At 72.5% G+C, this 221346-nt stretch carries 224 protein-coding genes, 3 tRNA genes and 1 pseudogene (2 of these 228 cut by a window edge); 117 read left to right on the top strand and 111 right to left on the bottom strand.

All coding sequences use genetic code 11. The features are described from left to right. Positions 1 to 938, bottom strand: partial view of a DNA cytosine methyltransferase gene (locus BLT67_RS08400; protein WP_092666604.1) — the 5' portion only. 247 nt of this gene lie to the left of the window's left edge; only the first 938 of its 1185 coding nucleotides appear in the window; its start codon is at positions 936 to 938; its stop codon lies off the left edge, out of view. Positions 939 to 1090: 152 nt separating this feature from the next. Here BLT67_RS08400 and BLT67_RS08395 point away from each other — a divergent pair, with 152 nt between their 5' ends. The 6 genes from BLT67_RS08395 to BLT67_RS08370 all read left to right on the top strand — a co-directional run bounded on the left by BLT67_RS08395 (position 1091) and on the right by BLT67_RS08370 (position 8512). Further along, positions 1091 to 2941 carry a DUF262 domain-containing protein gene (locus BLT67_RS08395; protein WP_092666603.1) on the top strand — a complete coding sequence of 617 codons (1851 nt, stop codon included), beginning with the start codon at positions 1091 to 1093 and terminating at the stop codon, positions 2939 to 2941. A gap of 64 nt (positions 2942 to 3005) precedes the next feature. Beyond that, a complete protein-coding gene (locus BLT67_RS08390; RefSeq protein ID WP_197674410.1) occupies positions 3006 to 4208 on the top strand; it encodes a TRAFAC clade GTPase domain-containing protein in 1203 nt (400 codons plus the stop codon). Next, a complete protein-coding gene (locus tag BLT67_RS08385) occupies positions 4205 to 4573 on the top strand; it encodes a hypothetical protein (protein ID WP_092666601.1) in 369 nt (122 codons plus the stop codon). Before BLT67_RS08390 ends, BLT67_RS08385 begins: the two co-directional genes overlap by 4 nt. A gap of 297 nt (positions 4574 to 4870) precedes the next feature. Further along, positions 4871 to 6040: a TM2 domain-containing protein gene (locus BLT67_RS08380; protein WP_092666600.1), complete on the top strand. Its 1170-nt coding sequence runs from the start codon at positions 4871 to 4873 to the stop codon at positions 6038 to 6040. Positions 6041 to 6324: 284 nt separating this feature from the next. Further along, positions 6325 to 7818 (top strand): HNH endonuclease signature motif containing protein, encoded by a 1494-nt coding sequence (locus BLT67_RS08375; RefSeq protein WP_157674284.1) that lies wholly within the window; start codon positions 6325 to 6327, stop codon positions 7816 to 7818. A 202-nt stretch (positions 7819 to 8020) separates the two neighbouring features. Next, on the top strand, positions 8021 to 8512 hold the full coding sequence (locus BLT67_RS08370) for a hypothetical protein (RefSeq protein ID WP_092666598.1): 492 nt from the start codon (positions 8021 to 8023) through the stop codon (positions 8510 to 8512). 213 nt (positions 8513 to 8725) lie between these two features. On the opposite strand, the gene BLT67_RS08360 is transcribed toward BLT67_RS08370, so the two are convergent. From BLT67_RS08360 to BLT67_RS08350, 3 genes are all read right to left on the bottom strand, one after another. After that, a complete protein-coding gene (locus BLT67_RS08360; protein ID WP_092666597.1) occupies positions 8726 to 9376 on the bottom strand; it encodes a hypothetical protein in 651 nt (216 codons plus the stop codon). 194 nt (positions 9377 to 9570) lie between these two features. Beyond that, a complete protein-coding gene (locus BLT67_RS08355) occupies positions 9571 to 10077 on the bottom strand; it encodes a flavodoxin family protein (protein WP_092666596.1) in 507 nt (168 codons plus the stop codon). Between the two features lie 85 nt (positions 10078 to 10162). Beyond that, the gene (locus BLT67_RS08350; protein WP_092666595.1) at positions 10163 to 10705 is read right to left on the bottom strand and encodes a hypothetical protein; all 543 of its coding nucleotides are present in this window, start codon (positions 10703 to 10705) and stop codon (positions 10163 to 10165) included. Positions 10706 to 10833: 128 nt separating this feature from the next. Here BLT67_RS08350 and BLT67_RS08345 point away from each other — a divergent pair, with 128 nt between their 5' ends. Continuing rightward, the gene (locus BLT67_RS08345) at positions 10834 to 12264 is read left to right on the top strand and encodes a phytoene desaturase family protein (protein WP_231945447.1); all 1431 of its coding nucleotides are present in this window, start codon (positions 10834 to 10836) and stop codon (positions 12262 to 12264) included. A 10-nt stretch (positions 12265 to 12274) separates the two neighbouring features. Here the strand turns inward: BLT67_RS08345 and BLT67_RS08340 are convergent, their stop codons facing one another. Further along, positions 12275 to 13090: an HNH endonuclease family protein gene (locus BLT67_RS08340; protein WP_157674283.1), complete on the bottom strand. Its 816-nt coding sequence runs from the start codon at positions 13088 to 13090 to the stop codon at positions 12275 to 12277. 47 nt (positions 13091 to 13137) lie between these two features. Further along, positions 13138 to 13785: an excalibur calcium-binding domain-containing protein gene (locus BLT67_RS08335; protein WP_231945446.1), complete on the bottom strand. Its 648-nt coding sequence runs from the start codon at positions 13783 to 13785 to the stop codon at positions 13138 to 13140. A 425-nt stretch (positions 13786 to 14210) separates the two neighbouring features. Between BLT67_RS08335 and BLT67_RS08330 the strand changes: the two genes are divergently transcribed. Next, positions 14211 to 15728 carry a lipase maturation factor family protein gene (locus BLT67_RS08330; RefSeq protein ID WP_092666593.1) on the top strand — a complete coding sequence of 506 codons (1518 nt, stop codon included), beginning with the start codon at positions 14211 to 14213 and terminating at the stop codon, positions 15726 to 15728. A gap of 20 nt (positions 15729 to 15748) precedes the next feature. Here the strand turns inward: BLT67_RS08330 and BLT67_RS08325 are convergent, their stop codons facing one another. After that, positions 15749 to 16933, bottom strand: a complete 1185-nt coding sequence (locus BLT67_RS08325; protein ID WP_092666592.1) for an FUSC family protein — start codon at positions 16931 to 16933, stop codon at positions 15749 to 15751. A gap of 195 nt (positions 16934 to 17128) precedes the next feature. Here BLT67_RS08325 and BLT67_RS08320 point away from each other — a divergent pair, with 195 nt between their 5' ends. The 9 genes from BLT67_RS08320 to BLT67_RS08275 all read left to right on the top strand — a co-directional run bounded on the left by BLT67_RS08320 (position 17129) and on the right by BLT67_RS08275 (position 25189). Continuing rightward, entirely contained in the window at positions 17129 to 17842 is a 714-nt protein-coding gene (locus BLT67_RS08320) for a FadR/GntR family transcriptional regulator (RefSeq protein WP_092666591.1), read from the top strand. Further along, positions 17839 to 18699 carry an NAD(P)-dependent oxidoreductase gene (locus BLT67_RS08315; protein ID WP_092666590.1) on the top strand — a complete coding sequence of 287 codons (861 nt, stop codon included), beginning with the start codon at positions 17839 to 17841 and terminating at the stop codon, positions 18697 to 18699. The genes BLT67_RS08320 and BLT67_RS08315 overlap by 4 nt, the downstream gene beginning before the upstream one ends. Positions 18700 to 18790: 91 nt before the next feature. Next, positions 18791 to 20131 (top strand): MFS transporter, encoded by a 1341-nt coding sequence (locus tag BLT67_RS08310; RefSeq protein WP_092666589.1) that lies wholly within the window; start codon positions 18791 to 18793, stop codon positions 20129 to 20131. Beyond that, entirely contained in the window at positions 20128 to 21036 is a 909-nt protein-coding gene (locus tag BLT67_RS08305) for a transketolase (protein ID WP_092666588.1), read from the top strand. Before BLT67_RS08310 ends, BLT67_RS08305 begins: the two co-directional genes overlap by 4 nt. Further along, a complete protein-coding gene (locus BLT67_RS08300; protein ID WP_092666587.1) occupies positions 21033 to 22043 on the top strand; it encodes a transketolase family protein in 1011 nt (336 codons plus the stop codon). The genes BLT67_RS08305 and BLT67_RS08300 overlap by 4 nt, the downstream gene beginning before the upstream one ends. Positions 22044 to 22160: 117 nt before the next feature. Continuing rightward, positions 22161 to 22499 carry a putative quinol monooxygenase gene (locus BLT67_RS08295; RefSeq protein ID WP_092666586.1) on the top strand — a complete coding sequence of 113 codons (339 nt, stop codon included), beginning with the start codon at positions 22161 to 22163 and terminating at the stop codon, positions 22497 to 22499. 256 nt (positions 22500 to 22755) lie between these two features. Next, positions 22756 to 23637 (top strand): sugar phosphate isomerase/epimerase family protein, encoded by an 882-nt coding sequence (locus BLT67_RS08285; protein WP_092666584.1) that lies wholly within the window; start codon positions 22756 to 22758, stop codon positions 23635 to 23637. A gap of 30 nt (positions 23638 to 23667) precedes the next feature. Continuing rightward, positions 23668 to 24456, top strand: coding sequence for an SDR family NAD(P)-dependent oxidoreductase (locus BLT67_RS08280; RefSeq protein ID WP_092666583.1), 789 nt, complete (start codon positions 23668 to 23670; stop codon positions 24454 to 24456). A gap of 40 nt (positions 24457 to 24496) precedes the next feature. Beyond that, on the top strand, positions 24497 to 25189 hold the full coding sequence (locus tag BLT67_RS08275) for a GntR family transcriptional regulator (protein WP_092666582.1): 693 nt from the start codon (positions 24497 to 24499) through the stop codon (positions 25187 to 25189). A gap of 28 nt (positions 25190 to 25217) precedes the next feature. On the opposite strand, the gene BLT67_RS08270 is transcribed toward BLT67_RS08275, so the two are convergent. The 6 genes from BLT67_RS08270 to BLT67_RS08245 all read right to left on the bottom strand — a co-directional run bounded on the left by BLT67_RS08270 (position 25218) and on the right by BLT67_RS08245 (position 31997). Beyond that, positions 25218 to 26096: an NAD(P)-dependent oxidoreductase gene (locus BLT67_RS08270; protein ID WP_092666581.1), complete on the bottom strand. Its 879-nt coding sequence runs from the start codon at positions 26094 to 26096 to the stop codon at positions 25218 to 25220. 8 nt (positions 26097 to 26104) lie between these two features. Further along, positions 26105 to 27448 (bottom strand): NAD(P)H-dependent oxidoreductase, encoded by a 1344-nt coding sequence (locus tag BLT67_RS08265; protein ID WP_092666580.1) that lies wholly within the window; start codon positions 27446 to 27448, stop codon positions 26105 to 26107. 146 nt (positions 27449 to 27594) lie between these two features. Continuing rightward, the gene (locus tag BLT67_RS08260; protein ID WP_092666579.1) at positions 27595 to 28611 is read right to left on the bottom strand and encodes a TRAP transporter substrate-binding protein; all 1017 of its coding nucleotides are present in this window, start codon (positions 28609 to 28611) and stop codon (positions 27595 to 27597) included. Between the two features lie 32 nt (positions 28612 to 28643). After that, entirely contained in the window at positions 28644 to 29963 is a 1320-nt protein-coding gene (locus BLT67_RS08255) for a TRAP transporter large permease (RefSeq protein WP_157674282.1), read from the bottom strand. Between the two features lie 8 nt (positions 29964 to 29971). Beyond that, entirely contained in the window at positions 29972 to 30526 is a 555-nt protein-coding gene (locus tag BLT67_RS08250) for a TRAP transporter small permease (protein WP_157674281.1), read from the bottom strand. Positions 30527 to 30635: 109 nt separating this feature from the next. After that, positions 30636 to 31997 (bottom strand): NAD(P)H-dependent oxidoreductase, encoded by a 1362-nt coding sequence (locus BLT67_RS08245; RefSeq protein ID WP_092666576.1) that lies wholly within the window; start codon positions 31995 to 31997, stop codon positions 30636 to 30638. Between the two features lie 242 nt (positions 31998 to 32239). Between BLT67_RS08245 and BLT67_RS08240 the strand changes: the two genes are divergently transcribed. Both BLT67_RS08240 and BLT67_RS08235 read left to right on the top strand, forming a co-directional pair. Beyond that, positions 32240 to 33949, top strand: coding sequence for a cell wall-binding repeat-containing protein (locus BLT67_RS08240; RefSeq protein WP_092666575.1), 1710 nt, complete (start codon positions 32240 to 32242; stop codon positions 33947 to 33949). Positions 33950 to 33956: 7 nt separating this feature from the next. Then, complete coding sequence (locus tag BLT67_RS08235; protein ID WP_092666574.1) at positions 33957 to 34796, top strand: serine hydrolase; 840 nt, start codon at positions 33957 to 33959, stop codon at positions 34794 to 34796. Here the strand turns inward: BLT67_RS08235 and BLT67_RS08230 are convergent. Next, positions 34793 to 35242, bottom strand: a complete 450-nt coding sequence (locus BLT67_RS08230; RefSeq protein ID WP_092666573.1) for a YbhB/YbcL family Raf kinase inhibitor-like protein — start codon at positions 35240 to 35242, stop codon at positions 34793 to 34795. The two genes, BLT67_RS08235 and BLT67_RS08230, sit on opposite strands and share 4 nt — an antisense overlap. A gap of 147 nt (positions 35243 to 35389) precedes the next feature. Next, the gene (locus BLT67_RS08225) at positions 35390 to 35581 is read right to left on the bottom strand and encodes a hypothetical protein (protein WP_092666572.1); all 192 of its coding nucleotides are present in this window, start codon (positions 35579 to 35581) and stop codon (positions 35390 to 35392) included. Here BLT67_RS08225 and BLT67_RS08220 point away from each other — a divergent pair. The 3 genes from BLT67_RS08220 to BLT67_RS08210 all read left to right on the top strand — a co-directional run bounded on the left by BLT67_RS08220 (position 35580) and on the right by BLT67_RS08210 (position 37435). Continuing rightward, positions 35580 to 35906 carry a hypothetical protein gene (locus BLT67_RS08220; protein WP_092666571.1) on the top strand — a complete coding sequence of 109 codons (327 nt, stop codon included), beginning with the start codon at positions 35580 to 35582 and terminating at the stop codon, positions 35904 to 35906. The genes BLT67_RS08225 and BLT67_RS08220 overlap by 2 nt on opposite strands. Before the next feature lie 207 nt (positions 35907 to 36113). Continuing rightward, positions 36114 to 36608 (top strand): hypothetical protein, encoded by a 495-nt coding sequence (locus BLT67_RS08215; RefSeq protein WP_092666570.1) that lies wholly within the window; start codon positions 36114 to 36116, stop codon positions 36606 to 36608. Between the two features lie 326 nt (positions 36609 to 36934). Then, complete coding sequence (locus BLT67_RS08210; protein ID WP_157674280.1) at positions 36935 to 37435, top strand: hypothetical protein; 501 nt, start codon at positions 36935 to 36937, stop codon at positions 37433 to 37435. Here BLT67_RS08210 and BLT67_RS08205 read toward each other — a convergent pair. Further along, complete coding sequence (locus tag BLT67_RS08205; RefSeq protein ID WP_092666568.1) at positions 37432 to 37677, bottom strand: hypothetical protein; 246 nt, start codon at positions 37675 to 37677, stop codon at positions 37432 to 37434. The genes BLT67_RS08210 and BLT67_RS08205 overlap by 4 nt on opposite strands. Before the next feature lie 72 nt (positions 37678 to 37749). Between BLT67_RS08205 and BLT67_RS08200 the strand changes: the two genes are divergently transcribed. From BLT67_RS08200 to BLT67_RS08190, 3 genes are all read left to right on the top strand, one after another. Next, entirely contained in the window at positions 37750 to 38727 is a 978-nt protein-coding gene (locus BLT67_RS08200) for a Gfo/Idh/MocA family protein (protein WP_092666567.1), read from the top strand. 162 nt (positions 38728 to 38889) lie between these two features. Continuing rightward, the gene (locus BLT67_RS08195) at positions 38890 to 39552 is read left to right on the top strand and encodes a hypothetical protein (RefSeq protein WP_092666566.1); all 663 of its coding nucleotides are present in this window, start codon (positions 38890 to 38892) and stop codon (positions 39550 to 39552) included. After that, positions 39552 to 39779 (top strand): helix-turn-helix domain-containing protein, encoded by a 228-nt coding sequence (locus BLT67_RS08190; RefSeq protein ID WP_092666565.1) that lies wholly within the window; start codon positions 39552 to 39554, stop codon positions 39777 to 39779. The genes BLT67_RS08195 and BLT67_RS08190 overlap by 1 nt, the downstream gene beginning before the upstream one ends. 21 nt (positions 39780 to 39800) lie before the next feature. Here the strand turns inward: BLT67_RS08190 and BLT67_RS08185 are convergent, their stop codons facing one another. From BLT67_RS08185 to BLT67_RS08170, 4 genes are all read right to left on the bottom strand, one after another. After that, complete coding sequence (locus BLT67_RS08185; protein WP_092666564.1) at positions 39801 to 40085, bottom strand: DUF2277 domain-containing protein; 285 nt, start codon at positions 40083 to 40085, stop codon at positions 39801 to 39803. A gap of 288 nt (positions 40086 to 40373) precedes the next feature. After that, the gene (locus tag BLT67_RS08180) at positions 40374 to 41219 is read right to left on the bottom strand and encodes a transglutaminase family protein (RefSeq protein WP_092666563.1); all 846 of its coding nucleotides are present in this window, start codon (positions 41217 to 41219) and stop codon (positions 40374 to 40376) included. Continuing rightward, the gene (locus BLT67_RS08175) at positions 41216 to 42145 is read right to left on the bottom strand and encodes an alpha-E domain-containing protein (RefSeq protein WP_092667588.1); all 930 of its coding nucleotides are present in this window, start codon (positions 42143 to 42145) and stop codon (positions 41216 to 41218) included. Before BLT67_RS08175 ends, BLT67_RS08180 begins: the two co-directional genes overlap by 4 nt. After that, on the bottom strand, positions 42145 to 43908 hold the full coding sequence (locus tag BLT67_RS08170) for a circularly permuted type 2 ATP-grasp protein (protein WP_092666562.1): 1764 nt from the start codon (positions 43906 to 43908) through the stop codon (positions 42145 to 42147). The genes BLT67_RS08175 and BLT67_RS08170 overlap by 1 nt, the downstream gene beginning before the upstream one ends. A 133-nt stretch (positions 43909 to 44041) precedes the next feature. On the opposite strand from BLT67_RS08170, the gene BLT67_RS08165 reads away from it, so the two are divergent. Beyond that, on the top strand, positions 44042 to 44953 hold the full coding sequence (locus tag BLT67_RS08165) for an NAD(P)-dependent oxidoreductase (RefSeq protein ID WP_092666561.1): 912 nt from the start codon (positions 44042 to 44044) through the stop codon (positions 44951 to 44953). 42 nt (positions 44954 to 44995) lie between these two features. Here the strand turns inward: BLT67_RS08165 and BLT67_RS08160 are convergent, their stop codons facing one another. From BLT67_RS08160 to BLT67_RS08120, 9 genes are all read right to left on the bottom strand, one after another. Beyond that, positions 44996 to 45307: an antibiotic biosynthesis monooxygenase family protein gene (locus BLT67_RS08160; protein WP_092666560.1), complete on the bottom strand. Its 312-nt coding sequence runs from the start codon at positions 45305 to 45307 to the stop codon at positions 44996 to 44998. Then, on the bottom strand, positions 45297 to 46223 hold the full coding sequence (locus BLT67_RS08155) for an NAD-dependent epimerase/dehydratase family protein (RefSeq protein ID WP_092666559.1): 927 nt from the start codon (positions 46221 to 46223) through the stop codon (positions 45297 to 45299). Before BLT67_RS08155 ends, BLT67_RS08160 begins: the two co-directional genes overlap by 11 nt. Before the next feature lie 4 nt (positions 46224 to 46227). After that, positions 46228 to 47640, bottom strand: a complete 1413-nt coding sequence (locus tag BLT67_RS08150; RefSeq protein WP_092666558.1) for a TRAP transporter large permease — start codon at positions 47638 to 47640, stop codon at positions 46228 to 46230. After that, positions 47637 to 48167, bottom strand: a complete 531-nt coding sequence (locus tag BLT67_RS08145) for a TRAP transporter small permease (protein WP_157674279.1) — start codon at positions 48165 to 48167, stop codon at positions 47637 to 47639. Before BLT67_RS08145 ends, BLT67_RS08150 begins: the two co-directional genes overlap by 4 nt. Before the next feature lie 17 nt (positions 48168 to 48184). Next, positions 48185 to 49291 (bottom strand): TRAP transporter substrate-binding protein DctP, encoded by a 1107-nt coding sequence (dctP, locus tag BLT67_RS08140; RefSeq protein ID WP_092666556.1) that lies wholly within the window; start codon positions 49289 to 49291, stop codon positions 48185 to 48187. Between the two features lie 128 nt (positions 49292 to 49419). After that, entirely contained in the window at positions 49420 to 50160 is a 741-nt protein-coding gene (gene fabG, locus BLT67_RS08135) for a 3-oxoacyl-ACP reductase FabG (protein ID WP_092666555.1), read from the bottom strand. A gap of 27 nt (positions 50161 to 50187) precedes the next feature. After that, positions 50188 to 51180, bottom strand: a complete 993-nt coding sequence (locus tag BLT67_RS08130; protein WP_092666554.1) for a cyclase family protein — start codon at positions 51178 to 51180, stop codon at positions 50188 to 50190. Positions 51181 to 51247: 67 nt separating this feature from the next. Then, entirely contained in the window at positions 51248 to 51697 is a 450-nt protein-coding gene (locus BLT67_RS08125) for a VOC family protein (RefSeq protein WP_092666553.1), read from the bottom strand. A gap of 89 nt (positions 51698 to 51786) precedes the next feature. Then, positions 51787 to 52719: a LysR substrate-binding domain-containing protein gene (locus BLT67_RS08120; protein WP_092666552.1), complete on the bottom strand. Its 933-nt coding sequence runs from the start codon at positions 52717 to 52719 to the stop codon at positions 51787 to 51789. A 123-nt stretch (positions 52720 to 52842) separates the two neighbouring features. Between BLT67_RS08120 and BLT67_RS08115 the strand changes: the two genes are divergently transcribed. The 3 genes from BLT67_RS08115 to BLT67_RS08105 are packed head-to-tail and all read left to right on the top strand — an operon-like array spanning position 52843 to position 55668. After that, complete coding sequence (locus BLT67_RS08115) at positions 52843 to 53805, top strand: CoA transferase subunit A (protein WP_197674409.1); 963 nt, start codon at positions 52843 to 52845, stop codon at positions 53803 to 53805. Beyond that, the gene (locus BLT67_RS08110) at positions 53802 to 54581 is read left to right on the top strand and encodes a CoA-transferase subunit beta (protein WP_092666551.1); all 780 of its coding nucleotides are present in this window, start codon (positions 53802 to 53804) and stop codon (positions 54579 to 54581) included. The genes BLT67_RS08115 and BLT67_RS08110 overlap by 4 nt, the downstream gene beginning before the upstream one ends. A 37-nt stretch (positions 54582 to 54618) precedes the next feature. Next, the gene (locus BLT67_RS08105) at positions 54619 to 55668 is read left to right on the top strand and encodes a zinc-dependent alcohol dehydrogenase (protein ID WP_092666550.1); all 1050 of its coding nucleotides are present in this window, start codon (positions 54619 to 54621) and stop codon (positions 55666 to 55668) included. Positions 55669 to 55721: 53 nt separating this feature from the next. On the opposite strand, the gene BLT67_RS08100 is transcribed toward BLT67_RS08105, so the two are convergent. Then, positions 55722 to 56909, bottom strand: a complete 1188-nt coding sequence (locus BLT67_RS08100; RefSeq protein WP_092666549.1) for an acyl-CoA dehydrogenase family protein — start codon at positions 56907 to 56909, stop codon at positions 55722 to 55724. Between the two features lie 115 nt (positions 56910 to 57024). On the opposite strand from BLT67_RS08100, the gene BLT67_RS08095 reads away from it, so the two are divergent. The 5 genes from BLT67_RS08095 (at position 57025) to rarD (ending at position 61618) form a co-directional block, all read left to right on the top strand. Continuing rightward, positions 57025 to 57474, top strand: coding sequence for a MaoC family dehydratase (locus tag BLT67_RS08095; protein ID WP_092666548.1), 450 nt, complete (start codon positions 57025 to 57027; stop codon positions 57472 to 57474). Positions 57475 to 57563: 89 nt separating this feature from the next. After that, complete coding sequence (locus tag BLT67_RS08090) at positions 57564 to 58460, top strand: NAD(P)-dependent oxidoreductase (RefSeq protein WP_092666547.1); 897 nt, start codon at positions 57564 to 57566, stop codon at positions 58458 to 58460. 22 nt (positions 58461 to 58482) lie between these two features. Beyond that, the gene (gene dctP / locus BLT67_RS08085; RefSeq protein ID WP_092666546.1) at positions 58483 to 59577 is read left to right on the top strand and encodes a TRAP transporter substrate-binding protein DctP; all 1095 of its coding nucleotides are present in this window, start codon (positions 58483 to 58485) and stop codon (positions 59575 to 59577) included. A 26-nt stretch (positions 59578 to 59603) separates the two neighbouring features. After that, positions 59604 to 60707 carry a mandelate racemase/muconate lactonizing enzyme family protein gene (locus BLT67_RS08080; protein ID WP_092666545.1) on the top strand — a complete coding sequence of 368 codons (1104 nt, stop codon included), beginning with the start codon at positions 59604 to 59606 and terminating at the stop codon, positions 60705 to 60707. Next, complete coding sequence (gene rarD / locus BLT67_RS08075) at positions 60704 to 61618, top strand: EamA family transporter RarD (RefSeq protein WP_092666544.1); 915 nt, start codon at positions 60704 to 60706, stop codon at positions 61616 to 61618. The genes BLT67_RS08080 and rarD overlap by 4 nt, the downstream gene beginning before the upstream one ends. A 20-nt stretch (positions 61619 to 61638) precedes the next feature. Here rarD and BLT67_RS08070 read toward each other — a convergent pair whose 3' ends face one another. Then, positions 61639 to 62832 carry a thiolase family protein gene (locus tag BLT67_RS08070; protein WP_092666543.1) on the bottom strand — a complete coding sequence of 398 codons (1194 nt, stop codon included), beginning with the start codon at positions 62830 to 62832 and terminating at the stop codon, positions 61639 to 61641. 131 nt (positions 62833 to 62963) lie between these two features. Between BLT67_RS08070 and BLT67_RS08065 the strand changes: the two genes are divergently transcribed. Then, a complete protein-coding gene (locus BLT67_RS08065) occupies positions 62964 to 63488 on the top strand; it encodes an adenine phosphoribosyltransferase (RefSeq protein WP_092666542.1) in 525 nt (174 codons plus the stop codon). 25 nt (positions 63489 to 63513) lie between these two features. Continuing rightward, positions 63514 to 64740, top strand: a complete 1227-nt coding sequence (locus BLT67_RS08060) for an alpha-hydroxy acid oxidase (protein WP_092666541.1) — start codon at positions 63514 to 63516, stop codon at positions 64738 to 64740. Between the two features lie 108 nt (positions 64741 to 64848). On the opposite strand, the gene BLT67_RS08055 is transcribed toward BLT67_RS08060, so the two are convergent. Continuing rightward, entirely contained in the window at positions 64849 to 65313 is a 465-nt protein-coding gene (locus tag BLT67_RS08055) for a MerR family transcriptional regulator (RefSeq protein WP_092666540.1), read from the bottom strand. A 74-nt stretch (positions 65314 to 65387) separates the two neighbouring features. Between BLT67_RS08055 and BLT67_RS08050 the strand changes: the two genes are divergently transcribed. From BLT67_RS08050 to BLT67_RS08040, 3 genes are all read left to right on the top strand, one after another. Continuing rightward, positions 65388 to 66353 carry an NAD(P)/FAD-dependent oxidoreductase gene (locus BLT67_RS08050; protein ID WP_092666539.1) on the top strand — a complete coding sequence of 322 codons (966 nt, stop codon included), beginning with the start codon at positions 65388 to 65390 and terminating at the stop codon, positions 66351 to 66353. A 201-nt stretch (positions 66354 to 66554) separates the two neighbouring features. Next, complete coding sequence (locus BLT67_RS08045) at positions 66555 to 67310, top strand: SDR family NAD(P)-dependent oxidoreductase (protein ID WP_092666538.1); 756 nt, start codon at positions 66555 to 66557, stop codon at positions 67308 to 67310. Positions 67311 to 67386: 76 nt separating this feature from the next. Next, positions 67387 to 68349 (top strand): ribokinase, encoded by a 963-nt coding sequence (locus BLT67_RS08040; protein ID WP_092666537.1) that lies wholly within the window; start codon positions 67387 to 67389, stop codon positions 68347 to 68349. Here BLT67_RS08040 and BLT67_RS08035 read toward each other — a convergent pair. Continuing rightward, positions 68346 to 69920 (bottom strand): stealth family protein, encoded by a 1575-nt coding sequence (locus tag BLT67_RS08035; RefSeq protein ID WP_407922502.1) that lies wholly within the window; start codon positions 69918 to 69920, stop codon positions 68346 to 68348. The genes BLT67_RS08040 and BLT67_RS08035 overlap by 4 nt on opposite strands. 298 nt (positions 69921 to 70218) lie before the next feature. On the opposite strand from BLT67_RS08035, the gene BLT67_RS08030 reads away from it, so the two are divergent. Further along, complete coding sequence (locus tag BLT67_RS08030; RefSeq protein ID WP_092666535.1) at positions 70219 to 71121, top strand: phosphodiesterase; 903 nt, start codon at positions 70219 to 70221, stop codon at positions 71119 to 71121. A 39-nt stretch (positions 71122 to 71160) separates the two neighbouring features. Here BLT67_RS08030 and BLT67_RS08025 read toward each other — a convergent pair whose 3' ends face one another. Next, complete coding sequence (locus tag BLT67_RS08025) at positions 71161 to 72000, bottom strand: hypothetical protein (protein ID WP_092666534.1); 840 nt, start codon at positions 71998 to 72000, stop codon at positions 71161 to 71163. A gap of 9 nt (positions 72001 to 72009) precedes the next feature. After that, positions 72010 to 72471 carry an SRPBCC family protein gene (locus BLT67_RS08020; RefSeq protein WP_157674278.1) on the bottom strand — a complete coding sequence of 154 codons (462 nt, stop codon included), beginning with the start codon at positions 72469 to 72471 and terminating at the stop codon, positions 72010 to 72012. Between the two features lie 124 nt (positions 72472 to 72595). On the opposite strand from BLT67_RS08020, the gene BLT67_RS08015 reads away from it, so the two are divergent. Further along, positions 72596 to 73081 carry a VOC family protein gene (locus BLT67_RS08015; protein WP_092666532.1) on the top strand — a complete coding sequence of 162 codons (486 nt, stop codon included), beginning with the start codon at positions 72596 to 72598 and terminating at the stop codon, positions 73079 to 73081. Between the two features lie 84 nt (positions 73082 to 73165). Here BLT67_RS08015 and rocD read toward each other — a convergent pair whose 3' ends face one another. Continuing rightward, on the bottom strand, positions 73166 to 74437 hold the full coding sequence (gene rocD / locus BLT67_RS08010; protein WP_269456961.1) for an ornithine--oxo-acid transaminase: 1272 nt from the start codon (positions 74435 to 74437) through the stop codon (positions 73166 to 73168). Then, positions 74434 to 75261: a dimethylargininase gene (gene ddaH, locus BLT67_RS08005; protein ID WP_092666531.1), complete on the bottom strand. Its 828-nt coding sequence runs from the start codon at positions 75259 to 75261 to the stop codon at positions 74434 to 74436. The genes rocD and ddaH overlap by 4 nt, the downstream gene beginning before the upstream one ends. Positions 75262 to 75406: 145 nt before the next feature. Here ddaH and BLT67_RS08000 point away from each other — a divergent pair, with 145 nt between their 5' ends. Both BLT67_RS08000 and BLT67_RS07995 read left to right on the top strand, forming a co-directional pair. Continuing rightward, complete coding sequence (locus BLT67_RS08000; RefSeq protein WP_092666530.1) at positions 75407 to 75844, top strand: Lrp/AsnC family transcriptional regulator; 438 nt, start codon at positions 75407 to 75409, stop codon at positions 75842 to 75844. Between the two features lie 35 nt (positions 75845 to 75879). Further along, complete coding sequence (locus BLT67_RS07995) at positions 75880 to 76323, top strand: NUDIX hydrolase (protein ID WP_092666529.1); 444 nt, start codon at positions 75880 to 75882, stop codon at positions 76321 to 76323. Positions 76324 to 76650: 327 nt separating this feature from the next. Here BLT67_RS07995 and BLT67_RS07990 read toward each other — a convergent pair whose 3' ends face one another. Next, on the bottom strand, positions 76651 to 77970 hold the full coding sequence (locus BLT67_RS07990; protein ID WP_092666528.1) for an FAD-dependent monooxygenase: 1320 nt from the start codon (positions 77968 to 77970) through the stop codon (positions 76651 to 76653). A gap of 162 nt (positions 77971 to 78132) precedes the next feature. Further along, on the bottom strand, positions 78133 to 78483 hold the full coding sequence (locus BLT67_RS07985; protein WP_092666527.1) for a nucleoside triphosphate pyrophosphohydrolase family protein: 351 nt from the start codon (positions 78481 to 78483) through the stop codon (positions 78133 to 78135). A 37-nt stretch (positions 78484 to 78520) separates the two neighbouring features. Here BLT67_RS07985 and BLT67_RS07980 point away from each other — a divergent pair, with 37 nt between their 5' ends. The 3 genes from BLT67_RS07980 to BLT67_RS07970 all read left to right on the top strand — a co-directional run bounded on the left by BLT67_RS07980 (position 78521) and on the right by BLT67_RS07970 (position 80833). Then, positions 78521 to 79018 (top strand): beta-class carbonic anhydrase, encoded by a 498-nt coding sequence (locus BLT67_RS07980; RefSeq protein ID WP_092666526.1) that lies wholly within the window; start codon positions 78521 to 78523, stop codon positions 79016 to 79018. Between the two features lie 178 nt (positions 79019 to 79196). Beyond that, positions 79197 to 80366 carry a MalY/PatB family protein gene (locus BLT67_RS07975; RefSeq protein ID WP_092666525.1) on the top strand — a complete coding sequence of 390 codons (1170 nt, stop codon included), beginning with the start codon at positions 79197 to 79199 and terminating at the stop codon, positions 80364 to 80366. Then, positions 80363 to 80833: a GNAT family N-acetyltransferase gene (locus tag BLT67_RS07970; RefSeq protein ID WP_092666524.1), complete on the top strand. Its 471-nt coding sequence runs from the start codon at positions 80363 to 80365 to the stop codon at positions 80831 to 80833. The genes BLT67_RS07975 and BLT67_RS07970 overlap by 4 nt, the downstream gene beginning before the upstream one ends. 8 nt (positions 80834 to 80841) lie before the next feature. Here BLT67_RS07970 and BLT67_RS07965 read toward each other — a convergent pair whose 3' ends face one another. Continuing rightward, the gene (locus tag BLT67_RS07965) at positions 80842 to 81786 is read right to left on the bottom strand and encodes a nucleoside hydrolase (RefSeq protein WP_092666523.1); all 945 of its coding nucleotides are present in this window, start codon (positions 81784 to 81786) and stop codon (positions 80842 to 80844) included. A 63-nt stretch (positions 81787 to 81849) separates the two neighbouring features. Between BLT67_RS07965 and BLT67_RS07960 the strand changes: the two genes are divergently transcribed. After that, positions 81850 to 82542 carry a GNAT family N-acetyltransferase gene (locus tag BLT67_RS07960; RefSeq protein ID WP_092666522.1) on the top strand — a complete coding sequence of 231 codons (693 nt, stop codon included), beginning with the start codon at positions 81850 to 81852 and terminating at the stop codon, positions 82540 to 82542. 55 nt (positions 82543 to 82597) lie between these two features. Here the strand turns inward: BLT67_RS07960 and BLT67_RS07955 are convergent, their stop codons facing one another. Together BLT67_RS07955 and BLT67_RS07950 are read right to left on the bottom strand one after the other, a co-directional pair. Then, positions 82598 to 82966, bottom strand: coding sequence for a VOC family protein (locus BLT67_RS07955; RefSeq protein ID WP_092666521.1), 369 nt, complete (start codon positions 82964 to 82966; stop codon positions 82598 to 82600). 95 nt (positions 82967 to 83061) lie between these two features. Next, positions 83062 to 83895, bottom strand: coding sequence for a CPBP family glutamic-type intramembrane protease (locus BLT67_RS07950; RefSeq protein WP_092666520.1), 834 nt, complete (start codon positions 83893 to 83895; stop codon positions 83062 to 83064). Between the two features lie 155 nt (positions 83896 to 84050). Here BLT67_RS07950 and BLT67_RS13840 point away from each other — a divergent pair, with 155 nt between their 5' ends. The 7 genes from BLT67_RS13840 to BLT67_RS07915 all read left to right on the top strand — a co-directional run bounded on the left by BLT67_RS13840 (position 84051) and on the right by BLT67_RS07915 (position 90915). Beyond that, positions 84051 to 85160, top strand: a complete 1110-nt coding sequence (locus tag BLT67_RS13840) for an ABC transporter ATP-binding protein (RefSeq protein WP_092666519.1) — start codon at positions 84051 to 84053, stop codon at positions 85158 to 85160. Beyond that, positions 85157 to 86464, top strand: coding sequence for an FtsX-like permease family protein (locus BLT67_RS07940; protein ID WP_092666518.1), 1308 nt, complete (start codon positions 85157 to 85159; stop codon positions 86462 to 86464). The genes BLT67_RS13840 and BLT67_RS07940 overlap by 4 nt, the downstream gene beginning before the upstream one ends. 456 nt (positions 86465 to 86920) lie before the next feature. Then, a complete protein-coding gene (locus tag BLT67_RS07935; protein WP_157674277.1) occupies positions 86921 to 87586 on the top strand; it encodes a DUF4129 domain-containing protein in 666 nt (221 codons plus the stop codon). Between the two features lie 29 nt (positions 87587 to 87615). Then, positions 87616 to 88053: a hypothetical protein gene (locus BLT67_RS07930; RefSeq protein WP_092666516.1), complete on the top strand. Its 438-nt coding sequence runs from the start codon at positions 87616 to 87618 to the stop codon at positions 88051 to 88053. Beyond that, positions 88050 to 89045 (top strand): AAA family ATPase, encoded by a 996-nt coding sequence (locus BLT67_RS07925; RefSeq protein WP_092666515.1) that lies wholly within the window; start codon positions 88050 to 88052, stop codon positions 89043 to 89045. The genes BLT67_RS07930 and BLT67_RS07925 overlap by 4 nt, the downstream gene beginning before the upstream one ends. A 74-nt stretch (positions 89046 to 89119) precedes the next feature. After that, complete coding sequence (locus BLT67_RS07920) at positions 89120 to 90388, top strand: DUF58 domain-containing protein (RefSeq protein WP_157674276.1); 1269 nt, start codon at positions 89120 to 89122, stop codon at positions 90386 to 90388. 50 nt (positions 90389 to 90438) lie between these two features. Continuing rightward, positions 90439 to 90915 (top strand): hypothetical protein, encoded by a 477-nt coding sequence (locus BLT67_RS07915; RefSeq protein ID WP_157674275.1) that lies wholly within the window; start codon positions 90439 to 90441, stop codon positions 90913 to 90915. 292 nt (positions 90916 to 91207) lie between these two features. Here the strand turns inward: BLT67_RS07915 and fgd are convergent, their stop codons facing one another. Together fgd and BLT67_RS07905 are read right to left on the bottom strand one after the other, a co-directional pair. Further along, positions 91208 to 92215 (bottom strand): glucose-6-phosphate dehydrogenase (coenzyme-F420), encoded by a 1008-nt coding sequence (gene fgd / locus BLT67_RS07910; RefSeq protein ID WP_092666512.1) that lies wholly within the window; start codon positions 92213 to 92215, stop codon positions 91208 to 91210. Positions 92216 to 92237: 22 nt separating this feature from the next. Beyond that, the gene (locus BLT67_RS07905) at positions 92238 to 96584 is read right to left on the bottom strand and encodes a proline dehydrogenase family protein (RefSeq protein WP_157674274.1); all 4347 of its coding nucleotides are present in this window, start codon (positions 96582 to 96584) and stop codon (positions 92238 to 92240) included. Positions 96585 to 96715: 131 nt separating this feature from the next. On the opposite strand from BLT67_RS07905, the gene BLT67_RS07900 reads away from it, so the two are divergent. Next, a complete protein-coding gene (locus BLT67_RS07900) occupies positions 96716 to 98308 on the top strand; it encodes a phytoene desaturase family protein (protein ID WP_092666510.1) in 1593 nt (530 codons plus the stop codon). Positions 98309 to 98444: 136 nt separating this feature from the next. On the opposite strand, the gene BLT67_RS07895 is transcribed toward BLT67_RS07900, so the two are convergent. Continuing rightward, positions 98445 to 99014 (bottom strand): thioesterase family protein, encoded by a 570-nt coding sequence (locus BLT67_RS07895; RefSeq protein WP_231945642.1) that lies wholly within the window; start codon positions 99012 to 99014, stop codon positions 98445 to 98447. Positions 99015 to 99079: 65 nt separating this feature from the next. On the opposite strand from BLT67_RS07895, the gene trhO reads away from it, so the two are divergent. Continuing rightward, positions 99080 to 99943, top strand: coding sequence for an oxygen-dependent tRNA uridine(34) hydroxylase TrhO (gene trhO, locus BLT67_RS07890; protein WP_092666508.1), 864 nt, complete (start codon positions 99080 to 99082; stop codon positions 99941 to 99943). 182 nt (positions 99944 to 100125) lie between these two features. Then, entirely contained in the window at positions 100126 to 100626 is a 501-nt protein-coding gene (locus BLT67_RS07885) for a GNAT family N-acetyltransferase (protein WP_092666507.1), read from the top strand. 138 nt (positions 100627 to 100764) lie between these two features. Here the strand turns inward: BLT67_RS07885 and BLT67_RS07880 are convergent, their stop codons facing one another. From BLT67_RS07880 to yczE, 4 genes are all read right to left on the bottom strand, one after another. Further along, positions 100765 to 101538, bottom strand: coding sequence for a histidine phosphatase family protein (locus BLT67_RS07880; protein WP_092666506.1), 774 nt, complete (start codon positions 101536 to 101538; stop codon positions 100765 to 100767). Further along, positions 101535 to 103514, bottom strand: coding sequence for a cytochrome c oxidase assembly protein (locus BLT67_RS07875; RefSeq protein ID WP_231945445.1), 1980 nt, complete (start codon positions 103512 to 103514; stop codon positions 101535 to 101537). The genes BLT67_RS07880 and BLT67_RS07875 overlap by 4 nt, the downstream gene beginning before the upstream one ends. Before the next feature lie 223 nt (positions 103515 to 103737). Then, positions 103738 to 104022 carry an HU family DNA-binding protein gene (locus tag BLT67_RS07870; protein ID WP_092666505.1) on the bottom strand — a complete coding sequence of 95 codons (285 nt, stop codon included), beginning with the start codon at positions 104020 to 104022 and terminating at the stop codon, positions 103738 to 103740. A 193-nt stretch (positions 104023 to 104215) separates the two neighbouring features. Then, positions 104216 to 104899 (bottom strand): membrane protein YczE, encoded by a 684-nt coding sequence (gene yczE / locus BLT67_RS07865; protein ID WP_231945443.1) that lies wholly within the window; start codon positions 104897 to 104899, stop codon positions 104216 to 104218. A gap of 81 nt (positions 104900 to 104980) precedes the next feature. Here yczE and BLT67_RS07860 point away from each other — a divergent pair, with 81 nt between their 5' ends. Both BLT67_RS07860 and BLT67_RS07855 read left to right on the top strand, forming a co-directional pair. Beyond that, the gene (locus BLT67_RS07860) at positions 104981 to 105940 is read left to right on the top strand and encodes a TIGR03885 family FMN-dependent LLM class oxidoreductase (protein ID WP_092666504.1); all 960 of its coding nucleotides are present in this window, start codon (positions 104981 to 104983) and stop codon (positions 105938 to 105940) included. Then, a complete protein-coding gene (locus tag BLT67_RS07855; protein ID WP_092666503.1) occupies positions 105937 to 107619 on the top strand; it encodes an alpha-amylase family glycosyl hydrolase in 1683 nt (560 codons plus the stop codon). The genes BLT67_RS07860 and BLT67_RS07855 overlap by 4 nt, the downstream gene beginning before the upstream one ends. Positions 107620 to 107754: 135 nt before the next feature. On the opposite strand, the gene rpsN is transcribed toward BLT67_RS07855, so the two are convergent. The 9 genes from rpsN to BLT67_RS07810 all read right to left on the bottom strand — a co-directional run bounded on the left by rpsN (position 107755) and on the right by BLT67_RS07810 (position 113974). After that, on the bottom strand, positions 107755 to 108060 hold the full coding sequence (gene rpsN, locus BLT67_RS07850) for a 30S ribosomal protein S14 (protein ID WP_092666502.1): 306 nt from the start codon (positions 108058 to 108060) through the stop codon (positions 107755 to 107757). Continuing rightward, positions 108061 to 108231, bottom strand: a complete 171-nt coding sequence (gene rpmG, locus BLT67_RS07845; protein WP_021010541.1) for a 50S ribosomal protein L33 — start codon at positions 108229 to 108231, stop codon at positions 108061 to 108063. Beyond that, entirely contained in the window at positions 108231 to 108467 is a 237-nt protein-coding gene (rpmB, locus tag BLT67_RS07840) for a 50S ribosomal protein L28 (protein WP_092667583.1), read from the bottom strand. Before rpmB ends, rpmG begins: the two co-directional genes overlap by 1 nt. Before the next feature lie 246 nt (positions 108468 to 108713). Next, positions 108714 to 109793, bottom strand: a complete 1080-nt coding sequence (locus BLT67_RS07835) for a hypothetical protein (protein WP_092666501.1) — start codon at positions 109791 to 109793, stop codon at positions 108714 to 108716. 162 nt (positions 109794 to 109955) lie between these two features. Further along, positions 109956 to 110354 (bottom strand): Fur family transcriptional regulator, encoded by a 399-nt coding sequence (locus BLT67_RS07830; protein WP_092666500.1) that lies wholly within the window; start codon positions 110352 to 110354, stop codon positions 109956 to 109958. Continuing rightward, the gene (locus tag BLT67_RS07825; RefSeq protein ID WP_092666499.1) at positions 110351 to 111166 is read right to left on the bottom strand and encodes a metal ABC transporter permease; all 816 of its coding nucleotides are present in this window, start codon (positions 111164 to 111166) and stop codon (positions 110351 to 110353) included. Before BLT67_RS07825 ends, BLT67_RS07830 begins: the two co-directional genes overlap by 4 nt. Continuing rightward, positions 111163 to 112065: a metal ABC transporter permease gene (locus BLT67_RS07820; RefSeq protein WP_157674272.1), complete on the bottom strand. Its 903-nt coding sequence runs from the start codon at positions 112063 to 112065 to the stop codon at positions 111163 to 111165. Before BLT67_RS07820 ends, BLT67_RS07825 begins: the two co-directional genes overlap by 4 nt. Next, on the bottom strand, positions 112062 to 112898 hold the full coding sequence (locus BLT67_RS07815) for a metal ABC transporter ATP-binding protein (protein WP_092666497.1): 837 nt from the start codon (positions 112896 to 112898) through the stop codon (positions 112062 to 112064). Before BLT67_RS07815 ends, BLT67_RS07820 begins: the two co-directional genes overlap by 4 nt. Next, a complete protein-coding gene (locus BLT67_RS07810; protein ID WP_092666496.1) occupies positions 112895 to 113974 on the bottom strand; it encodes a metal ABC transporter substrate-binding protein in 1080 nt (359 codons plus the stop codon). Before BLT67_RS07810 ends, BLT67_RS07815 begins: the two co-directional genes overlap by 4 nt. 121 nt (positions 113975 to 114095) lie before the next feature. Between BLT67_RS07810 and nadE the strand changes: the two genes are divergently transcribed. After that, on the top strand, positions 114096 to 114953 hold the full coding sequence (nadE, locus tag BLT67_RS07805; RefSeq protein ID WP_092666495.1) for an ammonia-dependent NAD(+) synthetase: 858 nt from the start codon (positions 114096 to 114098) through the stop codon (positions 114951 to 114953). A 227-nt stretch (positions 114954 to 115180) separates the two neighbouring features. On the opposite strand, the gene BLT67_RS07800 is transcribed toward nadE, so the two are convergent. The 4 genes from BLT67_RS07800 to BLT67_RS07785 all read right to left on the bottom strand — a co-directional run bounded on the left by BLT67_RS07800 (position 115181) and on the right by BLT67_RS07785 (position 119761). Beyond that, positions 115181 to 116467 carry a dihydrolipoamide acetyltransferase family protein gene (locus BLT67_RS07800; RefSeq protein WP_407922501.1) on the bottom strand — a complete coding sequence of 429 codons (1287 nt, stop codon included), beginning with the start codon at positions 116465 to 116467 and terminating at the stop codon, positions 115181 to 115183. A gap of 20 nt (positions 116468 to 116487) precedes the next feature. Next, a complete protein-coding gene (locus BLT67_RS07795) occupies positions 116488 to 117450 on the bottom strand; it encodes an alpha-ketoacid dehydrogenase subunit beta (protein ID WP_092667582.1) in 963 nt (320 codons plus the stop codon). Positions 117451 to 117584: 134 nt separating this feature from the next. Next, the gene (locus BLT67_RS07790) at positions 117585 to 118706 is read right to left on the bottom strand and encodes a thiamine pyrophosphate-dependent enzyme (protein ID WP_092666493.1); all 1122 of its coding nucleotides are present in this window, start codon (positions 118704 to 118706) and stop codon (positions 117585 to 117587) included. After that, on the bottom strand, positions 118703 to 119761 hold the full coding sequence (locus BLT67_RS07785) for a histidinol-phosphate transaminase (RefSeq protein WP_092666492.1): 1059 nt from the start codon (positions 119759 to 119761) through the stop codon (positions 118703 to 118705). Before BLT67_RS07785 ends, BLT67_RS07790 begins: the two co-directional genes overlap by 4 nt. Before the next feature lie 59 nt (positions 119762 to 119820). Here BLT67_RS07785 and BLT67_RS07780 point away from each other — a divergent pair, with 59 nt between their 5' ends. Continuing rightward, positions 119821 to 120225, top strand: a complete 405-nt coding sequence (locus BLT67_RS07780; RefSeq protein ID WP_092666491.1) for a phage holin family protein — start codon at positions 119821 to 119823, stop codon at positions 120223 to 120225. A 57-nt stretch (positions 120226 to 120282) separates the two neighbouring features. Here the strand turns inward: BLT67_RS07780 and BLT67_RS13400 are convergent, their stop codons facing one another. Both BLT67_RS13400 and BLT67_RS07770 read right to left on the bottom strand, forming a co-directional pair. Beyond that, entirely contained in the window at positions 120283 to 121962 is a 1680-nt protein-coding gene (locus BLT67_RS13400) for a serine/threonine-protein kinase (RefSeq protein WP_157674271.1), read from the bottom strand. Next, the gene (locus BLT67_RS07770; RefSeq protein WP_092666490.1) at positions 121959 to 122231 is read right to left on the bottom strand and encodes a hypothetical protein; all 273 of its coding nucleotides are present in this window, start codon (positions 122229 to 122231) and stop codon (positions 121959 to 121961) included. Before BLT67_RS07770 ends, BLT67_RS13400 begins: the two co-directional genes overlap by 4 nt. Positions 122232 to 122353: 122 nt before the next feature. On the opposite strand from BLT67_RS07770, the gene BLT67_RS07765 reads away from it, so the two are divergent. The 4 genes from BLT67_RS07765 to BLT67_RS07750 all read left to right on the top strand — a co-directional run bounded on the left by BLT67_RS07765 (position 122354) and on the right by BLT67_RS07750 (position 125964). Next, positions 122354 to 122869 carry a low molecular weight protein-tyrosine-phosphatase gene (locus BLT67_RS07765; protein ID WP_231945442.1) on the top strand — a complete coding sequence of 172 codons (516 nt, stop codon included), beginning with the start codon at positions 122354 to 122356 and terminating at the stop codon, positions 122867 to 122869. Positions 122870 to 122878: 9 nt separating this feature from the next. Continuing rightward, positions 122879 to 124258, top strand: coding sequence for an adenylosuccinate lyase (gene purB, locus BLT67_RS07760; RefSeq protein WP_092666488.1), 1380 nt, complete (start codon positions 122879 to 122881; stop codon positions 124256 to 124258). An 11-nt stretch (positions 124259 to 124269) separates the two neighbouring features. Further along, positions 124270 to 124830, top strand: coding sequence for a GAD-like domain-containing protein (locus tag BLT67_RS07755; RefSeq protein ID WP_092666487.1), 561 nt, complete (start codon positions 124270 to 124272; stop codon positions 124828 to 124830). Between the two features lie 117 nt (positions 124831 to 124947). Further along, positions 124948 to 125964: a zinc-binding dehydrogenase gene (locus BLT67_RS07750; protein WP_092666486.1), complete on the top strand. Its 1017-nt coding sequence runs from the start codon at positions 124948 to 124950 to the stop codon at positions 125962 to 125964. A gap of 64 nt (positions 125965 to 126028) precedes the next feature. On the opposite strand, the gene BLT67_RS07745 is transcribed toward BLT67_RS07750, so the two are convergent. The 3 genes from BLT67_RS07745 to BLT67_RS07735 all read right to left on the bottom strand — a co-directional run bounded on the left by BLT67_RS07745 (position 126029) and on the right by BLT67_RS07735 (position 128939). Further along, positions 126029 to 127534, bottom strand: coding sequence for a catalase (locus tag BLT67_RS07745; protein ID WP_092666485.1), 1506 nt, complete (start codon positions 127532 to 127534; stop codon positions 126029 to 126031). 126 nt (positions 127535 to 127660) lie between these two features. Next, entirely contained in the window at positions 127661 to 128101 is a 441-nt protein-coding gene (locus tag BLT67_RS07740; RefSeq protein ID WP_092666484.1) for a Fur family transcriptional regulator, read from the bottom strand. Positions 128102 to 128183: 82 nt separating this feature from the next. Further along, positions 128184 to 128939, bottom strand: coding sequence for a GAP family protein (locus tag BLT67_RS07735; RefSeq protein ID WP_092666483.1), 756 nt, complete (start codon positions 128937 to 128939; stop codon positions 128184 to 128186). Positions 128940 to 129057: 118 nt separating this feature from the next. On the opposite strand from BLT67_RS07735, the gene BLT67_RS07730 reads away from it, so the two are divergent. Then, positions 129058 to 130236 (top strand): sensor histidine kinase, encoded by a 1179-nt coding sequence (locus BLT67_RS07730; protein ID WP_092666482.1) that lies wholly within the window; start codon positions 129058 to 129060, stop codon positions 130234 to 130236. Next, positions 130233 to 130886, top strand: a complete 654-nt coding sequence (locus BLT67_RS07725; protein ID WP_231945441.1) for a response regulator transcription factor — start codon at positions 130233 to 130235, stop codon at positions 130884 to 130886. Before BLT67_RS07730 ends, BLT67_RS07725 begins: the two co-directional genes overlap by 4 nt. A 1-nt stretch (position 130887) precedes the next feature. On the opposite strand, the gene BLT67_RS07720 is transcribed toward BLT67_RS07725, so the two are convergent. The 4 genes from BLT67_RS07720 to BLT67_RS07705 form a co-directional block, all read right to left on the bottom strand. Then, positions 130888 to 131235: a YciI family protein gene (locus tag BLT67_RS07720; protein ID WP_092667581.1), complete on the bottom strand. Its 348-nt coding sequence runs from the start codon at positions 131233 to 131235 to the stop codon at positions 130888 to 130890. A gap of 73 nt (positions 131236 to 131308) precedes the next feature. Then, positions 131309 to 131902 carry a hypothetical protein gene (locus tag BLT67_RS07715; protein ID WP_092666480.1) on the bottom strand — a complete coding sequence of 198 codons (594 nt, stop codon included), beginning with the start codon at positions 131900 to 131902 and terminating at the stop codon, positions 131309 to 131311. Further along, positions 131899 to 132162, bottom strand: coding sequence for a hypothetical protein (locus BLT67_RS07710; protein ID WP_092666479.1), 264 nt, complete (start codon positions 132160 to 132162; stop codon positions 131899 to 131901). The genes BLT67_RS07715 and BLT67_RS07710 overlap by 4 nt, the downstream gene beginning before the upstream one ends. Next, the gene (locus BLT67_RS07705) at positions 132159 to 132743 is read right to left on the bottom strand and encodes a hypothetical protein (RefSeq protein ID WP_092666478.1); all 585 of its coding nucleotides are present in this window, start codon (positions 132741 to 132743) and stop codon (positions 132159 to 132161) included. The genes BLT67_RS07710 and BLT67_RS07705 overlap by 4 nt, the downstream gene beginning before the upstream one ends. A gap of 78 nt (positions 132744 to 132821) precedes the next feature. On the opposite strand from BLT67_RS07705, the gene BLT67_RS07700 reads away from it, so the two are divergent. The 3 genes from BLT67_RS07700 to BLT67_RS07690 all read left to right on the top strand — a co-directional run bounded on the left by BLT67_RS07700 (position 132822) and on the right by BLT67_RS07690 (position 135131). After that, positions 132822 to 134042 carry an amidohydrolase gene (locus BLT67_RS07700; protein ID WP_092666477.1) on the top strand — a complete coding sequence of 407 codons (1221 nt, stop codon included), beginning with the start codon at positions 132822 to 132824 and terminating at the stop codon, positions 134040 to 134042. A 126-nt stretch (positions 134043 to 134168) separates the two neighbouring features. Continuing rightward, positions 134169 to 134744 carry an NADPH-dependent FMN reductase gene (locus tag BLT67_RS07695; RefSeq protein ID WP_092666476.1) on the top strand — a complete coding sequence of 192 codons (576 nt, stop codon included), beginning with the start codon at positions 134169 to 134171 and terminating at the stop codon, positions 134742 to 134744. Between the two features lie 111 nt (positions 134745 to 134855). Further along, positions 134856 to 135131, top strand: a complete 276-nt coding sequence (locus tag BLT67_RS07690; RefSeq protein WP_092666475.1) for a YciI family protein — start codon at positions 134856 to 134858, stop codon at positions 135129 to 135131. A gap of 9 nt (positions 135132 to 135140) precedes the next feature. Here BLT67_RS07690 and BLT67_RS07685 read toward each other — a convergent pair whose 3' ends face one another. Next, positions 135141 to 136061 carry an Fpg/Nei family DNA glycosylase gene (locus tag BLT67_RS07685; RefSeq protein WP_092666474.1) on the bottom strand — a complete coding sequence of 307 codons (921 nt, stop codon included), beginning with the start codon at positions 136059 to 136061 and terminating at the stop codon, positions 135141 to 135143. A 200-nt stretch (positions 136062 to 136261) separates the two neighbouring features. Here BLT67_RS07685 and BLT67_RS07680 point away from each other — a divergent pair, with 200 nt between their 5' ends. Next, positions 136262 to 136783 (top strand): hypothetical protein, encoded by a 522-nt coding sequence (locus BLT67_RS07680; RefSeq protein ID WP_092666473.1) that lies wholly within the window; start codon positions 136262 to 136264, stop codon positions 136781 to 136783. Between the two features lie 66 nt (positions 136784 to 136849). On the opposite strand, the gene BLT67_RS07675 is transcribed toward BLT67_RS07680, so the two are convergent. Next, the gene (locus BLT67_RS07675) at positions 136850 to 137830 is read right to left on the bottom strand and encodes an NYN domain-containing protein (RefSeq protein WP_092666472.1); all 981 of its coding nucleotides are present in this window, start codon (positions 137828 to 137830) and stop codon (positions 136850 to 136852) included. A gap of 110 nt (positions 137831 to 137940) precedes the next feature. Here BLT67_RS07675 and BLT67_RS07670 point away from each other — a divergent pair, with 110 nt between their 5' ends. The 9 genes from BLT67_RS07670 (at position 137941) to BLT67_RS07635 (ending at position 147337) form a co-directional block, all read left to right on the top strand. Beyond that, on the top strand, positions 137941 to 139101 hold the full coding sequence (locus BLT67_RS07670) for an ABC transporter ATP-binding protein (RefSeq protein ID WP_092666471.1): 1161 nt from the start codon (positions 137941 to 137943) through the stop codon (positions 139099 to 139101). 29 nt (positions 139102 to 139130) lie between these two features. Beyond that, on the top strand, positions 139131 to 140321 hold the full coding sequence (locus tag BLT67_RS07665) for a polyamine ABC transporter substrate-binding protein (RefSeq protein ID WP_092666470.1): 1191 nt from the start codon (positions 139131 to 139133) through the stop codon (positions 140319 to 140321). Beyond that, positions 140314 to 141246: an ABC transporter permease gene (locus tag BLT67_RS07660; protein ID WP_092666469.1), complete on the top strand. Its 933-nt coding sequence runs from the start codon at positions 140314 to 140316 to the stop codon at positions 141244 to 141246. The genes BLT67_RS07665 and BLT67_RS07660 overlap by 8 nt, the downstream gene beginning before the upstream one ends. Continuing rightward, a complete protein-coding gene (locus BLT67_RS07655; protein WP_092666468.1) occupies positions 141243 to 142109 on the top strand; it encodes an ABC transporter permease in 867 nt (288 codons plus the stop codon). Before BLT67_RS07660 ends, BLT67_RS07655 begins: the two co-directional genes overlap by 4 nt. Before the next feature lie 20 nt (positions 142110 to 142129). Further along, positions 142130 to 143785 carry an amidohydrolase gene (locus tag BLT67_RS07650; RefSeq protein ID WP_092666467.1) on the top strand — a complete coding sequence of 552 codons (1656 nt, stop codon included), beginning with the start codon at positions 142130 to 142132 and terminating at the stop codon, positions 143783 to 143785. Positions 143786 to 143811: 26 nt separating this feature from the next. Then, positions 143812 to 145251 (top strand): NAD(P)/FAD-dependent oxidoreductase, encoded by a 1440-nt coding sequence (locus BLT67_RS07645; RefSeq protein ID WP_092666466.1) that lies wholly within the window; start codon positions 143812 to 143814, stop codon positions 145249 to 145251. Then, positions 145248 to 145583, top strand: coding sequence for a cupin domain-containing protein (locus tag BLT67_RS13715; protein ID WP_231945440.1), 336 nt, complete (start codon positions 145248 to 145250; stop codon positions 145581 to 145583). Before BLT67_RS07645 ends, BLT67_RS13715 begins: the two co-directional genes overlap by 4 nt. After that, positions 145580 to 146950: an NAD(P)/FAD-dependent oxidoreductase gene (locus BLT67_RS07640; protein ID WP_231945439.1), complete on the top strand. Its 1371-nt coding sequence runs from the start codon at positions 145580 to 145582 to the stop codon at positions 146948 to 146950. The genes BLT67_RS13715 and BLT67_RS07640 overlap by 4 nt, the downstream gene beginning before the upstream one ends. A gap of 105 nt (positions 146951 to 147055) precedes the next feature. Beyond that, positions 147056 to 147337, top strand: a complete 282-nt coding sequence (locus tag BLT67_RS07635) for a Fe-S cluster assembly protein HesB (RefSeq protein WP_092666464.1) — start codon at positions 147056 to 147058, stop codon at positions 147335 to 147337. 220 nt (positions 147338 to 147557) lie between these two features. On the opposite strand, the pseudogene dnaB reads toward BLT67_RS07635, so the two are convergent. The 6 genes and pseudogenes from dnaB to BLT67_RS07605 all read right to left on the bottom strand — a co-directional run. After that, positions 147558 to 148889: pseudogene (gene dnaB, locus BLT67_RS07630) on the bottom strand (replicative DNA helicase); the annotation flags it as partial. A 427-nt stretch (positions 148890 to 149316) separates the two neighbouring features. Continuing rightward, positions 149317 to 149769, bottom strand: a complete 453-nt coding sequence (gene rplI, locus BLT67_RS07625; RefSeq protein ID WP_092666462.1) for a 50S ribosomal protein L9 — start codon at positions 149767 to 149769, stop codon at positions 149317 to 149319. Between the two features lie 12 nt (positions 149770 to 149781). Next, the gene (rpsR, locus tag BLT67_RS07620; protein ID WP_072314759.1) at positions 149782 to 150036 is read right to left on the bottom strand and encodes a 30S ribosomal protein S18; all 255 of its coding nucleotides are present in this window, start codon (positions 150034 to 150036) and stop codon (positions 149782 to 149784) included. A gap of 59 nt (positions 150037 to 150095) precedes the next feature. Beyond that, a complete protein-coding gene (locus BLT67_RS07615) occupies positions 150096 to 150623 on the bottom strand; it encodes a single-stranded DNA-binding protein (protein WP_092666461.1) in 528 nt (175 codons plus the stop codon). Between the two features lie 2 nt (positions 150624 to 150625). Beyond that, positions 150626 to 151003, bottom strand: coding sequence for a 30S ribosomal protein S6 (gene rpsF / locus BLT67_RS07610; RefSeq protein ID WP_092666460.1), 378 nt, complete (start codon positions 151001 to 151003; stop codon positions 150626 to 150628). A 210-nt stretch (positions 151004 to 151213) separates the two neighbouring features. Beyond that, on the bottom strand, positions 151214 to 152695 hold the full coding sequence (locus tag BLT67_RS07605; protein WP_407922500.1) for a CCA tRNA nucleotidyltransferase: 1482 nt from the start codon (positions 152693 to 152695) through the stop codon (positions 151214 to 151216). Between the two features lie 70 nt (positions 152696 to 152765). On the opposite strand from BLT67_RS07605, the gene BLT67_RS07600 reads away from it, so the two are divergent. The 5 genes from BLT67_RS07600 (at position 152766) to trxA (ending at position 158301) form a co-directional block, all read left to right on the top strand. Next, positions 152766 to 154787, top strand: coding sequence for a DUF6049 family protein (locus BLT67_RS07600; RefSeq protein ID WP_092666459.1), 2022 nt, complete (start codon positions 152766 to 152768; stop codon positions 154785 to 154787). 37 nt (positions 154788 to 154824) lie between these two features. Next, entirely contained in the window at positions 154825 to 156480 is a 1656-nt protein-coding gene (gene murJ / locus BLT67_RS07595) for a murein biosynthesis integral membrane protein MurJ (RefSeq protein ID WP_092666458.1), read from the top strand. A gap of 90 nt (positions 156481 to 156570) precedes the next feature. Next, positions 156571 to 156975, top strand: a complete 405-nt coding sequence (locus BLT67_RS07590) for a hypothetical protein (RefSeq protein WP_092666457.1) — start codon at positions 156571 to 156573, stop codon at positions 156973 to 156975. Between the two features lie 43 nt (positions 156976 to 157018). Next, positions 157019 to 157993 (top strand): thioredoxin-disulfide reductase, encoded by a 975-nt coding sequence (gene trxB, locus BLT67_RS07585; RefSeq protein WP_092666456.1) that lies wholly within the window; start codon positions 157019 to 157021, stop codon positions 157991 to 157993. Then, positions 157990 to 158301, top strand: coding sequence for a thioredoxin (gene trxA, locus BLT67_RS07580; protein ID WP_092666455.1), 312 nt, complete (start codon positions 157990 to 157992; stop codon positions 158299 to 158301). Before trxB ends, trxA begins: the two co-directional genes overlap by 4 nt. A 138-nt stretch (positions 158302 to 158439) precedes the next feature. Here the strand turns inward: trxA and BLT67_RS07575 are convergent, their stop codons facing one another. The 8 genes from BLT67_RS07575 to rpmH form a co-directional block, all read right to left on the bottom strand. Further along, positions 158440 to 159477 (bottom strand): ParB/RepB/Spo0J family partition protein, encoded by a 1038-nt coding sequence (locus BLT67_RS07575; RefSeq protein WP_092666454.1) that lies wholly within the window; start codon positions 159475 to 159477, stop codon positions 158440 to 158442. Next, positions 159474 to 160307 carry a ParA family protein gene (locus BLT67_RS07570; RefSeq protein WP_092667579.1) on the bottom strand — a complete coding sequence of 278 codons (834 nt, stop codon included), beginning with the start codon at positions 160305 to 160307 and terminating at the stop codon, positions 159474 to 159476. Before BLT67_RS07570 ends, BLT67_RS07575 begins: the two co-directional genes overlap by 4 nt. A gap of 1640 nt (positions 160308 to 161947) precedes the next feature. Further along, a complete protein-coding gene (gene rsmG, locus BLT67_RS07565) occupies positions 161948 to 162598 on the bottom strand; it encodes a 16S rRNA (guanine(527)-N(7))-methyltransferase RsmG (RefSeq protein ID WP_092666453.1) in 651 nt (216 codons plus the stop codon). Positions 162599 to 162602: 4 nt separating this feature from the next. Further along, on the bottom strand, positions 162603 to 163088 hold the full coding sequence (locus BLT67_RS07560) for a Jag family protein (protein ID WP_092666452.1): 486 nt from the start codon (positions 163086 to 163088) through the stop codon (positions 162603 to 162605). Between the two features lie 3 nt (positions 163089 to 163091). Next, positions 163092 to 164051 carry a membrane protein insertase YidC gene (gene yidC / locus BLT67_RS07555; protein ID WP_092666451.1) on the bottom strand — a complete coding sequence of 320 codons (960 nt, stop codon included), beginning with the start codon at positions 164049 to 164051 and terminating at the stop codon, positions 163092 to 163094. Positions 164052 to 164055: 4 nt separating this feature from the next. Continuing rightward, entirely contained in the window at positions 164056 to 164358 is a 303-nt protein-coding gene (gene yidD, locus BLT67_RS07550; RefSeq protein WP_092666450.1) for a membrane protein insertion efficiency factor YidD, read from the bottom strand. Continuing rightward, entirely contained in the window at positions 164355 to 164681 is a 327-nt protein-coding gene (gene rnpA, locus BLT67_RS07545) for a ribonuclease P protein component (protein WP_092666449.1), read from the bottom strand. Before rnpA ends, yidD begins: the two co-directional genes overlap by 4 nt. A 12-nt stretch (positions 164682 to 164693) precedes the next feature. Beyond that, positions 164694 to 164831: a 50S ribosomal protein L34 gene (gene rpmH / locus BLT67_RS07540; RefSeq protein WP_092667578.1), complete on the bottom strand. Its 138-nt coding sequence runs from the start codon at positions 164829 to 164831 to the stop codon at positions 164694 to 164696. Positions 164832 to 165164: 333 nt separating this feature from the next. On the opposite strand from rpmH, the gene dnaA reads away from it, so the two are divergent. From dnaA to BLT67_RS07450, 18 genes are all read left to right on the top strand, one after another. Continuing rightward, complete coding sequence (gene dnaA / locus BLT67_RS07535; RefSeq protein WP_092666448.1) at positions 165165 to 166568, top strand: chromosomal replication initiator protein DnaA; 1404 nt, start codon at positions 165165 to 165167, stop codon at positions 166566 to 166568. Between the two features lie 708 nt (positions 166569 to 167276). Further along, positions 167277 to 168419 carry a DNA polymerase III subunit beta gene (dnaN, locus tag BLT67_RS07530; RefSeq protein ID WP_092666447.1) on the top strand — a complete coding sequence of 381 codons (1143 nt, stop codon included), beginning with the start codon at positions 167277 to 167279 and terminating at the stop codon, positions 168417 to 168419. Positions 168420 to 168444: 25 nt separating this feature from the next. Then, positions 168445 to 169332, top strand: coding sequence for a phosphogluconate dehydrogenase (NAD(+)-dependent, decarboxylating) (gene gnd / locus BLT67_RS07525; RefSeq protein WP_269456960.1), 888 nt, complete (start codon positions 168445 to 168447; stop codon positions 169330 to 169332). After that, entirely contained in the window at positions 169333 to 170460 is a 1128-nt protein-coding gene (gene recF, locus BLT67_RS07520; RefSeq protein WP_092666445.1) for a DNA replication/repair protein RecF, read from the top strand. Beyond that, complete coding sequence (locus BLT67_RS07515; RefSeq protein ID WP_157674270.1) at positions 170453 to 170962, top strand: DUF721 domain-containing protein; 510 nt, start codon at positions 170453 to 170455, stop codon at positions 170960 to 170962. Before recF ends, BLT67_RS07515 begins: the two co-directional genes overlap by 8 nt. Positions 170963 to 171243: 281 nt before the next feature. After that, positions 171244 to 171942 carry a FadR/GntR family transcriptional regulator gene (locus tag BLT67_RS07510; RefSeq protein WP_172801999.1) on the top strand — a complete coding sequence of 233 codons (699 nt, stop codon included), beginning with the start codon at positions 171244 to 171246 and terminating at the stop codon, positions 171940 to 171942. A 105-nt stretch (positions 171943 to 172047) separates the two neighbouring features. Beyond that, positions 172048 to 173451, top strand: coding sequence for a four-carbon acid sugar kinase family protein (locus tag BLT67_RS07505; protein ID WP_092666442.1), 1404 nt, complete (start codon positions 172048 to 172050; stop codon positions 173449 to 173451). Between the two features lie 63 nt (positions 173452 to 173514). Beyond that, a complete protein-coding gene (locus BLT67_RS07500; RefSeq protein ID WP_092666441.1) occupies positions 173515 to 174417 on the top strand; it encodes an NAD(P)-dependent oxidoreductase in 903 nt (300 codons plus the stop codon). Next, positions 174417 to 175853: a GntP family transporter gene (locus BLT67_RS07495; RefSeq protein ID WP_092666440.1), complete on the top strand. Its 1437-nt coding sequence runs from the start codon at positions 174417 to 174419 to the stop codon at positions 175851 to 175853. The genes BLT67_RS07500 and BLT67_RS07495 overlap by 1 nt, the downstream gene beginning before the upstream one ends. A 313-nt stretch (positions 175854 to 176166) precedes the next feature. Further along, on the top strand, positions 176167 to 178221 hold the full coding sequence (gene gyrB / locus BLT67_RS07490; RefSeq protein ID WP_092666439.1) for a DNA topoisomerase (ATP-hydrolyzing) subunit B: 2055 nt from the start codon (positions 176167 to 176169) through the stop codon (positions 178219 to 178221). 126 nt (positions 178222 to 178347) lie between these two features. Then, positions 178348 to 180978: a DNA gyrase subunit A gene (gene gyrA, locus BLT67_RS07485; protein ID WP_092666438.1), complete on the top strand. Its 2631-nt coding sequence runs from the start codon at positions 178348 to 178350 to the stop codon at positions 180976 to 180978. Continuing rightward, positions 180975 to 181382 (top strand): DUF3566 domain-containing protein, encoded by a 408-nt coding sequence (locus BLT67_RS07480; protein ID WP_092666437.1) that lies wholly within the window; start codon positions 180975 to 180977, stop codon positions 181380 to 181382. The genes gyrA and BLT67_RS07480 overlap by 4 nt, the downstream gene beginning before the upstream one ends. Positions 181383 to 181431: 49 nt before the next feature. Next, positions 181432 to 181508 (top strand) — tRNA-Ile (locus BLT67_RS07475). Positions 181509 to 181536: 28 nt separating this feature from the next. Continuing rightward, positions 181537 to 181609, top strand: a tRNA-Ala gene (locus tag BLT67_RS07470). 53 nt (positions 181610 to 181662) lie between these two features. Next, positions 181663 to 183066 (top strand): threonine/serine exporter family protein, encoded by a 1404-nt coding sequence (locus tag BLT67_RS07465; protein ID WP_172801998.1) that lies wholly within the window; start codon positions 181663 to 181665, stop codon positions 183064 to 183066. Positions 183067 to 183179: 113 nt separating this feature from the next. Continuing rightward, positions 183180 to 185147: a BCCT family transporter gene (locus BLT67_RS07460; RefSeq protein WP_092666435.1), complete on the top strand. Its 1968-nt coding sequence runs from the start codon at positions 183180 to 183182 to the stop codon at positions 185145 to 185147. Between the two features lie 9 nt (positions 185148 to 185156). Beyond that, positions 185157 to 185591 (top strand): NUDIX hydrolase, encoded by a 435-nt coding sequence (locus BLT67_RS07455; RefSeq protein ID WP_092666434.1) that lies wholly within the window; start codon positions 185157 to 185159, stop codon positions 185589 to 185591. Between the two features lie 17 nt (positions 185592 to 185608). Then, positions 185609 to 185794, top strand: coding sequence for a hypothetical protein (locus BLT67_RS07450; protein WP_092666433.1), 186 nt, complete (start codon positions 185609 to 185611; stop codon positions 185792 to 185794). Between the two features lie 49 nt (positions 185795 to 185843). Here the strand turns inward: BLT67_RS07450 and BLT67_RS07445 are convergent, their stop codons facing one another. After that, positions 185844 to 186443, bottom strand: coding sequence for a hypothetical protein (locus BLT67_RS07445; RefSeq protein ID WP_092666432.1), 600 nt, complete (start codon positions 186441 to 186443; stop codon positions 185844 to 185846). A gap of 144 nt (positions 186444 to 186587) precedes the next feature. Between BLT67_RS07445 and BLT67_RS07440 the strand changes: the two genes are divergently transcribed. Next, the gene (locus tag BLT67_RS07440) at positions 186588 to 187127 is read left to right on the top strand and encodes a peptidylprolyl isomerase (protein WP_092666431.1); all 540 of its coding nucleotides are present in this window, start codon (positions 186588 to 186590) and stop codon (positions 187125 to 187127) included. 145 nt (positions 187128 to 187272) lie between these two features. Continuing rightward, positions 187273 to 188001, top strand: coding sequence for a rhomboid family intramembrane serine protease (locus BLT67_RS07435; protein ID WP_157674269.1), 729 nt, complete (start codon positions 187273 to 187275; stop codon positions 187999 to 188001). A 60-nt stretch (positions 188002 to 188061) separates the two neighbouring features. Here BLT67_RS07435 and BLT67_RS07430 read toward each other — a convergent pair whose 3' ends face one another. After that, a complete protein-coding gene (locus tag BLT67_RS07430) occupies positions 188062 to 188334 on the bottom strand; it encodes a cell division protein CrgA (protein ID WP_092666429.1) in 273 nt (90 codons plus the stop codon). A gap of 41 nt (positions 188335 to 188375) precedes the next feature. On the opposite strand from BLT67_RS07430, the gene BLT67_RS07425 reads away from it, so the two are divergent. From BLT67_RS07425 to BLT67_RS07415, 3 genes are read left to right on the top strand one after another with little or no spacing between them, the layout of a single operon-like run. Then, positions 188376 to 189143 (top strand): class E sortase, encoded by a 768-nt coding sequence (locus tag BLT67_RS07425; RefSeq protein ID WP_157674268.1) that lies wholly within the window; start codon positions 188376 to 188378, stop codon positions 189141 to 189143. Next, entirely contained in the window at positions 189143 to 189334 is a 192-nt protein-coding gene (locus BLT67_RS07420) for a hypothetical protein (protein ID WP_092666427.1), read from the top strand. Before BLT67_RS07425 ends, BLT67_RS07420 begins: the two co-directional genes overlap by 1 nt. Then, a complete protein-coding gene (locus BLT67_RS07415; protein WP_092666426.1) occupies positions 189331 to 189996 on the top strand; it encodes an anthranilate synthase component II in 666 nt (221 codons plus the stop codon). The genes BLT67_RS07420 and BLT67_RS07415 overlap by 4 nt, the downstream gene beginning before the upstream one ends. 90 nt (positions 189997 to 190086) lie before the next feature. On the opposite strand, the gene pknB is transcribed toward BLT67_RS07415, so the two are convergent. From pknB to BLT67_RS07380, 7 genes are all read right to left on the bottom strand, one after another. Continuing rightward, positions 190087 to 191922: a Stk1 family PASTA domain-containing Ser/Thr kinase gene (pknB, locus tag BLT67_RS07410; RefSeq protein ID WP_092666425.1), complete on the bottom strand. Its 1836-nt coding sequence runs from the start codon at positions 191920 to 191922 to the stop codon at positions 190087 to 190089. Between the two features lie 83 nt (positions 191923 to 192005). Further along, positions 192006 to 193733: a protein kinase domain-containing protein gene (locus BLT67_RS07405; RefSeq protein WP_092666424.1), complete on the bottom strand. Its 1728-nt coding sequence runs from the start codon at positions 193731 to 193733 to the stop codon at positions 192006 to 192008. Beyond that, entirely contained in the window at positions 193730 to 195211 is a 1482-nt protein-coding gene (locus BLT67_RS07400) for a peptidoglycan D,D-transpeptidase FtsI family protein (RefSeq protein ID WP_231945438.1), read from the bottom strand. The genes BLT67_RS07405 and BLT67_RS07400 overlap by 4 nt, the downstream gene beginning before the upstream one ends. Beyond that, positions 195208 to 196584 carry an FtsW/RodA/SpoVE family cell cycle protein gene (locus BLT67_RS07395; RefSeq protein ID WP_092667576.1) on the bottom strand — a complete coding sequence of 459 codons (1377 nt, stop codon included), beginning with the start codon at positions 196582 to 196584 and terminating at the stop codon, positions 195208 to 195210. Before BLT67_RS07395 ends, BLT67_RS07400 begins: the two co-directional genes overlap by 4 nt. A gap of 32 nt (positions 196585 to 196616) precedes the next feature. Beyond that, positions 196617 to 197858: a PP2C family protein-serine/threonine phosphatase gene (locus BLT67_RS07390; protein WP_092666423.1), complete on the bottom strand. Its 1242-nt coding sequence runs from the start codon at positions 197856 to 197858 to the stop codon at positions 196617 to 196619. 1 nt (position 197859) lies between these two features. Next, the gene (locus BLT67_RS07385) at positions 197860 to 198399 is read right to left on the bottom strand and encodes an FHA domain-containing protein FhaB/FipA (protein WP_092666422.1); all 540 of its coding nucleotides are present in this window, start codon (positions 198397 to 198399) and stop codon (positions 197860 to 197862) included. Continuing rightward, positions 198396 to 199073: an FhaA domain-containing protein gene (locus BLT67_RS07380; protein ID WP_092666421.1), complete on the bottom strand. Its 678-nt coding sequence runs from the start codon at positions 199071 to 199073 to the stop codon at positions 198396 to 198398. Before BLT67_RS07380 ends, BLT67_RS07385 begins: the two co-directional genes overlap by 4 nt. Positions 199074 to 199167: 94 nt before the next feature. On the opposite strand from BLT67_RS07380, the gene BLT67_RS07375 reads away from it, so the two are divergent. Next, a tRNA-Leu gene (locus BLT67_RS07375) sits at positions 199168 to 199251 on the top strand. Positions 199252 to 199316: 65 nt separating this feature from the next. Here BLT67_RS07375 and mgtE read toward each other — a convergent pair. The 11 genes from mgtE to BLT67_RS07320 form a co-directional block, all read right to left on the bottom strand. Next, a complete protein-coding gene (gene mgtE / locus BLT67_RS07370) occupies positions 199317 to 200669 on the bottom strand; it encodes a magnesium transporter (protein WP_231945437.1) in 1353 nt (450 codons plus the stop codon). A gap of 72 nt (positions 200670 to 200741) precedes the next feature. Next, positions 200742 to 201914: a zinc-dependent alcohol dehydrogenase gene (locus BLT67_RS07365; protein ID WP_092666419.1), complete on the bottom strand. Its 1173-nt coding sequence runs from the start codon at positions 201912 to 201914 to the stop codon at positions 200742 to 200744. 119 nt (positions 201915 to 202033) lie between these two features. Further along, positions 202034 to 203509 (bottom strand): MFS transporter, encoded by a 1476-nt coding sequence (locus BLT67_RS07360; protein ID WP_092666418.1) that lies wholly within the window; start codon positions 203507 to 203509, stop codon positions 202034 to 202036. A gap of 52 nt (positions 203510 to 203561) precedes the next feature. Then, positions 203562 to 204803 carry a M20 family metallopeptidase gene (locus tag BLT67_RS07355; protein ID WP_092666417.1) on the bottom strand — a complete coding sequence of 414 codons (1242 nt, stop codon included), beginning with the start codon at positions 204801 to 204803 and terminating at the stop codon, positions 203562 to 203564. Beyond that, complete coding sequence (locus tag BLT67_RS07350; protein ID WP_092666416.1) at positions 204800 to 205978, bottom strand: M24 family metallopeptidase; 1179 nt, start codon at positions 205976 to 205978, stop codon at positions 204800 to 204802. Before BLT67_RS07350 ends, BLT67_RS07355 begins: the two co-directional genes overlap by 4 nt. Positions 205979 to 206060: 82 nt before the next feature. Further along, on the bottom strand, positions 206061 to 206657 hold the full coding sequence (locus BLT67_RS07345) for a protein-L-isoaspartate O-methyltransferase family protein (RefSeq protein ID WP_092666415.1): 597 nt from the start codon (positions 206655 to 206657) through the stop codon (positions 206061 to 206063). 99 nt (positions 206658 to 206756) lie between these two features. Continuing rightward, positions 206757 to 207584, bottom strand: a complete 828-nt coding sequence (locus BLT67_RS07340) for a hypothetical protein (RefSeq protein ID WP_092666414.1) — start codon at positions 207582 to 207584, stop codon at positions 206757 to 206759. After that, positions 207581 to 208327, bottom strand: a complete 747-nt coding sequence (locus BLT67_RS07335) for an ABC transporter ATP-binding protein (RefSeq protein ID WP_092666413.1) — start codon at positions 208325 to 208327, stop codon at positions 207581 to 207583. The genes BLT67_RS07340 and BLT67_RS07335 overlap by 4 nt, the downstream gene beginning before the upstream one ends. Then, on the bottom strand, positions 208284 to 208682 hold the full coding sequence (locus tag BLT67_RS07330) for a GntR family transcriptional regulator (RefSeq protein WP_092666412.1): 399 nt from the start codon (positions 208680 to 208682) through the stop codon (positions 208284 to 208286). Before BLT67_RS07330 ends, BLT67_RS07335 begins: the two co-directional genes overlap by 44 nt. A gap of 534 nt (positions 208683 to 209216) precedes the next feature. Then, complete coding sequence (locus BLT67_RS07325; protein WP_092666411.1) at positions 209217 to 209957, bottom strand: DUF3159 domain-containing protein; 741 nt, start codon at positions 209955 to 209957, stop codon at positions 209217 to 209219. A gap of 111 nt (positions 209958 to 210068) precedes the next feature. Beyond that, on the bottom strand, positions 210069 to 211448 hold the full coding sequence (locus BLT67_RS07320) for a glucose-6-phosphate dehydrogenase (RefSeq protein ID WP_092666410.1): 1380 nt from the start codon (positions 211446 to 211448) through the stop codon (positions 210069 to 210071). 68 nt (positions 211449 to 211516) lie between these two features. Between BLT67_RS07320 and BLT67_RS07315 the strand changes: the two genes are divergently transcribed. After that, a complete protein-coding gene (locus BLT67_RS07315; protein WP_092666409.1) occupies positions 211517 to 211987 on the top strand; it encodes a hypothetical protein in 471 nt (156 codons plus the stop codon). Here BLT67_RS07315 and BLT67_RS07310 read toward each other — a convergent pair. Further along, positions 211977 to 212237 (bottom strand): hypothetical protein, encoded by a 261-nt coding sequence (locus tag BLT67_RS07310; protein ID WP_092666408.1) that lies wholly within the window; start codon positions 212235 to 212237, stop codon positions 211977 to 211979. The two genes, BLT67_RS07315 and BLT67_RS07310, sit on opposite strands and share 11 nt — an antisense overlap. Positions 212238 to 212429: 192 nt before the next feature. On the opposite strand from BLT67_RS07310, the gene BLT67_RS07305 reads away from it, so the two are divergent. The 4 genes from BLT67_RS07305 to BLT67_RS07290 all read left to right on the top strand — a co-directional run bounded on the left by BLT67_RS07305 (position 212430) and on the right by BLT67_RS07290 (position 216822). After that, complete coding sequence (locus tag BLT67_RS07305) at positions 212430 to 213011, top strand: HhH-GPD-type base excision DNA repair protein (protein ID WP_092666407.1); 582 nt, start codon at positions 212430 to 212432, stop codon at positions 213009 to 213011. A gap of 191 nt (positions 213012 to 213202) precedes the next feature. After that, positions 213203 to 214159 (top strand): quinone oxidoreductase family protein, encoded by a 957-nt coding sequence (locus BLT67_RS07300; RefSeq protein ID WP_172801997.1) that lies wholly within the window; start codon positions 213203 to 213205, stop codon positions 214157 to 214159. 227 nt (positions 214160 to 214386) lie between these two features. Further along, the gene (locus BLT67_RS07295) at positions 214387 to 215721 is read left to right on the top strand and encodes an extracellular catalytic domain type 1 short-chain-length polyhydroxyalkanoate depolymerase (RefSeq protein ID WP_092666405.1); all 1335 of its coding nucleotides are present in this window, start codon (positions 214387 to 214389) and stop codon (positions 215719 to 215721) included. Positions 215722 to 215898: 177 nt separating this feature from the next. Further along, positions 215899 to 216822 carry a hypothetical protein gene (locus BLT67_RS07290; protein WP_092666404.1) on the top strand — a complete coding sequence of 308 codons (924 nt, stop codon included), beginning with the start codon at positions 215899 to 215901 and terminating at the stop codon, positions 216820 to 216822. 22 nt (positions 216823 to 216844) lie between these two features. Here BLT67_RS07290 and BLT67_RS07285 read toward each other — a convergent pair whose 3' ends face one another. Beyond that, a complete protein-coding gene (locus BLT67_RS07285; RefSeq protein WP_092666403.1) occupies positions 216845 to 217507 on the bottom strand; it encodes a TetR/AcrR family transcriptional regulator in 663 nt (220 codons plus the stop codon). Between the two features lie 68 nt (positions 217508 to 217575). On the opposite strand from BLT67_RS07285, the gene BLT67_RS07280 reads away from it, so the two are divergent. Both BLT67_RS07280 and BLT67_RS07275 read left to right on the top strand, forming a co-directional pair. Continuing rightward, positions 217576 to 217863 carry a DUF1905 domain-containing protein gene (locus tag BLT67_RS07280; protein WP_092666402.1) on the top strand — a complete coding sequence of 96 codons (288 nt, stop codon included), beginning with the start codon at positions 217576 to 217578 and terminating at the stop codon, positions 217861 to 217863. Further along, positions 217860 to 218672 (top strand): alpha/beta fold hydrolase, encoded by an 813-nt coding sequence (locus BLT67_RS07275; protein ID WP_092666401.1) that lies wholly within the window; start codon positions 217860 to 217862, stop codon positions 218670 to 218672. The genes BLT67_RS07280 and BLT67_RS07275 overlap by 4 nt, the downstream gene beginning before the upstream one ends. A 47-nt stretch (positions 218673 to 218719) precedes the next feature. On the opposite strand, the gene BLT67_RS07270 is transcribed toward BLT67_RS07275, so the two are convergent. Beyond that, the gene (locus tag BLT67_RS07270) at positions 218720 to 219769 is read right to left on the bottom strand and encodes an IS110 family RNA-guided transposase (protein WP_092666400.1); all 1050 of its coding nucleotides are present in this window, start codon (positions 219767 to 219769) and stop codon (positions 218720 to 218722) included. Positions 219770 to 220159: 390 nt separating this feature from the next. Next, entirely contained in the window at positions 220160 to 221164 is a 1005-nt protein-coding gene (locus BLT67_RS07265) for a pirin family protein (protein ID WP_092666399.1), read from the bottom strand. A 70-nt stretch (positions 221165 to 221234) separates the two neighbouring features. On the opposite strand from BLT67_RS07265, the gene BLT67_RS07260 reads away from it, so the two are divergent. Further along, positions 221235 to 221346: the 5' portion of an RDD family protein gene (locus tag BLT67_RS07260; RefSeq protein ID WP_092666398.1), read on the top strand. The gene runs 647 nt beyond the window's last position; only the first 112 of its 759 coding nucleotides appear in the window; it begins with the start codon at positions 221235 to 221237; its stop codon lies beyond the right edge, outside the window.

Genomic DNA, 221346 nt, shown 5'->3' with positions numbered 1-221346 from the left:
CCGAAGCCGCTCGTGATCGTCTGAGCAGGATCTTCCCAACGGAGGCGACCGTACATCGACTTGTACGAGTGATCGTCCTGGTGGCACTTCGGTCGCAGGTGATTGGGCAGGTCGTAAGCGTCGTTCTCAAGCATCCACCGCATCCGCGCCTGGTTGTCGGCCTTTGCACGCGGAGCCCGGTCACGCAAGCTTCCATCGTCTGCGCCCATCAAGTCGTGGATCGCCCACCGAAGGTCGCGACGATCCGCCGATTTCGCGAGCGCCTCCAGAACAAGGCGCGGGGCGATGTCGCCATCTCGGGTCGCGAGCAACACGTGGCGACGACGCGTCTGCGCGACTCCGATCGTGTCCAGAGCGACCACCGCTTGGCCGACCTGGTAGCCGATGTCCTGGAGGTGCCGTTCGGCGCGCACCACCACGCCCTCGCCATCGTGGCGATCCCTCAGTACGGCCGGCACGTTCTCGATGAGGATCAGTTCGGGCGAGAGGATCTCAGCGGCACGCACCATCCGCAGATAGAGCCCGTTCTTCGGATCCACGCGCCGCGTGTGGTTGTTGAGATTGCTGTGGCCCTGGCAGGGCGGGCCGCCAGTCAGCACCGTGACGGCTCCGATGTCCGCCATGGTCTTGTGTTCTGTGAACGTCGGTTTCGCACCGAGTTCGCCATCGAAGAACGACTCGACAGAGTCGGTTGCGATGCGCTCGGCGAACGGATAGTTGTCGCGATACACCCGCGTCGCGACTGGTTCGAAGTCCACGGCGAGCGCGATCTCGACTCGTCGGCCGGCCGTTGCCGCGGCCTGTGAGAGGCCGAGAGTCAGCCCACCGCACCCGGCGAAGAGATCGACGATGCGAACGGCGGGGTCGACGCCAAACTCGAAGCCCGGGCGGACGCTCGAACGCAGCGGATGCCGCTCAGGTTGATCTCCCGTCTCCACGCTTCAACGCTACCCGCGCCCGGTGTCAACCAAGGCGCGGTCGGGACACTGCGCCGACGGCGCAGCGAGAGTGCAGGCAGAGTGACGGAATCGAGGTTGTGTCACATGTATGGCGTAACGTCGGCCGAGACCCCTTGAGGAAGAGGACCGCAATGGCACACAAGGACGCCGTCACCGTGGCCGAGACTCTGCGACGCATCCAGCGCGGAGAACTCATCCTTCCCGCGATCCAGCGCGAGTATGTCTGGAAGCCGTCTCAGGTGATCAAGTTGTTCGACTCGATGATGCGCGGCTACCCGGTCGGCACTTTCCTTTCGTGGAGGGTGGAGCCCGAAACCGTCAAGAAGTTCAAGTTCTACGGCTTCATGAAGGACTACAGCGCCTTCGACAAGCGCCACAATCAACTGCTTGATGTCGACCCCACACAGGCAGTGACGGCGGTGCTCGATGGGCAGCAGCGCCTCACGTCCCTCAACATCGGACTACGCGGAACGTACGCCTACCGGAACAAGGGCGGATGGGCGACGAAGGAGTGGTCGTATCCGACGCGGACCCTGCACATCAATCTCCTCGGCTACGCGCCCGAGAACGAAGCCGGCCTGCGGTACCACCTCGCGTTCCTGACCCGCGAGCAACTGCAGAGCGCGGCCGACGATCCGACGCATCGTTGGTTCCCGGTGGGCGACATCCTTGAGGCGGCCGAGGCGAGCCAACTGATGAAGCTGCCCCAGCGGTACGGCGTGGGCAACGACGAGATCGCCACCGACATCTTGAGCGACCTGTGGCACGCGGTCCACAACAAGGCGAGCCTCCAGTTCTACGAAGAGGTCGATCAGGACATCGAGAGGGTGCTCGACATCTTCATTCGCGTGAACTCTGGCGGCACGGTGCTGTCCTACAGCGACCTGCTGCTTTCCATCGCGACGGCGCAATGGAAGTCGCGCGATGCTAGAGCCGCCGTGCATGGACTGGTGGATCAGCTCAACTCGACCGGAAACGGCTTCACCTTCTCGAAGGACACCATCCTCAAGGCCGGCCTCGTCCTCACCGACATCGGCGACTTCGGATTCAAGGTCAAGAACTTCCGCTCGGAGAACATGGAGCTGCTGGATACCCAGTGGGACGAGATCAGCGAGTCACTGCGAGTCGCCGCGGGCCTCCTGGCCGACTTCGGCTTGTCGGAGGGCAGCCTCTCGGCAGACAGCGTCCTGATTCCGGTCGCGTATTACCTGCGGCGCAGGAACCTCGGCAATGACTACCGCCACGCCGAGAAGCATCGCGAGGATCGAGCCGCGCTGCGCTCGTGGGTGCTGCGCTCGCTGATCGTGCGAGGGGTGTGGGGCTCGGGCCTCGACACGCTCCTGCGCGATCTGCGCGAGGCGATTCGGACGCATGGCGCATCGGGCTTCCCCACTTCCGCACTCGAGGCAGCACTCTCCAAGCAAGGCAAGTCGCTTGAGGTCACCGACTCGCTCGTCGACGACATCCTCTCGCTCCGCTTCGGCTCGCCCCGCACGTTCCCGACGCTGGCGATCCTGTTCGACCACGTCGATACTCGCCATGTCCATCATGTAGACCACATCTACCCGGCGTCGCTGGTGACGAAGAAGAACGTCGAGAAGGCAGTCGTGTCGGGATCCCTGGACATCGACAGGAGCGAGATCGACGAGGTGATCGCCGCTCGAGACCTCCTGCCCAATCTCCAGCTGCTTCCGGGCGCCGAGAACGTCGGCAAGTCGGACGTGCCGCCGGCGGCGTGGGCGCCGGCCATCTACGCGTCCAACGACGAGATGGGCGCCTACATCGATCGGAACGCTCTCCCCGCAACATTGCCCGCGGCGGTCGAGGACTTTCCCGCCTTCTTCGAATCGCGCCGGGCCTTGCTCGAGCAGCGCATCCGCGCCAAGCTCGGGGCGGCGCCAGTCGAAGCGACCGACGTCCAGTCCGAAGATCGGATCGAAGACATCGACGCCGATCTGGCGATCGCCGACACCGAAGACTGACAAAGGACAAGTTGATGCACGTCAACAGCACGCACGTCCCCAGCGGTGAAGTCGTCGCCACTTCTTGGAGTCGAACGTCTCGGCGAGCCGCCGCACGGGCTGGGCACTGACGATGGCGAGGCGCAGAACACGCGAGCAGCACATCGCGGTCTTCGGCGAAAGCGGCAGCGGCAAGACCGTCCTCATCTCATCCTTCTTCGGCTCCTACCTAGAAGCGGCAAGAGCACGGAGAGGAGTGTTGGACGTGAGAGCCGTCCGCGCGAACCAAGCCACGCTGCTGCGACAGAATTACCTGGGCATGAAGGACTCGGCGGACGTTCCCGAGCCCAACAGGTTCTCGTCGACCACCTACGATTTCGCAGTGCAGCTGCGCCGCCCGGAGGCAGCAAGCGCGCACCGCGCAGATCCGCTTCTCCACCTGGTGTGGCACGACTACCCCGGCGAGTGGTTCGAGCAGGATGCCAGCAGCGAGGAGGAAGCGAAACGGCGAGTCAGCAACTTCAGAGCGCTTCTCAACTCCGATGTCGCGATCCTGCTGATCGATGGGCAACGTCTGGTGGACCACGCGGGCGAAGAGGAGCGGTACCTGCGGTCGGTGCTCGGGAGCATGCGGGATGTCCTGGAGTCCGTGAAGGACGAGCTGCTCGACGGGTCGGCAGGTCTGGAGCAGTTCCCACGGATCTGGATGATCGCGCTGTCGAAGGCCGACCTCCTGCCCCATCTCGATGTGGATAGTTTCGCCGACCTTGTGGTGCGGAAGGCCGGATACGAGCTCAGCGTGCTTCGACAGTCGATCGCAACGCTAGTAGTGGCCGACGATGCGCTGTCGGTAGGCGAGGACTTCGTGCTCCTCTCATCTGCGAGGTTTGAGCCGGGGCGCATCGTGTTCGAGGATCAGGTCGGTGTCGACCTGCTCCTCCCCATCGCTTCTCTACTGCCGATCGAGCGCGGCAACCGCTGGGCGCAGCTCCGTCTGCTGCCGAACGAAGTCGCTCGCCGCCTGTTGCGAAACGCCGCGCACGTCGCTCGATTCGCCGCTTGGGGTGCTCGCATTGCAGGGCGACTCCCGGGCAAGCTCGCATTGCTCGCGACACTGATAGACCTCGAAGCCGTGGAGCGCCTTGCACAGCTCGGCCACGACGAACTCGTTGAAGCCCACAATCGAGCCGTAGCGCGCAACGAGGGGGCTCGGGCAGCCGCGACGCAATTCCTCCTGCAGATCAAGAAGGCCGAAGAGGAGAAGGTGCTCGCTAGGAGCACGCGATGATCACGCTCTGGGCGACCCGCGGACGCGATTGGGGGTTCCGCTTCCTGATCCGTCCCTCACACGGAATCGACCCGCTCGCGCTGTATGAGCGCGCGTTCTCGGATCACCCGCGGGGAGTCGTGATCTCGCATATCGACTCGATGGCGTCGATCCGGCTGCTGGATCCCGAAGGGCGCCTCGACCGCAGTGGCCGCAGGATTCTGCATGAGTTTGTTGTCGACGGGCCCGTCGTCAGGAGGATCGCGTCGGTTGACGACGCGGAGCGCGAACTGTGGCCGTTCGTCGCTCGCCGTTACGAGTCGCTTTGGGCTGCCGATCGCGAGTCCCCAGCCCTCAAGCCGCTTAGCGCACATCCGACGGAATAGCCCAACCGGCATGCTGCCGTGCAACGCGCCGCTGTAGTCCTCCGCCGAGACCGGTGCGCTGACCGCGGGTTTGACGGCCAGAAGGCTGCCGTCTTCGAAGTGACGCCGGAGCCCAAGAGCGCGTGTGTCGCCAGCCACCCCAATGAAGTCTGCGGTGAGCGCGTCATGCGAGCTCACCGCAGGCACCGTGTCAGTGGGTCTGCATAGCTTCACCACAGGCCACAACGCCCCCAGCCGATCGGCCACCCCTCCCCCGACCCCAGGCCGGTGGGTTCACCTGTCACGAGAGAGACATCGATGTCCTACACCAACCCCTCGCAGGGCTCCGACCCTGCGCAGGCCGGCGGCGCCATGCCGCAGCAGCCTGCTCCGCAGTACGCCGCGCCGGGCTACGCGCCCGCCGCGCACGCACCGACCGCGACCTACCCGGCTGCGCCCGGGTACGCATCCGCCCCCAACGCCTTCGGCGGGCCGCAGGCGCCGCTGAAGAGCTTCGTCGCGACGTGGCTGTTCGCCATGCTGCTCGGCGCGCTCGGCGTCGACCGCTTCTACCTCGGGAAGGTCGGCACGGGCATCGCGAAGCTGCTGACCTTCGGCGGGCTCGGGATCTGGGCGCTCGTCGACCTGATCATCACGCTCGTGGGCAAGCAGACCGACAAGCTCGGGCGGCCGCTCGAGGGCTACGACAGGCACAAAAAGGTCGCCTGGATCGTGACCGCCGTCTGGGTGGTGCTCGGCATCATCCTCGGCGCTGTGAACGGTGCAGCCGCGGGAAGCCGCGTGCCGCTCGCGGTGCCGGCGGTGTCGCAGCCGGCCCCCGAGCCTGCCGCGGAGGTCGAGGACGAGCCCGCCGAGGAGGCGCCGGCAGAGGAGCCCGCGGCGGAACCTGCCGCTCCGGTCGAGGAGCCCGCAGACGACGCCGCCTCGTGGGCTGCCGACACCTTCGGCACGTTCGAGGCCGTGACGCACCAGGGGTCGGGCGACTCCGTCATCGAGCTCCCCGCCGCGACCGCGATGGTCACCGCGTCGCACAACGGATCGTCGAACTTCGCGGTGATCGTGCTCGACTCGGCGAACGAGCCGACCGGCGACCTGCTCGTAAACACGATCGGCGGCTACGGCGGCACCGCGGCGTATGGCCTCAACTCGTTCGGCGAGGGAGTGCGCCTGCAGGTGACCGCTGATGGCGCGTGGGAGCTGACGATCGCGCCGATCGCGAGCGCCCCCGAGCTGGCGGCGAACGGGACTGGCGACGCCGTGTTCCTCTACGGCGGTGACGCGGGTGCCGCAGCGATGACGCACGATGGCGGGTCGAACTTCGCCGTGATCGAGCACAACGACGACCTGTTCTCGATGGGGCTGCTCGTCAACGAGATCGGGACCTACTCGGGCACGGTGCCGCTCGGGGCTGGGCCGTCGGTGATCACCGTCACGGCTGACGGGGGGTGGACGATCTCGGTGCAGTAAGCACGAACGAGGGCGGGGTGCGCAGTGGTTCGCGCCCCGCCCTTGGCTTTGGGAAAGTGCAGATCGAGCCTCCACCGCAGTTGGCTAGTCTCGATGCGGTCGCTGCGCGGCCTCCTCGACGGGCGGGGTAACGACGTGCCCGATCAGCGCTTCGGCCAGGGCAGGCCCCTCCAGGAGCGGACGGCAGCCTTCGCCGCCTCCGGCAGGTCGGCGGAGCAACGCCAATGCAGCGGGGTGCGAGTGCAGCGGCAGACCGTGTGGGTGGCCCGTGGTTGAGTGCAGCCATGGACACCTGGGGCATCGACGGCGAGGCATACATCGCCGCCGTGCGCGCAGGTGCGATCGATCCCCATGGCTACTCCGCAGCCGAGCTGCAGGCGCAGCTCGACGATTGCGAGCGCGAGTGGTCCGAACGCCTCGCGCTCGTGCCCGACGAGCAGCTCGACGACCTCATCGCGGGCCGCATCGAGCTGCCGACCCTGCCCGAGGAGCCAGAGCATCCTAACGCCGCGCGACTGCGCGCCGACGAGCAGTTCGTGCGCCGCATGCAGGCGCTCGAGGCGCAGTCGGCGCGCATCGAGGGCGAGCGTCGTGCGCTCATGGCCGAGCACGTGCAGCGCGTCGTCGAGCTGCCCGGCGACGCCGGCCCGGCGGTCAAGGAGCTCGCGACGATGGCCGCGGTCGAGCTGCGGCTGACCCAGGGCGGCGTGATGGGGCGCATGACGGATGCGTGGAACATCGTCACCGAGCTGCCGGCGGCACACGAGGCCGCCGAATCCGGCCGCATCACGATCGCCCACCTGCGCATCATCGAGCAGCAGACGCGAGCGCTACGCCTCGATGCGCGAGTCGACGACGAGGAGAAGGGGCGCGTCATCGATGAGCTCGTCGAGCTCGCCGAGCGGGTCTCTACCTCGCGCCTGCGGGCCGGTGCCAAGCAGCTCATCGACGAGGTGCTCACCGAGCCGCTGCAGCAGCGCCACGACGCCGCTCGGGCGAAGCGACGCGTCGAGGTCTTCGACGCGGGCGACGGTATGGCCGACCTCGTGCTGCACGGCCCCGCGCTCGAGATCCACGCCGCGCACGACCGCCTCACGCAGGCCGCACGCAAGAAGGCCAAGGACGACCCGCGCACCTACGACCAGTTCCGAGCGGATGCGCTCCTCGAGCTCATGCTGGCGGGCCTCATCCCCGACGACCACCACGGCGTCTCCCCCATCACCGCGCATGTCGCGATCACGATCCCGGCGACCGAGCTGCTGCACGGCGACCACCAGGAGCCGGCCCTGCACGATCTCCGCTTCCCCGCGGTGCTCGACGGCAAGGTGCTCGTCGACCGTGACACGGCACGCCGCATCGCCGGCGACACTGCCACCTGGGAGCGCCTCTTCACCGACCCCACGACCGGCGTGCCGGTGACCGCCGACACGTACCGGCCGCTCGAGGCGCAGCGCCGCTGGCTCCGAGCCCGCGACGGCCGATGTCGCGGGCCGGGCTGCGCCAAGCCGGTGTACCGCACCGACCTCGACCACACCACCGACTTCGCCAAGGGCGGCACGACCAGCATCGGCAACCTCGGGCACCTCTGCCGAGCCGACCACGGGCTCAAGCACGACACCCGATGGCGGCTCGAACAGCTGCCGGGCGGGGTGCTCCGCTGGACCTCACCCATCGGCCAGGTGATCGACGATCGGGTGGAACCGGCCGGACCGGTGTTCAAGGACGTCGCTCCTCGAGCACTCGATAGCGGCGCCTCGAGGGAGCCGATTCCCTTCTGATCCCGCCCCTCTGTGCGGCATGTGCGAGCGGTCGTGCGGGAGCGGACGTGCGCGAGCCGTCGCGCCGGAGGGCTCAGGTGCGAGTGACGTGCGGGAGCGGCGGTGCACGACGTCCGCACTCTGAGCGGTCATCGAGGTGGGCGAGCCACACTGGCGTCGCGCCGCGACAGCGGGACGCTGTCGAGCGACGAGGGGAGCAGCCATGACCGAACGCGAGGCGGACGACAACCTCGCCACCTACCTGAACGAGCACCTGCTCGGGTCGGAGGGCGGCGTCCGTGCCTTCCATGCGGCGGGGCGCACGTGGGCGGGGACGCCGCATGAGGCGGCGCTGCACGCGCTGGCCGACGAGGTCGCGCGCGACCGCAAGGACCTCGCGCAGCTGATCCAGCGGCTCGGCTTCCGGCCTGCGGGATGGAAGCGGGCGCTCACGCTCGCGGTGAGCGCCGTCGGGGCCGCGAATCCCGTGAACCTGCTGCGGCTGCGGCGCAGCTCGATGGCCCAGCTCGAGCTCGATGTGCTCACCGGCATGGTGCGAGCGAAGCTGTCGATGTGGGATGCGCTGCTCGAGGTCGCCGAGCACGACCGGCGCTTCGACGTGCGCATGCTCGAAGCGCTCAAGCTGCGAGCGGAGCAGCAGATCGCCGAGCTGCAGCGCATCTCCCGCGAGACCGCGCACGAGCGATTCGGGTAGCGGACCGGCGACGCGAGCGGACGCGGCAGCGCGAGCGGACGCGGCAGCGCGAGCGGACGCGGCAGCGCGAGCGGACGCGGCAGCGCGAGCGGACGCGGCAGCGCAAGCAAGCGCGGCAGCGCGAGCCGACGCGGCAGCGCAAGCGGACGCGGCTGCGCGAGCCGACGCGGCAGTCCCATCGAACGCGGCGGTCCCGGCGCCAGCGGACGCGGGTCAGGCCGGCAGCGCCCCGCCGCAGTCGCGGCACGTCGCGGCGGCCGGCACGACGAAGAAGCAGTGCGGGCAGGTGACCTCGCGCATCCCGCCCGGTGCGGGGGTCGCTCGGGCGGTCGAAGCGCGCGGGGTGGAGGCGCGCGGCGTCGTCGAGCGGCTCGTCGCCGTCCGCGTGCGACTCGACCCGCTCGACGCACGAGCGCGGGGCGCGCTCTGCAGCCGCTCGAGCACGCGCGGCGGGATCGTCGCGCTGCCGCCGTCCTCCGGCAGCTCGGCGCCGAACGCGCGGTAGCAGGCGAGGCGGTCCTCGGCGGCGACCCGCTCGCGGGTGCGCTCGTCGGTGCCCGGCTCGACGCCGGCGTAGTCCTCCGCGATGCCGTGCTCGGCCGTGACGCACAGCGACGTGAGCCGCGGCTCCCGGCGCTGCTCCGCATCCGCTGCGACCTTGCCGAGCACGTAGCCGATCCACTCCTCGGCGGGCTGCCTCGTCGTGATGCCGATCGACGCCTGGATGCGCGCGCTCAGCTCGTCGTAGGTGACGAACGCGCCATACTCGCGGGCCGCCTCGAGCAGCACCTCGCGCGCGACCGGCCACCACTGCCGCACGGCGTCGGACTGCGAGACGTACTTGCCGTTCGCGAGCTCGGGCATATGGGGGGTCCTCCTCGGATCGGCCTGCCTCAACGGTAGCGAGCCGAGCGACCCCGCCATGCCGAGCGACCGCGCGGTGTTGACCGACCGGGCGGTGTTGAGCGGCCGCCTGGCGGCGCGGACGAGAGCGACGGCGGATGCGCGGGCTCGGCCGCGAAGTGCGCGGGCGGCCGGTCAGAGGAGAGGCTCGGCGGTCAGCGAGCGAGTGCCGCGAGGGCGAGCTCATCGGCCCAGTCGGCCGCCCGGGCGAGCTCGCCGTCGACGAGGGGGCCCGCGTAGTCGTGCACGCGGAAGGTCTGCTGCTTCGCGAGGATCTCGAAGCCGAGGCTGCGCAGCTCCTGCTTCGCGGCGCGCGCGGCCGAGCCCGGCAGCCGCGGCTTGTCGACCCGGGTGTCGAAGGTGGCCGCGAGGGTGCCGCGCGGCGCGCGCTCGAGCGCCCCGAGCCATTCGCGGACCCCACGTCCGGGCGCATGCGGCGCGCCGTGCTGGTCGACGGCGTTCTGCCGCGTCGACGGCCGCGACATGGAGAAGGCGTGGGTGGGGCCGCCTGCGAGCACGAGGTCGAACCCGTCGACGTTGGTGGGCGCCGCATCCGTCGTCACCGCCTCGGAGCCCATCGTGCGCCGCAGCCGGTCGGCGATCGCACGCGCGACCTGCTCGGTGTTGCCCCAGAGCGACTCGTAGACCACCAGTGCGCGCATCGCTGCCTCCTCGGTTCGCGTCAGGCTAGGCCGGAGCCCGCCGCGGGGGAAGAACCGATCTGCCGCACGAGACCGGGGCGTCGGCTCACACGCGCGGCGGCGCGACCCGCGGCACCGGCGCGCGCACGGCGATCACCGCGACGGCCCACTCGACCATGAGGGCGAGCCAGCCGACGAGCCACGCGGCCGCGGCGGCCCACGCGATCGCGGCCGAGGCGTCGTGCGCGGGCGAGGGGGTCGTCGGCGATCCCAGCAGCACCGTCAGCAGCGACTGCAGCGACTCGGTCGTATCGCCCCCGTCGACGATCGTGGCGCCGAACAGCACGACGCCGACCGATGTGAGCCACGCCCACATCCGCGCGCGCACGCGGCGCTCGGGGCGGCGCAGCACGCCGCGCCTGCGCAGCATCCCGCGAGCGGCGGCGACCACGAGCAGCGCGTAGCCGATGAGCAGCACCGGGCTCCACAGCACCGCGAAGAAGATGAGCCAGCCGGGCACGAGCCCCTTGAGCACGAGTGCGACGAGCGGCGCGACGATCGCGACCCACGCGGTCACTGTGAGCGGCGGGCCGGATGCGAGGGGTTCGGATGCGGCGGGTTCGGATGCGGCGGGCGGCGTCGGATGCACGGGGACAGCATCGCGCACGCGCGAGCGCCGACGCCGCGGCGCGCGCGAGCCGCGGCTCCGACCCGCCGCACGAGCGCGTTGTGTAGCCTGCGGGCAGCAGGCCAACCGCACGACCGGGAGGAGGCCGCGTGACCACCGCCACCGTCGTGGGCGCCGGCCCCAACGGCCTCACCGCCGCCGCGGTGCTCGCGCGCGCGGGGCTCGAGGTGACCGTGCTGGAACGGCTCGACCACGTCGGCGGCGCCGCCGCATCCGCCCCCGCCTTCGGCGACCAGGCGATCGTCGACCTCGGCGCCGCGGGCCACCCCTTCGGCGCGGCGAGCCCCGCCTTCCGGGCGCTCGGCCTCGACCGCCCCGAGCTCGGCGAGCACCGGCTCGAGTGGGTGCATGCCGAGCACCCGATGGCGCACCCGCTGCCCGGCGGCCGCGCCGCGATCCTGCACCGCGACGCCGAGGCGACCGCGCGCGAGCTCGGCGTCGACGGCGACGCGTGGCTGCGGCTGCACGCGCCCGCGACCGAGCGTCCCTACGCGACCGCCGCGAGCATCCTCGGCCCCCTGACCCGCTGGCCCGACGACCCGCTGCTGCTCGCCAGCATCGGCGTGCGGGGCGCGTGGCCGGCGAGCCTGCTCGCGCGCACCGTCTTCCGCTCGGGCGCGGCGCAGGCGCTCTTCGCCGGCAGCTCGACGCACGCGACGCTGCCGCTCGGCAGCCTCGTCACGAGCGGCTTCGGCGTCGCCTTCGGGGGGCTCGGCCACTCGGTCGGCTGGCCCTTCGCGCGCGGCGGCACGCAGTCGATCGCGGATGCGCTGCGGCACGTCGCCGAGTCCGCCGGCGCCCGCATCGAGACGGGCGTCGAGGTGCGCGACCTCGCCGAGGTGACCGGCGACGTGGTGCTGCTCGACCTCACCCCGCACCAGCTGCTGCGGCTCGCCGGCCTCGACCTGCCCACCGGCTACGCGCGCAGGCTCGGCGGCTGGCGCTACGGGCCGGCGGTCTCGAAGCTCGACCTGCTGCTCGACGGGCCGATCCCGTGGGCCGACCCGCGCGTCGCCGGCGCCGGCACCGTGCACGTCGGCGGCACGCTGCGCGAGATCGCCGAGGCCGAGGCCGACGTCGCGCGCGGCCGCATGCCCGAGCGGCCGTTCGTGCTGCTCACGCAGCCGACCGCTGCCGACCCATCGCGCGCGCCCGCGGGGAAGCACCTGGTGTGGGCCTACGCGCATGTGCCGCACGCGTGGCCGGGCGACGCGTCCGCCGCGATCGAGGCGCAGATCGAGCGCTTCGCACCGGGCTTCGGCGAGCGCGTGCTCGAGCGCATCTCGACGCCGCCGGCGGCGCTCGAGCTGTGGAACCCCAACCTCGTCGGCGGCTCGATCGGCGGCGGATCCCTCGCCGGCACGCAGCAGCTGCTGCGCCCGCGGCTGGTCGACCCCTACCGGGTGCCGACGCCCGGGCGGGTGTTCCTGTGCTCGTCGTCGGCGCCGCCGGGGGGCGGCGTGCACGGCATGAGCGGGTGGCACGCGGCGCACGCGGCGCTGCGGGCGCTCGGCGAGTAGCGGCGACGCGTCAGACGCAGGCCTGCAGGACGTCCTGCAGCATCAGCCGGTCGGCCCGCTCGACGGCGAGGCCGTACTCGACCGCGACCTCCACGTAGCGGGCGGAATAGTCGCACCAGAAGCCCGGATCGTCGGGCAACCAGGCGCTCGGGCCGCGATCGCCCTTCGACGCGTTCGCAGCGCCGTCGACGGCCAGCAGCGTCTCCGGGTCGTTGGCGAACGCGATGCGCTCGGCCTCCGTCCATGCCCACGCGCCGCCGTCGTGCGCGGCAGAGAGACTGATGATGTGGTCGACCTGCACCCCCTGGCTGCCGCGGCTCCCCTCGGGCGCGACGGCGTCGTGGAAGAACGGGATCGACGCGCCGGTGTACGGGTCCTGCAGCGTGCCGGTCGCGACGACGCAGCGGCGGTCCGGCAGCCAGGTCACCGCGTCGAGATCCCGCTCGAGCACATCGTTGCGCGTGCTGCAGCCGTTGCGGTCGACGTCCACCCATCCATCGCCGAACGAGTCGCGGCGATACGGCGGGATCATTTGCGTGCCGTCGAGCTCGCCGAGCGAGGCGGTGGCGTCGAGGGCGCGCTGGTAGAGCACGTCTGCTTCATCGACGAGAACGTCATCAACCGCGGGCTCGCGTTCATCTTCGGCGTCCGGTTCGATGGCAGGCGATCCCTCGCCGCGAGCATTGGGCGGCAGCGAGGGGGACGGAGATTCGGTCTGCGGGCTCTTCCCGTCGTCGGCCAGCAGGGCCGTCAGCCCAGCGCCGCGATCGAGCAGCACCGCGGCGAACAGCGCTGCCCCGCCCACGAGCGCGAACGCCAGCAGCACGCAGGCTGCGACGAGGAGCCGAGCCGGCCTCACTCGAGTCAGCATCCCTACTCGCAGGCGACGCCGTCGCCATCCCGATCGAGGCCTGATCGGTATCCGGCTTGGTTCGCGTACAGCGGTGCTCGTCCTGCCGCGCGAACCGCGGAGCAGTTGGCGTAGTAGACGGATCCGCTCGACGTGCCGGATGCCGTGCCACTGGTCGAAGATCCGCTCGTCGACGACCCACCCGAAGGACTGGAGGGGGTCGCGGCGACGGGCGCGGGCCGTGGCGCTGGCGCGGCGGCGGGCGCGGGCCGTGGCGCTGGCGCGTCGGCACGCGCTGCCTCCAGCTCAGCTTCAAGGGCAGCGACTCGGTCTTCGAGGCGATCGACGTCGCCAAGTGCTGCGTCTCGCTCCTCTTGCACGGCGAGCAGAGCGGCCGCTGCTTCTTCGACCTCGGAGCCGTGCCCCTCCGCCTGGAGCTCGAGCTCAGCGATCCGGTCCTGCAGTTCCGCGACCTGGACGTCGAGCTGCTCCGCGGCGGCTACGGCCTCGGACCGCTCCGTCGCGGATTGGTCGACCAGCGCAAGAGCCTCGTCCAGCTCCTGCTGCGTCTGCTGCTGCGCGATAACTTCCGGCCTCATCAGGGAGCTCGCGAGGAAGCCAGCACAGTTGCTCAGGAGCAGGGCGAGGAAGAGCGCGAGAATCAGCAGCACCCACAGCCAAGCCGGTCGTCTGCGCCGAGACGGAGCCCCCGTGTAGACCGGTTCCATGACCTGCGTCGATGGGTTGCTCCGGAACGAAGACGTCGGATTCGTGACTGGGCGCTGCATGGACTCTCCGTAGCTGAGGAGCATGCCGCGATCGCGCGTAGGCGCGGGACCTTCGCGCGACGGATCGGCGGCGTAGACGGAGCTGGGGACGCCGTCTCCCATGAGGCTAATCGGAAGCGGGCGGCGACCGCCTCAGTATCTGCTCAGCGCGCATTGGGGTTCAAGAAGAACGTCTTGCCTGCACCCCGTGCCGCTCGGAGCGGGCAACGGAACTCCCTGCTGTGAGGAGCGGCGCGGGCTTGCCCCGACCCCCGCGGCGCGCCACCCTGGCCTCGCACAAGCGAAGGGCCCGAGCGAGGAGGGCGAGCATGGACTGGACAGCGATCGTCGGCTGGCTCGACGCCCCGCACGCCGAGCTCGCCCGGCAGGTGGTGCAGCGCGGTACCGCCGCGGCGTTCGCGGTCGCGTTCCTGTCGACGCTGCTGCAGTTCCCGGCCCTCTGCGGCGAGCGCGGCCTGATCCCCGCGCCGCGCGTCATCGCAGCGGGCGGTCTCGACGGCCAGCCGAGCGTCTTCCGGTGGGGCTACTCCGACCGGAGGCTCCGCATCCTCTGCATCGCGGGCATCGCGATCGCGCTCGCGCTCGTCACGGGGCTCCCGCAGATGGGCCCGCCGTGGGTGCCGATGCTCGCGTTCCTCGCGCTCTGGATCGGCTACCTCTCGATCCTGCCGCTCGGGCAGGTGTTCTACGGCTTCGGCTGGGAGCTGCTGCTGTGCGAGGCGGGCTTCCTCGTCGCGTTCCTCGGCTCCGACCGCCACGCGCCGCCGACCCTCGCGCTGCTGCTGATCGTCTGGCTCGTGTTCCGGCTCGAGTTCGGCGCCGGCATGATCAAGCTGCGCGGCGGCCGCGAGTGGCGCGACCTCACCGCCCTCACCTACCACCACGAGACCCAGCCGATGCCGGGGCCCTTCAGCCGCACCGCGCACCTGCTGCCGCGCTGGTTCCACAAGGGCGAGGTGCTCGGCAACCACGTCGCTCAGCTCGTCGCACCGTGGCTGCTGGTGCTCGGGGCCGTCGTGGCGACCGGCGCGACGGGCGCGGGCGACGGCAGCGCCCCATCCGTCACCGCCGCATCCGTCACCGCCGTCTTCGCCTGGGTCGCGAGCGCCGCCGCCGCGGTCGTCATCCTCACGCAGCTGTGGCTCGTGATCACCGGCAACTTCGCGTGGCTCAACTGGATCACGATCGCGCTCGCCTTCGCCGCCGTCGACGACCGCGTGGTCGCAGCGCTCGTGCCCGCCTGGCCGGCGACGCGCGCCTACGAGCCGACGCCGCTCTGGTGGCAGCTCGTCGTCGGCGCCGTCTTCCTCGCCTACGCCTGGCTGTCCATCCCCGCGGTGCGCAACCTCGCCTCGCGCCGGCAGCTCATGAACGCGTCGTTCAACCGGCTGCGGCTCGCGAACGCCTACGGCGCCTTCGGCACCGTCACGAAGGCCCGCGACGAGATCGTCATCGAGGGCACGGCGGATGCGTCGGGCGACGACGGATGGGTCGAGTACGGCTTCAAGGGCAAGCCCGGCGACGTGCGCCGCACACCCGGCTGGTTCGCGCCGTACCACCTGCGGCTCGACTGGCTCATGTGGTTCCTCGCGCTCGGCTCGTACGGCCGCTGGTTCGACGCGCTGCTCGAGCGGCTGCTCGAGGCCGACCCGGCGACGCTGCGGCTGCTCGGGCACGACCCGTTCGACGGGCAGCGGCCCGCCCGCGTGCGTGCGCGCATCTACCGCTACCGGTTTGCGACGCGGGACGAGCGGCGCGCGACGGGGCAGGTGTGGATGCGCGAGGACCGCGGGCTGCTCGTCGCGCCGATGCGGCTGCGCGGCTGAGCGGCGCCGGCCCGCGGGCGCTACTCCTCCTCGGTGACCCGCCCGATCCGCTCGCGGATCGCCCGCAGCGCGAAGATGATCGTGCCGAGCCCGGGGTCGGGCCGGTCGTGCGTCGCGACGTGCTCCGCGAGCGCGCGGATCGCCTCCTCCGAGGCGGCGGATGCGTCGGCGACGTCCTTGCCCGAGGCCCACGCCCGCAGGTGCCCGCTCAGGCCCTGCAGCGCATCCGCCACCAGCGGCCGGGCCTCGGCGTCGAGCCGCACCTCGATCGGCACCGCCCACGCGGCGCCGGAGGCCGTGTCGAGCACGTCGATCGTTCGGTGCACGATGGCCCGCAGCGCCGCGACCTCCGCGTCGGGCGTGACGTCCTCGCGGTGCCACAGCGTGCGCGGGTTGAGGCGCCGGCTCTCCCGCGCATCCTGCAGGTCGCGGTCGAGCCGCTCGACGCCCGCCTCGAGCACCGGCCCCCAGTCGGCCCAGTCCTCGCGCTCGGGCGGCCAATCGCCGCGCAGCAGCTCGGCGAGCGTCTCGACGCGGTCGGCGAGCCCCTCGACCTGGTCGAGCAGCGCCTTGCGCGCGTGCGCATCCCAGATGGGCGGGCGCGCGAGCGCGTTGACGAGCACGCCGACGATCAGGCCGATCGTGAACTCGCCCACGTAGGCGGCCGCGTAGCCGTCGGGGTCGACGCTGCCGAACATGATCACGAGCAGCGCCGCGACCGGCACGACGGATGCGCTGGTGCCGAGCGCGGCCGCGCCCGGCAGGAGCACGGCGACGGCCGCGATGATGCCGATCTTGAGCAGGCCCGGCATCTCGACGCTGAACAGCGCGAGACCGAGCGCGGCGCCGATCGCGAGCGCGACCGACTGCTGCAGCGCGGCGCGGGCGATGCTGAAGAAGCTCGTGCCGGTCGCGACGAACGCGCCGAGCGGCGCGGCGTAGGAGTACTGCGCGACGTCGCCGGGCAGCAGGTTGCCGACGAGCCATGCGGCCATCGCCGCGAGCGCCGCCCGCAGGGCCGTGGCGATGCGATGCGGCGGGAACCAGCGCAGCAGGGCGGCGCGCAGCTTCGACGGGTGGAGGTTGGAGGGGCGCAGGGTGTCGAGGCGCACGGCGCGGCCGGAGCCGGTGTTCGGGCTCTTCCCGCCGCCCAGGCCTGAGCCCGACTCGGTGCTGGCTCCGCTGCCTCGCCGATCGTCTGCCACGTGGTCACCGTAGCCCGCACCGGGGGACAGCGGGCAGGGAGGAGGCTGAACGCCGCTGCAGGGGGCGGTCAGGCATCGCGCTCGCGCCGACTGGTGATTGGTTCGACCAATCTTGACAAGCCGGGATGCCATGCCCTACCGTCGCCTATTGGTCAGACCAATGTGGTCCGACCGCTCGACGGAGAGAGGGCCGCAATGCACGAGACGCTCGAGGCGTTCGCCATCCAGCTCATCGACCTCTCCCGCGCCGAGCCCGACGGCTCGCGCCGCCTCGTCCCCGAGCGCGAGCTCTGCGCCCGCCTCGACGTGAGCCGCGGGGCGCTGCGCGAGCGCCTCTCGCAGCTCGAGTCGATCGGCATCCTCAGCCGCCGCCAGGGCCACGGCAGCTACCTGCAGGCCCCCGGCCCCGATGTCATCCGCACGTACTTCACCACGATGCGCGCCCTCGGCTTCCTCGACTCGAGCGAGATCGCCGAGGCCCGCGAGATGCTCGAGACGGTCGTCGCCGTGCAGGTCGCGCGACGCGCGAGCGCCGCCGACGCGCAGCGCCTGCAGGCCCTCGTCGACGAGATGGTCGCGTGCACCGCCGCGGGCGACCACGACGCCGCGACCGAGGCCGACCTCGCCTTCCACGCGAGCCTGTTCACGATCCTCGACAACCCCGTGTTCACGATGGTGCACAACGGCCTCGCCTACGCGCTGCAGGAGGCGATGCACGACCGCCGCGCCGCCGCGCTCGCCGCCGAGACGCCCGATGCCGACGGCCGCATGCTCACCGACACGATCCACTACCCCGTCGTCGACGCGATCGCGGCGAACGACCCCGACGCCGCGCGCGAGGCGATCCGCCGGCACTTCGAGGTCCACTCGCTCATCACGCTCGACACCGCCAAGGAGGGCACCGCATGACCACTCCCGCCGTCTTCGTCGGCCTCGGCGCCATCGGCACGCCGATGTCGCAGCGCCTCGCCGCCGCGGGCTTCGCCGTCAAGGGCGTCGACCCCTTCGAGGCCGCCCGTGAGCGCGCGGCTGCCGCCGGCGTCCCCGCCGTCGCCTCGATCGCCGAGGCGCCCGCCGACGGCCCGGTCGTCGTCATGGTCGCGACCCCCGAGCAGCTCGACGGCCTCGTGGCCGAGGCGAGCGAGGCATCGGTCGTCGCCGGCCGCACGTGGGTCATCATGTCGACCGTCGGGCCGGATGCGGCGCGTCGCGCGGGCGAGCGCCTCACGGCCGAGGGCGGCCGCGTCGTCGACGCCCCCGTCACCGGCGGGGTCGCGCGCGCGACGACGGGCGAGCTCATCATCTTCGCGTCGGGCGCCCAGGCCGACGTCGAGGCCGTCGCTCCCCTGCTCGCGCCGCTCGGCACCGTCCGCGTGGTCGGCGCCGAGCTCGGGCAGGGGCAGGCGATCAAGGTCGTCAACCAGCACCTCTGCTCGGTGCACATCGTCGCCGCAGCCGAGGCGCTCGCGCTCGGCGAGTCGCTCGGGCTCGACAAGGCCGATGTGCTCGACCTCGTCGCCGGCGGCGCCGCCGGCAGCTGGATGCTGTCGGACCGCGGTCCCCGCATGCTGCTCGGCACCGACGCGCCCGTCACGAGCACCGTCGGCATCTTCGTCAAGGACTCCGGGCTCGTCGCCGAGGCCGCCGCATCCGTCGGCGCCGATGTGCCGGTGCTCGCCGCGGCGCGCGAGCGGTACCTGCTCGCCGCCGAGGCGGGGCTCGACCGTCGCGACGACAGCCGCGTGATCGAGACCTACCTGCCCTAGCCCCGAACGATCCCCAAGCACCGACGTCGCGCCGCGCCGTCGGCCTCCCGGTCGCGCCCGCGACCATCCACCCAGGCTTCGAGGAGGAAGCATGTCCACCACCAGCCCCGCCGGCGCCGACCAGCTCGCGCCGCGCAAGGACAACCCCGTCAAGGTGTCGCTCGCGTCGATGATCGGCACCGCCGTCGAGTCGTACGACTTCTTCATCTACGCGACGGCATCGGCCGCCTACTTCGGCACCGTCTTCTTCGCGACCGACAACGCGCTCGTCGGTGCGCTCGCGTCGTTCGCGACGCTCGCAGTCGGCTTCCTCTTCCGCCCGCTCGGCGGCTACCTCGCCGGCCACTTCGGCGACCGCATCGGCCGCAAGCGCATCCTCATCTGGTCGCTCGTGGTGATGGGCGTCGTCACGACCGCGATCGGCCTCCTGCCCACCTTCGCCGCTGTCGGCATCATCGCGCCGATCCTGCTCATCGCGCTGCGGATCATCCAGGGCGTCGCCTACGGCGCCGAGTGGGGCGGGGCCGTGCTGATGGCCGTCGAGCACGCGCCGGTGCGACGCCGCGGCTTCTTCGGCGCGCTGCCGCAGATCGGCATCCCCGCCGGCCTGCTGCTCGCCAACGGCGTCATCCTCGCGACCGCGAACCTGCCCGGCGACTGGGCCTGGCGCGTGCCGTTCCTGCTCGCGAGCGTCATGGTCATCATCGGCCTCTTCATCCGCCTGCGCGTGGCCGAGAGCCCCGAGTTCGAGACGGTGCAGCAGCAGGACGCGGTGCTCAAGCAGCCCGCGCTCGAGACGCTCAAGCAGGACTGGCCCATCATCCTGCGCATCATCGGCCTGCGCCTCGCCGAGACCGGCGGCTACTACGTCACGACCGCGTTCACCGTCTCCTACGTCGGCCTCGCGCTCATCACCGAGGGCTCGAACGTGCTCATCGGCACGCTCGTCGGCAGCGCGATCGGCCTCGTGAGCCACCTCTTCTTCGGGGCGCTCAGCGACCGGATCGGCCGCAAGAAGGTCTTCCTCATCGGCTCGATCTTCACGATCGCCTTCGGCATCCCGATGTTCCTGCTCATCAACACCGGCTCGCTCGTGATGATCGTGGTCGCGATCGCGCTCTCGCTCGTGCTGAGCCACGACCCGATCTTCGCCGTCGAGTCGAGCTGGTTCTCCGAGCTCCCCGCCAACCGCCGCACCTCGGGCATCTCGCTCGGCTACAACGGCGCAGCGATCGTCGCCGGCTTCCTGCCGTTCATCGCGACGGCCGTCTACGGCTGGGTCGGCTGGATCGGCGCGGCGGTCCTCTTCTCGGCGCTCGGCGTCATCTCCACCGTCGTCGCGCTCACCGTGCGCGAGACCGCGCCCGCCGTCGTCGGCACCGCGCCCGCCGAGCCGGCGGCCGTGAGCGAGCGCGCGGAGGTGCGGGCATGACCATCGCCCCCATCGACACCCGACCGATCGACCGCGCGGGCCGCGGCCGGGACCGCGCCGCACGCATCCGCGCGGTCTCGGAGGCCGCCTACCGCGCGCGCCACCACGCGATCGACATGGGCGAGGTGCAGGGCCAGGGCTACGTCGGCCAGGCGCTCGGCGCAGCCGACATGCTCGCGGCCGTCTACGCCGACCACCTGCGCTACGACCCGGCCGACCCGACGTGGGCCGAGCGCGACCGCTTCCTGCTCTCCACCGGCCACTACGCGATCGGCTTCTACGCCGCGATCGCCGAGGCGGGCATCGTGCCGGTGGAGGAGCTCGTCACCTACGCCGCCGACGACTCTCGGCTCCCGATGTCGGGCATGGCGACGTACACCCCCGGCATGGAGATCTCGGGCGGCTCGCTCGGCCACGGCCTCACGATCGCCGTCGGCATGGCCCTCGGTCTGCGCCTCCAGGGCCGCACCGAGCAGCGCGTCATCAACTTCCTCTCCGACGGCGAGCTCGACGAGGGCTCGACGTGGGAGGCCGCGATGGGCGCGGCCTCCCACCGGCTCGGCAACCTGACCGCGCTCGTCGACATGAACGGGCTGCAGGCCGACGGCCCGACCGCCGAAGTGCTGCGCATCGAGCCCGTCGACGAGAAGTGGCGCGCGTTCGGCTGGCACGCGGTGCGGGTCGACGGCAACGACCCCGCCGCGCTCCTCGACGCGTTCGACGAGTGCAACGGGATCGCCGCCGCCGACGGCCAGCCGCAGGTCATCATCTGCGACACCAAGGTCGGCAAGGGCGTGCCGCTGCTCGAGCAGCGCGAGAAGGCGCACTTCATGCGCATCGACGAGCATGAGTGGCAGATCTGCCGCGACCAGCTCACGGCCGGCTACGAGGAGACCGAGCGATGACGACCGCAGCACCCGCGAAGCGCTTCGAGCGCAAGGGGCCCAGCACGAGCGCGATGATCGCCTCGATCGCCGACCCGGATCAGAAGACCGTCTCGGCGCCGTTCGGGCACGCCCTGGTGGCTGCGGCCGAGCAGGACGAGCGGATCGTCGGCCTGACCGCCGACCTCGGCAAGTACACCGACATGCACGTCTTCGCGAAGGCGCACCCTGAGCGCTTCTTCCAGATGGGCATGAGCGAGCAGCTGCTCTTCGGGGCTGCTGCCGGCATGGCCGAGACGGGTCTCGTGCCGTTCGCCTCGACCTACGCCGTCTTCGCAGCCCGCCGCGCGTACGACTTCATCGCGCTCGACAGCGCCGAGCCGAACCTCAACGTCAACGTCGTCGGAGGCCTCCCCGGCCTCACGACGGGCTACGGCCCGAGCCACCAGGCGACCGAGGACATGGCGATCTTCCGCGGCCTCCCCAACCTGACGATCGTCGACCCGTGCGACGCGCTCGACATCGCGCAGGCCGTTCCCCAGCTCGCCGCAGCCCCGGGGCCGAGCTACCTGCGGCTGCTGCGCGGCAAGGTGCCGATGGTGCTCGACGAGTACGACTACCGCTTCGAGCTCGGCAAGGCATCGGTGCTGCGCGGCGGGAACGACGTGGTCTTCGTCTCCTCCGGCCTCATGACGATGCGCGCGCTGCAGGCCGCGGATGCGCTCGCGGCCCACAAGGTCGACGTCGCGGTCGTGCACTCCCCCACGATCAAGCCGTTCGACGCGGCGACCGTGCTCGCCGAGCTCGACACCCCTCGACTCGCGTTCACGCTCGAGAACCACACCGTCGTCGGCGGACTCTTCTCGGCCGTCGCCGACGCCGCGGCGCAGCGGGGCCTCGGCCGGCGCATCGTGCCGATCGCGCTGCCGGATGCGTTCATCGACGCCGGTGCGCTGCCCACGCTGCACGACCGGTACGGCCTGTCGAAGGATCGCATCGTCGAGAAGGTGCTCGCCGAGCTCGGCTGAGCTCCGACCGGCGCGACGGCCCCCGCCTCCTTGGAGCGCGGGGGCCGTCGGCATGCGCGGCCGCACTCCGGGCGCCGGGCTAGAGTGCTGTCGACAGTCGAACACGAGGAGCATCACATGGCATCGCAGACCGCCGACCAGCCCGTCGTCGTCACGGCGTACTTCCGGCCCGCCGAGGGGGCGCGCGAGCGCGTGCTCGCGGCGATGGAGCGCGTGATCCCGCGCGTGCACGAGGAGGCGGGCTGCAACCTCTACGCCATTCAGGAGGCCGAGGACGGCGCGATCATCATGATCGAGCACTGGGACTCGGCGGCACTGCTCGACGCTCATGGCGAGGGCGCCCCGGTCGCCGACTTCAACGCCGAGCTCGAGGGCCTGCTCACCGAGCCGGTCGCGGTGACGCGTTACACGCCGCTGCCGATGGGCGATGCGCGCAAGGGCGTCCTCATCGCCTGACGGCCGGCTCGCCGTCCCGCTGGTCGAGTGGCCGGCCGAAGGCCGGCGTATCGAGACCAACACCGAGCGCCATCGCGAAAGCCCGCTGGCCGAGTAGTGGGCCGAAGGCCGCCGTATCGAGACCATCGCCAAGCGTCATCGCGCTGTGGGCGGCCCGTTCGATAGGCGCCTGAGCACGCACTGTTGATTGTCAACAGTAGAACGTCATACACTGAGCCGACGCCGTCGGGAGTCGACGGCGCGGGAGGAGACGACGATGTCGCTGCCCAGCAGGCTGGGGTGCTCGACGATCACGTTCCAGCACCTTCCGCTGGATGATGCGCTCGTCGACATCGCCGCGCTCGGCGTGACCGAGATCGACCTCGGCGCGCTGCCGGGCGTGTGCGACCACGTGCCCTTCGGCCTCGACGACACCGCGATCGAACGCGTCGTCGGAGCGCTCGCCGCCTCCGGGCTGCGGGTGCGCAGCGTCAACGGCGACATCGGCGACCTCAACGCCCCTCACGCCGACGCCGCTGCGCGCACCGCGCACCTCGAGCGACTGCTGCGCCTCACCGCCGCAGCCGGCGCCCAGGCGCTCGTGCTGCCCGCGGGCGCGCTCGAGCACGAGCCGATCGAGAGCGAATCGGCAGACCTCGAACGCATCGCCGCTGCGCTCTCCACCGCCGGCGACGCGGCGAGCGCCCACGGGGTCGAGCTCTGGGTCGAGTCGCTGCACTTCCTGCGCTTCAGCTGGGGCCGCGAGCGCGCCGACGCGCTGCACGCGCGGCTCGACGCCCTCGGCGCGCGCGTCGGCGTGGTGCTCGATGTCGCGCACGTCACCGCCGCCGGGGACGACCTCGACGACACCATCGCCGCGTGGGGCGAGCGCATCGCGCACGTGCACCTGCGCGACGCCGTGCGCGGCGACTTCAGCCGTCGCATCGGCGAAGGCGACGTCGACTTCGCCAGCGCCTTCCGCGCGCTCGACGCCGTCGGCTACGACGGCGGCTTCACGCTCGAGCAGCCCTCCCGCGCCTACGTCGACGATGCCACGACGGTCGCGGGCGGCGACCGTCGCGCCGAGCTCGCCGCCGTCGCCGAGCGATCCCTGACCCGCCTGCGCCACGCGATGACCGCATCCGCACCCGAACGCTGACCGAGCCGACCGATTTCCCGAGGAGCAGCCATGACCGAGCCCATCGAAGCCACCGCGCACCGCACCGCGGTCGTCACCGGCGCCGCGAGCGACCGCGGCATCGGCATGGCCGTCGCCGACCGCTACGCCCGCGAGGGCTGGGGCGTGGTGATCCTCGACCTCGACGCCGAGCGTTCGGCGCACGTCGCGCGCGAGATCGGTGCGCGCCACGGCGTGCCTGCCTTCGGCACCGCGATCGACGTCGCCGACGAGCGCGCGGTCGGGGTCGCGCACGCCGCGGTGCAAGCAGAGGTCGACGCCGGCCGGTTGCCGACGGTCGGCGCGCTCGCGAACGTCGCTGGCATCACGTCGCCCGTGCCGTTCCTCGAGACGACGCTCGAGCTGTGGAACACCGTGATGGCGGTCAACGCGACCGGCACCTACCTCGTCACGAAGGCGTTCCTGCCAGGGATGCTCGACACCGGCTGGGGCCGCATCGTCAACATGTCGTCGGTCTCCGCCCAGCGGGGCGGCGGCGTCTTCGGCAAGGTGCCCTACTCGGCGGCGAAGGCGGCGATCCTCGGCTTCACGAAGGCGCTCGCGCGCGAGATCGCCGACTCTGGCGTCACGGTCAACTCCGTCACGCCCGGCGCCGCTGACACGAACATCCGCGTGGGCGCGACCCCCGAGTCGGAGGCGCGGCTCGCCGCCGACATCCCGATCGGCCGCGTCGCGACGACCGACGAGATCGCCGCGGTGTTCACGTTCCTCTCGAGCGAGGACGCCGCCTACCTGCAGGGCACGAACATCGACATCAACGGCGCGAGCCACCTCCACTGATGACCATCACCCGCGACGACACTCAGGTAGCGTGACAGCCATGGCCATCGACGCCCAGTTCAGCTCGCTCGGAGCCATCGAGCGAGTGACTCGACGCGAGCTCATCCTCGATCGCCTCCGCGAGGCCGTGACGACCGGGGAGCTGCCGCAGGGCACCCATCTCGCCGAGACCGAGCTGAGCGCGTCGCTCGGCGTCTCGCGCGGCACCCTGCGGGAGGCGCTCCGCCACCTCGAGCAGCAGGGACTGCTGACGAAGGATGCGCGGGGCCGACTGTCCGTGCGCGTCGTGACGGCCGCCGAGGTGCGCGACATCTTCGACGTGCGCTTCGCGCTCGAGTCGCTCGCGTGCGAGACCGTCTGCGCGCGCGATGATCTCGAAGCGGTCGTCGCCGAGCTGCGCCGCGCGCTCGAGCGGCTCGCCGAGAGCGAGCGCGGCTCGATCGCCGACCAGGTCGCCGCCGACCTCGCGTTCCACGAAGCGATCTGCGCCGCGAGCGGCAACGGCACCCTGCTCGAGTCGTGGCGCCGCGTCAGCGGACTCGCCCGCGCGGTCATCACCGCCGCCGGGCGTGACACCGCGATCGCCAACATGGCTGCCGACCGCCACGCCCCGATCGTCGAGGCGATCGCGAGTGGCGACGCCGAGCGCGCGCGCGCCGTGCTGCGCGAGCACAACGACTCGGCGCGCGAGGCGATCGTCGAGCGCCTCGAGGCCGCCGCGGCCACGATCTGACGCCCGCAGCGCGGCGATCGGCGACCGCTCAGTCGCGCAGCACCTGGCGGTAGACGCCGGTGTGGTCGAGGCCGCCGTCGCCGGATGCCGACGCATCCTCGAAGAGCGCGAGGGCGGTCTGCGCGGCGCGCAGGCGCAGACCTGCCGCATCCGCCGCCTGCTGCGCGTAGCGCAGGTCCTTCACCTGGTAATCGATCGTGCCGCCGGGCGCGAACTCTTCGGCGATCCAGTGCTGTCGCTTCTGGCGCAGCGCCTCGCTGCCGGCGAGCCCCGAGCCGAGCGCGTCAGCGAGCGCCATCGGGTCGATCCCGCTCGCCCGCGCAAGAGCGAACGCCTCCGACAGGGCCGCGATCGTCTCGGCGACGACGAGCTGGTTGCAGAGCTTCGTCGTCGCGCCCGCGCCGGTCGGCCCCATGTGCGTCACGCGGCTCGCGCACGGCTCGAGCACCGCCGCGAGCTCCGCCGCCGCCTCCGCCGAACCGCCGACGAAGACGCTCAGCCGCCCCTCGGCGGCCCCGAGCACGCCGCCGGACATGGGCGCGTCGACCACCTCGACGCCGTGCTCGGCCAGCTCCTGGGCGAGCGCGCGCAGCGCGACCGGCGAGACCGTGCCCATGACGACGAGCATCGGACGGTCGACGGATGCGGCGCGCCAGCCGGCGAGGAGGCCTTCGGTGCCGTGCACCACGGCCTCGACGTCCGGGAGATCGGGCAGCACGGTGAGCACCACCCCGGCCGCCGCATCCGCCGGTCGTTCGGCTACGGCGACCGAGGGCGCCTCGGCCGCGAGCGCGTGCGCCCGCGCGGCGCTGCGGTTGTGCACCGAGAGCGCCCCGCGGGCGGCGAGCAGGCGCGCCATCGGCAGGCCCATCGCCCCCAGCCCGATGAGGCTGATCGAGCGGCCCATGGCCGCGCCTAGGCGACCGCGGCGGCGGCGAGCACCTCGGTCTCGCGCCGCAGCGCGATGGCCTGGGCGAGCGACTCGTCGACCTCGACGTCGTCCCAGCGCACGCTCTCGCCCTGCGCGATGTCGCGCTTGAGCGGCACGTGGTGGGCGAGCGCGACGGGCAGGTAGCCCTCGGCGACCGAGGTGCGGGCCGAGACGAGCTTGCCGTAGACCGCGAAGCCGCCCTCGCCGTCGAGCGTGTCGCCCGCGACCAGGTCCTTCTTGGCCGTCGCCACGACATCCGCGGTGAAGCCCACGGCCGTGCCGGTCGCGACACCGCGCAGCACCGCGTTGGCGATCGAGACGTTGAGCTCGAGCCCGACGTAGTGGTACGGCCGGTAGAGCGCGGCGTACTGCCCAGTGGGGTCCGGGTGCCAGGGGTACTCCTGGAAGCACTCGGCGACGTAGGCGTTCGTGGCCTTGACGACGACGAAGACGCCCTCCTGCGTGTTGTGCGGGATCCAGTCGCCCTCGCGCGTGTAGCTCGACATCACATCGACGGTGCCCTCGTGCGGCAGCACGCCGCCGACCGACTCGGGGCGGCAGACCGTCGCGATCTCCTCGAGGTCGCCGGGCGTGAACGTGAGCCCGGCGTCGCCCGGCACGAGGCCCGCCGCGTTCGCGACCGCCGCCATCTCGATGGCTGCCTTCGTGCCGTCGCGGAAGGACGTGTGCATGTAAGGGTTCAGCTGCCCCGACTGCTTCAGCTCGTCGGAGAACTCCCAGTGATCCCAGACGTTGTCGGGGTTCATCTGGTGGTAGCCGGGCAGGTACTTCGCGCCCTTGCCGGCGCAGACGACCTCGAAGCCCGAGGTGCGGGCCCAGTCGATGAGCTCCCAGATGAGCGCCGGCTGGTCGCCGAAGGCCATCGAGTAGACGACGCCCGCCTCCTTCGCGCGCTTCGCGAGCGCGGGACCGGCCAGCGCATCCGCCTCGACCGTCACCATCATCACGTGCTTGCCGGTCTCGATCGCGGCGAGCGCGTGCTTGATGCCCACGATCGGGTTGCCCGTGGCCTCGACGATGACGTCGATGTCGGTGCGGAAGAGGTCCATCGCGTCGGCGATGACGGCGGTCGTGCCCTCGGTGAGGTCGTCGACGGAGTCGACGATCGCGTCCTCCGGCCAGCCCACGCGCGCGAGCGACTCGCGGGCGCGCGCGGTGTTGATGTCGGCGATCGCCGCGACGCGCACCCCGGGGATGCTGCGCGCCTGCGACAGGTACATGGTGCCGAAGCGGCCCGAGCCGATGAGGCCGACGCGGATGGGCGCTCCGGCCGCTTCTCGCTCGCGCAGCAGCTCGTGCAGGTTCATGGGGGGCTCCTCAGGCGTGGTGCGCGGATGCGCGGGGTCGGGTGGAGTCTGTGGGGGTGCGGGTGCGGGGCCGCGCGCGACCTGGGTGCTCGGCGCGACGGGGACGACGGCGGGGGTGGGCGTGCGCGCACCCCCGCCGTCGCGGCTCACATGGCGCGGATCTGCTCGACCCAGGTCTGCACCTGGTCGGGAAGGCCGTCGACGACCGGCTGCGTCGCCTCGACCCAGGCCTCGCGGTCCTCGAGCTCGTGGAACGTTGCGCCGCCCTCCTCGAGCTGCGACTGGTAGTCGGCGAGGTTCGTCACCGTGTTCTCGGTGTACTCCTGGCCGACCTCGGCGGCGACGTCCTGGATCGCCGTGCGGATGTCCTCCGGGTAGCCCTGCAGCGCCTCGTCCCACATGATGAAGTGGTAGTTGGCGTACATGTGGTCGGTCCACGTGATGTTCGGCGCGACCTCGTGGATCGAGTTGAACAGGATCGCGTCGAGCGGGTTCTCCTGCGCGTCGAGCACACCCGACTCGAGCGCCGAGTAGACCTCGTTGAACGGCAGCGCCTCAGCCCGGGCGCCGAGCGCGTTCCAGGTGTCGAGCATCGTCTGCGCGCTCGGCGTGCGGATCGTGATGCCCTCCAGGTCCTCGAGCGAGGTCACGGGCTCCTTGCTCGTGAGCTCGCGCGACCCGCGGAACATGTTGCCGAGCGTCGCGTAGCCCGAGGCCTCCGTGACCGCCGAGTGGATCTCGTCGCCGAGCTCGCCGTCCCACACCTCGAAGAACTGCTCGTCGCTCGAGTAGAGGAACGGAGCGGTCTCGACGGATGCGAGGTCGGTGTACGCCTCGAGCGAGAGCAGCGACTCGATGACGATGTCGGTGCTGCCGATCTGGAGGCCGTCGATCATCTCCTCCCACGTGCCGAGGGTCGAGTCGGAGTGCACCTCGACGGTGACGCGGCCGTCGGTCGCCGCCTCGATGCGCTCAGCGAACTGCTCGGCGGCCCACTGGCGGGGGTCGGTCGTCGAGCCGGCATGGCCGAGGACGAGGGTGTAGGTCTCGTCGCCCGTGCTCGCGTCGCCGCTCGAGCCGGGGTCGCCTCCGGACGCCGAGCAGCCGGTGAGCGCCAGGGCGACGATGCCCACGCCCGCGAGTGCCTTCATGGAGTTGCGCATGGTGTTTCCTTCCTAGGGGCTTGATCGGTGCGTCACTCGCCGCTGACCATCAGCACGGATGGCAGCCACAGCGAGATCTGCGGGATGTAGGTGATGAGGATCATGTAGACGAGCCCGCACAGCAGGAACGGCCACGAGGCGCGGATCGCGGCGATGAACTTCACCTTGGCGATCTCGGCCGAGAGCATGAGCGCGATGCCGACCGGGGGCGTGATGAGGCCGATGCCGAGGTTGACGACGATGATGATGCCGAGGTGCACCGGATCGACGCCCATCTCGGTGAGCACCGGGTAGAGGATCGGCGTGATGATGATGAGCGCCGCGTTCGCCTCGATGAACATGCCCGCGATGAGCAACAGGATGTTGACGAGGATGAGCAGCACGACGAGGTTGTCGGTGAAGCCGAAGATCGCGCCGGCCGCCGCCTGCGGCACCCGGCCCGAGGTGAGCGCCCACGAGTAGAGCTGCGCCGCGGCGAGCACGAGCATGATGAGCCCGACCATGAGCGACGACTCGGCGAGCGAGGCGATGAGCTTCTTGAGCGTCAGCTCGCGGTAGACGAAGATCCCGACGACGAGCGCGTACACGACGGCCACGGCCGCGGCCTCGGTGGCGGTGAACCAGCCGAAGCGGATGCCGCCCAGGATGAGCAGCGGCAGCAGCAGCGCAGGCAGGGCGCCCAGCAGCGACGGCCAGAACGGCGGGCGCTCCTCCTTCGGCGTCTTGCCGATGAGGTCGATGTTCGTCGTGTTGGCGACGAGCTCGTCGGTGAAGCCCTGCTTGCGCACCGTCAGGTGCACGGTGACCATCACCATCGCGATGTAGAGGATCGCGGGGATGATGCCGGCGAAGAAGAGCTGCCCGATGGAGGTGCCCGAGACGACGCCGTAGACGATCATCGTGATCGACGGCGGCATGATCGGCGCCACGATCGGCGCCGCGGCGGTCACCGCAGCCGTGTACGCGGCCTTGTAGTCGCGCGCCTTCATCGCGGGCACGAGGATGCGGCCGAGGCTCGAGATGTCGGCGACGGCCGAGCCCGAGATGCCGCCGAAGAACAGCGCCGACAGCACGTTCGTCTGCGCGAGCCCGCCGCGCATCCCGCCGACGATCGAGTCGGCGAGGTCGAGCAGTCGCTTCGTGATGCCGCCCGCGTTCATGATGCCGCCGGCGAGGATGAACAGCGGGATCGCGAGGAGCGCGAACGGCGTGATGCCGGCGACGATGCGCTGTGCGCCGATCGCGAGCGGGGTGTCGGTGATCAGCCAGATGGTGATCAGGGAGGCCAGCGCGAGCGCGAAGCCGATCGGCACGCGCAGGAGCATCGCTCCGGCGAAGTTGCCCAGCAGCATGGGGCCCATCAGATCTCGCCCTTCACCATCGTGTCCTCCTCGGACTGGAACAGCACTGCCGACGGCAGCGGATCGACCTCGGGATCCGGTTCGCGCACGAGCTTCCACCACGCCTCGACCGCGAAGATCGCCGCGATCGCGCTGCCGACCGGCACCGCGAGCGAGATGAGGCCGAACGGCAGATCGGTGCCCGGCATGTTGCGTCGCATGGCGCTCGGGAGCGCCTCCATGCCGAAGACGGTGAGCGCGACGAGCGTGGCGAGCACGAGGAGGCTCGCCACCGTCGTGATCGTGATGCGCAGCCAGCGGCGCTCGGGCACGTACTCCCAGATGTCGAGCACCATGTGGCGCCCCTGACGCACGCCGAGCGCGATCGCGAACATCGAGAGCCAGACGAACGCGAGCGACGCGACCTCGACCGTCCAGGTGGCGGAGTCGCGCGTGACGTAGCGCGTGAGCACCTGCCAGCTGACCGCGATGGTGACCGTCGCGAGCGCGATCACGCACACCCATTGGACGACGCGGTCGAGCAGCGTGAGGATGCGCTCGAGCAGTGCTGGCATGGTTCGCTCCTTTGCGAGATGTGCGCCCGGGACGGCGGTCATGACGTCGGCGCCGTCACCGAGTGAAGCAAGGTGCCGCGCTTGATGTCAACAGTAGGACTGTCACCAGTTACGCGATCGTTACGGCGTGCTCCGCACGGAACTCCGCCTCGAGCTCGCGACGGACCCGGACGGCGGCGAGCGACGCATCCGCGTCGACGTCCGACCACGAGACGGTCCGGTCCTTCGGCACGTCGCGGATGAGCTTCGCACCGTGGGCGAGGCCGAGCGGCAGCGCTTCGTGCTCGAGCGAGAAGCTCGCCGGGCGCAGCTTGCCGAAGACCGTGAAGCCGCCCTCCCCGTCGAGCGTCTCGCCCGCCTTGAGGTCGCGCTTCGCGGTCGTCACGACGTCGCCGCGGAAGCCGGTGGGGGCGCCGGTCGCCTCCCCGCGCAGCACCGCGCTCGCGATCGACACCCCCAGCTCGAGCCCGATCATGTGGTACGGGCGGAACAGGGAGCCGAAGCGCCCCGTCGCATCGGTCTTGACGCCGTACTCGGCGAAGCACTGCGCGGCGTAATCGGTCTTCGCCTCGAAGGTGACCCACACGCCCCAGCGCAGGTCGCGCTCGACCTCGCTGCCGTCGCGGTGGAGGCTCGAGGCGATCTCGACGGTGCCCGAGTGCTCGAGCGCGCCGCCGAGCGACTGCGGCCGGAAGATGTGCGGGAGGTCGTCGACGCCGGCGGGCGGGAAGGCGAGGCCGTCGAGCTGGGGCGTGAGGCCCGTGCCGTTCGCGACCGCCGCCATCTCGATGGCCGACTTCGTGCCGTCGAGGAAGGAGTTGAACATCTTGGGGTTGAAGTCGCCCGAGGCGAGCTGCTCGTCGGTGAAGCCGTAGTGCTCCCAGACGGTGTCGGGCGTGGAGTAGTGGTACTCCGGCAGGTACTTCGTGCCCTTGCCCGCGCCGACGACCTCGAAGCCGACGGTGCGGCACCAGTCGACGAGCTCGGAGATGAGGGCGGGCTGGTCGCCGTAGGCCATCGAGTAGACGACGCCCGCGGCGGCCGCGCGCCGCTGCAGCAGCGGGCCCACCATGCAATCGGCCTCGACGTTGACCATGATGACGTGCTTGCCGTTGTCGATCGCAGCGATCGCGTGATCGGTGCCGACGATCGGGTTGCCGGTGATCTCGAGGATGACCTCGACGGCGGGATGCGCGACGAGCGCCATCGAGTCGTCGATGACGGCCGTGAGCCCCGTGCGCGCCGCCTCGTCGAGGCTCGTCGCAGCGAAGCGCTCAGCGCTCCAACCGGTGCGGGCGAGTGCTTCCTTCGCCTTGGGGATGTCGATGTCGGCGACGCCGACGACGTGGAATTCGGGCGTGACCGACGCCTGCGTGAGGAACATGGAGGCGAACTTGCCCGCGCCGATCACGCCGACGCGAATGGGTCCGGCCTCCGCAGCGCGACGCTGCAGCAGCGTGTGCAGGTTCATGGACTGCCCCTTTGCAGTAGTAGATCGACATCCTTGTTGGATTGTTAACAGTAGGACGCTGCCGAGGGTGTGTCAAACGACGCGCCGCATCGCCGGAGGCACCCGGCGTCGGTGCTCCGTAACGTTTCCGCAACGGACGCGGCTCCGCTCGCGGGACCCCGCATAGCATCCGGGTGACGGCACCCCAGCGAGTGCTCCCGAGCGCGCCGTCCCATGTCCTCGGGGTTCTCCCGAGGTCACCGATGCCCCCGACGCCCCGCGCTGCTGCGCGCCCCCTCCGCCTGCTGGTGCTCGCCGCCGCCCTGACGGTCGTCACGATCGCCGCGACGCTGCTGCCGGTCGGCGCCGCGCAGGCGACGCTGCCGCGCAGCCTCGACTGGATCGGCGGCAAGGACCTCTACGCCACGAGCGCCCTCATGTCGCAGCAGCTCGGTGGCGCGAGCACCGTCTACCTCACCTCCGGCGAGTCCGGCGGCGACGCGCTCGCCGTGCCGCCTGCCGCGGCGGCCGCGGACGCGCACGTGCTCATGGTGCGACGCGACTCCGTGCCGTCGGTCGTCGCCGCCGAGCTGCGCCGCCTCAACCCCCGCACCGTCAACGTCGTCGGCAGCCGCTCGGTGCTGAGCGACCGCCTATGGGCGGGCGTCCGCGCGATCCTCCCCCGCGCGACGATCCGGCGCGTCGGCACCAACAGCGGCGATCGCGTCGACAGCGCCCTGGCGCTCGCGCGTGACCTGCAGCGCGCCAACGGCCAGATGGGGCCGGTCGCGTTCATCATCGGCCAGAACGGCTACTCCGACGGCCTTGCCACCGGAAACGTCGCCGCGCGCCTCGGCGCTCCGCTGATCCCGGCGATGGGCACCCCCTCGCGGTGGGCCCAGCGCGTCGCGCCCGTGCTGCAGGAAGCCGGCCAGGTCTTCTTCATCGGCTCGCGCTCGGTGCTGCCCGAGGCCTACATGGACGCGCTGTACCAGCTGATACCCGGCGACGTGGAGCGCATCTACGGCAGCGACCGCTACCGCACGAACGCGGCCGTGGTCGACCGCTTCGTCTACGGCGTGGGCGCCGATCGGGTGTTCCTCATCGCCGGCAACGGCCACGGTGACACCATCGGCGCATCCGTGCTCGCGACCGAGCTCGACAGCATCATGATGCTGTCGGGGCGGACGTGCCATGCTCACGGCGCCATCGCGCAGCAGGTCGACCGCCTCGACGTCCGTCGCATCACGGGCATCGGCACGAAGCACTGGATCACGAGCGACGCGCTGCGCTTCCGGCTCTGCGGCGGCGGCAGCTACGCAGGCACGACGCCGCGCTTCGCACCCGGCACCGTGATGGGCCAGCCCCTCGCCAACGCGACGAGCTTCACGCGCGAGCAGCAGTGGGCCGGCCAGCGCTACGGCACGTTCCGCGGCATCCGCGCGTCCGGCCAGGCGGGCAGCACGCTGATCGCACTGCCCGCGGGCGCGCGCAGCGGCGTCGTGACGCTCACCCACGCGGGCACCGATGTGAGCGTCGAGTCGCTCGACGCCGGGCTCGGCCCGCACGACTGGCCGCTGCTCGACTACGGCGACCGCACGCGCGGCGCGACGGGCGTGTTCCTCTCGGAGTTCCGCACCGATCCGGCCCCTCGCTACCTGCGCGTCGAGGCCGACGGCGCGTGGTCGCTCACGGTGCGCGACCTGCGCCACACGCCGATGCTGCGCTGGTCGGGCACCGAGGATGCGGTGGGCCTGTGGGGCGGGCGCGACGCGTGGGCTCGCACGACGGTGCTCGGCGACTCGCTCTCCATCCAGCAGGTGAGCTTCTACTACTGGCGCGACTACGAGGTGCTGCAGGGCTCCGGCGGCCAGAGCGTGACGGGCGCGATCGACGCCGGCCCCTCGCTCATCGTGATCGACTCCGACGGCACCGGCGACGACAGCTGGCGCCTGCAGGTGACGGCGCGCTGAGGCCTCGATGCGCCTGGCCGCCGCGCCCCTGACCGACCTCGCCCGGTGGTCGGTGCTCGTGCGCGACCTCGCGACCGGCGAGGTGCTGCTCGCGCACCAGCCCGACCGGGCGCTTCCGGCGGCCTCGCTCGGCAAGCTCGCGCTGCTCGTCGCGGTCGCGGCCCGCATCGAACGGGGCGAGCTCGCGCCCGACGAGCGGCTCGATCGCGCCTCGGTGCCGCCGGTCGCCGACTCAGGCCTCTGGCAGCACCTCGCGCAGCCGACCCTCTCGGTCGCCGACGCCGCAGTGCTCGTCGGCGCCGCGAGCGACAACCTCGCGACGAACGTGCTGCTGCACCGGCTCGGCGAGGGCGAGGGCCGTGCCGCAGGCACCGGGGCGGATGCGGTGGCGCGCGAGTGCGCACGGCTCGGCATCCACGGGGTGCGCCTGCACCGCCCGGTGCGCGATGCGCCCGACGCATCCGACCCGACCCCGCTCAGCAGCGTCTCGGCCGCAGGCGCGGTCGACCTGCTCGCTCGGCTCGACGCCGGCACGGTGGGGACGCCCGCGGTCGGCGCACGGGCGCTCGCGTGGCTGAGGCACTCGCTCGACCTGTCGATGGTCGCGTCGGCGTTCGGCGCCGACCCCCTCGCGCATGGTCACGAGGAGGGCCTGCGCCTCCTGAACAAGACGGGCACGGATGCGCAGGTGCGCGCCGACGCCGGGATCGTGCGCGGCGCTCGGCGCGGCCTCGTCTACGCGGCGATCGCCGAGTGGGAGCCGGGCGTCGACGCGCGCGACGCGGTGCTCGCCTCGATGCGGGGGCTCGGCGCGGCGATGCGCGCGCTGCTCGACGCGGAGCGCTAGCGCGAGTAGGTCGCGACGAGCCGGTTCTGCTCGAGGATCGCGTCCCCGTACCGCTCGAGGAACTCCTCGCGGGTCGGCTCACCCTCGACGCGGCGCGACAGGGCGTACACCCAGAAGTAGTAGTGGTGGTCGCCGTGGCCGACCGGAGGCTGCGGGCCGAACCACGCGCGCTCGCCCTCCTCGTTCGGTCCCGTGCGCACGGCCGCTGGGTCGACGACGCCGTCGTGCGGGGCGATGCCGTAGGCGGTCCAGTGCGTGTAGCCGTGCGGGAGCGGCGCATCCGGGTCGTGCACGACGATCGCGAGCTCGACCGCGCCGTCCGGCACGCCGGTCACCGTGAGGCTCGGCAGCGCGTTGTCGAAGTCCGCGGTGAAGCGGTCGTCGATGCGGCCGCCGGCGGTGAGGTCGTCGCTGGAGATCGCGAGATCGGCGATGTTGAGGCCCATGGAGTCGTCCTTCCATTGCGGTGAGCTCGGGATCCGAGCATGGCATCCGGTCACTGGCGGTTGCTGGGGCCGCGGTAGCCGACGCGATCGTTCCCCCACGCAGAGAAGCGGGGCCGCCCCGATGGGACGGCCCCGCTCGTGCGGCGCTCACGCGAGCAGCTGGCGTGCGACGGAGTCGAGCCGGCGCTGCTCACGAGCCTCGAGTGCCTGCTCGTAGGCGAGGTCCTCCCGACGACGCTGCTCGCTCATCTCGGCCGTGAGGGCCCAGCGTGCGAGCAGCTGCGAAGCGCTGAGTGCTGCCTTGCGGGCTGCAGGCAGTCTGCGTGCTGCGTACGACATGGTGGTTCTGCTTTCTGGCATGGCGATATCGCGCCTTCTTTGGGCGCGCGATATCGAGGAATGGATGATCGTTCTTGAGCGCATCGAATTGCACCGCGTATTGCAGTTGCGGATGCGTGGAATTGCGACGGATGCGTCAGGCGACGACCGAGAGGTCGCGACGGACGCGCGTCACAGCAGTGCGGTGTTGCGGGGGCGGACGCAGGGGAAGCAGGCGTTGTGTCGCCTGGCAGAAGCGGTGCTCGGAGGCTACCGCGTCGTTCAGCCGCTGCGCTCGGCCGCTAGGAGACCCCGCCCGGAAGAAGGGGCCCAGCGGTCATGGTGATCGTGTCAAACATGGCGAGCTCCTCTCTTTCTCGGTGGCGGAAGATCGCGATGACGAAGGTATAACGACGCGAGCAGGAAATGCAAGCCCAAGTCACAGATTTCTTGGATGAATTTCTGAGGCGAGCGTGGCGAGGAGACCGCGCCGCTCGGCTCGGCCTGTGGAGAACCCACCGGCTGGGCCGGACGGTTCGCGTAACCTGCCCGCATGCTCGGTCGGCTCGCTCCCGGTGTTGCGCTCGCTTCGATGGCGGCGCTGGTGCTCGTCGGCTGCTCGCCCGGGGAACCGACTGACGAAGAAGTGGCGGCGGAAGTGCGCGCGACCTTCGAGGGCTTCTACGCGACGGTCGATCGCCAGTTCGCGTCTGGCACGACGTCCGCTCGAGAGCTTGAGGCCTTCGCAACGGCTGAGATGGCGACCGTATGGGCTGCCGACATCCAAGCCGTGCTCGATTCTGGGCAGGTCAGCCGGGGCGTTCTCGCGCTGACCAACATTGAGCTCACTGACGTTTCCACCGACTCCGTCTCGGCGTCGTTGTGCACTGATGGCCGCCAGATCGAGTCCACGGATGCTGATGGACGAGCGCTTGAACCCAGCGGACTGGTTCCGTGGAGCGCCACCTTCGTTCGAGATGTCGAAGGCCACTCGCTGTTGCTGGACGATCTGCAGCCGACGACAGACGACTCGGTATGTGGGGCGTAACAGCTGTGGCACTTGCCGCGGCGGTTGTGACGGGACCGGTCGCGGGTCCCTGGCACGCGGCTAACGACCGCTGCACTCCGGTGCTCGTCGCGACAGGAAACTGCAGCATCGATCCAGGAACCGGCGAACTCGTCGTCGGCGGTCGCATTCCCGGACAAGGCGCGCCTCCAGCGGAAGTAGAAGGAGTTGCCCGCCCCCGGCCCCCAGCGGCCGGCGGCTCGACGCCCAACTACAACGACCCCTGTCCCACGTGGGACGACCCGACGGCCTGCGCGCGGTACTACGACACCGCGCCCGTCGTAGTACCGGCGGAACCTGCCGAAACCGTGGATGAAGAAGCCGCTCCCGCGATCACGATGGCCGACATCGCTCGGTTCGCGCCGGTCGCGGGAGAGCTCGTGGTCGAGCCAGACGGTTGGGGCGTCGTGGGCACGCCGACCAACTTCTACGCGACGGCCGAGTCGCACACCATGGAGGGCGAGCTCTTCGACATGGCGATTCGGGTGCGGTGGACGCCGACGTCGTACCGGTTCGACTACGGCGACGGCACCGTGCACGAGAGCGAGGCCTCGGGCGCACCTTGGCGCGGCACCGAGGAGTCCTGGACGGAGACGACCACGAGCCACACGTACTCGAGCACCGACGACGTCACCGCATCCGTCACCGTCATCTTCACAGCGGAGGTCGATGCCGGCGGCGGGTGGTTCGCCGTGCCCGGGACGCTGCCGGTGGAAGCACCGGCGGTCGCCGTGAAGGTGTTCGCTGTCGACACCGTGCTCACCGACGGCGACTGCCGGGCCAGTCCGTCCGCGCCGGGTTGCGGCTAGCGCGACGGCGGCTCGTCGCCGTTGGGGGCGGGGTCGAGCGGGCTCTGATCGCCTGCGGCATCGTCGCCGGGCCCGGCGTCGCCCGACGCGCTGAAGGCCGCTCCGAGGGCGATCCCGATGCTCGCGCCCACGCCGATCCAGAGCGCGAGGTTGTCCTGCGCGACACCGATCGCGACGCCGATCGCGATGCCCATGGCGATGCCGACGCCGACCATCGGTGTGCGGTCGCGCTTCCCTGCCATGGCTCCACGGTAGAGCGGCGCGCGGTGCACCGACTCCGCCTGGCGACGGAGATCGCGCCGTAGAGTCGCCGCATGCCCACCACCTCGCTCGGCTGGGGCCTGCTCGGCGCGGGCGGCATCGCCGGCGCCTTCGCCCGCGATCTCATCCCACGCGGCCATCGCGTCGTTGCGGTCGGCAGCCGCGACGCCGACCGCGCCAGCGCCTTCGCCGACCGGCACGGCATCCCGCACGCGCACCACGGCTACCAAGCGCTCGTCAACGACCCCGACGTCGACGTCATCTACGTCGCCACGCCCCACTCGCACCACCTCGAGCACGCGCTGCTCGCGATCGAGGCGGGCAAGCACCTGCTGGTCGAGAAGGCGTTCACGATCACGGGCGACGAGGCGCAGACGCTCGCGGATGCCGCCCGCGCGCGAGGCGTCTTCGTCATGGAGGCGATGTGGTCGCGGTTCCTGCCGACGATGGTCGCGGTGCGCGAGCGGATCGCAGCGGGCGACCTGGGCGAGCTGCTGAGCGTCACCGCAGACCACTCGCAGGTGCTCGACCTCTCCCCCGGCAGCAGGATGATCGAGCCGAGCCTCGGCGGCGGCGCGCTGCTCGACCTCGGCGTGTACTGCGTCTCGCTCGCGCACGACCTGCTCGGGCCGGTCACGCGCATCCAGGCGTCCGGCGTGGTCGACGACGCGGGCGTCGACCACCGCGGCGCGGCGATCCTCGACCACGAGGGCGGCGGCATCTCGACGGTGACCTTCTCGATGGAGGCGCTCGGCGCCAACAGCGCGACGGTCGTCGGCACCGCCGGCGTCATCGAGCTGCAGCCGTCGTTCTACGAGTGGGTGCGCTACTCGCGCCGCAGCAGCGGCGATCGCAGCGCGCTCGTCGAGAGCTACGAGCCCGAGCGCGACGGGCGAGGCATGCAGTTCCAGGCCGCCGAGGTCGAGCGCTGCATCGCCTCGGGCCGGCTCGAGAGCGAGCTCATGCCGCTCGACGAGAGCGTCGCGATCATGCGCGTGATGGACGAGATCCGGCGGCAGCTGCGCGGCTGACCGACGCCGCAGTCGCGGGACGCCTCGTAGGGATCGGTGCACACCGGGCGGACGACGGGTCGTCGGTCCTGATCATCCGGATGCGATCAACCCTTGCGCGAGAGCCGACGCGACCGTACTGTCTCGTTTATCGATATACCGATGAACGAGATAGGAGCCGTCATGAGCAAGGTGGACCTCGACCGGGCGGTCGGTCGCGCACTCGGCCGCGGCGGCCTCATCGCCGTCATCGTCGCCGCCGCCATCGGCCTGCTGTGGACGTTCGCGCTCGCCGCGCTGCACATCACGCACTCGATCAACCGCACTCCGTCCTACGAGGTGCTCGTCGCCAGCCCGGTCGACGTGCGGCCCGACATCGTCGCGGATGCCGAGGTGCAGTACGCGACCGTGTTCTTCGTCCCGCAGACCCCCGACGCCACTGCGATGCTGCTCGAGTCGATCGGGGTGGGGTCGCGCTACGCCATCGGGGTGCTCGCCGGACTCGTCGTCATCTGGCTCGCGGTGCAGCTGCTGCGCCGCCGGAGCCTCGGCGTCGGCACTGCCGTGTCGCTCGGCGTGCTCGCGATCGGGATGCTCGCGGTGTCGGTCGCGGCACCGATGCTCGAGGCGCAGGCGACCGTGGTCGCGATCGAGGCGGCCGGCATGCCGACGGAGTACACGACGCCGGTCTTCGGCGAATCCGACGAGACGATCGTCATCGCACCGGCCCCGCACTGGCAGAGCATCGACTTCTCGCTGCTCGCCCTCGGCGCCGTCACCGGGCTCGCCGCCCTGCTGCTCGGGCGTGCCGCGCGTCTGCAGGAGGACACCCGGGGGCTCATCTGATGGCCCGCAAGGCCGACGAGCCCACCGGCGTGCACTGCCGGCTCGATGAGCTGCTCGACGAGCGCGGGATGACCCTGACCGAGCTGAGCCGCGCGGTCGACATCACGTTCGCCAACCTGTCGGCGCTCAAGAACGACCGCGGCCGGGCGATCCGGTTCTCGACGCTCACCGCGATCTGCCGAGCCCTCGACTGCGAGATCGGCGACCTGCTGGTGCTGGAGGACTGAGCCGCACCTCCCCGGTTCTCGTCAGCGCGCGGCGGCCGCCTCGCGGGCCGCGATGCGGGCGCGCACCTCGGGCCTGCGGAGCGGCGGCACCGTCTTCGGCGGTTGCCGCCGCTCGGGCAGGTCGTCGAGCAGGTGCTGGGTGATGTGCGCGATCTCGTGCACGGCGCGCTCGAAGGCGTCTCGCGTGCGGTCGGTCGGATGCGTGATGCCCGACACCTTCCGCACGTACTGCCGGGCGGCCGCCTCGACCTCCTCGTCGTTCGCGGCGGGCTCGAGGCCGCGGAGCTCGGTGATGTTCCTGCACATGGCAGTCACGGTAGGCGGGGTGGGGTGGGCGCGCCAGAGGGGTGGTGGGTCTGATGCGCCGTCGTGCGGGCGGCTGGTCGACCGGCGAGGGGCGGCGGTGGGTCTCGATACGCCGCCCTGCGGGCGGCTACTCGACCGGCGGGGTGGGGCGGTTGGTCTCGATACGCCGCCCTGCGGGCGGCTAGTCGACCAGCGAGGGGGCTGGCGGTCTCGTGACGCGTCCGGGCGAAGCCCGGGCGCTCCTCGACCAGCGGGGAGGGGCGCTCCTCGACCTGCGGAGTGGCCCGGTCAGGACTCCTTCGTGATCTCGACCGAGACGAAGAGCTGGCTCTTGCCGGCGCCCGCGTAGACGCCGCGCAGCGGCGGCACGTCGTTGTAGTCGCGGCCGAGGCCCACCTTCACATGGCGCTCGCCGATGTCGATGAGGTTCGTCGGGTCCCACGCGTTCCACTCGCCCGTGAACCACTCGACCCACGCGTGCGACTCGCCGCGGATCGTCTCGCCGATCTGCGCGTTCGGGCGCGGATGCAGGTAGCCCGAGACGTAGCGCGCGGGGATGCCGACACCCCGCAGGGCGCCGATCGTGATGTGCGCGATGTCCTGGCAGACGCCCTTGCGGGTCGGCCATGCCTCGGAGGCGAGCGTGTGGACGTGCGTGACGCCCGACATGTACTCCATCTCGTCGCCGACCATCCGTGCGATGGCCGCGGCGGCGGCGCCCGGCGTCTCCGAAGCATCCGCGATCTCTCGGGCGGTGCGCATCAGGTCGTCGGTGGGGCGGGTGCGCGGCGTCTGGCCGAGCTGCTCGACGTACTGCGTCGCGCGCTGGGCGACCTTCTCGAGCTGCTCCCACGAGAGGTCGCGGCCGCCCGTCAGGCGCGGGCGCACCTCGACGAGCGAGGTCGCGGTGAGCTGCAGCTCGGTGTGCGGGGCGAGCACGTCGAACGAGACGACCGTCGTGCCCCAGTAGTCCTCGTAGCTGTTGACCGACGTGTTCGGCCGGATGTCGAGGTTGGAGTAGATGACGAACTGGCCGTCGCTCGTCGACGGCAGCATGCGCGACTCGTTGTAGCTCGCGACCGCCGGCTGCTCGTAGCGGTAGCCGGTGGTGTGGCGGATGCGGATGCGGCTCACGATGCCTCCCTCGTCCAGGCGGGCATGTTGTGGGTCGGGAAGTAGCGCTCCCGCACGGCGTTCGAGACCGCCGTCGTGGTGGTCTGCACCTTGTCCATGACCGTCGGCAGGTCGTCGATGATCTCCTGGATGGGCCGGAACTCGAGCTCCGCGCGGATCTGCCCCAGCATCCGCTCGGCCGCCCCGACGTAGCCGACGCGCTCGCGCCGCGGCTCGATGTCCTCGAGGCACTGCTCGGCGCCGCGCACCGAGAAGAGGATCGAGCGCGGGAAGAGCCGGTCGAGCAGCAGGAACTCGGCCGCGTTGGTGCTCGAGGGCACGCCGCGGTAGGTGCGCAGGTACGCCTCGTACGCGCCGACGGAGCGGAGGATCGTCGTCCAGGACGGCCCGCTCGCCTCGGTCAGCGCCCGCGTCGCGAGGAGGCGCGCGACCATGTCGGCGCGCTCGATGTAGCGGCCGAGCGTGAAGAAGCTCCACGCGTCGTCGCGGCTCGAGGTGGCGTCGGCCATGCCGCTCGCGAGCGCCATCCGCTCGCGCACCCATCCGAACATCGCGTGCACCTGCTCGGTGTTGACGCGGCGGGGCATGCCCGCGTAGGTCGCGTTCAGCACCTCCCACAGCTCGGTCGAGATGGTCTCGCGCGCGCGGCGGGCGTTCTCTCGCGCGGCGTTGACCGAGTAGGCGATGGATGCGGTCTGCGTGCGGTCGATCGCGAGGAAGTTCACCACGTCGGTGCGGGTGAGCTTCCGCTCGGGCGGCGCCTCGTGGCCCATGACGCCGAGCAGGGCGCGGCACGCGGTGTCCTCGTCGACCGCGACGTCCTCGAGCAGCAGCTGCAGGTAGACGTCGAGGATGCGGGCGGTGCCGTCGGCGCGCTCGATGTAGCGGCCGATCCAGAACAGGCTCTCGGCGATGCGGCTGAGCATCATTGCTGGGCGCCTTCCGTCGGGGCGAGCGCTGGTCGAGTAGCGGCCGAAGGCCGCGTATCGAGACCTGGTGCGGCGGTTGGTCTCGTGACGCGCGCGCCTCCGGCGTGCGCTCCTCGACCGGCGGGGTAGGTCGCGCGCTGCTGCTGCTGCTCCTCGGCCTGGCCGGTGCGCTTCGGCGCGTCCTGCGGCGACTGGTCCTGCGGATGCTCGTGGCCGGCCGTCACGACCGGCACGGGCCGCGTCATGGGCTCGCCCGATGCGCCGAACTCCGCGTCGTGGTCGACGACCGGGATCTGCTCGCGGGCGCCGGCGAGCACCCACGTGTCTTTCGAGCCGCCGCCCTGCGACGAGTTGACGACCAGCTGGCCCTCGGGGAGCGCGACGCGGGTGAGGCCGCCCGGCAGCACCCACACATCCTTGCCGTCGTTGACGGCGAAGGGGCGGAGGTCGACGTGGCGGGGGCGCACGCCGTCCTCGACGAGGGTCGGGATGGTCGAGAGCTGCACGACCGGCTGCGCGATCCAGCCGCGCGGGTCGTCGAGCAACCGCTGCTTGAGCGCCTCGAGCTCCTCAGGCGTGGCGTCGGGGCCGACGACGAGGCCCTTGCCGCCGGAGCCGTCGACGGGCTTGACGACGAGCTCGTGGAGGCGCGGGAGCACCTCGTCGAGCACGCCCGGCTCCTCGAGCCGCCAGGTGTCGACGTTCTTGAGGATGGGCTCCTCCGACAGGTAGTAGCGGATGAGCTCGGGCACGTAGGTGTAGACGAGCTTGTCATCGGCGATGCCGTTGCCGACCGCGTTCGCGATCGTCACGTTGCCGAGGCGGGCGGCGAGCATGAGGCCGGGGCTGCCGAGCATCGAGTCGGCGCGGAACTGCAGCGGGTCGAGGTAGTCGTCGTCGACGCGGCGGTAGATGACGTCGACGCGCGCGGGGCCCTCGGTCGTGCGCATGTAGACGCGGCCGCCCGAGGTGAACAAGTCGCGGCCCTCGACGAGCTCGACGCCCATCAGGCGCGCGATGAGGGTGTGCTCGAAGTAGGCCGAGTTGTAGACGCCGGGGGTGAGCACCACGACGCGCGGGTCGTCGACGCCGGCGGGCGCCGCGTTCCGCAGCGCGTGCAGTAGCTTGTCGCAGTAGTCGCCCACGGGCCGCACGCGCATCGACGAGAACATCTCGGGCAGGGTCTGGGCGATCACGCGGCGGTTCGACATGACGTACGAGACGCCCGAGGGCACGCGCACGTTGTCCTCGAGCACGCGCCACTCGCCGAGCTGGTCGCGGATCAGGTCGATGCCCGAGACGTGGATGCGCACGCCGTTCGCGCCGACGACGCCCGCGGCCTGGCGGTGGAAGTGCGTCGAGGTCGAGATGAGCTTCGCGGGGATGATGCCGTCCTCGACGGCCCGCTGCGGCCCGTACATGTCGGCGAGGAACGCCTCGAGCGCCCGCACGCGCTGCTGCACCCCCGACTCGACGTGCTTCCAGTCGCTCGCGGTGATGATGCGCGGGATCGCGTCGAGCGGGAACGGCCGCTCCTCGCCGGCGAAGTCGAAGGTGACGCCCTGCGCGAGGTAGGAGCTCGCGAGCGCGTCGGCGCGCTCGCGCAGGTCGTCCTTCGTCATCTCGCTCAGCGCGTCGTGGAGGGGCTTGTAGGGAGCGCGCGGCGCGCCCGATTCCTCGAACATCTCATCCCACGGCCGGCCCTCGCGCTTCCGCGGATTCGCGAAGGGCTTGTCGTAGTCGTCGAAGAGGTCGCCCATGTCGGCGAGCCTAACGGTGCGCGCTCCGGGCAACCCGATCGCGGGCACGCCGGTCGTCTCAATGCGTGAGTCACTCCGTCTTGGCCAGTGACCAAGACGCGCCTACGGTCACAACAAGACAGAAGGAGCGCGCATGTCACGAGCTGCACAGCGCATCGCCGTCATAGGGGCAGGAGCGATGGGGCTACCCATCGCCCGCCGCCTGCACGAGGCCGGGCACGACGTCATCGCCGTCGATCCGTTCGAGCCGCAGCGCGAGCGGATCGCGGCCCTCGGCATGGTCGCCGCGAGCCACGTCGACGAACTGCCCGAGCGCGACGTCGCGGTCCTCATGGTGGTCAGCGCGGAGCAGGTCGACGAGGTGGTCGCGAGCGCCTACATGCGCGGCGACCGCGCGCCGTCGCACGTGATCGTGATGAGCACGATCGGTCCGGATGCGGTGCGCGCGACCGCGGGAGCGCTGCAGTCCTGCGGCATCGCGGTGATCGACTGCCCGGTCACCGGCGGCATCGCCGGGGCCGAGGCCGGAACCCTCGTGCAGCTCGTCGGCGCCGACCGCGCCGCCCTCGAGGCCGTGCGACCGCTGCTCGAGCGGCTCGGCCGCATCGAGCACGTCGGCGCCGTCGGCGACGGGCAATCGATGAAGCTCGTGAACAATCACCTGGCGTGCGTGAACGCGACCGCTGTCGCCGAGACCATCAACTTCGCCCGGGCGCTGGAGCTGCCGCTCGACCGCGTCTTCGAGATCCTCCGCTCAGGAGCGGCGCAGTCGTGGATGCTCGAGAGCCGCTTCCTGCGCATGGCGCAGCCTCGCGACGAGCGCGCGACCGACACGGTCACGGCCATCATCGCGAAGGACTCGACCCTCATCCGAGAGGCCGCTCGGGAGGCAGGCGCCGTCATCCCGCTGCTGGACGAGACCTGGGACGTCTACCGGCGCGCCGTGGAGCAAGGCTGGGCGAAGGAGGACGACGCGTGCATCGCCGACCCGCCCGTCGCGCAGGGACGACTCGCGGGCGGCCCGGCTTCGGAGCCGAGTCCCTGAGGGCCGAGTCCCGTCGATGCGCAGTCGAGCTGCGCGCTCGCGTCAGCGCTCGCTGGTCGAGGAGGCGCGGAGCGCGAAGTGCTCGACGTTCGGCGCGCCGCGGAAGACGGGCCGCACGATCGCGCTCCACTGCTCGTACGCCGCCGATTCACGGAAGCCCACCGTGTGGTCCTCGACCGAGGCCCATTCGATCATCAGCAGGTATCGGTCGGGGCTCTCGACGGAACGGCGCAGTTGGTAGCCGACGAACCCTCTGGACGTCGACAGGACCGCATCCAGCCCGTGGCGGATGGTCGACTCGAATGCCTCGCCCCCGCCGTCCGCCGCTCGCAGGTCTGCCACCTCAAGCACCATGCGGCGCTCCTTCCTCATCGATCTCCAGGTCTTCCCGGATCCAGCGCAGCACCGATCCGTGCCGCGGCGCCCAGCCCAGCTCGTCGCGCGCGCGCACTGCGCGCACGCGGCTGTTGCTGCCGAACGTGAAGTACGCGCGCGCGGCGCCCCACCGCTCGGCCGCCTCGTCCGCGTCCCACGACTGCACTTCGCCGAGGCCGAGCCGGTCGGCGATCGCCACGCCGATCTCGGCGAAGGAGCTCTCTCCGTGCTCGGCGAAGTAGAAGGCGCCGGCGGGGGCGTGCGCGAGGACGCGCGAGTAGAGATCCGCGAGGTCATCGATGTGGACGGTGGACCAGCGGTTGACGCCGCGGCCGACGACGCGCACGACGCCGCTGCGCATTGCCTGCTCGACGAGGAAGGGCACTTGGATGCTGTCCCTGCGGATGCCGCGGCCTGTCCCGTAGATGAGCGACGGGCAGACGATCGAGCTGCGGACGCCGCGCGATGCTGCCGAGAGTACGGCGTCGTTCAGCTCCTGCCGAGCGCGCTTCCGTTCGTCGACCGGGAACTGCGACGCCTCGTCGTAGATCGCCTCCGACAACCGGGCGCCCTTGACGTCGTCGCCGACGACGCTCGACCCGCTCGTGTGGACGAGCGGCTTGCCCGTTCCCTCCAGCGCTGACACCAGCGCATCCGCGGACGCCCGATGATCGGCGTGCGCGCAGTGCACGACCGCGTCGGCGCGGATCGCCTCGACGCGCAGCAGCTCGAGGTCGTCGAGCTCCCCCACCACGGGTTCGATGCCCATCTCGCGCAGCGCTCGCGCGTTGCCGGCGTCGCGGGTCAGGCCGCGGACGACGAGCCCGTCGTCGAGCAGCCTCCTGGCGACGCTGCCGCCGATGTAACCGGAGGCGCCGGTGAGGAAGACGCGCACGCGACTACTCGGTGACGGCCGACAGGTTCGGCAGGAAGGTGACGAGGTCCGGGAAGAGCAGCAGGATCGCGATCACCACGAACTCGGCGAGCACCATCGGCAGCACGGCGCGGAACACGCCCTCGGGCGTGATGTCCTTGCGCAGCCCCGAGGCGACGAACACGTTGATGCCGAAGGGGGGCGTCACGAGGCCGATCTCGATCGCCTTCACCACGAGGATGCAGTACCAGACGCCGTCGACGCCCATGGTGTCGAGGATGGGCCAGAGCAGCGGGATGACGATGACCATGATCGAGATCGAGTCGAGGAAGCACCCCAGGATGAGCATCATGACGAGCGAGATGATCACGACGACCATCGGCGAGAGGTCTGAGGACGTGATCGTGCGCACCAGCTGGTTCGGCAGCCCGGTCTTCACGAGGAAGTAGGCGAAGATGGCGCCGCCGGCGAGCAGCGCGAAGATCATCGCGCTGAGCCCGCCCGCGTCGATCACCGCGTCCTTCACATCGGTCCACGTGCGCCGCCAGCCCTTCGGGACGACGCGGATGAAGAGGATGGCGAGCGCCACGAACGCCGCGACCGCGCCAGACTCCGTCGCCGTGAACAGGCCCGCGTACATGCCGCCGATGGCGACCAGGAAGATGACGGCGACGTAGAGCGAGCCGACGACGTGCTTGCGCGAGACGGCGGGCGCCTCGAGCTTCGCGGGCTTCGTCAGGAGCGCCGTCGAGCGCGACGCCGCGAGCTGCCGCTCGACGAGGCGCGCGGGGATCGACTCGGTCGCGAATCCCGGGACGGTCAGCTTGCCGCGCTTGTACATGATCATGACCGTGACCGAGTAGACGATGATCGTGATGATCGCGGGGATGACGCACGCGATGAGGAGCTTGCCCACGGACAGGCCGGTCATCGACGCGAACACGACGATGATGATGCTCGGCGGGATGAGCACGCCGAGCGTGCCGCCGAGCGCGACGAGTGCGGCCGCGGAGTTGGGCTTGTAGCCGCGGGAGGTCATCTGGTCGACCGCGATGCGGCCTACGGTCGCGACGGTCGCCGAGCTCGAGCCCGTCACGGCGGCGAAGCCACCGCACGCGACGATCGTGGCGATGCCGAGGCCGCCCGGGAGGCGATGCGTGAGCCGCTCGGAGATCGTGAACAGGTCCTCGGCGAGCCCGGCTTTGCCGGCGAGCACGCCCATGAGCACGAACATCGGGATGATCACGAGCGCGTAGCTCGCCGTCGCGTTGAACGCGTCGGCTCCGACCGCGCTCGCCGCGACATCCATGCCGTCGAGCAGCAGCAGACCGATGCCGCCCGCCGCCGCGAGCGCGACCCAGATGGGCTGCGCCATGAGGATCAGCGCGACGAGGACGGTCAGCGCTCCGACCGTGATGGGGATGACGTCGGCGTTCATGCTTGGTGCCCTTCAGCAAGCTCTTCGGCGAGCGTGTGGTCTTCCTTGTCGAGGAACCGCTCCAAGGAGCTGCGGATGTACTCGAAGACGAAGAGGACGAGGCCGATGGCGAGCGCGACGCGCGCGGGCCAGATCGGCACGTGCGCCAGTCCGAAGCGATACTCACCGGTCTGGAACGACACGAGCGCCGCCTCGACCGAGACGATCGCCATCGTGGCCACCACGACCGCGCCCACGATCGCGCCCACGAGCTCGACCCAACGGCGCACCCGCAGGGGCAGCGCTTGCGTGAGCACCATGGTGTTGACGTGGTAGCCGCGCGCCTGTGCCGCGGCGATCGCCAGGAAGACCGCGATGACGAGCAGGACTTCGCTGTACTCCAGCGTGCCGGGCACGCCCCGCCCTGACAGCTTGCGCATCGCCACATCGGCGACGGTCAGGAGCATCAGCAGGATCACGATCCCGCCGGCCACCGTTCCCAGTGGCAGCGTCACCCATCGGGTGAAGCGCTCGAGCGCTGCTCGCATCGCGTTCACCTCTCAGCTCAGTCTCGGTCGGCGCATGCCGCCATGCCATCGACGTAGTCGGCACTGCCCTCGGACGACTCCACGAGCGAGAGGTACTCGTCGTAGAAGGCCTGGCCGTCGGGGCCCGCCGCCTGGAGCCACGAGTCGAACGCGGTCTCGCCGACCGCGTCGGCCCACTCCTGCGTTTCGCTCTCGTCCCAGATCGTCACCGAGCCGCCGGCCTCGAGGATGAGGTCGCACGCCTCGGTGTCGAACTCCTGCAGCACCGACAGGTACTCGTCGTTCATGTCGAGCATGACCTCGTCGAGCACAGATTGCTGGTCGGCCGAGAGCGAGTCGTAGGTCGACTGGTTGATGAAAACGTTGGTGAGCGAGTAGATGCCTGCGCCCGGGTCGGCGACGTGGGGCACGAGCTCCTGCAGGCTCGTCGAGGGCACCGTGCCGAGGTTGAGGGACGTGACGCCGTCGATGAGACCGCGCTGCGCCGACTCGTAGACCTCGGGCAGCGCGAGCGCGACGGGATTGCCCCCCGCCGCCTGCACCGCGTTCCCCATGAGGCTCGTCGCGCGCAGCGACTTGCCGGCGATCCAGTCGTAGCCGGAGGGCGCGTCGCGACCGAGCATGATGACGGGCGTGACCGCCTGCACGTTGAGCATGTGGAGACCGAGGTCGTTCCACTCGGCCTGGTAGGCCTCGTTGGAGCTGTACAGCTCCATGAACGCATCCTGCACACCGGCGACGTCGCTCGTGACGAACGGGAGCGTCATGATCTGCGTGAGCGGGAGCTCGGCCGGGCTGTAGTTCGGCGTCGTGAGCCCCATGTCGGCGCGCCCCTGCGCGACGCCGGAGAGCACGTCGGGCCCGCCGAGCAGCGCGCCCTCCCAGTAGACCTCGATCGTGAGGTCGCCCTCGCTACGCTGCTCGAGCTCATCGACGGCCCACTGGAGCGCCGCACCGTAGGGGGTCTCCGGACCGAGGTAGGTCGCGAGCTGCAGCTGGCGAGCCTCGCCGTCGCCCTGCGGCGCGGCGGACGAGCCGCCGGGGCCGCCGCTCGAGCACGCCGCCATCGAGATCGCGAGCATGCCGGCCGCGGCCACGGCCGCCGCCCTCTTGAAGTTCTTCACGATCGCTCCTTTGCGTCGTTCTGCCCGCCGATCGCGGGCCCCCGTTGTGCTTGGGGATGCTTCATGCTTCCAGGCTGATTGATGCGAGTCCAATACTCAATGCATGTCGCATCGATAGCGCAGAAGAATCAGATGTGGCGGCCCCCGCCGATCTCGATCACGGCGCCGGTCACGTAGCTCGAGAGCTCGCTCGCAAGGAAGAGCACGACGCCCGCGACCTCGGACGGCTCGCCGAAGCGGCCGAGCGGCACCTCCGAGAGTCGCTGCTCGCGGATGCGATCGGGCATGGCTTCGGTCATGGGTGTCGCGATGATGCCCGGCTGGATGGCGTTGACACGCACCCCGGCGTGTCCGACCTCCTTGGCCGCGGCCTTGGTGAGCCCGACCACGCCGGCCTTCGCCGCGGAATAGTTCGTCTGGCCGATGTTGCCGACCTTGCCGGAGATGGACGAGACGTTGATGATCGAGCCGCCGCCCGACTCGCGCATGATGCCGGCGGCCGTCCTGGTGCCCAGCCACGCGCCGCGCAAGTGGACGTCGATGACGGCGTCGAAGTCCTCGATCGCCATCTTCCGCATCGTGGCGTCGCGGGTGAAGCCGGCGTTGTTGACCCACACGTCGAGGGCGCCGTACACGTCGACGGCCGAGCGCGCCGCCGCGGCGACGTCATCCGGATCGGAGGCACCCGCGCGCACGGTCGTCACACGCTCGCCCGCGCCGAGTGCTGCGGTCGCCCGCTCGAGGGCCTCAGGGGAGACGTCGGTGAGCACGACGTTCGCGCCTTCGTCGAGCAGGCGACGAGCCATCGCGAGCCCGAGTCCACCGGCTCCGCCCGTGATGACGGCGGTCTTCCGATCGACGAGTGGCATGAGGTGCTCCTTGGGGGTCGAGCGCGATCAGAGGATCGCGCGGGCGTTGGCGAGCGAGGCGACGCCGCCGGTTACGTGCATGGGCTGGGCGACGAGCAGGAAGCTGTCGCGCCGCGAGTCGCGGCACGCAGCCACGAGCTCGTCCAGCCGCCACAGCTCGCCGATCGCGAGACCCAGCAACGGGATGAGGATGCGGTGCAGCATCCCGGTGTGGCTCGAGCGCTCGAGGGCGCCCAGCCGCTCGGCCTCGACGGGCAGCGCCATCGGATCCGCCGGCCACGCCTCGAGCGCGAGGTTGTCGGACGCGACGAGCGCGATGCGGTGATCCCACAGCCACGCCGCGGTGCGCTCCTCGGCGAGGAGGCCGGGCGAGGTGACGCGGGCGGGCCGCTGCTCGGCAGGCAGCGCGAGGAAGCGCTCGAGCCACCCGAAGTTGATGAGCAGGATGTCGCCGGGCTCGAGCTCCGTGCCCTGCCAGCGCAGCGCGCGGTCGAGCTCGTCGACGTCCACCCGCGCCGGCTCCTCGAGGTCGAACGCCGCGCCGCGCGCGGCGCGGAACGCCGCGAGGTCGAGCAGCACACCGCGCCCGACGACGCCGTGCTCGGCGAAGCGCTGCACCCCGAGGTCGGGCGTGCCGGCCACGAGCCGCTCGCCGGGCACCCCGTTGTAGAAGCCGCGATCGGGGTGGCCGAAGTGGCGCAGCCCGTCGATCTGCGACGACGCCTGCGGGAAGAACGCGTCGAGCCGGTCGTCTCGGTGGAACTCGTTGAGGCCGAAGACCTCGTGCCGGACGGCGCCGCGATGCGCGATGAGCGGCGGCGAGAAGGCGTCGAGCGGCAGATTGAGGCTGAACGATCGCCCCGAGCGCACGAGCGCCGCCGCGGCCGCCGCCCGCTCGGGTGTCAGGTGATTGAGCGTGCCGAGCTCGTCATGCTCGCCGAAGAGCCCCCACGCCGTGCCGCGCACGGGCTCGGGACGCTCCTGCAGCGCCGCGTAGTCCGGCAGCGGGTCGGTCGCCATCGTGGCTCCTCCTCAAGCAGCGGCGCCGCGTCCGCGCGGTGCGGACGCGGCGCCGTGATGGTCGGGATCAGGCCTGGTCGTCCATGACCTGGTGGATCTCGATCATGTTGCCGGCGGGGTCGGTGAAGAAGATCTGGTACCAGCCCTTGACCGACCAGATGCCCCAGTCGTCGAACGGGATGTCATTGGCGCGCAGTTGCTCCATGACCTCCTGGATGTTGTCGGTGCGGAAGGCGAAGTGCCCGCCGATGAGCGGGTTGACCGTGTGGCCCTCCTTGAGCGCGAGGTAGGGCTGGCGCCGCGTCGCGTGGATCTGGAGGTTCTCAGGGTCGCCGGCGGAGAAGAACGTCGCGCCGTCCTCCCACTCCGCGTCCCCGTCCGACTCACCCGACGACGTCGTCGCGATCATCGCCGGTGAGGGGATCTGCTCGAGGCCGAGGGCCTTCGAGTAGAACTCGTTGAGTGCGTGCATGTCCTCCGACGTGACGTTCACGTGGTGGAGTCGGATCTGAGCCATGGTGGATCTGTCCCTTCGTCGCCTCGAGTGTTGCGGACGGCCTCGCATCGAGTCCAATACTCAATCACTCGCCGATTGATTAGGTTTCGCTATGACTGGGCGGGCGTCGCGAACCGATCGAAGTCGACGCGGCGCGGCGTCGCGTAGACCTCGCGCACGACGTCGAGCACCGCGCGCAGCGCTGCGGACGAGTTCATCGAGCGCCACGCGATCGCGGCGTCCAGCGTCGGCAGGGCGTCGGAGAGCCGGCGGTACACGATGTCCTCCTGCCGTGCGTGCATGCAGGAGGTCAGCGTCAGCGTTACCCCGACGCCCGCGGCGACGAGCGCGAGGATCGTGTAGGAGTCCGGAGCCGACTGCACGACCGTCGGCGCGAAGCCCTCGTTGAGGCAGACCTGCTGCGTGATGGCGTGCAACGACGAGCCGGAGTCAGCGGGGAAGGTGATGAACGGCTCCTGCGCGAGGTCGCGCAGCGCCACCGTCTCCTGCGCTGCGAGCGGGTGGCCGAGGGGCATCGCGACGATGAGCTCCTCCTCCTCGACGACCTGGTGCTCGATGCCCGGAGCCCCGATCGGCAGGCGCACGAAGCCGAGGTCGAGCGATCCATCGGCGATCTTCGCGAGCGCCGCGTTCGCGTACAGCTGGCCCCGCATGTCGAGCTCGAGGTTCGGATGCGCGCGGCGCACGGCGCGCGCGAGCACGGGCAGCGCCGCCTCGCTCGAGGCTCCTGCGAACCCGATCGTGACCCGGCCGTACTCGCCGCGGCCACCGGCGCGGGCTGCGCGCTCGGCGTCCTCGACGCCGCTGAGCACGGCGCGCGCCGGCTCGAGGAACGCCTCGCCCGCCGACGTCAGGCTCACCGATCGCGTGTTGCGCTCGAAGAGCCGCACGCCCAGGTGCGTCTCGAGCTGCCGGATCTGCTGGCTGAGCGGCGGCTGCGCGATGTGCAGACGCTCGGCGGCCCGGCCGAAGTGCAGCTCCTCGGCGACCGCGATGAACGCCCGGATGTGTCGAAGCTCCATCGCTCCCCCTCTATCGATCTCGTAAGGATCATAATCCATCTCGGATTCAGTATTGGACGTTCACCAATCCGAACGGCCATGCTCACAGCAGCGGCCCTCGACGCGGAGAGAGCAGGACGATCCATGAACGCGCCCCTCAGCACCCACAGCGTGGACAAGACGATGTCGTTGCACGATGCCATCGCCCGGTTCGTGCGGCCAGGATCGACGCTGTGCATCGAGGGCTTCACGCATGCGATCCCGGTCGCCGCAGGCCACGAGATCATCCGGCAGGGCATCAAGGGCCTCACGCTCGTGCGGATCACCGCCGACATCATCGTCGACCAGATGCTCGCCGCCGGCTGCATCGACACCCTCGTGTCATCGTTCGTCGGCAACTCGTCCGCCGGCTCACTCGGGGAGGTGCGGCGTCGCATCGAGCGCGGCGAGCCCAAGCCGCTCGAGTACGTCGAGTACTCACACTACGGGATGGTGTGCCGCTACCTCGCCGGCGCCCAGCGCCTCCCCTTCTACCCTGTGCAGTCCTACTTCGGCAGCGACCTGCCCGCGATCAACGACGAGCTGCGCACCGTGACGTCCCCGTATCCGCTGCCCGACGGCAGCTCGCAGGAGATCTACGTCGTGCCGCCCATCAACCCCGACGTCACGATCGTCCACGCGCAACGCGCCGATCGCTCGGGGAACGTGCAGATGTGGGGCCTCACGGGCGTGCAGGCCGAGGCGGTCTTCGCCGCGGAGCACGCCATCGTGACGGTCGAGGAGATCGTCGACGACGACGTCGTCCGCTCGGACCCGAACCGCACGATCATCCCCGCGCACGCCGTGAGCGCCGTGGTGCAAGTGCCCATGGGCGCGCACCCCTCGTTCGCCCAGGGCTACTACGACCGCGACAACGAGTTCTACCGCGCGTGGTCGGCGATCAGCGCCGATCGCGAGCGCCTCGCTGCGTGGCTCGACGAATGGGTGCACGCGCTGCCCGACCACGCGGCCTATGTCGAGCGGCTCGGCGCGGACACCCGCGAGCGCCTGCGCGTCGCCCCGGCGCTCAGCCAGCCCGTCGACTACGGAACGAGGATCCTGCGATGAGCCTGCAGACCACCGCGCCCACGGCATCCGTCGAGGAGGTCATGACCGTCACCGCCGCGCGCGCGCTCGCCGGCAAGCACCGCGTGTTCGCGGGCATCGGCCTGCCGACGCTCGCCGCCTCGCTCGCGCAGGAGACGACCGCTCCCGGCATCGAGGTCGTCTACGAGTCGGGGGTCTGCGGCGCGCATCCGACCGAGCTGCCTGCGACGATCGCCGACTCCGTGCTCATCACGGGATCCGAGGCCGTCCTCACGATGCCAGCGCTGTTCGGCTACGTGCTGCAGGCCGGCCGCATCGACGTCGGCTTCCTCGGCGCGGCGCAGATCGATCGGTTCGGCAACCTGAACTCGTCGGTGATCGGCGACTGGCACCGGCCGCACAAGCGCCTGCCCGGCAGCGGCGGCGCTCACGAAGTGCTCGCGAACTCCCGCGAGGTGTTCGTCGTGATGCGTCGCCACACGCCCCAGGCGTTCGTGGAGCGGCCCGACTTCATCACTTCGGCGAGCCCGGATCGCGCCGCCGAGGCGGGCGGACGCCCCATCGGCCTAGGCGTGACGCGCGTCTTCACCGGCCTCGGCACACTCGCTCGCTCCGGGCCGGGCGAGCCGCTGCGGCTCGTCGAGATCCATCGCGGGGTGACGATCGACGAGGTCGTCGCCGCGACCGGTTGGGAGCTCGAGGTCGCCGACGACGTGCATACCATCGAGCAGCCATCGGCCGAGGAGCTGCGGCTGCTGCGCGACGAGATCGACCCCAAGCGCGTCTACCTGCGCTGAGCGTCGGCGCAGCGCTGCGCCGAGAGAGGAGGCACGCGTGCGTGCTGTGTACAAGTCCGGTCCTGTCGAGGGCTTCGACTACCGCGACGATGCCCCCGCGCGCGGCCCGGTGCCAGCCGGGCACGTGCGCATCGCGGTCGCTGCGGCTTCGGTGTGCGGCACCGACAACGCGATCCACAAGTTCTCGCCCGCAGCCCAGGCGTTCAACCTGCGCCTGCCGGTGATCGTCGGCCACGAGGGCTCGGGCACCGTGGTCGAGGTCGGGCCGGGCGTCAATGCGCTCGCGGTGGGCGACCGGGTCGCGATGGACTCGCACATCCCGTGCCTTCAGTGCTACCAGTGCAGCATCGGCAGCCCGCACATCTGCGAGAACATGCTGCTGCTCGGGCTCCACGTCGACGGCCTGTTCGCCGAGGAGGCGATCGTGCCGGTCTCGGCGACCTTCAAGCTGCCAGGCGACTTCCCCCTCGACGAGGCGGCGCTGCTCGAGCCCGCGGGCGTCGCGATGCACGGGTTGCAGGAACTCGGGCGCTCGGTGCTCGGCAAGCGCGTGCTCGTGGTCGGCGGTGGTCCGGTCGGCCTCTTCGCTGCCGAGCTCTCCCGCATCGGCGGGGCCGCCAAGGTCGTCGTCGTCGAGCCGAACGCATTCCGCCGCGAGTTCGCCGAGTCGCTCGGCGTCTCGACCCTCGCCCCGGGCGAGGGGGTCGCGGATGCGCTGCGTGCGATGAGCGCGGATCGCGGAGGCTTCGACGTCGCCTTCGAAGCGTCCGGGCACCCCTCAGGTCTCGTCACGATCCTCGATGCGCTGCGCGTGGGCGGCGCGGTCGTGACGCTCGGATTCTCCTCGACGCCACATCCGCTCGACGTCTCCGAGCACCTCAACCGCAAGGCGATCACGATGAAGGGCAGCTTCGGCCGCCTCCTGTGGCAGACGTGGGACGACATCAGCGTGCTGATCGCCGAGGGCCGCCTCGAGCTCGGCAAGTTCATCACGCACCGAGTCGGCCTCTCGCAGATCGACGAGGCGATCGCGCTGCTGACGCAGGACTCGTGCAAGGTGCTCGTGGTGCCGGAGCTCGACGCCTGACCGGACGCAGGAGCGGGGCGGCCGTCGGCCGCCCCGCTCCTGTCGTGCTCGCCTCAGGCGAAGGCCGAGATCCCCGTGACCTCGCGGCCCACGATGAGCGCCTGCATCGAGTCGGTGCCCTCATAGGTGTGCACGACCTCCATGTCGAGCAGGTGGCGGGCGACGTGCCGCTCGAGCAGCAGTCCGTTGCCGCCGAGCATGTCGCGGGCCTCGCGGCAGACCTCGCGCGCCTTCTGCCCCGTGTGCAGCTTGACGATCGACGCCTGCGCGTTGCTCAGCCGCCCCTCGTCGGCGAGCTTCGAGGCGCGCCAGACCATCAGGCGCATGGCTGTGAGCTCCGCGAGCATGGTCGCGAGCTTCTGCTGCACGAGCTGATAGGAGGCAATGGGCTTGCCGAACTGCTCGCGCTCCATCGCGTAGTCGCGGGCGATCTCGTAGGCGGCGATCGCGTGGCCGACCGCCTCCCACGCGACGGTGGGCCGGCTGGTCGACAGCAGTGCCGAGACATCGCGGAACGACTCGGCGCGCTCGAGCCGGTTCTCGACCGGAACGCGCACGTCGGTGAGCGTGATGTGGGCCTGCCAGACCGCGCGCTTCGCGATCTTGCCGGTGATGACCTGGGCGTCGTACCCGTCCGGGTAGCCACCTGCCGCGTCCTTCTCGACGACGAACCCCTTCACCCTCGCGTCGGCCACGTCGCGCGCCCAGATGATGACGACGTCGGCGACGTTGCCGAGCCCGATCCAGCGCTTCGCGCCGTTGAGCACGAAGTGGTCGCCGACGCGCTCGGCGCGCGTCTCGAGTCCGACCGAGTCGGAGCCGTGCGCGGGCTCGGTCAAGCCGAACGCGCCGAGCCGATCGAGCGACACGAGCCCCGGGAGCCACCGATCCTTCTGCTCGTCGGAGCCGAAGCGGTCGATCGTCCCGATCGCCAGGCTCGACTGCACCGCGTTGATCGTGTTGACCGAGCCGTCGCCTCGCGAGAGCTCCTGGGCGACGATGCCCGCGCCCACCCGGCTGAGGCCTGGCGCGCCATGACCCCGCACGGTGGTGCCGACGACGCCGAGCTCGGCGAGCTTCGGCAGCAGCTCGAGAGGCATCTCGGCGCGCTCCCAGTAGCCATTGATGATCGGCGTCACCTCAGCGTCGACGAACGTGCGGACGCGCTGCTGGAGCTCGCGCTCCTCGTTGGTGAAGAGGGCGGACACGTCGTAGAAGTCGCTCGTCTCGGGTACCTGCATGGCCAGATGGTGACACCCCGATTACGCATGAGTCCAATACCAATCAGGTGTTGGTTCATTCGTTCGACGTTCTTATTCTGACGTCAGGCGCCGAGCGGCGCCGGAGGAGGCTGGCATGCACACGATCACCTCGCTCGGCGACGCCGAGCGGCTCGTCGGCTCGACGCTCGGCATGAGCGACTGGCTCGAGCTCGACCAGGCCCGCATCGACGCGTTCGCCGAGGCGACCGGCGACCAACAGTGGCTGCACACCGATCCGCAGCGTGCCGCCGCCGGACCCTTCGGCACCACGGTCGCGCACGGGTTCCTGCTGCTCTCGCTGCTCCCGTTGCTCTCAGCCTCCGCGGTGCACATCACGGGCTTCGCATCCGTCATCAACTACGGTCTCGAGCAGGTGCGCTTCCCCGCGCCGGCCCCGAATGGCTCGCGTGTGCGCGACATCGTCGCCCTCGCGGCGGCGCGCGCCACGAAGGGCGGCGTGCTGCTCACCGTCGATCACACGCTCGAGGTCGAGGGTCGTGAGAAACCCGCGTGCGTCGCGCGGCAACTGCGCGTGCTGCTCTGATCTCGATATCACTGCCTGCCCGATCCAGTATTGGACGCTCTGGATCCAGTTGCATACGGTCGAGCAATACCGGAACGAAGGAGCGACGGATGTCGGCACACGGCCAGCGGCACATCGGTGTCATCGGCGCGGGAGCGATGGGCCTGCCGATCGCCGCGCGCCTGCATGCATCCGGGGCGCGCGTGCTCGTCGCCGATCCCTTCCCCGCCGCGCTCGAGCGCGTGCGCGACGCGGGCATGACCGGGACCGCGGATCCCGCGGACGCTGCGGCCTGCGAGCTCGTCGTCGTCATGGTCGCCGCGCCCGCCCAGCTGCTGAGCCTGCTCGAGGCGGGCCCGTTCGAGCAAGGCAGCGCGGTGCGCACGGCCGTCGTCACCGCGACCGTCGGACCGCTCGCGATCCGCGAGTTCGCCGAGCGGCTCGCCGAGCGCGGCATCGACGTGCTCGACGCTCCCGTCACCGGCGGCGTCGCGGGCGCCCGCGACGGCACCCTGACGCTCATGGGCGCGGGCGGCGAGGCCGCCATCGCTCACGCGACGAGCGCGCTCGCACCCGTCGGCAGCGTGCGCGCGGTCGGCACACGGCCGGGCGACGGCCAATCGGTCAAGCTCGTCAACAACCTCCTGTCGTCGGTGCACGCGGTGGCGGCGAGCGAGGCGCTGCGCTTCGCCCGCGCCCTCGACCTCGACCCGATGGCGATCCACCCGCTGCTCACGAGCGGCGCAGCGAACTCGTGGATGGTCGGCGACCGCTACCCGCGCATGGCCCAGCCGCGCGACGAGCGGGAGTTCAACACCGCGACAGCCATCTTCGCCAAGGACACCTCGCTCATCGGCGACACCGCGCAAGCCCTCGGCACGGCAGTGCCGATGCTCGAGCTCGCGCGCCACGTCTTCCAGCAGGCCGTGCAGCTCGGCTGGGAGCGCGAGGACGACTCGTGCATCGCCGACCTCCCGACGTCGGCCACCGCGGCCGCGACCCTCTGAACCCAGCACACGAAGGAACCCCATGCGCCAGTCCTCCCGCCGCATCGCCGCAGCGCTCGCCGCTGCTGCCGTCGCCTCCACCGCCGTCGCCTGCTCGGGCGCGAGCGCGGAGCCGAGCGCCGAGCAGCAGGTGACCCTGCAGTTCGCGAGCTACCTCGGCCCGCTGATGGCGGAGTCGCAGGCCCTCCAGTGGGCGTTCGATGAGATCAACGAGCGGTCGGACGGCAGCGTCACGATCGACCCGGTCTGGGAGGGCGGCATGCTCGCCGGCCCCGACATCCTGAGCGGTGTCTCCCAGGGCCGCGCCGACGCCGGCTTCCTCACCATGCTCTACAACCCGGCAGAGCTCCGCATCTCGCAGCTGGGCACCGTGCCGTTCTTCACTGAGGACCGCGGCGCCGCCGGGGCCGCGTTCGAGGGGCTGTACGAGTCGAACGACGCGTTCCGCGCCGAGTGGGATGCGACGGGTGTCGTGCCGATGTACTTCACCGGCAACCCCATCGCCGTCATGGGCACCACCGACCCCGCCGAGCGCGTCGCCGACATCGAGAACGTGTCGATCCGCGCCGCCGCGTACTCGGCGAACGCCCTCGAGATCGCGGGCGCGAACGCCGTCTCGCTCGCATCGCCCGAGATCTACGAGTCGATGCAGCGCGGCGTCATCGACGGCTGGACGAGCCAGATCTTCGACATGGTGCCGGTGCAGAGCCTGCAGGAGGTCACGAACCACATCGTCGAGCCCGGCATCGGCGTCTACACGATCAACGCGTTCATCATCGGCGACCGCGCCTGGTCGCAGCTGAGCGCCGAGCAGCAGGCGATCATCGACGAGGTCGCGGCCGAGGTGCCCGGCAAGCTCGACGAGATCCTGGCGGGCGTCGAGGATGCGGCGTGCGACGCGACCCTCGAGGCCGGCGTCGACGTGTCGATCTGGGACGACGCGGCGAAGGCCGAGTGGCGCGACATGATCGGCGACGACATCCTCGACGAGTGGCGCACGACCGTCGAGGCGAGCGGCGCCGATGCGGATGCCATCCTGACGCAGTACGAGTCGCTGCTCGAGGAGCACGCCACCGAGCAGACCTCCGGCGTCGAGCGCTGCGCAGCGCGCGGCTAGCGGCGACCGCGGACCGGAGGGCCACCATGCGCATCGAATCCATCGAGACCATCCCCTATGCGATCGACTACGCGCGACCCCTCCGGTTCGCTTCCGGCGAGGTGCTCGTCGCCGACCATGTGCTGGTCCGCGTGACGACGAGCGACGGCGTCGTCGGCATCGCCGACGCGCCCCCGCGGCCGTACACCTACGGGGAGACGCAGGCCTCGATCGTCGCGACGATCCGCGACCGCTTCGCACCCGCGATCGTGGGCCTGGACGTCTCGGACCGGGACCGCATCCGCTCAATCATGCGGCGCACCGTGCACAACGACGTCGCGAAGGGCGCGATCGACATCGCCGTTTGGGACGCCTACGCCAAGACCCTCGGCGTCGGCGTCAGCAGCCTGCTCGGCGGCTGGAGCGACCGCGTCCCGGTCGCGCACATGCTGGGCTTCTGCACCCCCGACGAGGGCGTCGCCGAGGCGGAGGAGCTGCGCGAGCGGCACGGCATCGCGGCCTTCAAGGTGAAGGTCGGCCGGCAGCCGATCGAGCAGGATCTCGCACTCGTCGAGGCGCTCCGCGAGCGGCTGCCCGCCGACACCGTGCTCTACGTCGACGCGAACCGCGGCTGGAGCGCCAATCAGGCGATCGCCGCCCTGCCCCGGCTCGAGGGAGCCGGCGTCATCAGCTTCGAGGAGCCCTGCGACGCGGCCGAGGCGATGGGCAGGCGCCGCCTCGCGCAGCACTCGCGGATCCCCATCGTCGGCGACGAGAGCGTGCCGACGCCCGGCGACGCCGCGCGCGAGCTGCAGTCGGGCGGGTGCCACAGCGTGAGCATCAAGACCGCGCGAGGCGGGTTCACCAACGCCACCCAGGTGCTCGGGCTCGCGGACGGCCTCGGCGTCGACGTCTTCATGGGCAACCAGATCGACACGCAGCTCGGCACGGCCGCGACGCTCGCCTTCGCCGCCTCGCACGAGGCGACCGCGGCACGGCCCGCGGAGCTCTCGAACTACCTCGACATGGCCGACGACCTCATCGCCGAGCCGCTCGAGATCGTCGAGGGCCGGATGCGGGTGCCCTCAGGTCCCGGAGTCGGCGTCGTGATCGATGAGGAGAAGCTGGACCGCTACCGAGTCGATCGGTGACGCCGGCGCCCTGCCGCTCGCCGCATCCGCGCCCCGACTCCCGCGGCATCGCCGCGGCGGTCGTGACGAACCTCATCTGGGGCGCGTTCCCGATCTACTTCTCGCTGCTGCTGCCGGCCGGAGCAGGCGAGATCGTCGCCGCCCGCATCGTGCTCTCGTTCGCGATGCTCGTGCTCCTCGCGACGATCGCCCGCCGCTGGCGGCGGATCGCGGAGGCCGCCCGCAGCCCGCGCACGCTGCTGCTGCTCGCGGGGGCCGGCGCGGTCGTCGCGCTCAACTGGCTGCTGTACGTGACCGCGATCGAGGTGGGTCGCGTGCTCGAGGCATCGCTCGCCTACTTCATCACGCCGATCATCAGCGCGCTGCTGGGCAGCGTGCTGCTGCGCGAGCGGGCCTCGCGGCTGTTCTGGGTCAGCGTCGGCATCGCGGGCGGAGGCGTGCTCGTGCTCATCGCCGGATATGGGCAGACACCGTGGATCGGCCTCGCGATGTCCGTGACGTTCGCGATCTACGGGCTCCTCAAGCGGCTCGTGGGACCCCGAGTGGCGCCCGTCGACGGCCTCGTGCTCGAGACGGGCGCCGTCGCCCCCTTCGCGATCGCGTTCGGCTTCCACCTCGCCGCGTCGGGACAACTCATCACCGGCAGCGCGGGCAGCGCGCACGCGCTGCTCATGCTCGGGCTCGCGGTCGTCTCGCTCGCCCCGTTCATCACCTTCGGGATAGCCGCAGCCCGACTGCAGCTGACGCGCCTCGGCTTCATCGGCTACATCACGCCCATGCTCGTCTTCGTCGCCGGCCTGACGTACTTCGGCGAGGACATGCCGCTGTTCCGCTGGATCGGGTTCGGCGTCACGTGGATTGCGCTCGCGGTGTTCGCGGTCGACACGTGGCGCGGCACGCGCCGACGCTGACCGCCGGCGCGCGCCGCCGCTCACGCCTCGATGTTCTCCAGGCACACCGCGAGCCCCTGCCCGACGCCGATGCAGATCGCGGCGACTCCGTAGCGCACGCGCTCAGCGCGCATGCGCGCGGCGAGTGTGCCCAGGATGCGGACACCGGAGGCGCCGAGCGGGTGCCCGATCGCGATGGCGCCGCCCCAGGCGTTCACGATCTCCGGATCGACCGGCCAGTCGCGCACGCACGCGAGCGCTTGCGCAGCGAACGCCTCGTTCAGCTCGACCGCGCCGACCTGATCCCACCCGATGCCGGCTCGCTCGATCGCCGCGTTCGCGGCCGCGACGGGCGCATGGCCGAAGAACTGCGGCTCGTTCGCGGCCGCGCCACGCCCGACGATGCGAGCGAGCGGATCGCGGCCGAGGAGCGCCGCCGCTGCTTCGCTGCCGATGAAGCCCGCGCTCGCGCCATCCGACATCGGGCTCGCGTTGCCCGCGGTGACCGTGCCGCCGGCAGCCGGCGTGCGGAACACGGTACGCAGCGCGCCGAGCGTCTCGACCGAGACGCCGTCGCGGACGGTCTCGTCGCGCGCGAGCTCGACGCCAGGGACGCCGACGACGAGGTCGTCGTAGTGCCCCGCGGCCCACGCGGCGGCCGCGCGCTGCTGGGAGCCCGCCGCGAAGGCATCCTGCTCCTCGCGCGTGATGCCGTGCCGCTCGCGCAACTGCTCGGTCGCCTCACCGAGGCTCACCGTCCATTCCGCCGGCATCGACGGGTTGACGAGCCGCCAGCCGAGAGTCGTCGACGCGAGCGCGGCGTCGCCGATGGGGTACGCCCGCTCCGGCTTCGGCAGCACCCAGGGCGCGCGGCTCATCGACTCGGCACCGCCCACGAGCATCAGCTCTGCCTCGCCGAGCTCGACTTGCCGGGAGGCGATGATCGCCGCGTCGAGCGAGGAGCCGCACAGACGGTTGACGGTCGTACCGGGGATGGAGACCGGCAGGCCTGCGAGGAGCGACGCCATGCGCGCGAGGTTGCGATTGTCCTCCCCCGCGCCGTTGGCGTTGCCGAGCACGACCTCACCGACCCGCTCGACGTCGAGCTGCGGGCTGCGGTCGACGAGTGCGCGCACGACGTGCGCCGCGAGGTCGTCGGGGCGCTGCGCCGCGAGGGCGCCGCCGATCTTGCCGAAGGGCGTACGGACGGTGTCGTAGATGAAGGCTCCAGGCATGGCGATTCCTCTCCTGTGCGTCCTGCTGACGCGTGCATCTATTGTCACAATGGATCAATCGCTGTGCGGGACGAGCTGGGTATCGCGGCGATACCGCGCCGCTCGGCACGCTGTGCGCCTAGCCTGAAGGGATGCCGACGCCCGACCCCGCCGCCCTCGCCCGCGCCGAGGGGCTCATCGCGCGCACCCCCGACTTCCCGGTGCCGGGCGTGCTCTTCCGCGACATCGCACCGGTGCTCGCCGACGCCGATGCGCTCCGCACCGTCACCGGCGCGCTCGCGGCGCCGTTCGAGGGCGCGTTCGACCTGGTCGCGGGCGTCGAGGCGCGCGGCTTCCTGCTCGCCGGCGCCGTGGCGATCGCCGCCGGCACGGGCGCCCTGCCCATCCGGAAGGCCGGCAAGACGCCGCGGCCCACCGCATCCGTCGACTACGCCCTCGAGTACGGCGTCGCGACGATCGAGGCGGCCGGCGACCTCACCGGCCGCCGCGTGCTGCTCGTCGACGACGTGCTCGCGACCGGCGGCACGCTGCGCGCAGCGACACAGCTCATCGAGCGGCTCGGCGGCGCCGTGGCCGGCGTCGCAGTCGTGCTCGAGCTGACCGAGCTCGGCGGGCGGGCCGCCGTGCCCGCCGCGCACGCGGTCTTCACCGCCTGACCCTCGAGCGCACCGGAGGCACCCGATGGACCGACGCATCCCCACCTTCGCGCAGCTGCGCGAGACCTTCACCCTTCGGCCCCTCGAGAACCCGGCGGCGATGCGCCTCGCCCGGGCGCAGACGATCGCCGAGCTGCGCGCGATCGCGAAGCGGCGCACGCCCAAGGGGCCCTTCGACTACACCGACGGCGCTGCCGAGAGCGAGCTCGGCATCGCCCGCGCTCGGCAGGCGTTCGAGGACATCGAGCTGCACCCGAGCGTGCTGCGCGATGTGACGGATGTGTCCACCGGGTGGGACGTGCTCGGCGCGCACTCCAGGTGGCCGCTCACGATCGCGCCGACCGGCTTCACGCGCTTGATGCACGCCGACGGCGAGCCCGCCGGGGCGCGGGCCGCGGCCGCGTACGGCATCCCCTTCACCCTCTCGACGATGGGCACGACGTCGATCGAGGCGGTGCGGGCGGCGGCGCCGGATGCGCGGCTGTGGATGCAGCTCTACGTCATGCGGCAGCGCGAGCACTCGATGGCGCTCGTCGAGCGCGCCGCCGCCGCGGGCTACGACACGCTCATGGTGACGGTCGACACGCCCGTCGCGGGCGCCCGGCATCGCGACCAGCGCAACGGCATGGCCTTCCCGCCGGCGCTCACGCTCGCGACGTTCCTCGACGCGGCGCCCAAGGTCGAGTGGTGGTGGAACCTGCTCACGACCGAACCGCTGACCTTCGCCTCGATGTCGCGCTTCGACGGCGCGGTCGGCGAGATGATCGACGCGATGTTCGACCCCTCGCTCGACTACGGGGCGCTCGCCGAGGTGCGCGCCGCGTGGCCCGGGAGGTTCGTCGTCAAGGGCGTGCAGTCGCTCGACGACGCGAAGCGGCTCGCCGACCTCGGCGTCGACGCGATCACGTTGTCGAACCACGGCGGGCGGCAGCTCGACCGCGCGCCCGTGCCGTTCCTGCTGCTGCCGGAGGTCGCGCGCGAGGTGGGCAAGGATCTGGAGATCCACCTCGACACGGGCATCATGTCGGGCACCGACATCGTCGCGGCGGTCGCGCTCGGCGCGCGCACCACCATGGTCGGCCGCGCCTACCTCTACGGGCTCATGGCCGGCGGCCGGGCCGGCGTCAACCGCGCGCTCGCGATCCTGACGGGCGAGATCCAGCGCACGATGCGGCTGCTCGGCGTCGCCTCGCTCGAGGAGCTCGGGCCGCAGCACGTCACGCAGCTCGAGCGGCTGCGGCCGCGCCGCTGACGCCGGCGCAGCCGCCGGGCCAGCCATCGCGAGCGGTGCGGTCCCGCCCGAGGGGTGCGGGCACGCCGGTACCGGTCGGGCGCACCCGCACCGGTCACGCGAACACGCCTACCCCGCGTGCGGCGCAGCCTCCGCGTGCTCGCCGCGGTGCAGCGGCATGCCGCGGCGCTCGCCCGCGACGATGTCGGCGACGTGCGCGCGGAACGACGGGCACGTCGCAACATCGTGCGCCCGGCACTCGAGCGCGTGCAGCGCCATCGCCCGCGACCGCTCGAGCGCCGCGATCGACGCGTCGATGTCGGCGAGGTGGGCGTCGAGCACGCGGTGCCGCTCGCGGGAGGCACCGTCGAGCATCGCCCGCACCTGCTCGAGCGACATCCCCGCCGCCTTGCTCGCGAGGATCGTCGCGACCCGGTACGCGTCCGCCTCGCCGTAGCGCCGACGCCCGCCTGCGTCCCGCACCGGCGCGAGCAGCCCCTCCGACTCCCAGTGGCGCAGCACGTGGGTCGCGAGCTCGAATCGCTCGGCGAGCTCGCCGATCGTCCACTGCGCGAGAACGGCACTTGACTTCATGTCGACATGAAGTCACACCCTGGTCTCCACCGCAACACCTCCACCGCACTGCACCACCCCACCCAGGAGCCCATATGCACCCCTACGACGTCATCGTCATCGGCGGCGGCCCCGCCGGCCTGCAGGCCGCCCTCACCCTCGGTCGCATGCGCCGCCGCGTCGCGCTCATCGACGGCGGCAGCTACCGCAACGACCCTGCGCACGCGATGCAGAACCTCATCGGGCACGACGGCCACCCGCCGGCCGAGCTGCGCGCCGCCGCCCGCGCCGAGCTCGCGCGCTACGCGACCGTCGAGGTCGTCGAGGCGCGCGTCGCCGACCTCGCGGGCGAGGCGGATGCGTTCCGCGTCGCCCTCGAGGACGGCCGGGCACCGGAGGCGCGCACCGTCCTGACCGCCCGCCGCCTCCTGCTCGCGACCGGCGCCGCCGACGCGCTCCCCGACATCCCGGGCGTCGCCGAGCTCTTCGGCGACCGCATCGCCCACTGCCCGTACTGCCACGGCTTCGAGCTCGCCGACGGCCCGATCGCCTTCCTCGGGCTCGGCCCGCACACCCCCGCGCAAGCGGCGCTCGTCGCACGGCTCGCCACGCGCCGGCTGGTGCTGCTCGACGGCGCCGACGCGCCCGCCGAGGTGCGCGAGCAGCTCGATCGGATGGGCGTCGAGGTCGTGCCTGAGCGCGTGCTTGCCGTGCGGGCGCACGCTGACGGGCTCGAGGTCGCGCTCGACCGCGGCCAAGACGACGCGGAAGCGGATGCGCTCGTGCTCACGGGCATGTTCGTCGCGCCGGGGTGGTCGCAGGCCGCGCCCTTCGCCGAGCAGCTCGGCCTCGAGCGCGCACCGACCGGTGCGACCCTCGTCGACTCGATGGGCCGCACGAGCCTCGACGGGGTCGCGGCGGCGGGCGATGCCGCACAGCCTCGCTCGATGCCCGGGCCGATGAGTTCGGTCGCATCGTCGATCGCCTCGGGGCAGGTCGCTGCGGCGACGCTCGACCGCGAGCTCGCCATGCTCGACGCCGGGATCCCGCTGCCCGTGTGAGCGCGGGCGCGGCAGCCTGCATCCGTGCCCGCCTGCCCCCGCATCCGTGCCCGACTCCCCGCGCATCCGTGCCCGCCTGCCTGTCGGGGCATCCGCCCCTGCGTCGTCGCCGACGGCCCGCGCCGCGAGCCCGGGGAATACCCGCACGGCCCGGGCGTTGACCCGAGTACACGTCGTTTCGAATTTTAAGGAGTGAGAACGATGGCACGATTCGAGAACAAGGTCGCACTGGTCACCGGTGGCGGTTCGGGCATCGGGGAGGCGATCGCGAAGCGCCTGGCATCCGAGGGCGCGAAGGTCGTCATCACCGACATCAAGCTCGAGTCAGCGCAGCGCGTGGCCGACGAGATCACCGCCGCGGGCGGCACCGCGGCGCCGATCGAGGCGAACTCCGCGAAGGCCGAGGACGCCAAGAAGGTCGTCGACTTCGCCAAGGAGACCTACGGCGCGCTGCACTACGCCGTCAACAACGCCGGCATCGGCGGCGCTCCCCACCGCACTGCCGAGGTGCCCGTCGAGGAGTGGGACGCGGTCGTCGCGCTCAACCTCAACGGCGTCATGTACGGCATGCGCGAGCAGATCACCGCGATGCTCGATGCGCCGAAGGAGTCGGCGATCGTCAACATCGCCTCGATCCACGGCATGGTCGCGGCGCCCAACAACAGCGCCTACACCGCCACGAAGCACGGCGTCGTCGGCCTGACGAAGAACGCCGCCGTCGAGTACGGCCCCGAGGGCCTGCGCATCAACGCGGTCGGCCCCGGCTACATCCTCACCCCGCTCGTGCAGCAGCACCTCGACCAGGAGGCGCGCGACGCGATGGCCGCCAAGCAGGCGCTCGGCCGCCTGGGCGAGCCGGAGGAGGTCGCGGCGGTCGTCGCGTTCCTGCTCTCGGACGACGCGTCGTTCGTCACGGGCAGCTACCTCATCGCCGACGGCGGCTACACGGCCGTCTGACGCCACGCATCCCGGGCCCGTCGCGCACTGCCGCGGCGGGCCCGCTGCGTTGCCGCCGGCGCGTTAGCCTCGAGCCATGCCCGACCAGACCCGCACCGACGCGCGCGACGGCGTGCTCGTCGTCGGCTCGATCAACGCCGACGTCACCGCCTACTCGAGCCGCCTGCCGCGGCCCGGCGAGACGTTCGCGGGCGAGTCGTTCGCGCTCGGCCTCGGCGGCAAGGGCGCCAACCAGGCCGTCGCCGTCGCGAAGGCGGGCGCCCCGGCGCACATGGTCGGATGCGTCGGCGACGACGAGTTCGCGCGCCTCGTCACGGCAGAGCTCCGCGCCGCCGGGGTCAGCCTCGACCACGTGCGGTCGGTGCCGGGCCACACGGGCATCGCCCACATCCGGGTCGCAGGCGGCGAGAACGACATCGTGATCGTCGCGGGCGCGAACGACGCGCTCAACGACGCGCAGCTCGACGCCGCGTTCGCGGCGCTCGGCGGCACGGCCGGCGTCATGCTGACGCAGCTGGAGACGCCGACGGCGACGACGGCCCGCGCGATCCGCCTCGCCCACGACGCGGGCATGACCGTCATCCTCGACCCGGCGCCCGCGCCCACGGCGCCGCTCGACGACGCGCTCTGGCCGATGATCGACATCGTCAAGCCGAACGAGACCGAGGCGGCGCTCCTCACGGGCATCGCCGTCGACTCCCCCGCGAGCGCCGCGGCGGCCGGCCGCTGGCTCGTCGAGCGCGGCGCCGGGGCTGCCATCGTCACCCTCGCCGGCGCGGGGAGCGTGCTCGTGACCACCGACGGCGTCACGGAGCACGCGGCCATGCGGGTCGACCCGGTCGACACGACGGCCGCGGGCGACGCCTACGCGGGGCACCTCGCCGCATCCATCTCCCGTGGCCTGCCGCTCGAGGAGGCGATGCGCCGGGCGAGCGCCGCAGGCGCGATCACCGTCACGCGCCGCGGCGCGTCGGCGAGCCTCGCGACCGGCGGCGAGGTCGACGCGCTGCTCGCGTCCCGCGTCGCCCGCGGAGGCTAGGCCCCGGGACGCTCCCACGGCGCCGCGACCGGGAAGTACGCCTCGAGGAACGCGCGCACGGCGGCGGTGCGCTCCTCGACCGAGATCTCGGGGAACGAGCCGTCGTTGAGGCAGAACATGTCCTGATCGCGCTTGCGCAGCAGCCGCTGCATCGCGGGCAGCGCCTGCTTGAGCGTCGTCTCGATGTACTGCACCTTCGCGGCGTGCTGCTGCACCGCGCGCCCCGTCATGAGCGCGTAGTAGTGGTACAGCGAGTTGGTGACCGAGATGTCGGTCGCCGAGCGGAACTGCGCGGCGGCCGTGCGGCGGAACTCCTCGGGGAACTCGGCCTCGAGCTCGGCGGTGACGCTGCGCCGCAAGGGCGCGGCGCAGTGCTCGAGGTGCCGCGTGGTGATGGTGCCGAAGCGCTCGTGCAGCAGCCGCCGGTTGGTGCGGGCGGCGTTGTCGTGGCCCGAGCGGCTCGGATGCGTGTCGCCGAGCCCGATGCGCGTCGTCGCCTCGACGAACTTCGTGATGCCGCCGGGCGAGAAGAAGAGCTCGGGCTTGAGCGGCCGGCCGAAGAACATGTCGTCGTTCGAGTAGAGGAAGTGCTCGCTGAGCCCCTCGATGTGGTGCAGCTGCGCCTCGACCGCGTGCGAGTTGTGGGTCGGCAGCACCGACGGGTCGGCGAACATCTCCTCGGCGCGCACGATCCGCACCTTCGGGTGCTCGGCGAGCCACGCGGGCGCGGGCGAGTCGGTCGCGATGAAGATGCGCCGGATCCACGGGGCGTACATGTGCACCGAGCGCATGGCGTAGCGCAGCTCGTCGATCTGCCGGAACCGCGCCTCGGAGTCGTCGCCCTCGCCGACCACGTAGGTCTGCATGCGCTTGGCCCGCTCGCGCTGGAACTCGTCGCTCGAGCCGTCGACCCACGAGAAGACGATGTCGATGTCGAAGGTGACGTCGCTCGCGTGCGGCTCCCACATGTGCTCGATCGTGCGCCACTGGCGGCCGTAGCGCTCGACGACGTCCTCGATCGCCTCCGAGCGCGGCATCGTCCGGCGCATGAGCGCGTTCGGCAGCGGCGCGACGATGGCCTCCTCGCCGAAGCGCCACAGCTCGAGCTGCGCCGCGGTCTCCGGTCCGTAGCGCAGCCGCCCGGCGGGCTCGACGCGCGGGCGGTAGACGCGCATCGCGGCAGCCTTCCGGTGCGCCGAGAGTCGCCCGTCGGCGAGCAGCACGCGGCCCGAGCGGGCGGCCTTGCCCGGCGCGATGGCCTCCGAGTAGAACGGCTCGTCGGCGAACGCCTCGGCGAGCGCCGCCTCGAGCTGCGAGCGCCGCGCCCGATCGACGACCACGATCGGTCGCCCGTCGTCGTCGCGCACGAGCAGGCACGGGATGTCGGCCGCGTCGAGCGCGTCGCGGATCGCGAGCAGGTCCTCCACCATCGACTCGTGCGGCGTCATGTGGCCCGCCTGCAGCGCGTAGCGCCCCTTGCGCATCACGACGTCCGGCCGGTCGAAGCGCGCGAAGCGGCCGCCGGTCGGCAGCAGCACGGGCTCGTACGCCCCGACGCTGCTCAGGCGCACCGCGGAGGCGTCGTCGGGGTCGGGAGCGGCGATGGCGCGGGCGGTTCCGGCGACGTCACGGGGCGACTGGATGCTCAGATGCGGGTCCTCTCTCGGTTGCGGCACGCGGGGTACAGCACCCTCCATCGTACGTCCGGCGCCTCCGAAGTTCGAAACAGCGTCCTGGAATCCGGTGGAGCAGCGGCGTGTTGTGTTCGGTACACGCCGCGTTCACGTCGCGTTCTCCGGCACCCGCTGGACTAGCCTCCGGGCAGAGCCCGACGTCGTGCTGAATGAACACCTGGGATTGGGATCCATCGTGACAAGCCGCTCGGCCGAGCACCCCCGGCCGGACCACTTCCTCCTCCACATCTCCGACACGCACCTGCTCGCCGGCGGCGGCCGCCTCTACGACCGCGTCGCGAGCGAGGAGCACCTGCGCCGCCTCTTCGACGAGTTCGAGGCCTCCGGCGCGCGCCCCGAGGCGATCGTCTTCACCGGCGACCTCGCCGATCGGGGCGAGGCGGATGCGTACCGTCGCCTCCGCACGATCGTCGACCCCGTCGCCGCCGACCTCGGCGCCGAGGTCGTGTGGGTCATGGGCAACCACGACGAGCGCCGCGCCTTCCGCACCGAGCTGCTCGACGAGCCCGCGTCCGACGCCCCGATCGACGCCGTGACCCGCATCGGCGGCCTGCGCATCATCACCCTCGACTCGACCGTGCCCGGCCATCACCACGGCGAGGTCGCGGACGCCCAGCTCGACTGGCTGCGCGCCGAGCTCGCCGACCCCGCGCCGGAGGGCACGATCCTCGCGATGCACCACCCGCCGGTGCCGAGCGTGCTCGACCTGGCCGCGAGCGTCGAGCTGCGCGACCAGCGGAACCTCGCCGAGGCACTCGTGGGCACCGACGTGCGCTCGATCCTCGCGGGGCACCTGCACTACTCGTCGACCGCGACGTTCGCGGGCATCCCCGTCTCGGTCGCATCCGCCACCTGCTACACGCAGGATCTCAACGTGCCCGTCGGCGGCACGCGCGGCCGCGACGGCGCGCGCGCCTTCAACCTCGTGCACGTCTACCCGACGACCGTGCTGCACTCGGTCGTGCCGCTCGGCGAGTACGCCGCGCTCGACTGGATCGACGCGACCGAGTCGGCGCTACGGCTCGAGCGCGCCGGCGTGCGCATCGACGAGGCCGAGCGCGCCGCCCTCGTCGGCTGAGGCCCGGCCCGGCCAGCCGGGCGAGACCAGCTGCTGCGCCTAGACCAGCCGCGCCTCGATCGTCACGTCGTCGGTCACCTCGACCTGCACGTCGGCGAGCCGGATGCCCTCGGGCAGCTCAGAGGCGAGGTCGATGCGGCGCCCCTCGAGCTTCGCGACGCGACCGCGGACCGCGCCGAGCAGCGCCGCGATGAGCGGGTTGCCCGAGTCGAGCGCGATGTCGCTGAGCGTCACGCCCATGCGGTCGTCGATCGACGCGCGCGCCGTGCCGGTGACGTGCCCGCCGATGAGGCCCTTGCGCAGCTTGGCGTCGAGCCCGAGCCGCAGCTCGCGGGGGCCCTCGGCCTGCACGTCGATGTCGAGCTTCGTCACCGTGACGCCGTGGTCGAGCAGCGCCGACTCGGCGAGCCCGAGCACGGCCTTCCCGAGCTGCTCCTTCGGCACGGCGACGCGCGCCCAGCCGTGCAGGGGGTGCGCGGCGTCCGGGCGCGAGAGCTCGACAGCGAGCTCGCCGTTGTCGGTCTCGATCCACTGGAACGGCACGTCCGAGAGCTCGGCGTCGAGGCGCACCGCGGCGCCCGAGATGCGCATCGGATCGGCCTTGACGCGCAGGCGCCGCAGCACCGCGTCCTCGCTCGACACCGGCGCGCCCTGCGGCTCGAGCCGCGCGCGATCGCGGTCGACCTCGCTCGCGAGCGTGAAGTCGGTGAGGTCGAGGTGCAGGTGCTCGACGTCGGCGCCGTCGAGCGCCGCGTCGATGATGGAGGTGCAGGCGATGCCGGCGGGTTCCGCCGCCACCACGAGGGTGCGGATGCGCTTCTCCAGCTGTGCAGCGGAGGTCGGCCTGGGTGCGTGCCCGAGGAGGATGCTTTCAGCCACGCCGTGAGCCTACGCCGGATCGGCCGGAACTTCTCCCAGCGCGCGGCGCATGCCCGTCTCGGCGGCCTGCATGATGCGCTCGTGCTGCGCGGCGAGCATGTGGTGGAAGACCGGGCTCGCGAGCCGGAGCGGCCGCGACTGCGCCTCGACCTCCTGCGCGAAGGCCACGCGCGTGCCGCCGCGCACGGGCACCATGCGCCACATGCACCACCCGTGTAGGTCGCCGCGCATGAGCACGCGCAGCTCGTCGTCGGCGGTGAGCGACTCGATGATCGTGATGCGGATGCGGTAGCCGATCGGGGCGCGCACCTCGAGCCGGGCGGCGCGGCGCGTCGCGCTCGAGACGTCCTCGACGACGCGGACGCCCGGCCACCACGCGCCGTAGCCGCGGACGTCCTCGAGGAGCGCGCGGACCGCCTCCGTCGACGACGGCACGATCCAGGTGGAGCCGAAGCGGTAGTGGGTGCGCATCGCGTCCATTGTGGTCTGGCGCACGCCCGCGCGGGGGCGTAGCGTCGCCGTCACCGCCGATGCTGGGCAGATCCTCAGGGGTCGCCCGCCGAGGCGACGGCGGGCGCGAGCAAGGGAGCCGGCGATGAGCCTCGTGGTGCACTTCGAGATCCACGCGAGCGACCCCGAGCGCTCGATGGCGTTCTACTCGCAGCTGCTCGGGTGGCGGTTCACGCCCTACGGCGAGGATCCCTCCTACTGGACCATCGACACCGACCCGCGCGCCGTGCACCTCGGGCCGACCGGCGCGGTCGTGCCGGGGCACGGCATCCAGGGCGGGCTGCAGCGGCGCGAGGGACCGGCGCCCGAGGCCGGCGCACCGGTCGCGGGCGCCAACCTCGTGGTGGGCGTCGACGACGCGGATGCGGTGCACGCGCGGGGTGTCGAGCTCGGCGGCCGCTCGGTCTCGGAGCCCGAGGACCTGCCGGGCATCGGCCGCATCGCCTACCTGCTCGACCCCGACGGCAACCTGTTCGGCGTCATCGCCGACCGGCTCTCGGACGGCACGAGCGCGATGCCTCCGGTCGCCGACGCGTCGATCGACCCGATGCAGGTGACGCCGGAGCCGTAGCGTTCTCGCCGGGTCGCACGCCGACCGGTACGCATTGGTCGCGCCACGCGCTGGTGCGCGACCGATCGGTACCGGTCTGCGGGTTCAGGCGGTCAGCGCCTCGCGGAACTCCCGCAGCAGCAGCTCGAGGTCGGCCTCCTCGATGACGATCGGCGGCGCGAGGCGCACCGTCTGGCCGTGCGTGTCCTTCGCGAGGACGCCGCGCTCGAGCAGCCGCATGCAGACGTCGCGCGCGGTGCCGATGGCCGGGTCGATGTCGATGCCGGCCCACAGCCCCGCCCCGCGCACCGCGGTGACGCCGTGACCGATGAGCTCGCGCAGGCCCGCCTGCAGGCGCTCGCCGAGCTCGCGGGCGCGAGCCTGCATCGTGCCCTCCTCGAGCATCCGCACGACCTCGAGGCCGACGGCCGCCGCGAGCGGGTTGCCGCCGAAGGTCGAGCCGTGCGAACCGGGCGTGAGCACGCCGAGCACGTCGCGGTCGGCGACGACGGCCGAGACGGGCACGACGCCGCCGCCGAGCGCCTTGCCCAGCAGGTAGACGTCGGGCACGACGCCCTCGTTGTCGCACTGGAACGTCGCGCCCGTGCGCCCGAGGCCCGACTGGATCTCGTCGGCGATGAAGAGCACGCGCTCGCGCGTCGTGAGCTCGCGCGCCGCCCGCAGGTAGCCGGCCGGCGGCACGTTGATGCCCGCCTCGCCCTGGATGGGCTCGAGCAGCACCGCCGCCGTGCGGGGCGTGATCGCCGCTTCGAGCGCCGCGATGTCGCCGAACGGCACGCGCACGAAGCCGGGCGTGAACGGCGCGTAGCCCGTGGTCGCATCCGGGTCGTCCGAGAACGAGACGATCGTGGTGGTTCGGCCGTGGAAGTTGCCCTCCATGACGATGATCTCGGCCTGCCCGGCCGGTACGCCCTTCACCTCGTAGGCCCAGCGGCGCGCGACCTTGATGCCCGACTCGACGGCCTCGGCGCCGGTGTTCATCGGCAGCACCATGTCCTTGCCGGCGAGCGCCGCGAGCGCCTCGACGAAGGGGCCGAGCGCGGCGGAGTGGAAGGCGCGGCTCGTGAGCGTCACGCGGTCGAGCTGCGCGTGCGCCGCGGCGATCAGGCGCGGGTTGCCGTGGCCGAAGTTCATCGACGAGTAGGCCGCGAGGCAGTCGAGGTAGCGGCGCCCGTCGATGTCGGTCACCCATGCGCCCTCGGCCGACTCGACCACCACCGGCAGCGGGTGGTAGTTGTGCGCGGCGTGCGCCTCGACCTGGTCGATGGCCGCCTGCGTGCGCTCGGTGACCGCGTGGCCGCGCACCGCATCCGTCGTCGTGTCGTGGGTCATCGTCGCCTCCATCGCGTCGCTCATCGCCGCAGCTCGAGCGTGCAGCACTTGATGCCGCCGCCGCCCAGTAGCAGCTCGGACAGGTCGAGCCCGATCGTCTCGTAGCCGCGCTCGGCGAGCTGGCGCGCGAAGCCGGTCGCGCGCTCGGCGATCACCATCGTGCAGCCGTCGCCGAACGAGTTGAGGCCCAGCACGGATGCGTCGGCCTCGTCGACGAGGATCGCGTCGGGGTAGCGGCGCTCGAGCTCGCGGCGGCCGGCCTCGTCGAAGGCGGCCGGCAGGTAGGCGATCTGCTCGTCGTCGAGGATCGCCATCGCGGTGTCGAGGTGGTAGAAGCGCGGGTCGACCAGGCGAAGGCTCACGACCTCGCGGTCGAAGATGCCGCGCAGCTCGTCGTGCGACTCGAGGCTCGTGCGGAAGCCGTGGCCCGCGAGGATCGCGCCGCGCGAGAGCAGCATGTCGCCCTCGCCCTCGTTGACGTGGCGGGGGCGGTGCACCTCGAAGCCGTTCGCCTCGAACCACGCCATGTAGGCGGGGCCCTCGGGCTGCCGCTCGGCGTAGGTGAACTTGGCGCCGTACGCCTTGCCGTCGAGCGTGAAGCCGCCGTTGGCGGCGTAGACCATGTCGTCGAGGCCCGCGATCGGGTCGATGAGCTCGACGTCGTAGCCGAGGCTCGCGTAGGCGTCGTGCAGGGCATGCCACTGCTCGAGCGCCCTCGCGGTGCTCGTCGGCTTCGACGGGTCCATCCAGACGTTGATCGCCGACGTGACGGTGAAGTGCTCGGGTCGGCACATGAGCACCGTCTTGTGCTTCGGCGTGCGCGGGCTGCGCTGGGCGTCGTCGGCCATGGCGCCAGTATGCGTCACGTCGCTCGCCTCGGGCCTCGTGGTGGTCTCCTGCATCCATCGATCGTCGCAACCAATTGGCGCAATTGCGCGGGCTCCAGCGCAGGTTTCTTGCAGATCGGGCCGGAGCATCCGTAGATTCGTGCATATGGACCGAATCGACCACGGCATCATCGATCAGCTGCGCCTCAACGCGCGCGCGGGCTACGCCGACATCGGCGCCGAGGTGGGGCTCTCGGCCTCGGCGGTGAAGCGGCGCATCGATCGACTCATCGCCGACGGCGTCATCCGAGGCTTCACGGTGCAGATCGACCCGAAGGTCGAGGGGATGGCGACCGAGGCCTACGTCGAGCTCTTCTGCCGCGGCACGGTCTCCCCCGCCGACCTCAAGCGCATGCTCGCGGGCGTGCCCGAGGTGATCGAGGCGAGCACCGTCACCGGCAAGGCCGACGCGATCGTGATGATGCGGGCGCGCGACGTGATCGCCTTCGAGGAGGCGCTCGAGAAGGTGCGCGCGGCAGCCTCGGTCGACCACACGACCTCGGCGATCCTGCTCTCGAAGCTCATCAGCCGGCAGGCGGGCTGACGCTGGGCGCGCCGTCGGGTCCGTAGCCTGGTCGCATGGGCGTCATCACCGTGTCGGCGGTCTGCTTCGAGCGCGCCGACGGCGCCGTGCTCACCGTGCGCAAGCGCGGCACGGAAGCGTGGATGCTGCCGGGCGGCAAGCCCGAGGCCGACGAGACGGCCGCCGAGTGCGCGGTGCGCGAGGTGCTCGAGGAGCTCGGCGTCGAGATCGCGATCGCGGCGATCGAGCCGATGGGCGAGTTCGTGACGACCGCTGCCAACGAGGCGGGCTTCGCGCTGCACGCGAGCGTCTTCCGCACGCGCGCGGCGATCGACCCGCAGCCGCGCGCCGAGATCGAGGCGATGCGCTGGATCGACCCGGCGGTCGGCATCGACGACCCCGCGGAGGCGCCGCTCAACCGCGAGCTGATCTTCCCGGCGCTCGTGGCCGAGCGCGCGGTGGGCCGCGGCCCGTCGGGGGTCGAGGGCGCTGCGCGGTAGCCGAGCGCACTGCGCGGTCGCCTCGGGCACTGCGCCGTAGCGACCCTGCGCATCCGCCCGGACATGCGAAGGGGGCCCGACCATCGATGGTCGGGCCCGCCTCGCGAAGTAGGACGGCATCAGATGCCGTGCATTGCCCCGTCCATGTAGCGGGACTCCCTCTGCATCCCGGCGCGAACCGGAACCCTGTCAAGCCCGATTCCCCTTGCGGGGCCCCAGCCGGGCTGTGCCCAACGCTACGTCCGGCACCTAGGAGTCGTCGATGGGGAGAACTCCCCATCCGCTGTGAACGAGGATGCGCGAGCGATGTGGCACGCTACGCGCCGATCACTCCGTGTGGCGGGGCGAGCGCCACGCGAGCACCCAGTCGACGGCGATCTCGGTCGCGAGCGCCGGCATGAGGTTGAGCGCGCCGTTCCGCGCCCCGACGAGCAGCGGGCTGCGCGTGCGGGTCGTGCTGCGGGCGACGCGCTGCGCGAGCCGCTGGAGGCGCTGCGTGCGGTCGACGCGCGCGCGGTCGTACTCCTCGAGCGCGCGCTCGAACCCGTGATCCTCGAGCAGCACGCCGAGCGTCGCGGCGTCCTCGAACGCCATGCTGCCGCCCTGCCCGAGCGTGGGCAGCATCGCGTGCGCCGCGTCGCCGACGAGCACGACGCCGGGCCGGTGGAACGACCGCAGCCGCGTCGCGAGCGACCACAGGTCGCGCCGCGCGATGCCCGCGAGCGGCGTCGCGGCGATGTGGTCGCGCACCTCGGGAGCCCAGTCGTCGAACTGCCGCAGCGCCGCCGCGACCTCGTCATCGGCCCTGCCGCCCATGGGCGCGCGCGCCATGCCCCACCAGTAGACGCGCCCGCCGTCGATCGGCTCCATGCCGAACTCGGCCCGCCGCCCCAGGTACTGCCGGGTGCCCGAGGGCGAGTCGGCCTCGGCCTGCACGACGCCGAACCACGTGGTCGCGCCCGAGTAGTCGGTGCGCGCCTTCGGCCACAGCGCCCGGCGCACCGCCGAGTCGATGCCGTCGGCGCCGACGACGAGGTCGGCCTCGATCGTCTCGAAGCGCCCGTCGCGGAGCGCCCGCACCTGCGCCTTCGTCGCGCGCGCCTCGGCCTTGCGGTCGATCGGCTCGTCGCCAGGCTCGAGCAGGCGGTGGATGCGCCGGCCCACCTTGGTGCCGCGGGCCCGGTCGCGCCGCCGCTCGCGCTCGCTGCGCGCGTCGCTCGAGTCGGGGTCGGCAGCGCCGTGCTCGATCGTGACGGACGCGCGGCCGCCGGCCGACGCATCCGTCGCCGACACCACCCGCATGCCCGTCTCGACCTCGCGATCGCCGCGCAGCAGCTCGAGCAGGGTGCCGCGGTGGATGGCGTGGAGCGCGCTGCTGTCGGTGCGGAAGCCCTGCTGCAGCGGCGATCCCTGGTCGGTGAAGACGCCCTCGGGCAGCTGCCGCACGGCGGCATCGCGCACCGCGTCGCCGACGCCGAGCTCGTCGAGCGCGGCGAGCCCGTTGGCGGTGAGCGTGATGCCGGCACCGAAGGTGCGCACCTCGGGGCCCGCCTCGAGCACCCGCACCTGCCAGCCGGCGGCCTCGAGCGCGCGGGCGGCGGCGAGCCCGCCGAGTCCTGCACCGACGATGATGGCGGTCTGCGTCATGCCCCCGAGGCTAGTGGCGGCGGCTGGGCGCGGCCATGGCAGGTCGCGCCGGCGATCTCAACGGCTGCTCGCGACGGATGTGCCGGATGCGTGCACATGCGTGCCGCATGGCCGTTGAGTCCCGCCGCGCGACGGGTCGGTCAGTCGTCGGTCGATCGTCGCTCAGTCGGCGGCGGGGGCGTCGGCCTCGCCCGAGCGCTGCGACACGCGGCGATCCCACACGAGCCACTTGTCGTCGATCGCCTGCTCGATGTCGACGCCCGTCGCGTGCGCGAGCGCGAGCAGCATGCCCACCGCATCCGCGAGCTCGAGCGCGAAGCGCCGGTCGATCTCCTCGGGGCTGTGCCCCTTGTCGCGCTGGCGGCCGGTCTTCGCGAGGTAGGCCTGCACGAGCTCGCCGACCTCCTCCTGCAGCTTGAGCACGAGCCAGTCGGGATCCCGCTCGAAGCCGTAGATCTCCGCGTAGCGACGCGAGATCGCATCGATCCGCTCAGCGGCCGCGCGCATCTCCATGCACGCCATGCTCGCATGCACGCGTAGATTCGACCCTATGGAATCTGCCTTCGACGACCTGCTCGCGCACAACCGCACCTACGCCGAGTCCTTCGACCTCCAGGGCTTCGACGGCGTCGCGCGGTCGGGCGTCGCGATGGTGACCTGCATGGACTCGCGCATCGACCCCCTCGGCATGATCGGGCTCAAGCCCGGCGACGCCAAGATCATGCGCAACCCCGGCGGCCGCGCGACCGAGCGCACCCTCGTCGCGCTCGTACTGGGCGTCAACCTGCTCGGCGTGAACCGGATCCTGCTCGTGCAGCACACGCGCTGCGCGATGGCCTCGAAGTCGGAGCGCGAGCTGCTCGCCGACATCTCCGACGCATCCGGCACCGACGCCTCGTGGCTCGACCTCGGCGCGATCGAGCACCAGCGCCTCGCGATCATCGAGGACGTGCACCGCGTGCGGTCGCACCCGCTCATCGGCGAGCGCGCGCAGGTCGGCGGCTTCCTGTACGACGTCGACACGGGGCTCATGGAGCAGGTCGCCTGACGCGCGGGCGGCGCCGGCTGCCGTGACGCGGGCCTCGTCAGGTGGTCTGCCGCACGGGCCGCACCTCGTGCCCTGACGCGCCGGCTCCGCACCGTCCGTCGACCGGTCCTCGCGGCCGTCGAGCGCTCATCGGGCTCGAACGCGCCCAGAACCGGTCGACGGACGGCAGGATGGCCGCATGACGAACCCGTTCGAGCAGGTGCCCCTCGCCGAGCTGCGCGAGCGCACGAGCATCAAGTGGCGCTTCTTCGAGCCCGACGTGCTGCCCATGTGGGTCGCCGAGATGGACGTGCTGCCGGCCGAGGCGGTCACGCGCGCCGTGCACGACGCGATGCGGCGCGGCGACACCGGCTACCCCGCCGGCACCGCCTACGCCGCGGCGTTCGCGCGCTTCGCCGACGACCGCTGGGGCGCGACCGTCGACGTGCCGCGCACGGCGCTCGTGAGCGACGTGATGATGGGCGCGTTCGAGCTCATCCGGCTGCTGACGCCGCCGGGCGGCTCGGTGATCGTCACGAGCCCCGTCTACCCGCCGTTCCACGCCTACTCGCGGCACGCCGAGCGCGCGGTCGTCGAGGCGCCGCTCGGCGACGACCTGCGGCTCGACGTGGCCGCGATCGAGGATGCGTGCGCTCGCGCCGGCGACGCGGGCGCCGTGCTGCTGCTGTGCAACCCGCACAACCCCACCGGCATCGTGCACACGCGCGCCGAGCTCGAGGCGGTCGCGCAGGTCACCGCGCGCTACGGGGTGCGGGTGATCTCGGACGAGGTGCACGCGCCGCTCACGTTCGACGCGACGTTCACGCCCTACTGGAGCGTCGACCCGCGCGGCCTGTCGCTCACGAGCGCGTCGAAGGCGTTCAACCTCGCGGGGCTGCGCACCGCGCTCATCGTCGGCGGCGCCGGGACCGGCGAGGATCTCGCGGGCATCGCCGAGGTCGTGAGCCACGGCCCCTCGCACATCGCATCCATCGCCCACGTCGCCGCGTTCGACGAAGGCCGCGACTGGCTCGACGCCGTGCTCGCGGGGCTGCGCGACAACCGCGCCCTGCTCGCGAGCGCGCTCGCCGAGCACGCGCCGACGATCCGCTGGCGGCCGGGCGAGGCGACCTTCCTCGCGTGGCTCGACTGCCGCGGCACGCGCGTCGCCGATCCGGATGCGCGCGCCGACCCGGGCTACGTCGGCCTCTCGGCAGGCCCCGCGAAGGCGTTCCTCGAGCAGGCGCGCGTGGGCCTGAGCGCCGGCGAGGCCTTCGGCACCGGCGGCGAGAACCACGTGCGGTGCAACCTCGGCACGCGACCCGACGTGATCGTCGAGGCCGTGCGGCGGATGGGTGCGGTCGCGTGAGGATCAGCCTCCGGCCGCTCGCCGACGACGACCTCGACACGCTCTTCGCCTGGGAGCGGGACGCCTCGGCCGTCGAGCTCGCGGCGTTCACGCGCGAGGACCCGAGCGATCGCGCCGCCTTCGACGCCCACTACCGGCGCGTGCGCGCGAACCCCGAGAACACGATGCTCGCGATCGAGGCGGACGGCCGGTTCGTCGGCACGATCGCGAGCTTCACGATCGAGGGCGACCGGGAGGTGAGCTACTGGGTCGATCCGGCCGAGTGGGGCCGGGGCATCGCGAGCGCCGCGCTGCAGGCGTTCCTCGAGGTCGAGCGCACGCGACCGCTGCACGCGCGCGTCGCCGCGCACAACGGCGGCTCGGCGACGGTGCTGCGCCGCTGCGGGTTCGTGCGGCACGGGGAGGAGACCTCGTTCGCGCCGGGCCTCGGCCGCGACGTGGTCGAGCACCTGTACCGGCTCGACTGACGCGCGGGTCAGGCGCCGGCGAGCAGGTCGACCATGCGCTCCTCGAAGCCCGGCTCGACCTCCATCACGACGCGGTGCCGCGCGCCCTCGGGCTCGGGCCACTGGCCCCACTCCCCCTCGAGCTCGGTGACCGTGCGGCCGCGCGCCGGGCCGTCCGAGCAGTCGACCCGCACGTCGACGATCGGCGAGAGCGTCGTGCGCACGAGGCCCGTCGCGACCGCGAGCGCGAGCGCGTCGTGGTTGCCCGAGGCACGCTCGCCCGTGTAGCCCTCGTAGTAGCGCAGGTAGAAGTCGAGGATGCGGTCGCAGAACCGCCCGATCTCGCCGCCCGCGGCGAGCCGCGCGCGGTGCTCGTCGGTGATGAGCGACGTCATCGTCACGTCGAGCCCCACCATCGTGAGCTCCCACGGCGCGTCGAAGACGACCTGCGCGGCATCGGGGTCGTGCCAGATGTTGGCCTCGGCGGTCTCGCTCACGTTGCCCGGGGCGAGCGCCGCACCGCCCATGATCGTCACCTGCCGGATGCGCTCCGGCAGCGTCGGGTCGGCGTCGAGCGCCGCGGCGAGGTTCGTGAGCGGCCCGACCGCGACGATCTCGAGGGAGCCGGCGTGCTCGTGGCTCAGCCGCAGCATGAGCTCGACCGCGCTCTCCGGGCTGAGCGCGGGCACGTGGGCCGTGTCGGCGCATCCGCCCAGCCCGTCGGCGCCGTGCACCTCGGGCGAGAAGACGGCGGGGCGCCCGTCGCGGGGGCCGGCGGCGCCGATCGCGACCGGCACGTCGCCGTGGCCCGCGAGGTGCAGCACCTCGGAGGTGTTGCGCGCCCCCTGCTCGACGTCGACGTTCCCCCACGTGACGGTGCAGCCGACGAGGTCGATCTCGTTCGAGAGCGCGGCGGTGAGGATGGCGAGGGCGTCGTCGATGCCCGTGTCGACGTCGAGCAGCACAGTGGTCACCGGAAGAGCCTAGGCCGGGCGTGGCACCCGGCGCGGCACGGATGCGGGTCGACACTGGGTGCCATGTTCGGCGACCCGGATGTGCCCCAGCGCGAGGGCGTGCGGCTGCGCGCCGCGTGGGCGGAGGCGCTCGGCACGACGACCGCTGCCCTCGAGGGCTCGGGGCTCACGCGCGTCGAGCGCGACGACCTGGATGCCGTCGTCGTCGTGCGGCTCGGCGCCGCGACCGTCGTGGCCGCACCGCCGAGCGCGAAGGCGGCGCTCGGTGCTGTGTCGGCTGAGGCGCTGCTCGACGCCGACCGGATCGCCGCGGCGCTGCCGGGCGCGCGGCCGATCGGCTCGGCGCACCTGCTCTTCACCGGCGCGCGGCCGCCGCTGCCCGACCGCGAGGCGGTGCCGGCGACCTCGTTCGACGTCGCCGCCGTCGGCGCCTCGATGGCCGAGGACGAGTGGGACGAGGCCGGCGTGCAGACGATGGAGCGGCGCTGGGCCGTGCGCGACGGCGACGCCGCGGCGGCGGTCGCGGGCTACCAGCCGTGGCACGGCGCGGTCGCCCACCTCGGCGTCGCGACCGCGCCCGGCCGCCGCCGCGGCGGCTTCGGCACCGCGGCGGCCGCGCGGGCGGTGCGCGAGGCGGTCGACGCGGGGCTCGTCGCGCAGTGGCGCTGCCGCGTCGGCAACGAGGCGTCGCTGCGGCTCGCCGACCGGCTCGGCTTCACGCGGCTCGGCATGCAGGCGTCGGTGGCGCTGGGCTGAGGGGGCCGCGCGGGCGCAGCGGCGGCGCGCGTCGGCGGGTCGGCAGCTCGACTGGTCAGCTGATGCAGAGGCAGAACGGGTGGCCGGCCGGGTCGAGGAAGACGCGGAACGTCTCGCCCGGCTGGAACGCGTGCTTCGTCGCGCCGAGCGCGAGCGTCGCCGCCTCGGCCTCGTCGAGGTCGTCGACCTCGACGTCGAGGTGCATCTGCTGCGGGTGCTCCTGCGTCGGCCACACCGGCGCGCGGTAGTCCTCGACCTGCTGGAAGCAGATGACCTGGCCGTAGTCGGCGCGGATCTCCATCCACGTGTCGTTGCCGTCGCTGCCCGTCTGCACGGGCCAGTCGAGGAGGGCGCCGTAGAACTTCGCGAGCGCGGGGGCGTCGGGGCAGTCGATCACGAGCGATGGGTAGCGTGCGATGGCCATGCGGGGCACGCTACGCGACGGCGCCCACGGGCGGAACCCGCCGCATCCGCCCTGCTCGCCCGCTTCGGCCGAGCCGCCGCGGCGGAGCCGCAGGCTCAGAACCCGTGCACGAGCGGGAAGATCGGCAGCGCCTCGGGGTGGTGGGCGTGCACGATGACGAGGAACACGATCGCGTCGAACAGCAGGTGCACGGTGACGACGTAGAAGAGGTTCTTCGTCCAGGTGAAGATGGCGCCCTGCACGAGCGCGAACGGGATGGTGAGCAGCGGCCCCCACGCCTGGTAGCCGAGCTCCCACAGGAACGACACGAAGATGCCCGCCTGCAGGATGTTGGCGAGCCACGGCCGGAAGTGGCGCATGAGCAGCGTGTAGACGGTGCAGATGAAGAACAGCTCGTCCCAGAGGCCGACGGCGTTCACGCCGACGAACAGCCGCGCGATCATGCTCCAGTCCTGCACGGCGGGCCAGTTGAGGTACACGCCGGAGGTCAGGAAGTAGAACGGCAGGATCAGGTAGGCGGCGAAGACGACCACCACGAGGTACACCCACATGCGGCGCGACCAGCGGCCGCCCGCCCACGGGAAGCGGATCGTGCGGTCCTTGAAGCCCCAGCGGGTGATCGCGTACGGCAGGATCACGGCGCCGCCGAGCGCGAGCGTGAAGCGGATCATGCCCGCGTCGGAGATGTCGGCGTGCAGCGAGATGGTCGAGATCCAGGTCAGCGCGATCGCGATGACCGAGAGGTCCTGGCCGAGCTTGCGGGAGGCGCCGGCGCGGTCGGTGAGGATGCCGCCGATCACGCCGGCGACGAGCGGCACGTAGCCCCAGTCGGTCAGCACCCAGAAGAGCAGGACGGCGGCGAGCGTGACGAGCGCGGCGGGCACGATCGCGATCGGTCGCGTGGTGGTGCCTGTCGCCGCGATCGTCACGCTTCAAGCCTAGGGATGCCCGGCTGGGCGGCGGCGGTGGTGTCGGCGGCGCGGGCGACGTGGGCGGGGCGCCCGTCATCCCAGCGGATGATCCGCGCTCGGTCGCGCGATGCAAAGGCGGCCCGCACGCGCGTTCTGCGCGCTCGGATGGAGCCATGCACAACGATCCGCACCCCGCCCCGCACACCAACCGGCTCGAAGCCCACCGGCTCACGCACGTCTACGGCGAGGGCGCGTCGGCCTCCCCCGCGCTCGCCGACGTCTCGCTCACGATCGGCGCCGACGGCCCCGAGGCCGTCGCCATCATGGGCCCGTCGGGCTCGGGCAAGTCGACGCTGCTGCACGTGCTCGCCGGCATCGTCGCGCCCGCCGACGGCCGCGTCGTGTGGCGCGGGCAGGATCTCGCGACGATGCGCGACGGCGCGCGGACGCGGCTGCGCCGCAGCGACTTCGGCTTCGTCTTCCAGTCGGGGCAGCTGCTGCCCGAGCTGCCGGCGATCGAGAACGTCGCGCTGCCGCTCATGCTCGGCGGCGGCTCGCGCGTCGGCGCCGAGGCTGCCGCGGGCGCGCTGCTGCACCGGCTGGGGCTGGGTGCGATGCTGCATCGGCGGCCGGGCGAGCTCTCCGGCGGGCAGGCGCAGCGCGTCGCGATCGCGCGGGCGCTCGTCGGGCAGCCCGGCATCGTCTTCGCCGACGAGCCGACCGGCGCGCTCGACCGCGCGACCGGCCAGGCCGTCATGGCCCTGCTCATCGGCGCGACGCTCGGCCACGGCGCCTCGCTCGTCGTCGTCACGCACGACCCCGAGGTCGCCGCCGCGTGCTCGCGCGTCGTGCGGCTCGAGGACGGCCGGATCGTGAGCGACGGGGCGCCGGCTCCCGCTGTGCCGCCGGTCGAGGAGTCCGCGCCGCAGGCGTCCGCGTTCCACCCGCCGGTCGAGGAGCGGACGCCGCAGGCGCTCGCGTCACTCCCGCCGGTCGAGGAGCGCGCGCCGCAGGCGCTCACGTTCCCCTCGCCGGTCGAGGAGCGCGCGCCGCAGGCGCACGCGTCACGAGACCACGCCCACCTCGCCGCCGGCTCCACGCATCCGTCCCGCTGGTCGGCGCAGGCGCCCGCGCACCCCGCGCCGTACGGGGCGGCGCACCCGGCGCCCCACGGCGCATCCGCCCCCGCCCCTTCCGCGCCGACCTACGGCCAGCAGCGGGTCGCGAACCCGATGCAGCAGTGGATCCAGCAGAGCGCGCAGCACCGGGGCGCGAACCGATGAGCGCCGTGCTGCTGTGGGCGCGGCTGCTGCGCGCCACCGGCCCGCGCGCGACCGACGTGCTGAGCGCGACCGCCTTCGCCTTCGCGACCGCTGCGCTGCTCGCTGTGCTCGGCGGCGTCAACGCCTTCCGGCTGCGGCTCGTCGAGGGGCGGGTCGAGGAGTCGCTCGGCTCGTTCGTGCTCATGCTCGCCTTCGTCGCGGCGGCGCTCCTGCTGCCCGCGGTGTGGACGCTCGCGCAGGCAGCCGTGCGGCTCGCGATCGCGCGGCGCGACGACCGGCTCGCGGCGCTGCGCCTCGCGGGCGCGACGCGTGGGCAGGTGACCGCGATGGCGGTGCTCGACGCCGTCGCGCAGGCGCTCGTCGGCGTGCTCGTCGGTGCGGCGCTCGCGCTCGCGGTGACGCCGGGCATCGCGCGCATCGAGTTCCAGGGGCTGCCGTTCACGGTCGCCGAGCTGCTGCCGCCCGCGTGGGTGTGGGGCGCGGCCGCGGGAGCGGTCGTGCTGATCGCGCTCGTCGCGGCGCTCGCGTCGCTGCAGCGCGTGCACGTGACGCCGCTCGGCGTCGCCCAGCGCGTCTCGCCCAAGCGGCTCTCGCTGTGGCGCATCGCAGGCTTCGTGGCGGTCGTCGCCGCCTACGTCGTGGTGGTCGTGCTCGACCTCGTGCCGGTCGAGCTGACCTTCTCGATCGCCCTCATCTCGATCGTCCTGCTGTCGTACTCCCTCATCGGGCCGCTCGTCATCCAGGGCGTCGCGTGGCTCGTCGCCAAGGGCGCGCGCAGCCCCGCGGCCCTGCTCGCCGCGCGGCGCGTCGTCGACGACCCGCGGGGCGCCTTCAACATCGTCGGCGCCATGGCGATCGCGGTGATGGCGGGCGGCTTCGCGTCCCTCGCGCCCGCGATGGCGGGTGCCGGCGACCCGATGAGCGACGACATGGCGACTGGCGCCGTGCTGACGATCGCGATCGCGGGCGTGCTCGGCGCGGTGCTCGCGGGCATCGCGCAGTCGGCGAAGGTGCTCGACCAGCGGCGCGAGCACCAGGCGATGCACCGGATGGGCGTCGACCTGCCGGTCATGCAGGGCGCGATCGTGCGGCAGGTGCTGCTGCCGCTCCTCATCGGCGTCGGCGGCGCGGCCGGCATGGCGCTGCTGCTCATCCTGCCCACGTTCATGCTGTGGGTGCAGAGCCCCGCGTCGATCGTGACGTGGATGCTCATGGCGGTCGGGGCGGTCGTCGTCACGCTCGGCGCGACGGCGTGCGCGCTGCCGCTCGTGCGGCGGGTCGCGACGGAGGCGGCGCCGGCGTAGGGGCGTTCGCCTCGATTGTCACGAGCAGGCCGCCATGCCCTGCGGAATAAACAAGAGGTCGGGCGCGCGCTACTCTGCGCGCGCCCGACCCGAGATGCTTTCCGCTAGATGAGGTTGCCGCAGACGGTGCGCCCACAGTTGATGCTGGCGTCACCCGCCGCATGGGCGGCTACCGGAAGGCCGACCACCATCAACATCCCGAGAACTGCTCCTGCCGCTAGTTTGCGCTTGAACAAAACTTCCTCCTTGGATCGATTTTGGGTGACGCTAGCGCGCTTCGTACGGGGAGCAAGAGTCCGTTCGCCCTTCGCCGTACCCGCCATCGTGTCTCGTCGCGCCAGCCCAGACTCGGGCGGCGTCGGCGAGGGACAGGAAGGGCCCCGGCTATATCGTGGCGGCATGCGCGGACGCTACGGACCCCTAGGCGACGGGCCGCGACGTGCTGCAGGGAGCGGTGTGTGGCTGCTCCCGGCGAGCGCCGCGCTCGTGTCGCTCGCCGTCGTCGCGGGAGCCGCGCTCACGGGACCGTGGCGGATGGGCGAGCTCGACGGCGGGCCGCCGAGCGCGCCGAGCGAGACCACCGCGCCGACCCAGACGCCGTCGGCGGAGACGCCGCCGCCGGGTGATCCGATCGACACGAGCCAGCCGGTGTCGTGGTTCGTCGTCCTCGTCGTGGCGCTGGTCGCGATCGTCGTCGCCGCCGTTCTGCTGCGACTCATCCGCGGGGCCGCCCGCGCACGCATCCGCGATGTCGCCAGCACGACGCGCCCCACGACCGACCACGATGTGGCCGAGGCGGGAGAACCCGACCTCCCGGCGCTCCGCCAGGGCGTCGATGCGGCCCGTGCCGTGCTCGCCGAGCGCGACGACGCTGACGACGCGATCATCGCCGCCTGGCTCGCGCTCGAGGCTGCGGCCGCGGACTCGGGCGTGCACCGGGCACCCGCGGCGACGCCGACGGAGTTCACCGCATCCGTGCTCCGCTCTACCCACGCGGACGCCGACACCATCCGCACACTGCTGGGGCTGTTCCACCGCGCGCGGTTCGCGCGCTCCGACCGGATGACGCGCGGCGACGTCGACGAGGCGCGCCGCTGCCTCGAGCGCCTCGCGGGGCACTGAGGGGCGCGGTGAGGCGGTTGCCACTCACCATGACAGGACTCGCCGCCGGCACGGTCGGGCTCGTCATGCTGCTGCTCGCCTTCGAGCCCGCGAACATCGCCCTCGCGGGCGCGGCCGTCGCCGTGCTCGGCGCACTCATCGGCCGTGCGGACATCGGCCGGGAGCCGTCGCTGCCGCAGCTGCCCGGCGGTGGCCGCAGCGGCGGCCAGCGGCACGAGATCGCCCAGCTCTCCTGGTCGATCATCGATCGCGACGGTCGCGTGACGGAGCAGGGCATGCGCGAGCTCCGCGCAGTCGCAGCCGGTTGCCTGCGCACCGCGGGCATCCACCCAGACGACGACGATGCCGTCGCCGCGGCGCTCGGCGCCCGCGGCCTCCGCACCCTGCGCGCCTTCGAACCCCCGACGAGCCGCGCCTTCGACGACTGCCTGACTTCCCTCGAGACCCTGCAAGGAGACCGTCCATGACGCATCCGCCCGCCCCGACCCTCGCGCCGATGCCCGTCGCCCGCATCGCAGACCTCGGTGGCGAGGTGCTGCGCGAGGTCGGCACTGCGGTCGTCGGCATGGCGCAGCCGCTGCGGCTCGCGCTCGCCGCGATCCTCGCGGGCGGGCACGTGCTGTTCGAAGACGTACCGGGGGTCGGCAAGACACTCGCGGCGCGCTCGCTCGCCACCGCGCTCGGGCTCGACTTCCGGCGGCTGCAGTGCACGCCCGACCTGCTGCCCGCCGACATCACCGGCTCCTACGTCTACGACCCCGCCGACGCAGGCTTCGCATTCCGCCCGGGCCCGGTGTTCACCGGACTGCTCCTCGCCGACGAGATCAACCGCACGGCGCCGAAGACCCAGTCGGCGCTGCTCGAGGCGATGGCCGAGCGACAGGTCTCTGTCGAGGGCACGAGCTTCCCGCTGCCCGCGCCGTTCCACGTCGTGGCGACCTCGAACCCGGTCGAGTACGAGGGGACGTACCCGCTGCCGGAGGCGCAGCTCGACCGCTTCATGGTGCGCCTCGCCGTCGGCTATCCGACGGCGGCGGCCGAGGCCGACGTGCTCGCGCGGCGGCTCGGGCGGCGGCGGGAGCGCGCCGACGTGCGGCAGGTGGTGACGGCCGACCAGCTGCTCGCGATGCAGGCGGGCGTCGAAGCCGTGGAGGTGGATTCTGATCTCGTCGCCTACTGCGTCGCCCTCGCATCCGCGACCCGCGTCCACAGCGCGGTCGAGGTCGGCGCGTCGCCGCGCGGCTCGCAGGCGCTGCTGCTCGTCAGCCGTGCGCTCGCGGTGCTCGACGGACGGGACTACGCGCTGCCCGAGGACGTCAAGGCGGTCGCGGTCCACGCGCTCGCGCACCGACTCACGCTCACCGCAGCATCGTGGGCCGGCGGCACCCAGGCGCAGGATGTCGTCGCGGCGCTGCTGGATGCGGTGCCCGGGCCTGCGACCCGTCCTTCGGTGTCGTGAACGCACCGCCTCGCACGAGCCGCCGCGCGAGCACCGCTGCCTGGGCTCCGTCGACGGCGGTGACGGCCGGCCTGATGCTCGGTGTCCTCGCGCTCCTGATCGGGGCGCTCACCGGTCGCGCCGAGCTCGCCGCGCTCGGCGTGGCCCCGATGATCATGAGCGCCGCGGCCGCCGAGCGTCGACCCGCCGGGTCGCTCTCCGTGCAGCTGCAGCCCCCGACGAGCACGGCCGCAGGATCCGGCGTGCGGAGCGCGGTGACCATAGTGGCGCCGCTGGGCGCGCACGCCGCGCGCGTCAGGGCATCCGGCCCGGGCACGCGCCCGACTGAGCGCCTCGTGCGGCTCGTACCTGGCGAGGCACGGACGCTGCCGCTGCGCACCGCGAGCCCGCGCACGGGCGAGCGGTGGGTGTTCCAGGTGGATGTGCTCGGGCTCGCGGCGCAGCAGGGTGCGGTCAGCGACGTGGTCACCGTGGGGCCGACGGCCGCGCTCGTGCTGCCGCAGCCGCGCCGGCTCGGCGCGCTGCCGCTGCCGCCGCGCCTGCAAGGACTCGTCGGTCCTCACGCGGCGCGGCGCATCGGGGACGGCACGGAGCTGCACGATGTGAGCCTCTTCGCCCCGGGAGATCGGCTGCGCCGCATCGACTGGCGCGCGAGCGCGCGCCGCGGCACGGTCGCGGGCGAGCTCCGCGACCTCTACGTGCGGCGCACGCAGTCGACAGCCGACGCGACGGTCGTGCTCGTGATCGACTCCCGCGACGAGGTCGGGCCCGATGTCGGCACGTGGGCAGGCGGGCGCGACGTGCACCCGAATGACGCGACGTCGCTGGACATCGCGCGGGAGGCCGCGGCCTCGCTCGCCGACAGCTACCTGCGGCAGGGCGATCGTGTGGGTCTCGAGGATCTCGGCCTGCGCCAGCGCCCCGTGCGGCCCGCGGGCGGTCGTCGGCACCTGGACCGGATCATCCGCCGGCTCGCGCTCGCCGCACCCGAGCGCACCGCCCCGCGAGCGCGCGTGCGCGCCCCGCAGGTGCCCTCGGGCGCGCTCGTGATCATCCTCTCGACGTTCCTCGACGACGAGGCGATGGCCGTGGCGCTGCAGTGGCGGCGCACCGGTCACCGCGTCGTCGCCGTCGACGTGCTCCCCACCGCGCGCGGTGCGGAGGTCACGAGCCGCACGGCGATGGCCTATCGCCTCGTGGCGCTTCGGCGCGACGACCGGCTCGAGGCGCTCCGTCGCGCGGGCGCCTCGGTGGTGCGGTGGGACGACGACCGACCCGAGCCGGTCGGGGCTCGAGCGGCGCTCGAGCTGCTCTCGCGCGACCGGCAGCGGGCGCCCCGGTGAGCGCGCCGACGTGGTCGGGCCGCCGAGCCGCCGATGCGCCGGCGACCTCGTTGGAGACCGAGCGATCGGTGCCGGCGCTCGTGCTGCGGCTGACGCTGCTCGCGCTGTGCGGCGCGGCCGGTGCGGTGCTCGGCGTCCCGGAGCTCTGGGTCTGCCTCGTGGCGGGCGCCGTCGTGGCCGGCTGGCCGCATCCGATCCTGCTCATCGCGGCGATCGGTACCCTCGTCGGAATGTTCGCGGTGGGTGGCGAACTGGGATGGCAGCTGCCCGTGCTCGTGCTGCTCACCCACGCGGCGCTGCGCATCGGCGTCGTCGCGGATGCCGTCTCGTGGCGAGCGCGCATCGAGGTCGCGGTGCTGCGGGATGCGGTGCCGGGCTTCCTCGCGGTGCAGGCGGTCGCGCAAGGCGCTGCGGCGCTCGCCCTCGCGCTCGAGGGTGCGGCACCGGTGCCGTGGCTCGTCGTCGGCGCCGTCGCGGCGCTCGCCGTGCTGTGCTGGGTGGTCGTCGGGCGGCTGCGGCGCACGTGACCTCGGCGGTGCTGCAAGCGGCGCGGGGCGGCGTGGTCTCGTGACGCGTGCGCCTGCGGCGCGCGCTCCTCGACCGGCGGGGTGGGCGGCATGCGGCGGCATGCACCGTTCCCTCGCCGGTCGAGCAGCCGCGGCAGGCGGCGTATCGAGACCGCGGGGGTCCGTCTCGATACGCCCGCTGCGCGGGCTACTCGACGAGCGGATGGGGCGGCGTGGTCTCGTGACGCGAGCGCCTGCGGCGCGCGCTCCTCGACCAGCGGGGCAGGGCGGCGCGCTCGACCAGCGGGGCGCGTCAGCGGGCGGGGAGCAGCGGCAAGACGTCCTCGGCGAACTGCTCGAGGAAGCGGCGCTGGTCGCCGCCCGGCCCGTGGAAGACCAGGTGGGTGAAGCCGAGCTCTGCGTAGTGGGCGATCGCGCCCGCGACGGCCGACGCATCCGACCCCACGATCCAGCGCTTCGCGACCTGCTCGATCGGCAGCTCGTCGGCGAGGCGCTGCATCTCGATCGGGTCGTGCACCGCGTGCTTCTGCTCCTGCGAGAGCGAGAGCGCCGCCCAGAAGCGCGTGTTCTCGAGCGCGGCGTCGGCATCGCGGTCGTACGAGACCTTGATCTCGATCATCCGGTCGACCTCGGCCGAGTCGCGCTCGGCCTTCGCGAGCCCCTCCTCGAGGTTCGCGACGATCGTGTCGCGGTAGTACTCGTCGCCCTTCCCCGAGGTGCAGATGTGGCCGTCCGCGAAGCGCGCGGCGTAGCGCGTGGTGGCGGGGCCGCCGCCCGCGACGTAGATGGGGATGCGCTGCGCGGGGTCGGCGGCATCCGGCCGGTCGTAGATGGTCGCGCCGTTCAGGCGGTAGAAGTCGCCCTCGAAGTCGACGCGCTCTTCGCTCCACAGGCGGCGGATGAGCCGCACCGCCTCGCGCAGCCGCGCGAAGCGCTCGGCGAGCTCGGGGTACTCGACGCCGATCGCCTGCTCGTTGAGCGCCTCGCCGGTGCCGACCCCGAGGATGAGCCGGCCGGGGTGCACCTGCCCGAGCGTCGCGAACTGCTGCGCGACGACCGCCGGGTGGTAGCGCAGCGTCGGCGTGAGCACCGAGGTGCCGAGCACGAGCCGCTCGGTGCGCTCGAGCGCCATGCCGAGCCACGCGACGGCGTTCGGGGCGTGCCCTCCCTCGTGCCGCCACGGCTGCAGGTGGTCGCTGATGAAGGCGCTGTCGAGGCCGACCCGCTCGGCGAGCACGACGAGGTCGAGCAGCTCGCTCGGGCTGAACTGCTCGGCGCTGGCCTTGTATCCGTACCGCATGCCGCCCAGTCAAGCAGGCCCGCTACAGCGGCAGCCCCAGCATCGTCGGATCGGGCAGCCCGAAGCGGTGCGCCGTGATCGCGATCGACTGCTCGCGCACGAACGGCAGCAGCTCGATCCGCCCCTCGGTCGTCACCGGCCCGTCGTAGACGGCGACCTGCGGATGCTCGGCGAGCGCCGGCAGCAGCGCCGCGTCGGTGCCCACGAGGCGGATGCGTCGCAGCGGCTCGGTCGTGCGGGTCAGGCCGAGCGCATCCTCGTTCTCGACCGCCGCGAGCGCCTCGCCCGATGCGATGCGCGCGCGGAAGCCGGCATCCGACTCCTCGACGAGCTCCTCGATGCGCACGTGCGGGATCGCCTGGCGCGAGAGCTTGAGCACGCCCGCGGGCACCTCGACGGCGGTCGAGAGGCGCACGATCGCGCGCGTGCGGGCGGCCGCGGCGAGCAGCCGCACGAGATCGGCGACCGAGCCGTCCTCGGCGACGCGGATGAGCACGTCGGCGGGCCGGTGGCGCAGCACGTTGCGCTCGACGCCGAGGTCGGCGAGCTCGCGCGCCCCGCCGAGCACGGCCTCCCACGCCGTCTGGTCGCTGTTGGCGCCGGCGCGCACGCGGTCGAACTCGATGAAGTCGAGCGCGGGGGTCGCGGCCTCGATGAGCTCGGAGACCCGCTTGTCGAGGCCGTGCAGCCGCACCGAGGCGCGCGGGCCCCGCTCGACCGGCGCCCAGTCGACGAGCGGCATGAGCCGGCTCGGCCCGCCCGCGTGGGTGCCCGGGCCGACCTGCGAGCTGCGCCAGCCGCCGAACGGCTGCCGGTGGGCGATCGAGCCCGTGATGGGCCGGTTGACGAAGGCGCTGCCGGCGCGCACCTCGTCGAGCCAGTGGGCGACCTCGTGCGGGTCGAGCGAGTGGATGCCCGCGGCGAGGCCCGTGCCCGTGCCGTTCTGCACCTCGATCGCCTCGTCGAGGTCGTCGACCTCGACGATCCAGAGGTGCGGGCCGTGGAGCGGTTGCGCCGGCAGGTGCTCGGGGAGCACCGCGTCGCGGATGCCGGGCGTCCAGAGCCGGCCCGACGCATCCGCCCGCCTCGGCTCGAGCAGCCACTCCTCCTCGTCCTCGAGGGTCGTGAGCGCCCGCAGCAGCGGGCCGTCGGCGGGCGCGACGAGCGGGCCCACCTGCGTGCGCACGTCGAGCGGCGAGCCGACGTGGAGGGCGGCCGCGGCGTCGACGAGGCGCGCGCGGAAGCGCTCGGAGTCGCCCGCGGTGTCGACGAGGATGACGACGGATGCGGCGGCCCGGCTCTGCCCGGCGCGCGCGAACGCGCTCGCGATGATGTCGTCGGCGGCCTGGTCGAGGTCGGCCGACGGCGTGACGACGATGCTGTTGACGCCGCCGGTGCGGGCGAGGAGCCCGCCGTCGGGCCGCGCGCGCCGCAGCCGCGCCGCGGTGCCGTCGTCGCCCGTGAGCAGCACGCGCCCGGCCGCCGGGTGCGCGGCGAGCCGCTCGACGAGCGCGTCGTCGGCGACCTCGCACAGCACGAGCGCGTCGCGCGGCACGCCGCCCTCCCACAGCGCCTCGCACAGCACCGCGGCGGTGCGCGCGGCCTGCGGCGCGGGGCGCAGGATGACGGCGGAGCCGGTCGCGAGCGCCGCCGTCACGTCGTCGGCGGCCGCGGCGACGGGCGAGCTCCACGGCGAGAGCACGACGGTGAGCGGCACGGGGGTCGCGACGGCGTCCTCGATCTGCTCGAGCCCCGGCGCGTGCTCGGCGTGCAGCCGCGCCGCGTCGATCGCCGCGGACACCTCGGCGTCGGCGTCGGCGATCGTCGTGCCGGTCTCGGCGATCGCGATCTCGACGAGCCGCCCGCGGTAGGCGCCCAGCGCCTCGGCGGCATCGCGCAGCGCGGCCGCGCGTGCCTCGGCGCCGACGGCAGCCCATCCGTCACCGGCCTGCGCCGCCCGATCGATGCGGCGCTCGAGGGTCGGCCAGTCCTCGATGCGGTTCATGTCGACCGTGCGCAGCCCGAGCTCGCTCGAGCCGGCTCGGCGCACGACCCGGCGCGCCCAGTCGCGGTTCTGCGGCAGCGTGACGTCGGTGACGGGCTCGTGCGCGAAGCCGGCCGGATGCGTCATGGACGCGGCGAGGTCGCCCAAGCGATCCTGGGTGCGGGTCGGCGGCGGGAGCTCGCCCGCGGCGTCCTCGCGGCGCAGGTGCTCGAGCGAGGCGAGGAACCGGTCGCGCTCGCGCTGCAGCACCGCGGGGTCGCCGAGCTCGGCCATCGCCGAGAGGAAGCCGTCGCCGTCGGCGTGCTCGTCGAGCCGGCGCAGCAGGTAGGGCACGGCGTCGGCGAAGCGGGCGGGCCGCGCGACGGGCGCCGTGAGCACGACCTGCGGGAAGAGCTCGCGCACCGCGTCGCGGTGGTCGGCGCCGATGCCGAGCAGCAGCTCGGCGTCCATGCGCTGATGGGTGCCGTGCTCGCGCGCGATCTCGGCGGCGTACGCGAGGTGGAAGAGGTTGTGCGTCGCGACGCCGAGCCGCACCGCGAACGCGTTGTCGGGCAGCAGCGCCTCGCGCAGCACGCGCGCGTAGTTGGCGTCGGTCGCCTGCTTCGAGGGCAGCGTCGCGAGCGGCCAGCTGTGCAGCGCCGCCTCGACGCGCTCGGTGGCGAGGTGCGCACCCTTCACGAGCCGCACGCGGATGCCGGCGCCGCCCTGGGCGCGGCGCCCGCGCGCGAAGGCGGCGAGGCGGCGGTAGGCCGCGAGCGCGCCCGGCAGCGAGGTCGGCACCGTCGCGCCGGCCTCGAGCCGCGCGAGCTCGGGCCGCGACAGCAGCCGCTCGAAGACCGCGACGGTCAGGTCGAGGTCGCGCTGCCCCTCCACGCCGAGCGTGAGGGGCGGCGAGCCGGCCTCCCGGGCGGCGTGGCGGAACAGCGGCAGCAGCGCGTCGACGGCGCGCTCGACGGTCTCGTCGAACGCCCACAGACGCGCTTGCGGCACGACGTCGGTCACGCGCAGCGTCACGCCGTCGACGTCGTCGCGCTCGAGCAGCGCCGTGATCGCCTCGAGCCGCTCGTCCGCCTCCTGCGCGCCCACCGCGGCGCCGCCGTCGAGCAGCGTCACGCCGACGCGCGTGCCGTCGGCGCGCAGCCGCGCGAGCGCCTTGGTCAGCTTCGCCGGCGTCGCGTCGAGCACGAGGTGGGCGACCATGTCGCGCATGCCCTTCTTGACGACGGGCATGACGAGCTTGGGGCTCACGATGCCCATGCCGCCACCGAGCGTCGCGCCGAGCCTGCGGTGCCAGTCGAGCATGCCCGGCAGCGCGCGGCTCAGCTCCTCGAAGCTGCGGGCGCTCACCCGCGGATCCTCCGGCCGGAGCACGCGGTCGACGAAGCCGAGCGCGAACTCGTACCCCTCCGGGTCGCGCAGCAGCCCCGCGAGCCGCTCCTCGGCCTTGTCGCGCCGGTGGCCGGCGTCGCCGGCGAGCCGCTCGACCCAGCCGGCCACGCGCTCGACGGCCGCGAGCGCGCGGGGGTCCTCGGTGCGCGGCGGTGTGAGGGGGGCGGATGCGGCGGCCGGCGCGGGCGCTGCAGGGTTCGCGACGGGTGCGGGGTGCGGGGCCGGGGCGCGCGGCGGAACGGGCGCGGGCTGCGGGACGGGCGCGGGTGCGGGCTCGGCCACCCGCTCCCGCACCGGCTCGGCGACCGGCTGCGGTTCCGGCTCGGGCTCAGTGACCGGGGCGGGCTGCGGCTCCGCGACTCGCGCAGGCTCGGGCTCGGCGACCCGCGTGGGCTGCGGCTCCGGCTCGGGCTCGGCGACCGGCGTGATGTCCGGCGTCGCGACCGGCTCAGGCGCCGGCTCAGGCGCCGGCTGGCGCACGGGCTCCGGCGTCGGCTGGGGCACCGGCTCCGGCGTCGGCTCGGGCTGCCGCACCGGCTCGGGCTGCCGCACCGGCTCGGTCTCCGGCTCGGGCGCAGGCGGCGTCGCGGCCTGGAGCTCCGCCTGGAGCTCTGCCGCATCCATCTGCACCGTCGGCACGTCGACGATGTCCTGCGACAGCGACCACCCGGTCACGGGCGGCGCCTGCGCGGGCCACGGCCCCGGCACCTCGACCGGCCGGTAGGGCTGCTGCGCGGCCGCCCACGTCGCGTCGTCGATCTCGAACGCGGGGCCGGAGTCGGGCAGCGGGGGCGCCTGCAGCGGCTCGTCGTCGGCGTCCTGCTCGTCGACCACCTCGAGCGGCCCGTCGAGGCCGAGCTGCCGGATGTCGTCGGCGCGCTCCTCGGGCGTGACGTGCGCGTGATCGCGCTGCGCCCGCTCGATGCCTTCAGCGATGAGCGCGTCGAAGTCGTCATCCCTGCGCTGGTCGGTCATGCCGTCATCGTATGCGCCCGACTCCGGAGCGAGCCCTCGCGCCCGACCGTTCCCCCGCATCCGCCGCTGTGGTTGTCTAGGCCCTGGCGCGGCCGATCGGCCGCGCAGCACCGAGCCCCACGGGAGCATGCATGCCGCGCGTCGCCATCGTCGGCGGAGGCCACAACGGCCTCACGGCCGCCGCCTACCTCGCCCGAGCGGGCGTCGACGTGACCGTGCTCGAGCGGCTCCCCCACGTCGGCGGCGCGGCGGTCAGCACGAACGGCTTCGCGGGCCACGACGCCCGCCTGTCGCGCTACAGCTACCTCGTGAGCCTCATGCCCGAGCAGATCATCCGCGACCTCGGCCTCGACGTGCAGCTCGCGCGGCGCCGCTACTCGAGCTACACGCCGCAGCCCGGCACCGACCGCGGGCTGCTCATCGACGTCGGCGACGAGGCGGCCACGCGCGCGTCGTTCGCCGCGATCGGCGCGGCGGACGACGCCGACGGCTTCGCCGCCTTCACCGACCGCACGACCCGGCTCGCGGCGGCGCTGTTCCCCACCCTGACCGGCCCCCTGCCCACCGCGGCCGCCGTGCGCGACGCCGCGGGAGCCGCATCCGCGTGGTCGGAGATCGTCGACGCGCCGATCGCCGACGCGATCGAGGCGGCGGTCGGGCACGACCTCGTGCGCGGCGTCATCGCGACCGATGCGCTCATCGGCACGTTCGCGGCCCTCGACGACCCGGACCTCGAGCAGAACCGCTGCCTGCTGTACCACGTGATCGGCGGCGGCACCGGCGACTGGGACGTGCCGATCGGCGGCATGGGCCGCGTCTCGGGCGAGCTCGAGCGCGCCGCTCGCGACGCAGGCGCGAAGATCCTGACGGGCGTCACCGTCACCCGCGTCACGCCCGACGGCGAGGTCACGTGGCAGGAGCGCGTCGGCGGCCTGCCGACCGACTCGGAGGGCATCCCGACCGGCACCGAGCTCACGGCCGAGTTCGACCTCGTGCTCTCGGCCGTCGCGCCGCACGTGCTCGGGCGCCTGCTCGGCGACGAGGACGGCGGGGCGCCGCGGCCCGAGGGCGCGCAGGTCAAGGTCAACATGCTGCTCTCGCGGCTGCCGGGCCTGCGCGACGGCATCGCGCCCGAGGCGGCGTTCGGCGGCACCTTCCACGTCAACGAGGGCTACGCGCAGCTCGGCGCCGCGCACGCTGCCGCGACGGCCGGGCGCATCCCCGAGCCGCTGCCGTGCGAGATCTACTGCCACTCGCTCACCGACCCGACGATCCTCGGGCCCGAGCTGCGCGCATCCGGCGCCCACACGCTCACCGTCTTCGGGCTGCAGGTGCCCGACCGGCTGCTGACGCCCGAGACGAACGAGCGGATGCGGGGCGAGCTCGGTGCGGCTGTGCTCGCCTCGCTCGACTCGGTGCTCGCCGAGCCGATCGCGCCGCTGCTGCTCGACGGGGTCGACGGGCCGGCGATCGAGACGAAGACGACCCTCGACATCGAGGACGCGCTCGCGATGCCCGGCGGCAACATCTTCCACGGGCCGCTCTCGTGGCCGTGGCTCGAGGGCGAGGCGACGACGGTCGCCGAGGCGTGGGGGGTCGAGACTGCGCACCCGCGGATCCTCATGGCGGGCTCGGGTGCGCGCCGCGGCGGCGCGGTCTCGGGCATCGGCGGGCACAACGCGGCGCACGCGGCGCTCGAGCTGCTGCGCGAGCGCCTGGCCTGACGCGTCTTCCTCGCCCAGCCCGCGGCAACCCAACGGCCATGCGCGACGGATGTGCTGATGCGCGGCACATCCGTCGCGCATGGCCGTTGAGTGCGGGGCCGTCAGCGAGGCGGGTCGTCGCCAGAGCTCGGAGCGGTCAGCGCGGCGTGCGCCCCGCCCAGTCGGAGGCGTGGCTCGCGCGCGACGGCGGCAGCGCGTTGACCTCGGCCCAGTGCGCGACCCGCTCGTCGAGCTCGGGCAGCCGCACCTCGAGCCCCGCCGCGGCGAGCACCTCGACGACGCGCGCGATCTTCGCCGTGCCCACGCCCTTCTCGATGAAGCGGCCCTGCACGACGCCGCGCGCGTGCACCTCGCCGTCGACGACGAAGCGCTGCACAAGGTAGATCGCGCGCTCGTCGGCGCCGAGCACGGCCGTCTCGATGTCGAATCGCTGCCACAGGTCGAGCGAGCGCCGGTAGACCATCGACGACTGCCCGACCACCGCGTAGATCCCGGCGCGGTCGAGCACCTTCGCCATGCCGGTGCGCGTGAGCATGTCGACGCGCGCGAGATCCATGTACGAGGGGTAGCGCCCGTTGTTCATGTGGCCGAGCAGGTCGATGTCGGTCGGCAGCACCATGAACGGCGTGCGCGCGACGTCCTCGATGCCGAGCGCGGGGCGCCCCTTGCTCTTGACGGTCATCGCGAGCAGCCACTGCAACCACATGTTCACAGCCGCCCATCCTGCCCGACGCGTGCGCCGCATCCGCACCCGTTTGGGAGAATCGTCCAATGCACAAGGTGCTGCTCTACTACCGCTTCACGCCCATCGCCGACCCCGAGGCGGTGCGGCTGTGGCAGCACCTGCTGTGCTCGCAGCTCGGCCTGACGGGGCGCATCCTCATCTCGCCGCACGGCATCAACGGCACCGTCGGGGGCGCGGCGGATGCGCTGCGGCGCTACGCGCGCGCGACGCGCGAGTACTCGGGGTTCCGCGGCATGGACATCAAGTGGTCGGCCGGCACGGGCGCCGACTTCCCGCGGCTGAGCGTCAAGGTGCGCGACGAGATCGTCACGTTCGGCGCCCCCGACGAGCTCGAGGTCGACGCCGACGGCGTCGTGGGAGGCGGCCAGCACCTGCAGCCGCACGAGCTGCACGAGCTGCTCGCCGAGCGCCCCGACGCCGTCCTGTTCGATGGCCGCAACCGCTTCGAGGCCTTCGTCGGGCGCTTCCGGGGTGCGGTCGTGCCCGACGCCGACACCACGCGCGACTTCGTCGACCTGCTCGACTCGGGCGCCTACAACCACCTCAAGGACAAGCCGGTCGTCACCTACTGCACCGGCGGCGTGCGCTGCGAGGTGCTGTCGTCGCTCATGCGCTCGCGCGGCTTCGCGGAGGTCTACCAGCTCGACGGCGGCATCGTCCGCTACGGCGAGCGCTATGGCAACGCCGGGCTCTGGGAGGGCTCGCTCTACGTGTTCGACCAGCGGCAGACGGTCGACTTCGGGGCGGATGCGGCGGTGCTCGGCACGTGCGCGGCGTGCGGCGCGCCGACGGGCGGCATGGGCAACTGCCGGCTGTGGTCGTGCCGCAAGCAGGTGCCCGTGTGCGGTGCGTGCGAGCCGTCGTGCGCGGAGCACGTCGCCGCGGCCTGATGCGGCGCGCCGACTGCTGCGCCCGCTGAGCCCGGCGGGGGCGCCGCTGCCGGGTGCCCGGCAGGGGCGAAGTGGGAGAGCGCCCGGCAGAAGTCCGGGACTCAGCGCCTCCAGCTGGATGATGCGCCCGGAGTCGCTCAGAGCCGGAGATCCTCCGGGCGGGCGGCGGCTAGGGTGGCCGCATGGGCGACGGCGACATCCACATCCGGCCGGCGACCGTCGCGGACGCGGCGGCGCTCCAGCCGATGTTCGCCGAGCACCGCAGGGTCGACGAGAACGACGAGAAGGTCGACCGCTACCGCGAGCGCCTCGAGTCGCTCGTGACGAACCCGGGCCACCACATCGTCGTCGCCGAGGCCGACGGTCGGGTGCTCGGCTACGCCGCCGCCCAGGACTACGGGCCCGCGCTGCACCGCGACTGGTCGATCGCGCGCATGCACGACCTGTGGGTCTCGCCGGATGCGCGGGGCCGGGGCGTCGGCACGGCGCTCTTCGAGGCGGTGCGCACGTGGGCCGAGCAGCAGACGCGCATCCGCGTGCTCGAGTGGCAGTCGCTCGAGGTCGCGGCGGAGTTCTACCGCAAGCTCGGCCTCTCGGGCGAGCGTGTCGACGAGGCCGACCCTCGCGAGCTCTACGAGATCGAGGTGCACCTGCCGGGCCGCCCTCGCTCGGTCGTCGAGTAGGCCTGCGCGCTCAACGGTCGTCGAGGAGGCCCGCACCCTCAACGGTCGTCGAGTAGGCCCGGAGGGCCGTATCGAGACGACCAGCGGCACGGATCTCGATACGCCGGCTGCGCCGGCTACTCGATCAGCGAAGCGCGGCTACGCCCCCAGCGCCACCTCGCCGAGCCCGTCGAGCGTCCACACCGTCGTGCCGGCCGCGACCGAGACCGTCGTCACCGAGCAGTTCGGCAGGATGATGTCGGGCGTGAGCTCAGGCACGAGCTGCCGCAGCAGCGACGTGATGAAGCCGCCGTGCGAGACGACGAGCACCTCGACCCGATCGTGGCCGGGCAGCGCCGCCGCCCCGCGGATGATGCGCTCGAGCGCCGCGTCGGCGCGCATGACGGTCGCGGCGGCCTGCTCGGCCTGCCCGCTCGTGTCGAGCCGCGCGATGGTGTCGAACAGCCCCCGCCAGCCCACCTGCTCGCCGATCGCGCGGAGCGCCGTCAGCTCGCGGTCGACCTCGAAGCCGTGCTCGACGATGACCTCCTGCCACACGTCGCGCGCGGGGCGCTCCTCGTGGCTGCCGAAGTGCCACTCGCGCAGCACCTCGGTGTACTCGATCGGCGGCTGCGGCTCGAGCGCGGCGAGGATGCCCTCGGCGGTCGTGCGCGTGCGCTGCAGGTCGGAGGAGAAGGCGAGGTCGAAGCGCTCCCCCGCGAGGTGCTTCGCGACGGCCACGATCTGCTCGCGGCCGCGCTCGGTGATCGGCGAGTCGGACCATCCCTGCATGAGGTGGTCGACGTTGTGCTCGGTCTCGGCGTGCCGCACGATGCGCAGCCGCAGCGCCCGGCCCTCGGCGAGGGCCGCGAGCTCTTCGGGCAGGTACTGCTCGGTGCGGCCGCCGTCGGCGGCGCCGGTCGTGTCGGTCATCGCTTCCCCATCTTCTCGAGCATCGCGTTGTAGGCGTTCAGGTCGGCGTCGCCGTCGCGCTCCGCGGCGCGATCGAGCCGCACGCGCTCCTTCTTGTCGCTGCGCACCCACAGCACCGTCGTGATGATCGCGAGGATCACCGTCGGGATCTCGCCGATCGACCACGCGATGCCGCCGCCGACCTGCTGATCCTCGAGCGCGTCGACGCCGTTGCCCATCGCGCCGAACCAGTCGGGCAGCAGCAGCGCCTCGCCCGTCATGAGCGTCAGGCCGAAGAAGGCGTGGAACACCATCGTGCCGATGAGCAGCACGAGCCGCAGCGCGAACGGGGGCCTGGCCGGGCCGGGGTCGATGCCGATGATCGCCTGCACGAAGAGGTAGCCGGCGCCGGCGAAGTGCACGACCATCCAGATGTGGCCGAGGTGGTCGGTCATCGCCCATTCGAAGATCGGCGTGTAGTAGAAGACCCAGAGGCTGAGCACGAAGATCGCGGCCGAGACGACCGGGTGGCCGACGACCTGCATGTACTTCGAGTGCACGATCGCGAGCAGCCACTCGCGGCCGCCGCGCGTGCCGTCGCGACGCTTGCGGATCGCGCGCATCGCGAGGGTGATCGGGGCGCCGGGCACGAGCAGCACCGCCGTCGCCATGCCGAGCAGCATGTGCACGAGCATGTGCAGCGAGAAGAGGAACTCCTGGTAGAGGTTGAGCGCACCGCTCGTGCACCACCACAGCAGCGCGACGCCCGCGAGCCACGAGATCGTGCGCCCCACCGGCCAGTGGTCGCCGCGCCGCGCGAGCCGCACGACACCGGCGACGTAGAAGAACGCGAGCAGCGCGCACACGACCGTCCACAGCGGGTCGAGCGACCACTCGGTGAAGAGCCGGCTGAACTCGAACGGCGGCGGCAGCAGCTTGCCGGTGAGGATCTCGGCGGGCGTCGCCTCGAGCCCCGGCGGCTGCTCCGGCACGGGCGTGCGCGTGCGGGCGAGGCCGGCGGCGACGCCGGCGGTCACGCCCATCACGACGAGCTCGAGCGCGAGCACCGTCGCGATAGCGCGGCCGCCCACGCGCTCACCGAGCGTCTTCGCGGGCGTCAGCAGCCGCATCCGCTGCCACGCGCCGAAGCCGCCGAGCACCACGAGGAGCGCGGCCTTCGCCATCGAGAGGATGCCGTACTCGCTGAACCAGTCGCCCTCCATGCGCACCCACGACGAGGCGACGCCCGTGAAGGCGACGACGCCGAAGCTCACCGCGGCGAGGCTCGAGTAGCGCAGCAGCACGTCGCCGTAGGCGGCGTCGGGGGCGGATGCGTCGGCCGGCTCGGCGTCGCGACCGCGCGCGAGCAGGCCCACGTGCACGAGGCCGCCGAGCCAGATCGAGACGAAGATGAGGTGCAGGAGGAGCGCCGAGACGGCGATGTCGTGCGCTGCGGTGCCGCCCGCGTGGCCGCCGGAGGCGATGAGCCAGAACGGCACGGCCCACGCGACGACCGAGAAGGCGACCGCGACCGGTCCGCGCGCGACGAGCAGCACGACGGTGAGGACGGCGAGCGAGAGCAGCGTGCCGAGCATGAGCCGGCCGGTCTCGATCTCGACGAAGAAGAGCTGCAGGAGGCGGCCGAAGTCGTTCGTAGCGGTGACGGGGTTCGTCACGACGGTGCGGAAGCCGCCCCAGGCGACGAAGCCCTGGGCGACCGCGGCGACGCCGGTCGCGACCGCGGCGAGGTCGATCGTGCGGTGCCAGTCGCGACTCGACGGGCGCAGCGCGAAGCACGCGAGCACGAGGCCGCCGAACGCCGTGGCGATCGCGAGGTTGCGCAGCATCGTCGCGATCGGCACGCCCCAGCGCACCGCGGCGCCGGGATCCTCGATCGCGGGTGCCTCGGCCCCGCCGCCGAACTCGAGCGCCGCCCACGTCGCAGCCAGGCCCGCGAGGACCGCGAGCGCCGGCGCGAGGAGACGGATGCGCTGCACCCGTCCAGGGTAGTCGTCGCCCCTATGACCGCTCCCCGGCCGCCCGCCGGTCGAGGAGCGCGAGCCGCAGGCGCACACCGCCCGCCGGTCGAGGAGCGCGAGCCGCAGGCGCACACCGCCCGCCGGTCGAGGAGCGCGCGCCGAAGGCGCACGCGTCACGAGACCAAGACGCGAGGGGCCCCGCCATCCGGCGGAGCCCCTCGCGCTGCTGTGTGGAGCGGTCCTACTTGACGGCAGCCTTGAGCTTCGAGCCGGCGGTCAGCTTGACGCGGTGGCCCGCGGCGATCTTGATCTCCTCGCCCGTCTGCGGGTTGCGGCCCGTGCGAGCAGCGGTCTCGGTGCGCTCGGCGCTGAAGAAGCCGGGGATCGAGACCTTGTTGCCAGCCTTGACGGCCGACGACACCTCGTCGAAGAGGGCGTCGAGCACGGCGCTGACCTTGGCCTGCGAGAGGTCGGTCGACGCGGCGATCTTCGAAGCCAGCGTGGTCTTGTTGATGGTCTCAGCCATGGTGTCCTCCTGGTGGTGGCATGTCCGTCCCGCCGGGGGCGGGCATCCGCCGGGGCCTGGGTGGGCTCCGACCACCCCCGAACGTAGACCTGAGGCCCGCGATCTCGCGCAAGAACACCCCGACACGCCGCGATCTCCGCGTGTTTTCGCGGTGTGCGAACGCGATTGGGGGACAAAATCGTCCTCCGGCGCGTCAGCGGCCCTGCACACCGCCCGCCCGAGCGAGGCGCACGCGCTCCTCCGTGCGCGCGCGCCGGCGCTCGAAGAATGGCAGGAAGACGCCGATGAGCGGCCCGACGCCGAACGCGAAGATGACCGTGCCGAGGCCCACCGGACCCCCCAGCAGCCAGCCGATGAGGAGGGCCGAGCCTTCGATGAGGGTGCGCACGATCCAGATGGGCCAGCCGGTCAACCGCACGATGCCCGTCATCAGGCCGTCGCGCGGGCCGGGCCCCAGGCGCGGCGCGATGTAGATGCCGGTCGCGATCGACAGCAGCAGGATGCTGCCGGCGAGCATGAGCGCCTGCGCCCAGAGCTCGGTCGGCTGCGGGATGAGCCAGAGCCCGAGGTCGGCCGCGGGCCCGACGAGCAGCGCGTTGCCGAGCGTGCCGATCCCGGGGCGCTGCCGCAGCGGGATCCACAGCAGCAGCACGAGTCCCGACACCACGACCGTCGCCGTGCCGTAGCTCATCGGCAGGTGGTTGGCGATGCCGAGCGAGAGCACGTCCCAGGGGCCGACGCCGAGCGCCGCCCGCACGAGCAGCGCGAGCGCGATGCCGTAGAGGAAGAGCCCGACGAGCAGCTGCGCGATGCGGCCGGCCGTGTCGGCAGGCCCGAGCGCGTCGATCGGGAGGAAGAGGCGGCGGATGCGGTGCACTGACCCATTCCACCGCATCCGGGATGCCCCGATGCGCCGCCAGGGTTGACGTGCCCGCGCATCCGCGCTTCCGTGGGGCGCATGGCCGTCATCGGATTCCACGCCTCCCATGAGCAGATCGCGCCGAGCGCGCTCCTGCGCGACGTGCAGCACGCCGAGGAGGTGGGCTTCGAGGCGGCGATGTGCTCCGACCACCTCGCGCCGTGGAGCCGGCGCCAGGGCCACAGCGGCTACGCGTGGTCGTGGCTCGGCGCCGCGCTCGCCACGACGTCGTTGCGCTTCGGTGTCGTCACGGCGCCCGGCCAGCGCTACCACCCGGTGATCGCGGCCCAGCGGGTCGCGACGCTCGGCGAGATGTTCCCCGGGCGCTTCTGGGCGGCGCTCGGCTCGGGCGAGGCGATGAACGAGCACGTGACCGGAGAGGGCTGGCCGTCGAAGCCCGAGCGCGAGCGGCGGCTCGTCGAGACCGTCGACCTCATGCGCCGGCTGCTCGCGGGCGAGGAGGTGACGCACGACGGGCTCGTCTCGGCGCATCGCGCGCGCGTCTGGTCCCGGCCCGCGGAGCCGCCGCCGCTCCTCGCCGCGGCAGTCACGGCCGAGTCGGCCGCCCGCCACGCCGCGTGGGCGGACGGCCTCATCACGGTGGCTGCCGAGCCCGGCGCCGTGCGCGACATCGTCGCGGCCTACCGCGACGCCGGCGGGCGCGGGCCCGTGTGCGGGCAGCTGCACCTCTCGTGGGCGCCGACCGAGGACGAGGCCCTCGCGATCGCGCGCGACCAGTGGCAGAGCAACCTCGTCCCCGCGCCCGAGGCCTGGGACGTCGAGCAGCCGGAGGACTTCGAGCGGCGCACCGCCGGCGCGACCGAGGACGAGCTGCGGCGCGCGGTGTGGATCTCGAGCGACCCCGGCGCGCACGCCGAGCGCATCCGCTCGCTCGTCGACGCCGGCCTCGACGAGCTCTACCTGCACCACGTCGGCCAGGAGCAGGCCGCCTATCTCGACGCCTTCGGCGAGCACGTGCTGCCCGAGGTCGCCGCGTGAGCCCGCGCCCGATCGAGTCCGCCGACCTCTGGTGGCGGAACGCGGTCTACTACTGCCTCGACATCCAGGTCTTCCAGGACTCCGACGGCGACGGCGACGGCGACATCCAGGGGCTCATCTCCCGCATCCACACCCTCGCCGACCTCGGCGTGACGTGCCTGTGGCTCATGCCGTTCTTCCCGACGGCCGACCAGGACGACGGCTACGACATCACCGACTTCTTCGCGGTCGACCCGCGGCTCGGCACGCTCGGCGACCTCGTCGAGCTCCTGCGCGTCGCGCGGGCGCACGGCATGCGCGTGATCGTCGACTTCGTCATGAACCACACCTCGGCCGAGCATCCGTGGTTCCGCTCGTCGCGCGCGTCCGAGGACTCGCCCTTCCGCGACTGGTACGTGTGGCGCGACGCGCCTCCGCCGAACCCCGACCCGCCGGTCTTCCCCGGGCTCGAGGACTCGACGTGGACGAAGGATGCCCGCACGGGCCAGTACTACCTGCACCACTTCCGCGCGCATCAGCCCGACCTCAACGTCGCGCATCCCGCCGTGCAGCAGCAGATCGAGCGCAACCTGGGCCTGTGGCTCGAGCTCGGCGTCTCGGGCTTCCGGGTGGACGCGGTGCCGTTCCTCTTCAGCGACGCCGACCGACACGCGACGCAGCCCGCGGGCACCGACTACGACGGCGCCGAGCACCTGCGCTCGATCGAGCGCTTCGTCTCGCGCCGGAACGGCGAGGCGATGCTGCTCGGCGAGGTCAACCTGCCGCACGACGAGCAGATCGCGTGGTTCGAGGCGCAGGGCGCGGCCGCGGGCCTGCAGGTGCAGTTCGACTTCGTCTCGATGCAGCAGCTCTTCCTCTCGCTCGCGCGCCGCGACGCCCGCCCGCTCGCGGCGGCGCTCCGCGACCGGCCGGAGCTGCCCGAGCTGTCGCAGTGGGGCAACTTCGTGCGCAACCACGACGAGCTGACCCTCGACAAGCTGACCGACGCCGAGCGCGACGAGGTCTTCGCGGCGTTCGCCCCCGACGAGGACATGCGGCTCTACGACCGCGGCATCCGGCGCCGGCTGCCGACGATGCTCGGCGACGACCGCGCGGTGCGGATGGTCTACACGCTGCTGTTCTCGCTGCCCGGCTGCCCGGTGCTCTTCTACGGCGAGGAGATCGGGATGGGCGAGGCGCTCGAGGTGCCCGACCGCTACGCGGTGCGGACGCCGATGCAGTGGGAGGCGGATGCGTCGGCGGGCTTCTCGACCGCGCCGCAGCGGCGCTGGCCGCGGCCGCTGCCCGGCGGCGAGTGGGGACCCGACCGCATCAACGTCGCCGACCAGCGCCTCGACCCCTCGTCGCTCTGGCGCCACATCCAGCGCCTCACGGGGCTCTACCGCGCCCAGCCGGCGCTCGCGTGGGCGCGGCTGGACGTGATCGGCGTGCGCCAGCGCGCGGTGCTCGCGCACGTGAGCCGCACCGACGACTGGGCGATGCTCGCGCTCCACAACCTCGGCGAGGGCCGCGAGCAGGTGCGGCTCGAGGTGAGCGCCGACGGCGGCCCGGTGACCTTCATCGACCGCTTCGACGACAGCTCGATGACCGTCGAGGGCCGGCTCGAGCTCGACCTCGACGCCTACGGCTGGCGCTGGCTCGAGGTCTCGCCGCCCGACGCGACGATCCGGCGGGTGTAGCGGCGGGCGGCGCCCCGCGCGGGTTGCGCCCCGCGTCCGCGCCTCCGCATGGAGACCATCCGCACCGGGGACGACGAAGGCCCCGACCGCCGTGCCGTGAGGCAGGGGTCGGGGCCGTCGTCGTGAAGCGGGTGCTTACCAGCTCGACTTGGTGACGCCGGGCAGCTCACCCTTGTGCGCCATGTCGCGGAAGCGCACACGCGAGATGCCGTACTCGCCGACGTGGCCGCGGGGGCGGCCGTCGATGGCGTCGCGCTTGCGCACGCGCACCGGCGAGGCATTGCGGGGCAGCTTCTGCAGGCCGAGGCGCGCGGCCTCGCGCTCCTCGTCGGTCGACTTGGGGTCGACGAGGGCCTTCTTCAGCGCCGCGCGCTTCTCGGCGTAGCGGGCGACGATGGCCTTCCGCTGCTCGTTCTTGGCGATCATGCTCTTCTTGGCCATTTATCGCTCCTCTCGGAACTCGACGTGCTGACGCACGATGGGGTCGTACTTCTTCAGCACCAGTCGGTCGGGGTTGTTGCGACGGTTCTTCTTCGTCACGTACGTGTAGCCGGTGCCGGCGGTCGAGCGGAGCTTGATGATCGGACGGACGTCCTGTGCCTTCTTGGCCATCAGAGCTTCACCCCCTTCGCCTGCAGGTCACGGATGACGGCCTCGATGCCACGGGCGTCGATGACCTTCATGCCCTTGGCCGAGACGTTGAGCGTCACGTTCCGTCGCAGCGACGGGACGAAGTAGGTCTTGCGCTGCACGTTCGGGTCGAAGCGTCGCTTCGTGCGCCGGTGCGAGTGCGAGATGTTGTGCCCGAAGCCGGGAACGGCTCCGGTCACCTGGCAAACGGCTGCCATGGTGCCCTCCATATGGTTACCGTGGGCCGGAGCCCACCCAAGATCACTTGCCTGCACACGCCACAGCCGTACCTTTTCGGGGCGTGGAGGGGGCGGGTGCTGCGCGGCCGAAGCCGCACCAAGGGTCTATCGTACGCGATCCGTGGCAATCGGGGCAAGGCCGGCTTCACCGTCGCCGGCGCGGCTCGCGCGCGGCGCGGCCGGAGGCGTGGCGCCCGCGCTCGGCGCCGCCGGTGTGCGGATGCGTCAGCGCGCCCCGGGCGGGAACACGGGCTGGCCGTCGGGCCCCATCGGGTAGGGCGTGCCGTCGGCGTAGGTGGGCCATGGCAGCAGCCCGTTCGCGTCGGGCTGCTGCGGCTGCGCGGGCCAGCCCGCGGGCTGCTGGCCCGGCTGCTGCGGCCACGCCGTCGCCCCGCCGGGCGCGGGCTGCCCCGCGGGCGGCTGGGGCCACGCGGTCGGCGCCCCGGTCGCCGCGGCGGCAGCGCTCGTCGCGACGCCGCCGCGCTGATCGAGGTAGGGCTCGGCCGGGTACCCGTGGCCCGGCGCAGCGTGGTGGGTGCTGCCGTGCTGCGGCGCGAGCGGCGGCGGCACCGGCCCGCCGACCGCTGCGGGCCGCACGTGCTCGCCGCGCGCCTCGGCCTCCTGCCAGTCGAGGTTGCGGCGGTTCCAGTAGAGGAGCACGGTCACGGAGGCCGCGAGCGCCGTGATCACGATCGCTGCGACGGTCGAGCGCCAGTACCACTCGTCGACGTCGACGCCGAAGGCGTCGATCGCGAAGTGCAGCGTCAGCAGCACGCCGACGAGGCCGAGCAGCGCCGCCGCGATGAGCCCCAGCACGCGGCCGAACTCCGTGCCCGAGCCGCGCCCGAGGGTGATGAGCCCCCATGCGCCGGCCGCAGCCGCGCGCACGACCAGCAGCGTGAGCAGCACGATGCCGAAGAGCTCGGCGAAGAGCCAGTCGTCGTCCCAGCCCTCGCGGCCGCCGCGCACCCAGATCGCGATCATCAGCACCGCGAGCAGGTAGGTGTTCGCGGCCACGCCGATGACGAGCGGCGTCGCCGAGCGCCGTGCGAGCACGAGGTCGAGCGCGAGGAGCCCCGTGAACGCCAGGAACACCACGACCGTCCACACGACGCGCGGCGCCTGGCTGTCGAAGTCGCCGACGAAGATCAGGACGACGGTGATGAGCGAGACGACGGCCAGCAGGCACATGCCGACGAAAAGCACGGGCTGGATGCCCATGATGCGTCGTGGCGTCGAGCGGGCGGGATGCTGCGGTGCGGGCGCGGCGGGCGCGTGCGCGTCGGTGCTGGGCGGGTTGGTCACGGCGGGCCTCCTCGATCCGATGGGCACAGTCTCACAGGAAGGCCACGATCGCGGCTGAGCGGCGCGCCCGCCTGTGGAGAGGTCAGCGCTGTGGAGAGGATGCGCGGCCGAGCGTCCGCTGCAGGGAGGGCCAGCCCGCGGCGAGGCTCAGCGCGGCGAGGCTCAGCGCACCGCGGCGCACTCGGCGCAGAGGCCGAAGATGTCGACGACGTGGTCGGGCTCGACGAACCCGTGCTCGGCGGCGACCTGCCGCGCCCAGCGCTCGACCGCCGCGGCCTCGAGCTCGACCGTGCGACCGCACCGGCGGCAGATGAGGTGGTGGTGGTGGGTGGGGGTGCACGCGCGGTAGAGCACCTCGCCGCCGGACTGCAGCGCATCCGCCTCGCCGTCCTCCGCGAGCGCCGCGAGCGCGCGGTAGACGGTCGCGAGTCCCACCTTGGCGCCGTCGGCGAGCAGCGTCTGGTGGAGCGCCTGCGCCGAGACGAACTCCTCGCTCGCCGCGAGCGCCTCGCGCACGGCCTCGCGCTGGCGCGTCGTGCGTCGGGGGGTCGTGTCGGTCATCGCGTCCTCGCCTCGATCGTGCCACGGAGCGCGCGCGCCGACCAGGCGAGCGCGTACAGGAGCACCGCGACGAGCGCGATCGCGCCCCCGGCGGCCAGGTCGAACCAGCGCGAGGCCAGGAGGCCCACGACGCCCGACGCGGCGCCGAGCGCCGGGGCGACCAGCAGCATCCACCGCCAATCGCGCACGAGGAGCCGGGCCGCCGCGGCCGGCGCCACGATGAGCGCGACGCCGAGGATGGCGCCGACGACCGGCATGATCGCCACGACGGTGCCCGCGATGAGCGCGAGCGAGAGCGTCTCGGGGATCCAGGGCGCGAGCCCCGCCCGGCGGTAGCCGGCCTCGTCGGCGCTCGAGAAGACGAGGTGCGCGCCGGCGAGCGCCCACACGAGCGCGGCGACGACGAGCACGCCGGCCGTCAGCGCGAGATCGGCCGTCGTGACGGCGAGCACCTGGCCGACGAGGAACGACTCGACGTCGACGGCGAGGGGCGCGACCGACTGCAGGAACGCGCCGAGCGCGAAGCCCGCGGTGAGCATGACGCCGGATGCGACGGCCGGGCCCTGCGACCGCATCCGCCCGATGCCCACGGCGATCGCGATGAGGCCGACGGCGGCGACGGCCGCGCCGAGCGGGATGGAGACGCCGAGGATCGCCGCCGCGACCGCGCCCGGGAAGGTCGCGTGCGTGAGCGACATCGTGAAGAACGCGCGCTCCCGCAGCACCACGAGCACGCCGACGAGGCCCGCGAGCACGCCAGCGAGCACGACCTCGACCATCGCGAGCCCGAAGAAGTCGAGCGGGAGGCTCATGCGGCGACCTCGCGCCGGTCGGCGGCGCGCGCCCGCCGCCCGCGGAGCGCGCCGACGCCGAGCGCGAGCAGGTAGCCGACGATCATCGTGAGCGCCACGGTCGCGCCCGGCGCCGCATCCACCCCGAGCTCGGCGAGCTGCACGACGACCCACAGCCCCGCCCAGCCGGTGACGGCACCGAAGGCGATCGCGACCGCCATCGCGGTGCGCAGCGAGCGCGTGAGCGCGCGCGCTGCGGCGGCCGGCACGATCACGACGGCGAGCGCGAGCAGCGTGCCGACGGATGCGGATGCGGCGACCACGACGAGCGCGATCGCAACGGTGCCGATCACCTCGAGCGCGAGCACCGGCAGCCCCGCGCGCCGGGCGCCAGCGGCGTCGAACGCCGCGAAGAGCTGCTGCCGCCCCGTGACGACGACGAGCGCGACGGCGATCGAGATGAGCGCGAGCGCGACGCCGAGGTCGCCCCACGTGATCGTGAGCAGGCGCCCGAAGAAGAAGTCGGAGATGCTGCCGCCGCTGCGGTCGGATGCGGAGACGAGCACGACGCCGAAGGAGAAGAAGGTGGTGAGCACGATCGCGACCGCGGTGTCGCGCGGCTGGCCGCGCCGCGAGATGAGCGCGAGCACGACGGCGGCGGCGAGCGCCGCGCCGATCGCGCCCGGCAGCAGCCCGGCCGCGCCGCCCGCGGCCGCGCCGATCGCCAGGCCGGGGAAGACGGCGTGCGTGAGCCCGTCGGTCGAGAACTCGAGCCGCCGCAGGTGCACGAGCACCCCCACGGTGGCGGCGGCGACCGCGAGCGCGACGAGCAGCAGCAGCGGCCTGCCGAGGAAGGGCACCGCGAACGGCGTGAACGGGTCGATGAGGCCGGCCGCGACCGGCGCCGCGAGCGCGGTCATCGAGCGGCGACGCGCTCGGGGCCGTCGTCGGCGAGCGGATGTCCGGGGCCGGGGTCGTCGTGGTGGCCCGCGTGCTCGGCGGCGTGGTGCTCCGTCGTGGCGAGCGTGTGCCCGTCGATCTCCATCACGTGGGACGCGAACGCCGCCTCGACCTGCTCGAGCGTGAGGACGCATCCGGTCTCGTCGAACGCGATCTGCTCGCGGTTGACGAGCAGTGTGCGCTCGCACACCGCGCGCGCGAGCTCGAGGTCGTGCGTCGTGATGAGCAGCGCGACGCCCCGCTCCTTCAGCCGGCGGATCGTCTCGATGAGCGCGTCGCGCGAGCCCTGGTCGAGGCCGTTGAAGGGCTCGTCGAGCAGCAGCAGCCGCGGCTCGCTCGCGAGCGCGCGGGCGAGCAGCCCGCGCTGGCGCTGGCCGCCGGAGAGGTCGCCGAAGCGCGTGCGACGGTGCTCCGCGAGCCCGACCGCCGCGAGCGCGTCGGCGACGATGCGGCGGTCGCGGCCTCCCGGCCAGCGCAGCCCGAGGCGCGGCGTGCGGCCCATGGCGACGACCTGCTCGAGGGTGACGGGGAACGCGGGGTCGATCTCGCTCGACTGCGGGAGCGTGCCGATCTCGCCGCGTGCGGTCGGGACGCGGAAGACGCGCGCCTCGTGCTGGGCGAGCCCGAGGATGCCGGCGAGCACGGTGGACTTGCCGGCGCCGTTCGGGCCGATGAGGGCGACCGCCTCGCCCTCGCGCACCGAGAAGCTGACGCCGCGCAGCACGGGCGCGCCGCCGTAGCCGAAGGACGCGCCCTCGATCTCGACGACCGCGCTCGACCCGGATCCGCTCACGAGAGCGATTCTGGCACCGGCAGCGGCTCGGCGCCCCACGCCGTGACCATCGCGATGGTGTTGTGCACCTGCGCGCCGATGTACGTCGCGGTGTCGCTGCCCTCGGGGCCGAGCGCATCCGCGGCGAGCGCGTCCTCCCCCTCGCGGAGCTCGACGCCGGCCTCGCGCGCGATCGTCGCAGCGAGCTGCGGGTCGATCGCGTTCTCGCTGAAGACGACCGGCGCCCCCGTCGCGCGGATCTCGGCGACGAGCTCGTCGATGTGTGCGGCGCTCGCGTCGGCGCTGTCGTCGATGCTCGGCAGCACGGTGCCCACGACCTGCACGTCGTAGGCGCGCTCGAGGTAGCCGAAGGTGTCGTGCGTCGTGACGACGAGCCGCTCGTCGACCGGCACCTGCTCGATCGAGGCGCGCATCCACGCATCGAGCTCGTGCAGGCGCTCGAGGTAGGCGGTGGCGGATGCGTCGATGTCGGCGTCCGGGTCGGCCGCGGCGACCGCTTCGACGATCGCCTCGGCCTGCAGGATGACGTTGGCCGGGTCGGTCCAGACGTGCGGGTCGTGCTCGCCGTGGTCGTGGCCGGCGTGCGCGTCGGCCTCGCTGTCGGCCTGCTCGTCGGCGTGCTCGTCGGCATGCGCCGCGTGCTCTGCGGCCGTCTCGCCCTCGTGGCCGTGCTCGTCGTCGCCGTGGTCGTGGCCCTCGTGCGGGTCGTCCTCGGCCGCGAGGAGGTCGAGCCCCTCAGAGGTGTCGACGAGCGTGCCGTCGAAGCCCGAGGCCTCGATCGTGCCCTCGAGCCACGTCTCGAGCCCCGCGCCGCTCACGACGAGCAGATCGGCGCCGGCGAGGGCGGTGAGGGCGCTCGGGCCCGGGTCGAAGGCGTGCGCCGAGGCGCCCGGCTGCAGCAGGCTCGTGACGTCGGCCGCGTCGCCGACGAGCTCGCGGGTGACGTCGGCGAGCTGCGTGGTGGTGGCGACGATCTCGAGCCGATCGCCGGGCGAGCCCGCACCGCCGGCCGCGGAGCAGCCGGTGAGCACGAGGGAGAGGGCGCCGACGGCGCCGAGGGCGGGGAGCATCCGCATGCGTGGTTCCTTGTCCAGCGCGACGCGGTGCCGCGCCCTCCCACGCTAGACGCTGTTGAGAACGATTGTCAATCTCGCGCCCCTCCACCCGCTCTGCAGGCGCCGCGCGTAGGCTCTGCGCATGGCGACACCCTCCACCGGCACCCGGCAGTCGGCGATCATCGCGGCGCTCGGGGCGCACTCCACGATCGACCCGCCCGCCGAGCTCGAGCGGCGCATCCGCTTCCTCGTCGACTACCTCGCGACCACCGGTGCGAAGGGCTTCGTGCTCGGCATCTCGGGCGGCCAGGACTCCACCCTCGCGGGGCGCCTCGCGCAGCTCGCCGTCGAGCGCGTGCGCGACGCCGGCGGCGACGCGACCTTCGTCGCCGTGCGGCTGCCCTACGGCGTGCAGCACGACGAGGCCGACGCGCAGCTCGCGCTCGACTTCATCCGCGCCGACCGCGAGGTCACCGTCGACGTCAAGCCCGGCGTCGATGCGCTCGAGGCCTCGGTCGAGGCCGCGATCGGCGCCGTCGACGACTACCACAAGGGCAACGTGAAGGCCCGTGCGCGCATGATCGCGCAGTACGCGATCGGCGGGCAGCTGGGGCTGCTCGTCATCGGCACCGACCATGCCGCCGAAGCGGTGACCGGCTTCTACACGAAGTACGGCGACGGCGGTGCCGACGTGCTGCCGCTCTCCGGCCTGACGAAGGGCCAGGGCAAGGAGCTGCTGCGCGCGCTCGACGCCGACGAGCGGCTGTGGCAGAAGGCCCCGACCGCCGACCTGCTCGACGACCGGCCCGGGCAGACCGACGAGGCAGAGCTCGGGCTCGCGTACGAGCAGATCGACGCGTTCCTGCGGGGCGAGCCCATCGACCCCGCGGTCGCCGAGCAGATCATCGCCCGCTACGCCCGCACCGAGCACAAGCGGCGGATGCCGGCGGGGCCCGGGGACGACTGGTGGCGGCCGGCGGCGGGGCCGCTCTTCGACTGAGGGCCTGCGCCGACCCCGGCTCGCGTGACGCGAGCCGGTCCCGCCGGCGCGCTCCGCGTGGTCACGACGCGCCGCCGTGGGCGCCCTGCGTGGTCACGACGCGCCGCAGCCGACCCGCTGCCGGCGGCGTGTCGTGACCACCCTGCGGGGTGCGGGCGGCGTGTCGTGACCACCCTGCGGGGTGCCGCCGGCGTGTCGTGGCCGCACGCGGGTGGGGCGCGGCCGGCTCAGTCGAGGAGGAGCGCGGGCTCCTCGAGGATCGACGCGACGTCGGCGACGAAGCGGCTGATGACGTCGCCGTCGATCGCGCGGTGGTCGAACGAGCCGCCGACCGTCGTGACCCAGCGCGGCCGCACCTCGCCGTCGACGACCCATGGCTTCTGCCGGATCGTGCCGAGCGCGATGATGCCCGTCTCCCCCGGGTTGAGGATCGGCGTGCCGGTGTCCATCCCGAAGACGCCGATGTTCGTGATCGTGAACGTGCCGTGCTGCATGTCGGCCGGCTGTGTGCGGCCCTCGCGCGCGGTGGTCGTGAGCTGCTGGAGGGCCGTCGCGAGCTGGAGCAGCGACATCTCCTGCGCATCCTTGATGTTGGGCACGAGCAGGCCGCGCGGCGTCGCCGCCGCGATGCCGAGGTTGACGTAGTGGTGCACGACGAGCTCGTCGCCCGTGAAGGTCGAGTTGACCTGCGGCGAGCGGCGGATCGCCCAGAGGATCGCCTTCGCCATGATGAGCAGCGGCGACACCTTGACGTCGGCGAAGTCGGGCGATGCCTTGAGCCGCTTGACGAACTCCATCGTGCGCGTCGCATCCACGTCGGTGAACACCGACACGTGCGGCGCCGTGAAGGCCGAGTCGACCATGCCCTGCGCGATGACCTTGCGCACGCCCTTCACGGGGATGCGCTCCTCGCGGCCGCCCGACCACTCGGGCGCCGAGAGGTTGCGGAACACCTTGACCTGCTCGGCGGCCGCCACGACGTCCTGCCGCGTGACCTCGCCCGCGAGGCCCGTGCCGGTCACGGTCGCGATGTCGACGCTCAGGTCCTTCGCGAGCTTGCGCGTCGGCGGCTTCGCGATCACGGGCGCGGCGGATGCGGCGGGCACCGAGGCGGGACGCGCGGGTGCCGACGGGGCCGGCACCGAGCGCACCGTCTGCGGCTTCCTGCGGCGGGTCTCCGCTCCCCCGCGCACGCCGTAGCCGACGAGCACGGCGCCGCCGTCGTCGTCGACCGCGACCGTGTCGGCGGTATCGGCGGCGGTCTCCACCGCATCCGGGTCGCCGCCCGAGACGCGGATGATCGGGGTGCCGACCTCGACCGTCTGGCCCTCCTCGGCGAGCAGCGCCTCGACGGTGCCCTCGAACGGGCTCGGCAGCTCGACGAGCGACTTGGCGGTCTCGACCTCGAGCAGCACGTCGTTGACGTGCACGGTGTCGCCGGGCTTGACGCGCCACGTGACGATCTCGGCCTCGGTCAGGCCCTCGCCCGGATCGGGCAGTCGGAACTCCTGCATGCGGATCTCCTCGCGTCGCGTCAGTAGGCCAGGGCGCGGTCGACCGCGTCGAGCACGCGGTCGGCGTCCGGCAGGTAGATGTCTTCGAGCTGGGCCGGCGGGAAGGGCGTGTCGAAGCCCGAGACGCGCAGCACGGGCGCCTCGAGCGAGTAGAACGCGCGCTCCGCGATCGTCGCGGCGATCTCGCTGCCGACCGAGACGTGGCCGGGCGCCTCCTGCGCCACCACCACGCGCCCGGTGCGGCGGGCCGAGGCCACGAGCGGCTCCCAGTCGATGGGCGACAGGGAGCGCAGGTCGAGCACCTCGCAGCTTGTGCCCTCCGCCTCGGCGATCTGCGCCGCCTGCAGCAGCACGTGCACCATCGCGCCGTGGCCGATGAGCGTCACGTCGCTGCCCGGCCGGGCGACGACGCTGCGGTGCAGCTCGGTCGCGGGCGCCGGCAGCACCTCGCCCTTCGACCAGTACTTCGACTTCGGCTCGAGGAAGATGACGGGGTCGTCGCTCTCGATCGCCTGCCGCAGCATCCAGTGCGCGTCGTTCGCGGTCGAGGGGCTCACGACCCGGAGGCCCGCGGTGTGCGCGAAGTACGCCTCCGGGCTCTCCTGGTGGTGCTCGACGGCGCCGATGTGGCCGCCGTAGGGGATGCGGATGACGACGGGCATCGCGAGCGCGCCGCGGTGGCGGGCCGTCATCTTCGCCAACTGGGAGACGATCTGGTCGAACCCGGGGTAGACGAAGCCGTCGAACTGGATCTCGACCACCGGGCGGTAGCCGCGCATGGCGAGGCCGATCGCCGTGCCGATGATGCCCGACTCGGCGAGCGGGGTGTCGAGCACGCGCGTCTCCCCGAACTCGGCGTGCAACCCGTCGGTGATGCGGAAGACGCCGCCGAGCGGCCCGATGTCCTCGCCCATGAGCAGCACCTTGTCGTCGGCGCGCATCGCTTCGCGGAGCGCCGCGTTCAGCGCCCTCGCCATCGGCATGGTGGCGGATGCGGCGGGTGCGGCAGCGCCGGCAGGGGCGGGCCGGCGCGCGGCGTCCGCCTGCGCGGCGGTCTGCGCGGCGTCGGTCTGCGCGGCGTCGGTCTGCGCGGCGTCGGTCTGCGGAGTCGTGTCGGTCATGCGTCGCTCCCGAAGCTCGCCTCGAACTCGGCGAGCGCGCGCTTCTGCTCGGTCATGAGCGGATGCGGCTCGCGGTAGACGTGGTCGAAGATGTCGTCGCTCGCGGCGGTGCCCGCCTCGAGCGTCTGCCGGCGCATGTCGGCGGCGAGGTCGGCGGCCTCCTGCTCCTGCTCGGCGAGCGCCGCGTCCGTCACCCCCTGCGCGCGCAGGTGGGCGGCGAGGCGCGCGATCGGGTCGCGGCGGCGCCACGACTCCTCCTCGTCGCTCGTGCGGTAGCGGGTGGGGTCGTCGCTCGTCGTGTGCGCGCCCATGCGGTACGTGTCGGCCTCGATGTAGCCGGGGGTGCCCTGCCGGGCCGCGTCGAGCATCCGCCGGGTCACCGCGAAGCTCGCGAGCGGGTCGTTGCCGTCGACCCACGCGGCATCGAGCCCGAAGCCGCGCGCGCGCTCGTGCAGCGGGAAGCGGCTCTGGCGGGTCGAGGGCACCGAGATGGCCCACTTGTTGTTCTGCACGAAGAAGACGATCGGCGACTCGTAGCTCGCGGCGAAGACGAGGCCCTCGCTCGCGTCGCCCTGGCTCGCGGCGCCGTCGCCGTAGAAGGCGATGACGGCCTCGTCGCGCGTCGCGTCGCCCGTGCCGCACGCGCCGTCGAGCCGGATGCCCATCGCGTAGCCGGTCGAGTGCAGCGCGTGGGTGGCGATGACGAGCGAGTAGATGCGCATGCCGCGGGTCTCGAGCGGATCCCAGCCGCCGTGCCGCGCGCCGCGGAAGATGTCGATGATCTGCATCATCGTGACGCCGCGGTGCAGAGCGAGGAGGTGCTCGCGGTAGGAGGGGAAGATCGTGTCCTGGTCGCGGGCGCCCCACGCGGCGCCGACCTGCGCGCCCTCCTGGCCGATCGAGGGCACCCAGAGGCCGAGCTTGCCCTGCCGCTGCAGGTGACCGGCCTCGATGTCGAAGCGTCGCGTGCGCAGCATCTCGCCGTGCATCGCGAGGCGGTCGTCGACGCTCAGCTGCGCCGCGAGCTCGCGGAGCTCGGCATTGGCGTCGGTCTCGACCGACGAGCCGTCGGCGTCGAGCAGGCGGATGGGCTGGGCCCGGTCGGTCTCGTGGCTCACTGCAGCGCCTGGATCGCCTTCGCCGCGGCGAGGATGTGCTCGTCGGCCTCGGGCTCGCCGATCGAGATGCGGCTGCCGTCGGGGAAGACCTTCCCCACGATGCGCTCGCCCTCGAGGATCTCGTGCACCGCCTCGACCTGGTGCGCCTGCGAGGGCACCCAGACGAAGTTGCCGTGCGGGCGCGGCACCGGCACGCCCGCGTCGACGATCCGCTGCCAGAGCGCGTCGCGGCGCTCGGCGAGCACCTCGATGCGCGCGAAGGTCTCGCCGGCGTGCTCGAGCGCGGCGATCGCGGCGGATGATGCGAGCGCGGTCTGCGAGAGGGGCACGCCGCAGAGGTCGGCACCGCGCAGCACCGCGGGATCGCCGACCGCGTAGCCGACGCGGAGGCCCGCGAGGCCGTGCGCCTTCGAGAACGTGCGCAGCACGACGAGGTTGTCGTGCTCGCGCTGGAGCGCGATGCCGTCGGCGGTCGGCTCGCGCACGAACTCGATGTACGCCTCGTCGAGCATGATCAGCACGTCGGCGGGGACGCGGGCGATGAACGCGTCGAGCTCGTCCTTGCCGACGATCGTGCCGGTGGGGTTGTTCGGGCTGCAGACGATCACGGCACGCGTGCGCTCGGTGATCGCGGCGGCCATCGCGTCGAGGTCGTGCCGGTGCTCGGCGTCGACCGGCACCTCGACGGGCGTCGCGCCGCCCGTGCGCACGAAGAGCGGGTAGGCGTCGAAGGAGCGCCACGCGTAGACGACCTCGTCGCCGGGGCCGGCGACCGCGTGGATGAGCTGCTGGATGAGCGTCGCCGAGCCGTCGCCGATCAGCACGCGCTCGACGTCGACGTCGAGCTCGGCCGCGAGCGCCGCGCGCAGCTCCGGCGCGCCGGGCCGGGGGTAGCGGTTGACCCGCTCGGCCTCGCGCTGCACGGCCTCGACCACCGCCGGCAGCGGCGGGAACGGGTTCTCGTTGCTGGAGAGCTTGAAGCCCCCCTGCGGAGCGGGGCGTCCCTGCTGGTAGGGCGGGATGGCCGCGATCTCGGGTCGAAGTCGCACAGTCACCGACTCAGGCTATTGCGAGCCTCGGCGCAGATGGGGGATATGGGTGCGACAATCGCGCCATGCGCTTCCTGCTCCGCGTGCTCATCACCGCTGTCGCGATCTGGCTCGTGACGCTGTTCATCGGCGGCATCCGCATCGTGCCCTTCGGCGACGCGTGGTGGCAGGTGGCGGCGACCACGGTGGGCGTCGCGCTCGTGTTCGCGCTCGTGAACGCGACGATCGGCAACCTCATCCGCATCGTGGCGTTCCCCCTCTACATCCTGACGCTCGGCATCGTGGCGCTGTTCGTCAACGCCTTCCTGCTGATGATCGTCCACTGGCTCTCCGAGCTCGTCGGCTTCGGCATCCGCGTCGACGGCTTCTGGTGGGGCATGCTCGCGGCGGTGTGCATCGCGTTCCTCACCTGGCTCATCACGATCGTCACGCGGCCGATCTTCGGCAAGGAGCGCCCCCGCACGCGCTGACCCTCGCGCGCAGCGCGCCCCGCGTCCTGTGCGCCCCGCGGCGGCCGTGCGGCGGCCTCACGGCGACCGCTCGATCTCGATGCCGACCGCGCGTATGGGCACCGCGCCGGCCATCCGCTCGGCGCGCCGCGCCTGGTGCGCGTCGATCACGAAGTCGTGCCCGTCGACCGCGTCGAGGGTCGTGACGTAGTCGGCGTCGCTGTGATCGCGAGCCGCGCCGCGGCCCTCGTCGCCGCGGTTCTCGAGGTAGGCGGTGTCGACGGAGCCGTCGGCCATGCCGTCGCCCGCGGCGACGAGGTCGCCGGAGTGCGCGACGCTCAGCACGTCGACACCGGGCGGGATCTCGGTGCCGCCGACCGGGGCGCCCACGAGCTGCACCGACCGCACGTCGAACCGCCCGGTCGCCGCGACGTTCGCGACGGCCGCGCCGCCCTGCGAGTAGCCGAAGAGATCGACGGAGTCGCCTTCCTGCACGCCCGCCGCCCGCATCGCCTCGACGACCGCCGCATCCGAGCCCTGGAGGCTGCGCGGCACGGAGGCGGCGTTCTCGAGGTTCGCGAGCCCGTCGAGGCCCGTCTCGGCCGACGGCCCCCACGACTCGGTGCCCCGCACGAGCACCTCGTGGTGGAGCGTGCCGTCGCGCAGCCGGTGGGTGCGGACGGTGACGGGGTGCTCGGCGTCGCGGAGGATGCGCATCGCCGCGCCGCCGGATCCGACGGGACCGGTGGGCGCGGGCAGGGCGCGCGTGGCGCCGGCACGCACGCGACCGGGGGATCCGGTGAAGAGGCGCGTCGCGCCCGCGGCGGACGCGGCGAGCGCCGCGTGCACGACGGTGTCCTCGACGCGCTCCCCGAGCGCGCCGGCGGGCAGCGGCGGCACGAGCAGGAACCCGGCGACCGCCTCGTCGACCGACTCGACCGCGATCGCGAGCGCGCCGCGGAACAGCGGGTTCGCGAGCAGCGTCTCGCCGAGCCCCTCCCAGAGCGCCGACGCCTGCTCGAGCGCGTCGCGCGCGCCGTCTCCCCCGCGCGCGACGAGCTCGGCGGCGCGCTCGGGATCGGCGACCGCGAGCCGCGCCGCGACCGGCACGCCGACGAGCCCGATCGCGAGCACGGCGCTCACCGCGACGCCGGCGCCGAGCAGCGCGCCCGGCGCCCACGCGGGCGCCGTCGCAAGCGCCCCCTGGATCGCGAGCCGCAGCGCCATGCCCGCGCCGTGCGCGACGGGGGCCGCGAGCCGCTCGATCGCGCCGCGCACGTGATCGGACGCGGCCTCGTAGGCGCGGCCGACGACGAGCGTCGCCTCCTCGAGCCGAGCGAGCTCGCCGCACAGCCGCTGCGCCTCCTGCGCGCGCAGGTCGAGCTCGGCGGCGCACGCGCGCAGCGCCGCGCGATCGACGCCGGGCGCGGGCTGCACCCGCAGGTCGGGCACGCCGCGGAGCGCGACGAGCGCGAGCTCGAGCTGCGCGACGCCGTCGCGCAGCCGCGCGCACGCGATGCCGGTCGCGCTCGAGTCCCACGCGACCGCGGCGGCTGCGCCGCCCGGCGCGCGGAACGCGCCGCCGCCCCCGGCCACGGCGGCGAACCCCCCGCCCGCGAGCGGGCCGCCGAACGATCCCCCGCTGCCGCCGAACGCCGCGATCGCTCCCCCGACGACGGCCCCCGCCCCGCCGACTCCCTCCGCTGCCGCGCCGACTCCCTCCGCGGCCGCACCGCCGCCCCCGCTCCAGCCGCTCACACCGCCCCCTCGATCGCGCTGCCGAGCAGCCGCAGCGCGTGCTCCTCGTCGGCGAGCCGCGCCCGCAGCGCGGCGACGCGCGCGTCGAACGCCTCGCGCGCGGGCCCGAGCCAGCCCTCGGCGCCGCGCAGGTCGATCGCCGCCGCCGCGCCCGCAGCGGCGCGCCGCGCGCGATCCACCGCGAGGCTCGCCGCCCGCGCCTCCTCCACCGCCCGCGCCCGAGCGGCGCCCGCGAGCGCGGCCGCGGCCGCCGCATCCGTCATCGTCATGGCCCCCACCTCCTGCCGGGACGATGGCATCGCAGCCGATCGCGCCGCGGAGCGCGCGGCTGCGGCTGTGGAGAGTTCGCCCCGCGCCCCCGGCGGGCGCGCGCGTTTGCCAGAATGGTGCGGTGACCATCGACCGCGACTTCGCCGATGCGACGCGGTTCCGCGTCTGCTTCGTGTGCACCGGCAACATCTGCCGCTCGCCGATGGCGCAGGTCGTCTTCGCGCACCTCGCGAAGCAGCACGGCGTCGCCGACCGGCTGCTCGTCGCGAGCGCGGGCATCAGCGAGTACCACGTGGGCGAGACGGCCGACCCGCGCACGCTCGCCGCGCTCGCCGACGCGGGCTACGACGCCGTCGACCACCGCGCGAAGCAGTTCCAGCCCGAGTGGCTCGACGGCTTCGACCTCGTGATCGCCTTCGACCGCAGCCAGGAGCGCGCGCTGCGCTCGCTCGCGCGCGGCGACGAGGAGCAGCTCTCGAAGATCCGCCTGCTGCTCGCGTTCGACCCCGACGCCACCGGGCCCGACGTGCCCGACCCCTACTACTCGGAGGACGCGTTCTTCGGCACCGTCCTGCACCAGATCGAGACCGCCGTCGGCAGGCTGTTCCGCCAGATCCAGCCCGCCATGCGCCCCTGAAGGAGCCCCATGCCGCTGCCCACCCAGCCCCTCTCGCCGCTCGACGGCCGATACCAGCGCCAGACCTCGGCGCTCGCCGAGCACCTGTCGGAGGCCGGGCTCAACCGCGCCCGCGTGCACGTCGAGGTCGAGTGGCTGCTGTGGGTCGCCGAGCACCGGCTCTTCGGCGCCGAGCCCGTCGAGGCGGGCGATGCGGATGCGCTGCGGCAGTGGGCGGCCGGGTTCGGCCAGGCCGAGATCGACTGGCTCGCCGAGAAGGAGGCGGTGACGCGCCACGACGTGAAGGCGGTCGAGTACCTCGTGCGCGACCGGCTCGAGCAGCAGGGCCTCGCGCGGCTGTCGGAGGCCGTGCACATCGCGTGCACGAGCGAGGACATCAACAACCTCTCCTATGCGCTCACCATCCGCGCGGCGGTCGCCGACGTCTGGATGCCCGCGTTCCGCGCGGTGATCGACCGGCTGCGCGAGCTCGCCGACGAGCACCGCGAGCGCCCGATGCTGTCGCTCACGCACGGCCAGCCCGCGACCCCGACGACCCTCGGCAAGGAGCTCGCGGTCGTCGCGTGGCGGCTCGAGCGCCAGGCGCGGCGCATCGAGCAGGTCGAGGTGCTCGGCAAGTTCGCCGGCGCGACCGGCACCTTCTCGGCCCACGTCGTGGCCGAGCCCGGCGCCGACTGGCCTGCCACCGCATCCGCGTTCGTCGAGCACCTCGGGCTCACCTGGAACCCGCTCACGACGCAGATCGAGTCGCACGACTGGCAGGCCGAGCTCTTCGGCGCGATCTCGCACGCCGGCCGCATCCTGCACAACCTCGCGACCGACGTGTGGACGTACATCATGCTCGGCACGTTCACGCAGATCCCGGTCGCGGGCGCCACCGGCTCGTCGACGATGCCGCACAAGATCAACCCGATCCGCTTCGAGAACGCCGAGGCGAACCTCGAGATCGCCTCGGCGCTGCTCGAGTCGCTCTCGGCCACGCTCGTCACGAGCCGCCTGCAGCGCGACCTCACCGACTCGTCGACCCAGCGCAACATCGGCGTCGCGCTCGGCCACTCGCTGCTCGCGCTCGACAACCTGAAGCGGGGCCTGTCGGAGATCGCCGTCTCGGACACCGCGCTCGACGCGGCGCTCGAGGGCAACTGGGAGGTGCTCGCCGAGGCGATCCAGACGGTGATCCGCGCCGAGGTGCTCGCGGGCCGCTCGTCGATCGCCGACCCCTACGCGCAGCTCAAGGAGCTCACGCGGGGGCAGCGCGTCGGCCAGGCCGAGCTCGTCGCGTTCGTCGACGGGCTCGACATCTCAGGGGAGGCGAAGGAGCGCCTGCGCCGCCTCACGCCGGCCGCGTACACCGGCGTCGCGAGCGCGCTCGTCGACCGGCTGCCGTAGCGGGGCGGCGCGTGCTCGAGATCCCCGACTTCGCGCCGCACGCGCCCGTCGACGCCGCGACGGCCGCGGCCTACGAGGGACTCGTGCCGGAGGAGGTGCTCGAGCTCTGGGAGCGCTACGGCTACGGCTCGTTCGGCGACGGCTTCGTGCGCGTCGTCGACCCGCACGCCTACGAGGCGCGCATCGGCAACCTGCTCGGCAAGATGATCGGCGACGGCCGCGCGGTGCCGATCATGGTCACGGCGCTCGCCGACGTGGTGCTGTGGGAGCCCGATCGCGGCGTCACCGGTCTGCTGCTGCGGCAGCGCCGGGCGGTCGGCCTCGGCTCGCGGCCGCGCACCCTGCTGCAGCTGACGGCGAAGCACGGCCGGGCACACCTCGCGCGCGCCTTCGACTGGGCGCCCTACCCGGAGGCCGTCGCGCGCCTCGGGGCACCCGCCTACGACGAGGTGCTCGCGCACCTGCCCGAGCGCGCCGACGAGCCGGCGCCGGCGCTCGAGGCGCTCGCGCGGCGCGCGGCGCTGCCGACGGTGGAGGCGCTGCTCGACCGGCAGGGGCCGATCCTGCACTGAGGCGCAGGGCGATCCGCACCGCGCGCCGACCGCCAAGCGCCGAGCGCCGAGCTTCGCCCGAGCCCCACCCCGGCCTCGCCCCAGCCTCACCCCGGCCGGCAGTGCCAGGCTGGAGGCATGCGAGCCACCATCCTGCACGCGCCCGGCGACATCCGCGTCGAGACCTGGGCCGACCCCGTCATCGAGCGACCCACCGACGCGATCGTGCGCGTCGTCGCCGGCTGCGTCTGCGGCTCCGACCTCTGGCCCTACCGCGGCGCGAACGCCGTGCCCGAGCCGCGCACGATCGGCCACGAGGCGATCGGCGTCGTCGAGGCGGTCGGCGGCGACGTCGGGCGCGTGCGCGTCGGCGACTTCGTCATCGTGCCGTTCGACCACTGCTGCGGCCGCTGCGTGCACTGCCTCGCGGGCCAGACGCAGGGCTGCGTCGAGCTCGCGATGACCGCGAGCGGCCAGGCCGAGCTCACGCGCGTGACGAACGCCGACGCGACGTGCTTCGTGCTCGACGAGGCGCCGGATGCCGCCCGGCACGCGGCGGTGCTCGCGCTCAGCGACGTGCTGCCCACCGGCTACCACGCGGCCGTCTCGGCGGGCGTCGAGCCCGGCATGACGGCGGTCGTGGTCGGCGACGGCGCGGTCGGCCTGTGCGGCGTGCTCTCGGCGAGGCGGCTCGGCGCCGAGCGCATCATCGCGCTCAGCCGCAATCCCGAGCGCCAGCGCATCGCGACCGTCTTCGGCGCGACCGATCTGGTGCCCGAGCGCGGGGACGACGCCGTGGAGGCGGTGCGCGAGCTCACCGGCGGGGTCGGGGCGGATGCGGTGCTCGAGTGCGTCGGCACGGAGGAGTCGATGGTCACGGCGTTCCGCGTCGCCCGCCCGGGCGCGACCGTCGGCTTCGTGGGCGTGCCGCACGGCGCCGCGATCCCGTGGCCCGTCGCGTTCCGCGGCAACATCGGCTTGCGCGGCGGCATGGCGCCCGTGACGCGCTACCTGCCGGAGCTCGTGCCGGCCGTCCTCGCCGGCGACCTCGACGCATCCGCGGTCTTCGACCTCGAGCTGCCGCTCGAGCAGGCGCCCGAGGCGTACGCCGCGATGGACGAGCGGCGCGCGGTCAAGGTGCTGCTGCGGCCCTGATGGCCGCGGACGCGACGCGGCCCGCACCCGGTCGATCCGGATGCGGGCCGCGTCGTGCATGGGCCTAGAAGACCGCGGGCGTGCGCACGGGCTCGGAGGCGAGCGACGTGCGGGGCTCGGTGATGGGCGTGAGCCCGGCCTCGACCTCGGCGCCGAGCGCCGCGTCGACGTTCTTCCAGTACTGGATCGCGCGCTCGCGGATCTCGGGCACGCGCGTCTTGCCGACGTGGCCGACGATGTTCGACACGAGGCGCGCGCGCTCGGCGTCGGTGAGCACCTCGCGCACGAGGGTGCCGGCCTGGCCGAAGTCGTCGTCCTCGGGGTGGAGCGTCACGGCCGAGCGCACGAGCTCGCCGTCGCTGTGCCAGCCGCGGTCGTCGCCGGCGGCTGCCGGGTCGGCCGCGGGGCCGCCGAACGAGTTGGGGGCGTAGACCGGCGCGCTCGCGGGGCCGAAGCTGTAGCGCATCGAGCCCTCCTTGTCGTAGGAGCGCACCTCGGCGGCCTTGGCCTGGTTGACCGGCAGCTGCGCGTGGTTCGCGCCGATGCGGTAGCGCTGCGCGTCGGCGTAGCTGAAGATGCGCGCCTGGAGCATCTTGTCGGGGCTCGAGGCGATGCCCGGGACGAAGTGCGCGGGGCTGAACGCCGCCTGCTCGATCTCGGCGAAGTAGTTCTCGGGGTTCCGGTTGAGCGTCATCTGGCCGACCTCGATGAGCGGGTAGTCGCCGTGCGGCCACACCTTCGTGAGGTCGAACGGGTTGAACCGGTAGGTCGCGGCGTCCTCGTAGGGCATGACCTGCACGAAGAGGGTCCACGACGGGAAGTCGCCCTCCTCGATCGCGCTGTAGAGGTCGCGGATGTGGTGGTCGGCGTCGCTGCCCGCGAGCTGGTCGGCCTCGGCCTGCGTGAGGAAGTCGTTGCCCTGGTTGGTCTTGAAGTGGTACTTCACCCAGAAGCGCTCGCCCGAGGCGTTGATCCACTGGTAGGTGTGCGAGCCGAAGCCGTCCATGTTGCGCCACGTCTTCGGCAGGCCGCGGTCGCCCATCAGCCACGTCACCTGGTGCGCCGACTCGGGGCTCAGGGTCCAGAAGTCCCACTGCATGTCGTTGTCGCGCAGGTGGCTGCCCGGCAGGCGCTTCTGCGAGCGGATGAAGTCGGGGAACTTGATGCCGTCGCGGATGAAGAAGACGGGCGTGTTGTTGCCGACGAGGTCGTAGTTGCCCTCGGTCGTGTAGAACTTCAGCGAGAAGCCGCGCGGGTCGCGCCACGTGTCGGGGCTGCCCTGCTCGCCGGCGACGGTCGAGAAGCGCGCGAGCAGCTCGGTCTCGACGCCCGGCTGGAAGAGGGCGGCGCGGGTGTACGCGCTCACGTCGTGGGTCGTGACGAACGTGCCGTATGCGCCGCCGCCCTTGGCGTGCACGACGCGCTCCGGCACGCGCTCGCGGTTGAAGTGGGCGAGCTTCTCGACCAGGTAGTGGTCGGTCAGCGCGATGGCGCCGTCGGCGCCGACGGACTGCGAATGCGCGTCGCTCGCGATCGGGGTGCCGACGCTGTTGGTGGTGGGAGTCGTCATGTCGTCCTCGTCCTTCTCGTCTCGTGTTCGTGGTTGGCAGGTGGTCCAGGGCGCGGCGGAGCCGCGCGCGCTCGTGCGGCGAGCGGATGGGCGTCGTCGCCCGGGTGCTGCGGGTGCGGCCGGCGGTCAGGCCGTCGGCACGGGGGGCGCGGCGGCGCCGGCCGCGACGCAGTCGGCGCACAGGCCGACGAACGTCACCTCGGCCGCCGCGACGGCGAAGCCCGGCGGGGCGTCGGCGTGCAGGCAGGGCGCCTCGCCGACGACGCAGTCGACGTCGTCGACCCGGCCGCACCGCTCGCACACGGCGTGGTGGTGGTTGTCGCCGATGCGGCGCTCGTAGCGCGCCGCCGAGCGCGCGGGCTCGAAGCGGCGCACGAGCCCGGCCGCCGTGAGGTCGCCGAGCACGTTGTGCACCGACTGCACCGAGATCTCGCCGCCGGCGGCGACGAGCTCGCGATGGAGCGCATCGGCGTCCGCGTGCGGCAGCGCGTCGAGCGCGCCGAGCACCGCGAGCCGGGGCTGCGTCACGCGCAGCCCGTGCTCCCGCAGCAGCTCGGCATCCGTCATGCCCTCACCCTATCGCTATCGTGAACGATTCAAAAGAACCGTCGGCGCGCGGCGTGCCGCCCCCCCCCCTCGTCCCCGGGCGCTACGGCAGCAGACCGGCGAGGCCCGACTGCTCGAAGAGCGCGAGCCTGCTCGCGGCGTCGCGCGCGAGCAGGAAGCCGACGATGCCGACGATCCACGCGGTGTTCTCGGCGCTGTTGAGCTGGAGCCACTGCGTGAGCCGCGAGAGCGGCGGCTCCACGAGCCGGCGCAGCAGCACGCGCCCCGCGAGGAGCAGGAGCGCCGGCGCGATCATCACGGCGCAGTAGGCCGCGAGCACCGCGAGGAGGAGCGGCACCGGCAGGTCCTCCTGCGACACGAGGCCGATGGCCGCGAGGTACGGCAGCATCGTCGCCAGCTCGAGCGCGCCGGCGCCGAGCGCGACGCCGACGAGCGCTCCCGTGCCCCGCCCATCCATCGCCGCGTCGCGCCAGCCGGCGAGCCGACCGGGCGGCCGCTCGAGGATCGCCGCGGCCTCGGGCGAGCCCGGCTTCGGCGCCGGTCGGCCGAGGAGCAGGGCTCCGCCGAGCAGCGCCGCGCCCAGCACGAGCTGCACCCAGAGGAGCGGCTGACTCTCGCTCATCGCCTCGAGGGCGCTCGTGAACCAGCCCGCGCCGAACGAGAGCACGAAGCCGACCGCGAGGTGGAACGCCGCGATGGTCGCGAGGTACACGAGCACGCGCACGACACGCAGCCGGCCGGGCGTCAGCAGGAAGAACAGCGGGATGAGCAGCGTGCCGATGCTGAGGCTGTCGATGAGCGCGAGCGCGCCGAGGGAGAGGGCGAGAGCAGGTTCCACGCTCCGACCCTCGCGGCGGCCGCCCTGCGCGCGCGTCGCCCGAAGGTCGCGAGCTGCCGCGCGCGCGTACATCCTTCGGCCGACGGCGCGCGGGCAGGCGCCGTGCTGGAATGAGGGCATGGTCGACGCCCCGCATCCGCTGATCGCGCGCCTCCGCGCGTGGAGCGTGCCGCTCACGGCGGCCGCGACGCTGGCGCTCGGCTGGCTCTTCCTCGCGCTCGACATCTCGAGCGTGCTGGCCGCACCGCTCGTGCTGCCCGAGCTCGCGGTCGGGCTGCAGGCGCTCCTGCTGCCGGTCGCCTGCACGGTGATGCTCGCGAAGCGGCGCGCGCCGCTGCGCGCCCTCGCCGCCGGCACGGCGCTCTTCGCCGTCGACCTCGCGCTCGGCGGCAGCCTCGGCATGCTGCTCGTGCTCATCGACCTGCTGCACGCCGCGACGCTGCACACGAGCGACCGCGGGCGGCGCGCGCTGCTGCTGCTCGTCGCCGCGGTCGCGGTCGTGGGCACGCTGCTGACGTTCGCGCTCACCGGCGACGCGCGCCAGGCGGTGCTCGCGGCCCTCTCGCTCTTCGCGGTGCTCGCGACGCCCTACTGGTGGGGCCTCGCGGTGCAGCGCGAGCGGGCGCGCGCCGCCCTCGAGGCGCAGCGGGCGGACGACCTGGCGCAGCTCGCCGCCCTCGAGCAGCACGGCGCGGTGCGCGAGGAGCGCTCGCGCATGGCGCGAGACCTCCACGACGCGATCGCGAGCGAGCTCGCCGCGATCGCGATCCACACCGAGGCGGCGCTCGCCGCGCCCGCACCCGCGCGAGCGTCGCTCGAGACCATCCGCGCCGCGAGCCTCCGCAGCCTCGAGCAGATGCGCTCGATGATCCTCGTGCTGCGCTCGGGCGGCGATCCACCCGCAGCACCCGACCGGCTCACCGACGCCGACGGCATACTCGACCGAGCGCGCGAGCTCGGGCTCTCGGTGACGCTCGAGGGCGATCCGCCGCCGATGCCGGTCGCCGTCGACCAGGCGGCCGGCCGGATCCTGCAGGAGTCGCTCACCAACGCGATGAAGCACGCGCCCGGCGCGCCCGTCGCGGTGCGGGTGGCGCGGGCGGGCGACGCCCTGACCCTGCGCATCGACTCGGCGATGGATGCTGCGGGAGCGTTCGCCCCGCCGCCCTCCGCGGGTCTCGGCGTGCGGATGATGCGCGAGCGCGCCGCCGCCCTCGGCGGCGACCTCACGGCGGGCCCCGACGCCGGAGGAGGTGCCCGATGGACGGTCCGAGCGACGCTGCCCCTACACGCGTGACCGACGCGCCGCGCGTGCTGATCGCCGACGACCACGCGGCGATCCGCGGCGGACTGCGGCTGCTGCTCGAGGCGGCGGGCGTCGACGTCGTCGGCGAGGCCGGCGACGGCCGTGCCGCGGTGCGCAACGCCCGGACGCTGCGTCCCGACGTCGTGCTCATGGACGTGCGGATGCCCGGCACCGACGGCATCGCGGCGACCCGCGCGATCCTCGAGGAGGGATCGGCCCACGTGCTCGTGCTCACGACCTTCGACCTCGACGAGTACGTCTTCGGCGCGCTGCGCGCGGGGGCTGCCGGCTTCCTCCTGAAGTCGGCGGATGCGGCGACGCTCGTCGACGCGGTGCGCCGGGTCGCGCGCGGCGAGGGCGTGATGGCCCCCGAGGTGACGCGGCGCGTGCTCGACGCGTTCGCCGCGACGCCCGAGCCTGCGGCAGCGGCGCCGCCCGCCGGGGTGGCCGAGCTGACCGCGCGCGAGCGCGACGTGCTCGCCGGGCTCGGCGCCGGGCTGTCGAACGCCGAGCTCGCCGAGCGGCTCGGCATCAGCGCCGCGACGGCGAAGACCCACGTCTCGCGCGTGCTCGGCAAGCTCGGGTGCACGAGCCGACTGCAGGCGTCGATCGTGGCGCGCGAGGCCGGGCTCGCGGGCTGAGCTACGGCAGCGACTCCGGGTCGTCCTGGAACTGCCGCAGCTCCTGCCGGCAGCGGCAGGCCGCCGCGGTCTTCGCGGCCCAATGCACCGCATCCGCCCGGCTGGGCACGTCGATGATCGTGTAGCCGCCCTCGAGCCTGGCCGTCTGCGGGTAGGTGCCCTCCTCCTCCCGGCCGTCCGCCGAGACGAGCGTGGGCCGCACCGATTCGTCGATGCCGCCGCCGAACACCCACACGCCGGCGGCCTTCGCCTCGCGCACGACGGCGTGCGCGTCGTCGGCAGCCGCCTGCAGGCCGCCTTCGTCGAGCTGCATCTCCCCGCTCGGGAACGAGATCATGAACAGCGGCATCGGGGCCTCCCGGTTCGCGCCGGCCGTCCGCGGCCGGATCACCCGAGCAGGATACGCGCGGGCGCCCCCGCTGTCACTGCTCGTCCGGGAACGCGGTGATGACCTGGCCGGTGCCGAGCCCGACGCCCACGGTCACCATCCACGAGCGCGGCTCGTCGGCGCCGACGAGCTCGACGAGCACGTCGTAGTTGACGATGTCGTCGCGGTAGGGCTCCACCCGGGTCGGCTGCTCGAGCGCGCGGTCGATCGCGAACACCGCGACGTCCTCCCACGAGGCGCCGATCGGGTCGGCGAGCTCGCCGAAGTCACCGGTGTGCCCGTCGGCGATGTGGCGCCAGCCGGCGCCGGAGGCGTTGCCGCACGTGAGGGTCGCCGAGCCCGCGGGCACGTCGAGCGCCGGCCACGCGGCGCGGTCGAACGACTCCCATCTCTCGCGCCCCGAGACGCCCTCGCAGTCGCCGTCGGGATCGACGTCGTGCGCGGCGGCATCGAACACGAGGCCCTCGGCCACGAGGTGCGGGCCGTCGGGCGCGGCGCCGGACGCGGTGGGCGACGAAGCGGGCGCGGGCTCGGCCGATCCCTGCCCCGCGGGCCCGACGACGGCGCAGCCGCTCACCGCGACCGCCGACGTCAGCAGCAGCGCCGCGACGCGCGGCGCCCGGCTCACGGCTCGAAGCCCTCGCGCTTGTCGAGGTCGGCCGACGACCGGCCCTTGGGCTTGATCGCGAGCATCATCGTGGCGGTGAGCAGCAGCGTGGCGATGAAGCCGATGCCGCCGAAGACGAGCGCGAGCACGACGTCGCGCACGGCCAGCAGGATGACGAGACCGATGAAGACGCCCACGCCGCCGGCGAAGGCGAGGTACTCGAAGGGCTTCAGCCGCTGCCGGCGCGAGGGCTGGTCGGGGGTGGGGCGCTGATCGCTCATGCATCGCTCCGCTCGCTCGTGGTGGTGCGCGCCGGGCGCGCGGAGAGGGCCGCGAGCGCGTGGTAGACGCCGACGATGACGGCGTACGCGCCGACGAGGCCGGTGAGGGTCACGGCGTCGCGCAGCAGCGCGAACACGAGGCCCAGGAGGATCGTGAGGACGCCGACGGCGCGCCAGTCGCGCGCGAGCCGCAGGATGCGCGGCTCCGTGACGGCACGCATCCGCCACCACGCCCGCAGCTCGAGCGCGCCCGCCGGGATGGCCCACGCCGCGACCGCGAGGCCGAGCGCGAGCTCGGTGGCCGAGACGGCGCCGAGCACGGCGGCGACGACGGCCATGACGGCCGTCCAGGCCGCGACCGGCACGGGCCACGCGCCGGCTCCCTCGGGCACGGCGCGGCGGCCGGCGAAGAGGGCGAGCGCGGTGCCGCCGAGCAGCAGCGCGAGCGCGATGAGCCCCACGAGCGGCGAGTGCAGCTGGATGAACGGCAGCGGCAGGCCGACGAGGAGGGCGGGGACGGCTCGCAGCGCAGGGAGGTGCCAGAGCTGCAGCCCCTGCGAGGCGGTCGGCGTGGCGGTCACGGGTCTCCTCACAGTTCCCCTCGATCCTACCGTCGCTCGCCGACCGGGCGTCCGGCCGAGGAGCGTAGCCTGGAGCGCATGACGCTCGAGAGCCACCGGCCGTTCATCGAAGACCTCTACCGCGAGCTCCACGCGAGCCCCGAGCTCTCCAACCGGGAGCATCGCAGCGCCGCCCGCATGGCCGAGCTGCTGCGCGGGCTCGGGTTCGAGGTGCACGAGCAGGTGGGCGAGGCGACCGGCGTCGTCGGCATCCTGCGCCGCGGCGAGGGTCCGACCGTGCTCGTGCGCGCCGACATGGATGCGCTGCCGGTCACCGAGGCCGAGCAGGTGCCCTACCGCTCGACCGTCACCGACCAGCTCGACGGCCAGACCGTCGGCGTCATGCACGCGTGCGGCCACGACACGCACATGGCGGGCCTGCAGGGCGCGCTCCACGTGCTCGTCGACCAGGACGACTGGTCGGGCACGATCGTCGCCGTCTTCCAGCCCGCAGAGGAGGTCATGCAGGGCGCCGCGGGCATGCAGGACGCGCTGCGCGAGCTGCTGCCGGGCGGCATCGACGTCGCCCTCGGCCAGCACGTCATGCCCGGCGCCGCCGGCGAGGTGCAGACCGCGGCCGGGCCGATCATGGCCGCGAGCGACCACTTCATCGTGACGGTGCGCGGCCGAGGCGGCCACGGCTCGCAGCCCGAGAAGACCATCGACCCGATCGTGCTCGCGGCGAGCATGGTGCTGCGGCTGCAGACGATCGTCTCGCGCGAGGTCGCACCGGCCGAGCGTGCGGTGCTCACGATCGGCACGTTCCACGCCGGCAACAAGCAGAACATCATCCCCGACCAGGCGCGCTTCGAGATCAACATCCGCACCTTCGAGCCGGCCGTGCGGCAGCGCATGATCGCCGCGATCGAGCGCATCGTGCAGGGCGAGTGCCAGGTGGCGGGCGCGCCGCCCGCGCTCATCGAGACCGGCGACATCGCGCCGCTCACGATCAACGACGCGGATGCGGCCGCCCGCGTGGGCGCGGCGTTCGACGCCGAGTTCGGCGAGGCCCATGTGCCCTCGCCGCAGTACCTCGGCTCGGAGGACTTCAGCTACCTGCCCGCCGTCTGGGGCGCGCCGTACGTCTTCTGGATGTACGGCGGCTTCGACCCGCAGCTCGTCGCCGAGGCCCGCGAGCGCGGCACCTTCGACCAGGACGTGCCCTCGAACCACGCCCCGAACTTCATCCCGGTGCTCCAGCCGACGCTCGACACGGCGACGCGCGCGATGGTCGCGGCGGTGCGGGCCTTCCTGGCCTGAACCCCGCCCGCCCGGCCGCGGCACCGCATCCGGGCCGGGAATGCGCGCGCCTCGAGCGCGTTGTCTGACATCGGCGCGCGCGGCGACGCGCGCGCACGCAGCTTCCCCCTACCCCTGAGGAGACCCATGTCCGAGCGCCCCAAGGTCGGCATCATCGTCGGCAGCACCCGCCCCGTCCGCGTCGGCCGACCCGTCGCCGACGAGCTCGTCGCGCTGCTCGAGGATGCCGGCGCCGAGGCGATCATGCTCGACCTCGCCGAGCTGCGCCTGCCGCTGCTCGACGAGGCGCTGCCGCCCGCCTCGGGCGTGCGCACCGAGCCGCACACCATCGCGTGGGCCGAGCGCATCGAGGCCCTCGACGGCGTCGTGTTCGTCACGCCCGACTACAACTCGGGCTACCCGGCCGCGCTCAAGAACGCGATCGACTACCTCAAGCACGAGTGGGTCGGCAAGCCCGCCGCCGTCGTCTCGTACGGCTGGGCCGGCGGCCGCTCGGCGGCCGCCCAGCTGACCGCCGTGCTCGCCTACATCGGCCTCGACCTGCAGGGCGAGGGCGTGCAGATGGCGTTCGAGCCCACCGACTTCGACGAGTCGATGCGCATGGTCGACGCCGCGGCCTTCGTCGGCCGCTCGATCGAGGGCCTCCGCGAGCTCGCGCAGCAGGTCGTCGCGGCATCCGCCGCCGAGCGCGTCGCCGTCTGAGACGACCGCACCGCACCACGAGGGGCGGATGCGCTGCCGAATCCGGCGGCGCATCCGCCCTTCGCGTCGCCGCCGACGGCTCGGACGCAGCGCCGTGCCTAGGCTGGGAGCATGATCGCCGTCATCCTCTCGTTCTCCGACGACCCCGCCAGGCTCGACCTGCGCCCCGCGCACCGCGAGCGCTCGGCGGCGCTGGCCGAGCAGGGCGTGCTGCTGGCCGGCGGCCCGTTCGCCGACCAGTCGGGCGCGCTGCTCGTCTTCGCGACCGACGACATGGAGGTCGTGCGCGCGGCGCTCGACGACGACCCGTACTACTCGGCCCCCGGCGTGCGGGTCGAGACGGTGCAGCCGTGGACGATCGCGAGCGGCGGGATCCCGAGCGCCTGATCGAGCGCGTCAGCGGCGCACGCCGAGCCGCGACAGCACGCGGTCGGCGAGCGGCTTGCCGCCCGTCTGGCACGTGGCGCAGTACTCGAAGGTCGAGTCGGCGTAGATGACCTGGCGCACGGTGTCGCCGCACACCGGGCACGCCTCGCCCTTCCGGCCGTGCACCCGCATCCCCTGCCGCTTCTCGGCTTTGAGCGACGCGGCGGGCACGCCCATCGCGCGCTCGACGGCGTCGCCGAGCACCTGCCGCAGCGCCTCGTAGAGCCGGTGCACCTCATCGGCCGGCATCGAGGCCGGGTGGAACGGCGACATCCGCGCGGCGTGCAGGATCTCGTCGGAGTAGGCGTTGCCGATGCCGGCGATGCGCTGCTGGTCGCGCAGCACGCCCTTGATCTGCGCGCGCCCCGCGTGCGCGAGGATCGCGGCGAAGCGCTCCTCGGTGAAGGCGTCGTCGAGCGGCTCGGGACCGAGGGTCGCGATCGACAGCACCTGGTCGGGATGGTGCACGACGTGGATGGCGAGCCGCTTGTGCGTCGCCTGCTCGGTGACGTCGAAGCCGTCGCCCCCGGCGCCCGGACCGATCCCGTCGGGGCCGGCCGCAGCCTGCCCGTCGGACGCTTCGAGGATCGCGCGCGCGGCGAGCGGCCCGCGCCCCCGGCCCGCGGTCGGCCGCGGAGCGGCCTCGCGCCACCGCACCCAGCCGGAGCGCGCGAGGTGCAGCACGAGGAACAGCCCGCCCTCGACCCCGAGCACGAGGTGCTTGCCGCGCCGGTCCGCGCTCGTGAACGCGGCGCCGCGCAGCGCGTCGACGGATGGGTCGAAGGTCTTGAGCGCGGCGATCTCGGTGACGTCGACGCGACGGATCACGCGGCCGACCAGGCGCCCGCGCAGATCGGCCGCGAGTGCCTCGACCTCCGGCAGCTCCGGCATGCGCCCAGTCTGCACCCCCGCGCCCACCTGGCGGCGCTCGACTCCCGAGGCTCGAGTCCCGGCGCTCGAGCGGGCGCGCGCCTCGCCCGCGCGCACATGAGACGCCTCTCACCGAGCGCTCCTCACCGCCTCACGCGCGATCGCGAGAGTGGTGAGCACCAGCCCACGAGCATCCGCTCACCGCACACAGGAGGAACACCATGCACACGAAGTGGATCGCGATCAGCACCGTCAGCGCGCTCGGTCTCGGCGCCATCGCCGCGAGCGCCGCGAGCGTCGCGAACGCCGTCGAGCTGCGCGGCGCCGACGGCGCGCCCGTCGACAGCGCCGTCGTCGAGAAGGCCGTGCGCGGCGACCTGACCGAGCGCGCGAGCGTGCAGATCCGCACGAGCGGCGACCACGCATCCGTCGTCTCGGCGACGACGGCGCAGACGCCCGCCTCGGCACCGTCGGCCACCGCGGCCCCCGCTCCCGCGCAGCAGCAGGCGCCGGTCGCCCAGCAGGCGCAGGACTCCAGCCCGAGCCCCGCATCGGCACCGAGCCCCGCATCGGCCCAGTCCCCGGCCTCGGCGCAGTCGCCGATGTCGGCGCCGTCGCCCGTGTCGGCCCAGACCCCGCCGTCGGCGCAGTCCCCCGTGTCCGCGCAGTCCCCGGTGTCGGCGCAGACGCCGGCGTCGGTGCCCTCGGCCGACTCCCCCGCCTCCGCCGCGTCGAACGACTGAGCACCGCCACACCGCACGACGACGCGCCCCGCCGGTCAGCCCGGCGGGGCGCGTCGTCGTGGCGGGTCAGGCGTCCTTGAGCCGCAGCAGGCGCGCCTGGCCCTCCTCGCGCAGCTCGACGAGCGCGTCCCGCGCGGTCACGAAGTCCGAGAACGACTTGTGGCCGATCGACTTCTCGTTGAAGACCGGGTCCATGCGCTTCATCTGCTCCTTGACGACGTTGGCGTGCAGCCACTCGTCGTCGGTCTTCTGGTGCAGGATGCGGAGGGCCCGCTCGAGCAGGCCCGTCGCGGCGTCCCTGCGCTGGTCGGTCGACATCGCGACCTCGTCCTGCTCGGCGGCGACGGATGCGCTCGTCGCGCGGCGGCGCCGGCGCGCGGGCCTCTTCTCGGCCTCCTGCTCGGCCTCGGCCTCGATCTGCTGCGCCTGCTCGGGCGTCGGCTCGGGCGCATCCGGCTCGGCCTGCTCGATCTGCACGGGCTCGATGCCGGGGAGCGCGTCGTAGTCGGCGAACTCGTCGCACGCCGCGGCGAGCGACTTCGAGGTGCTGCCGGCGACGCCGATGCCGACGACATAGCTGCCGAGCCGCTTCGCGCGCTGCGCGAGCGCGATGTAGTCGCTGTCGCCCGCGACGATCACGACGTGGGTGATGGCGTCGAGCCGGAAGAGGTCCTCGACCACGTCGACCGCGAGGCGGATGTCGGCGCCGTTCTTGAGCGCCCGGGTGGTCGGGAACATCTGGACGAGGTCGACGGCGCGGGCGAGCAGCTGATCGCGGTACGCGGCGTGCGCCGGCACCGACCAGTCGGCGTAGGCGCGGCTCAGCACGATCGAGCCGAAGCTCGAGGCGTAGTCGATGATCGCGCCGAGGTCGACGCGCGCCTCGGCGAAGCGGGTGCGAGCCTTCGACTCGCGGCCGTCCGGCGGCAGGGTGCGCACCTTGTCGCTGTGGAACGCCCCGCGGCCGTGCAGCTGGTCGTACCGTGAGATGAGGATGTTGTCGAAGTCGATGTAGACGGCGACGCGCGCCTCGTGGTCTGTCGGCATGCACTCAGTCTGACAGGCCGCCGCGCGCCGATCCGTGGACTCGGCCACGACATGTGCCTACAGTATTGATCACGCGCCCAACGAGGGGCGCGGGAACGAGAGGCCGGCCGTTGTCGAACGCAGTCGAAGCCACCCGGGCACCGGGCACCGCGACCGATCCCGCGCGCGGCGGCGTGCAGCTCGAGCACGTCAGCAAGCGCTACGGCGAGCAGCTCGCGGTCGACGACGTCTCGCTCGACATCCGCCCCGGCGAGTTCCTCTCGCTGCTCGGCCCCTCCGGCTGCGGCAAGACCACGACGCTGCGCATGATCGCGGGCTTCGAGCACCCCGACTCGGGCGACATCCGCATCTCGGGCGCGAGCGTGCTCGGCCGCCCGCCCCACCGGCGCGACGTCAACACGGTCTTCCAGGCGTACGCGCTCTTCCCGCACATGTCGGTCGCCGAGAACGTCGCCTACGGGCTGCAGCAGCGCCGCACGCCGCGCTCCGAGATCCGCGAGCGCGTGACCGACGCGCTCGACATGGTGCAGATGCGGCGCTTCGCCGACCGCAAGCCGACGATGCTCTCGGGGGGCCAGCAGCAGCGCGTCGCGCTCGCCCGCGCGCTCGTCAACCGCCCCGCCGTGCTGCTGCTCGACGAGCCGCTCGGCGCCCTCGACCGCAAGCTGCGCGAGGAGATGCAGCTCGAGCTCAAGCTCCTCCAGTCGCACATCGGCATCACGTTCGTCTTCGTCACGCACGACCAGGCCGAGGCGCTCTCGATGAGCGACCGCATCGCGATCATGCGCGAGGGGCGCGTCGAGCAGCTCGGCGACCCCGACGCCGTCTACGCGCGCCCCGCATCCGCCTACGTCGCCGCCTTCGTCGGGCAGCAGAACTTCTTCGAGGGCCCGCTCGCCGAGGGCGGCCGCGCGGTCGCGTCGTCGCACGTGCTGCTGCGCTCCTCTGGCGGGCCGCTCGCGGCGAGCGAGGGCACCGCGGCGGTGCGGCCCGAGCACGTGCGGATCGAACGCGACACCGGCGAGCCGATGCCCGACGCGAACGCCGTGCGCGGCACGCTGCTCGGCGTCTCGCACCTCGGCGAGACGCAGCAGCACCTCGTGCGCCTCGGCGACGACCAGAGCATCGTCGTGCGTCAGCCCACACCCCAGGCGCTCCACGCGAGCGTCGGCGACGCCGTGCGCTGCTCGTGGTCGCCCGAGCACGTGCAGCTCTTCCCCCGAACCGACGCCGCCGCTGCGGGCGGCCACGTCGACCCCCCGACCCTCTGACCTCGACCCAGCACCAGCAGGAGGCAACGATGCCCACCCCGAAGCGCCCCATCCGCATCCTCGCGACCGCGGAGGCCGTGCCGTTCATCGAGCGCGAGATCTCGCGCCGCCGCTTCCTGAGCCTCGCCGCGCTCGCCGGTGGCACCGCGCTGCTCGCCGCGTGCACGCCCGGGGGCAGCGGCAGCCCGTCGGCATCGCCGGGCGCGAGCGGCGGCGCGCTCGAGGCCGAGCTGTCCATGTACACGTGGGGCGACTACGACGCGCCCGACGTGCTCTCGGGCTTCAGCGACGAGCTCGGGCCGCAGGTGCGGCTCGACTCGTTCAGCTCGAACGAGGAGATGATCGCGAAGCTCGTCGCCGCCCGCGGCACGTCGGGCTACGACATCGTCGTCCCGACCGGATCGTTCATCCCGCAGATGGTCGAGAACGAGCTGCTCATGCCGCTCAACAAGGACCTGCTGCCGAACCTCGCGAACGTCGACCCGCAGTACCTCGGCCGCGAGTGGGACCCCGAGAACCAGTACTCCATCTGCAAGGCGTGGGGCACGACCGGCTTCGTCTACGACAACACCGTCATCACGCGCGAGCTGACCACCTGGGCCGACTTCCTCGACGCCGCCATGAACGAGGCGAGCGGTCGCACGACCCTGCTCGACGACCCCGCGGGCGTCATCGGGCCGTTCTTCTGGCGCGACGACCAGGACTGGAACACGACCGACGAGGCGCAGCTCACCGCGTGCCGCGACTTCCTCGTCGACGAGCTCGCGCAGCACATCGTCGCGTTCGACTCCTACCCCGGCGGCAGCGCCATCCCCCAGGGCACCCACGTGCTCATGCAGTCGTGGAACGGCGACGCGCGCCTCGGCATCCTCGAGTCGCCCGACCCCGACCGCTGGACGTGGGTGCTGCCCGGCCCGGCCACCGAGCTGTGGATGGACAACTGGGCCATCGCGGCGGGCGCGCCGCACCCCGAGGCGGCGCACGCGTTCATCGACTGGTCGATGCGGCCCGAGAGCATGATCGCCAACATGGACTACATCGGCTACCACGTCGGCGGGCGCGACCTCGAGCAGGTCGCGGCGGACGCGGGCCTCGAGATGACCGACCTGCTGTTCTTCACCGACGAGCAGCTCGCGACGATGCACGAGGGCGAGCTCAACGAGTCGCAGGGCCGCCGCGTCGAGATCTGGAACGAGATGAAGGCCGCAGCGGGTGCGTAGGAGGTCGTTCGGCGCGCTGCTGGCGCTCCCGGCGTGGGCGTGGCTGGGCATCTTCTTCCTCGCGCCCGTCGCGATGGTGATCTGGTTCAGCTTCGGCTACAAGCCGGGCATCTTCGGCACGCACGCCAACGACGTCCTCTCCTTCGACCGCTACGTCGAGGCGCTCTCCCCGACCTTCGCGGCGACCTTCCAGAACACCCTCTGGGTCGGCGTGGTCGGCACGCTGCTGTGCTTCCTGATCGGCGCGCCGGTCGCCTACTGGATGGCCTTCAAGGTGCGGCCCGAGCGGCGCGGGCTCATGCTCGCGCTCGTGCTCATCCCCTTCTGGACGAACTTCCTCATCCGCACGATCGGGTGGCAGGTGATCCTCGCGCCCGAGGGCTGGGCGTCGCAGCTGCTGCAGGCGATCGGACTCGGGCCGATCGACATCCTCTACACGCGCTCCGCGGTGCTGCTCGGCGTCGTCTACAACTACCTGCCGCTCATGATCCTGCCGCTGTTCGTCGCGTTCGATCGCGTCGGGCCGCAGGTGCGGGAGGCGTCGAAGGACCTCGGGGCGAGCTCGCTCTCGACCCTCCTGCGGGTCACGCTGCCGCTGTCGACGCCCGGCATCATCGCGGGCGTGCTGCTCGTGTTCATCCCGCTCATGGGCGACTACATCACCGCGACCGTGCTCGGCGGCGCGCAGGGCAACATGGTCGGGCAGCTCGTCGCGAGCCAGTTCCAGACCGCGCAGAACTGGGCGCTCGGCTCGGCGATGGCGGTCGTGCTCATGCTCGTGATCGCCGTCACCGTGGCCGTCGGCGCCCTGCTCATCTGGCTGCTCGGCCTGCCGGCGCGGCTGCGCAACCGGCTCGTGCTCGGGCCGGAGCCCGCAGCCGCCGCGCCCGAGCGCGACCGAGCGCGCGACGAGGTGGCCGCGTGAGCGCCGTCGAGCGGGGGCGCCGCGCACGCCGCCCGGCGACCGACGCGCTGCTGACGGTCTGGGGCGTCCTCGTGCTCCTGTTCCTCTTCGCGCCCATCATCGTCATCGTCGTCTACTCGTTCAACACGGGCCGCCTGCTGGTCTCGTTCGACGGCTTCGGGCTCGACGCGTTCCGCACGATCGTCGACAAGCCGGTCGTGCAGGATGCGGTGCGCGTCTCGGTCGTGACGGCCGCGATCGCCGCGATCATCGCGACCGCGATCGGCACCCTCGCCGGCATCGCGATGGCACGGCATCCCGGCAAGTGGGTGTGGTGGTTCCTGGGCCTGCTGCTGCTCGTGTCGGTCACGCCCGAGATCGTCGACGCGATCGCGCTGCTGCCGTGGTTCGTCTTCCTCGGCCAGGACCTCGGGATGCCGCTGTTCGACAACGGCTACGTGCGCCTGTCGATCGGCTCGTCGCTGTTCGCGACCGCGGTCGTCTCGTACATCGTGCGCGCCCGGCTCGTGGGCCAGGAGGCGAACCTCGAGGAGGCCTCGAGCGACCTCTACGCGACGCCGTTCACGACGTTCCGCCGCGTCACGCTCAAGCGCGCGATGCCCGCCGTGCTCGCGGGCTTCCTGCTCGCGTTCACGCTGAGCCTCGACAACACGATCATCGCCGCGTTCGTGCAGGTCTCCGGCACGACGCCGTGGCCGGTGTACGTGCTCTCCGCGGTGCGCTCGGGCCTGCGCCCCGAGATCGCGGCGGTCTCGACCATCATGCTCGTGCTCACGCTCATCGCGCTCGCCGTCGTGGCGCTCGTGCTGCGGCGCGCGGGCGACTCGGCGACGCAGATCGCGCGCACGATGGCCGGCGGCTGAGCCGGCACGGAAGGAGCCCCATGCCCCACGCCGACCTCGTCCTCGCCGGCGGTCCCGTCTTCACCGCGGACGCCGCGCGCAGCCGCGCGAGCGCCGTCGCCGTCACCGGCGGCCGCATCGTGGCGGTCGGCGGCGATGCCGTGCGCGAGCTGATCGGCCCCGACACCGAGGTCGTCGACCTCACGGGGCGGATGCTCGTGCCCGGGTTCCAGGACGCGCACGTGCACCCGGTGTCCGGCGGCCTCGAGCTGCTGCGCTGCGACCTCGCCGAGGCCGCGACCGAGCCCGAGTACCTCGAGACGATCGCGCGTTACGCGGCCGAGCACCCGGACGAGGAGTGGATCCTCGGCGGCGGCTGGGCGATGTCGGCGTTCCCGGGCGGCACCCCGACCGCGGCGGCGCTCGACCGCGTGCTGCCCGACCGGCCGGCGTTCCTCCCGAACCGCGACGGGCACGGCGCGTGGGTCAACTCGGCCGCGCTGCGCCTCGCGGGCATCGACCGGCGCACGCCCGACCCGGTCGACGGCCGCATCGAGCGCGACGCCGACGGCGAGCCGACCGGCACGCTGCACGAGGGCGCGATGTCGCTCGTCAACCGCCTCGTGCCAGAGGCGGGGCCCGAGCTGCTGCACGAGGCGCTGCTCGCGGGCCAGGGCTACCTGCACTCGTTCGGCATCACCGCGTGGCAGGACGCCATCATCGGCGACTACTCCGACCTCCGCGACCCCGGCGAGACCTACCGCCGCGCGGCGGCGGACGGGTCGCTCACCGCGCGCGTCGTCGGCGCGCTCTGGTGGGATCGCACCTCGGGGCTCGAGCAGATCCCGTCGCTCATCGAGCGGCGCGAGCGGTTGAGCGGCGGACGCTTCCAGGCGACGAGCATCAAGGTGATGCAGGACGGCGTGGCCGAGAACTTCACCGCGGCGATGCTCGAGCCCTACTGCGACCACCACGGCCACCCGACCGACAACGCGGGGCTCTCGTTCGTGCCGCCCGAGGTGCTGCGTGAGGCGGTCGCGCAGCTCGACGGCCACGGCTTCCAGGTGCACTTCCACGCGATCGGCGACCGCGCGGTCCGCGAGTGCCTCGACGCCGTCGAGCACGCGATCGGCCGGAACGGCCGCAGCGACGGCCGCCACCACATCGCGCACATCCAGGTGATCCACCCCGAGGACGTGCCGCGCTTCCGCGAGCTCGGCGTGACCGCGAACATGCAGTCGCTGTGGGCGACGCTCGAGCCGCAGATGGTCGAGCTCACGCTCCCCTTTCTCGGGCAGGAGCGCGCGGCGTGGCAGTACCCCTTCGGCGACCTGCTACGCGCCGGTGCGACCCTCGCCGCCGGGAGCGACTGGTCGGTCTCCTCGCCGAACCCGCTCGCGGCCATCCACACCGCCGTCAACCGGCAGGCCGCGCCCGGCTTCGAGGAGGGCGACTACGAGCCGTTCCTGCCCGAGCAGGCGATCGACCTCGCGACCTCGCTCGCGGCGTACACCGCCGGGTCGGCGTGGGTGAACCACCTCGACGGCGACACCGGGTCGATCCGCGTGGGCGCCTTCGCCGACCTCGCCGTGCTCGATCGCGACCCGTTCGCCGGCCCCGCCGAGGAGATCGGGGCGACGCGCGTGCTGCAGACCTTCGTCGACGGGGCGCGCGTGTTCGCCGCCGACGACGCGTGAGCCGGGCGGGGAAGCGGGTGGGAGCCGTGGGGAGCACGGTCTTCGAGCGGCAGGCGCCGAGCGCCACCGCGGTCGCGCACAGCCTCGCGCAGACGCGCACGGGCGTCTTCTGGACCGAGGACGTGCCGGAGCGGCTGCGGCCGCGACGCGCGGCGCTGCGCGGCTCGGCGAGCGCCGACCTCGTGGTCGTCGGCGGCGGGTACTGCGGGCTCTGGACGGCGCTGCTCGCGAAGGAGCGCGACCCGTCGCTGCGCGTCGTCGTGCTCGAGGCGCACCGGGTCGGCTGGGCCGCGTCGGGCCGCAACGGCGGCTTCTGCGAGGCGAGCCTCACCCACGGCGACGACAACGGCGAGCGCCGCTGGCCCGACGAGATGCCGGAGCTCCGCCGGCTCGGCATGGCGAACCTCGACGCGATCGAGGCTGCCGAGGCGCGCTACGGCATCGACTTCCAGTTCGAGCGCACCGGCCAGCTCGCCGTCGCGGTCGAGCCCCACCAGGTCGCGTGGCTCGAGGAGGCGGCGGCCGAGGCGGACGCGGACGCCGGCGCGGTGCTGCTCGACCGCGACGCGGTGCAGGCCGCGATCGCCTCGCCGACCTACCTCGCGGGGCTGTGGGAACGCCGCACGTGCGGCATGGTGCACCCCGCGCTCCTCGCCGCCGAGCTCGCCCGCGCCGCCGAGGAGCGGGGCGTCGAGATCCTCGAGCGCTCGCGCGCGACAGGCATCGACACCCCGCCCGCCGGCCACGTGACCGTCATGACCGACGCCGGCAGCATCCGCACCCGACACGTCGCCCTCGCGACGAACGCCTTCCCGTCGCTGCTGCGCCGAAACCGCCTCATGACCGTGCCGGTCTACGACTCCGTGCTCATGACCGAGCCGCTCACCCGCGAGCAGCGCGCCGCGATCGGCTGGGAGGGCCGTCAGGGCGTGAGCGACATGGCCAACCAGTTCCACTACTACCGGCTCACGCGCGACGACCGGCTGCTCTTCGGCGGCTACGACGCCGTCTACCACTACGGCGGCCACGTCGACCTGCGATACGAGCACACCCCCGAGGTGTGGCAGCGGCTCGCGAGCCACGTGCTCACGACCTTCCCGCAGCTCGAGGGCGTGCGCTTCTCGCACCGCTGGGCGGGCGCGATCGACACATCGACGCAATTCACCGCGTTCTTCGGGCACGCGCGCGAGCGCCGCGTCGCGTACGCCGCGGGCTTCACAGGGCTCGGGGTCGCCTCGACCCGCTTCGCCGCGGAGGTGATGCTCGACCTGCTCGAGGGCGCCGACACCGAGCGCACCCGGCTCGAGATGGTGCGGCGCAGGCCCGTGCCGTTCCCGCCCGAGCCGCTCGCCGCGATCGGCATCAACGCCACCCGGTGGTCGCTCGACCGCGCCGACCACCGCGAGGGTCGTCGCAACCTGCTGCTGCGCTCGCTCGACGCGCTCGGCCTGGGCTTCGACTCGTGAGCCGGCTGCAGCCCGGCGTGGCCGTCGACGCGCTCGGCACCGCCGTCGACCTCGAGCCCGTGGCGCGCGAGCAGGTGCTCGGCGGCGCGCCCCGCACCGGATGGACGATGCTCGACGAGGGCATCGGCGTGTGGGAGATGACACCGGGCGCGATGCGCGACGTCGAGGAGGACGAGGTGTTCGTCGTGCTCGCCGGCTCGGCGACGGTCGCCTTCCTCGAGCCCGCGCTCCCCGCCGTCGAGCTGCGCCCGGGCACCGTGCTGCGGCTGCGCTCCGGCATGCGCACCGAGTGGACGGTGCGCGAGACGCTGCGGAAGGCGTTCCTGTCGTGACGGCGAACGGCGGCGTCTCGTTCTGGTGGCAGCAGCTCGGCGTGCCCGAGCAGCGGCCGGCGCTCGACGGCGATCTCGACGTCGACGCCGCGATCGTCGGCGCCGGCCTCACGGGCCTGTGGGCGGCGCACGCGCTCGCCGCGCAGCAGCCCGGCATCCGGATCGCGGTGCTCGAGCGCCGCTTCGCGGGCTTCGGCGCGTCTGGCCGCAACGGCGGATGGCTCACCAACTCGGTCACGGGCGGCCGCGCGCAGTACGAGCGCACCCACGGGCGGCACGCGGCGATCGCGCAGCAGCGCGCGATGGACGATGCCGTCGACGACGTCATCCGGTGGGCGGCGGAGGCGGGCGTCGACGCCGACATCGTCAAGGGCGGCGAGCTCGAGATCGCCCGGACCCCCGCGCAGCTCGCGCGCCTGCGGTCGGCGCACGCCGCCGAGGCGACGTGGCCGGGCACCGACGTCGAGCTGTGGGGCGCCGCCCAGCTGCGGGAGCGCATCCGCGTCGACGGCGCCCTCGGCGGGCTCTGGCACCCGCACTGCGCCCGCGTGCACCCCGCGAAGCTCGTGCGGGGCCTCGCGCGCGAGGTCGAGCGCCTCGGCGCGCGCATCTACGAGGGCACGACCGTGCGCGAGATCCGGCCCGGCCTGGCGATCACCGACCGCGGCACCGTGCGCGCCGAGCACGTGCTGCGCGCGACCGAGGGCTTCACCGCGGATCTCGCCGGGCACCACCGCGACTGGCTGCCGATGAACTCGTCGATGATCGTCACCGATCCCCTGCCGCGGTCGTTCTGGGATGCGGTGGGCTGGCGGGGCGGGGAGACGCTCGGCGATTTCGCGCACGTCTACATGTACGCCCAGCGCACCGCCGACGACCGGATCGCCTTCGGCGGCCGCGGGGTGCCCTACCGCTATGGCTCGCGCGTCGACGACGACGGGCGCACGCAGGAGCGTGCGGTGCGGAGCCTCACCGAGCTGCTGCACGCGTTCTTCCCACTGGCGGCCGACGTGCCGATCGCGCACGCGTGGTCGGGCGTGCTCGGGGTGCCGCGGGACTGGTCGGCGAGCGTCGGCCTCGATCGCGCGACCGGGCTCGGCTGGGCCGGCGGCTACGTCGGCACGGGGGTGACCGCGACGAACCTCGCCGGGCGCACGCTCGCCGACCTCGTGCTCGGTCGCGACACCGAGCTGACCCGCCTGCCGTGGGTGGGCCACCGCGCGCCGCGCTGGGAGCCGGAGCCGCTGCGCTGGCTCGCCGTGCAGGGCATCTACGGCGCCTACCGGCTCGCCGATCGGCACGAGTCGATGGGCGGCCGCCGCACGTCCCCGATCGCGAGCCTCGCCGACCTGATCTCCGGGCGGTAGCGCGACGCGCCCGCACCCGCGGGAGCACGCCGAGGGCGAACGCCGCTTGCGGGCGGCCCCGCGCGCACGGCATCGTGGCGGGCTCACCGATCGGAAGGAGCACCCATGCTCACCCTGACCGAGAACGCCCAGACCGTGATCAGCGGCATCGTCTCCGGCGCCGAGGCGCCCCAGACCGGCGGCATCCGCATCTCGCAGGACGTCGAGGGCGCCGGCCTCGCCGTCGCCGTCGCGAACCAGCCGGAGGCCGACGACCAGGTCGTCGAGTCGGCCGGCGCGAAGGTCTTCCTCGACCCGCAGGCCGCCGTCGCCCTCGACGACAAGGTGCTCGACGCATCCGCGCAGCCCGACGGCCGCGTCGACTTCGCCATCGGCCAGCAGGGCTGATCGCGCGCTTCGACGGCCCCCGGCGACGGCCGGGGGCCGTCGTCTGCGTCCGGGGCGGCGTGGGGTCGCGCACCGTCGGCGGTCAGCCCGCAGGGGGCGCGGACGGCGCGCCGTAGGGCGCACCCCCGAAGGGCGTGCCGCCCGGCGGCATCGCCGGAGCGCCGGGCATGCCACCCGGGATGCCGCCGGGCATGCCGCCGCCGTCGCCCGGGCCCATGCCGGGAGCGATGTCGGCGAAGCGCGCGAGGTGACCGTGGAAGGCCACCGGGATCGTCTTCGTCGGACCGCCTCGGTGCTTCGCGACGATGATGTCGGCCTCGCCGGGGCGGATGTCGCGGTCGTAGGCGTCCTCGCGGTGGAGCAGCATCACGATGTCGGCGTCCTGCTCGATCGACCCCGACTCGCGGAGGTCGCTGATCGCAGGCTTCTTGTCGCCGCGCTGCTCGGGGCCACGGTTGAGCTGCGACAGCGCGATGACCGGCACCTGCAGCTCCTTCGCGAGCAGCTTGAGCGAGCGCGAGAACTCCGAGACCTCCTGCTGGCGCGACTCGACCTTCTTGCCGCTCGTCATGAGCTGGAGGTAGTCGATCACGACCATGCGCAGGCCGGCCTGCTGCTTGAGCCGGCGGCACTTCGCGCGGATCTCGACGAGCGTCAGGTTGGGGCTGTCGTCGATGTAGAGGGGCGCGTCGTTGATGCGGCCGCGCACCTGCGCGAGCGTCGTCCAGTCGCGGCCCTCGATCGAGCCCTTGCGCAGCTTCTGCAGCAGGATGTTCGACTCGGCCGAGAGCAGCTTCATCGCGATCTCGGTGCGCCCCATCTCGAGCGAGAAGAACACCGAGGGCAGGTCGTTCTTGATCGAGCACGAGCGCACGAGGTCCATCGCGAGCGTCGACTTGCCGATGCCGGGGCGAGCCGCGATGACGATCATCTGGCCCGGGTGCAGGCCGTTGGTGAGCTCGTCGAGCTCGCGGAAGCCGGTCGGCACCCCCGTCATGGCGCCCTCGAGGCCCTTCGCCGCCTCGATCTCCTCGATCGCGACCTCGATCGCGGTGCTGAGCGGCACGTAGTCCTCGGCCTGGTCGTCGCCCATGACGCCGTAGATCTCGGCCTGCGCGTGGTTGACGAGGTCGGTCACCTCGCCCTCGGAGGCGTAGCCCATCTGCACGATGCGCGTGCCGGCCTCGACGAGGCGCCGCAGCACGGCCTTCTCGGCGACGATCTCGGCGTAGAAGCCGGCGTTCGCGGCGGTCGGCACCATCGAGGTCATCGAGTGCAGGTAGTCGGCGCCGCCGGCGCGCGAGAGCATCCCCGTCTTCGTCAGCTCGTCGGAGACCGTGATGACGTCGGTCGGCTCCCCGCGCGAGTAGAGCGAGAGGATCGCCTCGTAGATGATCTCGTGCTTCGGCTGGTAGAAGTCGGCCCCCCGGACCGCTTCGAGGCAGTCGGCGACGGCGTCCTTCGACAGCAGCATGCCGCCGATCGCGGACTGCTCGGCGAGCATGTCGAACGGCGGCGTGCGCTCGCTGTAGCGGCTCTCATCGAGCCCCATCTCAGCCAGATCCGTCACAGCGCCCCTTCTCTCAGCCCGACCATGCCGCAAGCGACCCACACCTCGCGCGGATGGAGCCTGCATCAGGCTAGGAGTCGTGCGCTCCCTCAGCGAATCCCCCTGTGGAGAGGCCTGTGGACGGATGTGGAAAACGCCGAGATTTGACGCCCGCGACACGCCCGCAGGGTGTGCACAGACCTGTGCATGCATTCTGAGCGGAACCCCCTAAACCCCCTCTGACCGGGCATTCCTCATTCCACACCCAGTGGGGAGAAGCGGGGGTGAAGTGCACGTTGAAGGTTGGTGACGGATGCTCAGCGCCGGCTCAAGCCGGACGGTGTTTCAGTGCGGTCCCGACAGCAGCGCACGAACGCCCGAGGGCCCGCATCCGATGTGGATGCGGGCCCTCGGGCATGTCTCCAGCGCGCTACTTCGCGGCGACCACCTTGAGGGTGATCGTCGCGATGATGTCGTCGCGCAGGCGAGCCGTCGCCTGGTGGTCGCCCACCGAGCGGATCGGCGTCGGGATCTCGATGACGCGCTTGTCGAGCTTGCCGTGACCGGCGGTCTCGACGGCCTCGGCGATGTCCTTCGTCTGGATCGAGCCGAAGAGGCGGCCCTCGGTGCCGGCCTTGGCCGACAGCGTCACGGCGTTCGCCTCGAGTCGCGCCTTGAGGTCCTGGGCCTCCTCGATTGTGGCGTGCTCGCGTGCGACGCGGGCGGCCTTGATCTGGTCGACCTGCTTCTCGCCGCCGCGCGTCCACGCGACGGCCAGGCCCTGGGGCACGAGGTAGTTGCGTGCGAAGCCGTTCTTGACCTCGACGACGTCACCGGCGGAGCCGAGGCCCGAGACCTCGTTCGTGAGGATGAGCTTTGCCATGGTTCAGCCCCCTCAGCGTCCGGCGCCCGAGTAGGGCAGGAGCGCCATCTCGCGCGCGTTCTTGATCGCCTTGGCGATCAGGCGCTGCTCCTGCACCGACACACCGGTGATGCGACGGGCGCGGATCTTGCCGCGCTCCGAGATGAACTTCTTGAGCGTCGCGACGTCCTTCCAGTCGATGACGCCGACCTTGATCGCCTTGGCCGGGGCGACGTTCTTGCCGCCCTTCGGGCCCCGCGGCTTGCGGTTCTGCGGCTTGCCAGCCATAGAGTGCCTTCTTTCGTGCTCGGGGCATCCGCCCCGTGAATCTGGTGAGCGAGCGCGCCTTAGAAGGGCGTCTCGTCGTTGTAGGAGGTGCCGGGAGCGCCCCACACGTCGCCGCCGGCCTGCGGCTGCGACTGCGGCTGGCCCCACGGCTCGTCGGCGACCTGCTGCGGCTGGCCGAAGCCGCCGCCCTGGCCGCCGCCCGAGCTGCGCCCTGCGCCGCCGCCCGACGTGCGGGTGACCTGCGCGGTGGCGTAGCGGAGCGAGGGGCCGATCTCGTCGACGTCGAGCTCGATGACCGTGCGCTTCTCGCCCTGCTGCGTCTCGAACGAGCGCTGCTTCAGGCGGCCCTGCGCGATGACGCGCGAACCCTTCTGCAGGCTCTGCGAGACGTGCTCGGCGAACTCGCGCCACACCGACGCGCGGAGGAACAGCGCTTCGCCGTCCTTCCACTCGTTGGTCTGCCGGTCGAACGTGCGGGGGGTCGACGCGATCGTGAAGTTCGCGACGGCGAGGCCGTTCTGCGTGTAGCGCAGCTCAGGGTCGGCAGTCAGGTTGCCGACCACCGTGATGATCGTCTCGCCAGCCATCGCTACTTCGCCTCTGCCTCTGCGGGGGTCGACTCGGCGTCGGCGTCAGCCTTCGCCTCGCGCTTGACCGGCTCCTTGCCGGCACGGGCCACCGCGACGTCGGCGCGGAGCACCTTCGTGCGCATGACGGCCTCCGACAGGCCCAGCTGGCGGTCCAGCTCGTCGGTCGTCGCCGGCTCGGCCGTGAAGTTCACGACGGCGTAGATGCCCTCGGTCTTCTTGTCGATCTCGTAGGCCAGGCGGCGCCGGCCCCAGATGTCGACCTTGTCGATGGTGCCGCCGTCGTTGCGGACGACGCCGAGGAACTTGTCGAGCGACGGGGCGACAGTGCGCTCGTCCACCTCCGGGTCGAGAATCACCATCAGCTCGTACTGCTGCATGCTTCACCCACCTCCTTCGGACTAGAACGGCTGCAGACGGTCTGCAGCAGGAGGGTATGCATGTGCGCGCGCGAGGGCGCGCAACCTGTCAACTGTAGCGCAGGCGAAAGATGGGCTCAAGCACATCGGCGGATGCGCTGAGCCGCGTTCCGACGCCCGAGACGGCCGTCGGCGCTGGGGTCGCGGCGGAGACCCGAAAGGGTCTCCGCTTCAGAGCTCCACCGCGCGCGCCGCCCACCACTCGCGCAGCACGCGCTCGGCCTCCTCGGGCGACGCGGGGCCGTGCTCGAGCCGGTGCTCGAGCAGCATCCGGTACGCCTCCCCCACCTCGCGGCCCGGCGGGATGCCGAGGATGCGCTGGATGGCGTTGCCGTCGAGGTCCGGCCGCACGGCCTCGAGCTCCTCCTGCTCGGCGAGCTCGGCGATGCGCCGCTCGAGGTCGTCGTAGGCGAAGTCGAGCCGCTCGGCCTTCCGCCGGTTGCGGGTCGTGACGTCGGAGCGGGTGAGGATGTGCAGGCGCTCGAGCAGCGGCCCCGCGTCGCGCACGTAGCGGCGCACCGCCGAGTCGGTCCACGCCTGCTCGCCGTAGCCGTAGAAGCGCAGGTGCAGCTCGACGAGCCGGGCGACCGACTTCACGGTGTCGTTGTCGAAGCGCAGCGCCTTGAGCCGCTGCTTCGCCATCCGCGCCCCCACCAGGTCATGCTGGTGGAACGTCACCGTGCGCCCCTCGATGCGCCGGGTGGCGGGCTTGCCGATGTCGTGCAGCAGCCCCGCGAGCCGCGAGACGAGGTCGGGCTCGGCGCCGGGGTTCCGCGACGCCTCGAGGTCGATGCCCTGCTGCAGCACGGTGAGCGAGTGCTCGTACACGTCCTTGTGGTGGGCGTGCTCGTCGGCCTCGAGCCGCAGCGCCGGCACCTCGGGCAGCACCCGGTCGAGGATCCCGGTGTCGGTGAGCAGGCGGATGCCCGGCACGGGCCGGCTCGTCAGCAGCAGCTTGCTGAGCTCGTCGCGCACCCGCTCGGCCGAGATGTCCCGGATGCGCTCGGCGAGCGCCGTCATCGCCGTCACGACCCGCGGTGCGACGTCGAAGCCGAGCTGCGCGGCGAACCGCGCGGCGCGCATCATGCGCAGCGGGTCGTCGTCGAACGACTGCTCGGGCGCCTGCGGCGTGTCGAGCACGCCCGCGAGCAGGTGCTCGAGGCCGCCGCCGACGTCGACGAGCTGGGGCGACGCATCCGCCCCGCCCGGCTCGCCGCGCCCGAGGGTGTCCCGGACGGGGGTGAGGCGCAGCGCCATCGCGTTGACGGTGAAGTCGCGGCGCACGAGATCGCCCTCGAGCGTGTCGCCGAACGCGACCTGGGGCTTGCGCGAGACGCCGTCGTAGGTGTCGGCGCGGTACGTCGTGACCTCGACCGTCAGGCCCGCGACGCGCGCGGCGATCGTGCCGAACTCGCGCCCGACGTCCCACGTCGCCTCGGCGAGCGGCTCGACGATCGCGAGGATCTCATCAGGGGATGCGCTCGTCGCGTAGTCGAGGTCGGTCACGGGACGATCGAGGAACGCATCCCGCACCGGGCCGCCGACGAGGGCGAGCTCATGCCCCGCCGCGGCGAACGCCTCGGCGAGCTGCCGCGTGGGCGCGCTCGCGACGAGCGCGTGCAATCGCGCGGTCGCCTCGGCCATGTCGGTCACGACTGAGCATTCTGGCAGGTCGCGCGCGGCCGGTCTGCCCGCCATAGCGGCGCGACCTACACTTGCACCCATGCTGTCGGCAGGTCGCCTCGCGCGATGGCGCGCGGGAGCGTGCGCCCTCGCCGCGCTCGCGACGGCGGTGGTCACCGCTGGCGGTGCCGCGCCCACGCCCGCCGTCGCCGCCGCACAGCCGGACCCGGCGCCCTCGGTCGTCGTCGCTCCCGTCGACCCGCTGCTGAGCGACGGCGAGACGCTGCGGCTCGACGTCACGGTCGACAACCCGGGCAGCGCCGAGACCCCTGCCGCGAGCCTCGAGGTGCTGCTGACGACCGCGCCGATCGGCACGCGCTACGGCCTCAGCCGCTGGTACGACGGCGACGCGATCCTCGCGAGCTCGGCGGTCGGCACGGTCGACGTGCCGGCGGTCCCGGCCGGCGACCGCCAGACCGTGCGCGTCGTCATCGAGGCCGAGCAGCACGGTCTCGACGACCGCCCGTGGGGCACCTACGGCGTCGCCGCATCCGCGCCCGAGATCGGCAGCGGCGCGAGCGTCGTCGTGCACGACGAGCCCGGCGACGCGAGCCCGACGACCCTCGCGCTCGCCGCGCCCATCGGCTCGGGCGTGCGCGGCGACGGGCTGCTGACGGCTGACGAGCTCGAGCGCGCGACGGAGCCCGGCGGCGAGCTGCGCGTGCTCGTCGGCGCGGCGCGCGAGGCGGATGCGACGCTCGGGATCGATCCCGCGTTCGGCGCGAGCGCCGCGGCCCTCGGCGACGAGGCACCGTCGTCGGTGCGCGACTGGCTCGACCGCGCCGACACCGCGAGCACCTACCCGCTGCTGTACGGCAACGCGGATCCCATCGCGCAGGTGCGCGCCGGCGTCTTCCCGGTCGAGCCGCTCGGCATCCCTCGCCCCGACGACGATCCGCTGCCCGCCACGACGGGGCTCGTCGGCACGCGGCAGCCGGTGATCGACGCGACCGAGTCGCCCGTCCGGCAGGCCGAGCTCGAGTCGCTCGCGGCCGTCGGCACCGTGGTGCTCTCGACCGAGGCGCTCGACGAGCAGCTCGAGGGGAGCACCCCGAGCGCCCGCGCCCGCATCGACGGCGTCGACGTGCTCGCAGCCGACGCGCAGCTGCAGCAGCTGCTGCACGAGATGGGCACCGCGGCCGACGCGGCCGAGTCCCGCGACCTGCAGGCGCGCATCGTCGGCCTGCTCGCGACCATCACGCGCGAGCGCCCGAGCGACCCGCGCACGCTCGTCGGGGTGCTGCCGACCCAGCCCGGCTCCGATGCCGCGGGGCTGCTCGGCACGCTCGCCGCAGCCGGCTTCGTCGAGACCGCCGGCATCGATGCCGCGCTCGAGACCGAGCCGCGCGATGCCTCGCTCCTCGCGGTGGACGAGGCCGCGCTCGGCGACGGCGCCGACCTCGTGCTCGCGGCCCTCGAGCAGGAGGCCGACGTCTCCTCGATCGCCTCGATCGTCGACGAGCCCGAGCGCCTGCTCGCCGAGCTGCGCCTCTCGCTGCTCGCCGCGCTGCCGGATGCGGGGCGCGAGATCACCGACGCCGACCGCCGCGCGATCGACAACCTGGGCACCGCGATGGGCGAGATGCGCGGCGCGGTGCAGATCATCGGCGGAAGCCCGATCCACGCGGTCGGCGAGAGCGTGCCGCTGCCGATCACGATCGCCAACCAGCTCGACGTGCCCGCCCACGTGGTGCTCTCAGTGCGGCCGACGAACGCTCTCGTGACCGTGCCCGAGCCGAGGGTCGACGTGACGATCGCGCCCGACAGCCAGCAGCGCGTGCAGGTGCCGATCGACGTCGTGGGCACCGGCTCGCTGCTGCTCATCGCGCAGCTGCACACCCCCGACGGCCAGCCGATCGGCGAGCTGCAGCTGCTGCGCATCTCGGCGCAGCCCACCATCGAGGCGGTCGTGGCCTGGGCCCTCGCGATCGCGATCGTGCTGCTGCTGGGCTTCGGCATCCTGCGCTCGATCCAGAAGCGCCGCCGCGGCCAGGCCCACGGCGACATCGACGACCTGGCGGCGCGCGAGCCGCGCGAGGCAGCGACCGAGGGAGCCGCGTGAGCAAGCGACCGAGCACCGAGTCCGCGGGGAACGCCCGGTGAGCACGGGCAGGGCCAGCGCGATCATCGCGGCGGGCACGATGGTCTCCCGCGTGCTCGGGTTCGTGAAGGCCTTCATGCTCGCGGCCGCGATCGGCCAGTCGGGATCGCTCGCCGCGGCATCCTTCGGCCTCGCCAACCAGCTGCCCAACAACGTCTACGCCCTCGTCGCCGGCGGCGTCATGAGCGCGGTGCTCGTGCCGCAGATCGTGAAGGCGCTCAAGGCCCCGGACGGCGGCGAGTCGTACGTCTCGAAGATCCTCACGCTCGGCGGCACGGTCTTCCTGCTGCTCACGATCGTCGCGACGATCGCCGCGCCCTTCCTCGTCGACCTCTACGCGATCAACGCCGCCGACAGCGGCCGCGGCTTCACCGCCGAGCAGATGGCGCTCGCCGTCGCGCTCGCCTACTGGTGCATGCCGCAGATCCTCTTCTACGCGATCTACACGCTCCTCGGCGAGATCTACAACGCGCGCAGCCAGTTCGGCCCCTACACGTGGGCGCCGGTCGTCAACAACGTCGTCTCGATCGCGGGGCTCGCGGGGTTCATGCTGCTGTTCGGCGAGGCGGCGACGAACGAGGACATCTCGGTGTGGGACTGGGAGCGCGTGACCGTGCTCGGCGTCGTCACGACGCTCGGCGTCGCGGTGCAGGCGCTCGTGCTCGTGCTGTTCTTCCGCAAGACCGGGATGCGCTTCCGGCTCGACTTCGGCTGGCGCGGCGTGGGGCTGCGCGCGACCGGCAAGAGCGCGATGTGGCTCTTCGGCATCGTCATCATCGGCCAGCTCAAGGGCCTCGTGCAGTCGAACGTCGCCTCGCTCGGCGAGGGCGCCAACATCTTGACGATGCAGAACGCCTGGTACGTGTTCTCGCTCCCCCACTCGATCATCGCCGTCTCGATCGCGATCGCCTACTTCACGCGCATGTCGCATCACGCGCAGGACGGCGACCTCGCGAGCATCCGCAGCGACCTCTCCGGGGCGCTCCGCGGGGTCGGCATGCTCACCACCATCGCGGCGATCATGATCGCGGTCGTCGCGCCGCCGCTGGCCCGACTCTTCGAGCGCTCGTTCGAGCGGTCGATCGACATGTCGTGGGTGATCTGGGCGTTCCTGCTGTGCGCCGTCGCCTTCAGCGCCGAGTACGTCATCCAGCGCGTCTTCTTCGCCCTCGGCGACACCCGCACGGCGTTCCTCTACGCGTGCTTCAGCATGGTCGTCACCTTCAGCCTGCTGTGGTGGGCGTCGACCCTCGAGAGCACCTGGATCATCGCGGGCACCGCGCTCGCCGTCGCGATCGCCAACCTCATCTCGGCCGCCGTCTGGCTCGTGCTCGTGCGCCGCAAGATCGGCGCCTTCGGCTTCCGGCTCGTCGCCTGGCGGCACGTGCAGTACCTCGGCTACGCGCTGCTCGCGGGCGCTGCGGGCTTCGGCGTCGTCTGGGCGCTCGGCGGCTACGTCGACGGCGGCTTCGGCACCATCAGCAAGCCCGCGGGCGTCGTGACGTGCATCGCCGCCGGCGCCGTCATGGCGCTCATCTACTTCGGCCTGCTCTATCTGACCCGCAACCCCGACTTCCGCGCGACCGTCGCCATCGTCGTCGGCAAGCTGCGCGGCCGCGGCGGCGACGACCAGGCCCCCGCAGGCGCGGCCTGACTCGGCTCGCGCGCAGGCGCGGCGTCTAGCATGGCGGCCAGCACGGGGCGGATGCGCCGTCCCGGCACGCTGACACCGTCGGGAGGCAGCATGGCGCGCCCGCTCATCCGCATCGCCGCTCCCCTGCTGGTCGGCGCCCTCGCGGCCGTCGGCACGATCGTCGCGAGCGTGCTCGGGCGCGAGCGCCGCGAGCAGCCCGCGATCGCCCCGGCCCGGCGCCCGCTCGTGGCCGAGGGCTGGTGGTCGTCGGATGCGTCCTCGTCGCTCGCGCACGCCCATCCCGCGGTGCTCATCGTCGACGCCGACACCGCGACCCTCGTCGACTCGTGGGACCGCCGCATCCGAGATCGCGTGCACCACCCGGTCGTGCGACGGACCCCCGAGTGGCCCGCCACGGGGCTCATCGTCGTCGACGCCCGCACGGGCGATCTGCTCGCGGTGCTGCGCGAGGGCGACGCCGCGCGGCCCGGGGGCGAGGGAATGCCCGCCGCCTAGAATCGGTTGGATCAGGAGCATCCGCCACGAACCAGGAGGCCTCGTGCACGACGTCATCATCATCGGCTCCGGCCCCGCGGGCTACACCGCCGCGATCTACGCGGCGCGGGCCAACCTGAAGCCGATCGTGCTCGCATCGAGCGTCGAGATGGGCGGTGACCTCATGACGACGACGGATGTCGAGAACTTCCCCGGCTTCCCCGACGGCGTCCAGGGCCCCGACCTGATGTTCGCCATGCAGCAGCAGGCCGAGAAGTTCGGCGCCGACGTGCGCATGCAGGACGCGACCGAGCTCGAGCTCGACGGCGACGTCAAGCGCGTGCACGTGGGCGACGAGGTGCTCGAGACGCGCACGCTGATCTTCGCGACGGGCTCGGCCTACCGCAAGCTCGGCATCGCCGGCGAGGAGCCCCTCTCGGGGCACGGCGTCTCGTGGTGCGCGACGTGCGACGGCTTCTTCTTCAAGCAGAAGCAGCTCATCGTCGTCGGCGGCGGCGACTCCGCGATGGAGGAGGCCACCTTCCTGACGAAGTTCGCCGACAAGGTCACGATCGTGCACCGGTCGGAGGCCTTCCGCGCGAGCGAGGTCATGCTGCAGCGCGCCCGCGACGACGAGAAGATCGAGTTCCTCACCAACACGGTGGTCGAGGAGATCAACGGCACCGAGGTGAACGGCACCAACCAGGTCTCGAGCGTCACGCTGCGCGACACGGTGAGCGGCAGCACGTGGGAGATGCCCATCGACGGCGTGTTCGTCGCCATCGGCTCCGACCCTCGCACGCACCTCGTGCACGGCAAGCTCGAGCTGACGCCCGAGGGCACCATCGCCGTCGAGGGCCGCTCGTCGCGCACCTCCGTGCCCGGCGTGTTCGCCGCCGGCGACGTCATCGACCCCACCTACCGCCAAGCCATCACGGCAGCCGGCTCCGGCACCGTGGCGGCGTTGGATGCACAGCACTACCTGGCCGCGCACGCCGCGCCGGCCCTCGTCACGACCCCTACGGAGGCAGCACTGTGAAGGAAGTCACCACCGCGTCGTTCGAGCAGGACGTCCTGCAGTCCGACAAGCCCGTCGTCGTCGACTTCTGGGCGGCCTGGTGCGGCCCCTGCCGCGCCGTGAGCCCGATCCTCGAGCAGATCGACGCCGAGACCGACAAGCTCGACGTCGTCAAGGTGAACGTCGACCAGGAGCCCGACCTCGCGATGCGCTACAACATCACGTCGATCCCCGCGATGAAGGTCTTCCAGGGGGGCGAGGTCGTGCACGAGCTCATCGGCGCACGCCCGAAGCCGGCCATCGAGCAGGAGCTCGCCGCCTTCCTCTGACCTCTGCGAGGGGCAGCGTCGGCGCCACCGACTCCGTTCCCCCGTCGGTCGAGGAGCGCGTCGGCGCAGCCGACTCGCGTCACGAGACCCAGAAGGGCCCGCCGGATGCACATCCGGCGGGCCCTTCGTCCTTTGCGTTCAGTCCTCAGTCGGCACAGCCCCGCCGAACCCCTGCTCCCCCAGCTCGCCCAGGATGCGGTTCAGGTCGGCGACGGTCGCGAAGTCGATCGTGAGGCTGCCCTTGGAGCGGCCGAGCGCGATGCGCACGCGCGTGTCGAGCCGGTCCTCGAGGCGGGTGGCGATCTCGTCGAGGCCGTGCTGCACCGCGCCCTTCGTGGGGGTGCGACGCGGCGTGCGCGGCTGGAGCAGCCCTGCCGCTGCCTCCGCCGCGCGAACTGAGAGATCCTCATTGACGATCTTCGCCGCCAGCTGCTCCTGCGCCTCGACGGAGGACAGCGAGAGGATCGCGCGCGCGTGGCCGGCCGACAGCACGCCGCTCGCGACGCGCGACTGCACCGACTCCGGCAGCTTCAGCAGGCGGATGGTGTTCGAGATCTGCGGTCGGCTGCGGCCGATGCGCTTCGAGAGCTCATCCTGGGTGATGGCGAAGTCCTCCATCAGCTGCTGGTACGCGGACGCTTCCTCGAGCGGGTTCAGCTGCGCGCGATGGAGGTTCTCGAGCAGCGCATCGCGCAGCATGGCGTCGTCCGGGGTGTCCTTGACGATCGCGGGGATCGTGTCGAGGCCGGCCCGCTGGCTCGCGCGCCAGCGCCGCTCCCCCATGATGAGCTCGTACTTCGTGCCGTCGCCGGCGTCATCCACCGGGCGGACGACGATGGGCTGCAGCACACCGAACTCGCGGATCGAGTGCTCGAGCTCGCTCAGGTCATCCTCGTCGAACACCGTGCGCGGCTGGCTCGCATTCGGGCGAATCTCCCCGGGAGCGACCGAGGCGAGCGTCGCTCCCGGCACCTCGAGCAGCTCGTGCGCGTCCTCTTCGCCCGAGAAGAAGACGTCGACGGGCCGGCTGCCGGGCTTCGGCGCTCGACGCCGTCGGGTCGGGGTCGAGGTCTCGGGCGCCTGCCCGTCGGGCCGGGCGGCCGGCTCGGCCGCGGGGGTGGGACCGGTGGGGATCAGGGCGCCGATGCCGCGCCCCAGCCCTGCCTTCTTGCTCATGCCGCTCCTCTGCGTGCGATCTCGGCGGCCGCTTCCCTGTAGGAGAGCGCGCCCGGCGAGTTGGGGTCGTAGGCGATGACGGTCTGGCCGTAGCCCGGCGCCTCGGAGACGCGCACGGATCGCGGGATGATCGTCTCGAGGGTCTGCTCGGGAAAGTGCGATCGCACCTCGTCGACCACCTGGCGCGACAGCAGGGTCCGGCCGTCGAACATGGTGAGCAGGACCGTGCTGACCTGCAGCTTCGGGTTCAGGTGCGCTTGGATGCGCCCGATCGTGTCGAGCAGCTGCGTCACGCCCTCGAGCGCGTAGTACTCGCACTGGATCGGTAGCAGCACCTCGGTCGCGGCGGTGAAGGCGTTGATCGTGAGCAGGCCGAGCGACGGCGGACAGTCGATGAAGACGTAATGGGGCGGCTCCGCCATCGTCGAGAGGTGAGCGTCGAGCGCCTCCCGCAGGCGGTGCTCGCGGCGCTCCATGCCCGCGAGCTCGAGGTCGGCACCGGCGAGGTGGATCGTCGAAGGCACCACCTGGATGCGCGGGCTCTGCGGACTGGTGGCCACCGCGGTGCCGAGGGGCTCGCCGTCGATGAGCACGTCGTACGTGCTCATGACGTCCGCGTGGTGGTCGATGCCCAGCGCGGTCGACGCATTGCCCTGCGGATCGAGATCCAGCACCAGCACTCGCGCACCGGCTTGCGCCAGCGCAGCGGCGAGGTTCACGGCCGACGTCGTCTTCCCCACGCCGCCCTTCTGGTTGACGACGGTGATGATGCGCGTCCGCGCGGGAAGGGGGAGCTCCTGCGATGCCAGGGCCTGTCGACGTCGTGCCATCGCCGCCAGCTCGCGAGCGATCGGGGTGGTGTCGAACTTGCCCGTGTTCACGCGTGCCTTCCGGTCGATGTTTCACGTGGAACATCGCGCGGCGGCGGCGTTCGAGCACGTGGTGTGAGACCTCCAGTCTGGCGTGCCGACGCGCTTTCGCAAAGTCGGGCGCGGCCTCGCCGAGGGTGTGTCGCTGGGTCTGCACATCCGTTCTCCACAGGGCTGTGGAGAACGCTGTCGTACGTTCGACTGGAACCTGAGCTCACGGAATGGCGAAACAGCGTCCGAAATCCCGCGGAAATACGCGGAATCCGGGCGCTGAGCGGTCCGACGCCTCGGATGCGCGTCGTACAGCGAGCCGGAGTTCTCCACAGTTGTCCACACCCCTGGGTACGAACGGGCCCGCCTGGGGGGAGGACGCTCTCTGGCTGCTGGGGCGAAGCTAGCCCGCCGACGTGACCCGTTGCCGGCTCTGTGGACGACCGCCATCACGTGATTGCCGCTTTCGCTGTTTCACGTGAAACACACGCACCCGCCGCCCCGGCGAACCGCCCCCGGAGGGCCGTCGCTGTGCCGGCTACCCGGGGGGCTACCTGGATACGGACGCTTCGTGCAACCATCACTCGGTCGTCATCGATCGCTCTCATGACCGGGAACCGTTTCACGTGAAACATCGGATCCTCGCCGCGAACGGTCCGGGATGGCGTGAAGTCCCCGAGGATCGACGCTCGCGTACCCAGGATGGTGACCGACACGTCGTACAGCGCACTTCTTCTCCGCCACCGCCACGCGAGACGCGCACACAGTCAACTCGGTACCCCGCAGCTCCCATCTCCGGGTCAGCGCGCATCCCCGCGAGTCGCAGCGTTCGCCGAGCCATGGGCACTGGACGGGAGGACGCCGTTCGTGGAGCTCGGGCTGCTGACTCGCATCAGTCGCCGCCGCGCGAGCGACGATTCCGTCTCCGCGGGTATACGTCAGTGTTTCACGTGAAACACCGCGCAGTGTCGGCGACTACCGTGCGGCGAGAGTCCACGTGATCCTTGGAGCTCGCGCCCCGCGCGGCCTGCGCCGGCGCAGTTGCGGCAGGGTGGCTGTGACCCGCGAATGAACGTGTGCCGCGGGCCCAACCGGCCGCAGTTCGGTTCAGAGCCGACCTGGCAGGGCAGTCTCCGTCAGCTCGGCATGTTTCACGTGGAACGCATCGATGCGGCAGCGGTGGAAGTCCTGCACGACCGGCGCGAACGAGAGTCATCAGCTTCAGGGGAACGGCCGCGGCGCCTGCATCGAAGTCGATGCCCGCGGTTAGGGCGCGCCCGACGTGACCCATCCGGCGAACGGACCGCGGGGGGTCCGCCTTGAGGAGGTGGAGGCGACGTGGCACCTCCACGGACACCGCTCGGAGCACGACCAACACTGTGCCTCGTGCGGGCTCGCTGCTGCCGACGAGACCAGCGACCGCCCCCGCGCGCGGATCTGCGCCGGCGGCTCAGGCACTCGGGGTGCGCGGGATGAAGCGCGCAGGTCGCAGCTCCTGCTCAAGCGCGTGCGCGCTGCGTCGTGGAGCGCGTCCCACATCGCGCGAGACATCGGCGGCAGAGGCGGATATGACGGCCGCACGCAGCCGCGGTTCCCGCGGGAACGCCGGATCAGGGGTCGACGACTGCGCGCACGACCCGAGTGACGTAGAGTCCCAGATCGGCGCCCAGCTCGAGCACCTCGACATCGTGGAGCCGGTGCCTGCGGATCACCTTCTGCGCCGCGTCGATCTCCTCCTCGGCGCGACCGCCTTTCATGAGCACGAGCTCGCCGCCGCTGCGCACGAGAGGTGCGGTCAGCGGGATGAGCGTGCGGAGCGCCGAGACCGCGCGCGCGGTCACCTGATCGAGGGGGAGGAGCGTCCCAGAGCCAGGCAGCTCCTCAGCCCGCGCACGGAGCACCGTCACGTTGTCGAGCCCCATCCGATCGACTTCGGACTGCAGCCACTCGGTGCGCCGCTCCATCGGCTCGATGAGCGTGAGCTCGACGTCGGGGCGCGCGATCGCCAGCAGAAGCCCGGGCAGGCCCGCTCCGGACCCCACGTCGCCCACGCGCCCGCGCAGCAGTGGTGCGAGCAATGCAGAGTTGAGGATATGTCGACTCCACAGCTGCGGCAGCTCGCGCGGGCCGATGAGCCCCAACGTCTCGCCGTGCTCTGCGAGCGACGCGGTGTACGAGCGCGCGAGTTCGAGGCGGTCGCCGAAGAGCGTCGCCGCGACCTCGGGCTCGGCCTCGACCTGCGGGGGAGTGGCGTCGGTCATCCGGTCAGGCAGGCAGCACGACGATGTGGCGGCCCTGGCCCTCGCCCTCGGACTCGCTCATCAGCCCGCGCTCGCGCACGAGGTCGTGCACGAGCTTGCGCTCGTAGGAGGACATCGGCTCGAGCGCCACCCGGTCAGCACCGTCTGCGAGCGACGCGGCGGCGCGGTCGACGATCGCCTGCAGTGCCTCGGCACGCGCATCGCGGGAACCCGCAACGTCGAGCACGATGCGCGAGAACTCACCAGTCTGCTGCTGCACGGCGAGTCGCGTCAGCTCCTGCAGCGCCGCGACGACCTCGGGCTTCGAGAGCCCGCCCAGGTCGTCGTCCGCCTCGCCGACCACGAGGGTCGTGCGCGCGTCCGTCTGCTCGATCTCGATGTCGCCGTCCAGATCGGCGATGTCGAGCAGGCCCTCGATGTAGTCGGCCGCGATGTCGCCCTCGTCGGGCTGGCCCTGGTCGTCCTGCACGGGTGCGGTCTGCTCCGTCATGCGTCAGCCCTCTCGCTGCGACTTCGGCTTCTTGGACTTCGGCTGCTGCCGCTGCGTCTTGAGGTCGATCTCGGCAGCCGTCTCGGCCTGCTCCTCGTCGAGCGGCGGGAGGCCCATCCGCTGCCGCTTGCGCGCCATGCGCGCCTCCCGGGCGAGCGCCGCCTCGGAGCCGGGCGTGGGCAGCTTGTTGATGATGATGAGCTGCTGCACGAGCGTGTAGACGTTCGACACGAGCCAGTAGAACATCGTGCCGAGCGGGAAGAGCCAGGCCGACACCAGCAGGAACACCGGGATGATGTACAGCAGGATGCGCTGCTGCTTGTACATCGGCGACTCCTTCATCGCCGGCGTCTGGTTCTTCGTCATGATCTGCAGCTGCGTGTAGAACTGCGTCGCACACATGATCAGCGTGAGCACGATCGCCGTGATGATGACGGGCACCGAGCCCTGGGCGAAGCCCGCCTGCATCGTCATGTGCAGCGGCACGGCGCCGAAGAGCGTCGAGTTGCTGAAGAGCGTCGCGAGGTCGACCGTCAGGAGCCCGACGCCGGGCTTCTGGTTGTTGGCGTCGGTCAGCACCTGCACGAGGCCGAGGAAGATCGGCATCTGGATCAGCAGGGGGAGGCACGACGCGAAGGGGTTGGTGCCGGCCTTCTTGTAGGCCTCCATCGTCTCGCGCTGCATCGCCTCGCGCGAGAACTGGTCCTTCTTGCCCTTGTACTTCTTCTGGATGCGCTGGATCTCGGGCTGGATCTCGAGCGACTTCCGCGACGAGACGATCTGCCGCACCGTCAGCGGGATCATGGCGCTGCGGATCACGAGCACGAGGCCGACGATCGACAGCACCCACGTCAGGCCGGAGCCGGGGTCACCGCCGAGGGTCGTCACGAGCCAGTGGAATCCGACGAGGATCGCCTCGATGACCCACTTGATGGGCCACATCAGCAGGGCGAAGATGTCCAAGCTGTCACTGCTCCTTGCGGGCGAGCACGAACCCCGCCCGTGTCGTTGCGAACCGCTCGCGCGGCTCTGGGATGTCGTCGACCCCTCCGGCTGCCCACGGGTGGCAGCGGAGGATGCGCGTCGCTCCGAACCAGATGCCGCGCACCACTCCGTGCTGCTGGATCGCCTGCATGGTGTAGCGGGAGCAGCTGGGGTAGTAGCGGCACACGTCGCCGTAGAGCGGTGAGATCACCGCGCGGTAGGCGACGAGGATCGCGACGCAGATGTTGCGCGGCAGCAGCCGCAACCCCGACAGGATCTGGCTCACGACCGACGCACCAGCAGCGGCGCGATGCCGGCCCTCAGTGTAGCGAAGTCGGCGGTGCCGGCCGCGGGCAGGGCACGGATGACGATGTCTGCCGTCTCGATGCCCGGCAGCTCGGCGCGCACGATCTCGCTCAGGCGCCGCTTCACGCGGTTGCGGATCACGGCGTTGCCGACCTGCTTGGACACGATGAACCCGAAGCGGGCGACTGCCGCTTCGGGTTCGGCGCGGTGCACCACCGCGAGCTGGCCGCCCGCGCGGCGACCGGTGCGCACGATGCGACGGAAGTCATCGCCGCGCACGATCCGGTTCGCCTTCGCGAGCACCTCGTGCCTGGATCAGGCCGAGAGCTCGCTGCGGCCCTTGCGACGACGCGCGGCCAGGATGGCGCGGCCGGCGCGCGTGCGCATCCGGAGGCGGAAGCCGTGCTTCTTGGCGCGGCGGCGGTTGTTCGGCTGGAACGTGCGCTTGCTCATGGTGTTCTCCCGTGTCCGGCGCACATCCGCGCCGCAAGTCGAAGTGGGCGAGCCGACGGGCTCGACGATGTGCCGCATGCGGGCGCGGCAACCTGACAACCATACGCGACGGGGCGCGCCCGGTCAACGGCGCGCGGCTCGGATACACGGCACGCCGTGGAGCTGCAACTGGTACTTGCCAGGAATGCGCTATGCGTGCAGACTCGACTGATCCGCGCCGTGGCGGGTGCGATGGAGCACCGCCACGAGTGGACCGCGCGTCCACAGAACCTGTGGATAATGGTGTGGACACGAACGTGACCCGACTGCGCGCGGAGAGGAAACCGCATCCCGATGGCCCCGGACGACAGCACCGGACGACTCTGGTCCTCCGTCCTCGAGACCCTCGAGACCGATCAGCGGATTCCCCCGTCATTGCGCGGATTCCTCGACCTCGTCGAGCCGCAGGGCGTCATGGGCACGGTGCTCTACCTCGACGTGCCGAACGACCTGACGCGCGACATGCTCGAGCAGCGCCTGCGGCTGCCGGTGACCGAGGCGCTTGTGGACAACGCTGTGGAGATCACGCAGTTCAAGATCGTCGTGAACCCTGAGCTCGAGCACGAGGAGCCGCTGCCGGACGTCGTCGACGACCCGGCGTCCGAGCCCGTCGTCGCGCCCGTGGCGAGCTACGAGCGCGAGCCGGCCGAGCTGGGCTCGCGGCGCGTCGACTCCCGCCTGAACCCGAAGTACGTCTTCGACAACTTCGTCATCGGCGGCTCGAACCGCTTCGCGCACGCCGCCGCCCTCGCCGTCGCCGAGACGCCGGCGAAGGCCTACAACCCGCTGTTCATCTACGGCGACTCTGGGCTCGGCAAGACGCACCTCCTGCATGCGATCGGCCACTACGCCGAGGGCATGTACCCGGGCATCCGGGTGCGCTACGTCTCGAGCGAGGAGTTCACGAACGACTTCATCAACTCGATCGCGAACAACCTCAACCAGTCGTTCCAGCAGCGCTACCGCGAGGTCGACGTGCTGCTCATCGACGACATCCAGTTCCTGAAGGGCAAGGAGTCGACGCAGGAGGCGTTCTTCCACACCTTCAACACGCTGCACGACCACAACAAGCAGGTCGTCATCACGTCGGATGTCGCGCCCAAGCACCTGCAGGGCTTCGAGGACCGCATGGTGAGCCGCTTCGAGTGGGGCCTGATCACCGACGTGACGGCACCCGACCTCGAGACCCGCATCGCGATCCTGCGCAAGAAGGCCGAGGCGGAGCGCATCCAGATCCCCGCCGAGGTGCTGTCGGTCATCGCCGACAAGGTGCAGTCGAACATCCGCGAGCTCGAGGGCACGCTCATCCGCGTCACCGCCTTCGCGAGCCTCAACCGGCTGCCGGTCACGATGGAGCTCGCGCAGACGGTGCTCAAGGACCTCTTCTCGTTCGACGAGGAGGCGCCGGTGTCGCCGAGCGACATCATCAGCCACACCGCCAACTACTTCAAGCTCACCGTCGACGACCTCCACGGCTCGTCCCGGTCGCAGACGATCGCGCTCGCCCGGCAGATCGCCATGTACCTCTGCCGCGAGATGACGAGCATGTCGCTGCCCAAGATCGGGCAGCTCTTCGGCAACCGCGACCACACGACCGTGATGTACGCGAACAAGAAGATCGAGAAGCTCATGCAGGAGCGCCGCTCGGTCTACACGCAGGTCACCGAGCTCACGGCGCGGATCCGCTCGCGCGCGTGACCGCTGGAGTCGAGGCCATTGCTGGCCTCGACCGCGATCGACCCGTCGTCCCCTCCGCTGATCGAGGAGCGCGCGCCGCAGGCGCGCGCGTCACGAGATCCGTCGTCGAGGCAGGCGTTCGGTCGCGGATGCGTGGAGGAGCGGATGCGGTGCGTCGCCAAGACCTATGGTGCGTCGCGTGCTGCGCGCTCGCTTGGCTCAGCTGCCAGGTCTCGTGACGCGTGCCGGCTGCGCCGGCGCGCTCCTCGACCTTGCATGCTCTGCGCAGAAGGTCGTCCCGACCTTGTGCGCTCCGCACGCAACCTTCAACGTGCAATTCATGTGGTTCGTCCTGTGGATGGATGCGACAACCTGTGGACAACCGCACTCGAGCTGTGAGCGGCACCGAATGACACATCCGTCGCCCTCCACCGACCGGTGGACGGCCGTCAACAGCGGCTCAACATCTTCCACCGTTGTAGTTCCCATGCGACGAGCCGCGAGCAGCGCTTCCGTCCACAGGATCCACAGCGGTTATGAATGACAAGGATCGAGAGAAGAGATTCCGGCGAGCCACCAACCATGACCGGTCGGCGGCGCTGGCAGGCGACCGGGGGCCGGATCGCGAGGCTGTGCCAGAATCGACACCGCCGTTCGTGTCATTCGATCCGTCACGGCCATGCGGTGCCGCCAGCAGCGCCGCGTGCGGTCCATGAGCGAGGGAGACCCGTGAAGTTCGTCATCAACCGCGATGTCTTCAGCGATGCCGTGTCGTTCGCCGTCAAGCTGCTGCCCCAGCGCCCGACGATGCCGATCCTCAGCGGCGTGCGCATCGAGGCCACCGCGGAGGGGGTCGTCTTCTCGTCCTTCGACTTCGAGTCCTCGGCGCGCACCGCGGTGCAGGCCGACGTCGACTCCGAGGGCGTCGTGCTCGTCTCGGGCCGGATGATGAGCGACATCGCGGCGAAGCTGCCGCAGCGCGAGGTGCGCGTCGAGGACGACGGCACCAAGGTGACGATCCGCTGCGGCAACGCGAACTTCTCGCTCGCCAAGATGCCGCTCGAGGAGTACCCGACGGTGCCGACCGTCGAGGGCCGGACGGGTGTCGTCGAGGGCAAGGCCTTCGCCGAGGCCATCGGCCAGGTCGCGATCTCGGCCTCCCGCGAGGACGTCACGCCGGTCATCACCGGCGTGCAGCTCGAGGCGGCCGACACGACGCTCACGCTCATCGCCACCGACCGCTACCGCGTCTCGGTGCGCAGCGTGCCGTGGGACGCGGGCGACCAGACCGACCCGATCACCTCGCTCGTGCCGGCCCGCACGCTCGTCGAGGTCGGCCGCACCTTCGGCGGCGCCGAGCGCATCGAGATCACCATGAGCGAGGCGGGGGAGCGGCAGCAGATCGCGTTCTCGACCGCCGACCGCACCGTGACGAGCCTGCTCATCAAGGGCAACTACCCGCCCGTGCGCCGCCTCTTCCCCGAGGCGGTCGACCACCACGCTGTCGTCAACACCGCCGACCTCGTCGACGCCACCCGCCGCGTGCAGCTCGTGCTCGATGCCGAGGCCGCGATCCGCTACACCTTCAGCGAGGGCCAGGTGCAGCTCGAGGCCATCGGCTCCGAGCAGGCGCAGGCCAGCGAGATCCTCGACGCGGTGCTCGAGGGCGACGACATCGTGCTCTCGATCAAGCCGCAGCTGCTCATCGACGGCATCCAGGCGACCCATTCCGAGTTCGTGCGCGTCTCGTTCACGCACTCCGAGAACACCAACAAGCCCGGCCCCATGCTCATCCGCGGCCAGACCTCGCGCGACGACGCCGAGGCGACCGACTTCAAGTACCTGCTGCAGCCCAACCTGCTGCTGCGCTGACCCAGCGCCCGTCGAGGAGGCCATCGTGACGACACACATCGGATTGATCGGGCTCGGGAGGATGGGCGGCAACATGCGCACCCGTCTCGAGGACGCCGGCATCGGCGTGACCGGCTACGACACCAACCCCGAGATCTCGGACGTCGCCTCGGTCGACGAGCTCATCGACGCGCTCCCCGGCCCGCGCGTCGTGTGGGTCATGGTGCCCGCCGGCGCGATCACGGATGCGGTGGTCACCGAGCTCGGCGAGAAGCTGTCGAAGGGAGACCTCGTCATCGACGGCGGCAACACCCGCTTCACCGAGGACGAGCGCCACGCCGCCCAGCTCGCCGAGCGGGGCGTCCGCTTCGTCGACGTCGGCGTCTCGGGCGGCATCTGGGGCCTCGAGAACGGCTACGGGCTCATGGTCGGCGGCGACGCGGCCGATGTCGCCGAGCTCATGCCCGTGTTCGACGCGCTGCGGCCCGAGGGTCCCCGTGAGGAGGGCTTCGTGCACGCGGGCCCGACAGGCGCGGGGCACTACGTGAAGATGGTGCACAACGGCATCGAGTACGGCCTCATGCAGGCCTACGCCGAGGGCTTCGAGCTGCTCGAGAAGAAGGACCTCGTGCACGACGTCGCCGGCTCGTTCAAGGCATGGCAGCGCGGCACGGTCGTGCGGTCGTGGCTGCTCGACCTCATGGTGCGCGCGCTCGACGAGGACAACGACCTCTCGGAGATCGAGGGCTACGTCGACGACTCCGGCGAGGGCCGCTGGACGGTGGAGGAGGCGATCGCGAACGCGGTGCCGATGCCCGCGATCTCGGCCTCCCTCTTCGCTCGCTTCGAGTCGCGCCAGGAGGACTCGAGCGCGATGAAGGCTGTTGCGGCGCTGCGCAACCAGTTCGGCGGCCACTCGGTCAAGAAGGCATAGGTGCGCGTCAGTCGCCTCGCGCTGACCGACTTCCGCAACTATCGCAGCGCGGACGTCGCGTTCGCGCCCGGCGCCAACCTGCTCGTGGGCCGCAACGGCCAGGGCAAGACGAACATGGTCGAGTCGCTCGTGTGGATCGCGACCGGCTCGAGCCATCGCGTGCCCACCGACGTCGCGCTCATCCGGGCTGGCGAGGAGCGCGCGATCGTGCGCTGCACCGTCACGAACGACGAGCGCTCGTTCCAGCTCGACGTCGAGCTCAACGCCCGCGGCGCCAACCGCGCGCAGGCGAACGGCAGCACGGTGCGCATCCGCGACCTGCCGCGCTACCTGCAAGCGGTGCTCTTCAGCCCGGAGGACCTGCAGCTCGTCCGTGCCGATCCCGGTGGCCGGCGCCGCTTCCTCGACGAGCTCGCGGTCATGCGCGCACCGCGGCTCGCGGGCGTGCACAGCGACCTCGACCGCGTGCTCAAGCAGCGCAACTCCCTGCTCAAGAGCGCGCGCGCCGCACGCATCCGCCCCGATGACCTCACGACGCTCGACGTGTGGGACGGCCGGCTCGTCGAGCTCGGGCTCGAGGTGCTGCGCACCCGGCGGGCGCTCGTCGCCGACCTGGCACCCCACGTCGACGCCGCGTACCGGCTCGTCGCGGGCGACGAGCACGAGGCGCGCATCGCGCTCGTCACCAACGTGCCCGACACCGCCGAGGCGTTCGCGGCGCTCCTCGCCGAGCGTCGCCGCGACGAGCTCGACCGCGGCGTGAGCCTCGTCGGCCCGCACCGCGACGACCTCGATCTGCAGCTCAACGGGCTGCTCGCCCGGCACTACGCGAGCCACGGCGAGTCGTGGTCTTTGGCGCTCGCGCTGCGGCTCGCATCGGCCGAGCTGCTACGCGACGGATCGGGCGGCGACCCCGTCATGATCCTCGACGACGTCTTCGCCGAGCTCGACGCCGGTCGGCGGCAGCGGCTCGCCGAGGCAGCGGCGGGATTCGAGCAGGTGCTCATCACCGCCGCGGTCGAGGACGACGTGCCGGATGCGCTCCGCCACCACCGCATCCGCATCGACGCGGGCGTCGTCGTCGACGTCGAAGCCGCGCCCGCGCACGAGGAGACCCGCGATGGCTGACCGTCCGTGGAGCCAGCTCGCCGCGACCGAACCAGAGCGCGTGTGGCTGCGGCTCAAGGCCAAGATGGGCGACCCCGAGCTCGTCACGCGCGACGGCCGCCGCAGGTCGCGACGGGATCCGGATGCGTCGGTGCCGTTCGGCAAGGGGCGCGATCCGCGGGCGCTCGGCGACGTGCTCGGCGGCTTCGCCGAGGACCGAGGCTGGACGACGACGCTCGCTCGCGCCGACGTCGTGGCGCACTGGCCCGAGCTCGTCGGCGAGGAGAACGCCGACCGCACGGAGCCGGTCGCCTTCGAGGACGGGGTGCTCACCGTGCGCTGCGCCTCGACCGCGTGGACCCAGCAGATGCGGATCCTGCGCGCCGAGACGACCACCCGCATCCTCGCCCGCTTCCCGGACTGCGGCCTCGAGTCGGTGCGGTTCATCGGGCCGGATCTGCCGAGCTTCCAGCGCGGGCGCCGATCCGTGCCGGGGCGCGGGCCGCGCGACACCTGGGGCTGACCGCCCCGTCGGTCGAGGAGCGCGCCGGCGCAGCCGGCACGCCTCACGAGACCCTCGCGCAGCGGGAGGGTGCCCGGCCACCGGTCTCGTGACGCGTGCGCTGCGGCGCGCGCTCCGCGACCTGCGGAGGTGACGCGTGCGCCTGCGGCGCGCGCTCCTCGACCTGCGGAGGTGACGCGTTGCGCGTGCGCGCCCCTCCTCGACCTGCCGCACCGCGCCGTTCCGCGGATTCCCGTCCCCCGACGGCTAGCATGTCTGACAAGTGCCTTCGAGGAGGAAGCATGCCCAGGCCATCGCGCACGCACGACGCCGTCGACCGGCTGCTCGACGCCATCATCGATGGCACCCTGACCGCGGGCGAGCCGCTCCCGCCCGAGGGGCAGCTCGCCGTCGAGTTCGGCGTCTCCCGACTCACCATGCGCGAAGCCGTGCGCCTGCTGCAGGCACAGGGCGTGATCGTCCAGGTCCCCGGCAGCCGGCACCGCATCGCCCCCGTCTCGGCGTGGACGGGCATGGATGCGGTGGTCCGCCACGCACGCAGCGCCGGCCAGCGCCGGCGGTCGTCCGTCGAGCTGCTCGAGGTGCGCATGATGATCGAGACGGGCGCGGCCCAGCTCGCGGCCGTCCGCCGCACCGAAGCCCACCTCGCGGCGATGGAGGATGCGCTCGAGCGCATGGAGGCCCACCACGAGGCCGCCGACGTCGACGCGTTCGTCGACGCCGACCTCGAGTTCCACGACGTCGTGATGCGGGCGGCCGAGAACCGGATCCTCATCGCCGCGATGCTGCCGCTCACCACGATGCTCGCCGAGACGCGCGGCGAGACGAGCGCGGTGCCCGAGATCCGCGAGCATGCGATCGAGGAGCACCGGTCGGTGCTCGAGGCCGTGCGCTCGGGAGACCCGGTCGTGGCGCGGGACGCCATGGCCCGCCACATGCAGCAGACGCACGACGACCTCGTCGCGCTCGTCCCCGAGTAGGCGGACGACACTCCGGCGGGGGTTGACAGGCACCCAACGGCTCGGGAACCATATCTGATATCAGATCGCAACCGTCGCACTGATCCGGCGGACAAGGGAGTTCCCATGCACATCGACGAGCTGCTCGCGCCGCTGCCGCCGAGCCTGCGCATCGACGCGGCCGACGTCGCCGCGGCCCGACCCGACGACCTCGTGCTGGTCGTCCTCGACGACGACCCGACGGGCACGCAGTCGGTCGCCGACCTGCCGGTGCTCACGCGCTGGGAGGCGGAGGACCTCGACTGGGCGCTCGCCCAGGGCGCGCCCGCCGTCTACGTGCTGACGAACACGCGCTCGCTCGACGAGGCCGACGCCGCCCGGCGCAACCGCGAGGTCGTCGCCGTCGCGATGGCGGCCGCGGAGCGCGCCGGCGTGCGCGTCGGCTTCGTGAGCCGCAGCGACTCGACGCTGCGCGGCCACTTCCCGCTCGAGACCGACATGCTCGCCGCCGCCGTGGTCGACGCCGGCGGCGCCGCGCCGCACCTCACCGTGCTCGTCCCCGCGTTCCCGGACGCCGGCCGCATCACCGTCGAGGGCGTCCACTACTGGGTCGTCGACCACGAGGCCACGCCGGTGGGCGAGACGCCGTTCGCCGCCGACGCGACCTTCGGCTTCCGCTCCTCGGACCTGCGCGACTGGGTGGCCGAGAAGACCGACGGCCGCATCCCGCGCGACGACGTCGCAGCGCTCACGATCGACGTCATCCGCGCCGGCACCGAGGCGGTCACGGCATTCCTCCGCGAGCAGCCCACCGGCACGGTCGTCGTGGTCGACGTCGTCGACGAGCACGACATGCGACAGGTGGCGCTCGCGCTCCACGCGCTCGACGCCGAGGGCGTCACGTCGCTCCTGCGCATCGGCCCGCCGTACCTGCGCGCCCACATCGGCCAGCCGATCGCCGAGCCCGTCACCGCCGACCGCATCGAGTTCGGCAACGCGCGCGGCGGCCTCGTGGTCGTGGGCAGCCACGTGCCCCTCACGACCGAGCAGCTGCAGCGCCTCCAGGACGACCGCCCGGGCACCGCGACGATCGAGCTCGACGTGCGCGCGCTCATCGACGACCGGCGCGAGGCGCACCTGACCGAGCGAGCGGATGCGGTGGCGCGGGCCATCGAGACCGGCACCGTCATCGTCCACACGAGCCGCGAGCTCGTCACCGGGCGCGACGGCGAGGAGAGCCTGCGGATCGCGCGCAGCGTCTCCGCCGGGCTCGTCGAGCTCGTCGCGCGCGTGCTCGAGCTCGCGCCGCCCCGCTTCGTCATCGCGAAGGGCGGCATCACCTCGAGCGACGTCGCCTCCGAGGCGCTCGGCATCCGTCGGGCGCGGGTCGTCGGCCCGATGCTGCCCGGCATCGTCTCGCTCTGGCAGCCGATGACCGGCCCCGCCGTGGGCATCCCGTACGTCGTCTTCGCAGGCAACGTCGGCGCTGCCGACTCGCTCGCGCGCGTCGTCCGCACGCTCGCCGACTGACGCGGCTGCGCCCCGGCCGCCCGCCGCATCCGCACCACCCCCCATCACGAGAGAAGAACCCACATGACCTCCACCGTCGCCGTCATCGGCCTCGGCGCCATGGGCCTGCCCATGGCCACCCGCCTCGCCCAGCGCTTCGACGTGCGCGGCTTCGACCTCGCGCAGGCGCGCATCGACCTCGCCGCCGAGCAGGGCGTCGCGCCCGCCGCGAACGCTGCCGACGCCGTGACCGGCGCCGAGGCCGTGCTCGTCGCGGTCCGCACGGGCGAGCAGCTGCGCGACCTCCTCTTCGGCGAGACGGGCCTCGCGAGCCACCTCGCCGACGGCGCGGTCGTGATCCTCACGAGCACCGTCGGCACGAGCGGCATCGACGACATCGCGGCTCGCCTCGCCGAGTCGGGCGCGAGCCTCGTCGACGCCCCGCTCTCGGGCGGCCCCGTGCGCGCGGGCGAGGGCGACCTCCTCATCGTCGTGGGCGCCGAGCCCGCGGCGCTCGAGGTCGCGCGGCCGGTGCTCGAGCAGCTCGCCTCGACGCTGTCGATCGTGGGCGACCGCCCCGGCGACGGACAGGCGCTCAAGACGGTCAACCAGCTGCTGTGCGGCGTGCACATCGCCGCCGCCGCCGAGGCGCTCGCGCTCGCCGACGCGCTCGGCCTCGACCGGGAGCGCACGCTCGAGGCGCTCACCGCCGGTGCCGCGAACTCCTTCATGCTCGGCAACCGCGGGCCGCGCGCGCTGCAGGCCTACGACGAGGAGGGCGCCGAGGTGCTCAGCCGCCTCGACATCTTCGTGAAGGATCTCGGGATCGTCGGCGACGCCGCCCGCCAGCACCACCTCGCCGTGCCCGTCGCCGCGGCCGCCGAGCAGCTCTTCCTGCTGGGCGAGGCGCAGGGCCTCGGGGCGCTCGACGACTCGGCGGTCATCCGCGTCGTCGCGCCCACCCGCCGCGGGGAGGGCGACGCCTGATGGCGCTCCCCCTCGGCGCACTGATCGCCATCGGCCTGGGCGGCATCGGCCTGCTGCTGCTGCTCATCATCCGCTTCAAGGTGCAGGCCTTCTACGCGCTGCTGCTCACCTCGATCGTCGTGGGCGTCGCGGCGGGCCTGCCGCTCACGACCATCCCGGCGACCGAGGCCGAGCCCGAGCGGCTCGGCGTCATCCAGGCGATCATCGCCGGCGTCGGCGGCACGCTCGGCTCCGTCGCGGTGCTCGTCGCGCTCGGCTCGATGCTCGGCAAGATCATCGAGCTCTCGGGCGGCGCCGAGTCGCTCGCCGGCAGGTTCACCGGCTGGCTCGGTCCCAAGCGGGTCGGCGTCGCGCTCACCGGCGCGGCCGCCATCCTCGCGATCCCGGTCTTCTTCGACGCCGGCTTCATCATCCTCGTGCCGATCGTCTACGCCTTCTCGAAGGCGGCGGGCGTGAGCCCCTTGAAGTTCGGCCTGCCGATCGCCGGCATCATGCTCGCCGTGCACGTCGCGGTGCCGCCGCACCCCGGCATCGTCGGCGGCGCGACGATCCTCGGCGCCGACATCGGCTGGGTGACGATCCTGTCGCTCGCGATCTCGGTGCCGCTCGCGTTCGCCGCGTACTGGCTCGGCAAGCTCCTCAACCGCCGCGAGTACGCGATGCTGCCGGCCACGAAGGCGCTCTTCGACGCGTTCGGCACCGAGCAGCAGACCGACGCAGAGCTGCGCGGCAGCTCGCTCGGCGAGGGGGAGCGCGCACCGAGCGCGTTCACGATCCTCGGCATCATCATCCTGCCGCTCGCCCTCATCATGGTGGGCACGACGGTCGCCCCCGCGTTCGAGGCGGGCTCGTTCTGGCACGGCTTCCTGTCGATGATCGGGCAGCCGATCTTCGCCCTCATGGTCGCGATCGCCGTCGCGATGATCGCTCTGGGCGTGCGCCGCGGCTGGTCGGCCGCGCACCTCGGCGAGGTCATGGAGTCGGCGCTGCCGGGAGCCGCCGTCATCATCCTCGTCACGGGCGCCGGCGGCGCGTTCGGCCGCATCCTCACCGAGACGGGCATCGGCGGCGCGGTCGCCGACGTCATGGCGGCATCGGGCATGCCCGTGCTGCTGCTCGGCTTCCTCATCTCGCTCATCATGCGCGCGGCGCAGGGCTCGGCGACGGTGGCCATCACGACCGCGGCGGCGCTCCTCATCCCCTCGGTCGCCGCGCTCGGGCTCGACCCCATCCACCTCGCGCTCTTCGCCGTCGCGGTGGGCTACGGCGCGCTCGGCCTCAGCCACGTGAACGACTCGGGCTTCTGGATCGTGACGCGCTACCTGGGGCTCTCGGTCAAGGACGGCCTGCGCACCTGGACGGTGATGACCACCGTGCTCGGCGTGCTCGGATTCGCCCTGACCGCGGTGCTGTGGGTGCTCATCCCGATGGGCTGAGACAGGCCCGGGCGGATGCGTCGCAGGGGCTCGGGGGCGTCGGCTCCCGGGCCCCTGCACGCACCCGCGACAAGGGCGGCCCAGTGGAGAGCGCGCTTCGGCGGGGGGATGGACTCCCGTCGGGAATCGGCCCTCCCAGCCCCGGGAAGGCCTCCAGCGCCCCGGAACGGCTCTCGGACGGTGTTTCGTGCCCCCGAGCGCCCCGATCGGGGCGCAGAGGCGCGTTGGACGCGGCTCCGCGCGCCCTTCCGGGGTAGGATCGGAGGGTTGCGCCGCCCCAGGTGGGCGACGCGGAAGGCGGATGCGAAGACCCATGGTGAACGAGCACGACGCACAGCCCGAGGAGCAGTCCCAGGATCAGCGCGAGGCGGCTCGGCCGAGCACGCCCAAGCCGCAGGGGGACTACGGCGCCGACCAGATCCAGATCCTCGAGGGCCTGGAGGCGGTGCGCAAGCGCCCCGGCATGTACATCGGCTCGACCGGGCCGCGCGGCCTGCACCACCTCGTCTACGAGATCGTCGACAACGCCGTCGATGAGGCGCTCGCCGGCTACTGCGACTCGATCGACGTCACGATCCTCGCCGACGGCGGCGTGCGCGTCGCCGACAACGGCCGCGGCATCCCCGTGGCGCCGCACTCGAGCGACCCGAGCAAGTCGACGGTCGAGGTCGTGCTCACCGTGCTGCACGCGGGCGGCAAGTTCGGCGGCGGCGGCTACGCCGTCTCGGGCGGCCTGCACGGCGTCGGCTCGTCGGTCGTCAACGCGCTGTCCTCCCGCATGGAGGTCGAGATCCGTCGCGACGGCCACGTGCACCGCCAGTCGTTCGCGGTCGGCGACCCCGAGGGCCCGCTCGTGACGGGCGAGGAGACCGACGAGACCGGCACGATCGTCACCTTCTGGCCGAGCGCCGACATCTTCGAGACGATCGAGTTCGACTACGAGACGCTCGCGAAGCGCTTCCAGCAGATGGCCTTCCTCAACAAGGGCCTGCGGATCGCGATCGAGGACCTGCGTCCCGAGGCGCTCGTGCAGCCCGACGGCGACGACAGCGCCGAGCCCGAGCAGCGCTCCGACGAGTACCGCTACGAGCACGGCCTCAAGGACTACGTCGCCTACCTGAACGAGTCCAAGAAGGCCGAGCCCGTGCATCCGGAGATCATCGACTTCGAGTCGGAGGACGCGGAGCGGCGGATCTCGGTCGAGATCGCCATGCAGTGGACCACCTCCTACCAGGAGGGCGTCTACACCTACGCGAACACGATCAACACCCACGAGGGCGGCACGCACGAGGAGGGCTTCCGGGCGGCGCTCACGAGCATCGTCAACCGCTACGCCAAGCAGACGAACCTGCTGAAGGAGAAGGACGAGAACCTCTCCGGCGACGACGTGCGCGAAGGCCTCACCGCCATCGTCTCGGTGAAGCTCGGCGAGCCGCAGTTCGAGGGCCAGACGAAGACGAAGCTCGGCAACACCGAGGCGAAGTCCTTCGTGCAGAAGGTGACCTTCGAGGAGCTCGGCCACTGGTTCGAGTCGAACCCGGCGATGGCGAAGGAGATCGTGCGGAAGGCCATCCAGGCCGCGACCGCGCGCATCGCCGCGCGCAAGGCGCGCGAGCAGACGCGGCGCAAGGGCCTGCTCGAGTCGGCGGGCATGCCCGGCAAGCTCAAGGACAACCAGTCGAAGGATCCGACCATCTCGGAGATCTTCATCGTCGAGGGCAACTCGGCCGGCGGCTCGGCGGTGCAGGGGCGCGACCCCTACACGCAGGCGATCCTGCCGCTGCGCGGCAAGGTCCTCAACGTCGAGAAGGCGCGCCTCGACCGCGCGCTCGGCAACGCCGAGATCCAGTCGATGATCACCGCCTTCGGCGCCGGACTCGGTGAGGACTTCGACCCCGAGAAGGCCAGGTACCACAAGATCGTGCTGATGGCCGATGCCGATGTCGACGGCCAGCACATCACGACGCTGCTGCTGACGCTGCTGTTCCGCTACATGCGGCCGCTCATCGACCTCGGCTACGTGTACCTCGCGGCACCGCCGCTCTACAAGCTGAAGTGGTCGAACGCCGAGCACGAGTACGCCTACAGCGACCGGGAGCGCGACGAGCTGCTCGCCGCGGGCCAGGCGGCCGGGCGCCGCATCCCCAAGGACAACGGCGTGCAGCGCTACAAGGGACTCGGCGAGATGAACTACTCCGAGCTGTGGGAGACGACGATGGATCCCGCAACCCGCACGCTCAAGCAGGTGACCCTCGACGACGCCGCCGTGGCCGACGCGATCTTCGCGACGCTCATGGGCGAGGACGTCGAGGCCCGCCGCACCTTCATCCAGAAGAATGCCCGCGACGTGCGGTTCTTGGACATCTGAGAGATGTCCAAGAACCGCACGCCACGGGCAGGTCGAGTAGCCGGCCCTCCCGGCCGGCGTACCGAGACTCCGTGACGTCCGCGCCCATCGCGACCAGACTCATCCGCACTCGAAGAACGAAGCGAAATGACTGACGAGACCTCCACCCACGAGCCCTTCGACCGCGACGCCCCCAACCACGGCGCGATCGAGCAGGTCGACCTGCAGCTCGAGATGCAGCGCTCCTACCTCGACTACGCGATGAGCGTCATCGTGGGGCGCGCGCTGCCCGAGGTGCGCGACGGCCTCAAGCCCGTGCACCGCCGCGTGCTCTACGCGATGTACGACGGCGGCTACCGCCCCGATAAGGCGTACTCGAAGTGCTCGCGCGTCGTCGGCGACGTCATGGGCCAGTTCCACCCGCACGGCGACTCGGCGATCTACGACGCGCTCGTCCGCCTCGTGCAGCCGTGGAGCATGCGCTACCCGCTCGCGCTCGGCCAGGGCAACTTCGGGTCGGCCGGCGACGACGAGGCCGCCGCGCCCCGATACACCGAGACCAAGATGGCCCCGCTCGCCATGGAGATGGTGCGCGACATCGACGAGGACACCGTCGACTTCCAGGACAACTACGACGGGCGCACGCAGGAGCCGGCGGTGCTCCCGGCGCGCTTCCCGAACCTGCTCGTCAACGGCTCGGTCGGCATCGCCGTCGGCATGGCGACGAACATCCCGCCGCACAACCTGCGCGAGGTCGCCGACGGCGCGATCTGGCACCTCGAGCACCCCGAGGCATCGCGGGAGGAGCTGCAGGAGGCGCTCCTCCAGCGCATCCACGGCCCCGACTTCCCGACCGGCGCGCAGATCCTCGGCACCAAGGGCATCCAGGAGGCCTACCGCACGGGCCGCGGCTCGATCACGATGCGCGCGGTCGTCACGGTCGAGGAGGTCGGCAACCGCACGGCGCTCGTCATCACCGAGCTGCCGTACCAGGTGAACCCCGACCGCCTCGCGGTGCGCATCGCCGATCTCGTCAAGGACGGCAAGCTGCAGGGCATCGCCGACATCGAGGATCAGACCTCGGGCCGCACCGGCCAGCGGCTCGTCATCACGCTCAAGCGGGATGCGGTGGCGAAGGTCGTGCTCAACAACCTGTACAAGCACACGCAGCTGCAGGAGAACTTCGGCGCGAACATGCTCGCGATCGTCGACGGCGTGCCGCGCACGCTGCCGATCGACGGCTTCATCACGCACTGGGCCGACCACCAGGTCGAGGTCATCGTGCGGCGGACGCAGTTCCGCCTCGCGAAGGCCGAGGAGCGCATGCACATCCTGCGCGCCTACCTCAAGGCGCTCGACGCGCTCGACGAGGTCATCGCGCTCATCCGCCGCTCTCCCACGACCGAGGCAGCGCGCGAGGGGCTCATGGAGCTGCTCGAGATCGACAAGGGGCAGGCCGAGGCGATCCTCGAGCTGCAGCTGCGCCGCCTCGCGGCCCTCGAGCGCCAGAAGATCCAGGACGAGGCCGACGAGCTCGAGAACCGGATCGCCGACTTCAAGGAGATCCTCGCGAGCCCCGCGCGCCAGCGGCAGATCATCATCGACGAGCTCAGCGAGGTCGTCGCGAAGTTCGGCGACGACCGCCGCACCGAGATCATGCACGGCTACGGCGGCGACGTCTCGGTCGAGGACCTCATCCCCGAGGAGCAGGTCGTCGTGAGCCTCACGACCGGCGGCTACATCAAGCGCACGCGCATCGACCAGTACCGCGCGCAGCACCGCGGCGGCAAGGGCGTGCGCGGAGCGCAGCTGCGCAGCGACGACGTCGTCGAGCACTTCAGCGTCAACTCGACGCACGACTGGATGCTCTTCTTCACGAACTTCGGCCGCGTCTACCGCATGAAGGCGTACGAGATCGCCGAGGCCGGCCGCGACGCGAAGGGCCAGCACGTCGCCAACCTGCTGGCGTTCCAGCCCGACGAGCGCGTGCAGACCGTGCTCACGCTCCGCAGCTACGAGCAGGCCGAGTACCTCGTGCTCGCGACCCAGCAGGGGCAGGTCAAGAAGACGAGGCTCGACCTCTACGACACCAACCGCACCGGCGGCATCATCGCCATCAACCTCGCAGAGGGGGATCGCCTCATCTCGGCGATGCTCGCCAACAGCGACGACGAGATCCTCGTGATCTCGAAGGGCGGCCGCGCCGCGCGCTTCGAGGCGACCGACGATGCGCTCCGCCCCATGGGCCGCGCGACCGGCGGCGTCCGGGGCATCCGCCTCAAGGGCGACGACGAGGCGCTCGCCGCGATGGTGATCGGCGACGAGGGCTACGTCTTCGTCGTGACCGAGCAGGGCTTCGGCAAGAAGACCGCCGTCGCCGACTACCCGACGAAGGGCCGGGGCACGCAGGGCGTGCTGACCTTCTCGTCGGGCGATCACGACCGCGGCTCGCTCGTGGGCGCGACCATCGTCGGCGACGGCGACGAGCTGCTGCTCATCCGTGCCTCCGGCAAGGTGATCCGCTCGAACGTCGACGAGGTGCGCGCGACCGGCCGCACGACGATGGGCGTGCAGTTCGCCGAGCGCTCCGACAAGGACCTCGTGATCCAGATCGCGCGCAACGTCGAGGAGGACGAGGTGGTCGAGGAGGCCGCGGCCGCTGCGGCCGAGCCGACCGACGCATCGGCCGACGCCGGCGCCGACGCGGATGGCGCTATCGTTGACGCCACGGAGTCTGCGACCGCCGACGCCGACCCCGAGCAGGAGACCGACGAATGAGCATTGCCGAGAAGCTGCAGAGCAAGTCGCCTCGACGCAGCGGATCGAGCAAGCAGGTGCGCCTGCGCCTCGTGCACGTCGACTTCTGGTCGGCGATGAAGGTCTCGGCGGTGCTGGGCCTCGTGCTCGGCGTCGTGCAGCTCGTGGTCGTGTTCGTGATGTGGACGCTGCTGCAGGTCGTCGGCCTGTTCGGCAAGATCGACGAGGTGCTGCGCGACATCCTGGCGCAGCCCGACTTCGCGATCACGTCGTTCCTGTCGCTGCCGCAGGTGATGATGTTCACGCTGCTCGTCGCGGTGCTGAACTTCGTCGTCATCACGGTGCTCGGCGCGGTCATCGCGGTGCTCTACAACCTGTCGGTGCGCGTCACCGGCGGGCTGCAGGTCGGCTTCGCCAACCAGTAGCCGAGTTCCGCATCGCTCCACCGGCATGGTAGAGTCGATGCTTGTGCTCGGGGCTATAGCTCAGGCGGTTAGAGCGCTTCGCTGATAACGAAGAGGTCCCTGGTTCGAGTCCAGGTAGCCCCACCACGCACACTCCCCGGCATGCGAATGCCACGGGGCCTTAGCTCAGTTGGTAGAGCGCCTGCTTTGCAAGCAGGATGTCGGGAGTTCGATTCTCCCAGGCTCCACACCCAGCCCCGCGTCGCGCGGGGCTTTCGTCGTCTGCGAGAGGATGGTCGCGATGGACGGCGAGAGCAGGCAGCGCAGGGACTGGCGACGGCGGATCGTGGGCGCGATCCGCACCGACGCCTCCTCGCGGCCCATGACCGAGGCCCTCCTCACGATCGACGAGGTCTACGCGCGCAAGGTCATCGACCTCGCGATGCGCATCGCCGAGGCCCTCACCGCGGTCGGCGCGTCGGCCAACGACGTCGCGCTCGCGACCATCCGCGTCTCGGGGGCGCTCGGCATCCGCCCCGTGCACGTCGACGTCACGTACAACTCGATCGGCGTCTCGTACCACCGCGGCGACGCCGACCTGCCGATCACGCTGCTGCGCGTCGTGCGCGCCCCCGTGCCCGACCACGCGAAGCTGCAGCGGCTGCAGGCGCTCGTCGTCGAGATCGAGGGCGGCCTCGAGCTCGAGCAGGCGCGCGCCAAGTTCCACGCCATCCGCCGCATGCCGTTCATGTACCGGCCGGCGTTCATCGTCGTCGCGCAGGGGATGCTGACCGTCGGGGTCGCACTGCTGTTCGGCGCGTCGTGGGTCGTGGCCGCAGCGGCCTTCGTCGCCGCGACGAGCGCCGCGATGACGCAGCGCCTCATGGCGCGGCTGCGCGTGCCCTTCTTCTTCGCCCAGATCGCCGGCGCGTTCGTCGTCACCGCGATCGCCGCCATCACGAGCTGGTTCGCGTCCCAGGGCGTGCCGCTGCTCGACGACGTGCGGCCCGCCATCATCGTCGCCGCCGGCATCGTCCTCATGCTCGCCGGGATGTCGGTCGTCGGCGCCGCGCAGGACGCGATCGACGGCTTCGCGCTCACGGCGGGCGGCCGCATCCTCGACCTCGCGCTCCTCACGCTCGGCGTCGTGCTCGGCATCGTCGCCGGCCTCTCCGCCGCCCGCGCGCTCGGGATGGGCTTCGTGCTCACGAGCGACGCCCCCGCGCTCGGCCCACTGCCGCTGCAGTTCGTCGGCGTCGCCGTGATCGCCGTGACCGTCGCGGTGTGGAACGGCGCGGGGGTGCGCACGATCGCGGTGAGCGCCGTGCTCGCGGGCATCGCGTGGAGCGGCTACACCGCCGCGACGCTCGCCGGGTTCGATCCGATCGTCGGCAGCGGCATCGGGGCGCTCGCCGCGAGCTTCGTCGGCATCCTCGTGGCGCACCGCCTGCACGTGCCGTCGATCGCCGTCACGACCGCCGCGATCGTGCCGCTCGTGCCGGGATCGGCGGTCTTCCGCGGCCTCCTCGAGCTCGTCGAGTCGGACGGCACCGCGGAGAGCCTCGTGCTCGGGGTCGCGACCCTCGTGGGCGCCGGCGCCATCGGCCTCGCCCTGGCCTCGGGCGCCTCGCTCGGCCTCGTGCTCGGCGCGCCCGTGCGCGACAGCGTCGAGAGCGTCGTGCGACGCCGTGGCCGCATCCGCTGATCGCGGTCGCATGCACTGATCGCTCCCCTCGCGCACCCAGGATCGCGCGACTACCGTGAGGTCGTCCCACACCGCGGTCCGGCGGACCGCGCAGCGCGAGCAGGGAGCACCCCATGGCCGAGCACGACGCCCCCGACGACCGAGCCGACCGTCCCCTGCGGCGGCTGAAGCGCTCGGAGCGCCCGATGCACCCGGCGCTCGACGCCCCGCCGATGACGGTGGCGACGGGCGAGCGGAAGCCGCTCGACACCGTCGTCTTCGGCGTCGCGGCGGCGGTCGCCCTCGCCTTCGTGCTGTGGGGCGCGTTCGCGACCGAGTCGCTCAGCGCAGCCTCGAGCGTGGGCCTCGACTGGGTCGTGCACAACACCGGATGGCTCTTCGCGCTCGCCGCCTCGGGCTTCGTCATCTTCACGATCTGGATCGCCGCGAGCCGGTACGGGCGCATCCCGCTCGGCGACGACGGCGAGGATCCGGAGTTCAGCACGGTCTCGTGGATCGCGATGATGTTCTCGGCCGGCATGGGCATCGGCCTCGTCTTCTACGGCGTCACCGAGCCGGTCAGCCACCTCGTCTCGCCCCCGCCGGGCACCGCGGGCGGCACCGACACCGAGGCGGTGCGCACCGCGATGGCGACCACGATGTTCCACTGGTCGCTGCATCCGTGGGCCATCTACTCCGTCGTCGGCCTCGCGCTCGCCTACAGCGTCTTCCGCAAGCGCCGGTCGCTGCTGATCTCGGCCGCCTTCACGTCGATCGTCGGCAAGCGCGTGGTCGAGGGGCCCATCGGTCGAGCCATCGACATCTTCGCGATCTTCGCCACCCTGTTCGGCTCGGCCACCTCGCTCGGCATCGGGGCGCTGCAGATCGGCTCGGGCCTGCAGATCGTCGCGGGGCTCGACCGGGTCACCGAGGGGCTGCTGATCGGCATCATCGCGGTGCTGACCGCGGGCTTCGTGGCCTCCGCCGTCTCGGGCGTCGCGCGCGGCATCAAGTGGCTCTCCAACATCAACATGGTGCTCGCGGGACTGCTGGCGCTGTTCGTCTTCGTCGTCGGCCCCACCGTCTTCATCCTCAACCTGCTGCCGACCACCATCGCGGGCTACATCGAGCAGCTCGCCGTCATGTCGTCGCGCACCGAGGCGGCCGGCGGCGAGGAGGTCGCGGCCTGGCTCTCCGGCTGGACGATCTTCTACTGGGCCTGGTGGATCAGCTGGACGCCCTTCGTGGGCATGTTCATCGCGCGCATCTCGCGAGGCCGCACCGTGCGGCAGTTCGTCACCGGCGTGCTCGTCGCGCCCACGCTCGTCTCGCTCGTGTGGTTCGCGATCTTCGGCGGGCTCGGCATCGACCTGACGCTCTCCGGTGTCGACCTCGGCACCGACGGCGCCGAGGAGGCGGTGCTCTTCACCGCGCTCGCCGAGCTGCCGCTGGGCCAGATCACGGCGGTGGTGGTGATGGTGCTCGTGTCGATCTTCTTCGTCTCGGGCGCCGACGCCGCATCCATCGTCATGGGCACGCTGTCGCACCGCGGCTCGCTCCGGCCCAGGCGCCTGACCGTGGTCGTCTGGGGCATCACCACCGGGGCGGTCGCCGCCATCATGCTGCTGCTCGGCGGCGAGGACGCGCTCGCGGGCCTGCAGCAGATCACCATCATCGCCGCCCTCCCGTTCGTCGTCGTGATGATCGGGCTCGCCTTCGCGGTCGCCCGCGACCTGTCGCAGGACCCCGTGGTCGTGCGGCGGAAGTACGCGATCGCCGCGGTCGAGCAGGCCGTCGTCACGGGCGTCACCGAGCACGGCGAGGACTTCCAGCTCACCGTCGAGCAGACGGAGCCGGGCGAGGGCGTGGGCGAGCTCGTGCCGACGGTCGCCGTCGATCCGACAGCCTCCCCGAGCGCCGAGGCGGATGCGGCGGATGCGCCGGGTGCCGCGGCTGCGGCGGATGCGTCGGGTGGCTCGGATGCGGACGCGGAGGCGGGTGCCGCGGAGCACGGGGCGCGGGATCCGCTCGCGCGAGCGCCGGAGGACGATGCGGGTGAGCCGCCCGCGGGGGCGGGCGAGCCGCCGCGACCCGCGACGTAGGATGGCCAGATGCGCATGCGAGTCGCCGCCTACGCCCTGATCACCAGGGGCGACGGCGACGACCGCGAGATCCTGCTGCCGCACTGGCGCGAGGGCGACATGAGCGGCTGGACGCTCCCGGGCGGCGGCGTCGAGCCCGGCGAGCACCCCGCCGACGGCGCGGTGCGCGAGGTGCGCGAGGAGACCGGCTACGACGTGCGCCTCACGGGCCTCCTCGGCGTCGACTCGGCCGTGCTCGCCTCCACCTCGCGCGGCGACGAGCTGCAGGCGCTGCGCATCCTCTACCGCGCCGAGATCATCGGCGGCGAGCTCGCCGTCGAGGTCGACGGCACGACCGACGACGTCGCCTGGCACCGCCTCGCCGACGTGCCGGCGCTGCGGCACGTGCACGCGGTCGACTGGGCGATCAGCCACCTCGACGACGAAGGATCCCCGCTGCGCTGAACCGCGCATCCGACACCATGCATCCGCTCATCATCCTCGGCTTCTGCCTCATGGTCGCCTGCTGCGTCGTCAGCGGCATCGACGTCTTCCGCACCATCCGCGAGGGACGCGACCCCGAGCGGCGGATGCGCTCGTTCCTGCTGGCCGCGGGCCTCCTCATCGGCGGCGGCATCCTCGTCATCATCGGCCTCACCGCCGGCTGATGACGAGAGGGGCCCCACCGTGCGGTGGAGCCCCTCCCAGGATCGAGCGTCAAGCCTGCGGCGAGCCGGCCTCCGGGCCGTCGGCGAGACCGCCGGAGGGCTGGTCGGCCGGGCGCGGCGGCGCGTCGATCGCGGTGTCCTCCGCGTCCGGGATCCACAGGTCGTCGTCGGCGCGCAGGGTCTGCCAAGCGGCGTACGCGGCGCTGACCACGGCGACAGCCCCGACACCGATGAGCACCCACTGGAACGCGTTGGGACCCGACTTCGCGGATCGCGCGGGCGCGACCTCGGGAACGGTCGCGTAGCGGCGCACGCTGTCGATCGCGCTCTTCACGCGGTCGTCCTTCGCGATCTGCGCCATGGCGGCGAAGGAGCCGAGCCCCGATGCGATCGCCGGCACGACCTGCTTGTTCCAGCCGCGCGTCGCGCTCGCGAGCCCGTTGCGCGAGGCGTCGACGCCGCGGTGCAGCGCGTGCTCGGCGGCGGGCAGCAGCGACTCGTTGCCGTAGGCGCGCGCCTGATCGCGCGCCTCGCGGGCGAGCTCGGCGGCGTGATGGCTCACCACGCGCTGCTCGGCCCAGATCTTGTCGGCCTTCTTGCGGAGCTTCTTGATCTCCTTCGCGCGCTTGCGCGTGAGTTCGAGCGACATGTCAGTCCTTCCGTGGTCGAAGCCTGCGCGTCATCCTTGCACGTTCTCCTGGATGCGTCACCCAGTGCCCGGCGCGGTTTCGCTGTCGTCGAACCGGCCCCTCCCGCCGGCCCCGCGCGGGCCGCCCTGTGGGAGGATCGAGCCATGGCTCACCACACCGCTGTCGCGACGATCCGCACCAACCACGGCGAGATCAAGGTCAACCTCCTCGGCGACCACGCCCCCGCCACCGTGAAGAACTTCGTCGAGCTCGCCACGGGCGCTCGCGAGTGGACGCACCCGGGCACGGGCGAGACGTCGACCGCGCCGCTCTACGACGGCGTCGTCTTCCACCGCATCATCCCCGACTTCATGATCCAGGGCGGCGACCCGCTCGGCCAGGGCGTCGGCGGCCCCGGCTACCAGTTCGACGACGAGATCCACCCCGACCTCACCTTCAACGCGCCCTACGTGCTCGCCATGGCGAACGCCGGCAAGGTCGGCGGCCGCGGCACGAACGGCTCGCAGTTCTTCATCACGACGGTCGCGACCCCCTGGCTGCAGGGCAAGCACACGATCTTCGGCCTCGTCGAGGACGAGGCGTCGCAGCGCGTCGTCGACGCGATCCAGGCCGTGCCGACCGACGGCCGCGACAAGCCCCTCGAGGACGTCGTGATCGAGACCATCGAGATCCAGCAGGCCTGAGCGCACGGTGGCCGCCTCACCGCCCGCAGATCGGTGCTACCGGCACCCTGATCGCATCAGCTGGGTGCTGTGCTCGCGCTGCGGGCGCACCGTCTGCGGGGAGTGCCAGCAGCAGGCGCCGGTCGGCGTCCGCTGCCCGGAGTGCGTGCGCGAGCTCGCCGAGGAGCAGCGCGCGCTGCACCAGCGGACGCGCGTCGCCAGCGGTGCGCCGCGCACGCGCGGCGGCCAGCTGCTGCGGCAGTGGCTCGCGCAGCCGTCGCCCGTCACGCTCGCGCTGGTCGCCGTCACGACGCTCGTCGGCGTGCTGCAGGTGCTGCCGGGCGACCTCTCGGTGCACCTCATGTACTTCCTGGGCTACTCGCTCGTCGAGCCCTGGCGCTTCCTCACGTACGCCTTCGTGCACGCGAGCGTGCTGCACCTCGCGTTCAACATGCTCGTGCTGTTCATGGTGGGGCCCTCGATCGAGCAGCGCATCGGCAGGCTCCCGTTCCTCGCCGCCTACCTCGTGAGCGCCGCCGGCGCCGCGGTCGCGGTCGCGTGGTTCACGCCGATGTCGGCGGTCGTCGGCGCCTCGGGCGCGATCTACGCCCTCTTCGGCATGGCGATCGGCATGCAGCGCATGCTCGGCCGCGTGCAGCCGGCGCTGCTGCTGATCGTGGGCATCAACCTCGTGATCACGTTCCTGTTCAGCAGCATCTCGTGGCCCGCGCACGTCGGCGGGCTCGTCATCGGGCTCGCGCTCGGCTTCGGCATCGGGCTCGTGCACCAGCGGATGCGCGGAGATCAGGCGGCGAAGGCCGCGTGGCTCGTCATCGGGGTCGTCGCGCTCGCGCTCGCCGGGCTCTTCGCCCTGCGCGTCGCGCTCATCCTCTGAGCGTCAGCTCTCCACAGTTTCATCCACAGCTGGGGAGAACTACACCGGTGTAACTCGGCGCTACTTCCACCGGGTGGTCATGATGAAGCCGATGAACATCACGGCGAAGCCGATCACGATGTTCCACGAGCCGAGCGCGGGCACCGGCAGCGTCGTGTTCGAGATGTAGTAGACGATCACCCACAGGAAGCCGACGATCATGAAGCCGAACATGACCGGCTTGAACCAGGCGGGGTTGCGCTGCTCGTCGTGCGGGTTGCGCTCGCGGCCCTTCGCCGCCGCCTTCTTGCTCGCGGCGGACGCCTTGTCGACCGACTTCTCGCTGGGGCTCATAGCACCCCATGCTAATGCAGGCACCGCCTAGGATTGTCGCTGTGGCCGGGCACCAGGGGGAGCGGCGGCGCCGACCCCGGCGCCGCGCGACCGTCGCGAGCGTGCTCGGCGAGCTGCTGCTGACGGCAGGGGTCCTCGCGCTCGGCTACGCGGGCTGGCAGCTGTGGCTCTCCGACGCCGTGCTCGGCGCGCAGCAGCAGGCGGCCGGGCAGTCGTTCGCCGCCGAGCTCGGGCCCGACGCGATCGCCGCGCCCGACACGGCGCTGCGGCCCGCAGCGAGCGCCGAGCCGGAGCCGGAGATGCCCGCGGAGGCGGCGGTGGCCGATCGCGCCTCCTTCGCCGTCATGTACATCCCGAGGCTCGGGCAGTTCGAGCGCGTGGTCGGCGAGGGCACGAGCCGCGCGGTGCTCGACTCGCTCGAGCAAGGCCTCGCGCACTACAGCGCCTCCGCGATGCCCGGGCAGCTCGGCAACTTCGCCGTCGCGGGGCACCGCAACGGGCAGGGCGGCCCGTTCACCCACCTCGACGAGATGCGCATCGGCGACCGCATCTACGTCAAGACCGCCGAGGCCTGGTACGTCTACGAGTTCCGCAACCACGAGTACGTCGCGCCCACGGGCGTCGGGGTGGTCGAGCCCGTGCCGCAGCAGCCGCAGACCCCCGCCGACGGGCGCTACCTCACGCTCACGACCTGCAACCCCGAGTGGTCGTCCGCCGGCCGGCTCATCGCCTACGCGACGTTCGTCGGCTGGCAGCCCCTCGAGGACGGCATGCCGCTCGCGCTCGCCGAGTCCCTGGGGCGGGCCTGATGTACGCCGCGCTGTGGCGCGCCCTCCCCGGCCCGTGGCCGGTGCGCCTGCTCATCGTGCTCGTGCTGCTCGCCGCCGTCGCCTACCTGCTCGTCTTCCACGTGTACCCGTGGGTGATGCAGGAGTTCTTCCCCACGCCCGACCCGGTGCTCGACGCGCACCGCTCCGCACTCCCAGGAGGGCCCGCATGACCCGCATCCTCGTCGTCGACAACTTCGACTCCTTCGTCTACACGCTCGCCGGCTACCTGCAGGAGCTCGGCGCCGAGGTGACGGTCGTGCGCAACGACGAGGTCGACGCATCCGCCATCGGCGAGTGGGATGCCGTGCTGCTCTCGCCCGGGCCCGGCGCCCCGGCGGATGCGGGGGTCTCCATCCCGATGGTGCACGCCGCGATCGAGACCGGCACCCCGCTGCTCGGCGTCTGCCTCGGCCACCAGGCGATCGCCGAGGCGCTCGGCGGCGTCGTGACGCACGCGCCCGAGCTCATGCACGGCAAGACGAGCCAGGTCGAGCACGACGGCACGACCGTCTTCGAGGGCCTCCCGAGCCCGGTGACGGCGACGCGCTACCACTCGCTCGCGATCGTCGACGGCACAGTGCCGGATGCGCTGCGCGTGACCGCGCGCACGGTCCCGGATGCGCCGGATGCCGACGGCGTCATCATGGCGGTCGAGCACCGCGAGGCGCCGGTGTGGGGCGTGCAGTTCCACCCCGAGTCGGTGCTGACCGAGGGCGGCTACCGCATGCTCGGCAACTGGCTCGAGGCCGCCGGCCTCGCGGGCGCGGCCGAGCTCGCGGCCGGCCGGGCGCCGCTCATGACGCTCGCGCCGCCGCCCGACCACGCCCGCTGAGCGCACCGGGCCTCGGACGGCTCGCGGAGCGCCCGGCCGTCACGGCACGCGCATGGTCATCACGGCACGCGTGGGACCGGTGATGCGACGTCAGCCGTCGTCGCCGCCCCCGCCGCCGCCGTTGCCGGGGCCGTTGCCGCCCCCGTTGTTGCCGCCGCCGTTGCCGTTGCCGCCGCCCGAGTTGCTCGGCGAGGGCTCGGGGTCGGGCTGCGGTGCCGGTTGCGGGGCGGGCTGCGGCGAGCCGTTGCAGTAGAGGATCGTGATGGTGCTGCCCTGGGGCTGCTCACCGATGAGCGACTGCTCGCGCACCGTGCCGTCCGAGAGGCAGCTGAGCGTGAAGCGCCGCTCGACGGTGAGGCCAGCCGCCTGCAGCTCCTCGACCGCAGCGGCGATGGGGCTGCCCACGACGTCGGGCACCTCGACGCGGCCGTTCGAGAGCACGAGGTTGATGATCGCGCCCTGCGACACGCTCGTGCCGGCGCTCGGGTCGGTGCTGATGACGTGGTCGGCCTGCACCGTCGGCGAGGAGTCCCTCGTGATCTCGCCGACCGTGTAGCCGGCCGACTCGAGCGCCTGCCGCGCCTGCGCCTCGGTGAGGTTCGCGACGCTCATGAGCGGTTCGGGCGGTGGACCGTTCGAGACCACGAGCTGCACCGTCGACCCCGGGGCGATGCTCACGCCTGCCTCCGGCTCGGTGCGCAGCACCGTCCCGGCGGGCGCGTCGTCGATCGTGCGGCGCACCTCGGCCCTGAGGCCCTCGGCGTCGATCGTCGCGATCGCCTCGTCCTCCTGGGCGCCGACGACGTCGGGCACGGGGGTCGACAGGCCGGCGATCGGCAGGTTGCCGAGGCTGAAGGCCCAGACGCCCGCGCCGACGACGAGCACGCCGATGAGCACCGCGGCGGCCCACAGCCACACGAGGTGCGGTCGTCGGCGGCGCTCCTGCGCGGCTTCGGCCTGCGCCTCGGTCTCGGGCTCGTCGACGTGGAGGGCCGCGAACATCGTCGTCGCCGCGCCGATCTCGATCGGCGCGGTCGTCGGCCGGTCGAGCGGCACGAGCACGCCGGCGAGGGCGTCGTCGAGCGCCTGCTTGAACTCGGTCGCGGTCTGGAAGCGGTCCTCGCGCGGCTTCTGCAGCGCCTTCGCGACCACCGAGTCCATCTCGGGCGTGATGCCCGGCGTGATCGACGAGGTGGTCGGCGGCTCCTCGGCGACGTGCTGGTACGCGATGCCGACCGGGGTGTCCGACTGGAACGGCGGCTGGCCCGTCAGCAGCTCGAAGAGCACGACGCCGGTCGAGTAGAGGTCGGTGCGAGCGTCGACCGACTCGCCGCGGGCCTGCTCGGGCGAGAAGTAGCCCGCGGTGCCGAGGATCGTGCCGGTCTCGGCGACGTTGGCGCTCGTCTCGCTCACGGCGCGCGCGATGCCGAAGTCCATCACCTTGATCTGGCCGCCCGGCGTCACCATGACGTTGCCGGGCTTGATGTCGCGGTGCACGATGCCGGCGCGGTGCGAGTACTCGAGGGCGGTGAGGATGCCCTTCGTGATGCGCACCGCCTCCGCCTCCGGCAGCGGACCCTCCGCGATGATGTCCTTGACCATCCGGCCGTCGACGTACTCCATGACGATGTACGGCACGGCCGCCGGCTCGCCGTGGGCATCGGTCGTCGGCTCCTCGCCGGCGTCGAACACGCGCACCACGGTCGGATGCGACATGCGGGCCGCCGACTGCGCCTCCTGCCGGAAGCGCGTGCGGAACTCCGGATCCTTCGAGAGCTCGGGCTTCAGCAGCTTGACGGCGACCTGCCGGTCGAGCCGCGTGTCGCGCGCGAGGTGCACCTGGGCCATGCCGCCCTGGCCGATGAGCTCGCCGATCTCGTACCGGTCGCCGAGGGTCCGCAGCGACGCGATGATGCTGTCGGTCATCGCAGCTCCTTCCCTCGTGCGTGCCGGTGCCGATGGCCCCCGGCAGTGGCAGGGGGATCGGTCGATTCTACGTCACGCGCCGATCACGGCCCGTCCGAGGGCTCGACGGGCAGGGTGACCGTGGGCTCGGGCGTGGGCTCCGGCGTGGGCGTCTCCTCGGGCGACGCCTGCATCGTCAGCGCCGGCGACGCGCCGCTCGTGAGCGTCTCGCCGCCGTCGATCCCGCAGCGGTACGCGTAGGAGATGAGGTTGTCGCCGGTGGGCATCTGCGTGATGTTGAGGCGGGCGCCGTTGACCTGCAGCGTCTCCTCCTCGCCGTTCGCCCACATGATCGTCACGTCGTAGCCGGCGAGGGTGTAGCCCGCCGGGCACGTCGCGGCATCCCACTCGACCGTGTACGGCTGCCCGGTGCGGAGGTCGGTCTCGTCCGCGCCGTCCGCCATCCGCGGCGGCGTGGTCGGATCCTGGATCGCGGTGACGGGCGCGTGGATCGTGCCGGTCACGGTCGAGCCCTCGGCGATGGGGCCGGTGGGGTCGACCGCGTAGATGCGCGCGACGTCGCCCGTGCTCGTGGCGGGGTCGCCGGTCTGCACGCTCGCGACGAGCCCGAGGTCCTCGATCGCGCTGCGGAACTCGGCTTCGGTCATGCCGATGAAGTCGGATGCGTCGACCGTGACCGTCGGCGTCTCCTCCGGAGCCTGCGAGGTCTCGGTCGCCGCGGGCGGGCTCTGCTGGCCGTTGATGAGCATCATCGCGATCGCGACGCCCGCGGCCACGAGCAGCACGGCGAGGATGACGACGGGCCAGATCCACGGGTTGGTGCGGCGCCGCTCCTGCGTGCGCTGCGCAGTCGTCGCCGCGACCGGCAGCGCAGCCGTCGCGGGGCTCGACTGCGTCGTGATGACGCGCGTGGCGGCCTGCGTCGGCGAGTCGATCGTCGCGAACGAGTCGGTGGATGCGATGCCCGGCACGATCGCTGCCGCGCCGGCGATGTCGCCGCGGCGCAGCATGGTCGCGGCTCGCGAGAGGTGCGCGGCCGACGTCGGGCGGTCGGCCGGCGTCTTCGCGATGCACGAGAGCACGAGGTTGCGGACGGGCTCCGGCACGGTGCCCGGGAGGTCCGGCGGCGCGTCGTTGATGTGCGCCATCGCGATCGCGACCTGCGACTCGCCCGTGAACGGGCGGCGGCCGGCGAGGGCCTCGTAGGCCACGATGCCGAGCGAGTAGATGTCGGTCGACGGGGCCGCCTGCTGCCCCGAGGCCTGCTCGGGGGAGAGGTACTGCACCGTGCCCATGACCTGGCCGGTCGCGGTGAGCGGCACCTGGTCGGCGATGCGCGCGATGCCGAAGTCGGTGATCTTCACCCGGCCCTCGGGCGTGATGAGCAGGTTGCCGGGCTTGATGTCGCGGTGCACGAGGCCGGCCTGGTGGGCGGCGTGCAGCGCGGCCGAGGTCTGCGCGACGATGTCGAGCACCTTGTCGGCCGAGAGCGTGCGGTCGCGGTCGAGGATCGCGCTGAGCGGCTCGCCGGGCACGAGCTCCATCACGAGGAAGGCGCTGCCCTCCTCCTCGCCGTAGTCGAAGACGTTGGCGATGCCCTCGTGGTTGACGAGCGCGGCGTGGCGGGCCTCGGCGCGGAAGCGCTCGAGGAAGCCCGGGTCGCCCATGTACTCGTCCTTGAGGATCTTGAGCGCGACGGTGCGCCCGATCACCTGATCGGTCGCCTGCCAGACCTCGCCCATGCCGCCGATGGCGATCCGGCTGGTCAGCTGGTATCGCCCACCGAAGGTGAGTCCGCTGGATGGTCTCATGAGTTCAGCACCGCCTCGATCACTGCTCTCCCGATTGGTGCGGCGATCACGTTAGAAGTATCACCGACGATGTTCTCATCCGGCACGACCACGACGGCGACTGCCACGCTCCGGTCGTCCCGCTCCCCGTAGCCCGTGAACCACAGGTTGAAGGGCTCGTTGTTCTCGCCCGTCTCCGCCGTCCCCGTCTTGCCGCCGACGGTGACGCCCGGGATCTGCGCGTTCGTCGCGAGGCCGTCGGTCACCGCGAGCTCCATCGCGCCGCGCATCTCTGCGGCCATGCTCGCCGAGATCGGGTTGCCCATGATGGTCGGCTCCGGGTCGGAGGTGACGTCGAGGTTGGGGGCCAGCACGCGGTCGACCATGTTGGGCCGCATCATCGTGCCGTCGTTCGCGATCGCCGCGGTCGTCATCGCGATCTGCAGCGGCGTGACCCGCACGTCCCACTGGCCGAAGCCCGTGAGCATCGTCTGCGCGTCGTCGAGGTTCGTCGGGTAGCGGCTCGGCGTCACCGGGAGCGGGATGTCGAAGCCCTGGCCGTAGCCGAAGGCCGCGGCCTGCTGCGCGATCGCATCCTGGCCGAGGTCGAGCGCGAGCTGGGCGAAGGGGATGTTGCACGAGAGGATGAACGCCGTCTCGAGCGTGACCGTCTCGCCGGGGCCGCACGTGTCGCGGGATGCGTTGCGCACGACCGCGGAGGACTGCGGCAGCTGCAGCTCTGCGGGGTTCTCGAACTCCGACTCGAGGTCGTACTCGCCCGACTCGAGCGCGGCCGCGAGCACGAGCACCTTGAACACCGAGCCCGGGAAGTAGAGGTCGCCGGCGATCGTGCGGTTGAAGAGCGGGTCGTCCGGGTCGCTCAGCAGCTGGTTGTAGACCTCGGTGACCGCCGCGGTGTTGTGGCTCGCGAACGGATTGGGGTCGAACGTCGGGCTCGAGACCATCGCGAGCACGTCGCCCGTGTCGGGATCGAGCGCGATGACCGCGCCCTCCCGGTCGCCGAGCGCATCCGACGCCGCCTGCTGCACGTCGTGGTCGATCGTGAGCTCGACCGACGAGCCCGCAGGGTCCTGCCCGGTGATCGTCGCGAGGACCTGGTCGAGGAACTGGCTGTTGGCCGTGCCCGTGAGCTCCTCGTTCATCGCGCCCTCGATGCCGGTGTTGCCCTGGCCGAGGGTGTTGTAGCCGGTGATGTGGGCGTAGAGCGGCCCCATCGGGTACTCGCGCTGCCACTCGTACTCGTCGTCGGAGGGCGACGAGAGCGCGACCTGCACGCCGTCGACGACGATCGAGCCGCGCTCGACCGCGAACGAGTCGTAGAGCGTGCGGGTGTTGCGCGCGTCGGCGTGCAGCGCGTCGGTCTGCACGGCCTGGATCATCGTCGACGAGCCGAAGAGCCCGATGAACATCACGAGCAGCAGCGTGCTCACGCGCCGGATCGGGCGGCGCATGCTCGCCTCCCTCTCGGTGCCGGTCATACGATCCCCCTTCCGCGCACGGAGTCGCTCAGTCGCAGCAGCAGCGCGACGATCAGCCAGTTGGCCAGCAGCGACGATCCGCCGGCGGCCAGGAACGGCGTCGTGAGGCCCGTCAGCGGGATGAGCCGCGTGACGCCGCCGACGACGATGAACACCTGCAGCCCGATGACGAACGCGAGGCCGACGCCGAGCAGCTTCGTGAAGTCGTCGGGGCCCTGGAAGCCGATGCGCATGCCGCGCGAGACGAGCACGAGGTAGAGGCCCAGGATCGCGAAGATGCCGGCGAGGCCGAGCTCCTCGCCGAGCGACGGGATGATGTAGTCGCTGTTGGCGTAGGGCGTGATGTCGGGGCGGCCGAGCCCGAGCCCGGTGCCGAGCAGGCCGCCGTGCGCCATCCCGAACACGCCCTGCACGATCTGGTACGAGCCGCCCTGCGCCTCGTAGACGCTCTGGTCGAATGCGTGGATCCACGCGTGGATGCGGCGCTGCACGTAGCCGAGCGCGAAGTAGGCGACGACGCCGCCGACAGCGACGAGCCCGAGCCCGATGACCATCCACGACCGGCGCCCGGTCGCGACGTAGATCATCACGAGGAAGAGGCCGAAGTAGAGCATCGAGGTGCCGAGGTCGCGCTGGAAGACGAGCACGAGCATGCACATCGCCCACACGATGAGGATCGGGCCGAGGTCGCGCACGCGCGGGAAGCGGATGCCGAGCACCTTGCGGCCGACGACCGAGAGGGAGTCGCGCGCCGTCATGAGGTAGCCGGCGAAGAAGATTGCGAGGGCGATCTTGGCGAGCTCGCCCGGCTGGAACGAGAGCGGCCCGAGGCTGATCCACACGGTCGCGCCGTTGATGGTGCGGCCGATGCCCGGGATGAGCGGCAGCACCAGCAGGATGAAGGCGACCGCCATCGCGAGGTAGCGGTAGCGCGCGAGCACGCGGTGGTTGCGCACGGCGACGATCGCGACGATCGCGACGAGCAGCGCCATCGCGGTCCAGGCCATCTGGCGCACCGATGCGGCATCCCAGCCGGTGAAGCCGTCGGCGATGTCGATGCGGTAGATCATCGCGATGCCGAGGCCGTTGAGCGCCGTCGCGACGGGGAGGATGATCGCGTCGGCCTCGCGCGCGACGACGCGCAGCGTGATGTGGAGCGCGAGCGTGAGCAGGCCGAGCATCGCCGCGAGCTGCAGCGGGAACGTGTCGACGCGCTGCAGCGCGCCGAGCTGCACGAGCACCATCGCGCCGCCGCCGATGACCCACGCGAGGATCAGCAGGAAGAGCTCGAGGTTGCGCAGCTTCGCGGGGTTGCGGATGCGCACCTTGATCGCCTCGGTGGCGTCGCGCAGCTGCACGATGCCGGTCTGCAGCGCGTTCTGCTGGGTGGGAGCGGAGGGGTTGCTCACGGCGAACGCTCCAATCGCTCGATCACGGCCTGCGCGGCCTCCAGCGACGGCGCCGAGATCGTCTGCTCGACGTTGCGCTGGTTGAAGGGGGAGAGGTCGTCGACGGCGATGCCGGTCTGCTCGACCTCGGTCGCGAGCACGAACGGCCCGATCTGCTGCTGGATGCCCTGGTAGATCACGACCTGCCCGGCGTCGTCGACGCCGACGAAGTAGCGATCCTGGGTCCAGCTGTAGAACATCGTCGAGACGACGACCACCGCGGCGATCATGAGCAGCGCGCCGACGCTCCACGTGATGCGGCGCTTCCTGCGCATGGCGCGCTGCTCGGCGAGCAGCTCCTGCAGGAACTCCTCGCTCTCGGGCTCGAAGTGCTCGAACGCCGGCTGCATGCGCGACTGCCGCGGGTGCAGCAGCAGCTGGCCGAGCGAGACCGAGGTGCGCTCGGGCTCGACGGCCTCGTAGCTGATGGGCGCGGCGGCCGAGCCGACGGTCGTGGGCTCGATCGACGAGGAGTGCCGCTCGTCGATGTCGCACAGCACGACCGTGACGTTGTCGGGCGCGCCGCGCGAGAGCGACTCGTTGACGAGCCGCTGCACGGTCGAGGGGGTGTCGAGCCCCTGCGCGAGGATGGTGCGGATGCGCTCCTCGTCGACGTAGCTCGAGAGGCCGTCGGAGCACACGAGCCAGCGGTCGCCCGGCAGGGCGTCGGCGACCAGCGTGTCGATCTCCGGGTTGGTCTCGACGTTGCCGAGCACGCGCATGACGACGTTGCGACGCGGGTGGTGCTCGGCCTCCTCGCGCGTGATGCGGCCGGCGTCGACGAGCTTCTGCACGAACGTGTGGTCGGTCGAGATCTGCTCGAGCGCCCCGACGCGGTAGCGGTAGATGCGGCTGTCGCCGATGTGGGCGATGCCCATCGTGTCGCCCACGCGGATGATGCCGGAGCCGGTCGTGCCCATGCCCGAGAGCTCGGGGTGCTCGAGCATCGCCTGCTGCAGGGCGTCGTTCCCCTCGCGGAGCGCCTGGGCGAGTGCGTCCGCCGCCTCCTTCGCGCTCGCGTACTCGCGGTCGGCCTCTCGCGCGCGGCGGGTGACGATCGCGCTCGCGACGTCGCCGCCCGCGTGGCCGCCCATGCCGTCGGCGACGAAGCACAGGTGCGCGCCGGCGTAGCCGGAGTCCTGGTTCTCGGTGCGGATCCGGCCGACGTGGCTGATCGCTGCGGCGAGGGGTGTGCTCAAGCTAGCGCCTCAGCTCGAACGACGTCGTGCCGATCCGCACGGTGGTGCCGACCGGCACCGGCGTCGACTGGCTGATGCGCTTGCCCTCCACGAAGGTGCCGTTGGTGGAGTCGAGGTCCTGCACGACCCACTGGTCGCGCCAGCGCACGATCTTGGCGTGGTTGTTCGACGTGTAGTCGTCCTTGATCTGCAGGCCGCTCGCCGACGAGCGCCCGATGGAGAGGCCCGTGCTCGGCAGCTCGATCTCGAGCCCCGCGCGCGGGCCCGAGGTCACGACGAGGCGCGTGGCGTCGCCGGATGCGGGGCGGGCGGTGCCAGCGCGCTCGGTCACGGTCGTGGGGGCGTCGCTCGTCGCGCGCGGTGCGGCCGCCGGCGCGCTCGGCGCCTCGCGGGAGCGCTGGTTCTGCACCGCGACCCGCTGGAGCGGCGTGAGCTTCGGGCCGAAGAGGTCGCTGCGCAGCGAGTACAGCACGATGAAGATGAAGAGCCACAGGAGGGCCAGGAAGCCGATCCGGATGATGATGAGGGTCAGCTCGCTCACGGCTGCTCCTTCGACTGGGCCAGCAGGCGATAGACGATGCGCGTCGCGCCGATGTCGATGATCGAGTCGGGCTCGAGGAGGGCGCTCTTGAGCGCACGCCCGTTGAGCGTCGTGCCGTTGGTGGAGCCGAGATCGGTCACCTGTGCGCGCGTGCCGTCCCAGATGATCTCGGCGTGTCGGCGCGAGGCGCCCGCGTCGTCGACCGTGATGTCGGCGTCCGAGCCGCGGCCGATGACGGTGCGGCCGCGCCGCAGCCGGTGGCGCTTGCCCTTGATGTCGACGACCGCGGTCCACACGACCTCGCCGACCTCCGAGTCGGAGGCGATCTCGAGCATCCCCGTCGTCATCCGCTCGTCGGGCTCGAGGCCGAGGTCGATCGGGCCGGGGAAGGAGTAGCCCGACTGGCGGGCGTGCGCCTGCACCGTGCTCGTGAGCTCGTCGAGCAGCGCGTCGCCGAGGCGCCGCAGCCGCTGGAAGTCGGAGGGGGCGAGCCGCACGGTGAGGCGGTTCGGCACCAGGATCCGGTCGCGCGAGACGACCGACGCCTGGGTGTCGAGCTCGCGCTTGAGTGCGCTGGCGATCTCGACGGGCTCGACGCCGGATCGGAACGTCTTCGCGAAGGCGCCGTTGACCGCCTTCTCGAGTCCGCGCTCGATCGAATCCAGGAATCCCATTGCTCGTGCTCACCGCCCTTCAGCCACGTCAGCGTACCCGCCGTGGCTCGGAACCTGATATTCTCGTGTGGTTGCCCGGGCTGCCCCGGGCGTCGCGCGAGTGGCGGAATTGGCAGACGCGCTGGCTTCAGGTGCCAGTGTCCGTACGGACGTGGGGGTTCAAGTCCCCCCTCGCGCACGATCGGCCCCGGGCTCCACCCCGGGGCCGTTCCTCGTCTCCGGCGCTTCGCGCTCGACGGCCGTTCAGAGCTGCAGCACCGCGCGTGCGATCAGGAAGTAGACGACGAGGCCCGCCGCATCCACGAACGTCGTGATGAACGGGTTCGAGAACACCGCCGGGTCGACGCGCACGGCGCGCGCCACGATCGGCATGACGCCGCCGATGCTCGCCGCGAGCGTGCAGACCGCCAGGAGCGTCAGCCCGATGACGAGGCCGACCGACGGGTCGTAGACGAGGCTCGTGACCGCCCAGCCGATGGCGCCGAGCAGGAGGCCCAGCAGCGCGCCGACGCGCAGCTCGCGGGCGAGCACGCGCAGCACGTCGCGGGGCTGCACCTCGTCGAGGGCGAGGGCTCTGGTGACGGTCGTCGCCGCCTGGTTGCCCGTGTTGCCGCCCGTGCCGATGAGCAGCGGCACGAAGAGCGCGAGCACCGTCACCTGCTCGATCGTCGTCTCGAAGACCTCGAGCACCTGCACGGTGAGCGTCGCGCCGATCGCGAGCACGAGCAGCCAGACGACCCGGGAGCGCACGAGGCTGCGGACGGGGGTCGAGAGGTAGGGGCGGCGGAGCGGCTCGGCGCCGCCCTGGCGCGCGGCGTCCTCGCTCTCCTCCTCGGCGAGGATGCGCACGGCGGCCTCGAGGGGGAGGATGCCGACGAGCCGCCGCTCGGCGTCGACGATCGGCATCGCCCGCCGCCCGCGATCGGTGCAGCGGCGCGCGACCTCCTCGGCGTCGTCCGTCGTGCGCGCGGTGGTCGTCCCCCGCATGAGGGCGCTGACGGGCTCGTCGGCGTCGGCCCGCAGCAGGTCGCCGAGCCGCACGACCCCGAGCACGCGGCGCTCGTCGTCGACGACGGGCAGGGCGGCGGCGAGCTCGACCTCGGCCGGGAGCGCGCGGGCGCGATCGAGCGCCTCTGCCGCGCGCATCCCGCCGCGCAGGGTGACGAGCCCGCCGCTCATCCGCCGTCCGACCGAGCCCTTCGGGTAGCCGAGCACGACGGCGGTGCGCTCGCGCTCGTCGTCGGGGAGCCCCCGCAGGAGCCGCTGCGCGACCGTCGCCGGCAGCTCGTCGAGCAGCGGCACGCGCCGCTCGGGATCGAGGTCAGCGAAGACCGCTGCGACCTCCTCGCGCTGCAGGCCCGCGACGAGATCGCGCTGCAGGCTCGGCGGCAGCGCCTCGAACACCTCGAGCGCGACGGGGCGGGGGAGCAGGCGGTAGAGCACGGCGCCGCGCTTCACCGAGAGCCGGCCCAGCGCGGCGACGAGGTCGGCGGCGGGCAGCTCGGCGGCCGCCTCGGCGAGGCCGGCGAGGTCGTCGGACTCGAACGCGCGGTCGACGCGCGCGAGGGCGGCGCTGCGAGGCTGCGGATCGGTCACCCTGCGAGTCTGGCGCATGGGTGCCGACCCGCTGAGCCCTCCGCGCTCACCGCGAGGGTGAGCGCTCCGGGCTCAGGGCTGGAGCACGACCTTGATGCAGCCGTCCTCCTTCTTCTGGAACGTCTCGTAGTACTCCGGCGCCTCCTCGAGCGGCACGAGGTGCGTCGTGAGGTCGCCCGTGCCGAGGGGGTCGGCGGGGTCCTCGACGAGGGGCAGCAGCTCGTCGCGCCACGACTGCACGTTGCACTGCCCCATCCGCAGCGTGATCTGCTTGTCGAACAGCGTCATCATCGGCGTCGGGTCGGCGGAGCCGACGTAGACCCCCGAGAGCGACACCGTGCCGCCGCGGCGCACCGCGTCGAAGGCGGTGTGGAGCGCGGAGAGCCGGTCGAGGCCCGCGTGCCGCATCATCGGCTTCGCGAGCAGGTCGGGCAGCGCGCCCACGAGCTGCTGCGCGGTCGCCGCGCCGGGCGAGCCGTGCGCCTCCATGCCGACGGCGTCGACGATCGCGTCGGGGCCGCGGCCGTCCGTGAGGTCGCGCAGCGCATCGGTCGCATCGTCCATGTCGAGCGTCTCGACGCCGTACCGCTCGGCCATCGCCCGGCGCTCGGGCACCGGCTCGACGGCGAGCACGCGGTGGCCGAGGTGCCGCCCGATCCGGGCGACGAACTGCCCGACGGGACCGAGGCCCATGACGGCGAGCGTGTCGCCCGGCTCGAGCCCCGCGTACGCGACGCCCTGCCACGCGGTGGGGAGGACGTCGCTGAGGAAGAGGTAGCGGTCGTCGGCGAGCTCCGTGCCGACCTTCGTCGCGTTGAAGTCGGCATAGGGGACGCGGAGCCGCTCGGCCTGGCCGCCCGGCACCGAGCCGTAGAGCGACGTGTAGCCGTAGAGGGACGCACCCGTGCCGGAGTGGCGGTTCTGGGTCGTCTCGCACTGGGTCGTGAGCCCCTTCTCGCACATGAAGCACTCGCCGCACGCGATCACGAAGGGGATGACGACCCGGTCGCCGACCTGCAGCCGGGTCACCGCGGCGCCGACCTCCTCGACGATGCCCATCGGCTCGTGCCCGAGGATGTCGCCGCGCTTCAGGAAGGGCGCGAAGAGCTCGTAGAGGTGGAGGTCGGAGCCGCAGATCGCGGTCGAGGTGACGCGGATCACGACGTCGGTGGGCTGCTCGATGCGCGGATCGGGCACCTCTTCCACGGTCACGGTGCGCTTGGACTGCCAGGTGAGTGCTCGCATGGCCGCGACGGTACGCGGGTGGGGTACAGAAGTCGACCCCTCCGGCCGGATGCCCAGCGACCTCGCAGACGACGGATGCGCCCCGCCCTGATGGGCGGAGCGCATCCGTCTTTCATGGCTCAGCGTGCGCCGGGGCCGTCGCCCTTCGCGGCGGCCCGCACCTGCTCGAGCTCGCCGTTGGGGTCGTGCACCTTGCCGATGAGCTCCTCGCCGATCGCGACCCGGTCGAGGTCGTCGTCGCCCGGCACGACGTCGCCGCGGAGGCTGCGGCCCGCGGTCTCGTTGAACGTCCAGATGGCGATGAGGCCGATGATGCCCGCGACCGTCATGTAGAAGCCCGGGATGAGCGTCGAGCCGGTCGACTGGATGAGCGACTCGTTGATGAGGCCCGCCGGGCCGCCGAGCAGCGACGTCGCGACGTTGTAGCCGAGCGCGAAGCCCGCGTAGCGCACCGTCGTCGGGAACAGCGCCGGCAGCGACGCCGAGATGTTGCACAGCAGCATCACGAGGAAGATGCCGAAGATCGCCAGCCCCAGGATCTGCAGCGCGATCACGCCCGTGTCGAGCAGCATGATCGCCGGGATCGAGAAGAGCGTGAAGCCGAGCGCGGCGGTGAGCAGGATGGGCCGCCTGCCGACGCGGTCGGTGAGCGCCCCGAGCGGGATGATCACGACCATCATCACGAGCTGCACCCCGACGAGCATCATGCCCGCCTGGGTCGCGTCCATGTCGAGCGACGTCGTGAGGTAGGTCGGCATGTAGGTGAGCACGAGGTAGAACGCCGTGTTGATGAGCACCGTGATGCCCATGATCTTCAGCAGCTGCTTCGGCTGCTGCGTGACGAGGTCGCGCAGCGTCTGCCAGGCGCTCGTGCGGGTGTCCTGCTCCTTCGCCTCGGTGAAGGTCTCCGAGTCGTGCAGGTTCTTGCGCATGATGAGCGCGACGATGCCGAGCGGCAGGGTCAGCAGGAACGGCAGGCGCCACCAGCCGGCCTCCATGCCCTCGGGGCCGACGATGAGCTCGAGGCCCGTGACGAGGATGGCGGCCATCGAGAAGCCCAGCAGGGTGCCGAACTCGAGGAACGAGCCCCAGAAGCCGCGGCGGTCGTCGGGCGCGTGCTCGGCCATGTAGACGGCGGCCCCGGCGTACTCGCCGCCGGCCGAGAAGCCCTGGATGATGCGCAGGCTGAACAGCAGCAGCGGCGCGAGCCAGCCGACCTGCTCGAAGGTCGGCAGGATGCCGATCGCCGCGGTCGCGAGCGAGATCATCAGGATGGTGAACACGAGCACCTTCTGGCGCCCGATGCGGTCGCCGAGCGGCCCGAGGATGGCGCCCCCGATGGGGCGGATGAGGAACGAGACGGCGAAGCCGAACAGCGCCCACAGCGTGGAGTCCTCGCTGCCGCCGAAGATCTGGCTCGAGAGGTGCACCACGAGGTAGCCGTAGATGCCGTAGTCGAACCACTCGATCGCGTTCCCGGCCATCGCGCCCATGACCGACTTCTTCACGGTCTTGCGCTGGATGGGGGAGAGGTCGAGCTCTCTCGTGATGGGCGGTGGCTCGTGCGCGGGGTGCGCTGCTGCGTGCTCGGTCATGGCCGTGTCCCTTCTGGATGGTGCCTTGGGGGGTCGTGCTTCCGGTCTTGCGTCAGTGCGCGGGCTCGTGCTGGAGGCCCACGAGCATGCGAGTGTACGCGCGGGCCGCTGTGGAGAGGTGGGAGACGAGCACGCGCTCGTCGGGCTGGTGGGCCTGGCCGGTGATGTCGCCGGGACCGAGGATGATCGTGGGGCAGCCGTGGTGGCGCGCGACGAAGCCGCCCTCGCACGCGGCCGTCCACGCCTCGACCGGCGCCGCGACGCCCTCGGCGGCGAGCGCCCCCACCGCGGAGGTGACGAGCGGATGCGTCGGGTCGGTCTCGAAGCCTGGCATCTCCATGAGCAGGCGGGTGCGCGCGGTGCAGCACGCGGCGCCGGGCGCGGCCTGGCGCGACTCGTCGTCGAGCACGTGCGCGATCCCGGCATCGAGCTGCGCGAGCGCGTCGGCGCCGGTCTCGTCCGGCATGAGCCGGCGGTCGACGAGCAGCGTGCAGCGGTCCGGCACGATCGACGTGCCGTGGCCGCCCTCGATCCTGCCGACGCTCCAGGTGGCCGAGCCCAGCAGCCCCGAGGCGCCCTCGCGCATCCGCCGGTGGTCGTCGGCGATCCACGCGGCGACATGCGCCGCCGTCGTGATGGCGCTCGCGCCGTCCTCGGGGCGGCCCGCATGCGCGGCGCGGCCGGCGACCTCGACCTCGAGGTTGGCGGCGCCGCGGCACGCGACCACGACGGCGAGGTCGGTGGGCTCGGCGACGATGCACGCGAGGTAGCGGTGCGGATCCTCGTCGTCGGCAGCGAGGTGCGCCTGGATGCCGGTCGCGAGGTCCTCCTCGTCGGCGGTCACGAGCAGCTCGAGCGGCAGCTCGGGGCACACGGCGCTCACGGCGCCCATCGCCTGCAGGGCCGCGGCGATGCCGCCCTTCATGTCGACCGCCCCGCGCCCGGTGAGCCAGCCGCCCTCGACGCGGGGGTTGAAGGGGTCGGCGCTCCACCCGCTGCCGGCGGGCACGACGTCGCTGTGGCCGAGCATGAGCACGCCGGGGCGCTCGCGGGTGGGCTCGGGGCCGAAGCGGATCGAGAGGTTCGGCCGGTCGGGCGCGGCCATCGTGCGGCGCGTGCGTGCGCCGAGCCGCGACGCGATCGCCTCGAGCACGCGCACGGCGACGAGCTCGGTGCCGCCCGGGTTCTCGCTCGCGGCGAGGATGAGCGACGAGGCGTCCGCGACGATCGTCGCCTCGTCGACGAGGTCGAGCGCGCGCCTGGCGCACGCGTCGCGCGCCGCCGCATCCGTCATGCGTCCTCCAGCACGATGAGCTCGCGCGGCGCGTCGGTGAGGATCTCGACGCCGCGCTCCGCGACCGCGACGGCCTCGCTGATCTCGCACCCGTAGCCGTCCATCCACATGCCGGCGATGATGTGCAGGCACATGCCCGCCTCGACGATCGTCTGGTCGTCGCCGCGGATCGAGACGGTGCGCTCGCCCCAGTCGGGCGGGTAGCCGATGCCGATCGAGTAGCCGAGGCGCGAGGGCTTCTCGATGCCCTCGCGGGCGATGTGCGACTGCCAGATGCCGTGCACCTCGGCGACCGTGAGGCCGGGCCGCAGGCCGTCGAGCACGAGCTGCAGGCCCTCGGCCGCGACGGCGGCGACGCGGGCGAGGCGCGCGTCGGGCCGGCCGAGCGAGAGCGTGCGCGCGAGCGGGGCGTGGTACCGGCGGTGCGCTCCGGCGAGCTCGATCGAGACCGCCTCGCCCGCGTCGAGGCGGCGCGCGCTGAAGGTCATGTGCGGGGTGTCGGCGCTCTCGCCCGTCGGGAGCATCGGCACGATCGCGGGGTAGTCGCCCTCGGCGCCTTCGACGCCGGTGGCCTGCGCGAACTGGATCGCGGCGGCGATGTCGTTGAGGCGCGCGCCCTCGGCGATCGCGTCGATGCCGGCGCGCATGGCGGCGCTCGCGACCCGGCCGGCGGCGCGCATGAGCTCGAGCTCGGCCGGGCTCTTCACGAGCCGCACCCAGTTGACGAGGTCGTGGCCGTCGACGAGCTGCCACTCGGGCAGGCCGCGCTGCAGCGCGAGGAACGAGCGCACCGAGAAGAAGTGGGCCTCGCCCTCGTACCCGACGCGGCCGCGTCGCGCGAAGCCGTGCGCGCGCAGCTGCTCGGCGGCCCAGTCGAAGGGGTGCACGTTGCGCTGGTGCACGAGCGACTCGGGGTAGCCGAGGATGCGCTCGGGCGGCGTCGCGACGGCGGTGCGGTGGGCGCCCCCCGCATCCATCGCCCGCATGATGAGCAGCGGCTCGCCCTCGAGCGGCACGAACAGCAGCTGCGGCATGTAGAACGACCACGCGTCGTAGCCGGTGAGGTAGTGCAGGTTGGCCGGATCGACGACGACGAGCCCGTCGAGGCCCGAGCGGGTCATGCGTGCGCGCGTGCGCGCGAGCCGTTCGGCCAGCTCATCGGGGCTGGGCTGCAACCGCGCCTCCTCACGTCGTGCCGCCACCCTAGTGCGCCCGCCCATGCTGGCCGGGGACGGCGGGCGGGCGGCGCGGCGCGCGCTACTCGATGAGCGGCACGAAGGCGTAGCCGATGCCGTCGGTGCGCGTGCGGGGCCGACCGCCGTGCACGTCGACGACCTGCATCGCGCCCGCGATCGGCGCGACCATGCGGCCGCCCTCGGCGAGCTGGGCGACGAGCGCGTGCGGCATGCGGCCGAAGTCGGCCGAGACGAGGATGCGGTCCCACGGCGCCTCGTCCGGGAGCCCGAGCGCGCCTTTCGTCGCGAGCTCGATGCGCGGCGCGCTCCGGCCGCGCGCTGCGCCGTGCGCGGCGAGGTTGGCCCTGCCCTGCTCGACGAGCTGCGGCACGAGCTCGACCCCGGTGACGTCGGCGCCGAGCTCCGCGAGGATCGCGGTCGTCCAGCCCGAGCCCGCGCCGACGTCGAGCACGCGGTGCCCGGGCCGCGCGTCGAGCAGCTCGAGCATGCGCGCGACGGTCGACGGCTGCGAGTTCGTCGCGTCCCAGCCGATCCCGATCGGCCGGTCGACGCCGGCGAGGTGCCGCACGCTCGGCGGCAGGAAGGTGCGGCGGTCGGCCGCGCGCATCGCCTCGTGCACGCGCCGCACGGTCTCGGCGTCGACGGGCAGCTCCCTCATGCCCCGCACGCTACGCCGCGCGCCCTCGTCGGTCGAGGGCGCGCGGCGGTCGAGCGGGCGCTTGCGCGCGGCGCGGTCTCGGCGGATGCGGAGGGTGCGTCAGGCGAGCGACACCCGGTGGTCCCACGAGCGCACCGTCGCCCACACCATCGCGACGATCGCGACGACGAGCACCGGTACGAAGCCGATGGGCATGAGCTGCAGGTCGGTGTCGGTGACGAGCGCGCCGAGCAGGTCGGCGGAGACGACGCCGAAGTCGCCGGCCTCGTCGACGCCGAGGCCGAAGGGGATCGCGAGGATCGCGACGAACATGGCGATCTGGAGCACGGTGTAGAGGCCGAACCACACCACGACGGGGCCGCCCCAGCCGAGCCGCTGGAGCCATCGCTCCGAGCCGATCGAGGCCGCGCACGCGTACATCACCGTCGAGAGGCTGTAGAGCAGCACGAGCAGGGCGGGCGCGCCGAGCGCGACGAGCCACGGCGCCGCCGCGAAGGCATCCGCGAGGATCTCGCCCGCCTGCTGCGCGAACTCGCCTGCCGTGAGGCCCAGCATGGTGGGCGCGGCGCCGAGCATCACGACCCACCAGAGGCCCACGGTCGCGACGAGCCCCGCGAGCATGACGAGCAGCGCCCACAGGAGCTTGGCGCGGTAGATGCGCGAGCCGCGCACCGGCAGCGTCTGGGTGAAGTAGCCGATGCGGCCGTAGCTGCTGCGCCAGTAGTCGATGCCGAGCGCGAGCTGCAGCGCCGGCAGCATCCCGAACGCGCCGATGAACCCGAGCACGACGCCGAACTGCGAGAGCACGGGCCAGCCCGTGAGGGCCATGAGCGAGCCGACGACGGCGAGGCCGACCCCGGCGCCCGCGATGGTGAGCACGAACCCGCGGGTGCGGAGGGCCTCGTGCTTCATGAGCGTGCCGATCATCGGTAGACCTCCCGGAAGAGCTGGTCGATGGACTTGCCGTGCTCGGCGCGCAGGTCGTCGACCTCGCCGGCGAGCACCACGCGGCCGTGCCGCATCATCACGACGCCGTCGAGGATGGGCTCGAGGTCGTGGATGAGGTGGGTGGAGATGACGAGCAGCGAGTCCTCGGACAGGCTGCGGAGCACGCCCTGCAGGATCAGGTCGCGCGCGGCCGGGTCGACGCCCGAGATGGGCTCGTCGAGCAGGTAGACGCGCGCCCTGCGCGCCATCGCGAGCGAGATCTGCACCTTCTCGCGCATGCCCTTCGACATCTCGCGCAGCCGCGTCGACTCGTCGAGGCCGAAGAAGCCGATGAGCTCGTGCGCCTTCGCGGCGTCGAAGTCGTCGAAGCAGTCGTCGTAGAGGCGGATGCAGTCGCGCACGCGGGCGGCGTCGCTCAGGAACGAGACGTCGGGCAGGAACGAGACGTGCGCCTTCGAGCGCGGACCGGGCTCGTGGCCGGCGATGCGCACGTCGCCCTCGTAGTCGGCGAGCACGCCCGCGAGCACCTTGAGGAGCGTCGTCTTGCCGCAGCCGTTCTCGCCGAGGAGGCCCACGATGCGGCCGTAGGGGAGGGTGAGGTCGAGGCCGTCGAGGGCGCGCTTCGCCCCGTAGGCCTTCACGAGGCCGTGGATCTCGATCGCGGGCGCGGTCACGTCGTCACCTCGCTGCCCGGTCGTCGGTCGGTCGTCGGTCACGGTCATGGTCGTCCCATCTCTCGGCGAGGAGGTGCTGTGCGTCGGTCAGGCTGAGCCCGACCCCGATGGCGCGGCGCGAGAAGTCCTCGGCCGCATCGGCGACGAGCCGTCGCCGGAGGGCGGTGATGCGCGCGTCGTCGTCCGTGACGAAGCGGCCGGCGGTGCGCTCGGCGCGCACGAGCTCCTGCCGCTCGAGCTCGCCGAACGCGCGCTGGATGGTGTTGGGGTTGACCTGCAGGTCGGCCGCGAGCTCGCGCACCGCAGTGATGCGCGCGCCGGGCTGCCACTCGCCCGCGGCGATCCGGCGGGCGAACTCGCCGACGAGCTGGAGCCAGATCGGCTGCGCGCTGTCGAACTCCATGGCTCCCCGTCTGTCTGACTGTATTAGTTCAGTAACACAATACGATTGCGGAGCATCGAGCGCAAGCGGACCGACGGGGCCGCTCCCTCGCTGGTCGAGTGACCGGCGCGGGCGGGGCCGCTCCCTCGCTGGTCGAGTAGCCGGCGCGGGCGGGGCCGCTCCCTCGCTGGTCGAGTAGCCGGCGCGGGCGGGGCCGCTCCCTCGCTGGTCGAGTAGCCGGCGCAGCCGGCGTATCGAGACCCGGCCGTCCCGTCTCGATGCGGCCCTGCGGGCCTACTCGACGAGCGGGCGGGGGCTGCGCCTACGCGTCGCCGGAAGCGAGCAGCCGTTGGTCGAGGAGCGCGCACCGAAGGTGCACGCGTCACGAGACCAGCGCACAGAGAAGCGATGCGGACTGGCTCAATGGCGCTTGCTCATTCGCAAGGAGTGGTGAAGGCGCCTGGTCGGTCCGCATCGCTTCCTTGCCCCGCACTGTACGCCCGGCCCACCGCATCCGCAACGGATCGCGGCGCGTCTGTGGAGAACCGCGAGCGGCTAGTCGAGCGAGGGCACGCGCGGCTTGCGGATGCCCGGGTGCGACTTCGGGATCGACGCGAACAGCACCCAACCCGACACCGCGATGCACGCGATGATGAGCGGGTAGGTGAGCGCCGCGCGCATGATCGCGAGCCACGTCGTCTCGTCGAGCCACCAGAGCACCGAGAACACGACGACGCGGATGACGTACTGCATCACCCAGATCCACGAGGCGCGCTGGTAGGCGCGCAGGAGCACCGGGTCCTTGCGCCATCGCGTCTTCGTGCCGATGAGGCCGCCGACGATGATGCCGAGGAACGGCCAGCCGATCGCGATGGAGACGATCCACGCGAGCGCGCTCGCGGCGTTCGAGAGCAGCTGGATGAGGAAGAAGTTGCGCGCCTCGCCCGTGTAGTAGGCGACGATCGCCGCGATCACCGTCATGAGCATGCCGATCAGGACGGCCTTCGGCCGGCGGCGCTCGACGAGCGCGTAGACGAGGGTCGCGGCGCTCGCGGCGAGCGACCACACGACGGCGGTGAGGAGCTCGCCGCCGCTCGCGAGCCAGGCGATCAGGAAGGCGATCGGCGGCACGCTGCCCTCGATCGCGGCCTTGCCGCCGCCGAGCAGCCGCGCGAGCGACTCCTCGCGCGTGGGGTCGCCGTCGGCGTCGAAGCGTCGCGGCTCGAACGCCGCGGGTGCGAGGTCGGCGGACTCGTCGGGCTGCGGGACGGCGCCGGTGTGCGTGCCGTGCTTCATCGCGAACCGTCGATCGCGCGGCGCGGGCGCGCGGCGAGAGCGAGGGATGCGGTCACGGCTTCCAGGGTATTCGGCGCGACCGCGGCCCGCCAGCGGTTCCGCCGCGGGCGATCAGATATCGCCGTCGGTGTCCCAGCCGGGCCCCAGGGAGCCCGCCGCGTACTCCTGCATGGGCACCGCATCCGCCCGCCACGCCTCGAGCACGGGCTCGATGATGCGCCAGCACTCCTCGGCGGCGTCGCCGCGCACCGCGAGCCGCGGATCGCCGTCGAGGATCGAGGCGAGCACCTCGCCGTACGGCAGCAGGGCGCCCCCGCCGAGCTCGCCCCGCAGCACCGTCTGCTCGAGGGTGAAGGGGTCACCGGAGCCGTTCGTCGTGATGTGGAGCTCGAAGCCGTCGGGCTTGAAGTCGATCACGAGCCGGTCGGGGGTGTCGCGCCCGGCGAAGCCCTCGGGCACGAGCGCCGGCGGCCGCCAGTGGATGATGGCGCGCTTGCGCACGCCCGCGAGCGACTTGCCCGAGCGCAGGATGAAGGGCACCCCCGCCCAGCGCGCGGTCGCGACCTCGACCTGTACCTCGGCGAGCGTCTCGGTGCCGAGCGACGCGTCGACGCCCTCCTCGGCGACGTAGTCGGGCACCTCGCGGCCGTCGATGCTGCCCGCGGTGTAGCGCGCGCGCCGCGAGTGCGCGACCGGGTCGGCGACGCGGGCGGCGCGCAGCACCTGCCCCACGGCGTCGCGCAGGTCGCGCGCGGCGACGCTCGCGATCGGCTCGATCGCGATGAGCGCCATGATCTGCAGGAGGTGCGACTGGATCATGTCGCGCAGCGCCCCGTTGCGGTCGTAGTAGCCGGCGCGGCCCTCGAGCGTGACCGTCTCGTCGTAGAGCACCTCGACCTTCGCGATGCTGTCGCGATCCCAGACCGGCTCGAGCAGCCGGTTCGCGAAGCGGAGGCCGAGCAGGTTGAGCACGGTGTGGAGGCCGAGGAAGTGGTCGATGCGGAAGACGCGATCCTCGGGCACGATGCGCGTCACGAGGGCGTTGAGCTCGCGCGCCGACTCGAGGCTCGCGCCGAAGGGCTTCTCGATCGCGAGGATCGTGCCCTCGGGCACGCCTGTCTGCTCGAGCGCGCGGCACACGGGCTCGGTCACCTGCGGCGGCAGCGCGAAGTAGATGACGAGGCGGTCGCAGTCGATGCTCTCGAGCAGCGCCCGCAGCGACGCGGGGTCGGTCGCGTCGCCGGCGACGTAGCGGGTCGAGCGCAGCACGGCCTTCGCGCCCGGCCCGACGACGCCGTCGAGCTGGAGCGCCGTGTGCACGCGATCGTGCCAGTCGTCGGCGGTGAGCTCGCGCAGGTCGGCGCCGACGACGTCGACCCGGCGGTCGGGCTCGGCGCGCAGCAGCGTCGCGATGCCGGGCAGCAGCAGGCGGCTGGTCAGGTCGCCGGATGCGCCGAGGATGAGGAGGGTCGTCGAGGGCTGCGATGCCATGCACCGATCCTGGCACTGCGCGCCTGCGCGCGGCCCGGCGCATCCGCCGCCGAGCGTAGATTGGCAGCATGCTCGCCCGTGCGTCGCGCCTCGTCCTGCCCGCGATCTGGCTGGGCCTCATCATCGGCATCTCGCTCATCGAGACGCCGCTCAAGTTCCAGGCCCCCGGCATCACCGTGCCGCTCGGCCTGGGCATCGGGCGGCTGGTCTTCGCCGCCATGAACATCGTCGAGGCGGTCCTCGTCGCGCTGCTGCTGGTCGCGGTGCTGGCCTCGCGCGCTCCGCGGCCCGAGCGCATCGTCGCCCTCGTGCTCGCCGTGGTGCTCGCCGTCAAGGCGCTCGTGATCCGCCCGATGATGCAGGGCACGACGGATGCGGTGGTCGCCGGCGAGAGCGCGGGCGGCTCGGGCATGCACGTGCTCTACATCGCCGCCGACGGCGCGCTCATCGTGGGGCTCGTCGCGCTCCTTGCGCTCGCGGCACGGGCGCTGCTGGGCGAGCGACCCGTCGCGGATCAGGCGTCCCCCGTCACCAGATGATGCCGCCGCCGTTGGAGATGCCGACGAAGGTGAGCACCACGAAGATGCCCGCGAAGACGGCGGGCGCGATGCCGCGACCGCCCGAGTGGCGCGACTTCAGCAGCGCGATGATCGTGAGGACGCCGGCGAAGGCCCCGAGCCCGCCGCCGAGGAAGAACCCGATGAAGAGCGGTATGGGCATGAGGATGAGGCCCAGCAGGCCGATCCAGAACGCCCACCACGCGGTCGGATTCGAGCGCTTCATCTGCATGCGCCCATCCTCTCGCGCGTCCCCTCAGAAGGGGCCGTGAGCCCCCTTCCGGAGATCGTCGGCGAATGTCCTTGACAAGTTGCGTAACAGTGTCACACTAAGAGTCCAGCGCCCCCACCTGTCGTGACCAGGTGGGGGCGCCCCTCGTGTCGGGGCCTCCGCGGACGGCCGGGCTCGTGGCACGCTGGAGCCATGACCCGAGACCTGCACATCACCGGCGACGACGCGGCCGATCGCCTGCTCTCCGACGACGACTTCGCGCTCCTCACCGGCATGCTGCTCGACCAGCAGGTGCCGATGGAGACCGCCTTCGCGGGGCCCGCGAAGCTGCGCGACCGCCTCGGCGGCCTCGACGCATCCGCGGTCGCCCGCATGGACCCGGAGCAGTTCAAGGCGGCGTTCGCCGAGAAGCCCGCGGTGCACCGATTCCCCGGCTCGATGGCCGGCCGCGTGCAGGCGCTCGCGGCGGCCGTGGTTGACGACTGGGGCGGCGACGCCGGCGCCATCTGGCGGCAGGGCGACCCCGACGGCGCCGAGGTGCTGCGCCGCCTGCAGGCGCTGCCCGGCTTCGGCGAGCAGAAGGCCAAGATCTTCCTCGCGCTCCTGGGCAAGCAGTGCGGCTTCGACGGCGCCGGGTGGGCGGATGCGGCGGGCCCGTACGGCGAGGCCGGCGCGAAGCGCTCGGTGGCCGACATCGTCGATGCCGCATCGCTCGCCGAGGTGCGGGCGACGAAGCAGGCGGCGAAGGCCGCCGCGAAGGCCGCGAAGGGCTGAGCCGCCGGGACCCGCCGACGGGTCGGGACGCCGCGAGCACCTGGCTTAGAACGTTAGCCGTCACGGGTGCCGCGTCCTCGACGCTCGCGCCGCCTCGAACGATGGTCGGCAGCGGCTCGAGTACCGTGACGGTGACCAGCGGCGCCGCGGCGGCGAACGACCCGCGCGGTGCGTTGCAGAAGGGGATCGCCATGCGCGCGCTCATCCAGGACCGCTACGGCTCGTCCGATGTGCTGCGCTTCGGCGACCTCGACGTGCCGGAGCCGGGCGACGGGCAGGTGCTCGTGCGAGTGCGAGCCGCCGGACTGAACGGCTCGGATCGCGAGAACCTCGCCGGCACCCCGTTCTACGCCCGGCTCGGCGGCCTCGCTCGGCCACGGCATCCCGTGCCGGGCTCCGACGTCGCGGGCGTCGTGACGGCCGTGGGCGACGGCGTCACGCGCTTCGCGCCCGGCGATGAGGTGCACGGCGAGCTGCCGGGCTACCGCGGCGCGCTCGCCGAGTACGCCGTGACGCCCGAGCGGCTGCTCGCGCGGAAGCCCGCCGACCTCACCTTCGCGCAAGCGGCCGCCATGCCGCAGGCGGCGTCGATCGCGCACCGCGCCACCGCAGGGCTGCGCATCGGCGACCGGCTGCTGGTCAACGGCGCTGGCGGCTCCGGCGGCACCTTCCTGCTGGCGCTCGCGCGACGGCTGGGCGCGTCCGTGACCGCCGCCGACCGCGGCGACAAGGCCGAGCACCTGCTGCGCTCCGGCGCCGACGAGGCGATCGACATCGGCGCGCGCGACTGGGCCGACGACCGCGACCGCTACGACCGCATCGTCGACCTCGTGGGGCAGCGGCCGCCGCGCCGCGTGCACCGGTCGCTGCGTCCCGGCGGGCAGTACCTGCTGGTCGGTGGGTGCACGCGCGTGCTGCTCGCCACCGCGCTGCTGGGCCCGGCCATCGGGCGCGCGACGGGCAAGGTCGTGCGCGTGCTCGCCGTGCCGCAGTCGGGTGCGCTGCTCGAGGAGGCCGCCGCGATGCTCGCGCCCGCCGACGTCGAGCGCACGATCGATCGGGTGCTGCCGTTCGAAGAAGCCCCGGCGGCGCTCGCGCTGCTCGCCGCCGGGGAGACGCGGGGCAAGCTCGTGCTCGATCTGCCGTAGCGCCCGACTGCGCCGGGAGGATCGCGACGACGTCGCGATGCACGAGCGCACCGGCGTCGAGCGCGGTGGCCACCTGCCGCACTGGCCGGGACGACCCATCCGATGGAAGTCCATGGGCAGAACTCCACCTGGAACCTGAATCACCCGTCAGGTAGCGTCGCCGCCACCTCATCGCCGGACGCCGGTCGACGACGCCCGGGGCGGCGGCGGGGGGACTGGAGATCCGCATGACTCGTCCTGCACGCATCCGTCGCACGCCCGCCGCGCTGCTCGCGCTCGCCGTCTCGGCCGTGCTCGCCGGCGCCGGCCTCGCCGCCGTCCCACCCGCGCAAGCGGTCACGTGCCCACCGGGCTTCGAATCGCTGCCGGGCTGCGATGCGCCCGTCGACGCCGTCGCCGAGGTGACGCCGGGCGACTGGAGCACCGAGACGATCGCCGGCATGCGCGTGCACCTCTACACGCCCGAGGCGGCACCGGCGCTCGCGGCCGGGCGCGCGCTCATGGTCACGCTGCACGGCTGCGTGCAGACCGCCGACGACCTCCGCACCGGCGGCAACTGGGTGCGCCAGGCCGAGGAGCACGGCATGGTCGTCGCCGTGCCCGCGGCGCCGAACGGCGGCGTGCTGCTGGGCTGCTGGGACTACTACGACGCGAACCACTCCCGCACGGCGCCGAGCCGCCACGACGACAACCTGCTCGACCTCGTCGGCGCGCTCACGGCGCGCGGCGAGCTCGGCATCGACGCCGACCAGGTCTACCTCTCCGGCCTCTCCTCCGGCGGCGGCCAGACCATGGTGATGGGTTGCCTCGCGCCCGACGTCTTCGCGGGCATCGGCATCAACGCGGGTCCGACCGTCGGCACCACCGCGGGCCAGATCGGCTACGTCGCCGTGACCGAGGCGCAGGGCGCGGCGACGTGCCGCCAGTTCGCGGGGTCCGCCGCGGGCGACTTCGACACGCAGCTCACCTCGATCGTCTACGGCAGCGACGACACCACGGTCGCGCCCGGCTACAACACCCTCAACGGCAAGATCATGGCGGGCATCTACGGGGCGGATGCGACGTCGACGTTCGCGCTCGACGGCCTCGAGGGCGCGAACACGGCAGGCTCCGGCACCCTGCACGCCGACGCCGACGGACCGCGCGTCTCGGTGATCCAGAACACGGGGCTCGGCCACAACTGGCCCGCGGGCGGCGGTCCGGGCGGGCGCTACATCTCGACGAGCAGCATCGACTACCCGGCGTACGTCACCGACTTCTTCTTCGACAACAACCGGCGCGTCGACCGCACCGGCGAGCCGGAGCCCACGGAGGAGCCGGAGCCGACGGAGGAGCCGGAGCCGACGCCCGAGCCGACGGACCCGCCCGAGGAGCCGGAGGCCTGCGCGACCGCGTCGAACGCCGAGCACCAGGCGGCGGGCCGCGCGTACAGCTACGGCGTCAACCCCTACAACCCGTACTACGCGACGGGCTCGGCCGACTACCTCGGCCAGGGCGACGCGACGGTGACGAGCCTCGAGGAGGATGCCGCGGGCGCCTGGCAGCTCGTGCCGACCTGCTGAGCCGCCGACGAGTGCACCTCCGCCCGAGCGGTGCGGGCACGGCAGCACCGCTCGGGCGAAGGCGCACCGGTCGCCGCGCCGCGCGTAGCGGACCCGCGCGCGGGCCGCGCCTCGAAGCCTCGGCACATCATCCTGGCGGCTGACGCGACACCGTCGCCCGGCGCCTAGCGTGGCGGCATGACCGCCGTCGCCCGCCTGCTCGAACCGCTCACCCCGAGGGTCGCGCCCGCGGATCCCGTCGCCTTCGCGGCGATGCAGCGCGACCGGCAGGCCAGCAGCATCGCCTGGCTCATCGCGGCGGTGCTCGCGGCGCAGCACACGGCGCTCGCGGCGCTCGCGGCACTGCCGGGAACCGCGGGCGGCGCGGCCTGGCCATGGGCAGCGATCGCCGTGCTCGTCTCGCTCGCCATGCTCGGGGCCGGCGCCGCGCAGCTCGTGCTGCTGGTGCGCGCCGATCGCGGGCGCGCTCCCGTCGCGGCGACCATCGGGACGCTCGCCGCGTTCGGCGCGCTGCTCGCGCCCCTCTCGGGCTTCCTGATGATCGCGGCCGGCATGCTGCACGTGCTCGCGCCTCTCGGCGCCATGGGGTTCGCGATCGCTCTGCTCGCGCTCGACCCGCGGATGCGCCCGGGCGTGCGGCGGCCCGTCGGCGCGGTGCTCGTCGGCGCGGCAGGCGCGGTCGCGATGCTCCTGTGGGGCGTGATCGACGCGCTCGTGCTCCTGCCGCTGACGCTCGCGCCCGGCATGGCGCTCGGCGAGATCTACGCCGCGCTCGGCGCCGCGCGCGAGGACGGCGGCGTCTGGGTGCCGCTCGCGTGGGCGGGGCTCTGGCTGCTCGCCATCGTGCTGCTGTCGCTCGGTCTGCTGCGCAGTCGGCGTGGCGGGCGAGCGGCCCTCGGCATGCTGCTCGCCGTGCCGGTGGTCGCACTGCTCGCGCTGCCGCTCGCCGAGTTCTCGATCGGCATGGGCGTGAGCGACACCGTCGCGTCGCAAGGCGGCATGTCGTCGGGATACCCCGCCCTCGTGCTCATCGTCACGCTCCTCGCGGCGACCGCGGCCGCACTGCTGATCAGCGCGAGACGCGGAACGACGCCGTCCTGACCCAGGTCGGTCCTGCGGACCCCTACGCGGGGGCGCCGATGGAGCGGAGGAACGCCGCGACCGCCTCGGTCGCGTGCGCGCGCCGCTCCGCCGAGCGAGGGATCGCGTCGTCACCGAGCAGCATCGCGGCATTGAGCGGCGCGCCCATCACGAGCCAGTTGAAGCGCTGCGCCGCGGCCGCCGTGTCGTGCGCGGGCAGCTTCCCTGCGGCGACCCAAGCGTCCAGCCGACGCTCGAGCCCGGCGACCGCTCGCGCCGGCCCGTGCTCGAACAGCGCCCGCCCGAGATCCGGGAACCGGTTCGCCTCGCCGATCACGAGGCGCCGGAGCCGCAGGATGCGCGGCGTGAGCACGGCATCGAGCATCGCCACGCCGAGGGCCGTGAGGGCCTCGCCCGGATCGGCCGACGCATCCGTGGTCTCATGGCCGACGGGGTCGCCGGTCGCGGTGGTCATGCTGCCGACCAGGTCGACGAAGAGGCGCTCCTTGCTGCCGAAGTGCTTGTAGACGGTCTGCTTCGAGGCGCCGGCGAGCCGCGCCACCTCGTCCATGCTCGCGCCGACGTAGCCGTCGCGCAGGAAGACCTCCTCCGCCGCGGCGAGCACGGCGGCGTGGATGCGCGCGCTGCGGCCCTGCGGCGGCGCGAGGTCGGGCGCAGGCAGGGCTGGAGGATCGACCGTTGACATGGCAGAACTGTACCGTCTAGTTTGAGCCGGGGAGTGAACTGGACAGTCCAGTTCGCGGAGGGGCGGCGATGACCGACGACACCACGATCGAGCTGGAGGCGGCCATCGTGCGCGACGCGCACAAGGGCGGCTGGACGTACGTGCTCCTGCCCGGCTCGAAGGAGGCGCTCGGCACCGGCAAGCCGGTGCGGGTGGCCGGCGCCGTGGACCATGTCGCGGTCGAGGCGACGCTCATGCCGTTCGGCGGCGGCACGCACATGCTGCCGCTCAAGCAGTCGGTCATGGCGGCCCTCGGAAAGGGTCACGGCGAGACGGTCGCGGTGCGCATCTCGCCGCGCGGGAAGGATGCTCGGTGACCGTCGCGCAGCAGCAGCCGACCCGCTTCGCGCAGACGAGTGCCGGCGATCGGATCGCCTTCGAGCTCCACGGCGAGCCGTCCGCGCGCCCGGGCGCGGTGTTCGTCGCAGGTGCCGGCCCGTTCCGGGCGATCGACCCCACGACCACGGAGACCGCCCGGCTCGCGGCCGAGCAGGGGGTGCAGGCGCTGGTCTACGACCGGCTGGGCCGCGGCGACAGCCCCGCCGAGGGCGACCTGACGCTCGAGCGCGAGCTCGCCGCGATGGCGGCCGCGATCGACGCGGTCGGCGGCGCGGCGGTGCTCGTCGGCCACTCGTCCGGGTGCGCCATCGCGCTCGCCGCCGCCGATGCCGGGCTGCCGGTGACGGGCCTCGTGCTCTGGGAGGCGCCGATCGGCCAGTTCGACGGCGGGGCCGCGGGCTTCGAGCGGGACTTCCTCCGGCACCTCGACGCCGGCGACCTCGAGGCGGCGCAGCGGGAGTACATGCGCGACATGCCGCCCGAGTTCCTCGAGCAGGCGACGCGCGACCCCGCATGGCCGCACATCGTGCTCGGGAGCCGCACCTACCGGGCCGACGCGCGTGCCCTCGCCTGGGCGGAGGAGCTGCCGCTCGCCGAGCGGCTCGCGGCGATCACGGTGCCCGTCGTCGTCGCGGTCGGCGAGCACACCTTCCCCGGCATGACCGAGACCGCCGAGGCGCTGCAGGCGGCGATCCCGACGGCCGGCTTCCGGGTGCTGCCCGGCGCGATGCACGACTGGGAGCCAGGACCGATGGCGGATGCGATCGCGGCGGTCGCGCGAGACTGATGCCGAGGGGCGCGGTGGGGTCGTCTCGACCCTTCTATGTGTCGGTGTCAAGTGTTGTTGAGGATCTTCTTCAGGGTCCGGTAGGTGCTGCGGGCGGTGTAGCGCTTGAGCAGGCGGCGGATGTCGGCGTTGGTCTTGCCTTCGGCGAGGTGCTGGTCGCGGTATGCGCGGGTGGTGGGGTCGGAGCGCAGTCGGGTGCGGACGATGGTGTCGAGCGCGGCGTTCAGGCGCCGGTCGCCGTGCCGGTTGAGGCGGTGCCGCTGCGTGTTGCCGCTGGAGGCGGGGATCGGTGCGACTCCGGCGAGCGACGCGAACGCGGCCTCGGAGCGGACACGTCCGTGGTGGGAGTAGGCCGCGATGCAGGCGGCGGCGCTGACCGGGCCGATGCCGACCTCCTCCAGCAGTTCGGGCGCGAGCGTTCGCACGTGCCGCTCCAGCATCGCTTTGTTGTCCTTCAGCTCGGCGGCGCGCAGCCGGCTCTGGCGGGCGAGTCGCGTCGCTTCGGCGCGGGCGATCGCCTGCGCGATCGAGTCCGTCGTCCGCGTCCGCCAGGCGGCGATCTGCTCGACCTGCCTGTCGGTGAGCGCCTTGCGCGCGTCGATGCCCAGTTCGATGCGGCGGACGATCGCGGTGAGCGCGTTGTGGTCCTGCGCGCGTTGCCGCTCGAGCAGCCGGCGAGCGGTCAGCAGCAGCTGCAGCGCCCGCCGCAGCTCGCCCGAGCGCGGCGTCGCGAGCCGCTCGAGCGGTTCGCTAAGCACCGACCGGGCGGCGGCGACCGCGTCGATCTGATCCGACTTGCCGCGGCCCGCGCGGGAGGCGCGCTTGGGCGGCCGCGCTTCGAACACGACCGTGCCGGCCTGCTGCAGCCGCGCCGTGAGGGTCGCGCCGTAGGAGGCGGTGCCCTCGACCGCGGCCACGTAGCCGGGCGCGCGACGCTGCGCCCAGGCCAGCGCACGGTCCAGGCCCGCCGGCGTGACGGGGAACGTCGCCGCGGCGACCACGGCGCCGGTGGCGGCCTGGACGATCGCGTACGTGTGGGTCTTCGCGTGTGTGTCCACACCCATGACATGCGTGCATCGGTCTGCGACGATGGTCATCGCGGTTCCTCCTCAGGATCGGGACCGTTACGGTGCCGGCCCTGGGAAGTCGCTCCGGAGGCAGATCTCTCACAAGTCACAACCGCCAGGTTGGACAACCTTCTATCAAGCCACCGGCGCGGACGGGCCGGCACCGGCCCCCCACGGACGGACAGGTCGAGACGAGGTCACCGCCGCAACGGGACAGATACGGCCAGAGTCACATCCGCGGGAAGCTGGTGCCAGCCTGCCAGCCTGCCAGCCAGCCCCAGGCCAGCCAATGACTATGAGAGATACGGCCGCTGCGCGGCCTACTCGACGAGCGAAGGGACATCCGGCTCAACCGCGTCGCTTCCATGCCCACGCGTCTGACGCTGCGCGGCCTGCTCGACGAGCGAGGCGAGGCCCCAGTCAGCCGCGCCGCTTCGCCCGCCCGCGCGGCAGCAGCTGCGCCGTCGGCAGGCGAGGCGCCGCGAGCGGCAGGGCCGCGTCGTCGACGACCGTGCCGAAGCGCGGCCGGGCGCTCTCGCCCGCGTCGCGCTCGCGCATCCACTCGTCCCGCGCCGCCTGCACCTCGTCGTGGTCGGTGCCGATGAAGTTCCAGAACATCACGATCTCCTCGGCGAAGGGCTCGCCGCCGAGGAGGATCGCGACCGCGTCGCGCGAGGCGGAGACGAGCAGTGCCTCGCGGCCGGGCGCCGCGTAGGCGATCGCCCCGCGCGGCACCGGCACGTCGTCGACCGTCACGCCGTCGGTGAGCGCGAGCACGCCGTGCTCGAAGTCGCCGCGCAGGTCGAGCCGCGCCTCGCTGCCGCCGACCAGCCGCAGCTCCACGCCGAGCAGGGGCGTGTAGGCGCCCACCGTGCTCTCGGCGCCGGCGTACGCGCCGACGAAGACGCTGCCCGTCACGCCCTCGGCGAGCGCCACCGCCGGCACCGCGTCGAGCCCGTCGAACCACGGCTCGCGGCCGCGCTCGTGGGCCGGCAGCACCGTCCACAGCTGCACGCCGTGCAGCACCTCGGCGTCGGGCGTCGAGTACTCGCTGTGGGCGATGCCGCGGCCCGCCGTCATGATGTTGAGCCCGCCGGGGCGCACCGTGTGCGTGAAGCCGACCGAGTCGCGGTGCTCGATCGCGCCGTCGACGAGCCAGCTCCACGTCTGCAGGCCGGTGTGCGGATGCGGGGGCACATCCATGCCCGGCCGCTCGGCCATGGGGGTGGGGCCGAACGCATCCGCGAAGCACCACGCGCCGATGAAGTGGCGGTGCTTGTTGGGCAGCACGCGCAGCACGGGCATCGCCCGGGGGCCGCCGAGCGGCACCTCGCGCGGCAGCAGCAGCTCGAGGCCGGCCGCCACCGCCTGCTCGGCGCACGCCTGCTCGCTCGTCTCGACGATCGTGGCCTCGTCGTTGCTCATGCTCCGACGCTAGCCCTTCGGCGGCGAGCGCGCTCGGCGCGGCCATGGGCCCGCCGCGTACCATCGAGGGGTGAGCGAGCAGCCTGCCGGTTGGTACCCCGACCCCTTCGCGGCCGAGCCCGGCGCGAGCCGGTTCTGGGACGGCGAGCGGTGGACGACGCAGGTGCAGTCGCCGCTGCCGT

Origin of the sequence: Agrococcus carbonis (assembly GCF_900104705.1) — a bacterium.
Lineage (GTDB): Bacteria > Actinomycetota > Actinomycetes > Actinomycetales > Microbacteriaceae > Agrococcus > Agrococcus carbonis.
The sequence above is the reverse complement of the archived record's forward strand: the minus strand, read 5'-3'. Positions and strand labels throughout refer to the sequence as shown.

What these genes read in the sequence shown, in the direction of transcription:
- BLT67_RS08395 (WP_092666603.1), top strand. Translation starts at nt 1,091, where the DNA reads ATGGCACACAAGGACGCCGTCACCGTGGCCGAGACTCTGCGACGCATC.
- BLT67_RS08385 (WP_092666601.1), top strand. Translation starts at nt 4,205, where the DNA reads ATGATCACGCTCTGGGCGACCCGCGGACGCGATTGGGGGTTCCGCTTC.
- BLT67_RS08380 (WP_092666600.1), top strand. Translation starts at nt 4,871, where the DNA reads ATGTCCTACACCAACCCCTCGCAGGGCTCCGACCCTGCGCAGGCCGGC.
- BLT67_RS08375 (WP_157674284.1), top strand. Translation starts at nt 6,325, where the DNA reads ATGGACACCTGGGGCATCGACGGCGAGGCATACATCGCCGCCGTGCGC.
- BLT67_RS08370 (WP_092666598.1), top strand. Translation starts at nt 8,021, where the DNA reads ATGACCGAACGCGAGGCGGACGACAACCTCGCCACCTACCTGAACGAG.
- BLT67_RS08360 (WP_092666597.1), bottom strand. Translation starts at nt 9,376, where the DNA reads ATGCCCGAGCTCGCGAACGGCAAGTACGTCTCGCAGTCCGACGCCGTG.
- BLT67_RS08355 (WP_092666596.1), bottom strand. Translation starts at nt 10,077, where the DNA reads ATGCGCGCACTGGTGGTCTACGAGTCGCTCTGGGGCAACACCGAGCAG.
- BLT67_RS08330 (WP_092666593.1), top strand. Translation starts at nt 14,211, where the DNA reads ATGGACTGGACAGCGATCGTCGGCTGGCTCGACGCCCCGCACGCCGAG.
- BLT67_RS08320 (WP_092666591.1), top strand. Translation starts at nt 17,129, where the DNA reads ATGCACGAGACGCTCGAGGCGTTCGCCATCCAGCTCATCGACCTCTCC.
- BLT67_RS08315 (WP_092666590.1), top strand. Translation starts at nt 17,839, where the DNA reads ATGACCACTCCCGCCGTCTTCGTCGGCCTCGGCGCCATCGGCACGCCG.
- BLT67_RS08310 (WP_092666589.1), top strand. Translation starts at nt 18,791, where the DNA reads ATGTCCACCACCAGCCCCGCCGGCGCCGACCAGCTCGCGCCGCGCAAG.
- BLT67_RS08305 (WP_092666588.1), top strand. Translation starts at nt 20,128, where the DNA reads ATGACCATCGCCCCCATCGACACCCGACCGATCGACCGCGCGGGCCGC.
- BLT67_RS08300 (WP_092666587.1), top strand. Translation starts at nt 21,033, where the DNA reads ATGACGACCGCAGCACCCGCGAAGCGCTTCGAGCGCAAGGGGCCCAGC.
- BLT67_RS08295 (WP_092666586.1), top strand. Translation starts at nt 22,161, where the DNA reads ATGGCATCGCAGACCGCCGACCAGCCCGTCGTCGTCACGGCGTACTTC.
- BLT67_RS08285 (WP_092666584.1), top strand. Translation starts at nt 22,756, where the DNA reads ATGTCGCTGCCCAGCAGGCTGGGGTGCTCGACGATCACGTTCCAGCAC.
- BLT67_RS08280 (WP_092666583.1), top strand. Translation starts at nt 23,668, where the DNA reads ATGACCGAGCCCATCGAAGCCACCGCGCACCGCACCGCGGTCGTCACC.
- BLT67_RS08275 (WP_092666582.1), top strand. Translation starts at nt 24,497, where the DNA reads ATGGCCATCGACGCCCAGTTCAGCTCGCTCGGAGCCATCGAGCGAGTG.
- BLT67_RS08270 (WP_092666581.1), bottom strand. Translation starts at nt 26,096, where the DNA reads ATGGGCCGCTCGATCAGCCTCATCGGGCTGGGGGCGATGGGCCTGCCG.
- BLT67_RS08265 (WP_092666580.1), bottom strand. Translation starts at nt 27,448, where the DNA reads ATGAACCTGCACGAGCTGCTGCGCGAGCGAGAAGCGGCCGGAGCGCCC.
- BLT67_RS08260 (WP_092666579.1), bottom strand. Translation starts at nt 28,611, where the DNA reads ATGCGCAACTCCATGAAGGCACTCGCGGGCGTGGGCATCGTCGCCCTG.
- BLT67_RS08255 (WP_157674282.1), bottom strand. Translation starts at nt 29,963, where the DNA reads ATGCTGCTGGGCAACTTCGCCGGAGCGATGCTCCTGCGCGTGCCGATC.
- BLT67_RS08250 (WP_157674281.1), bottom strand. Translation starts at nt 30,526, where the DNA reads ATGCCAGCACTGCTCGAGCGCATCCTCACGCTGCTCGACCGCGTCGTC.
- BLT67_RS08245 (WP_092666576.1), bottom strand. Translation starts at nt 31,997, where the DNA reads ATGAACCTGCACACGCTGCTGCAGCGTCGCGCTGCGGAGGCCGGACCC.
- BLT67_RS08240 (WP_092666575.1), top strand. Translation starts at nt 32,240, where the DNA reads ATGCCCCCGACGCCCCGCGCTGCTGCGCGCCCCCTCCGCCTGCTGGTG.
- BLT67_RS08235 (WP_092666574.1), top strand. Translation starts at nt 33,957, where the DNA reads ATGCGCCTGGCCGCCGCGCCCCTGACCGACCTCGCCCGGTGGTCGGTG.
- BLT67_RS08230 (WP_092666573.1), bottom strand. Translation starts at nt 35,242, where the DNA reads ATGGGCCTCAACATCGCCGATCTCGCGATCTCCAGCGACGACCTCACC.
- BLT67_RS08220 (WP_092666571.1), top strand. Translation starts at nt 35,580, where the DNA reads ATGGTGGTTCTGCTTTCTGGCATGGCGATATCGCGCCTTCTTTGGGCG.
- BLT67_RS08225 (WP_092666572.1), bottom strand. Translation starts at nt 35,581, where the DNA reads ATGTCGTACGCAGCACGCAGACTGCCTGCAGCCCGCAAGGCAGCACTC.
- BLT67_RS08215 (WP_092666570.1), top strand. Translation starts at nt 36,114, where the DNA reads ATGCTCGGTCGGCTCGCTCCCGGTGTTGCGCTCGCTTCGATGGCGGCG.
- BLT67_RS08205 (WP_092666568.1), bottom strand. Translation starts at nt 37,677, where the DNA reads ATGGCAGGGAAGCGCGACCGCACACCGATGGTCGGCGTCGGCATCGCC.
- BLT67_RS08200 (WP_092666567.1), top strand. Translation starts at nt 37,750, where the DNA reads ATGCCCACCACCTCGCTCGGCTGGGGCCTGCTCGGCGCGGGCGGCATC.
- BLT67_RS08195 (WP_092666566.1), top strand. Translation starts at nt 38,890, where the DNA reads ATGAGCAAGGTGGACCTCGACCGGGCGGTCGGTCGCGCACTCGGCCGC.
- BLT67_RS08190 (WP_092666565.1), top strand. Translation starts at nt 39,552, where the DNA reads ATGGCCCGCAAGGCCGACGAGCCCACCGGCGTGCACTGCCGGCTCGAT.
- BLT67_RS08185 (WP_092666564.1), bottom strand. Translation starts at nt 40,085, where the DNA reads ATGTGCAGGAACATCACCGAGCTCCGCGGCCTCGAGCCCGCCGCGAAC.
- BLT67_RS08175 (WP_092667588.1), bottom strand. Translation starts at nt 42,145, where the DNA reads ATGCTCAGCCGCATCGCCGAGAGCCTGTTCTGGATCGGCCGCTACATC.
- BLT67_RS08170 (WP_092666562.1), bottom strand. Translation starts at nt 43,908, where the DNA reads ATGGGCGACCTCTTCGACGACTACGACAAGCCCTTCGCGAATCCGCGG.
- BLT67_RS08165 (WP_092666561.1), top strand. Translation starts at nt 44,042, where the DNA reads ATGTCACGAGCTGCACAGCGCATCGCCGTCATAGGGGCAGGAGCGATG.
- BLT67_RS08160 (WP_092666560.1), bottom strand. Translation starts at nt 45,307, where the DNA reads ATGGTGCTTGAGGTGGCAGACCTGCGAGCGGCGGACGGCGGGGGCGAG.
- BLT67_RS08150 (WP_092666558.1), bottom strand. Translation starts at nt 47,640, where the DNA reads ATGAACGCCGACGTCATCCCCATCACGGTCGGAGCGCTGACCGTCCTC.
- BLT67_RS08145 (WP_157674279.1), bottom strand. Translation starts at nt 48,167, where the DNA reads ATGCGAGCAGCGCTCGAGCGCTTCACCCGATGGGTGACGCTGCCACTG.
- fabG (WP_092666555.1), bottom strand. Translation starts at nt 50,160, where the DNA reads ATGCCACTCGTCGATCGGAAGACCGCCGTCATCACGGGCGGAGCCGGT.
- BLT67_RS08130 (WP_092666554.1), bottom strand. Translation starts at nt 51,180, where the DNA reads ATGGCGACCGACCCGCTGCCGGACTACGCGGCGCTGCAGGAGCGTCCC.
- BLT67_RS08125 (WP_092666553.1), bottom strand. Translation starts at nt 51,697, where the DNA reads ATGGCTCAGATCCGACTCCACCACGTGAACGTCACGTCGGAGGACATG.
- BLT67_RS08120 (WP_092666552.1), bottom strand. Translation starts at nt 52,719, where the DNA reads ATGGAGCTTCGACACATCCGGGCGTTCATCGCGGTCGCCGAGGAGCTG.
- BLT67_RS08115 (WP_197674409.1), top strand. Translation starts at nt 52,843, where the DNA reads ATGAACGCGCCCCTCAGCACCCACAGCGTGGACAAGACGATGTCGTTG.
- BLT67_RS08110 (WP_092666551.1), top strand. Translation starts at nt 53,802, where the DNA reads ATGAGCCTGCAGACCACCGCGCCCACGGCATCCGTCGAGGAGGTCATG.
- BLT67_RS08100 (WP_092666549.1), bottom strand. Translation starts at nt 56,909, where the DNA reads ATGCAGGTACCCGAGACGAGCGACTTCTACGACGTGTCCGCCCTCTTC.
- BLT67_RS08095 (WP_092666548.1), top strand. Translation starts at nt 57,025, where the DNA reads ATGCACACGATCACCTCGCTCGGCGACGCCGAGCGGCTCGTCGGCTCG.
- BLT67_RS08090 (WP_092666547.1), top strand. Translation starts at nt 57,564, where the DNA reads ATGTCGGCACACGGCCAGCGGCACATCGGTGTCATCGGCGCGGGAGCG.
- dctP (WP_092666546.1), top strand. Translation starts at nt 58,483, where the DNA reads ATGCGCCAGTCCTCCCGCCGCATCGCCGCAGCGCTCGCCGCTGCTGCC.
- BLT67_RS08080 (WP_092666545.1), top strand. Translation starts at nt 59,604, where the DNA reads ATGCGCATCGAATCCATCGAGACCATCCCCTATGCGATCGACTACGCG.
- BLT67_RS08070 (WP_092666543.1), bottom strand. Translation starts at nt 62,832, where the DNA reads ATGCCTGGAGCCTTCATCTACGACACCGTCCGTACGCCCTTCGGCAAG.
- BLT67_RS08065 (WP_092666542.1), top strand. Translation starts at nt 62,964, where the DNA reads ATGCCGACGCCCGACCCCGCCGCCCTCGCCCGCGCCGAGGGGCTCATC.
- BLT67_RS08060 (WP_092666541.1), top strand. Translation starts at nt 63,514, where the DNA reads ATGGACCGACGCATCCCCACCTTCGCGCAGCTGCGCGAGACCTTCACC.
- BLT67_RS08055 (WP_092666540.1), bottom strand. Translation starts at nt 65,313, where the DNA reads ATGAAGTCAAGTGCCGTTCTCGCGCAGTGGACGATCGGCGAGCTCGCC.
- BLT67_RS08050 (WP_092666539.1), top strand. Translation starts at nt 65,388, where the DNA reads ATGCACCCCTACGACGTCATCGTCATCGGCGGCGGCCCCGCCGGCCTG.
- BLT67_RS08045 (WP_092666538.1), top strand. Translation starts at nt 66,555, where the DNA reads ATGGCACGATTCGAGAACAAGGTCGCACTGGTCACCGGTGGCGGTTCG.
- BLT67_RS08040 (WP_092666537.1), top strand. Translation starts at nt 67,387, where the DNA reads ATGCCCGACCAGACCCGCACCGACGCGCGCGACGGCGTGCTCGTCGTC.
- BLT67_RS08020 (WP_157674278.1), bottom strand. Translation starts at nt 72,471, where the DNA reads ATGCGCACCCACTACCGCTTCGGCTCCACCTGGATCGTGCCGTCGTCG.
- BLT67_RS08015 (WP_092666532.1), top strand. Translation starts at nt 72,596, where the DNA reads ATGAGCCTCGTGGTGCACTTCGAGATCCACGCGAGCGACCCCGAGCGC.
- rocD (WP_269456961.1), bottom strand. Translation starts at nt 74,437, where the DNA reads ATGAGCGACGCGATGGAGGCGACGATGACCCACGACACGACGACGGAT.
- ddaH (WP_092666531.1), bottom strand. Translation starts at nt 75,261, where the DNA reads ATGGCCGACGACGCCCAGCGCAGCCCGCGCACGCCGAAGCACAAGACG.
- BLT67_RS08000 (WP_092666530.1), top strand. Translation starts at nt 75,407, where the DNA reads ATGGACCGAATCGACCACGGCATCATCGATCAGCTGCGCCTCAACGCG.
- BLT67_RS07995 (WP_092666529.1), top strand. Translation starts at nt 75,880, where the DNA reads ATGGGCGTCATCACCGTGTCGGCGGTCTGCTTCGAGCGCGCCGACGGC.
- BLT67_RS07990 (WP_092666528.1), bottom strand. Translation starts at nt 77,970, where the DNA reads ATGACGCAGACCGCCATCATCGTCGGTGCAGGACTCGGCGGGCTCGCC.
- BLT67_RS07985 (WP_092666527.1), bottom strand. Translation starts at nt 78,483, where the DNA reads ATGGAGATGCGCGCGGCCGCTGAGCGGATCGATGCGATCTCGCGTCGC.
- BLT67_RS07980 (WP_092666526.1), top strand. Translation starts at nt 78,521, where the DNA reads ATGGAATCTGCCTTCGACGACCTGCTCGCGCACAACCGCACCTACGCC.
- BLT67_RS07975 (WP_092666525.1), top strand. Translation starts at nt 79,197, where the DNA reads ATGACGAACCCGTTCGAGCAGGTGCCCCTCGCCGAGCTGCGCGAGCGC.
- BLT67_RS07960 (WP_092666522.1), top strand. Translation starts at nt 81,850, where the DNA reads ATGTTCGGCGACCCGGATGTGCCCCAGCGCGAGGGCGTGCGGCTGCGC.
- BLT67_RS07955 (WP_092666521.1), bottom strand. Translation starts at nt 82,966, where the DNA reads ATGGCCATCGCACGCTACCCATCGCTCGTGATCGACTGCCCCGACGCC.
- BLT67_RS13840 (WP_092666519.1), top strand. Translation starts at nt 84,051, where the DNA reads ATGCACAACGATCCGCACCCCGCCCCGCACACCAACCGGCTCGAAGCC.
- BLT67_RS07940 (WP_092666518.1), top strand. Translation starts at nt 85,157, where the DNA reads ATGAGCGCCGTGCTGCTGTGGGCGCGGCTGCTGCGCGCCACCGGCCCG.
- BLT67_RS07930 (WP_092666516.1), top strand. Translation starts at nt 87,616, where the DNA reads ATGACAGGACTCGCCGCCGGCACGGTCGGGCTCGTCATGCTGCTGCTC.
- BLT67_RS07925 (WP_092666515.1), top strand. Translation starts at nt 88,050, where the DNA reads ATGACGCATCCGCCCGCCCCGACCCTCGCGCCGATGCCCGTCGCCCGC.
- BLT67_RS07920 (WP_157674276.1), top strand. Translation starts at nt 89,120, where the DNA reads ATGCTCGGTGTCCTCGCGCTCCTGATCGGGGCGCTCACCGGTCGCGCC.
- fgd (WP_092666512.1), bottom strand. Translation starts at nt 92,215, where the DNA reads ATGCGGTACGGATACAAGGCCAGCGCCGAGCAGTTCAGCCCGAGCGAG.
- BLT67_RS07905 (WP_157674274.1), bottom strand. Translation starts at nt 96,584, where the DNA reads ATGACCGACCAGCGCAGGGATGACGACTTCGACGCGCTCATCGCTGAA.
- BLT67_RS07900 (WP_092666510.1), top strand. Translation starts at nt 96,716, where the DNA reads ATGCCGCGCGTCGCCATCGTCGGCGGAGGCCACAACGGCCTCACGGCC.
- BLT67_RS07895 (WP_231945642.1), bottom strand. Translation starts at nt 99,014, where the DNA reads ATGTGGTTGCAGTGGCTGCTCGCGATGACCGTCAAGAGCAAGGGGCGC.
- trhO (WP_092666508.1), top strand. Translation starts at nt 99,080, where the DNA reads ATGCACAAGGTGCTGCTCTACTACCGCTTCACGCCCATCGCCGACCCC.
- BLT67_RS07885 (WP_092666507.1), top strand. Translation starts at nt 100,126, where the DNA reads ATGGGCGACGGCGACATCCACATCCGGCCGGCGACCGTCGCGGACGCG.
- BLT67_RS07880 (WP_092666506.1), bottom strand. Translation starts at nt 101,538, where the DNA reads ATGACCGACACGACCGGCGCCGCCGACGGCGGCCGCACCGAGCAGTAC.
- BLT67_RS07870 (WP_092666505.1), bottom strand. Translation starts at nt 104,022, where the DNA reads ATGGCTGAGACCATCAACAAGACCACGCTGGCTTCGAAGATCGCCGCG.
- BLT67_RS07860 (WP_092666504.1), top strand. Translation starts at nt 104,981, where the DNA reads ATGGCCGTCATCGGATTCCACGCCTCCCATGAGCAGATCGCGCCGAGC.
- rpsN (WP_092666502.1), bottom strand. Translation starts at nt 108,060, where the DNA reads ATGGCCAAGAAGAGCATGATCGCCAAGAACGAGCAGCGGAAGGCCATC.
- rpmG (WP_021010541.1), bottom strand. Translation starts at nt 108,231, where the DNA reads ATGGCCAAGAAGGCACAGGACGTCCGTCCGATCATCAAGCTCCGCTCG.
- rpmB (WP_092667583.1), bottom strand. Translation starts at nt 108,467, where the DNA reads ATGGCAGCCGTTTGCCAGGTGACCGGAGCCGTTCCCGGCTTCGGGCAC.
- BLT67_RS07830 (WP_092666500.1), bottom strand. Translation starts at nt 110,354, where the DNA reads ATGACCGACACGACCCCCCGACGCACGACGCGCCAGCGCGAGGCCGTG.
- BLT67_RS07825 (WP_092666499.1), bottom strand. Translation starts at nt 111,166, where the DNA reads ATGAGCCTCCCGCTCGACTTCTTCGGGCTCGCGATGGTCGAGGTCGTG.
- BLT67_RS07820 (WP_157674272.1), bottom strand. Translation starts at nt 112,065, where the DNA reads ATGACCGCGCTCGCGGCGCCGGTCGCGGCCGGCCTCATCGACCCGTTC.
- BLT67_RS07810 (WP_092666496.1), bottom strand. Translation starts at nt 113,974, where the DNA reads ATGCGGATGCTCCCCGCCCTCGGCGCCGTCGGCGCCCTCTCCCTCGTG.
- nadE (WP_092666495.1), top strand. Translation starts at nt 114,096, where the DNA reads ATGGCGACACCCTCCACCGGCACCCGGCAGTCGGCGATCATCGCGGCG.
- BLT67_RS07800 (WP_407922501.1), bottom strand. Translation starts at nt 116,467, where the DNA reads ATGCAGGAGTTCCGACTGCCCGATCCGGGCGAGGGCCTGACCGAGGCC.
- BLT67_RS07795 (WP_092667582.1), bottom strand. Translation starts at nt 117,450, where the DNA reads ATGCCGATGGCGAGGGCGCTGAACGCGGCGCTCCGCGAAGCGATGCGC.
- BLT67_RS07780 (WP_092666491.1), top strand. Translation starts at nt 119,821, where the DNA reads ATGCGCTTCCTGCTCCGCGTGCTCATCACCGCTGTCGCGATCTGGCTC.
- BLT67_RS07770 (WP_092666490.1), bottom strand. Translation starts at nt 122,231, where the DNA reads ATGACGATGACGGATGCGGCGGCCGCGGCCGCGCTCGCGGGCGCCGCT.
- purB (WP_092666488.1), top strand. Translation starts at nt 122,879, where the DNA reads ATGCCGCTGCCCACCCAGCCCCTCTCGCCGCTCGACGGCCGATACCAG.
- BLT67_RS07750 (WP_092666486.1), top strand. Translation starts at nt 124,948, where the DNA reads ATGCGAGCCACCATCCTGCACGCGCCCGGCGACATCCGCGTCGAGACC.
- BLT67_RS07745 (WP_092666485.1), bottom strand. Translation starts at nt 127,534, where the DNA reads ATGACGACTCCCACCACCAACAGCGTCGGCACCCCGATCGCGAGCGAC.
- BLT67_RS07740 (WP_092666484.1), bottom strand. Translation starts at nt 128,101, where the DNA reads ATGACGGATGCCGAGCTGCTGCGGGAGCACGGGCTGCGCGTGACGCAG.
- BLT67_RS07730 (WP_092666482.1), top strand. Translation starts at nt 129,058, where the DNA reads ATGGTCGACGCCCCGCATCCGCTGATCGCGCGCCTCCGCGCGTGGAGC.
- BLT67_RS07720 (WP_092667581.1), bottom strand. Translation starts at nt 131,235, where the DNA reads ATGCCGCTGTTCATGATCTCGTTCCCGAGCGGGGAGATGCAGCTCGAC.
- BLT67_RS07710 (WP_092666479.1), bottom strand. Translation starts at nt 132,162, where the DNA reads ATGAGCGATCAGCGCCCCACCCCCGACCAGCCCTCGCGCCGGCAGCGG.
- BLT67_RS07700 (WP_092666477.1), top strand. Translation starts at nt 132,822, where the DNA reads ATGACGCTCGAGAGCCACCGGCCGTTCATCGAAGACCTCTACCGCGAG.
- BLT67_RS07695 (WP_092666476.1), top strand. Translation starts at nt 134,169, where the DNA reads ATGTCCGAGCGCCCCAAGGTCGGCATCATCGTCGGCAGCACCCGCCCC.
- BLT67_RS07690 (WP_092666475.1), top strand. Translation starts at nt 134,856, where the DNA reads ATGATCGCCGTCATCCTCTCGTTCTCCGACGACCCCGCCAGGCTCGAC.
- BLT67_RS07685 (WP_092666474.1), bottom strand. Translation starts at nt 136,061, where the DNA reads ATGCCGGAGCTGCCGGAGGTCGAGGCACTCGCGGCCGATCTGCGCGGG.
- BLT67_RS07680 (WP_092666473.1), top strand. Translation starts at nt 136,262, where the DNA reads ATGCACACGAAGTGGATCGCGATCAGCACCGTCAGCGCGCTCGGTCTC.
- BLT67_RS07675 (WP_092666472.1), bottom strand. Translation starts at nt 137,830, where the DNA reads ATGCCGACAGACCACGAGGCGCGCGTCGCCGTCTACATCGACTTCGAC.
- BLT67_RS07665 (WP_092666470.1), top strand. Translation starts at nt 139,131, where the DNA reads ATGCCCACCCCGAAGCGCCCCATCCGCATCCTCGCGACCGCGGAGGCC.
- BLT67_RS07650 (WP_092666467.1), top strand. Translation starts at nt 142,130, where the DNA reads ATGCCCCACGCCGACCTCGTCCTCGCCGGCGGTCCCGTCTTCACCGCG.
- BLT67_RS07635 (WP_092666464.1), top strand. Translation starts at nt 147,056, where the DNA reads ATGCTCACCCTGACCGAGAACGCCCAGACCGTGATCAGCGGCATCGTC.
- rplI (WP_092666462.1), bottom strand. Translation starts at nt 149,769, where the DNA reads ATGGCAAAGCTCATCCTCACGAACGAGGTCTCGGGCCTCGGCTCCGCC.
- rpsR (WP_072314759.1), bottom strand. Translation starts at nt 150,036, where the DNA reads ATGGCTGGCAAGCCGCAGAACCGCAAGCCGCGGGGCCCGAAGGGCGGC.
- BLT67_RS07615 (WP_092666461.1), bottom strand. Translation starts at nt 150,623, where the DNA reads ATGGCTGGCGAGACGATCATCACGGTGGTCGGCAACCTGACTGCCGAC.
- rpsF (WP_092666460.1), bottom strand. Translation starts at nt 151,003, where the DNA reads ATGCAGCAGTACGAGCTGATGGTGATTCTCGACCCGGAGGTGGACGAG.
- BLT67_RS07600 (WP_092666459.1), top strand. Translation starts at nt 152,766, where the DNA reads ATGCTGTCGGCAGGTCGCCTCGCGCGATGGCGCGCGGGAGCGTGCGCC.
- BLT67_RS07590 (WP_092666457.1), top strand. Translation starts at nt 156,571, where the DNA reads ATGGCGCGCCCGCTCATCCGCATCGCCGCTCCCCTGCTGGTCGGCGCC.
- BLT67_RS07575 (WP_092666454.1), bottom strand. Translation starts at nt 159,477, where the DNA reads ATGAGCAAGAAGGCAGGGCTGGGGCGCGGCATCGGCGCCCTGATCCCC.
- BLT67_RS07570 (WP_092667579.1), bottom strand. Translation starts at nt 160,307, where the DNA reads ATGGCACGACGTCGACAGGCCCTGGCATCGCAGGAGCTCCCCCTTCCC.
- rsmG (WP_092666453.1), bottom strand. Translation starts at nt 162,598, where the DNA reads ATGACCGACGCCACTCCCCCGCAGGTCGAGGCCGAGCCCGAGGTCGCG.
- BLT67_RS07560 (WP_092666452.1), bottom strand. Translation starts at nt 163,088, where the DNA reads ATGACGGAGCAGACCGCACCCGTGCAGGACGACCAGGGCCAGCCCGAC.
- rpmH (WP_092667578.1), bottom strand. Translation starts at nt 164,831, where the DNA reads ATGAGCAAGCGCACGTTCCAGCCGAACAACCGCCGCCGCGCCAAGAAG.
- dnaA (WP_092666448.1), top strand. Translation starts at nt 165,165, where the DNA reads ATGGCCCCGGACGACAGCACCGGACGACTCTGGTCCTCCGTCCTCGAG.
- BLT67_RS07515 (WP_157674270.1), top strand. Translation starts at nt 170,453, where the DNA reads ATGGCTGACCGTCCGTGGAGCCAGCTCGCCGCGACCGAACCAGAGCGC.
- BLT67_RS07510 (WP_172801999.1), top strand. Translation starts at nt 171,244, where the DNA reads ATGCCCAGGCCATCGCGCACGCACGACGCCGTCGACCGGCTGCTCGAC.
- BLT67_RS07505 (WP_092666442.1), top strand. Translation starts at nt 172,048, where the DNA reads ATGCACATCGACGAGCTGCTCGCGCCGCTGCCGCCGAGCCTGCGCATC.
- BLT67_RS07500 (WP_092666441.1), top strand. Translation starts at nt 173,515, where the DNA reads ATGACCTCCACCGTCGCCGTCATCGGCCTCGGCGCCATGGGCCTGCCC.
- BLT67_RS07495 (WP_092666440.1), top strand. Translation starts at nt 174,417, where the DNA reads ATGGCGCTCCCCCTCGGCGCACTGATCGCCATCGGCCTGGGCGGCATC.
- gyrB (WP_092666439.1), top strand. Translation starts at nt 176,167, where the DNA reads ATGGTGAACGAGCACGACGCACAGCCCGAGGAGCAGTCCCAGGATCAG.
- gyrA (WP_092666438.1), top strand. Translation starts at nt 178,348, where the DNA reads ATGACTGACGAGACCTCCACCCACGAGCCCTTCGACCGCGACGCCCCC.
- BLT67_RS07480 (WP_092666437.1), top strand. Translation starts at nt 180,975, where the DNA reads ATGAGCATTGCCGAGAAGCTGCAGAGCAAGTCGCCTCGACGCAGCGGA.
- BLT67_RS07465 (WP_172801998.1), top strand. Translation starts at nt 181,663, where the DNA reads ATGGACGGCGAGAGCAGGCAGCGCAGGGACTGGCGACGGCGGATCGTG.
- BLT67_RS07460 (WP_092666435.1), top strand. Translation starts at nt 183,180, where the DNA reads ATGGCCGAGCACGACGCCCCCGACGACCGAGCCGACCGTCCCCTGCGG.
- BLT67_RS07455 (WP_092666434.1), top strand. Translation starts at nt 185,157, where the DNA reads ATGCGCATGCGAGTCGCCGCCTACGCCCTGATCACCAGGGGCGACGGC.
- BLT67_RS07450 (WP_092666433.1), top strand. Translation starts at nt 185,609, where the DNA reads ATGCATCCGCTCATCATCCTCGGCTTCTGCCTCATGGTCGCCTGCTGC.
- BLT67_RS07445 (WP_092666432.1), bottom strand. Translation starts at nt 186,443, where the DNA reads ATGTCGCTCGAACTCACGCGCAAGCGCGCGAAGGAGATCAAGAAGCTC.
- BLT67_RS07440 (WP_092666431.1), top strand. Translation starts at nt 186,588, where the DNA reads ATGGCTCACCACACCGCTGTCGCGACGATCCGCACCAACCACGGCGAG.
- BLT67_RS07430 (WP_092666429.1), bottom strand. Translation starts at nt 188,334, where the DNA reads ATGAGCCCCAGCGAGAAGTCGGTCGACAAGGCGTCCGCCGCGAGCAAG.
- BLT67_RS07420 (WP_092666427.1), top strand. Translation starts at nt 189,143, where the DNA reads ATGTACGCCGCGCTGTGGCGCGCCCTCCCCGGCCCGTGGCCGGTGCGC.
- BLT67_RS07415 (WP_092666426.1), top strand. Translation starts at nt 189,331, where the DNA reads ATGACCCGCATCCTCGTCGTCGACAACTTCGACTCCTTCGTCTACACG.
- pknB (WP_092666425.1), bottom strand. Translation starts at nt 191,922, where the DNA reads ATGACCGACAGCATCATCGCGTCGCTGCGGACCCTCGGCGACCGGTAC.
- BLT67_RS07405 (WP_092666424.1), bottom strand. Translation starts at nt 193,733, where the DNA reads ATGAGACCATCCAGCGGACTCACCTTCGGTGGGCGATACCAGCTGACC.
- BLT67_RS07400 (WP_231945438.1), bottom strand. Translation starts at nt 195,211, where the DNA reads ATGACCGGCACCGAGAGGGAGGCGAGCATGCGCCGCCCGATCCGGCGC.
- BLT67_RS07380 (WP_092666421.1), bottom strand. Translation starts at nt 199,073, where the DNA reads ATGGGATTCCTGGATTCGATCGAGCGCGGACTCGAGAAGGCGGTCAAC.
- BLT67_RS07365 (WP_092666419.1), bottom strand. Translation starts at nt 201,914, where the DNA reads ATGCGAGCACTCACCTGGCAGTCCAAGCGCACCGTGACCGTGGAAGAG.
- BLT67_RS07360 (WP_092666418.1), bottom strand. Translation starts at nt 203,509, where the DNA reads ATGACCGAGCACGCAGCAGCGCACCCCGCGCACGAGCCACCGCCCATC.
- BLT67_RS07355 (WP_092666417.1), bottom strand. Translation starts at nt 204,803, where the DNA reads ATGACGGATGCGGCGGCGCGCGACGCGTGCGCCAGGCGCGCGCTCGAC.
- BLT67_RS07345 (WP_092666415.1), bottom strand. Translation starts at nt 206,657, where the DNA reads ATGAGGGAGCTGCCCGTCGACGCCGAGACCGTGCGGCGCGTGCACGAG.
- BLT67_RS07340 (WP_092666414.1), bottom strand. Translation starts at nt 207,584, where the DNA reads ATGATCGGCACGCTCATGAAGCACGAGGCCCTCCGCACCCGCGGGTTC.
- BLT67_RS07335 (WP_092666413.1), bottom strand. Translation starts at nt 208,327, where the DNA reads ATGACCGTGACCGACGACCGACCGACGACCGGGCAGCGAGGTGACGAC.
- BLT67_RS07330 (WP_092666412.1), bottom strand. Translation starts at nt 208,682, where the DNA reads ATGGAGTTCGACAGCGCGCAGCCGATCTGGCTCCAGCTCGTCGGCGAG.
- BLT67_RS07325 (WP_092666411.1), bottom strand. Translation starts at nt 209,957, where the DNA reads ATGAAGCACGGCACGCACACCGGCGCCGTCCCGCAGCCCGACGAGTCC.
- BLT67_RS07320 (WP_092666410.1), bottom strand. Translation starts at nt 211,448, where the DNA reads ATGGCATCGCAGCCCTCGACGACCCTCCTCATCCTCGGCGCATCCGGC.
- BLT67_RS07315 (WP_092666409.1), top strand. Translation starts at nt 211,517, where the DNA reads ATGCTCGCCCGTGCGTCGCGCCTCGTCCTGCCCGCGATCTGGCTGGGC.
- BLT67_RS07310 (WP_092666408.1), bottom strand. Translation starts at nt 212,237, where the DNA reads ATGCAGATGAAGCGCTCGAATCCGACCGCGTGGTGGGCGTTCTGGATC.
- BLT67_RS07305 (WP_092666407.1), top strand. Translation starts at nt 212,430, where the DNA reads ATGACCCGAGACCTGCACATCACCGGCGACGACGCGGCCGATCGCCTG.
- BLT67_RS07300 (WP_172801997.1), top strand. Translation starts at nt 213,203, where the DNA reads ATGCGCGCGCTCATCCAGGACCGCTACGGCTCGTCCGATGTGCTGCGC.
- BLT67_RS07295 (WP_092666405.1), top strand. Translation starts at nt 214,387, where the DNA reads ATGACTCGTCCTGCACGCATCCGTCGCACGCCCGCCGCGCTGCTCGCG.
- BLT67_RS07290 (WP_092666404.1), top strand. Translation starts at nt 215,899, where the DNA reads ATGACCGCCGTCGCCCGCCTGCTCGAACCGCTCACCCCGAGGGTCGCG.
- BLT67_RS07285 (WP_092666403.1), bottom strand. Translation starts at nt 217,507, where the DNA reads ATGTCAACGGTCGATCCTCCAGCCCTGCCTGCGCCCGACCTCGCGCCG.
- BLT67_RS07280 (WP_092666402.1), top strand. Translation starts at nt 217,576, where the DNA reads ATGACCGACGACACCACGATCGAGCTGGAGGCGGCCATCGTGCGCGAC.
- BLT67_RS07270 (WP_092666400.1), bottom strand. Translation starts at nt 219,769, where the DNA reads ATGACCATCGTCGCAGACCGATGCACGCATGTCATGGGTGTGGACACA.
- BLT67_RS07265 (WP_092666399.1), bottom strand. Translation starts at nt 221,164, where the DNA reads ATGAGCAACGACGAGGCCACGATCGTCGAGACGAGCGAGCAGGCGTGC.